Genomic DNA, 226,858 nt, shown 5'->3' on the forward strand with positions numbered 1-226,858 from the left:
TCTGGAAGGTCTGCGTCGGCTTGAGTACCGCGGGTATGACTCGGCGGGAATGGCAATCCATCGCCGCGATTCTTTTCGCGTGTCGAAGAAAACCGGACGGGTGGCCAACCTGGCGATGGCGGCGTCGAAGGATGACCTCGAAGGCACCCTGGGGATCAGCCACACCCGTTGGGCGACCCACGGTGGCGTGTCCGATGCCAACGCCCATCCGCATCTGAGTTCGGACGGCAGGGTCGTCATGGTTCACAATGGGGTCATCGAGAACTACAACGACATGAAGCGGTTTCTCCTGACCAAAGGGTACACCTTCAGTTCGGAGACGGACACCGAGGCGCTGGTCAATCTGATCGCCTATCACTACGCGAAGGAAGGGGAGCCGACCAACGGTTTTTCGAAGTTCTTCATCGCCGTGCGCAAGGCGTTGCGTCACGTCAAGGGCACATACGGGATTGCCGCCCTCTGCCTGGACAATCCCGAGGAAATGATCGGGGCCCGCAAGGGTTCACCGCTCATTCTGGGAGTGGGACAGGGCGAATTCCTGCTGGCCAGCGATGTTTCGGCCATCATCACCCACACCAGCAGCGTGGTCTATCTGAAGGACGACGAAATCGTCTCGGTCGGGCGCAACGCCTTCAAAATCTCGACCAGTTCCGAAATGGGGGTCGATGCGGTCATCGACACGGTGGACTGGAAGATCGAGGACTCCGAGATGGGTGCGTATCCGCACTTCATGCTCAAGGAGATCTTCGACCAGCCGGAGGCCCTTGAAAACGCCATGCGCGGACGGTTCTCGGATGACGGCAGCACCGCCAATTTCGGCGGTTGGAACATGACGCCTCATGAACTGCTCCAGGTGGACCGGATCCTATTCACCTCCTGTGGGACCGCCTGGCATGCCTGCCTGGTCGCGGAGCACCTGATCGAACGGTTTGCCCGGATTCCGGTGGAGGTCGAATACGCTTCGGAATTCCGTTACCGCAACGCCCCTCTCGACAAGAATACCCTTCTCTTTGTCATCACCCAATCCGGGGAGACGATTGACACCCTGGGTGCCCTCCGCGAGGCCAAGCGCAAGGGCTACCGGACCCTTGCCATCACCAACGTGGTCGGTTCGACCATCGCGCGGGAGGCGGATGGTGGGATCTACCAGCACGCCGGGCCCGAAATCGGAGTCGCATCGACCAAGGCCTTCACTTCCCAGCTGGTGATTGCCGCCATGGTTGCCTTGTACCTTGGCCGAATGCGGGATATGAGCTTTGAAGGCGGGGTCAAATTGGTCGAGGCCCTCAAGGGCCTTCCGGAAAAGGTGGCCCGGATCCTGCGGTTGAATGACCAGATCAAGGATATCGCGACCCGCTACGCCCATTACGGCGATTTCCTTTTCCTGGGTCGGCAGTCGATGTTTCCGGTCGCCCTGGAAGGGGCGCTCAAGCTCAAGGAAATCTCCTATATTCACGCGGAGGGCTATCCCGCGGCTGAGATGAAGCACGGTCCGATTGCCCTGATCAGTGAAGAATGTCCGAGTGTGTTTTTCGCATCGAGCGACGAGATCTTCCAGAAAGTCGTTTCGAATATCCAGGAGGTCAAAGCGCGCAAGGGTAAGGTCATTCTTGTGCATGCGGAGTCATGCGATGTTCCCGAGGGTCTGGTCGACGACGCCATAGTCTTCCCCGACGGCCACGAGGCGATCATTCCGATCCTTGCGACCATCCCGGTTCAGCTGCTCAGCTATCATATCGCGGTGGCACGCAGCTGCGACGTGGACAAACCGCGCAATCTGGCCAAGTCGGTTACCGTGGAGTGATTCCGACGATCGGGAGAGGCTTCCTCGATTGCTCTTGACCGCGGTGCGCACGGTCTGAGTGTCGTTGATTCGACGAGCCAGATCCCATGCAATCCGTTACGCCAGCCAAACGTTTCCTGGTGACCGGTTCGGCCGGTTTTATCGGCAGTTCGGTCACGGACGCTCTGCTTGCGGCCGGACATGAAGTGATGGGTATCGACAATTTCGATCCGTTCTACCCGGTATCGATGAAGCGATCCAATACGGCGGGGCACCTCAAGAGCGGACGGTTCCGCCTGGCCGAAGTGGATATCCGCGATTTCGACCGGCTCAAGGCTGCCGTCGAGGGGAAATCGTTTGACGCGATCATTCATCTGGCGGCCAAGGGAGGTGTTCGTCCGTCCATCGAGGACCCGATCACCTACCAGGAGGTCAACGTGGGGGGGACCCATAATCTGCTCGAGCTCGCGCGTTCGCTTGGAGTGAAGCAGTTTGTCTTCGCAGGTTCCTCCAGTGTCTATGGGCTCAACCCGAATCTGCCGTGGCGGGAAGATGATGCGGTACTTCAGCCGATCAGCCCGTACGCCAGCACCAAGGTCAGCGGTGAATTGCTCGGCCATGTCTATGCCCATCTTTTTGGCATCCGTTTCATCGGGTTGCGCTTCTTCAATGTCTATGGTCCCCGGCAACGTCCCGACCTGGTCATCCAGAAGTTCCACCGGCTCATTCTGGAGAGACGTCCGATTCCGGTCTACGGCGACGGATCGACCCGTCGTGATTACACCTACATCGACGACATTGTATCCGGCGTGATCAGCGCTTCCGGGTATTCGGGATCCGGTTATGAGATCATCAACCTGGGGAACAACCGGACCGTCAGTCTGATGGAATTGATCGGTACGCTCGAGCAGGTCCTGGGGACTGAAGCGATCATTGACCGCCTGCCCGAACAGGCGGGGGACGTTCCCCGGACCTGGGCGGATATCGGAAAGGCGGGCGAGTTGCTCGGCTACCGTCCGTCCACCGACCTGCGGACCGGGCTGGGTCGTTTTGCCGCCTGGGCGGCAGGCAACGGATGAGGCCTGCTCCGATCAGGTTTGAGATATTTCCGCGGTTGCTTCGACTGGTTCGAAGAGCAGACGGGCGGAGTCGTCCCAGGACCGCAGGCGGGCCCAGATGCGACCGTTTTCGCCCATCCGGCGGCGCAGACCCGGGTCGCTGATCAATCGGGCAAAGGCCAGGGTCAGTCCCTCGCGGTCGCGGGGCTTGACGAGGATGCCGGTCCTGCCATCGGCGACGGCTTCGGAGACACCGCCGACGTCATGGGCGACGACCGGCAGTCCGAAGGCCGATGCTTCCAGGTAGACCTGGCCGAAACCTTCGACGCTTTTCTGGTGATTGATGCTGGTCAGGGCAAAGATGTCCGCCCGCTGGTAGAACATCTCAAGGTCGTCGTTGTCGATCATCCCGAGGAAGGTCACGGGAATGCTTGACCGGTGCGCGGCTTCGCGAAGGCGGGCCTCATAGTTACCCTTGGATCCCCGTCCAATCACCCAGTATTCGACCCGTCCCCGCAGTTCTTCCGGAAGGTGTTCAAGGGCATCAAGGATATGGAGTTGCCCTTTTCGCGGATGCAGGCGGCCCACAGTCAGGATGACAACCTTGTCCGAAACGGGTTTGCTCACGCGCGGGGTTTCGTGGAAATCCGAACGCAGGGCGCAGGGGGTCAGTCGGGTCTTGCTGCGGGAGACGGGGAAGTGGCTGCGCAGGAGTTCGTTCGTGTAGAGGGAAGGGGTGGTCACGAGGTCCGCCCGCTTGATGAGCTGCCGCACGAGGAGTCGCGCGGTCGGACGGGAGGCGAAGCGGATTATCTCCGTTCCGTGGAAGGTGATGATCATCCGCGCCGGTTTGAACGCCTTGAAATAATGCAGATAGGTCATGGCGAGGACCGGACCCGGTTCCGGAAGGTAGACGATCCCGGTGCGCAGTCGGCGCCGTTCGCGGATCATCTGCCGGGCCATCCTCATCTGGCACGAAAGGTTCTGGGTGCCCCGAAGGCGGACCCGCAGGACTTCGAAAGGAAACCTGCTGTCATCGGCCATGGACGACTCCGGCGCCCAGACCTCGACGTTGTAGCCGAGGCCGACGGAGGCACGAGCCATCTCCTCGACGTAGGTGGCGATTCCGCCACGCATCGGGTGAAACTCGTGTGTGATGACGAAAACAGATGGCTTATTTGATGGCGCAATCATTCCACGACTGACGCGACCGAACTTCGATCCCCATTTGAGCAATCGGTGGACAAGGTGCTTGAGTCAAGAGCCGATCATTCGCTATTTTGGTGGGTTGAGCGAGGTTTTCGTTGAGGAAAAATAACATTTACAATCCTGACTCCCGAACGTTACTAACTGGAAACATGGCATCCGCAAACGAGAAACCGAAAAACGCCTCTGCAGTCCCGGCAGGCGGGAATGAGGCCGCTCTGCGGGAATCTCTCAAACGTTGTTCGCCCGAGACGCTCCAGGCGGCTCTGGATTTCCGTAAGTCTAATGATGCCAGCTACTTGCCGTCGATCGTCCTGGGGATCATCGAGCGTTTTGTCGAGCCGGAACACCATGCCCGGTTGAGGGAGGCAGACGAGGATCTACGGGTCATCGAGGACCTCGGACTGGATTCCCTGACCATGATGGAGGTTGTCATCCTGGTCGAGGAGGTGGTCAACGTCTCCATCGCCAACGATGAATTGCGCAATCTGCGGACCGTGGGCGACATCAAGGTCTTTATTGATCACAAGGTCCGGGGGCTCCCGCCGCCGGAACCCTCACGATTTCTATCGATCGAGGAATTGGTAGGCATCATGCCACAACAGCCGCCCTTTCTTTTCCTGCAGGAGGCGACCATGGCATCGGGTTGGGTTTCGGCCAAGTACCGGATTGCCGGGGACGAGGGCTTTCTGGCCGGTCATTTCCCGGAGAATCCGGTCTTCCCGGCATCCATTCTTCTTGAATCCCTGGGACAATTGGCCGTCCTCTTCCTTCTCGAAGGAAAGAGCAGCCAGATCAAGAGGAAGGTCTCTTCCGGCTCGATCTACTTCACCGGTTGCGAGGGCGTTCGATGTCACCGGGTCTGCCGCCCCGGCGACGTCCTCAAGCTTTCGATCAAACCCAAGCGGATCCGTCACCCCCTGGCCACCTTTGAAGGGTCGATCCGGGTCGGACAGGAAAAGGCCGCATTTGCAGAGGAGATAACGCTGACTTTTGACTACGTGCCAGACGAACCCGAGACGACCTCGGCCGCAGCAGCGGCCGTTCCAGACGAGAGCGACCGCTCCAGGGGCGACCCTTCGGCGCATGGACGGAACGGAACCCCGGTGGCGCTTCCATCGGAGCGGTTGGAGCGCAAGTAAGAGCCGCCTTTCGGAGGGGGCAGGTTTCTGTCACCGCGGCCGATCCTGCCGGGTCAAGAAGTTCTCAACTTTCCTCCGGCCTCTCTCATGCCTTGCCATCGGGTTTCGGATCGGCGATTCTGCCATCCGGTGCGGGTCCTGACCTCGGTCCGATCTTCACACGCAGTTGTTTTTGGGGATTGAGGGATCTCTACCCGCCGCCTGATTTTTTGATGCGCTGACACGTTCGAATCCTTCCAAGCGTCCGTATGTCCAAACACAGAGTATACGTGACCGGACTCGGTTTCATATCGAGTATCGGCAACGACGCCGGGCAGGTCGCGGAAAACCTGCGTCACCTGCGTCACGGCATTGAGCATTACCCGCCTTTTGATCAGGCGGATATTCCGATTTCGGTTCTGGGGACCATTAAGGGTTTCGACGTGGACTCGGTCGATTTTGAGGATTGGAGCTATCCGGATCGCTATCGGATCAAGCGCGAAATCCTCCGGGGACTCGCCCCGCATGGGGTCTACGCCTACTGTGGCCTGCTCCAGGCGCTTGACGATGCCGGACTGAGCCGGGAGGACATCTCCAACCCGATGACCGGACTTTACGCCGCCTCCGCGGGTTCTCCATTCCTGATGAAACGCAATTTCGAGCGGATGGACGCGGTTGGCGTCATGCGTTGCCCGCCGACGGGAATTGTCGCCTCAATTGCGGGAACGCTCAACTTCAACCTGGTCGCGGCGTTCGGGATCCGCGGGGTTTCGTGCGGTTTCTCCTCGGCCTGTGCATCCTCAGGGCATGGCATCGGCTTTGCCGTCGAGGATATCCGTGCGGGTCGCCAGAATCGGATCATCGTGGTCGGGGCCGAGGACTGCAATCGCGACAGCATCCTGCCTTTTGCCGGGATGCGCGCCCTTTCTCTGGAAGCGGATCCCGACAAGGCATCCCGCCCTTTTGACCTGAACCGGTCCGGTTTTGTGGGGACGGGCGGTGCCTGTGTCATGATCCTTGAATCGGAAGAGGAGATGGAGCGTCGGAAGGCCGAGCCCTATGTGGAATTGACGGGGTGGGGTCAGGCTTCGGATGGTCACAATGTGGCGATTTCGCATCCAGACGGGATCGGCTTGCGCGATGCGATGAATCTCGCGCTCAAGGACGCCGGGATCGGGCCGGCCGACATCGACTATATCAATGCCCATGCAACCTCGACCCCGATTGGCGACGTCAGTGAACTGAGGGCGATCAAGGCGGTTTTTGGTGTGGGCGCGGGACGCCCGGCGATCAGCAGCACCAAGGCCCTGACCGGTCACGGCCTGTCGCTCTCCAGTGTTCTGGAAGCGGGTTTCACGGCTTTGGCGATGCGTCGGGGGTTCACCATCGGTTCAGCTCATATTGAGGAACCCGATCCGGAGTGCGACGGACTGGAGATACTTCGGACGACCCGGGAACCGGGGCCGAGGACGGCGCTGTGCAACAGCAGTGGATTCGGCGGCTCAAACGTGGTTCTCGTCCTGAGGCGGGAGTGAAGCCGCCTTCGCAAACCGGATTTCGGATGTGCGCTTAAGCGATCTTGGATACCGCTCCGCCCTGATCACCGGTGCCGGTTCGGGCCTGGGACGGGCATTTGCCGATGCTTTCATCGACCAGGGGCTTCACGTCTGGGGGACCTCCCGGTGGCCGGACAGAATGGCAGTCCGGGACGGATTGATCCCGGTGGAGATGGACCTCGCGGACCCCGAAGGGATCGATCGTCTCTGGTCGCATCTCCGGGTCGAGACCGGGGGAATCGATATCGTGGTGGCCAACGCCGGTTTCGGGGTCTGGGGCGAATTCGCGGGAGTTCCGTTTGAGCGTTGGGCCGACCAGATCGACGCCATGCTGACAGGATCCGCCCGTCTCCTTCACCGGGCGATGCCCGATCTGCGGGATCGGGTGCCTTCGGCCATCGTGGTCGTCTCCTCTCTGGCGGTCGACTTTCCTCTTCCCGGTCTCTCCGGATACAACGCGGTCAAGTCCGGTCTCTCCGGCCTGGCCCGCGGATTAATGATTGAGTCGGACGGGCGGGGCCCCAACATCCTGGATTTTCGGCCGGGTGATTACCGGACATCGTTCAATCGTGCCATGGAATTGTCAGCGAACCTCGAAGATTCTCCAGAACACCTGATCCGGGCAGGTCGGCGGCTGGATGTCCTGATGGAGGGTGCGCCCGATCCTCAACGTGCCGCCCGCGATCTGGTGCGGGCGCTCCGCCGGCGCCGCGACGGCGTCTTCCGGTCCGGGTCCTTCTTCCAGGCCCGGTTGGCTCCAACGCTCGCGCGCTTTCTGCATGCGAGCTGGCTGCGGGCGGCGACCCGCCGCTATTTCGGGATCTCCTGAGTGTCCAATCTCCGGATACTGGTCCTGACCTCGAGCACGGGAGGCGGGCACGACGCCCGTGCCGTGGCCTTTTCAAAGTGGGTCAAACGCCTCTACGGCTGGTCGGTCGAGGTCCGCATAGAAAGCATGCTGGAGGACTCGTCCGTCTTCAATCGATTCGGGGTCCGTTTCTACAACTTCATCCAGAAGCACGCCCCCTGGATACACCATCCCTACTACCTGTTGATCGAGGGTTTGCGGTTCCTCAATACGAACCGGGTTTTCCTGGGCAACCGCTACTATACCCAGGTGCTGGAGAATTATCAGCCGCATCTCGTATTCAGTGTGCATGACTGTTTGAACCGCGGCTATTTCCAGACGGCCCGGAGGGTCCTTGGGCCCGCGCGGGTGAGGTGTGCGACCTATTGCAGCGAGTTTTCCGGAGGCTACGGCTACAGCAGCAACTGGATTGAGCCCACAGTAGATCTCTTCATCTCGCGGACCCGGACGGCCCGTGACTATGCGATCAAGCTCGGATTGAATCCGGAGAAGATCCGTGTTCGCGGTCATCTCATGGAGCCCCGGGTCTATGAGGAAGTCTTCATCATGAAGAACCGCCAGGATTTCCAGCGGGACAATCTCGGCCTGGACCCGAACCGGTTCACGGTCTTTCTGGCCACGGGCGGTGCCGGCGCCAACAATCACCTTGAGCTCCTCCCGGTGCTGGCCAAATTCGCGGACCGGGTCCAGGTCATCGTGGTCTGTGGCCGCAACAACCGGGCGTTTCTCCGGGTCAATGAGTGGCGCAGGAATCATCCCGAGCTGCTTTGTCACGTCGAGGGGTATTGCCAGCAGATGCACCTGCTGGTCCAGGCGAGTGATGTCATCGTCACGCGCGGAGGCACGACCACCTGTGCGAAAGCCATGCACTACCGCTGCCCCACCATCCTAAACGGTTTCAAGGGCATCATGCCCCAGGAGCGCCTGACCGTGAAATTCTTCACCCAGGACAAAGCGTCGGAGGTGATCACCAAGGCCGGTGACCTGGAGCGCATCCTTCGGGGATGGCTGGAGAATCCCGCATCCTACCGGGAAATAAAGGAGCGATTCTGCTCCCTGCGCTACGATGAGGATCCGACGCTGGTGATCAAGGAATTGGTCGAGCTGGCCCAGGCGGCGGCCACCGCGACAATCGTTGAGAGTGATCCGACCGTTGTCTGACCGCCGTTTCGAACACTTCCGCATGACCTGATGGCCCTCCGCAAGATCGCGATCCTCTACACGACCTTTCCGGTTCGTTCGGAGATATTCGTTCAACGCGAGTTTGTCGCGATTCACGAGCAGGATGTTGAGATCGAGGTCTGGTCATTGCATGGGGGAGATCCCGACTTCGCCGGAATCCCCATCCGCCGGTTCTCGAAATGGCGCCTCTGGCGCCTGCTCTGGCAGATTCCGCGCGAATGGTCGGCCCGGCCGCGTCTCTTTTTTGAATTCCTGCACCTTCTCCTGAGCGGTGACCATCATCCTTCGATTCTCAATCTCGGCGAGAACCTGCTGGGGATCGGGTTTGCGATCGTCGAAGCGCCGGCCTTCCGCCGATCGGCCCCGGACCTCATTCACGGGGTGTGGGGAAGTCTCCCGGCCATGGGGGCGTGGATGCTTTCAAGGCTTTGCGATATTCCCTTCACCTTTGAGGCCCACGCCTACGATCTCTTCGAACACGGCGGCGATTGGTTCCTCCGGGAGAAGGTGAAGGCCGCCCGCTTGATTCGAACCTCGACGGGAGCGGGTGCCACCCGCCTGCGCGAGGTGGGGGCGGATCCCGGGAAGGTGATTCTCGTCCGCCGCGGCCTTCTTCCCGTGCCCCCCTATCCCGAGCGCGGGCCGGTCCGGGAGCCGACCCGTCTCGTCGGTGTCGGGCGCCTGGTCGAGAAGAAGGGCTTCCTGCGCCAGATCGAAATCCTGGCCGCGCTTCGGGATCGCGGCGTCGACTTCACGGCCCGCCTGATCGGTGACGGGCCGCAACGGGAAACCCTCCGGCATGCCATCGACCGCCATGGCCTGGCTGATCGGGTCTCGCTGACAGGATGGATGTCGGTTGAAGAGGTTGCCCTCGCCATGGTCCGTTCGGACTTTCTCCTTCACACCGGTCAGGTCGCCCGGAGCGGCGATCGGGATGGACTGCCCAATGTGGTCGGGGAGGCCATGTCGGTCGGGACGATTGTCCTCTCCACTCCGGAGGATGGCGTGGCGGAAGCGGTGATTGACGGACAGACCGGCTTTCTATGTCCTCTGGCCGATGATACGGCCTGGCTGGCGGTGGTCTGCTCGCTTCTTGAGCATCCTGTCATGGCCGGGGAGATACGCAAGAGGGCACGTGCCTGGGTGGAGAGCGAGTTCGATGCGAGGGTCAATATCGAGAGCTGGTTCCGGCGCCTCCGGGAAATCGGGACCGATTCCGGAGAAGGGTTGAACGCACATGAAGGTCTTTTTTGATGTGACCAAGACCTCCCGCCAGGGACACGGTTCAGGCATCACCCGGACGGCCCGGCGGTTGGGTCTGGTGCTGGGCCGGGAACTGGGCGACGATTGGGTTCCGGTGGTCTGGAGAGACCGGAGTCGGGCCCTTTCGCGGTTGAAGGGAGCGGAACCCGTCCGTCCGCAAGCCGGCGACTGGTTCCTGACGTGCGAGCCGTTTTCGCCGGATGAACGGAAGGGGTTTGTCGGATTCCTCAATCGGCATCCCTGCCGGATGGCCGCGGTTTTCCACGATGCCATCCCGCTTCGTCATCCCGAGTTCACCTGGCCGAAGAGCGTCGCGCGATTCCCCGGTTACCTGAAGATGCTGGCCGGATTCGATCATGTCTTTGCCGTCTCGAATTCCAGCCGGAGAGAACTGTCAGGCTACCTGGAGTGGCTTGGCGCGGCACCGGCACCGCAGATCACGGTCGTTCGTCCCGGAGCGGATTTCACCGAGGCGCCACGGCCGACGGATCTGGCGGCGCGCTCGACCGGTCGGATGATCCTCTCGGTGGGCATTCTGGAACCCCGCAAGAACCAGCTGCTTCTTCTCGAAGCCTGCGAGCGGCTTTGGGACACGGGACTTTCCTTTGACCTGATCCTGGTCGGTCGGGTCAATCCGCATTTCGGCAAGCCGGCGGTGGCGCAGGTTCGCCGCCTTCGCCGTCTGGGCCGTCCGGTCACCCATGCGGGGCGGGTGGACGACGGGGAGTTGCACCGTCTCCTCTCGGAGTGCCGCTTTCTGGTTTTTCCCTCGCGAGCGGAGGGGTGCGGGCTTCCAGTCCTGGAGGCTCTCTGGATGGGGGCACCGTCGCTGTGCAGCGATCTTCCCTCACACCGGGAATCGGCCGAAGGTGGAGGCTGCGCCCTTCTTCCGGTCAATGACCCGAGGGCTTGGGAGAACGGCCTTCATCGCTACCTGACGGACGATTCGGCGGTCGATCGATTGGCGCACGAAGCCCGGGAGCGTTCCCTGCCGACCTGGCAGGCGACCGGGACGGGTATTCTCCGGGTGCTTGCCGGATGAGGTGCTCTCGAACGCACCCGGTCGGGAACGCTTTGCCTGATTTCTGACTCGCACCGGACGAGGGCCGGGCATTCGATGGCATGGTGCAGGCGGATTCGAGTTCCTCGGGCGATGCCCTACTTTCCATAATCGTTCCGGTTCATGATTGCCGGGAACTGACGGAAGCCTGTATTGAAAGCCTGACCCGAACCGTTCACTGCCGCCATGAAGTCATCGTGGTGGACGACGCGAGCGGAGAGGAGACCCGCGGGTTTCTGGCCGGATTGGGCGGGGTCTTCCGGGTGTTTCGGCAGGAGCAGAATCTCGGTTTTGCGCGGTCCGTCAATCGCGGGGCGTCGCTGGCCGAAGGGGACCGCCTGCTCTTTCTCAACAGTGACACGGTGCTGACTCCCGGCTGGCTCGAACCGATGCTCGAGCTGCTTGATTCGTCGCCGACAGTCGGGGCGGTCGGCAACGTGCAGGTCAATCCCCGAAACGGGTTGGTCGATCATGCCGGGGTGTTTTTTGACCTCAACGGCATGCCGACCCATGCGCACAAGAACCGCCGCTATCCGCCTCGCGGGGCGTTCAGGGAGCGAAAGGCGGCGTCGGCCGCCTGTCTTCTGATGCGCGCGAAGGTGTTCCGCGATTTTTCAGGTTTTGATCCGGATTACCGCAATGGGATGGAGGACATTGATCTTTGCGTGCGGCTCTGTCTGGCGGGCTATCGCATCCTCGTCTCCCATCGCAGCATCATCCTGCATCATGTCAGCCAGTCCCCGGGGCGGCACGATCATAATGATGCCAATTCCCTGATCTTTGCTTCGAGAAGGGCACCTTCCGCCATCAGCTGGGGGCGCCGGGAATGGCCGGTCGAATACCTCCGGCGGTACGCCCGTTACTGGTGGAAAATCGATCCACGACTGTTTTTTCGGGCGATCGGCATGATCCTTGCCAGTCCGTTGACTTCGGAGCGAAAGGGCCTTCTGATCGAGGGTTCCGGACGGAGAATCGTTCCGACGCAACAACGATGAAATCACTTTTTGGAAACAAGGCGGGGAATATCATCGCCGAGAGATGCAGGACGGATCAGGCCTCTGTCCTCAGGCGAAAGTATGCGCCCTGGTACCATACTTTCGAGTCCCAGCAGGGAACGCGGGTGGTTCTTGACGGCCGGGAACTGGTCATGCTTTCAAGCAACGACTACCTCGGCCTGACCAGTCACCCCAAAGTGATCGAGGCCGCCGAACGGGCTCTCAGGATGTGGGGAAGCAGCACGACGGGGGCCCGGCTGTCGAACGGATCCCGCCGTTACCATCAGGAACTGGAGGAAACCCTGGCGGCCTTTCTTGGCAAGGAGGCCTGTCATATCACCTCGGCCGGTTACCTGTCCTGTCTCTCAGCCGTGGCGGCTTTTGCCACGAGGGGCGACATCATCGTGGTCGACAAGAACATCCACTCCTGCATCTGGGACGGCATCCGGCTCTCTCACGCCACCATGGAGCGTTTCAGCCACAACAACCCGGCCGATCTGGCCGCTGTCCTCAAGGTGATTGATCCGGCGGCGGCGAAGCTGCTGGCGATTGAAGGGGTGTATTCGATGGAGGGGCATATCGCGCCCCTGCCGGATTTCCTCGATGCGGCCGAACCGCATGGCTGCTTCGTGGTATTGGATGATGCGCATGGTTTTGGCGTACTCGGCAGAGAGGGTCGGGGCACGGCCGATCACTTTGGTGTGAACGAGCGGATCGACGTGAACTGCGGCAGTCTCTCCAAATCGCTCTCCAGCACGGGGGGCTTTGTGGCGGGCAGCAATGATGTGATCGAGTACCTGCGCACCCATTCGCGCCAGACCATCTTCAGCGCCGCGATCAGCCCGGCCCAGGCGGCCTGTGCCGGAGCCGCCCTGGAGGTGATGCAAACGGAGCCGGAGCATCTCGAACGCCTCTGGTCCAATACCCGCCGCTACCGTGCCCTGCTCGAGGATTTGAAGCTCGATCTCTGGGGAAGTGAAACCCCGGCCATTCCGGTTGTCCTGGGCTCGCGGGAACGTGCCTACCTTTTCTGGAAGCACCTCATGGACAAGGGTGTTTTCACCGTAATGTCGATCGCTCCCGGCGTTCCCCCGGGCAAGGATCTGGTGCGGACGGCCGTCTCGGCCGCACACACGGAAGAGGATTTCGAGAAGATCGAGGTCGCCTTCCGTCATGCCGTGAAGAATATCTGAAGAACCGCCGGCAGGGTCCCCCGGAGAGGAGGCGGACTCGTGATTCGAACTCGAAACAAACTCGTCGGATTGATGCTCCTGTTCCTCGCCGTTCTGGCGGGGATGGTTCTGGTGTTGGTCCATCAACGGACCCGGATGGCACAGATGGCGATCGACCGGGTCCTGGCCGGATCGGGTCTCGCCGAAGCCCATGTCTCGGTCGACCGGATCGGCCTCCGATCGGCATCCTTTTCCGGGATCCGGTTGGCCGGTGACTTCTGGCGGGTTGAGGCGGACTCCCTGCGGGTCGACTACGACTGGTGGCAGCGGCGGATCCGGCTGGTCGAATCGGGTCCCACCCGGATAGACGTCGATGTGGATGCCGCCTTGGAGGCCCCGTCCGAAACGACGCTCGATGTGCTGGCGGAACGGGTCGAAGGGATCCGGGCCGGGTTGCCTGAAATCCCCTTTGTCCTGGGGGCAACCGAGATCGTGATTCGCTACCGGCACGCCGGGGAGACGCTTCGGATGGAAGGGAAGGGACGACTGGCAGCGGAACCGCTGATTGAGGGCCGGTTCTTGCTGTCCGGCGAACCGGGAGAGGGAGAGATCGAGATATCCCGCCCGGACAGAAACGCGCCGATGACCATCGAGGGGCGCTGGGCGACGCGCGGTGATCCGCTTGGTCCGGTCAAACGATTCTTCCCGGGATGGGTGGAATCGCTGCCCACCTCATTCGAGATAGCCGATCCTTCCCTCGAATCGGCGCGGGTCGGGTTCCGGCTGGAGCAGGAACGTCTGCGACCCGTTGCCATCGATCTGGAAGCCACGGTGAAAGATGTGGGCCTGTCGATCCTGGGACGTCATTTCTCATTGGGAGAACTGGAATCCGATCTGGAGTGGAAGGTGAAGGCGGATCCGATTGTCTCGCTTGAATTGAGCAGTCTCCGCATCGATTCCGATGAGCTTCGGGCGTCGGCGAACCGGATTTCGGCCCGAGCCCTGGTGGGGCGCCGTCTCGAGATCGAGGTGCCGGCGGTTGATGTCGAGTCTGGCCCGGCATCGGGTCGGGTCGGGCTCCGGTTGGCCGCACCATGGCCGACGGGTGGAGCCATTCCGATGGATGCGTCTCTCGTGGTGGATGTCGACACGCTCCGGGCCGGAGGACTCGGATGGGATCCCTTCCATATCGGGGTGCGGACGCAAAGCAATGAAGTCATGGTCGATCTGCCGCGCCTGGCTCCATCCGGCCCGGCCCGGCCGGTCTTGACCGACGTCGTCCTGCGAGCGCCACTCGGGGACGACGGATTTGATACGGTTTCCGGGAAGGGACGGGTAGTCTTTGGGACCGGGTCCAGTGAAGACTCCGCCCTGGTGACCGGCTCGGATCTCCTGCTTTCGATCGGATTGTCCGGACTGAAGACCGAACGGATCAAGGCCGATCTGAGGATCGGCCTGCCGGAGGGTGGAGGCGCCTGGACGGTGGCGAACGGCGGATCCGTCGAGGCGGGCGGGGAACTGACGGCAACCGTGGAACTGCAGCCGGGTGGAAGGTTTCTGGCCGATCTGACCCTGGCTTTCGGTCCGACTGTCGTCCGGACGGATTCGGGGGTGGCCGAGCTTTCCGGCATCGATCTGACGATGGCCTTTCCGTTTGAGTCTTCCGAGCAAATCGGCCGGTTATTCGATGGGCCGCTACGGGACCGGATCGAACGGCCCGGACCGCTGACCGCGAACCTTGAGGTGATCGGCGACCGATTGGAACTTCCCGGCGGATTGATCGCCGAATGGTTTGATCTGAGCGGCCGATGGGGCCGGACGGAAGCGGAGACTGGAATGGCCGGGCCGGAACTGGATCTCCTGTTTCAGGCGGCGACCGTCAGTCTGGGCGTGGAGCGACTGACGTCGGTCCGTCTCGACCACCGGCAGACCACCGGCGGGCCTGCGTCTGACGGATCCGGCCGCCTGGAGGCGTCTTTTGACGGGGTGCCACTCGTCCTTGTTCTGACCGATTCGATCCGCTTTGGCCCGGACGGCGAAGTGGAGAAGATCTATGGCGGTGTCGCGATGGAAGCTCTGCGATTGGAATACTCGGATCTTCTTTCCCGTCACCTGCCTCAAGTTTCCGGTCTGTCTCTGGATGCGACCCTCGAAGGTCGGTTTCAGGCGGAGTGGTCTCCTGACGGAAACTGGGATGCGACCGGAGGCATGAGTGTTCAGGACGGTTCGATCGCTTTCCCCCCGCAGAATGTCCATCTTGATGGCCTGAAGGGAGAATTGGTGTTGGAATCCCTGCGCAGTCTGAGGACCCGGCCCGACCTGATCTGGACCTTTGATCGACTGGCGGCGACGGATCTGGAATTGCAGAACGGGAGGGTTGTTTTCGGCATTCCCGATCCGGATCGGGTGGTGGTCTCGGCGCTTTCCTTCGAGATGTTCAAGGGGCATTTCGAGATCGATCCATTTGTCTATTCGATCGCGGACCAGTCGGTGGAAATGGATGTGAGGGTGAAGGGACTCGACGCCGGCGCGCTCGTCGACCATCTCAATTTCTTCAATGGCCGCTTCGAGGGTCTTCTTAACGGATCGGTCCCGTTTCGAATGAAAAAGGGAAGGGTGGAGACACAACAGGGTCATCTCGAATTGGATGGTTCGCTGCCGGCCCGGTTTCATTATGAGGCGGACGGCCTGTTGACGGGTGGTGAGCAGCCCCGGACGGTGATGGACAAACTGCGGCTCCTGCCGCTCGAATTGGCCGAGGATGGGTTGAAAGACATGCAGGTCCAGAGTCTGACCGTTGACCTCTTTGACCCGGCCTGGCCGGAGACTCCGGTCCGGATCCACCTCTCGGGCCAGGCGGTCACGGCAAGAGCCGTTGTTCCGTATGTCGTCACCGCGAACGTAAACGGAACCGTGTCGGAGGCGCTGAATTTCCTGTTGCGGCTGGCTTCCTTGTGATGAATTATCCGGGCTGAGAGGGAACTCGGGATCTGATCAGGCGGTCCCATCTGAACCCACCCATCGAATGAAACGACGACCGATTCTCGCAGGCCTCATTGCAGCGGGCTCGTTGAGCGGATGCATATCCGTGACAACCCACAGCACCGTTGACCCGATTTACATGACCCTCGATGTCAATCTGAAGGTCCAGCTTCAGCGCGAGCTCACTGACGCCTTCGGGGCGATCGACGCCGCTTCCGATACCATGAATGTCCCGGCGCCCTCGGCCGAGTCCGGTTCCTGACCCCTTTTCGCCATGAACACTCGAATCCTTTCCTTCCTGACCCTGATCATTGGGCTGATGATTTCGGCGACCAGCTATGCCGAGTCCGAGGCGGATGTGCAGAACCGCATGATCAGCCGCGTGCCCGCCGTGGATGCCCTGAAGACGGCCGGACTCGTCGGCGAAACCAACCGTGGATTTCTCGAGCAGAAGGGCCGCTTGAACCCGGAGCAGAGCAAGGTGCTGGCTGACGAAAACGCAGACCGGCGCGCCATCTACGGCATGATTGCCTCGCGCAGTGGTTTGACCATCGGCGTTGTTGGGGAAGGCCGGGCGGAGCAGATCCGTCAGCGTTCAGCCCCCGGAGTCTGGCTCCAGGCGCCCAACGGCGACTGGTACAAAAAGTAACCGGACGGTTACCCTCTGAGGTCCTCGAGACCGATCCTGGCCGGTCTCGCTTCCGGCAGTTGATTGTCGGTCTTGATCACGCTGACCGGAAGCTTGGTCTTGATCTGGATGCGTTCCGGCTTGAGGAATTTCGCGGCCACGATCTCACAGGCCTCACCGATGCTCTTGGCCGGGAACTTCCGGCCTTTCCGGCCGTTGTTGTACTCGTTGGTGGCCCGGACAATGCGTTCGGTGATGGACGCGGGACTGTCCATTTCGGGGATCTGGACCACCCAGGCGACAAGATCATCGGCCGCGACCTGGTTGAGCGGGTCCGACAGCAAAACGACATACTGGTTCTTAACCCTGGGTTCGCGGGTGGCTTCGGCCATTTCCTCCTGAATCTTCAATTCCTGCTGGAGTTTCCGCATGATCTGCGCAACCACCTGAGGCTCAATTTCGGATTCCTTGAGGATACTGGCGACGACATCGACATCAACTTTTGCCATGGGTGTTTCGGTCTGGAAAGGTTTGGGAAATCAGGGTCGGGCAGACTAACGCCCGTCACGCATCGAAAGGAAGGATGAAAATGAAGGATGTGGGAGACGAGGTCTTTGACGTGGTCAACGAAAGGGACGAGGTGATCGGTCAGGAGCGCCGGTCCGAGGTCCACCGAAAGGGGCTCAGGCACCGGGCTGTCCATATTCTCTTTTTCAATCCGCGCGGCGAGGTCTTCCTGCAGAAGCGTTCCACAATCAAGGACACCTGGCCGGGGCGATGGGGCTCATCAGCCTCCGGTCACCTCGATGCGGGGGAGGACTACGATGCCTGCGCGGTTCGCGAGGTGCGGGAGGAACTCGGCTGGGAGATCGGGAGCCCGCTGAGCCCCCTTGCCCGGATCAGAGCCTGCCGGGAAACCGGTCAGGAATTTGTCCGGGTCTATCGAGGGGAAGCGGAGGGCCCGTTCGTGCTGCATCCGGACGAGATCGAGGAGGGGCGGTGGTTTGCTCCGGCGGAGGTGGATCGCCTGGTGGCGGCGGGCGACGCGGTCTGTGCCCCGGCACTTGCCTTGATCTGGTCGATCGTGAAGCGAAACAGTCAGGGCGAAGGAGCTGCGGGTTGATCCCGTTGAGTTGATGGATTGAGTGGATCCCGTTCTTGTGACAATGGAGCGGATCGGTTCTTCTTTTCCTCCATGGCACTGACGGTCCTCAATCACCCGGTTGCAAAACACCTGCTGACCCGTCTGCGGGATCGAACGACGGATGCGGCGACTTTCCGAGCGCTCTGTCATCGACTGACCACCTTCCTCGTCATCGAGGCGACCCGCGATCTGGAGACCTGTCCGGACCAGGTCGAAACGCCGCTTGAGAGCTTCGAGGGTTCGGCCCTTGCCCGGGAATTGGTGGTGGTTCCGATCCTGAGGGCGGGATTGGGCATGCTGCACACGGTCACCGATCTCTTCCCGAAGGTGGCGGTCGGCTACGTGGGTTTGGAGCGCGATCACCAAACGGCCGAGGCGCGATCGTATTACTGCAAACTTCCACCTCTCGAGGGGCGCTGTGTCCTGGTGGTGGATCCGATGCTGGCCACCGGGGGGTCGGCCGAACAGGCCATCGCCCTGCTCAAGGATGCCGGTGGGAACGATGTACGGCTGATCGCCATGGTGGCCGCACCGGAAGGGGTGGCCCGGGTGGAGGCGAGTTTTCCGGAAGTGGCGATTTTCACGGCCGGGCTGGACCGTGGTCTGGACGAGCGGAAGTACATCCGCCCGGGCCTCGGGGATTTCGGCGACCGTCTCTACGGAACCTGATCGCCCTAATTCGAGACTGGCCAGCGGCGCCCGGGTTGGCTCAATTGGGAGCCTGTGTCTCTCAATCACGAGATTTCCCGCCGTCGCACCTTCGCCATCATCTCCCACCCGGATGCCGGCAAGACGACCCTGACCGAGAAGTTCCTCCTCTATGGGGGAGCCCTTCAGCTGGCCGGCTCGGTCCGTGCCTCCAAGAACCAGCGTTCGGTTACTTCGGACTGGATGGAACTGGAAAAAAAGCGCGGCATCTCGGTGACATCGACCGTCCTTCAGTTCGAATACCGGGATTGTGCGGTCAACCTCCTGGATACACCGGGGCACAAGGATTTTTCGGAAGACACCTACCGGGTGCTGACGGCCGTGGACGCAGCCCTTATGGTCATCGACGCCGGAAAGGGCATCGAGACACAGACCCGCAAGCTTTTCGAGGTCTGCCGACAGCGGGGCATTCCCATCTTCACCTTCATGAACAAGTGCGACCGGCCGATCCGCGAGCCGCTCGCCCTGGTCGACGAGCTCGAGTCCGTGCTCGGCCTGAAGGCCTGCCCGGTCAATTGGCCTCTCGGCGGCGGGGTGGACTTCCGTGGTGTCTTTGACCGGCAGAGCCAGTCGGTCCACCTGTTTGAGCGGACCCCGGGCGGTGCCTACCGGTCTCCGGTATCGATCGCCGGTCTCGACGATCCGTTTGTGGTCAGGAAACTCGATGAATCCATCCGCAATCAGGTCCGGGAGGAGATCGAAATGCTCGACATGGCCGGGGAGTCGTTTGACGCCGCCGCAGTCCTCTCCGGTGCCCAGAGCCCGGTTTTCTTCGGCAGTGCGGTCAACAACTTCGGAGTGCAGCTGCTTCTGGATTCCTTTCTCGACCTTGCGCCCGGCCCCATGGCGCGACGGACCGGTGAACGGACAATCAAGCCCGACAGTCCGACATTTTCCGGTTTCATCTTCAAGATTCAGGCCAACATGGATCCCAGACATCGGGATCGGCTGGCTTTCATCCGGATCTGTTCCGGGCGTTTTGATCGGGATATGTGGGTGGTCAACGCCAGGACCGGGCGCCGCCACCGACTGAGCAGTTCACACCGCCTTTTCGGGCAGGAACGCGAGACGATGGACGAGGCCTTCGCCGGCGACATTCTCGGATTGGTCGGACACAGCGATTTCCGGATCGGAGACACCCTGACCGAAGATCCCGACATCATCTATGCGGAAATGCCCCGCTTCCCTCCGGAATGCTTCGCCTTTCTTTCCAATCCCAACAAATCCAACGACAAGCGGTTCCGGAGCGGCTTGGATCAGCTCCTGCAGGAAGGCGTCGTCCAGTCGCTGAATCTCAAGGACTCACTCAACCCGGTGCCGCTGCTGGCCGCGGTCGGTCCGCTGCAGTTTGACGTTTTCCGTCACCGTCTGGATTTGGAATACGGCGCGGAGTCCCGGCTCGAGTCGGCCTCATGGAGCCTGCTTCGCTGGCTCGATTTCAAAGGGGCTGAACCCGATTACGATGGATTGGTTCTTCCAAGCGGCGCAGCGGTGGCCTTCGATGCGGCGGGGTCGGCGGTGGTGCTCTTCCCGAGCGAGTGGATGGTGCGATTCTTCGAGGAAAAGAATGCCGGAGTCGCTCTGCTCACGTCGGCACCGGCTGTTGTTTCAGAATGAGGAGCCCTGCCAGGTGCGGGACCTGACAGGGCCTTGCCGGCAAGAGCGGGGTTTCTTCAGCCGGAATCGGGAACTCAGGCGCGGAAGAAGTGCTTAAGCAGCTTGTCGACCGCTTTGCGGGCGGCGGTGTCGTAGGCCTTGGTGCTCTGCGACGAGCTGACTACGATGGTCGTGTAGGTCCCGACAAACATGCCGAGGTCGATCTTCTGGTCGCCGTTGGCAATTGTTCCGGAAAAGCGGCATTCGTATTCGCCCATCCGGTTCAGTTCCCAGCTGCTCATCATGATGGTGATGGTCAGATCGCCGGTTTTGCCGGAATTGTTCGGAACGGTCTCGATATTGACCTTGTAGCCCCCATCGGCAAAGGCCTCCTCGAAGATGCGACCGATTGATGTCCGGCGGTCGGTCTCCGCACCCGCGGGATAAAGGCCTCCCATATCGGTGGTGCGGAGCAATTCGACATACTCGACCACGATGTTGGCGTTGTCGGCGATGGGAATCCGCACGTCCGGCTTCTTGGCGGCCGGGAGTGAAGGCACCGCCATCAGGGCGGCGAAGATGCAGATGTTTTTCAGGGTGTGGTGTGTCATGATTTCAGGAGATTGGGTTGAAGATTGGGTTGAGGATTGGGTCGCGGCTCGCCTCCGGATCCCCGGCAGGCTTGCACCTGAGTTGATCCTGAATAATACGGTTGTTGGTGGGAAGCAGTTTCAAGGTTTTGGCCTGGTGGGGATTCCTGATCCTTGTCCTCACGGTTCAAGGGGCTGATCTGGACCTGGACGCCATCCTGGCCCGACATCGCGAGGCGATCGGAGGCACGCAGGCGCTGGGACGGCTGAATACGCTCAGAGCTTCCGGCATCGTGCTGATCAGTCGGCAGCGGGCACCCTACGAGTTATGGGCCGCCTTTCCGAACCGCCTGCGGATTGAGAGCACGATTGGGGAGAGGGTGCTGGTCCAGTCTTACGATGGGAAGAATCCGCCCTGGACCTGGTTTCCGGAGACCATCTATGCGCTTCCGGAGGAAATGAACGAGGTCGAGGCCGGTGAGTTCATCAGCGACGCGGACTTTACCGGCCCCCTGATCAACCCCCGGGGAAAGGGCAACGAATTGACGCTTATCGGTGAGGAAACGTTGAATGGACAGAAGGTGTTCCGCCTGAAGTTGGTCGAAGGCGGTGGACAGGAATCGAGCATCCTGATCGACGGGGAGAGTTTTCTCATTGCCTGCCGGTCGGGCGTCCGCAGGGGAGGAGGGGCGCAGATCGAACTCGACACCTTCTACCTGGATTACCGGAAAGTCGCGGGAGTGATGCTGCCGTTTCGGTATGAGGTCTATCGCGGGACGAGCCTGGTCCGGACCGTCCTGGTCCAATCGATGGAGGGTAATGTGCCGATACCGCCGGCACTTTTCGGGATGCCTGAGGGTCCGGATCCGGTGAAGGCCCGGATCGAGATCGAAGCACGGCGGCCCTGATCGGCACCCCGCACCGTCCGGCGTTCTCACTTCCGGTCGGATGCCGCTGTTCAATTCGGAAGCCGGAGTTGCGTATCCGTCCGCGGGCAACTAGTGTGCGGCTTCTGAAACGATGGTCGTGGAGACCGTCTCCCGAAAGAAAGGTGATTCGATTATGGTCTATACCGTCCTGAGTAAAAAGAGCCTGGATCAAGTCTGTGCGGATCTGGAGGTCGCTGTCCCCGCCCACAAGTTTGGACTGATCGGCAAACACGATCTGCGCCAGACCATGGCGAAGAAGGGTGTGGCTTTTGATCGTGAATGCCGGGTCTATGAGGTCTGCAACCCTCATCAGGCCAAGAAGGTGCTCGAGGCCAAGATGGAGATATCGACCGCGCTGCCCTGTCGGATTTCGGTCTACGAAGAGGGCGGCAAGGTCGTCCTCGCCACCATCAAGCCGGAAAAGATGCTGGGCATGTATGACGTGCCGTCACTGGCCCCAGTCGCAAGCGAAGTCGAGCAGTCCATGATGGCGATCATGAAGGACGCCGCCGGCTGAGCTCACCCGCGACGGATAGGGGGTCATTGCTGTGACGGATAAGGGGTCATTGCTTGACTCTTGACAAAAGGCCACCGGCTTTTGTCAAGAGTCAAGCAATGACCCCTTTGGCCCCGAGTTTTGGGGTTCCCATTGGGAGGCGGTTGGCTAGAGTCCGGGTTTTGCCATGGCCGAACAGATCAACAAGAGCCCTTTCGACTCGGTGGAATCCGCGATTGCGGCGATTGCGGCGGGGGAACTGATCGTCGTTGTCGACGACGAGTGCCGGGAGAATGAAGGCGACCTCATCATGGCGGCCGACAAGGCCACTCCGGAGACCGTCAATCGCATGATCCGTGACGGCCGGGGGCTGATCTGCGTGCCGATGCCCGGCTTCCAATTGGAGCGTCTGGGCATTCACCCGATGGTGCAGGAAAACCGGGAGTCCCACCGGACCGATTTCGGCGTTTCCGTGGACGCCACCGAGGGAATTTCCACGGGTATCAGCGCCTATGACCGGTGTCGTACTATACGATTGCTGGCTGGTGCGGAAACCAAGCCGCATGAACTCGTCCGTCCCGGTCATGTTTTCCCTCTGCGCGCGCGTCCGGGTGGCGTGCTGCAGCGGGCCGGACATACCGAGGCGGCGGTCGATCTGGCGGTCCTCGCCGGGCTGAATCCATGCGGGGTCCTCTGCGAGATCCTCAATGAGGACGGCACCATGGCCCGGCTGCCCGAGTTGATCGAGTTCAAGACGAAATTCGGACTGAAGCTGATCTCCATTGCCGACCTGATCGAATACCGTTTCAGCCGGGAGCGCCTGGTCGAGCGGATCGCGCGGCAAGCCCTGGCCACGGAGTGGGGCGACTTTGAACTGCACGTCTTCCGCAATATCCTCGACAACCGCCGACATTTCGCGGTCACCAAGGGTTCCCTCGATGAAAAGCCGACCCTGGTCCGGGTGCACAGCGAGAATGTACTCGGAGACATCTTCCGATCCAGTGACATCGCCAGTCGGCATTCGGTGGAGCGAGCCATGCAACGGATTGCGGCGGAAGGCCGCGGGGTGCTTGTCTATATCGAACAGCCCAACAGCGGACTCTCGATGGAGAAACCCGACCAATCGGCGCCGGGCCGGGTTCAGGCGGCCTCGATGAACCTGAGGGATTATGGGGTGGGGGCACAGATCCTCGCTTCTCTGGGGCTCAAGGAGATCCGTCTTCTCTCGAGCTCAAGCCGGAACCTGGTGGGGCTCGACGGTTACGGCCTGAAGATCGTTGAAAAGGTTTCGCTGAACGCCTGACCCTTTCGTTCCGGCGACCTCTCAGGGATGGTCCTTCCGGAGGTGCTCTCCGAGCCGTTCGTATCCAAAATCATCGGTCAAATCCCGCCAGACCGTGTGGATGTGATTGGCGTCATTCTGGGTGTTGTCGTATTCGATCAGAAAGGACGCACCGTGAATCCGGTAGTAGTGTCCCTGGCCCGGCAGAAGTCCCCCGGCCCAGGCGAAGCGGATCGCGGCTTCGGCCGGCGGCCCGATCCGTTCGAGCGCGAGCGCCGTGAGCCCGGGTTCCCATTGATCAAGGTGCAGCCGGATCAGGGACCAGAGGGTATTCTGCTCATCCGCGGTCAGATCGCGGTCGCGGATGCCCGCAGCTTCCGGAATCCGCGGACGCGGATCGGTGCCGGATAGAATCTCGGGATAGGCTGTCTCGTCGATGATGGCCTCCGCCCGCTGGACAGGTTCAAGGGAGAGGATGAGGGCCCGGGCGAGATCCTCCTCGGCCGGCAGGGCGCGGCGCCCCGTCTCCGGACCATGGGGAACCCGGGCCGGGTTGGCTCCCCAGAAGGCCGGGGTGATTGAGGCGCCGCCGCGTCCGTCCGAGGTGTAGTTCAGGGAAAGGTGATGACCTTCGATCCGCCAACCCCACGGAGCGGTTGCGGAGGGGGCTCCGAATACGGTGAAGAAATAGAGTTGGGGGTCGCGAAAGCGGGTGTTGCCTTCGATCCGTCCGAGAATGCCTTCGAACTCCATGATGGCACGGGCTCGGGCTGCCCCGGATTCACTGAGGGTCGCGTCGAGAAGGGTGAAAGCGGCTTTGCGCTGGACATCGGACATCGACTTCAGGCCTAGCCCTGCGCGCGGGCGTGGGATAAAGCTCCAGTCGACGCGATTGGCATCGTCGAAGCTCCGCTGGGCGAGTTCCCGGGAGGGACGATCGAGCGAATTGAGGAACCGGATGGCGGCGGCGGCCAGAGTTGAAGGGTCGTGTGCCTGGGTCATGTGGTTTGGGCGACCTCCAACGGGGCAGTGGATGCGCCTCGCGGTGATGCAGATTCAGAAAGACTGGCGGAAGGGTTGCGGGAGCGGTCAATTCTTGCGAGCCTGGATTGATGAATACGCATCTGCGGGCGGAATTGCTTCAATTGTATGCGGATCTTCGGGTGGCGGATGTGCGCGACGGCATGGACGTGATGGGTTATCATCACACCGGATCGGTCAGTCCGGTGATCCGTCCCCTCTGGCGGACACGGGCCGTGGGCATCGCCCGGACGGCGCGCTACCTGCCTTTTGCGGGTCGTGTGCCTGAACTGGGTCCCGAGGAATACGCCGCCTGGTCCGGGCGGTATTATGGCGAAGTCTGTCGCTATCCCTGGATGGAGACGATTGAGGAGGGGGACTTCATGGTCATTGACCTGAGCGGGGTATCTGCCGGCTTGATGGGGTCTGAGAATACCCTGAATGCCCTGCGTCGCGGGATTCGGGGATTCGTGTCCAGTGCCGGGGTGCGCGACACCGATGAGATCATCCGGCAGAAGGTGCCCTTCTGGAGTGCTGCGGTCGCCCAGTCGATGGTGCAGGGCCGGCTCCAGTACGACGGTCACGATGTGCCCATCGCCGTGGGCGGGGTGACGGTCTGTCCGGGCGATGTCGTGGTGGCGGATGGGGACGGTGTCATCGTGGTGCCCTCGGCCATCGCAAAGGACGTTGCGCTCCATGCCGGCGCCGAACATGCCCGGGATAGGGAGGCGCGTCGCCGGCACTATGAAGCGCTCGGCTGGGATGTCGACGAAACCGTTTAGTGGAGGACCGGAATCGGTCCGTCAGGGTTGAACCCTCAAGTCCTTGAAGTAGGGCGCGGTTGAGCGACGTCCCCGCCGTTGCGACTCAGCCGATCTTTCCTTTGGCAGTCAGTTTTTCGATCTTGGGCTGGATGACGTAGACACAGTAGCCGGCGGTTGGGTTGCGATCGTAGTAGTCCTGATGGTAGTCCTCGGCCGGATAGAAAGTGTCGAGGGGAAGTATCTCGGTCACGATCGGATCGGTGAAACGGGCGGCCGCCCGGGTGCGGGAGGCCTCGGCGATCGCCTGTTGGGCGTCGTTGTGGGTGTAGATAACGGATCGGTATTGGGTTCCGGAGTCCGGTCCCTGGCGGTTGAGGGTGGTGGGGTCATGGGCCTCCCAGAAGAGGTCGACGAGGGCTTCGTAACTCAGGACCGCAGGGTCGAAGGTCACCTGAATGACCTCGGCGTGGCCGGTGGTGCCTTCGCAGACCTGGCGGTAGGTGGGGTTCTTGACGTGTCCCCCCGCATAGCCGGGTCCGAATTGATGGACTCCGGGAACCCGCTTGAAAATGGCTTCCAGGCACCAGAAGCAGCCGCCTCCGAGAGTGGCGGTTTCGAGCTGTATCGAGTCGGGTGAATTGGTCGTGTCCATCGTCTGTTCCTTGAGTGGATTATTGAAAACGGGCAATCTCCTCTTCAAACCGGGCTTGTCAAATCGGAGAATCGCTCGGATCGATGCCGAACAAGCGTTCCGACCTGGCTGGCAGGGGGCGATGGAAGAATGGGTGGACTCCGCCTTCCGGATCGCGCTCAATGGAAAGAGTCCTCAAGAGGGAAGAGATGAAAATCCAGATCGATAGAGATGCCGATGCCGTGGCCAGGCGGGCAGCCCGGTTCATCGCCGGGGAAGCCCGTACTGCAGTCAACGCGCGCGGTCGGTTCATCATGGCGATCAGCGGCGGCCGGACTCCGTGGCAGATGCTGCGGGCCCTGGCCGATGAGGATGTGCCCTGGAAGCAGGTGCATGTTGTTCAGGTCGATGAGCGGATCGCACCGGCTGGTGACCCGGACCGGAACCTGACCCATCTGCGGGAGAGCCTTCTGTCCCACGCTCCGTTGCCGCCCGGTCAGATCCACGCGATGCCGGTGGACGAGACCGACCTTGAGGCGGCGGCCGCAGACTACGCGATCACGCTTCAAGGCATTGCGGGTAGGCCTCCGGTCCTTGATCTCGCCCATCTGGGTTTGGGGTCGGATGGCCATACGGCCTCCCTCGTGCCGAATGATCCGGTTCTCGACATCACCGACCGCGATGTCGCTTTGACCGGGGTTTACCTGGGCCGGCGGCGGATGACGCTGACTTTCCCGATGCTCAATCGCGCGCGGTGTATCCTCTGGGTGGTGACCGGGGCGGAGAAGGTCGGGATGCTTCCGCGAATCATCGGGGGCGATGTGACCATTCCCGGCGGGCGCATCCGCCAGGACAAGGCCGTCCTGCTGGCCGACCGTCCGGCCGCCGGGGACCTTGAGCCTGAGTAGGTGCAGGGTTCGCCTACACCGTCCTCAGAGCTCAAAGCCGGCGGCGTTGCCGGCTGAGCGGATGGCTTTGGCGGCGAGTTCATACTCCTCGGCGCTCGGGAGATGCTCGAGGAGCATCGGGAGGTCGGGGTTGAGGCGGTGGACCTCCTCGAAGAGCGTGCCGAAATCAAAGGTGCCAAGGCCCGGCCGCACCTCGTCGATATGGGTGGTCAGGCCGTCCCGCAGGATCGAGTCCTTGAGGTGCACGCTCCGGATATGGGGACCGAGTTTCCGGAAACATTCGCGGGTGAAATCCGCATTGAAGAAATAGCGCCGCGGGCAGTTCATCCAATTGGCCATGTCGATATGGACGCCGAAAGCGGGCCGGTCGACGGCGGCGATCAACTCCAGGGTGCTTTCGGGCGAATCGGGAAACATCCACGGCATGGGCTCAAGCGTGTAGCAGGTGTGCTTGGGACGCACCGCATCGATGATCGACCGGACCGTTTCGACGACCCGGTCAAACATGTCGCGGCTCAGGTCATCGGGGTGGGGGCCGTCCCATTTGGAGCCCGCGGACCCCGCGATATTGACGGCGCAGCGCGCACCGATCTGGTCGGCCAACTCAAGGGACCGGCGGCATTTTTCCAGGGCGGCGGTCCGCTCTGTCGGATCCGGGCTCATCGGATTGCTCCAGGCGCCGACTTCGGCGATGATGATGTCCGCCTCGTCGGCGGCGTCGCGCCAGGTCCGGATCTCGCTGATGTCCGAATCCAACCCGATAGGGCAGTAGGCGGTGCGGTAGCCGTGCCGGCGGAGGGTGGCGATCCACTGTTCCGGGGATTCGGTGGCTTCGTGGAGGGGGGCACCGAGGCGGAGGGTCTTCATGTGGTCGAGGCTACCGTTTGCCCCGGTGCTGGCAACCCAAAGGATACACTCATGGAGTCCGGTTCGCACCTTTAGCTGGGCTAATGGGTTTCGCGAGACGGGCTACGGGTTTTTGTTGATTACGGTGGTCGATGCTCTACCGATAGAACGATGGACCGTCGGGTATCGTTGAAGGATGTCGCTCAAGCGGCCGGTGTGCACCCCACCACCGTTTCGATGGCCTTGCGCAATCACCCGCGCATTCCCGAAAAGACCCGCGAGCGCCTGAAGAAACTGGCGGAGAAAATGGGCTACACCCGGGATCCGGCTCTCGTCGCCCTGGTCGAGTACCGCAATTCCCTCTATCGCAGCAAGTCGCCGCCGGTCATTGCCTTTCTCACGGATTGGAAGCCGGCGGACGGCTGGAGAAGCAACCCGACGAAGAACATGTTCTGGACGGGTGCTCACGATCGGGCGCACCGGCTCGGCTACAAGCTGGAGCATTTCAGTCTCGGGGAGGCCGGCATGACTGCGGCCCGGATGTCGAAGATCCTGCTGACCCGGAACATCAAGGGTCTGATCCTGGCGAATTTCCTGGTTCACACCGAGTCGATCGAACTCCCCTGGGATCATCTCTGTGCGGTCAAGATCGATTACGAACCGCTGGCCCCCCGGCTGGCCTCGATCACCAACAACCAGCTCCAGATCACCCGCCTGGCCATGCAGAGGATCCGTGCGCTTGGCTACCGGCGGATCGGCCTGTGCCTTCCCGACAGCTGGGAGCAGATGCTCGATGACGTCTGGGCCATCGCCTACCTCTGGGAACAACAGAAGCATGAACCCGAAGACCGGATCCCGGAGCTGCGCTACGCCGGGGCGGAGGATATCCGGTCGAAATCCAGGGCTTTCAAGCAGTGGTTCGACCAATACAAGCCGGACGCCGTCCTCGGCGATTCAGCCGAGATCATCGCGATGGCGGAGTCTTTCGGGATCAGGATCCCCCGTGATCTCGCGGTGGCGGATTTCAATTGCATGGGGACAGACGGGGCGATTGCCGGCATCACCCAGAACCACCTCGATGTCGGCCGGCTGGCGGTGGACATGGTCGCCGGTTTCATGTCTCAGCACATCTTCGGCCTTCCCGCAGTGCCGGTCCGGTCCTTCGTCGACGGCTATTGGACGGACGGCCGCAGCTGCCCGCCGGTCAAGGCGAAGAAGGCCACCCGGAAGGCCGGGGCCGGATAAATAGGAATATCGGGCGGGGCTGCGTCCTTTTTCAATTCCTGCAGGAGGGGCTTTATGCCTCGATGTGCCGGTCAATCGAGGCGTAAAGCCTCTCCTACAGTGCATCGATTCTTCGGATACACAGAATTCCTCGGGAGTCAGAACGGCGCCCGGCGGTCACGCCCTACCTGATGAGGCCGATCCGGTGGTAGGGCGTGACCGCCGGGCGCGCTGTCAAAATCAGGGAGCAAATCGAGCTCGGAGGGCACGCAAGACGCCCCTACCGTGAATCGATTCTTCAGATACACACTCACCAAACAAACGGTAGCATAGACGGGTTTGTTTTTCGTTCGAAAACAAAACGTAGCCTGCTACGGTTGGTTTGAATGTATCCAACTACAACTTCAGGCCCTGCGGGCTTCCTCAATAGCCCTCGAGCATTTCGATGACGAGGCCGAGCTGCTTGCTGGCGTCGACGTAGGTGTATTGGCCGGTTTTGGGGTCGCCGCCCTGGTGGAATTTCTCGATGCCCCGGGTGGCAAGTGCTTTGACCCGGCCCTCGGTGTCCGAGACATTGAAGGCGATGTGGTGGACGCTTTCGCCGTTGTTGTCCAGGGCTTCCTGCCAGCTGCTCTTGCCGCCCATCGGCTCGATCAACTCGATCGTAATATTGTCGAGGTGGAAAAAGGCCAGTTTGGCCCGCGCGTCGGAGGGTTCACCGCGGAAGGTCATGCCGACCTCGCTGCCGGGCTGGGTCGCGAACCATTTGGGCACGTCCAACCCGAGGACTTCGGCCCAGGCCCGGGAGGTCTTTTCGATGTCGCGGACGACGATGGCGATCTGGCTGACCTTGCGGGTGCCGAGGAGGGATTCTTTCTTTTCACTCATAGGTGGTATCGATGGAGGTGTGGAGGGGGAGAGTCGGGGAAAGTCGAAGGTCGGGGAAAGTCGAAGGTCGAAAGTCGAAGGGCGAAGAGGGGAGGGAAAGGTCGAAGGTCGAAAGGCGAGTTTGATCTCTGGAGTATCCGAAAATTCTTATCCCATCTCCCCGGTTGTCGGACAGGTATGATTCGATGGGTTGGGTAGGAGAGGCTTTACGCCTCGATTCTCATCCAGACAACTCTGGATCGAGGCGTAAAGCCTCTCCTGCAGATTTCTGCCCTCCGTCCTCTGCCCTTCGGCCTCCGGCTACTTCATCCTTTCGAGCCGGTCGTGTTGATGCCCTGGATGAAGGTCTTCTGGGTGAAGAAGAAGAGGATGATCAGGGGGAGGATGATGACGGTGGAGGCGGCCATCAGGTGGTGCCAGGCGGTGCCGCCCTGCTTGGTCTGGAAGGCCTGCAGGGCGAGGGAGAGGGTGAACTGGGACTGGTCGGTCAGGTAGATGAGGGGACGAGAAAATCGTTCCAGGTGTACATGAAGGTGAAGAGCGCGACGACCAGCAGGGCGGGCCGGGCGATCGGGAGGATGATCTGGAAGAAGATGCGCAGTTCTCCACACCCGTCGATACGGGCGGCCTCGGTCAGGTCCTTCGGAATGGTCATGAAGAACTGGCGGAGCAGGAAGATATTGAACGCACTGCCGAGAAAGGCCGGAACCCAGAGGGGTTTGAAGGTGCCGACCCAGCCGATCTCGCGAAAGAGGGTGTAGACCGGGACCATGATGACGGGGAAGGGAATCATCATGGTGGCGAGGCAGAGGACGAAGACCGCATCGCGACCCTTCCACTCAATGCGGGAGAATCCATAGGCGGTCAGGGCACTGCTGAGGACTGTTCCGATGACAGAGAGGAAGCAGAGCATGATGGTGTTTCCGGCGTAGCGCCAGAAATCACCCATCGCGACGAGGGCATCCCGGTAGTTATGCCACTGGATCTCGCTGGGAATCCAGACGGGCGGCAGGACCATGGTCTCATTGAGCGGCTTGAGGGACGTCGAGAGCATCCAGGCGAAGGGCGCGATAAAGGCGACCGCGCAGAGGAGGAGCAGCGCGTAGACGATGAGGTGACCGATCAGGGTGAGGCGGTGGGACTGCATGACCTCAATCGTAATGGACGCGCCGTTCGCTCATTCGGACGACGAAGAGCGTGAGGATGAGCACGATGATGAAGAAGATGAGGGAGATGGCACAGGCATAACCCATATTCCAGAAATCGAAGGCGTTCTGGTAGATGTAGGTCGCGATGAAGAGCATGGAGCGCTCGGGTCCGGCAATACCGTCCGTTCCTCCGGTCCCGCCCATCATGACATAGGGAACGGCGAAAATCTGCAGGGTGCCGATGATCCCCATGATCAGGTTGAAAAAGATATAGGGGGAGAGCAGGGGCAGGGTGACCTTGAAGAGTTTTTGCCAGAATCCGGCACCGTCGATTTCGGCCGCCTCATAGTACTCGACCGGTGCTTCCTGGAGTCCGGCCAGGTAGATGACCATGGCGTGTCCGACGCCCCAGAGGCCGGCCAGGACGAGGCCGGGCTTGGTGAAAGCCGCCTCCTGCAGCCAGTTCGGTGGTCGGAAACCGGTGCCGAAGGTGGCGTTGACCGCCTCGAAAAACGGGGTCAGCGCCGTATTGATGAGTCCCAGTTCCCCGTTGAGCAACCACCGCCAGACGATGGCGAGGCAGACCAGGGGGACGAGGGAGGGGAGAAAGAAGATGGTCCGGAAAACGCCTTTTCCCCGGATATTGAAGTTGAGGAGTATGGCGAGGAAGCAGGCCACCACCGTGTTCAGCGGCACGGCGAGAAAGGCGAAGAGCATGGTGTTGGAGAGCGCCTTCCAGAAGAGGGGGTCGGTCGCCAGATCCGTGTAGTTGCTGCTTCCGATGTAGACCGGCTTGGACAGGACCGAATAGTCGGTCAATGAGAAGACGGCGGTCGCGACGAGCGGGTAGGCGCTGAAGATGAGGAATCCGAGAAGCCAGGGGCTGATAAAGAGCAACCCCCGGATCAGGCGGCTTTTTTCGGCTCCGGTCATTGTTCGCTCCATCCTTTCTTCCGGGACTCGGCCACGCGGTCCCAACGCAATCGATTGCGCTCATAGATCCTGGCCTGCCCGGCCTGGATCTCCGCGAGGATCTCCTCGGGCGTGGTCCGCCCACGGAGGAGGAGGCCGATCGCATTCTGCATTTCGCTTTCGAGCTGGTTGCGTTGGGCGATCGGAGGCGTGCGCGTCACGTTGGGACTGGCCGCCAGGTCGATGAAATCCTTGATGTAGGGATGGGGGTGACGGGCGAGAAAGGACTCCGAAACCGCCCGCAGGGAGGTCATCTTCCGGTGACCCAGGGCCAGCTTTTCGAGGACGTCCTGCCGGTTGACGTAGACGAGAAACCGGAAGGCCTCCTGGGGATGGCGGGCCCCGGCGGGGATGGAGAAGGAATCCGGCTCGGCGATGCTCACTCCCTTGAGCCGTTCCGGGTCGTCGGAGGAAGGGCGCCACCCCGTATTCGAAACCGGGTGGCGCGTAGTTCTTGATGAAGTTGTCCATCCAGACGCCCTGCATGACCATGGCCACGCGGCCGGTGAAAAAGGCGTTCTGCGGGGAGGCGAAGGTTCCGAAACCCGACTGAAAGCGGAGGAGACTGTCGGCGCCGAAGCGCTCGGGGTAGCTGGCGATCCAGCGGGCGGTTCGGAGATTCTCCGGAGAATCCACCGTGATCGCGTCACCGTCCCAGAGACGGCCGCCGAACCAGTAACAGAAGTAGCTCCGCCACCAACCGGGTTCGGTCGGGAGATGGCCGAGAACGGCAATACTGCCATCTTCCCGGTGGCGGGTGATGGCTTCATTGAACGACTCCAGTTCGGCGATGGAAGCGGGCGGCCTGTCGGGTTCGAGTCCGGCCTCCCGGAACATCTTCTTGTTCCAGTGCAGCGCGGTGACGGACGCGGTGATGGGGAGGCCCCAGAGGTGCCCCCGGTGGGAGCAGATCTCCCAGAAGATGTCGACGTATTGATCGGCAGTGATGCCCGCCGCGGCCGCCATCCGGTCAAGGGGAATGAGGGCGTTGTTTTCGACGTAGACCGGGATGGCGGGATAGGGCAGGGCGGCCAGATCGGGGGGATTGCCTCCGGCCGTGGCGAGGAGAAGCTTGCGCTCGAGCTCGCTTACGTTGAGGCAACGGATCCGGACTTCCGTCTGAGAGTGATTGAAGTCGTCGACGATGCCGTCGAGGGCTTCTTTCTCGAACCCGGCCCAACTGGTCCAGAGGGTGACCTCGACCGGCTGGTCTAGGTCGGGGGCCCGGGACCCGCAGCCGGCACCGGCAAACAGGCACAGGCAGAGGGAAAGCCGGAACAGCCGGGAAATCGCAGTCCGCCTCTGCCCCTCCGGAGCAAAAGGGGGTGAGGGGCTCTCGGCCTGGATGGAGGAGGGAGGAATCACGAAGGGGCTTGGATCTGGGTCAGGCGAACCACGGTTCAGAGCAAGGAGCAATTCCGGGAATCGTCAATCGGAAGGTGTCCGGCCGGGACGTGTCCGGGGTATTCCTCCGGGATTGAATATCGTCGCGGATTGCTCAGGATCCGGGGAACTCCATTTTCCCATGATTGCCCTCAAACAGTTCCTTCGGACCAACGGCTGGATGGTCGTGGTCATCCTGGCCGGTTTTCTCGTCACCATCCGGTTCATCGATCCGGCTCCTCCCGGCACCATCACCATGGTCACCGGTTCGGAGGAGGGGCGTTATTATCAGGTCGCCCGGCAGCTCAGGGACGAGTTGGCCAAGGACGGCCTTGAGGTGAAACTGCTGACCAGCGCCGGATCCATTGCCAACCTCGGGATGCTGGTGGCCGAGGACAACGAGATCTCCATCGGGTTTGTCCAGAGTGGGGTGGAGCATCTCTTTGACGGGGATACCAGCACGTTGAGAGGACTCGGATCGCTCTATTATGAACCGATCTGGCTTTTCTACAATCGCCGGCGCCCGGTCGGTTTCATCACTGATCTGGAAGACAGGCGGGTGGCGGTGGGGGCGGAGGGCAGCGGGACCAAGGCGGTGGCCAGCCTGCTCCTGGAGGCGTCGGCTCTCCTGCCCGTGAGCGGCGATGCCCGGGTCACGGTGGAGGAAATCGGAGGTGAAGATGCCGCGGACGCTCTTGAGGCGGGAACGATCGACGCGGCATTCTTTGTTCTGCCGGCCGAGAGTCCGATCATCCGTCGTCTGGCCGCGAATCCCGACCTCGATTTTCAGGACGTGCGCCGGGCGGCTGCCTACGAGGGCAATTTCCCGTTCCTCTCAAGTTGCCGGATTCCAGCGGGGCTCCTGGACATCGCAGAGGATATTCCTGATACCGACCGGACCCTCCTTGCGCCGGTGGCCACCCTGGTCGTCAACGATCGTTTCCATCCGGCCCACACCCCGCTGGTTCTGGAGGCAGCCCGCAAGGTGGTCGGACGCGGGGGATTGATCGAAGCCCCCGATGAATTTCCTTCGGACCGGTTTGTCAGCTTTCCCCTGACCACGGAGGCCGAGCACTACCACCGGAAGGGCCCTCCGTTTCTGCTCCGTTTCCTGCCCTTCTGGGCGGCTTCCCTGGTCGATCGGATGATCATTCTCGTCATCCCGTTCATGGCCCTGATTGTTCCGCTGGTGAAGATCGCCGGACCCCTTTACCGATGGCGTATCCGGTCGAGGATTTACCGCTGGTACCGGATCCTGCGGGAGATGGACCGGAAGATCCGTGACGGGAGCATCCGGAGGGATACCCACTCCCAGATCGTGCGACTGGAGGCCCTGGAAACGGACATCCGGAGTGTCGAGGTGCCTCTCTCCTACGCCGATGAGCTCTACGACCTGCAACTGCACGTCGCCCACGTCTTGCGACGGTTGCGCGCCATCGATTCGGCGCTGGAATCGACCGGGGGTGGGCCCGGGGAACTGGAAAAAAAGTAGACCCGACGCGCTACCAGCGCTTCAGCTTGGCCGGGGGGGGCGGCGGGGGCTTGGGCTTGGACTCGACCGCCAATTTGGGCTTCTGGTAGGAGATGATGGATGGTCGGTCGTCGGCCGTTTCTTCAGCTTTTGACTCCATGCGCTTTTGCGCGGTCTCCGTCTGAAACTCGACCGTGTCCACCAGCAGGCCGAGGACGCGGTTGATCTCCGCCTGTTCCCTGCCGATCGAGTTCTGCTTGATTAGAACCAGAACGAGGAGAAGGAGCAGCAGCAGGAGGGCAGCTGTCGTCGCAATCGGAAGCCATTCGACCATATTCCGGTTATCGGACCGGAAGCCGTCCGGCTTTAATCGTAGCTCGGTGGGGTTTCTGGGCGAATTGCCCTGAGGAGGGCGTCGCGCTGTCCGGGCCTGAAGAAGGCCGATCCCGCCACCAGGGTGTCCGCTCCGGCCTGGCAGCAGAGGGGGGCGGTGGTCCCATCGACGCCTCCATCGACTTCGATGCGGAAATCGAGCCTGAGCGAGTCACGCAGTGAACGCATCGCGGAGATCTTGGGCAGGACGTCCGTGCGGAAGGATTGACCGCCGAAACCGGGCTGAACGGTCATGAGAAGAACCAGATCCACCTGATGGAGGAAAGGCTTGGCCGCGTCGGCCGGAGTGTCCGGATTGATCACTATCCCGTTCTTGCAGCCGAGTTTGCGGATGGCGGCGAGGGTGGCATGGACGTCGTAATCGGGCTCGACGTGGATGCTGATGAGGCTGGAACCGGCCTTTGCGAAGGCTTCGATGAACGAGTCCGGATTATCCAGCATCAGGTGGGTGTCAAAGAAGAGGGACGAGCGCTTCCGCAGGTCGGCCACCACCTGGGGACCAAAGGTCAGATTGGGGACGAAATGCCCGTCCATGATGTCGACGTGCAGCCACTCCAGGCCGGCGGCTTCGACGGTGGCGAGTCCCTCGCCGAGGGCGGCGTGATCGGCGGCGAGGATGGATGGGGCGAGGAGGGTCGGATGCTTCACCGGAACGGGTTACCAGGTATCGAGAACCGATCGGCTGATGGCGGAGGCCAGATTCCGGGTCAGGACCGGCATGGCCTGGGATTCGGCCGGATTCTGACCATCGTCGAGGAATACCTCGGTCTGGGCGCTGATCGGCCGGTTTGCGAAATAAACGGTCGCCCCGTCGCCGGAGGTCAGGGTGCAGTGGGCGATCAGGGTGAGGCGGACCTTCCGGGCGAGCCCGGTATCCTCCTCTCGCATGACGCGGGTTTCACGCTGCAGATCGACGAGTCTGACGACCAGAGTCGCCTCCGCGGATCCCGACGACTCGGGACGGACCCGTCCATCGCGTTCAAATTCCCGGATGATCTGCGAGGTCAGGACCGGGCCGGCCTGGGGAGCAAAGGCCTCATTTTGAACCGGTGGGACATCGATGGAGGTGAAAGGCTGGTTGGCGGGTGTTCCCAGGTGATAGGCCGAGCAGCCGCTCAACGTGAGGAGCAGGGCAAGCGAGGCCACCCGGATATTGGAGAAACCGAATGGAGGGCGGCGCTCAACGATGGGATGGTTCACCCGAAATCAGAAGATCCCGAGGAACTTCTTTTTGGGTTTGGCCGTTTCCGTTGCCGGGGCCCCTTCGGAGGCGGGTCTCGTCTCAGGAGGAGGCGGTGCGGGCGAAGCCTGGGGAGGAGGGGTGCCGGTGTTGCTGTCAGGAGGGGAACTGATCGAGGCAGTGGTCGGATCGGCGTTCGGGGTGGGACGGGAGGGGTCCTTTGACGCGGCTTCGTCGATCTTGGCAATCTGCTTTTCCAGCCATTCCGCCTGCTTCTGCCGGAGTGCCTTTTCCTTGGAGTCGAGTTCCTCAAGGCGGGCTCTCGAGGTGGCGGCCGTCTGGGAGTTGGGGGCCACGGTGATGGCCTCATTATAGAAGACCTTGGCGGCCGGGTAGTTGCGCCGCTTCTTGTAGTAGAATTCGGCCATCTTGAACTTGCTCTGGGACAGGACCTCCTTCATTTCGCCCAGTCCCTCCTCCGCCTCGGCCAGACTGGTGCCCTTGGGGTAGAGGATGAGATAATCCTCAAAATAGCTGATGGCTTCGCGGGTGGCGCCCTGGTCATAGAGGGGACCGTCAACCATTCCTGAATGGGTCTGAGCCAGCCTCAGGTAGGCGTCGCCGGTCACCATGCTGTTCGGGTAGGCATTGATCAACCGGTCAAGGGCATCAATGGCGTAGGCGTAGTCTTTGCCCTTCAGATGGGCCGTCGCCACGTTCATGAGGGAGAGTGGCGCGTAATCGCTGTAGGGAGCGTTGAAAACAAGTCGCTCGAAATACTGGATGCCGCGATCCTGGTTCGTCCACCCCGGGATGAATCCGAAAATCTTCTTGCGGTAGCCGTTCACGTAGGTGCTGGCGATCTCGTATTGCTGACCGAGGAGGAGATTGAATTTCCCGTAAGACGGATAACCCCGCAGAATGATGTCGAGCTCCTCGAATGCCTTGTCGTAGCGGCCGCGCTCCATGTAGATATTCGCGGTGCGAAAGCGTGCCTCCGGTGCGTAGTGACTGGCCGGATAGTCCTTGAAGACCCTCTTGTAGTCGCCCAGCGCCGACCGATCGGCCCCGCGTTCTTCGTTGGCCCGCGCCCGGTTCATCAGATCGAGGGCTTCCTGGGCGTATTCGGGCTGAAGTCCCCCGAGAGTGCCGCCCACCGTGTAGTAGCCGGTGGCCGGGCTCCATTGGATTTCACCCACGTCGCTGTCGGGCGAACGCAGCTCTGGCTGCATGCCGTCCAGGTCGATGTTGGTATTGGAGAAGGACTTGAATTCCTTTTTCTTCTTCTCGACCGGCGGGGTTTCCTGCTGGGCTCGAAGCGCCGTGCTTCCCAAGCCGATGAGAATCAACAGGGCCAGCAGGCCACGGCCCAGCCTTGGACGTGAGGGGAAAAGCTGCTGGTTCGTGAGATTTTTGTCCATGCGGGTTCGATCTTTCGAAACTCGAATGTCGGTGAAGTAATGCATCAGGACCATCGAATCAAGGATGATCCCCAGGTCAGGCCACCGCCGAAGGCGACCATGAGGATGAGGTCACCCGATTTGATCCGTCCGGTGCGGACGGCTTCGTCGAGAGCGAGTGGAATCGAGGCGGCCGACGTATTCCCGTAGCGGTCGAGGTTGATGAAGAAACGTTCCATGGGGATCCCCAGGCGGTTGCCCAGGGTTTCGATGATGCGCAGATTGGCCTGGTGAGGCACCACGCAATCCACTTGGTCAGCGGTCAGCCCATGATGTTCCAGAATCTGAGTGGCGGATTGCTCCATCACCCGCACGGCCGCCTTGAAAACCTCCCGTCCGCGCATCTTGATGAAGTGTCGTCGATCTTCGATCGACTCGAGGCTGGCCGGATGGAGGCATCCGCCCCCGGGCAGGTGCAGCAGCTCGCCCGCGGATCCGTCGCAACCGAGTTGGGCGCCCATCCAGCCATTCTCCGGGTCGTGGTTGCGGCTGACGACGACCGCCCCGGCACCGTCGCCGAAAAGCACGCAGGTTGAACGGTCCTGCCAGTCGACCACTGATGAGAGACGCTCGGCGCCGATGATGAGGGCATTGCGGCAGGCGCCGGATCGGACCATGCTGGCACCGGTTTCCAGCGCATAGAGGAATCCGGAACAGGCGGCCTGAAGATCAAAGGCGGCCAGACTGTTGAGCCCCAGCTTGTGCTGAACGATACAGGCCGTCGACGGAAAGGGCATATCCGGCGTGGTTGTGGCGACGATGACGAGATCGACTTCATCGAGAGGGGTTCCGGAGGCTTCGAGTGCCCGACGCCCCGCCTCTGCCGCCATGTCGGAGGTCAACTCGCCTGCGCCGGCGATCCGGCGTTCCCGGATGCCGCTGCGGGTCACGATCCATTCGTCGGAAGTGTCGACGGTCCTGGCCAGTTCATCATTGGTCAGAATTCGTTTGGGCGCGTGAGGAACCCGTGCCGGCCAGAGTGATGGGGACGAGCGCCTGGGTCATTCAGGGAGAGGAACGGCGGCGGCGTTCGTGGAAATTGAGGTGCAGATGGCGAAATGCATGGTGTTCGTTCTCGGGCCGATCGCTCGATTGGTCCGACTACGGGAAAGAAATGGATCAGACTGTCCGGAAGGGAAAGAGGGAATCACGCGACCGGCTGGGCAATCAAGCTGTTTGCGGTCGCGATATCCTCGATGACGTGCTGGTTGAAGTCGGCCGCGATCAACTCATGGGCCACCCGGATGGCATTCATCACCGCAACGCGGTTGCTTGAACCGTGTGCCTTCAGGACATTCCCTTTGAGACCAAGAAGCGGCGCTCCTCCGTAATTGTCAGGACTCAACTGCTCCTTCATCGCGAGAAAGGCGCCCTTCGAAAGGAAGGCACCCAGTTTGCGGATTGGGTAGCGCATCAGTTCCTCCTTCAGATAGCCGGACAGCAGTTTGAAAAGGGATTCGCTCGTTTTGAGCAGAACATTGCCGGTAAATCCATCGGTCACGATGACGTCGACCGAGTTGTCGAAGACGTGAAATCCCTCGATCGGTCCGCAATAGTCGATGAGATTGCCCAGCCGCTTCAGGAGTTCGTGGGTCTCGGTCACCAATTCATTGCCCTTGCCTTCCTCGGTACCGATCGAGAGGAGTCCGACCCGTGGTTTCTCCAACCCGAGCGCGACCCGGGCATAATGACTGCCCAGAACGGCATTGTGAACGAGGTGTTCGGGCCTGGCCGACGGATTGGCGCCGGCATCGATCAGGACGAAGTGACTGATCTTGCTGGGGATGATCATGCCCAGCGCCGGACGTTCCACCCCTTCGAGCGTTCTCAGGCGGAGGGTTCCGGCGGCCATCAGGCTTCCGGTATTGCCGCAGCTGACGACCACCTTGGCCTCCCCTGATTTGACCAGTTCGACCGCCCGGAGCATGCTTGAGTCGCGCTTCTGCTTGATCGCAGCGAGCGGCTTGTCCTTCATTTCGATGACCTCCGAGGCATGGAGGACGGACACGCTGGGATGACCGGCCAGGCCTTCCGCCGCAAGGAGGGGGTCCAACTGGGCCTGGTCGCCGACCATGATGATCGGGTCGATCCGCCGGAGGGTGCGTAGAGCCAGCGCCACCGCCGCCACCATCTCGGAAGGTCCGAGATCCGACCCCATCGCATCAAGTGCGATGCGCGATGAACCCGCTGCGATTGTGGACATCGATGGGGCGGAGGGATCGTGTCGCTGGGACCGCCGGGGGGAGTTCGTAATCAGGCTTCGATATCGAGGACCTGGCGACCCCGGTACATTCCGTTGTTCGGATTGACGCGGTGCGGGCGAAAAGCGGTTCCGTCGACCGGGTCGCGGGCGAGTTCAGGAGCGGTGAATCGATTGGCGGCACGCCGATTGGCGCTGCGCCGCTTGGATTGTTTGCGTTTTGGATTGGCCATGGTGGAGAGTGCTTGTGATTGGAGGGAAGGAGCGAACGGTGCGAGGGGAGGCCCCTCTTGATTGGAATCGGGTTAGTTAAGGTTGGGGTTCGGGGGCGTCAAGAGTTATGTCCGGGGTCGGCTTGAACGAGGCTGGATGTCTCGGACGGGCCGGCGGCTCCGGACGATGAGTCAGCTCCGTTCAGGGCGAGAAAGACTCCGATGAGGAGGGCCAGGACGAGCCGGTAGATCCCGAAAATGAAGAGTCCGTGCCGATTCAGGTAGGAAACCAGCCACCGGACGGCAAGGGCGGCGGAAATCGCGGCAACCAGGCACCCCCAGAGCACGCTGGGCAATCCGAAGAGCGATATCATCGCCGGGCCGGTGTCCAGGCTCTTGTAGAGGGCGGCTCCCCCCAGAATGGGCAGACCCAGCAAAAAACTGAACTCGGCGGCCCGGGCGGGGCGAAGTCCCGCGAAACAGCTCCCCACAATGGTCATCATCGACCGGCTGGTGCCCGGCCAGAGGGCAAAACACTGCAGGATGCCGACGAAAAGGGCTCGAAACGGCGACAAGGCCGCCAGGTCAGTCATCGAATCGGACTCCCGACCGGGTTCGAGCAAGCCGCGTCGGCGCATCCAGCGATCAGCGGCCATCATCAGGATCGCGCCGGCGACCAGTGCGGCCATGACCGCCGGGACGGAAAAGAGGTGCGTCTCAATCCAATCATCCAGCAGAAGTCCGAGAAGGGCGGCTGGAAAGGTAGCGATGATGATGTTGCGCAGCAGCTTGAGGCCCCGGGGGTCGCGGCCGAGCAGGCCGACCAGGATGCCGAGCAGGGTACGCCAATAGAGGATGACCACGGCGGCGATGGCGCCGGCCTGGATCACCACCACGTAGGCATTGGCCGCGATGGAGGGAGTCAGGGGAATCCCCGGTTCATCTGCAGTCGGCGGTTTCAGCCAGATGGTCACCCCCGAGGCGTTCGTCTGGATGGTCTCGTCGTCAAGACCGAGGAGACGACTGGTCAGGATAAGGTGGCCGGTCGACGAGATGGGCAGGAACTCCGTGATCCCTTCGACCAGGCCCAGAATGGTCGCGTCGGTGAAACTCAGTGATGACGGGGAATCCATCGGTTCCTCGACCGCCGGTGCCTCGGCCCGCAGAGGGGCAAAGGCGAGCAGAGAGAAGAGGCAGAAGACGGCCGGGAGACGAATGTGCACGGTTTCTGGTTAGCAGAGACCCGGCCGGTGTCGAGCTGGATGGCGGTCCCGGCGGGATGGTCGACGAGAGTCGCCTTGCCAGATCCAGGTTTTCCCTGCAGAGAGACATGCTCCATTTTTTGCCGCTTAACTGACCCGATCTGCCGACCATGAGTCTTCTCGACACCCTGACCCCGTCCCTTCAGGAGGGTCACTCGCTTCCACAGGATTCGATCGACCGGGTCTGCCGCGAACTGGCCTCGGCGGAAATCGACGCCGCCACGAAGGCGGCATTTCTCATCGCGCTCGCGGAGAAAGGCGAGACCGTCGCGGAAATCGCGGGGTTCGCGTCCGCCTTTCGCTCCATGGCCCGCCCGTCTCCCCTCGATTCCTGGAGTGAGCGGGCAATCGACGTCTGCGGAACGGGTGGGGATCGGTCCGGCACCTTCAACATTTCGACGGTGGTGGCCTTTGTCCTGGCTGCGGCGGGGGTTCCCGTGCTCAAACACGGCAATCGCTCGATCACCTCAAAGTGCGGGAGTGCCGACCTGCTCGAGGCACTCGGGGTCCGGATCGACGCGGACGACGATCTTCTCCGGGCGGCAATGGACGAGCTCGGGTTCGTCTTTCTCTTCGCACCGGCCTTCCATCCGGCTTTCAAGGAGATCGGCCCGGTAAGGAAGGCTCTGGCCGGCCAGGGGCGTCGCTCTGTTTTCAATATCCTGGGTCCCCTGATCAATCCGGCCCGCCCCGCCCACCAACTTCTGGGTGTCTTCAGCGAAGGCATGGTTCCGGTCCTGGCGGGCGCGCTCCACCAACTCGGCCTGAAGTCCGGGCTGGTGGTTCACGGTCGCCTGGATGATGGACGCGGTGTCGATGAACTGACCGTGGCAACCGATAACCGGGTTGCGGGGTTTGGCCGGCTTCAGGCGTTCACCGTTTTTCCGGAACCGGGCGAGGTGGGGGTGCGGGCCTCCGGGGTTGAGGCTTTGGCGGGTGGCGACCTGTCGGCAAATCTGGCCCTGCTCGACCGCGTCCTCGAGGGCACGGCCCCCCCCGGTCTGATCGACTCCATTCTGCTGAATGCGGCCACCGGCCTTTTTATTGTCAAACGGGTCGATTCGATTGAGGCGGGAGTGGCGATCGCCCGCGATGAGCTCCTCGGCGGGGGAGTGAGGCGCCTGCTCGATCGAACCCAATCCTTTTACGCGAACCGATGAAGCGGCGCTTTTTCGGGACCGACGGTGTGCGGGGGCCGGTCGGCGGACCGCTCATCAATCCCGATTTCGCGAGACGGCTGGGTGGCGCGGCCGCCCGTTTTTTTGGTCAATCCTACGACGGACCACGCCCTGGCCTGGTTGTCATTGGCCGGGACACCCGGGCCTCCGGGGTCGGGCTTGAGGCGGCCGTTGCTGCCGGGGTCCGGGCCGAGGGGTTCACGGTCGTGACGGTCGGTGTGGCGCCCACTCCGGTTGTTTCCTTTGCGGTGCGCCGCTTTTCCGCCGCGTTCGGCGTGGTCATCACCGCCTCCCACAACCCGGCGACCGACAACGGAATCAAGTTCTTCGGTCCGTCCGGGGCCAAGCTGCGCGACGAGGAGGAGCTGACGATCGAGAGTCTGCTCGATTCCGATGGACCTCCTTCGACGGCGGGCGATTCGCCGTCTCCGGAACGGTTGGAGGCGGTCGATTTGTACGCGGATCATCTGGTCGGGCTTTTGCCTCCGCAGATCCTCAAGGGGTGGCGGATCGCGGTGGACTGCGCGCACGGAGCTTCGGTTTCCACCACCCCGGACGTGCTTCGACGTCTCGGGGCGGAGGTTGCCGCCATCGGCGTCGAGCCCGACGGATCCAACATCAATGACGGGGTGGGCAGTCAGCACCCGGAGGGGCTGGCCGCGCTGGTCATCCGCGAAAGAGCGAATCTCGGAGTGGCCCACGACGGAGACGCCGATCGTCTCGTCCTGGTGGACGAAACCGGCTCGGTTCTCGATGGCGATGAATTGATGGCGATCGTGGCCCGGCAGGCCCTGGCCAAAGGAAACCTTCGGCACGGGACCCTGGTGGCCACAGTCCAGAGCAATCTCGGGCTGAAGGTGGCCCTCGAAGGGTGGGGCGGGCATCTGGTCCAGACTTCAGTCGGCGATCGTTATGTCCTCGAATCCATGCTCGAGGGTGGTTTCTCGATCGGTGGTGAATCATCCGGGCACATGATCTTCCTCGACATATCTCCGTCAGGCGACGGATTGGCGGCCGCCCTCAAGGCGATTGAAGCGATGATTGAGACAGGTCAGCCCCTCAGCCGGCTGCGGACCTGCCTGAAGCGTTTTCCCCAATTGGTGCGGGCGCTGACGGTTGAGACCAAACCGCCCCTGGAGTCCCTGGACGGGCTGGCCCGGGCCATCGCCGACGGGGAGCGCATACTGGGTGGGTCGGGCCGCATCCTGCTTCGTTATTCCGGGACCGAACCCAAGATCCGGCTTCTGGTCGAGGGGCCTGATCCCGCCCGGGCGGACGCAGTCATGGCTTCGCTGGAGCGCGCGGTGCGCAATGAATTGACGGTCAGGGATTGACCGGAGGCGGCTGAGGAGGAAACTGCTTGGATTACGATGCCGGAAAAGCCACTCAGTCAACTCGACCCTGGGCTTCAGAAACAGGTCGAGTATGCCCGCAATGCCCTTGAGCGCGGCAACCCGGACTATGCGATCGGGCTTCTCGGCGACGTCCTGCGGCGGGAACCCGGATGTCTCGTCGTGCGGCGATTCCTGAGGGCGGCTCAGGTCAAGCGCCTTTCAACTTCGTCGTCGGTCAAGCGCGCGATTCGCCTGGCACTGCATTATCCCGGCCTCATCTGGGCTGGGTTTATCCGGAAGTGGCAATCGGCCAAAGCAATGGATCTCTCCGAGCAGGTCCTGGGTTGGAACCCCACCCATCCGAGGGCCCTTCATGTCCTGGCAGACGCGGCGATCCGCCTTGGCCTGAAGGAGACGGCAATCTTCGCGCTGGAGGCGGTGGTCGATGCCCGGCCGGACGATCATCGGTCAGCCGTCGTGCTTTCCCGGACCCTCCTCCAGCTCGAACGTCCGGGCGACGCACTCAAGATCGCCGAAGGATGGAGCCGTCGCCGGCCCCAGGATGAAGTCTTTCGTGATCTGCTGAAAGAGGCCCTCGTCACCCAATCCCTGCACAAGGGTGGATGGGATTCCGGCTCGGGTTCCTATCGGGACAAACTGCGGGACGAGGACCAGGCGATTGATCTGGAAAAGCGGAACCGTTCGGCGACTCCGGCTGAGACCCTCCAGCGCATCATCCGCGAATCAAGGGAAGCGATCGCCCGGGATCCCGAAGCGCTCAATCACCATGTCACATTGGTCAGGGCCTACCAGGACAGCGGAGACTTCGATCAGGCCATCGAGGCGCTGGAGCGGGCCCGTCAGCTTCGGGCCGGGTCCTCCGATCCGTCCCTCGCCCGCCGGTTGGTCGATCTCCAGGTGGCCCGGCTGAAGGCACGGCAGGCCGGCGAGGACGAAGTCTTCGCCCTGCGTGTCTCCGGGTTCAGGAAGTTGGTCGGGGAATTCCCGCGGGAGGCTTCGTTTCGTTTTGAGCTGGCCAACCTGCTCAAGTCCGCCGGTCAGTTTGATGAGGCGGCCCGCCATTTTCAGGAAATCCAGGGTGTCGGAGCTTACCGGGTACAGGCGACCGCCGGTCTGGCGGATTGTTTTTATGGGAAGGGTTTGACCGATCTGGCCCTGGCCCAATATGAGGCCGCCAGGGCGGCCCTCCCGGTCATGGACGACCTGAAGAAGCATGTCGTCTACCATCTGGGTCTGTGTCATGAGGCGGCCGGCCGGACCGACGAGGCAACGACCGCCTTCAAGCAGGTTTATGCGTCGGATATCGGCTACCGCGATGTCGCCACCCGGGTCGGCTCGGCCAGCGGCCCGGCCTGAGTCGGAACCGGCCCGACCGCCAAGCTCCGACCCATCGAATGCGCGAATCGGCGGCACGAGTCTACTGGACGGCCTTTATCGGGCTGTTCTTCGACTACTACGACCTCTACCTCTTCGTCTACCTTGATCGGGTGCTGGCGGACGCTTTTGCCATGTCGGTCGGGCAACGCGACCTGTCACAGTTCGTCGGCCTTGCCGGGGTGGGACTGGGGGCTCTTCTCTTCGGTTACCTGGCCGACCGCCTCGGCCGCCGCCGGCTCCTGATCGTCGTCCTGATCGTCTACCTTCTCGGGATTGCCGGACTCAGCCTGTCCTGGAATACCGGCAGCCTGATCTTCTTCCGGTTGCTGGCGTCGATGGCCCTGGGGGGAGAGTGGGGGATCAGCCACACCTACATGGCCGAGAATATCCACGGAAAACGCCGCTACCTGTTTTCGGCGCTCCTGCAGTTTTCCATTCTCGGGGGACTCCTGGCCTGGGCGATGAAATCGTACGCCCTACCTTCGGTCGGCTGGCGGGGACTCTTTGCGCTGTCCCTCATCCCGATCGTGGTGCTGTCGCTGATACGGTTCCGATCGCTGGTGCGACCGTCGGGTGAGCCAAGGAGTAGCGGATCGCTCTTTCGGGTCCTCTTCCGATCCCGTGGACCTTTTTTCGTCTGCCTGCTCCTGGCCGGGTTTTCCATCGCCAGCGGGACGGTGAATCTCTTCGTGGTCAAGGAACTCCCGCAGAGCACGCTCTTCACCATGCTCTTCTGGTTGAATGTGGCTCCGGGCATGCTTCTCGGCGCCGCCCTGGTCCGACGGGCCGGGGTGCGCCCGGCCATGATCCTCTATGCAGGATTGCTGGCCGGACTCTCCGTCTTTGCCCAATGGTCGAACTGGCCGCTCCGGCAGTATGCCTTCGCCCTGGCGCTACCCCTGTTCAACGGTATCCCCTTCGGCTTGATGGGAGCCTTTTTCAATGAGATGTTCAGCGACTACCGGACGGCTCTTTCCGGGGCGGCCTACAACCTGGGGCGCATCCTTGGCGGGTTCGCCCCGGTCCTGGTCACGTCGTTGTCCCTCCACGAGGAGGGTCGCTACTACGGTTTCTCCCTCGCCCTCGGCGCCGCCGTGCTGGTCGTTGCGCTCGCCATGCGCGTTCGCAATGAGATGGACGGTGTCGGGCCTTGACTCCTGACAGAGCCGGGGAGCGAAACTGCCGAGAGTCACGGCCTGACGTGTCTTGCTTTGACGTCCAATGCGTTCAGGCTGTGATCCAAAATCCAGGGTTCGATTCTTCTTCCCGAGAGGAGATGCGGACCCGCAATGGTGATTGTTCAATGGCTCTACTGATCTTCTACCTTCTTCTTGCATTGGGGGTCTCGTTTCTCTGCTCGGTCCTGGAAGCATGCCTTCTCTCGATACCGCCCTCCTTCGTAAGAACGTTGGATGGCAGGAGAGCGAAGACCGGTAGGCGGCTGGCCCGGCTCAAGGGCGATATCGATCGCCCCCTGGCGGCCATCTTGTCGCTCAATACCATTGCCCATACGGTGGGAGCTGCCGGGGTGGGGGCCCAGGCCGCAGCGATCTTCGGTCACGGATATTTCGGCATCATTTCCGCTGTTCTCACGTTGCTCATTCTTTTTGTTTCCGAGATCATTCCCAAGACTCTCGGAGCCGTTTACTGGAAGCGGCTGGCGGGCATCACAGCCGTGGGTTGCGAGCTTCTCATTGTCGGTCTGCTGCCTCTCGTCTGGATTTCGGAACAGTTGACCGATTTTTTCAAACCAAAGGGAAAGACCGAAGCGATCATGAACCGCGATGAACTGGTGACCTTGGCCCAGCTCAGCGTCAAGGAAGGTGTGATTGGTGAAAGTGAAAGCACCATGATCCGCAACCTGCTTCGATTTCCCAATATACGCGTGGAAGACATCACCACTCCGCGGACCGTCGCCGCCAAGGTGCCCGAATCGATGACCTGCGGCGACGTAATCAAGGATGGGTCCGTCATTCGGTTTTCGCGTATCCTCGTTCATGCGGAAGACTACGACGATATCACAGGCTATGTGCTCAAGCAGCGGATACTGGAGGAAGTGGCCTTTGATCGGCACTCGACTTTGATCTCGGATATCAAGTGTCCGATCAGGATTGTCTCCGCCCGGGCTTCCTTATCCACCCTCTTTCGGGACTTGCTGGACCACAATGAACAGATCGCTCTTGTGGTCGACGAGTACGGCACAGTATCGGGATTGGTGACCAATGAAGATCTTATCGAGACCCTCCTTGGCCTGGAGATCGTCGATGAGTCGGACCAAGTCGTGGATATGCGGGAATTTGCCCGACGGAAATGGAGGGAACGGGCAGAGCGCATGGGCATCCAACTGTTCGATGCCTCCCATGAAGAGTGACGGCGTCCCCGGCTCTGGAACGATCTGAAGCCGGAAATCGTCGGTGCCCTCAGCAGGAACTTCACTTCCGCTCCGTGCAGATCGGAGTCTGAAAACGGCAACCTGCTGCCCGGGCGTATTGCCTGCTGCTTGTATCACTTGCTGCAAAAGCGGACACCAATATCGCGGCGTATTCTGCGGCGTTTCTCTTGCGAGTGTCGTCGCTGTGAGCTTACCGCTCAACAGAATAGCCAGATTTGGCAATGAAATCGATCACGCTCCCTTGGCCGTCTGCCCGTACCGGCGCCAGGCCATACAGGTGACGGCACTGCGCGATGGATCTCAGTTCGTCGACCCTGCGGTTTGAAGCCGAAGAGGGGCGGGTCGCTAGATCCGGAAGATGGCGCCGAGCTTGCGGCCGAGTAGCAGGGACATGCCGCCGATGGTGACCGCGAGGAAGACCATGGCCCAGACGCCGAGGGCGGAGGCGAGGAAGCGTCCGTCGCCGAGGAGCTGGAAGAGTTCGAAAATGGCCTTGGTGATCGGGTAGTAGGCCTGTTTCTGGGCCAGTATCAATGAATCGGATACCTCGAGCATGGCGAAGGAAAAGGCGAGCAGTCCGCCCGCCATGATATTGGCCGTGATGAGGGGGAGGGTGATGCGAATGGTCGCTTTGAGCGGCGGGGCGCCGAGGTTCTGGGCCGCCTCCTCGAGGGTCTCGCTCGTCTGCTGGAAGCCGGCCACGCAGGAGCGGACCACGTAGGGCAGTCGGCGCACCGCATAGGCGATGATGAGCAGACCGGTCGGGTTTTCCGTCGGATCGAGGAAACTGAAGAAACGGCCCTCCTGGCTCATGGCGAGGTAGCCGAAGGCGAGGACCAGACCGGGGACGGCCAGGGGCATCATGGCCATGGCATCGAGGAGGTGGCGGCCGGGCAGGCGGGTGCGGACGACCACGTAGGCGATGGAAATGCCGAGGAAGATGTCGACGACGGTCGAGAGGCCGGCGAATTTCAGGCTGTTGGCGATGGCCGGAACGGTCAGGTCGTGTCCGAGGGCGAGGTCGAAATTCTGAAGGGTGAAGTGCTCGGGAATGATCGTGCCGTACCAGTCGGACGAGAAGGCCACCAGGATGACCCCGATATGGGGCAGGACGGCGAGAAAGGTGATCAGGCCGAAGAGACCGCTGCAGAAGAGGGCCCGGCCGAGACCTGGGTCGCGGGGACCTCCCGTGCTCGTCGCCTTGGCCATCATGGCATGCCCGGTTCGTCCGAAGAGACCCTTTCCGATCGCGTAGAGCAGGACGGAACTGATCATCATGACGGCGACGAGGGCGTAGGGAAAGGGACTCCCGCCGATATCCTTCAGCCCGTAGAAAATCTGGACCGGGGTGACCCGGGTGTAGTCAAAGATGAGGGGGACCCCCAATTCGGTGAACGACCAGATGAAGATGATGGTGCCGCCGGCGAAGACGCCCGGGCGGATCAGGGGGAGGGTTATCTTGAAGAACCGGCGGAAGCCGGTGCAGCCGAGGTTCTCGGCCGCTTCCTCCATGGCCGGATCGACATTGGCGAGGGCCGCCAGGACGTTCAGGTAGAGAATCGGGTAGAGATGCAGGGCATTGAGCAGGACGATGCCCCAGAAACGGTTGGCGCCGAGCCAGTCGAAGGTGGCACCCTCGGCCATCAACCCGAGTTGCTGCAGAAGGGCGTTGAGGGCGCCGTATTGCCCGAAGATCTGTCGGATGCCGATGGCCCCGACGAAAGGGGGCAGGATCATCGGGACCAGGATGAAGGCGGAGAGGAGCTGCTTGCCCGGGAAAAGGAACCGGTCGGAAACGAAGGCGAGCGGGACCGCGATGAGAAAGGTCAGCAGGGTCGAGAAGACGGCGAGGACAAAGGCATTGCGGAGACCTTCGAGATAGATCGGATCGGTGAAGATCTCGAAAACATAGGCAAGGGTGAGGTCCCCGTTGGCATTGGTGAAGCCGCCCTGGAGGATCTGGATGATCGGCCACCCAAAGAAGGCGGCAAAAAACAGCCCGGTCAGGGCGAAGACTCCGATCGCGAACGGCTTGGACACGGCCGCAGACTTGAATCCACCCGGGCCTCACCGGCAAGGATGAATTGTCGGGTCAGTCGAGCTTCTCGCTTTCGATGCCCGACTCGTCGGCCAGGGGAATCATCCAATCGTCCTCGAGGTTTTCGGGAGGCAGGGTGTCTGCTTCCGGCTGCTTGCGTCGTCTTTCCGCCCAACACCGTTCGAGGGCCGCCCGAAGTTCCGGAGCCCGCAGAGGTTTGGAGAGGTAGTCGTTCATCCCGGCCTGGATGCAGCGATCGCGATCGCCCTGCATGGCATCGGCGGTCAGGGCGATGATATAGGACGGTTGGGTGGGATCACCCGCCTCGGACCGATTCTTCTCCCGTTCCCGAATCCTTCGTGTCGCTTCGCACCCGTCCACCTCCGGCATCTGAATGTCCATCAGGATGACGTCATAGGGTCGGGCGCCGGCGGCCTCGGTGGCGACACGGCCGTCGGGCGCGATATCCGGCTGGTAGCCCATGCGGGAGAGAACCAGACGGATCAGCTGCTGGTTCACCCGATTGTCCTCGGCGATGAGGATACTCAGCGGGTGGTCGACGGCGAAATCGCGATCGGAGGCCGGCTTGATCTCAGGTGTCTTTTCCTGAGTGGTGCTGCCGGTTTCTGTGGGGACGGGATCAAGGGGAATCGAGAAGCTGAAGGTGGAACCGGTGCCGGCATCGCTGTGCACGCTGATTTCCCCGTGCATCAGTTCCACGAGGCGACGGCAGATGGCGAGGCCCAGTCCGGTGCCACCGTAGCGGCGGGTGGTGGACGAATCGGCCTGGCTGAACGGTTTGAAGAGCTTGGACAGCTTGTCTTCCGGTATTCCGATACCGGTATCAACGACCTTGAACCGTATCGGGACGGAACCGTCCTGGCAGGAATTCCCGGAGTCCCGGCTCACCTTGACGGTGACGGAGCCCTCCTTGGTGAACTTGACGGCATTGCCGACCAGGTTGACCAGGATCTGACGGAGCCGGTGGTAATCGGCAAAGACGAATTCGGGTAAGTCGGGACCGACCTCGGTTTTCAGCTTCAGCGAACGCGAGGCAGCGGTCTGTTTGTTCAGGTAGATCACGTCGTCGACACATTTCGCCAGGCTGACGGGGTTGGATTCCAGTTCGACCTGTCCTGCCTCGATCTTGGAGAAATCGAGGATATCGTTGATCAGGGTGAGCAGGGAGTCCCCGCACTGGTGAATCGTTCCGACATACTCCCGCTGGCTGCTGTCGAGGTTGGTTTCGAGAAGGAGATTGGTGAAGCCGATGACGCCGTTCATCGGGGTCCGGATCTCATGGCTCATGACGGCGAGGAATTCACTCTTGGCCCGGTCGGCCGCCTCGGCTGCATCCTTGGCTCGGATGATCTCATTGGTGGCCTGCTTGGCCCGGGAGATGTCGGAAAGCGTAAGGGTGACCCCGTCGTCGAGCTGGGTGGCGGTCAGGCGGATCCATTGTGGGTCGCCTTCGGCAGGTTTCTGGTACTCGACCGTGTAGGGTGTGCCGTTCTCGACCACCTTGATGAGGTGTGGAAGCAGGCTTTCCTTGACGGCGCTGCAGAGCAGGGAAGTGATCGGCGTGCCGGGTTCGAGCGGACAGCCGGACTGGACCATCGTCCGGGATGCCGGGTTGGCGAGGACCAGCTCGAAATCGGCAATTCTGCCGTCTTCTGAACGCAGGCTCCTGAAGGCAAGAATGCCATCAACCGACGCCGCGAGGACACCATCCAGAAGGTTGCGGCTCTCCGTGAGGCGATTCTCGGTCTCGAGCCGGACGAGAACGGTGCCGAGGGCATCGACGGTGTTGGAAAAGATGGCCCGCTCCTCGGGTGTCCAGGTGCGCTCCTCGTTGCACTGATCAAAGCCGATGAACCCCCAGCAGGTCTGGTTGACCATGATCGGCGTCAGCAGGACCGTGGCGATCTGCTGGGCACTGAGAATGCGCTGGGCCGCTTCAGGGAGGTCCCTGGTGTGCGCGGCGATGTCCCGGCCGGCGTCGAACTCGGTGATCCATCCGGCCATGCCGTTGGCTTCGAGATCAATGTCCACCGTCGTCGGGTTGTTGAGTTCGGTGGAGACTCCTTCGCGACACCATTCAAAGAGCTGGGTGGCGGCCGGTCGGCCGCTCACCGGGTGGGGGTGCCGGCGGAAGATATAGGCGCGGTCGACTTCGTAACTGGTGCCGATCATCCGGAGGACCTCAGGGATGGCGCTGTCGAATTCCTTGGCTTCGATCAGCTTGCGGTTGACCTCGGCCGCCTCGCGGATCAGGTCGATATTTTCCTTAAGTTCTGCAATCAGTTCATCGTTGCGGGTCTCCGCGAAAGTGCGGCGTTCATCAGCCTGCCGGGCGCGATGCCGGACGTAGCCGACGAGAAATCCGACAAGGGCGGCGATGAGGGCGGAGATGGCTCCCGACCCGATCGCGGCAATCTCAATCCCACGCATCCTGGCCTGGAAATCGGAGACCTCCAGATCGACTCCAACGACGCCAACGAGGTTGTTCGCCCGGTCACGGATCGGGGCAAAGCCGCTCAGAAAGGTTCCGTAGGAGTCGGAATAGAGCGTATCTGTGGTCTCAACCCGCCCTTGGGTGAGGGCCCTGATCATGAAGGGATCGGCGTCGTCGTAGGCTTCCATCAGCTCGGAGGCCTCCATCTCGCGGTCAAAACCGAGAGCCTGCTGATCCATGGCGGTATCGAGCACAAACCGGGGCGAACCGTTCTTCAGGATCACCGTATAGACATAGAAGAGTTCGGGGACGGTCCGGTGAAAGGCGACCAGGGGGGCGAGCGCCTCCTTGTATTCGGGGCTGTTCTGCTGCTCCGGGCGCCGCAGTTCCTTCATTTTGTCTCCGTCAATCGTCGACGCCGCAACCCGTGCCATCCGGGCGAGGTCGTTGCGAACCGCGGTCAGTTGGGCGTCGTGGGCGCGGAGAGTCAGCCACCCGATGGCCGCGGCAGCGGCAATGAAGACGAATGCGGATACCGCAAAGGCATCGCGTATTGGGTGAACCGTGGCTTTGGGTGATCGCGGTCTGGACATGGTTGAAATGGGTCGGGCGACCCGATTCGGATGAGGTCGCAGGCCGCCTTTCTGTTCAACGGATCGACGGCTTCCGGATTAAGGGAGCATTGGATAATTCCGTGGTGTTGCCGGGAGGAATTCTTCAGAATCACCAACCTGCCTGACCATAGTCCGTCGCCGCCCTTCTGGCGCCGCCCACGTGCTGACCCTCTTGACACCGCCAAACCCGGTTCTCTTTGCGACGTGAATCCCTGCAGTCGGGACGCAGTCGGGGTCGACTTCAGGAACCCGAACACATGGGGTCCGGACCTCTTTCGTCTTGAGAAGACTGGAGCCGGGAATCGGACTCGAACCGACGACCCATGCTTTACGAAAGCATTGCTCTACCAACTGAGCTATCCCGGCGACAGAAAGACGGTATTTGCGGCAAGGGACGGGCGGGTGGCAAGTGCAAATCCTGCCTGCCCGGGGACCGGAGTCCTTCAGGATGGTCGCTGGCTCAGCTGTTCGATCGGGAGGAGTTGTAGTCCTGGGCCGGTGCAGCCTTTGGAGCGGGGGCGCTCTTGGTGGCAGGAGCGGCGGCTGGCAATTGCGCGGACGGAATGTGTTGTCCCTCCTGGACGGCCGTGATTGAGGTGCAGGTCAGGGTGATTGTCTCGATCGTGCCCTCGCGGGTGACCGACGCGATCCGGGCGCCTTCGATCTGGTAAAGCTTCCCGTTGGACGAGATGGAAACTGAGGATCCGAACGACGCACCTGTTGCCAGCTTGGGTGTGGATTTGTCGATCTCGTGGGTGATCGTGATTGGTTTGTGCTGGCGCTTTCCCGTGGCCATGCCGGAGGAATGATCGCGGGTCGAATCTTCACTCAGACCGGAGACTGAAAGAACTTCGATCCAATCCTTGTGAGCGGAATCGGTGGACTCACCCTTGATATCCCCCAGTTTCAGGTAGCCGCCGCCGAAGGAGACGGACAGGAGGCTGGTCGCGAGAAGGGTGGCGAGGACGTATTTCGGTGATTTCATGCGTTCTGGGGGTTGGGTAGGCAAACAGGAGCCGGATGGGAGTCATTCGGCCAGTGACGCAGTTATCGTCAGTTCCGGGAGATTCTTGACCAGGCCATTCTCGGTCGACCCGGAGGTCGCGTTATCCCGAACCCTTCCTTCCGCTAATTGTCGGCGATCTGGTTCTCGTCGAGTCCGCCCTGGAGTTTGCGGCTGAGATGGAGAAGGGCGAGGTCCGCCCGCATCTGCTTGATGATGATGAGGAGTCGGTCCTTGGTGCTGGGATTTTCCAGCAGGGCCTGCTTCAGGCTGTCGTCGTCGCAGAGGGTGTAGGCGGCGAGATCCGAGATCGCATCAGGGTCGTCAATATGACCCAACATCTGGAGGATTTCATCCGGAACCCGGGCGCCGAGACGAATCTTGGATTTGACCAATTGGATCAACTCACGACGGAGCGAGGCCAGGGTCTCGGCTTTGGCTCCCGAGACGGTCCTCAACGGGCGAACTCGGATGACCCGGTAGGGCGATTCCTGGACGACCTCGTCGATCTGGATCCTGGCAAACCCCTGAAGGAGCAGGTTCGAGGTGCCGTCCTCGTTGGTCTGGCACATCCGGATGAGTCCGGCGGTGGCCACTCCGCAGGAGGGTTCGAACGCATCCGGGTGAAGGGCCGCCTTGCGGTCGAGTGCGGCCACCGCAAAGATGCGCTCGGCCGTGAGGATGGTTTCGAGCATGCGTCGGTATCGCTGCTCGTAGATGTGCAGGGGGAGCAGGGTGTGCGGGAAGAGGACCGTTCCCGGCAGGGTCATGACAGGGATCTCTTTGGGTAGACCGATTTTCATGCAGTATGAACCAGGAACATACCGCGCCGATCCGGCAGTGCAATGGCGGTCTGCACTTAGCCGGGACCAGGCAATTGATCCGACCGATCTGTGGCTGACGGTTGAGCTGATCGGAACTGCGGTATTCGCTCCAGATACCTTCGGGCATTTCTCGGCATTCCTGAGCCTGCTGTATGGCAGCATCCGGTCCATCCCTCAACGGCCAATCGCAGGGTCCCGGCTTCGGCAAGAAAGTGGCGGGACAGGGTGCCCCACTCGTTGCCGTGGATGACGCGCAGGTGAGACATCCCGTCCCATGCGGATGGCGGAGTCGTTTCCCACAGTTGCCGGATGACTAATTTAAACGATTGAAGGATAATTGGTTAGCATTGCAGCGAAATGGGTGGCACGCCGACTGCAATGAGAATGGTATATGAGCCGTGTTATTGGCATTGATTTAGGAACAACCAATTCGTGTATGTCGGTCATGGAGGGTGGTGAGCCCGTCGTGATTCCGAATGCTGAGGGTGCGCGGACCACACCTTCAGTCGTCGCATTTACCAAGTCAGGCGAGCGTCTGGTCGGCCAGGCCGCCAAGCGTCAGGCGATCACCAATCCCCAGAACACCGTATTTTCGGCCAAGCGACTGATCGGTCGCAAGTTTGGTGAAGTCCGGGAGGAAGCCGCTTCCCTGCCGTTCAAGGTGGTGGAGGCCAAGAATGGAGATGCCTGGGTCGAGGTGAAAGTCGGTGACAAGACCGAGCAGTTTTCCCCGCAGCAGATTTCGTCGTTCATTCTGGCGAAGCTGAAGTCCGATGCCGAGGCTTACCTGGGCGAAAAGATCACTCAGGCGGTCATCACTGTTCCGGCCTACTTCAACGATTCTCAGCGTCAGGCGACCAAGGATGCCGGGAAAATCGCCGGACTCGACGTCCTGCGCATCATCAATGAGCCGACCGCCGCGTCGCTCGCCTATGGTCTGGACAAGAAGGCCGAGGAGAAGATTGCGGTCTACGATCTCGGCGGCGGCACTTTCGACATCTCGATCCTCGAGATCGGTGACGGCGTTTTTGAGGTCAAGGCGACCAATGGCGACACCCACCTCGGCGGAGACAACTGGGACAACGCCATCATCACCTGGCTGGTGGATACCTTCAAGAGCGAGAACGGCATCGACCTGCGCAAGGATCCGATGGCCCTGCAGCGTCTGAAGGAGGAAGCCGAGAAGGCGAAGATCGCCCTTTCATCGGCCATGACGGTCGACATCAATCTTCCGTTCATCACCGCGGATGCGTCCGGTCCCAAGCACCTGAATCTTCAGCTGACCCGGTCCAAGCTTGAGCAGATCTGTGAATCGCTGTCCGAGCGGACCCTGCCTCCCTTCCGGAGCTGTCTCAAGGACGCCGGGCTCGAGCCTAGCCAGATCGATGAGCTCGTCCTGGTCGGAGGGATGACCCGTATGCCCAAGATCGTCGAGTTGGCCAAGCAACTGGCCGGCAAGGCGCCGCATCAGGGAGTCAATCCCGACGAGGTCGTGGCCATCGGAGCCGGTATCCAGGGCGCGGTTCTCAAGGGCGACGTGCGCGATGTGCTTCTCCTCGATGTGACCCCGTTGACTCTGGGCATCGAGACCGCCGGTGGGGTTTCCACTGCGATGATTCCCCGCAATACCACCATCCCGACCCGCAAGGCCCAGACCTTCTCGACTTTCAGCGACAACCAGCCCTCGGTCGAAATCAAGGTTCTCCAGGGCGAGCGCCCGATGGCCAACGACAACAAGATCCTGGGTACTTTTCACCTCGACGGCATTCCGCCGGCCCCGCGCGGGGTCCCGCAGATCGAAGTCACCTTCGACATCGACGCGAATGGTATCCTCAACGTGTCCGCCAAGGACATGGGTACGGGCAAGGACCAGAAGATCACCATCACCGGTTCGTCCGGCCTGAACAAGGAAGAGATCGACCGGATGACCAAGGAAGCCGAACTCCATGCCGACGAAGACAAGAAGCGCAAGGAATCGGTCGAGACCCACAATCAGCTCGACTCCACCATCTACCAGCTGGAGAAGCTTCTGAAGGAGTCCGGGGACAAGCTGCCCGCGGACAAAAAGGCGCCGATCGAGGCGGCCGTGGCCGAGGCCAAGAAGGACCTGGAGAGCAAGGACACCGAGAAGATGAAGGCGGCCATGGAGAAGCTGAGCAAGGTTGGCGCGGATCTCTATCAGGCCGCGGCTGCGGCCGGAGCCGGGAACGCCGATGCCCAAACCGGAGGCGCCGCCGGGGCCGGTCCGGAATCGGCCGGAGCCTCCGGACCCCGCAAGGTCGATCCCGATGTGGTCGACGCGGATTTTGAGGTCGTCGACGACGACAAGAAGTCCTGAAATTTCGAATACGAGCGTATTCAGTATCTAACCAAACCCACTGAACAACATAAATGAGTGCAAAAATAAAACCAATCGGGGACCGGGTCCTCGTGAAGTATATCGAAGATGAGGCCGAGCAGTCCCGCGGCGGAATCATCATCCCTGATTCGGCCAAGGAGAAGCCCCAACAGGCTGAAGTGATCGCCCTTGGGACCGGCAAGAAGGACGACAAAGGCAAGGTCCAGGCCTTTGAGGTCAAGGTCGGTGACAAGGTTCTGATCAGCAAGTACGGCGGAACCGAGGTGAAGCTGGACGAAGAGAAGTACATGCTTGTCCGCGAGGACGACATTCTCGGCGTCATCGCCTGACGTTTCCTTATCCATCCAATCCTCAATCATTCATTTCTATTATGGCAGCCAAACAACTTAAGTTCGACGAGAACGCCCGCCAGAGTCTTCTGCGCGGTATCGAGACTCTCTCGAGAGCGGTCAAGGTCACTCTCGGTCCCAGGGGCCGCAACGTGGTCATCGACAAGAAATTCGGGTCACCGACCGTCACCAAGGACGGCGTCACGGTGGCCAAGGAGATCGAATTGTCCGATCCCTACGAAAACATGGGCGCCCAGATGGTTCGCGAGGTGGCTTCCAAGACCTCGGACCTGGCGGGTGACGGCACCACCACGGCGACGGTCCTGGCCGAGTCCATCTATCGCGAGGGTCTTCGGCACGTGACCGCGGGATGCAATCCGGTCTACCTGAAGCGCGGCATCGACAAGGCCGTGGAGGCCGCGATCGGCCAGCTCAAGAAGATCTCCAAGAAGGTCGAGGACCGCGAGGAGATCCGTCAGGTCGCCACCGTCTCGGCCAACTGGGATGACGCCATTGGCCAGATCATCGCGGATGCGATGGACAAGGTCGGCAAGGATGGCACCATCACGGTAGAGGAAGCCAAGTCGATCGAGACCACCCTCGATGTGGTCGAGGGCATGCAGTTCGACAAGGGTTATCTCAGCCCGTATTTCGCCACCAATACCGACACGCTCGAGGCGATTCTCGAGGATGCCTATATCCTGATCCATGAGAAGAAGATCAGCAATCTGCAGGACCTGCTTCCTCTCCTCCAGTCGGTGGCCAAGTCTGGCAAGCCCTTCCTGATCATCGCCGAGGACATCGAGGGCGAGGCTCTCGCCGCTCTCGTCGTGAACAAGATCCGCGGCACCCTCAATGCCTGTGCCGTCAAGGCTCCGGGCTTCGGCGACCGCCGGAAGGCCATGCTCGAAGACATCGCCGTCCTGACCGGTGGCCGTTGCATCACCGAGGAACTCGGCATCAAGCTGGAGAACGTTCAGCTGAGTGATCTCGGCCGGGCCAAGCGCATCTCGATCGACAAGGAGAACACCACCATCGTCGAAGGCGGTGGATCGGGTGCGGACATCCAGGGCCGGGTCAAGCAGATCCGTCGCCAGATCGATGAGACCACCTCCGACTACGACCGGGAGAAGCTCCAGGAGCGTCTCGCCAAGCTCGCCGGCGGTGTGGCCGTCATCAATGTCGGTGCGGCCACCGAGCCGGACATGAAGGAGAAGAAGGCCCGCGTGGAGGATGCCCTGCATGCGACCCGCGCTGCGGTTGAGGAAGGTATCGTCCCCGGTGGCGGTGTCGCTCTGATCCGCTGCATCGATGCGATCGAGAAGCTCAAGCTGGAAGGCGACGAGAAGATCGGTGCGTCCATCGTCCGCAAGGCGGTCGAGTTCCCGCTCCGTCACCTCTGCACCAATGCCGGGGTCGAGGGTTCGGTCGTTGTCCAGAGGATCTTCGCCGAGAAGGGCAACATGGGCTACAACGTGGCTACCGATGTCTACGAGGACCTCGTCAAGGCCGGCGTCGTCGACCCGACCAAGGTCACCCGCACGGCGCTGCAGAACGCCTCGTCGATCGCCGGTCTGCTCCTGACCACCGAATGCATGATCACCGAGCTTCCCGAAAAGAAGGAACCGGCTCCGGCCGGCGGTGACATGGGTGGAATGGGCGGCATGGGCGGCATGGGCTACTGAGTCTGCCGACAGTCCGGAGAATACATTCCAATGCAAAGGGGCGTCCGAGGGGACGCCCCTTTTTTTTGCCACTGCGATCGGGGCGGTTCGCCTTCATCGGATTGTCACCTGCCGTGAAGAAAGTGCTTTCGACAGGGACGGTCGGACCTTCGACGCTTCCTGGCGATGGAACTCATCTTCATGGGAACGGGGACGTCGCAGGGCGTCCCGATGATTGCTTGCGATTGCGCGATCTGCCGGTCGTCGGATCCCCGGAACCGGCGGTCGCGGACGAGCGTGCACGTGGTCATGGGCGGTCTGCACATACAGGTGGACGCCGCTCCGGAGTTCCGGGAGCAGTGCCTTCGCAATTCGATTCCTGAGGTCGATGTCTTTGTCCTGACTCATGGACACGCCGATCATATTCTCGGGATGGATGATCTTCGCCGCTTCTGCGACCGTCGCAGCGGCGAAGGTATTCCCGTCTACGGCACATCAGAGGCTCTCGCCCGCGTGCGGTCGATCTATCCCTATGCCATCGGCGCCAGGCCGGCCTACCGCGGCTATCCGGCCTTTGTCCTCCACGAGATGCCTCCGGTTCTCGATCTGGGTGTCGGCACGATCACCAGCGTTCTCTTGCCACACGGCCGGGTGGAAGTTCTCGGCCTGATCTTCGAGGAGCGAGGTTCGGGTTCCTGTCTGGCCTATTACACGGACTGCAAGGAGGTCGGACCGGAAGCGCGGAGACTGGCCCGGGGGGCAGGGGTGGTTGTCCTCGACGGTCTGCGTCAGGAGCCCCATCCCACCCATATGTCCATCGACGAGGCCTCCGAGGTGGCGGACGCGATCGGGGCACCGCTGAATTTCCTCACCCACTTGACCCATACCGTGGATCATGAAACGGTCGAGGCGGGGCTCCCGGACACGGTGCGTCTGGCCTTTGACGGCCTCCGCCTGATGGTCTGAGCCCTCTTCTGCTTTGGAGATACCCATCCACAACGATGTCCTGTTGACCCTTTGTCTCGCCTTATCGGCCGGCATGGGACTGATACTCGTTTCGAGGCGACTTGGGCTGCCGACGATCGTCCTTCTTCTTTTCGGTGGTGTCATTCTCGGCCCCGAGGGTCTGGGGGTGGTCCAACCCGATTCCCTGGGGCCCTTTCTGCCGGTGGTGGTTTCTCTTTCGGTCGCTCTCATCCTCTTCGAGGGCGGCCTCACTCTGGACCTGCACGGCTATTTCCAGGGCTCCATTGTCATCCGGCGGTTGCTTACCGTCGGTGTGGTCATCACGTGGCTGGGAGGAGCCTTGGCGGTATGGGCCATCTTCGGAACGCCTCCGTCATTCTCACTGCTCGTGGCCAGTCTGATCGTCGTGACCGGTCCGACCGTGATTGTCCCGATCCTGAAGCGGATCAAGGTCGAAGCGCGATTGCACAGCATCCTCCACTGGGAGGGCGTCCTGATCGACGCGATCGGTGTGTTTCTCGCGATTCTTTGTTTTGAATGGGTCGTGGCCGGCGAGGAAGCGATGGCGATCCGCAATTTCGCCATCCGGATTGTCTCGGGACTCACCCTGGGTCTGCTCGGCGGCTATTTCATCTACATACTGATCCGGCGCCGGGTTGTGCCCGAAGGTTTGATCAACGGGTTTGCCCTTGCCTCGGCTGTTCTGCTTTTCGGTTTGACTGAAGCCATCATGTCCGAAGCGGGCCTGCTCTCCGTCACCGTCGCCGGTCTGGTCATCGGGTGGAAGCATCCGGTCGAACTGCGGGAGATCCGCCAATTCAAGGGGGAGGTCACCGAATTGCTCATCGGCCTCCTTTTCATCCTGCTTTCAGCGCGGCTGGAGTTGAATCAGTTCATCGATTTCGGCCTGCCGGGGCTTCTGCTCGTTCTCATCGTCATTTTCGTGATACGGCCGCTCAACGTCCTCGCCTCCACCTGGCGAAGCGGCCTTCGCTGGCAGGAGAAAGCCTTTCTTTCCTGGGTGGCGCCACGCGGGATCGTGGCCGCCTCGATGGCTTCGCTCTTCAGCATCGCCCTCGCCTCGGGTGGTCGGGAAGGCAGTGCCGCCATGCTGGAGACCGTGACCTACTCGGTGATTGTCGCCACGGTTGTCGTCCAGGGCTTTACCGCCGGCTGGGTCGCCCGCCTGCTTCGGGTTACACGGCCGCCGGCCGCCGACTGGCTGATCTGTGGAGCGCATGAGTTGGGCCGGGCCTTTGCCCGCTTCATTCACAAGGAGGCCGGCCTGAGTGCCTGGCTGATCGACAACAACCCCCGGACCGCCGCGGCCGCCCGGCGGGAGAATCTTGAAGTGATTCGGGAGGACGCCCTCGCCAGTGATATCGTCGACGAATTGGATGAGCTGCAGAGCGTGGGCTATATCCTCGCCCTGACCGACAATATTGAATTGAACGAGTTGATATGTCAGCGCTGGTCACATGTGGTGCCTCGGGACCACCTCTTCCGTTGGGCCCAGACCGTGCCGACCGACGCCCGGAAGGTGACCCGCCACGGGCGGGTCATCCTGAGCGGGATACCCCATCCATCCCTCGTCAGCGCCGAACTCTCTCGAGGGGATGCGATCCTGTCCTCCCTTGATGCCGACAAGACGCGGGCGGATCCACCGGGAACCAACCTCGCGGTTGTTCGCGGAGGGAAGATCCTCCCGGAATTCTGGATGGTCGACGACTACGCGTTGAAGCCCGATGACCGCTGCCTGCACCTGGTCCGCACCAGCGGTTTCCTCGACCGATCACTGGAAGCCGGGGATATTGTCGATCTGGAGCCGGACTCAATGGAAGACCTCTACGATCAACTGGTCGCCCACGTGGTCGCCCTCAATTCGGCGATCGATGCCGGAATCCTGCACGACAGTCTGGAGGAGCGGGAGCGGCTCTTTCCCACGACGATTGGCCACGGAGTTTCCGTGCCCCATGCCTACGTCGAGGAATTGAATGACCGCCTGTGCGTGGTGGCTCGGATCAGGGGGGGGATGTCGCGGCCCGGCACGGATGAGAGAATACACCTCGTCTTCCTGATTCTCAGTCCGCACGGGGATTCTGAAGGACATCTGGGAACCATGGCGGAGGTGGCGCGATTCAGTCATCTTGAGAGTAATCGACGAGCCGTCCTCGACGCCAACACGCCTGAGGAAGCCCTCCGGTTCATTCGCAACACCCTGAGGCACTGAGGTTTTCGAGATCAGGTCGGAAACCGGGCATCGTCTTGAGTCGTTCAGTTGGTGTGGCATGGCAGGAGAAACCGGAAATGTCAGATCCCCGTAAAGAACATTTCCTAATGGTGGGCATAAGCATAAAGGATTGCCGGACGGCTCGTTTTTCGCCTAACCTGAAGGTGTTTTGAGGCGATGTCGGATAGGCGCATCCGACTTCAGATGGACACTCGACCCCTTGCGATCATGATTGTGAACCCACGCCGCTACGGCCTTTCACTTCTTCTGGTTTTCGGCTCATCAGGCCTGCTTCACGCCCAGCCGACCGCTCCGAGTGCCGAACGCAATGCCGAGTTGCGGGCCATGCGCGAGGCGGACCACCCGATGGCCGCGGATGGCGAAACCCTGGGCGGGTTTGTCGTCGATCCGGCCAGTCGGGAGGAGTCACGGACCTTTTACCGGACGGTCTTCACCGCCTCCGAAGGCGTCGACATGGAATGGACCGGGAGTTATGATTCCGGTGAAAAGGGAGACACTTCCCAGGCCTACAAGGATGCCGTCCGTCGGCGGATCAATTACTTCCGCGCCATGGTCGGCGTTCCGGCCGACATCACCTTCAACAGCACCTACAGCAGCAAGTCGCAACAGGCGGCCCTGATGATGAGTGGCAATGATCAATTGAGTCATTTCCCACCCAATTCATGGGCCTATTGGACGGCTGACGGACGTGAGGCCGCTGAGAACTCAAACCTGGCGATCGGCAGCGCGGGTCCGGATTCGGTCGTGGGTTATATTCAGGACCATGGATCCGGTAACACGGCGGTTGGCCACCGGCGTTGGTTGTTCTATCCTCAGACCAAGGTTATGGGGACCGGCGACGTTCCGGGCATCGCCAACGTCAGCAACCGACGGCCGGCCAACTCCATCTGGGTCTTTGACGGGAACTTTGGCGGGACGCGTCCCGCGGTCCGTGACTCCTTTGTGGCCTGGCCGCCGCCGGGTTACGTGCCTTATGGGCTGATCTATCCGCGCTGGTCGGTTTCCTACCCCGGGGCGAACTTCAACGGGGCATCGGTCTCGATGAAGCGCAATGGCGTCGATATCGCAGTGGCCAAGGAGCCCCTTTCATCGGGTGTGGGCGAAACCACCCTGGTTTGGGTCTACGACGGTCTCGATGCCAATGTCCCGCAAACCCACTCCCGGCCGGGTTCGGACACGACCTATTCCGTGGTGGTCGACGGGGTGACGATCAATGGTCAGAATCAGAAATGGGAATACGATGTCATTGTCTTTGATCCGGACCAGGCGGGCGGCGATTTTGTCGCAACCACCGTGAGCGGTTCGAGCAGTCCGGTGGTCGGCGCGGACAACACCTACTCGGTGGCAACGGCCGGCTTTGCGACCGGCGTGCAATGGAGGAGTCTTCAGAGTGGCGGGGTGACCACAATTCTCGAAGGCGCCGAAAGCGGCACATCGACCGTCGATATCGTATCGACGGCCGGGTATGAGGTGATCGTTTCGAACCCCAGGGTAAGCGGCAGCAAGGCCTTCAATCTCCGGCACAGCGGAGGCAACCAGACGGAATACGTACGGTTGAAAGACACGTTCCTCGCCCGGAGCGACAGTCAGTTTTCCATGCAGCAGCGATTGGCGGCCGTAACCGATGATCAGACGGCGGCCGTGCAGTTGTCCTTCAATGGCGGGGGAAGCTGGAAGACGATCTGGGAGCACAAGGCGGCCGCCCAGAACGGGACGTTCTCACTCGAGACCGTTTCGCTCGGCGACTATGAGGGGCAGACCTTTGAACTGCGCCTGGTCTTTTCGATTGCCTTCGGCAGCTGGTTCAACGGCGGCCAGGTCGGCTGGTACTTCGACGATGTGCAATTGACGAATGTCGAAACGGTGGCGGTGGGGGCGGCCAGTGCCACCATTGAAGGCACGGAATTTCCCTTCAATCCGCCATCGGCCGGCGATTACGGACTCCAGGCCCGCCCCGTGTTCTACAATGACTACCCGCTGGACTGGGGTTCGGTTTTGCCGGTGACCGCCGCGGCCGGCGCCAATGAGGCGCCGCAGATCACGGTCCAGCCGACGGGGGGGACGATCGATGAAGGTGACTCGATTGATCTGACGGTCGTGGCAACCGGCTTTCCGTCTCCCACCTACCAATGGGAAAAAGACGGCGAGCCTGTATCCGGGGCAACCTCGGCCACCTTGAGCCTGACCGATGCGGGTGCGGATGATGACGGCAGCTATACCGTGGTGGTGAGCAATTCGGAAGGAAGCGTGACCAGCGACGCGGCGGTGGTCACGGTCAATCTCCTGGAAGGACCGATGATCACAACCCAGCCGGTGGGCGGAACCTTTGTGGCCGGAACAACCATCCAGTTGACCGTGGCCGCAACCGGCTATCCGGCGCCCACCTACCTGTGGATGAAGGACGGCGATCCCATTCAGGGCGCCACTCTGAACACCCTGGTGCTGACCGATGCGACTGAAGACGACTCCGGCGTCTATGCGGTGACTGTCACGAACAGCGTGGAAAGCGTAGTCAGTGACGATGCGGTCGTGGAGGTTGCCGCCGTCATTGCCCCGGCCATTCTGGTGGATCCCTCCGACGCCACCGCCGAAGCCGGCGGGAGCGCCACCTTTGCCGCCACCGTCAGCGGGACTCCGCCATTCAGCTTCCAATGGTTTAAGGATGGAGAGGCGATCGACGGATCGACCGCTCCGGTCCTTCGGCTATCCGGCCTGGATTCGGGGGATGAGGGCGACTATCGCGTTGAGGTGACCAACGACGCGGGGACAGCCACCAGCGCAACCGCACGCCTGACAGTCAACGTATCGACCTTCGGCGGTGCCTATTTCGGCGGCCCGGACGGTGCATCCGGCACTCTTGGCCTTTGGGTGCGCGGGACCAACACCGCTGTCTTCGCCCTGTATGTGCAGACCGATTCGCGTCTGATCCTCGAAGACCAGGTCGCTGTGGGGGGAGACGGTTCTTTCTTGTTTGAAGGTCCCGAAGGTACCGGGACGGTTTCCGGACAGGTCTCGGGCGATACCGTTACCGGCTCGGTGTCGGGTCTGAGTCTCGGCTTTACCGCCACCCGGTCGGATCCAAACGGATCCACTCCGGGTTTTGCCGGAGCCTATCGTTTGGCCGTCGCAAGAGAATCCGATTCCGATGCGATCCTGATTGCCGGAAGTGACGGGAATGCCGTGGTCTTTGCCCCGAGTCTTCCGGGAGGATACGGTGAGGCGATCGAAGGTCCCTTGTCCCCATCCGGACAGTTTTCGGAGAGCAACCTCGATGGCGTCCAGGTCAATCTTCAGTTCACCAACGGGTCGGTCGCCGGCAACTTTGTTTCGGGTTCGGATACCGGATATCTGGGCAGCTATCGGATGGGAGTGGAACCGCCGCACCTTCTGACGAATATCTCCATGCGCGGCAGTGTCGGAACGGGCGGCGGCATCATGATCGCGGGCTTTGTCGTGGGCGGAACTGGACAGAAACCGATCCTCGTTCGGGCGGTGGGTCCGACGCTCGCCGGATTCAACGTCCAGGATACGATTTCAGATCCCCAGTTGCTTGTTTCCGTGCTGAGCGGCCCGGTGGTCGATGGCAATGACAATTGGGAACAGTTCCCGGACCAGGCCGGTCTGGACTCGGTTCGGGCACGGGTCGGTGCTTTCCAGCTGGACGCGGGCGCAAATGATTCCGCTCTTGTCCTGCCACTGGACAATGGATCTTTCACCGCGAAAGTGAGCGGAGTTGGAGGAGTGACCGGCATCTCCCTGGTTGAAGTCTATGATGCCGACGATCTGGCCCTGGGTCCAGTGGCGGCGAAACTGAGCAATATCTCGATGCGGGGCTCGGTCGGTACGGGCAGTCGGATCATGATCGCCGGTTTTGTCGTCGATGCCGGCTACGACGGCAATCCCGGAGTCCCCAAGCAGGTCCTGATCCGCGGAGTGGGACCGACCTTGGCCGGATTCAATGTGCAGGGGACGATCTCGGATCCGCTCCTCCGCCTCTTCAACGCGGACAAGGAACTCGTCGGGGAGAACGACAACTGGGAGGCGGCGGATAACCTGGATGCGCTCAAGGCCGCCATGACCTCTGTCGGTGCCTTCGATCTGGATGAGGGCTCGGCAGATTCGGCCCTCCTCATCTGGCTCCTGCCGGGCAGCTACACCGCGCAGGTGCGCGGGGTCGCCGATGTCACCGGCCTGGCGCTGGTCGAGGTCTACGCGGTGCCGTGAGATGAGATCGGCTTTCTGGGGATAGGCGGATTCGCGGGCGGCCACCGCGGCATCTCATCCGACGGACCGCACAGCGATCGACCTCGCTGAATGACACATCTTATTCGGGTTCTCTCCCTCGGAGGCACCGAGACACGGCGCTGACCATCGAGGTAATCCCTGAAGATTCAGGTGCTGCCGGTTTTCATCAGTTTGTCGCCAGAGTTGAGGACCTTGTCCCATTCTCTCTCACCCTCCGTGTCTTTGTGCCTCTGTGAGAGATTCTCTTCTCTTCTACCGCACCTCACCCCTCAGCTTCCGAGCGCATCGTCCTTACTCTACGCCTTTTGGGCCGGCCAGTGTTCTTCAGAAATCCCAGACCATCGGGATGACGATCATGGAAATGACAAAACAGACCAGATTAAGAGGAATGCCGATCTTCACGAAATCGCGAAACCGGTAGCCGCCCACGCCATAGACGTAGGTGTTGGTCTGGTAGCCGATCGGGGTGGCGAAGCTCGCCGAAGCGGCGATGGCCACAGCGATGAAGAAGGGACGAGGGCTGACGCCCAGTGCTCCGGCCAGACCCCCGGCTATGGTGGCCATGAGAACAGCCGCCGCATTATTTGAAAGGATCTCGGTCAGGACGGTGGTGAGAAGGTAGATGCAGGCCAGCATGACAAGAGGCTTGTAGGCCTCGGAGACGAACTGATCGACAAAGCCGACAATCTGAAGGGCGAGATAGACGGACGCGCCGGTACTCTGCATCGCCGCACCCATGCCGAGCATGGCAAAGATCAGGAAGAGGATATTCCATTGGATGGAGGCGTATCCCTCCTTGGGGCGAAGGCAATTGGTCAGGAAAAGGACGACAACCCCGACAAAGGCGGCGTATTCGATTCTCGCCAATCCGAATGAGGCCGACGCGATGACCCCGACGATGGTGGCAATGACGATGGGGGCCTTCTTCTGGCGGTTCTCCGCCGGCACCGGGGGGCGATCGATGATCAGGATGTCGTCGCTGCGTCGAAGCTGGTTGATCGCGCCTTCGGTGCCGAGCATCAGAAGCGTGTCACCGAAATCGAGGCGAAGCGTTTCGATCTTCTCGCGCACATTGCGGCCGCGGCGGTGAACGGCGAGGATGATCATGCGGAATCGCTGCCGGAAGTTGACATCCTTGATCGATTCTCCGGCGAGGGAGGATCCGGGTCCGATCATGCCCTCGACCAGCATGCCTTCGTGCGCGGCGATCTGCTCGAGACCAAGGCCGGATTCGGCGACAAAATCGACCCCCTCGAGGCTGCGCGCCTGGACAATGCCGGAAGGGCGGCAGGCGAGAACAAGGCGATCGCCTTCGGCCAGGACGATCTCGCTGAGCTGGGATTGAAGCGAAACGCCGAATCGGACCAGATCGATCACGCGGATGCCCCGTTTCTGATTGATGTTGGATTCGCCCAGCGTCTTGCCGATGACCGGAGAACCGTGCTGGACAAAGGCCTCGGTGATGTACTCGCGACGTTCTTCGTCGGTCAGAATGGAGGTGAGGGTCTCGCGGGTCGGCAGGAGGCGCCGACCGAAGACCACCACGTAGAAGATGCCGACGACAAGAACCGGTATGCCGACCCACGCCATTTCGAACATGGCGAGCGGGGGTTGGGCCTCGTTTTGAGCGATCCCGCTGACCAGGATATTCGTGCTGGTGCCGACGAGGGTGCACATTCCGCCGAAAATCGAAGCATAGGAGAGCGGGATAAGGAGCTTCGAGGCCGGCACATCCAATTTTCGTGCGAGGCTCAGGATGACCGGCATGAAGACAACCACGACAGGCGTGTTGTTGATGAAGGCCGAGAGAAAGGCCACTGCCGTCATCATGATGAAGAGGAACCAGGTGTAACCGAGACCGGCGAGTCCGCCCATCGCCGCCGCCAGCCGATCAATCAGTCCGCATTTCTCGAGGGCCGCGCTCAGGATGAACATGCATCCGACGGTGATCGGGGCAGGATTGGAAAAGGCGTCGAGGGCGATATCGAGGCTGAGCAGTCCTGATCCGACGAGCAGGGCAAGCAGGGTAAGCGCCGTCACATCCGGAGGTATCTTCTCCAGCGCAAAACTGACAAGGGCACCCACCAGCAGCACCATGATCAAGAGGATCTCCCACGTCATAATAGCGGGATCAGCTTAGGTTGGACCGCAGGGGTACCAATCTTATTTCACGTCTCCTGCCTTTGGGCGCTTGTCTGGTACCAGCGGTAGAAAGCCCACGTGAGAACGGAGAGTTTGGCGATCATCGTTCCCACCGTCATGATGAGGCCCCCGAGCACCTGATCTTCCAATGGGGTGAGGTCCATCAGACGGGGCGCATAGGCGTAGGTCGGGTAGAGGATCTCCTTTGAGAAGGTAAGGAAGGCGCACAGAGGCACCTGCACCAATCCGACAGCGAAGATATAGAGGATCTGGCCGCCATAGGGCAGGGGGGGCAATTCCCTTGATGGGCTGGCGATGGGCCACCACATGAGGATGGCCGAAAGGAAGAAGGAAAGATGCTGTATGATGTGGACGGCCTTGTCGCGGAGGGCGAGATCGTAGAGGCCGGGCAGATGCCAGCCCGAGAGGACCGTGATATAGACCATCGTGGCGACGATCGGATGGGTCAGAAACCGGAGGAATCTGCCGATGACCGCGCCGGTGGTGACGGGACGAAGCATCCAGGAAGGAATTCCGGTGAGGATCAGCAAAGCGGCCGGGTAAACCAGCAGGAGATGCTGGATCATATGTGCCCAGAAGAGGTAACGCTCACCGATCTGGTCGAGCGGAGAGCCGACAGTGAGGTAGAAAATGAACAATCCGCCGTAGAACCGGAGGGCAGACGCGGTCGGAAACCGGGCTCCGCCCAATATTGCCCGCCAGGGACCGGCCAGCATGGCATAGAGCCAGCCGGCCGAAATCAGACCGGCCACCAGGTAGGGCTCGTTATGCCAGTGCGTCCAGTTGATCATGGACGGCGATGAGACCCCGGCCGGGGTTCAGACTCTTTCGGTCCCGGTCGATGATGCGATCATCGACATTGTCTCGAGCGGCACGGCCGCGGCTTCGGAACGATCGGTCCGGAAGACGGCCAGCAGGGCAGCCATGGTGCCGGCGGCAAGGACCATGCCGATGAAGAAGATGATGGTGCAGAGCGCCCGGTCATAGATCAGGTGCATGAACCAGAAGATGACGGCGAGAAACTTGACCGCCGAGAGAATGGCCAGGGTGGTGAAAAGGGCCGCGTAGGAAAACGGGAGAAAGATGACAATGATCTCCACCCCAGTGATCACCGCCAGGATCATGGCAAGCTGAACGAAGGTGTGAAACTTGCTCTTTTCGTGAATGACGGAAGCAGGTTGGGCGTGTTCCATGGACGACGTTTTCAGATGTACTCGATCAGATAGACGGCGGTGAAGATGACAATCCAGACGATGTCAACGAAGTGCCAGTAAAGCCCGGCGGCTTCCACATCGATGGCGTCCGCCTGGGTCAGCTTGCCGGTATACGAATAGAAAGTCAGCGAGAGAAGCCAGAGCACGCCGATGGCCACGTGGCACCCGTGGGTTCCCGTCAGAACGAAGAAGGTCGAACCGAAGATCGAGTTGCTCAGGGTCAGACCCTGGACATGGACGAAGTGATTGAACTCGTAGACCTGGCCGCCGAGAAAGAGGAGTCCGAAGAAGGCCGTGGTGTAGAGGTAACCCCGCATCATCTTCATCCTGCCCCGCTGGACCGCCTCGACCGCGAGCGCCATCATCAGACTGCTCATCAGCAGGATGAAGGTGCTGGCCGAAGTCAGTTCGATGTCGAAGATCCGGGTGGGGTCCGGCGCTCCTTCCAGCGGGTTGAGCCGGTAGATCAGGTGGGTCGCGATGAGCGAGCCGAAGAACATGCAGTCCGACGCCAGGAAAAGCCACATGAAGAGCTTTTTGTTCGGGATACCGGTCGAGGTGCTGGCATCGTGATGGGGATCGACCATCCCGGCAGAAGCGGCGTTGCTCATCTTATTTGCCCTCCTTTTCAGTTTCCGGATGGAGGTGATAACCGCCGGGACCCTCAAAGCCCCAGAGATAGACGCTGATCAGAAGCAGGCCCGCTCCGAAAAGGGAAACGGCCCCGGCCGACCAGCCGAACGGAACAGAATAGATCAGACCGTAGGCGCCGATCGTAAGTCCGAGGGAAGCCGTGAAGGGATACCACGACTGATCAGGCATGTGAACCCCGTGCTCTTTCTCGGCGGCGCTGCCGGGGTTGACCGGAGGAGGGGTGTCGGCGTGCTTTTCGAACCAATGGGCATCACGGCCCCGCACGACCGGCACGGAGGCGAAATTATATTCCGGGGGCGGCGAGGGAATGGACCACTCCAGGGTCCGGGCGTCCCAGGGATCCTGTCCCGACTTTTTCCCCTTAACGGCCGAGTAGAGAATGTGAAAGATGGCGATGGCAAAGCCGATCCCGAGGAGAAAGGCACCGATGGTCGAGACGAAGTTCCAGCGGTTCCAGTCAAGGTTGTCGGCGTAGGTGTAGATCCGGCGGGGCATTCCGTTGAGCCCGAGGAAATGCATGGGGAAGAAGGCGATATTGAACCCGATCAGGATCGTCCAGAAGCCCAGCTTGCCGATCCCCTCGCTCGCGATCCGCCCCGTCATTTTCGGCAGCCAGTAGTAGACGCCGGCGAAGAGGGCCAGGATGCTTCCGCCGATCAGGACGTAGTGGAAATGAGCCACCACGAAATAGGTGTCCTGCTGCTGGGCATCGGCGGGGGCGGCCGAATGCATGATCCCGGTGAATCCGCCCATCATGAACATCCAGATGAAACCGAGGGCATAGATCATCGGGGTGGTGATCCGGAGCTTGCCACCCCAGAGGGTGCCGATCCAGTTGAAGATCTTCACTCCGGTAGGAACCGCGATCGCCATGGTGGTCAGGGCGAAGGCCGTGGTGGCCAGCTTGCCGAGGCCGGTGGTGAACATGTGGTGGCTCCAGACGGCAAATCCAAGAAATCCGATGACCGCTCCCGAGAAGACGATGATCGGGTAGCCGAAAAGCGGCTTGCGCGAGAAGGTGGGCAGGATCTCCGAAATGATACCCATCGCGGGCAGGATCAGAATATAGACTTCCGGATGGCCGAAAATCCAGAAGAGGTGCTGCCAGAGGATGGGTTGCCCTCCCTTGGCCACCTCAAAGAAGTTGGTGCCGGCCATGCGGTCGAAGAGGAGCTCTGCGAGTGCGATGGTGATGGCGGGGAAGGCGAGGATGAGGAGAAACGAGGTGACCAGGGTCATCCAGGCGAAAACCGGCATCCGCATCATCGTCATGCCGGGAGCCCGCATGTTGATGATCGTCACGATGAAGTTCAGGGCCGCCACAATCGAAGCGACGCCAAGAATCTGCAGTCCGAGAATCCAGAAGTCGGTTCCCAGACCCGGGCTGTAGGTGTTGGAGGTGAGATTCGCGTAGCCGAACCATCCTATATTGGGCGCATTGATGACGCCGTGACTGCCGGCCCCGGCATCGGGAAGAAACCAGGCCGAGTTGATCAGGATGGCGCCGAAGAAAAAGGTCCAGAAGCTGAAGGCGTTCAGCCGGGGAAAGGCCACGTCGCGGGCACCAATCATCAGCGGCACCATGTAATTGAAGAACGCCGCACTCATCGGCATGACGGCAAGGAAGATCATCGTCGTGCCGTGCATGGTGAACATCTGGTTGTAGACATCTGCACTGAGCACATCGTTGCCCGGGACCATGAGCTGGGCGCGGATGAGAAGGGCTTCGATGCCGCCGATGACAAGGAAGAAGAGGGCGGAGAGTCCGTAGAGGATGCCGATCTTCTTGTGATCGACAGTGGTCAGCCAGCCGACCAGTCCGGTCTTGGCCGTCGGTCGTTTAAAGAGGGAAATCGAACCGCCGGAGGCGTTGGATTCGTGCTCGAGAAAGTCGGACTTAACGGTGGAGGTCGCCATGGTCGGATTACTTCAGAGAGTGGAGATAAGCGACGAGGGCCTGGATGTCGTCCTCGGTCAGCTGGATATTGTTGATCACGTAGCCGTCGCGATACATGATGTTCCCGGGCTTGACCGAGTCGGGGTCGCGGAGCCAGTGGGCGAGATTCTCGTCGGTGTTGTCGAGGAGGCCCGCCGCCAGGGTGGTTCGCGATCCGAAATGGGTGAGAGTGGGACCGGTGATCCCCGGTGCGCCGTGTCCCTTGATCTCGTGGCACATCAGGCAGGTCTTGTCACGGAACAGGGCGCGCCCCCGGTTGATCAGGGCCGTGTCCTCGGCCGCGGTCGGGACCTGGGCCTGACGCCAGCCTTCAAGCGAGCTCAGCGCGCCCGGCGGAGCGTCCTCGGTCATGGCGGCAAACTCGATCTTGGGGTTGAGGTCCTCCCAGGTGGCGGCCACCGGCTGATCGGACACCGAGCGGGCGTCGCCGGCCTGTCGCTCGGCCCAGGCCTGGAATTCGGCGGGTTCCAGGCTGACGAGGCGGAATTTCATGTTGGCGTGCGATTCACCGCAGAATTCGGCGCATTGGCCCCAGTAATAGCCCTCGTGATCCGCCTGCAGCCACATATGATTGGCCCGGTTGGGAATCAGGTCGACCTTGCCGGCCAGCTTGGGAACCCAGAAACTGTGGATGACGTCAAGGGTCCGCAGTTCGATGTGAATTGGCCGGTCACTCGGGATGACCAATTCATTGGCTGTGGCGAATCCGAGCTGCGGGTATTCGAATTTGAACCACCACTGGTAGCCGGTGACCTTGATCTCGAGAGCGTTTTCCCGGTCGGGGGTATCACTGGTGTACCAGATGCCGCGGACAGTCGGAATCGCGATGATGACCAGGAGCAGACCGGAAATGACAATCAGACCCATTTCGACGAGGGGATGTCCGTGGGTCTGAGGTGGCGGGTCATCCGCGCCCTCCTGATCCTTCCTGCTCCGGAACTTGATCTGGGCATAGGCGAGCACACTGCCCACGGTCAGGAAGATGAAGATGGAGACCCCAAGCGTCAGGTAAAACAGGTGCAGCTGGTGGCGGGCAACCGGACCTTCCGTCACGATGGTCGACTGGTGCCCGCTCATGTCGCACCCCGAGAGTGCGCCGAGCACGAGCAGGCCGCCAAGTAGGGCGGTCAGAAACGAACGTTTGCGAATGGCGGAGAGAAAACGGTTTCCCATGGTCAGGAATGGAACAAGGCAGTGTTCACAGCCGGGAAGGATGCCCGGATTTTCGGGAAGGCTCCGTGATTCGACTGCGATTTCAAGATAATTGTCGCTGATAATGCAGGCATAGTAACCTGATGGAAACTGGGTTCGAGAGTTATTAGGCAGGGTAATCCGCTGAATCAGAGCCCGGATCCAGGCGTCCCCCGGGCTTTCGGGATCTCTGCGGCGGAGGGTTCAAGCAGCCGCAGGAAACCAGACATAGAGGAAGAGGTAGATGAGGACGCCGGTCACGGAAACATAGTACCAGATGGGAAACGTCCACCGGGCCCACCTGCGGTGTCGATCGATCTCGCCCCGGACAGCCAGCCAGAGGGTTCGCAAGACCAGCGGGGCGATGATCATTGCGAGCAGAATATGGGTCAGCAGCATCGTGTAGTAGACGGCGCGCAGGGCGCCCTCGCCCCCGAAGGGCGTATGTACCCCGCGAACGAGAACCTTGTGGGTGACATAGCCGACGAGGAAAACGATGGAGACACCGAAAGCCGAGACCATGCAGATCCGGTGGGCGCGGATCCGCCCGGTCTTGATCAGGATGAAACCGGCGCTGATCAGAACCGTCGCCAACCCATTGAGCAGGGCGTTGAGGGTCGGGATATCGGAAACGGCCATGAAAGAGACTTCCTTGGCGGGCCGATCAGGCCAGCCAGCGGTCGAGCACGAGAATCGCGAGGACGAGCGGCAGGTAGGCGATGGTGGTAAGGAAAAGACGGCGCGCGGCGGAATCGCGTCCCGCCTCTTTCATGAAGCGGCCCGCCGAGAGGAGAAACCAGAGTCCGAGTGCGGCGGCCGCCATCAGGTAGATGATGCTGGTAAACCCGAGCAGGGTGGGGAGCAGGCTCACCGCGATCAGCAGGATGGCATTGATCATTGACCAGAGGGCCACCCGCCCGCCGTCGGGATCGGTCACGGACAACATGGGGAAGGAAACGGCGGCATAGTCCTTCCGGTAGACCCAGGCGATCGCCATGAAGTGGGGTATCTGCCAGAAGAAAAGGACACCGAAGAGGATCCACCCCAGGGTGCTGATCGAGCCTTCGGCCGCTGCCCAGCCGATGAGGGGCGGCAGGGCTCCGCTGACCGCGCCCAGTTCGGTCGCCCAGCGGCTGCGCCGCTTCAGAGGCGTGTAGATGCAGACATAGGAAACAATGGTGCCGAGCCCGAGCATCCCGGCCAGGGAATTGGTCCCCAGCCAAAGCTGCGACACCCCGACAGAACTCAGAAGGAGTCCCCAGCCAAAGGCATGGGCCGGAGTGACCAGTCCGGTCGGCAACGGCCGGTCGCGGGTCCGTTTCATGACGGCATCGGTATGGCGCTCCAGCCATTGATTGAGAGCCGCGGCCCCTCCGGCGGAAAGGGCGGTGCCGCAGAGAAAATTGAAGAGATTCCAGAAATCCCGTCCCGGTTGGGCCGCAAGATAGGCGACAAGTGCCGTGATGACCGAGAGGAAACTCAGCCGGGGTTTGGTCAACTCGATCAGTCCGCTGAACCAACGGGCACGCGTCTGCTCGACCTCCAGCAGGGCGGCCGGAGGATTCACTTCGTAATGTTGTCTCGCTTCGGGACTCATCAATTCGCTGCGGAGCTGGCGGGCAGGTCGGTCCGGGAGGCTCGGTCCTCCTTGGGACTGTTCCCGACGGTTCGGGTGTCGCCAAACTGAAAGCGGTGGCAAAGAAAGGTCAGGCTGAAGGTGGCGGCAAGGACAAACGCTCCGTTGAGCATGTGGATCGTCGCCGCATTGGAATTCCGCACCGTCCAGATGACGAGTGCGCCAAGGTAAATCTGGACGGATAGCAGCAGAACCAGAAGAGCTGAAGGGATCCCCAGCGCCCGGCGGGTTCGGGGTGAACCCCAGATCAGGCTGAGGAAGACAAGCAGGACGACGGTGACGACGACGGCCCAGGCCCGATGCGCGAAATGGATCCCCACCCGGTAATCCCAGGCGGCGGGCAGGAGGCTTCCTTCCGAGGACAGGGGAAAGGTGGGGATGGCGAGGCCGGCGTGGGCATGCCGCATCATCGCGCCGAAGAGCAGCTGCAGGACAACTGCGCCGAGAGCCAGGAGGCCCCACATACGGATCCTTCCGGAGACCGGTCCGTCAAGCCCCGCGTTACGAGAGATCCAGGAACGCGAGCTGGCGATGGCGATGGCGATGAGCAGACAGAAAGTGAGTTGCCCGGTCAGCCCGTGGAGAACCGCAAAGGTCTGGGCGATCCGATTGTCATCCCCGCCGATATTCTGCTGGTCGAAAAGCACGCGGGCCCCTCCGAGGAGTCCCTGGGTGATTACCATGCCCAGGGACGCCCATCCGAGTGTGCGCAGCCAGGACCGGGATTCGCGCAGGTTCAGCCAGATGGCCAGCACGATGCAGAGGATCCCGGTCCCGGTGGCGAGGAGACGGTGGCTGTGCTCGGCCATCTTGTCCGATTCGGTCAACCAGCCGTCCGGATTGATCGACCCATTCGAGAGGGGCCAGTCAAGAAATGCCATCCCCGCCCGAATGCTCGTCGTGAACCCTCCTGCATAGAGCAGAAGCGTCGTCCATCCGAGGACTAACAGGCAGAACCAGGCCAGGACCGGCTTGTAGTCGAAGGTTCTATGCGGGAATGAAGTTCGGTTCTTGGTCAATGTCTGCACACCAGTATTCAATGCCGGAGTTCCCGCAATCCTTTTGAGATGTTCGTGCAAGTGCGGAAACCACCCGATGGGCCACTTTTCAGACAGTCGCTTTGACAAATCAGGCCGCACGGCGATGTGTTGGGGTTGATGTTACCTCAGAATTTCATGGGATTTCGGATACTTTTCTTATGTAGTGTATTCGCAGCGCTAATGACCGGCTGCGGGTCGCATCCTTCCGACGGAGACGCGGAGGGCGCGAAGGGCGGTTATGAGTTGGTCGGCCGGGTGGTCGCGGTCGACCCGGAGGCGCGGACGGCCCTGATCGATCATGAGGAAATTCCCCAATACATGCCGGCGATGGTCATGGAGTTTTCCATTTCCGAGGGTGACCTGAAGGTCCTGAAGGAGGGTATGCGATTGCGGGGCCGAATGTTTGCCACCGATGACGGTTATCGTCTGGAAAAAATCTGGCCGATTGACGCGGAGGGTGAAGCCATTGTCGGACAGGCCGGCGCGGCTCTCAGGCAGGATACGGTCATTCGCGGCCGCAATGCCTATCGCGAAATCGGAGAGAGCCTTCCCGATTTCGCTCTATACGACCAGAACGCCGGCGTGGTCCAGCCCGACCGCTTTCGCGGACAGCAGATCGTCCTCAACTTCATCTTCACCCGATGTCCGGATCCCAAGATGTGTCCCGCATCCACCGCCAAGATGATGCAGTTGCAGGCCGCGGCCCGTGAACTGGGGATCGACAATCTCCAGCTCATATCGATCACCCTTGATCCCGAATACGACACTCCGGGCATTCTCAATGCCTACGCCTCGAGCCGGGGCATCGACACGGCCAACTTCAGTTTCCTGACCGGTCCGGAGCCGGCCATTCTCGATCTGATGTCTCAGTTGGGCGTCCTCGCTTTTCCCGAGGACGGCTTGATCCGGCACACCCTTGCCACCATCCTGATCGACGAAAAAGGTCGCATCATCTACCGGACCGATACCAGCGGCTGGGAACCGGAGGAATTCCTCAAACGGCTCCGTCGGCCGGAAACGGATCCGGCACGCCCCTCATGACGGATCTGACCTCACCCCGAGGCGAGTCGCGACGACGGCGCTGGCAGTCGCTTCTCATTACCCTATCGGCGATCGGACTCTACGGGTTCATCCGCCTCCTGCCGGCGTCGGGCGATCACCTCAATTACACCGATTTCCAGGCGGGTGGGGCCGCCGTTCACGATTTCTGCGAACCCGGGTCCGCTTCCTTTGTCCCGGTCCAGGCCGTGCGGTCACCGGTCAGCCTGACCCTCTTTCCCGAATCACCCCTGGAAACCGGCAGGACCTCCCGCGTGAGGGCGCAGTTGGAGACGGCCAGCGGGCGACCCCTGAAGGTGGAAGACCTCCTGGTCGTGCACACCCGGAAACTTCACCTCCTGGTCTCCGATCCGAGTCTGGACGACTATCAGCACCTGCATCCGGAACCCACTGGCGTCCCGGGCGAATTCCTCTTCTCCTTCAATCCCCGGCTGTCCGGCCTCTACCAGGTTTACGCGGACTTCATGCCCCGGGCAACCGGTCGAGGGCTCTACGCGGGATCGGATCTCGAGGTGGCGGGCGAGGCCGCCGCACCATTGCCGGTCGCATCCCTTGCGGCGGTGGCCGGGGGGTGTCGTTTCCGGCTCACCAGCTCAAGCCAGCCGATCCGTATCAATGAAACGGTGACACTCACCCTGAACATCGCCGGGATCGACGGTTCGGTTCCGCAGCTCGAGACCATCATGGATGCCTATGCCCACATGGTCGCCTTTGACTTCGCACGGCAGGGCTTCGCCCACCTGCACCCCCGGGAACTTGATCCCCTGCCCGGAGACGGGGCCTCCCTGGAGCTGAGTTTTTCGCTGAATCTTCCGGATCCCGGCTGGTACCGGGTCTGGGCCCAGGTGCTGATCGCAGGGGAGGAAGTGTTCGCCCCCTTCACCCTGGAGGTGTTGCCCTGAATGGCCATCCGAACGATCAATCTGAAATGTGCACTCGCCTTCTGGGTAACCGGGCTTGTCGCCCTCTGCCTGAAGGCCGATCCCTTCTATGCGGGGCTGCTCTTTCTGCCCTTTGCGCTTGGCCCTCAAATCCTGACCCACCTGGCCATTGTCCATGCGAAGTCGAAAGGGGCCCAGATTACCCTGACCGTTGCCCTGGTCGGCTACTTCGCCTGGTTCTGCCTGGTTTTCATCGAGATCTTCTACCGCCATCCGGATCCTCAGGGTGCGGTCGCCCTGCTCTTCGTCGGCGTCTATGCCACTCCGGCCATGCTCGTCCTCTGGCTTCTCGTCGCCTTCTTCGAGCATCGCTGGAAGAAGGCCAAGGCGCCGGGGAACGTCTAGTATGGCGTCACGGATGAAAGTGAACGTTTTCTCCGGGCATTGACGGTCGCGCAGGAGTACGACCCTTGCTCCATCGGTCATCCATAGGAGGGCGGTCCTCCCAGCTTCCCATGGCTACGCCGAGGCAAACACGGGCCGCCGCGCGAAGAATCCCGATTTCCGGGCACTCGCACCGGAATCCAAGGCACCATGGCGCGCCTTCGACGCCGTCAGGTGTCAATCCGCTTTGGAAGCGTCGATGCAGGATCGGATCGTCCGGGCGATGTCGGCCGCGAGTTCACGATTGGCATCGCTCAGCGTGGCGATGGAAGCCGCGGTCGAATCATAGGGGGACGGACCGGGTCTCTCGATGCGGACCTGTCCACGGAGGGAATTCCGTGGCACACTTTGATCGGTGCAGGACCATTCGGCTGCGACCACGGCAAGTCCCTCGGTCGTCACTTCGCAGCGCGAATACTTGATCCTGAGTTCGTAATCCACGTCTCCACGGTTCCAGGGCGCCTGCAGGACCGAAACCCCCTCGAGGTTTTCTTCTACCCGGTTTCCGATGAATTGGGACAGCCCCTGATCGAGCCTCCCGGCCCAACGGTCCTGTTCGAGATAGACGACCTCGGTGCCCGATTTGCGGACGGTCAGCCGGTTGTCGTGGAGATAGGACGGGAGCAGGACCGGCATGAGTCCGACTGTGGTTTCCTTCACGACCGCGCCGGACGCGGATTGGATATCGGCCTGGTTGTCGAGGACGAAATGTCTTCTCGCATCGACCGCGGGCGTGGTGTTGAGGCAGCCGCTGAGCAGACCGGCGAGGGCGAAGGGCAGGAGGAGGAGAGGTCTTCTTGGATGCTTCATGGGTTGGCCGGTTGTTTCTCCCGGCCCGAGATCAGGGCGTTGGGATGGAGGCGGAGAAACTCCGCCAGTTCGGAGACCGAAGTGGATGCGTCGGCAAACTGTTCGAGGGCAAGGCCGAGGTTGTGAGCCAGAACACTGTCGGCCGAAAGAGTGTGCCGCACATCGGCCATGCCGTCACGCATTTCATCGATCGCCTTGGAGATCGAATCGAGGGTGACACTGATATCCTTGGAGACCGAGCCGACTTCGCCACGAAGTGCCGCCGACGTCGCTTTGAAGTCCTCGAGCGTGTCGGAAACCCGGTTGATGGCCAGGCCCAGATTGGGGTCATCGAGCAGCTTGTTCAGGGAGGCGAGGACCTGGTTCAGGTTGTCCGAGATCTCGGATACCTGGAGGTCACCCACCTTCTGGTCGAGCTGCTCAAGGATGGAGGTAAGTTTGTTCGCGATGCCCTCGACGTCGACGGATCCCAGTTTCTCCATCATCGCCTGGATGCCCGACGACATGGTGGGGATCTCGATCATCACGGGCTTGAGCTGATGGAGAACGGCCGGCGGAGCGTCCTGACCGAGGGCCAGTTCGATGTAGAGCTGTCCCGTAACGAAACTGCCCGCTTCCAGTCTCCCCCGCAATCCCTCGCCGATCAGCGTTTCGATCAGACTCTGGTCCTTGATCGCGATCTTCCGGTCGGATCGGTTGCGGATCAGGCTCTGCTCCAGTTCGATGAAGACGGGTACCGCAAAATCATCATCCGCCTGATTGAAGCGAAGCTGGATATCGGTCACCGTGCCGATCTTGACGCCGCGGTGGGTCACCGGAGCTCCCACGCTGAGCCCTTTCACCGACGAATCGAAGTAGAGAATGAATTTCTCGGTCACCCCAGACATCCTGAACTCCGAGAACGTAATCACCCCGGTCACGAGCAGGGCGATGCCGATGATGACGAAGAGACCGACAGTGGTTGGATTGGCTTTCTTGCTCATGGACGGACAGGTTGGGCGGGGCGTTCTCCGGCGGGTTTCTCGAGTCCGCTGGTCAGGAAGTTGCGGACGGATTCATCTTCGGAATGATCCCGCAATTCACGGGGATTTCCCTGGGCCCGCATCCGCTTGGAGACCGGGTCGAGATAGATGGAATTGTCCCCGATCGTGAAAATGCTCTCCAGGTCATGGGAGACCACGATGATGGTGGTTCCCAGGCTGTCCCGCAGCTCAAGGATGAGCCGGTCCAGATTTCTTGCGCTGACCGGATCGAGTCCGGATGACGGCTCATCAAAAAAAAGGATGTCGGGATCCAGGGCCATGGCCCGGGCGAGGCCGGCCCGCTTCTGCATCCCGCCGGATATCTCTGACGGATAGTAATCCTCGAAACCGGCCAGACCGACGAGAGAGAGCTTGAGGTGGGCGACCTCCTTGATCTCGTCTGGCGTCAGTTCGGTGTATTCCGAGAGCGGCAGGGCGATGTTCTCAGAAAGGGTCATCGAGCTCCAGAGCGCAGAGCCCTGAAAGAGGACGCCAAAGCTGCGGAGCATGGTGGCCCTTTCGTCGTCATCCGCCTGCCAGATGCTCCGTCCGCCGTAGAGAATATCCCCCTTGGCCGGGCGGAGCAGGCCGATCATGTGATTGAGGAGGGTGCTCTTGCCGCAACCGCTTCCGCCCATGATGATGAAAATCTCGCTTCTCCGGATGGCGGCCTGGACATCGCGCATGACCACATAGCTGCCGAATGCCATGGTCAGGTCACGGATCTCGACCTTGATCGGGTTCGGGTGGCTCTCGCTCATGGTTCAGATACCAAGAAGATTGGTCAGGACCGCAAAGAGACCGTCTGCCACGATGATGGCAGTGATGCCGGCGACGACCGCCGAGGTGGCGGCCTGGCCGACCGAAGACGCATTGCGCCCGCTGCGGATGCCGAAGAAGCATCCGGCCAGTCCGACCAGGATACCGAAAATGGCACCTTTGAAGATTCCGATGAGAAAGCCATTCAGGGAAATCGAATCAAGGCTGCGCTGCAGGTATTCCGTCGTATTCAGGTCGAGCAGCAGACTCGAGACAAAGAATCCTCCGAGGATGGCGATGATGTCCGCAAAGACGGTCAGGATCGGCATCATGATGAAGAGCGCGAGGACGCGGGGCAGCACGAGGAAATCGATCGGGGAAATGCCGAAGGTCTTCAGGGCATCGACTTCCTGATTCACCGTCATGGTGCCGAGCTCGGCCGCGAAGGCCGCCCCGGTTCGCCCGCTCATGATGATGGCCGTCATGATGCATCCCATCTCGCGGACCGTGGCAATGGCCACGAGATCCGCGACGAAGATGGCGGCCCCGAACTGGGTCAGCTGGACCGCACCGACAAAAGCCAGGATCATGCCGACTAGGAAATTGATCAGGGCTACGATGCCCAGGGCGGAGGGACCGGCCCGCTGGAGGATGGTCAGGGTCTGCGACCAGGGCAGTTGGGCCCGCCCCCTGACCAGCCGCACGATGGAGAGCACGGTCTCTCCCATGAAACCCACGAAGACCGTTGCGCTCGAGCCCATCGAGAGGACCTCGGCCCCGAGTCGGGTGATCGGCCCCCCGGTTTCTTCGTCCGAACGGGTATCCGTCTTCGGAGGGACCGCCCGGGCCAGTTCGAGGAGCTTCCGCGCACCGATGGGGAGGCCGTCATCCCTGAACTCGATCGTCCGGGCCGTGCAGAGTTCCTGGCAACCCAGCAGAAAAGTGAGCAGACTGCTGTCCCAGACGCCCAGCTTTTCGGCATCGAACCGGACGTACCGGGTTTCGGAATTACCGTCCAGTTCACCCTCCACAGCATCCAGTTTGCCGATACCGGACCGGGTCTCCCAATCGCCGACCAGGGAAACGGTCAGGGTTCGGTCGTCCGTGCGATCGACCTTGAATCGTTCTGGGGGAGAGGCGTCGACCATGGCAGTCGTCTTTCCTGAGTGAATTGACGACTGAGGGCAACTGCGAATGCCGCGGGCCAGGCGTGGCGGAAGGGAAGGCGGACGAACGTCCGGTCAGAAGAGGGCACCTTGAATCCGTCGTCGGGCACGGTCGCAGTTTCTTTACCGTGCATGGAGGAATCGGCTCAGGAGAATAGGGGATTTCCACCGGGAACCGGTGAATCTGCGGATCCGCAACCGGGAAAACCCTGTGAAGTGCGTTTATCGGGGGGTCTTGATCCTCAGTTGCCGTTGGGCGAAGTCGAATGAGAAGAGTCCCATCATGAAATACCTGCTCTGCTTACTCATTCTGGTGACCTCGGTGTTCGGGAGCGAATCCATGGTCAAGGTCGTCTATCGCGTTCAGGGGCCCACCATCGAGGCAGGTGACTATGCAGGCCTGCCCCGGACCGTCTACCGGGTGGACGATCGGATGGGGCGGGTGGAGGAAACCCGCGACGCCGATTTCGGCATGCATGCGCTCATCATTCTGAACCATCAGGATGTCTGGATGATCAATCGCGTCACTTCGGTGGGCATGCATTTCAGCGCTCCCGATCCGGAACGGGGCTTCCGGGTTCCCATCGTGCCGTCCGTTCTTCCCTCGAAGGATCAGAAGGCGGAACGCTTCGAAATCGGTCGGGAATTGGTTTTCATGGCCGAGCGGGCGGTGGATCCGGAAATCCGGACCGAGGACTGCAATCACTTCCAGGTCTATGAGACGCAGGTCGATGGACTCACCTTGACCGTTTACTGTTCGCCGGAGTCGGGCCTCCCCCTTCGCAGCGAGGTCCGCGAGGCGGACCAGATCCTGGTCGAGATCGCTTACGATCAGTACGAGACGGGCCTGCCGGTCGATGCCCGGCTCTTCCTTCCCGATGAAGGTCTGGAGATCACCGAACACAGCCGTACGCCTCAGGTCAGGGTTGCCTCCACAGCCAACTGAGTGCCGGACGGCGGGCCGCCCGGCACTTTCTCCTGCAGGTTCTTATTGCCTTGATCAGTCCGCCTGATACGATGGCAGCCATGGATCGGACCTGTCCCCCGATTCACGGAATCGACAGCCATGCCTTTGGATTACCCGGACCGAGCACTTCTCCACCGAGATGACTTTGCCGATCTTGATAACTGGCACCACGAAGGTGCCGGCCGGATCGAGAAATCGGGCGAGGGAGGCATGCGAATGGTCTGCCTGGACAGCTACCAGGGCGGACCGGGCTGCATGGCCTTTTTTCGCCCCGACCTCCCGGACGGGATTTCCGTGAGCTATGACCTGGTGGTCAGGAGCCACGGTGGGTTGATCATCAACTACCTCGCCATCCGCGGCTTGAAGGGCGAAGACCTGATCAGGGATGCGGACCGGCTGGCACCCCGAACCGGAGTGATGAAGAATTACTATGCGGCAAAGTGGGGACTGCAGAGTTATCATGTCTCAGTCAGCCGCTTCGACGACGAGGGGCGCCATACCGAAACCTCGAACTGGCGTCGCAATCCCGGCTGTCTCCTGGCTGGACACGGGGTCGATCTCGTCCGGGAGGTTGACCGCCCCTATTCCCTTCGCCTGACCAAGGACTTCGGGTGCCTCCAGCTCTATGTCGACGGTCGTTTTGCCCATGGCCTGATCGACCGATCGGAGGCCCGGCACCCCGTTCCCGACTGGGGCAAGTTCGGTTTTCGCCTGATCGGCTCCGATGTCGCGGCCGAAGTATCCAATTTTCGGATTCACCGGATCGATCCGCACCCCGCGCCGAGAGTCAATCTTGAGGACGACTTGTAGCGGACCATCGCGCATCAAACGAGGGCATGCCTGGCGACCGGGCCGCAGCTCGGGAGATCAGCCCACCATCTTCGGGAGGGATCCTCTGGGGGTCGTGCTCCTGCGCGACTGCCCGGAGCCCCCGTCAATTCATGCGGGATGGGCCACCAGGCCTATCCCTGATCGCAGATCGTGAAGGCGGCCTGCAGGCCGGCCCAGCGGTCGCCGGTCGAGATGAATTCGTGGGCGAGGTAGCCGTCGAACCCGGTCCCGGCGATGGCGCTGCAGATGGCGGCATAGTTCAACTCCTGGGTCGCATCCATCTCGTGACGCCCCGGATTGCCCGCGGTGTGAAAGTGGCCGATATGCTCGATGTTGTCCCGGATGGTCCGGATGAGGTCACCCTCCATGATCTGCATATGGTAGATGTCGTAGAGGAGCTTGACCGCCGGGGAACCCACCTTTCGGCATAGTTCCACCCCCCACGCCGTATGGTCGCACTGGTAACCGGCGTGATCGACCCTGGAGTTGAGCAATTCCACCACAAGGGTCACTCCGGCCCTCTCCGCGACCGGGGCCGCCCGCTGCAAACCCTCGGCACAGACGTTCATCCCCGCCGCGTCGTCCTGACCGGGGTTCCGGTTGCCGGAGAAACAGATCAGATTGCGGATACCGTGCTTCTCGGCGAAGGCGATGTTCTCACGCAGCTCGGCTTCGATCCGGTCGTGATTGGACGCCTTGTTCAGGCCATCCGTCAGGGAAGCATGGCCGCACATGCAGGCGATTTCGAGTCCGGCGGCCTTGGCCTCGGCCACGATCCCGTCGTGCTCGGGGCCCCGGCCCCAGAACTCGGTCGCCACATAGCCGATCTCACGGGCATGGCGGAAGAGCTCGGCGGTCGAGCGGTCCGGGCGGGTGAAAAGGGGATAGCAGAAGGATTGGCGGATTCTCATGGAAGGGGTTCTCAGAGGATACGGACTCCGGGCTTGAGAGGGTTTTCCGGCGATCGGTCAATCCCGGGATGATCCAAGCCCAGTGGCAGTGGCTGGGGGGCTCGTCTCACCGATGGAGGCTCACTTCATTCATAATGCTGGCCGCGCTTCCACATCTCCACGTCGTCGATGGTCGCTTTCGTGGACTCGGCGGGCTCATGCTGTCGGGCGAAGGCCAGAACCGTCCGCACCCGGCTGGTCTCCGGAAGGAGCATCCGGTCGAGCGTGGCGGCGACCGATTCGGGGGTCAATCGGTCGAGCGCGGCCAGGGCTTCGGCGTCGCGGTCCCAGTCTTCCTCTTGCTCATAGGCGGCAAGAAAGAAACGCGACGCTCGCTCCGCGATGCTCTTGTCCTTCTCTTCGAGCTGGGCCCGGGCCCCGGCCACCAGCGAAGCAAAATCCTCTTCGGAGAGTCCTGCAAAAAGCTGCGGGACGGTCTGGAGAAAGGCGTTGACCCGGCCGCCGATCTCGTCGGCCGGGTAGTCGGCCGATTGAATGACGAACCCTCCAAAGAGCTCATCCTCCTGAGGAAAGGTGAAACTCCAGACGATATAGCCGAGCTGCTGACGGGTCCGCATTTCGGTGTAGAAGGGCTCTTCAAGGAAATTGTTGATGACCAGCGCGGTCGCCCGGTTCTCCGGGGTGTCGGGGCCGAGCAGGCTTTCCGACCAATAGCAGGAATTGTTCACCTCAAGGCGGTCGATCGAAACGATGGCGGAGCCGGCATCCTGAACCAGCAGACGGGTCTCAAAGAGGTCCTTGTTTTCGACCGGACGCAGCGCCAGGGTGTCCTTGATGAACCGGGTCATCCGGATCGCCTCGGCGGCCGAGATATTGCCGTGGATGAGGGCCTCGATTTTTCCCTCGGAATAGAGCGAGCGGGCGAAGGCCTTGACGTCGCCCAGGGTGATTCCCTCGGCCACCGGGAGCTGCTCGTCCGGTGTGAAGTAGACCTCCTGTAGCACCTTGCGCTTGGTCTCCCGGGCCTGTCGGAAAGCGTCGAGCAGGCTGGCATTGGCGAGTTCACGGATCATCCGGTCCTTGAGCGCATCGAAGCGCTTTTCCGGCAGGTCAATCCGGGTCAGTCGGTCCACCACGTAACGCATCAATTGATCGGCGGATTGGTTGTAGCCGCTGATGTTCAGCGTGACTCCATCGAGAGAGGCGGTCAGGCTCTGGCTCAGTCCCGCCTCGGATGCCGCGTAGGTGACTTCGTTGATCATTTCCGTCACGACCGCCTGGTAGTAAGCCTTCAATACCGCCGTCCGGAGGGTGCCGGACCGCTGGGGCTGGCGGATCCGGACAACCGCGGCGACCTGGGGTCGCTGGAATTCGGCGTCCTGGGAGTAGAAGAGGCTCAGCCCCGGTTCATCGATCAGCTTGACCGGCCGCGGGGCGAGCAGCTCGACCTTGGTCGGCACAAACGGATTGGGCTGAACCATGGTGATCTCCGGGCCGATGGCCGGATCCTTCAGCTCGGCGTAGAGCGGTCCGCCCAGTTCCTCATAGCTGTAGGGCGTGCCGTAGTGGACCTCGGTCTGGTCCGTCGGCAGCCCTTTCGCCACCAGGGAGGCCATCATGGTGTCCGGGCGGATGGCGTCGAGCACCATGAACCAGGAATCGGGATCGGGCTTTGTATAGAGATAATCAATACGATCGGCCAGTTCGAGCGGATAGAGCAGGGCGTTGTTCGCGAGACCGGTCGAGCGGTCGTTCCCGTCGCCCTTGTCCTCGTAGAGCTCGTCCAGCCTCGCCATGGTGGCTCGTTCGCGGAAGAGAAACTCGGGATAAGGGGAGCGGCGCATGTTCTCGACATAGGCAAAGACGGTCCGCATCACCTGTTCCCAGTTTTCCAGGCCCTTCGGGGTGAGGCTGGCGGTGATGGACAGAAAGGAGTAGTCGTCGGTCAACTCCCAGGCGCCGCAGCCCAGACCGGTCGCCAGGTCGGCCTCCTTCAGGATCGAGAGCAGACTGCCCGCTCCCTCGTAGCCAAGAATGAAACCGACCAGGCGGTTCGGTTTGGATTCATAGTACCGGCGGGTGGCGGGCAGCGGAAAATCCATGACCAGCTCGCGCTTGTCCTTGATCGGTTCGATCCGGAGCAGACGGACCACCGGCTTGGGTTCAAGGATGTCCGCCGGGTAGACAATCGGGTCGATATTCCGGTTCCGGATTTCCGAGAAATACCGACGGGCCAGTTTCTCAAGCTCGTCCAGGCCGGCCGATCCGGTCAGGGCCAGGGCCATCCGGTTGGCGCTGTAGTGGTTCTCGAAGAGATCGATGAACTCCTGCCGCTGCAGGCCGGCCAGGGTCTTGGAATTGCCGGTCGCGAAATGATTCTCCGGATGGTTCGGATTGAAGTGGCTGCGCTGGACCTGGTCGATCCGGCGGTTATCTTCCTCCAGGTTCATCTCGTTTTCCGAGTCGACCGCATTCATCTCGCGCTTCGTGAATTCCTCGGTGAAGAGGGGGGCGATGAAGAACTGGGCAAAGCGGTCCAGTCCACCTTCGAAGGCATCGTGATTGATCTCGAAGTGATAATTGGTCAGCTCGCCCGCAGTGTAGGCATTGGCGAACCCCCCATTGCTGCGGATATAGTTGCCGTAATCGCCTTCGCCGGGGTATTTCTCCGTGCCGAGGAAGAGCATGTGTTCAAGGAAGTGAGCCAGTCCCTGACGGTCCTTCGGATCACTGAGAGAACCCACTCCGATGGCCATCGAGGCGGAAGACTTGTTCAAGTCCGGGTCGGAGAGCAGGATGACGCGGAGGTCGTTTTCGAGGACAAGGTGCCGCACTTCAGAACGGTCGGTCGGCGCCTTCTCGGGCAGATCGTCGAGCGATCCCCGGGCAGAACCTGCAAGGCAAATCGCCAGCAGGATGGGAACGACGGGCAGCAGCTGGGGGTGGGCGCGGAATCGTTTCATGACGTCAATGGTTACCTGAACGAGAAAACGAGGGTTTTGCCCGATGGCAACTCCGGACCGGCGGAACTACCCGCCCGGGGTGACGGCTTCCCCCTCCGGGTGGAGACAATTTCCCGTTGGCAGGCTCGCAATTCCGGAACTTCGACCTACGGTTGCGGATCCAACTTACCCTTCATGAGACACCTCTCCGCCATTTTCCTCGCCCTTGTCCTCTCCTGGTCGGCCTCGGGCTCCACTGATGCCGTTTCGCCCGCCGCCACCAGCGACCTGCCCTCCGATCCGGCCGTTCACTACGGTCAACTCCCGAATGGAATGCGCTACGCCGTCATGGCGAATCACGAACCGCGGGAGCGCGCGGCTCTCCGGCTGCTGGTCGAGGCCGGATCTTTGAATGAGAAGGAGAACCAGCGGGGATTGGCCCACTTCCTCGAGCATATGGCCTTCAACGGCAGCGAGCACTACCCGCCGGGCACCCTGATCGAATTCTTTCAGCGGATGGGGATGAGCTTCGGCGGGGATACCAATGCCTACACCAGTTTCGATGTCACCGTCTATATGGTGGATCTTCCCAATACCAAGCCGGAAACCATCGGGGAGGGCCTGCGCGTCTTCCGCGATTATGCGGGCGGACTTCTGCTTGGAGACGAGGAACTCGACCACGAACGCGGCGTCATCCTGAGCGAAAAGCGCACCCGGGATTCCGTGGAATTCCGGTCCTATGTCGCGGAGATGGATTTCCTTCTCGACGGTTCCCTCTTTCCCCGACGCATGCCGATCGGAGAGGAGGAAATCATCCAGACCGCGCCGCGCGAAGCCTTCGTCGATTTCTATGATACCTGGTATCGCCCGGAATTGATGACCGTCGTGGCCGTCGGCGACTTCGATGTCGCCGAAATGGAAGCACAGATCACGGCGGCCTTTTCCGATCTCCAACCACGCGGTCCCGTGCGAACGGATCCGGATCTCGGGGTGATCGCGGAACGCGAGGGCCTGTCCATCCTTTATCATCCGGAACCGGAAGCGGGCTCGACCACCGTGGCGATACAGACCGTCACGCCGTATGTGAAGGAACCGGATACGGCGGAAAACCGGATCCGCCAGTTGCCGCGGGACCTGGCCCTCGCCATCCTCAACCGTCGCCTGGCCGAGCTGGCCAAGACCGAGAATGCCCCCTTCCTTTCCGGCCGATCCAGCGTTTTTGAGGGTTACGATTTCTTTCGCAATGCGAGCATTGAGTTGACCGGGAAACCGGAGCGCTGGGACGAAGCCCTCGCCCTGGCGGACGTCGAATTGCGGCGGGCCCTGCAGTACGGCTTCCAGCAACCGGAATTGACCGAAGTCGTGGCCGCGTTCCGCAATGGGCTCGAACAGGCGGTCAAGCAGGCACCGACCCGCCGCTCGGCCGGACTGGCCGGTCAGATCGTTGACGCGGTTTCCAGCGATGAGGTTTTCACCACGCCCGAGTTTGACCTCGCCCTGTTGGGTCCGGTTCTCGAGGCCGTCACGGCCGACGATTGCCTGGCGGCCCTTCGTGAGGCCTGGGATGTCCCCCACCGCTTTGTCAGTGTGATCGGAAACGCCCGGATCGAAGGGGATGCGGACGCTACCATTGCGGCCGTCTTCTCCGCGAGCCAGTCTGTCGCGGTCGACCCGCCGGCCGTGATCAACGAGGTTCCCTTCGCCTACACTTCCTTCGGGGAGGCCGGTGAGGTGGATTCCCGGACGGAGGTCGACGATCTCGAGATCACCCAGGTGGTTTTTGCGAACGGGGTCCGGCTGAATCTGAAAAAGACGGATTTCGAGGCCGGCAAGATCATCATGAGTGTGCGGCTGGGTGGCGGCAAACTGAGCGAGCCGGCCGATAAGCCCGGTTTGGCGCTCCTCGCCGGCAACGTTTTCACCCAGGGAGGACTCGGGGCGCATAGCAGCGACGAACTGCGGCGCATCCTGGCCGGGAGGAATGTCGGTGTCGGTTTCAGCGTCGGCGACGACGCATTCGGCTTCTCCGGTGCGACCACGCCGGAAGACCTTCTCCTCCAACTCCAGTTGACCACCGCCTACATCACCGATCCCGGATACCGGCCGGAGGCCGACCGCCAGATCCGCAAGGGGATTGAACAGTACTACACCCGTCTGGCCCATGTGCCGGACGGACCCCTTCAGCTGGAGGTCGCCCGGCGCCTCGCCAGCGGCGATTCCCGGTTCGGAATGCCGCTGCAGGAAGAGATTGACCAACGGACCATGGCGGAGGTGGCCTCCTGGCTGGGCCCGGACCTGGAAAGCGGGCCGATCGAAATCGCCCTGGCCGGCGATCTCGAGGTTGACGCCGCCATCGAGGCGGTCGGTCAGACCCTCGGCGCCCTCCCGCCGCGGGAGGCAAAGCCGGCCTATACCAAGGAGCGCCAGGTCCATTTCCCGGCGGAGACGTTCTCCCTGGATTACCAGGTGCCGACCGAAATCCCCAAGGGAGTGGTTGCGCTCTACTGGCCTACCACGGATGCCAGGGATGTTCACGTTTCGCGGCGCCTGGCCGTCTTGGCCAACGTCCTGACGGACCGCCTCCGGATCCGGATCCGCGAGGAACTGGGCGGGGCCTACAGTCCGTTCGCGGCCAGCAACGCCAGCGATACGTATGAAAAATATGGATATATAACGGCCCGGATCACGGTCGAGCCGGAGAAGGCGCAGGAGATCGCCGGAGCGGTGGTCGAACTGGCCGCCAGCCTCGCGGCCGACGGGGTGGGCGAAGATGAACTGGAACGGGCCCGGGAGCCGATCCTGACCTCGTTGCGGGAGTCGGCCCGCACGAACGGTTACTGGATCGGCGCCGTCCTGGGAAGCGCCCAGGAGTTCCCCCAGCGACTGGACTGGTCCCGTTCGCGCTACTCGGATTTCGGGGCGATCACCGCCAGCGAGATCGACGTTCTCGCGCAGGCCTACCTGGGACCGGACAAATGTTTCCAGGTCATTGTCCTGCCGGAAAGCGTCCTGGAGCCGGCCGGAGAGGAGATCGAGGCGGCGGCCGAAGTCGGAGCGGAGTAGGGCATTGCACAAGACAGTGTCCAGCCCGATGCGTTGGGTGTGGGAGAGGCTTGACGCTTCGATCTGTCGGTCAATCGAGGCGTAAAGCCTCTCCTGCAGGCTTTGCCTACCTGATTCGGGTTGCTCCCGGTGCCCTCTTGAAGCAGAAGGAATGTCTTTCCTTCCGGTTCCCGGCCCCGATCCCATGCGTCCATCCACTCGAGTGAGCAATCGCCAGCCCGTTCTGCGTTTTCTGATCGGGGCGGCCGCGTTTGTCATATTCGTGGCCGGAATCCGGGCAGCCTCTCCGATCGCGGTTCCCTTCCTCATGGCGATTTTCGTCTCGGTGATCACCGCTCCGGCCTTTGTCGCCATGCAGCGACGGGGCGTTCCTTCCTGGGTCGCGCTGTTGATCCTGGTCCTGGGCCTCGTCCTCATCGTGACGGGACTGGCCGGTGTGGTCAGCAACTCGGTCGCCGATTTCACCCGCAACCTGCCCCAGTATCAACTCAGGCTTCAGGACAAGCTCGTGGAGACGGTGGCCTGGATCGAGGCCCGCGGTTTCGAGCTGCCGGCGGAACTGGAGGCGACAACCCTGAACCCCCAGGCCACCATGCGCCTGGTCGGCAGCATGCTGGCCTCGATGGGCAACCTGCTCAGCAGCAGCTTTCTCATCCTCCTCATCGTCGTCTTTTTCCTTCTCGAGCTGGCCATTCTTCCGGCCAAGGTCAGGGGCCTGGCGGGGCTGTCTCCGGAAACGGTCCGTTATGTCGGCCGCATCATGGAGGATATCCGCCACTACGTCGCCCTGAAGACGGTCATGAGTCTTCTGACCGGCCTGCTGGTCACCGCTTTCGCCTTCGCCCTGCGGATCGACTACCCGATTCTGCTCGGCCTGATGGCATTCCTCCTCAACTACGTCCCGACCATCGGTTCGATCATCGCGGCGATTCCCGGGGTTCTCCTGGCCACCGTTCAGTTCGGCATTTCCGAGGGATTCATCGTCGCCCTGGGTTACCTTGTCATCAATGTGGGTATCAGCAATGTGCTCGAACCCCGCTACCTCGGGCGCGGCCTGGGTCTCTCCCCGTTCGTCATTGTGGTTTCGATGTTCTTCTGGGGCTGGGTGCTGGGTCCGGTGGGGATGTTCCTTTCCGTGCCGCTGACCATGGCGGTCAAGATTGGCCTTGAGACCGGCGAGGAGACCCGGTGGATTGCCGTGCTCATGGGGTCCAGCGGGCCGGTCGGCGACGAGGACTCGAAAGTGAAAACGATCGACGAAGCCCAGGGGTAGGGCCGCCGCCGCCGGTATCCTTTGTCGTCACCTCGCTCTGCCGGGGTGCCCGGAACATCAGGCGGTCGCGCTTGCCCGCTCGCGCTACGCCGTGAAAGCCCGGGGAAGACGGGGACAGGGGCCAATCCCGACCGGGACCGTGGCTTCTACTTGGCAGCCTCCCCGACCACCGGCTCCACCACTGCTTCCTTCGCAAATGGCCAGAGGCTGTTTCGATGGGCGAAGAAGGCGTATCCGCCGGCCGCGATCACGATGAGTCCGACGGCGACGGCGGGCCAGACGCGGCGCCTCTGGTAAGGATCGTTGATCTGGCGCGAGGCATTGGGCGGCAGGCGCTTGGCGTCTGTCAGCCGGGTGGCGAGGGAAACGTTGACCTTGATCCGGCCGTTGATCGCCCAACCGTTGGCGTCAAGGATGGGACCGAGCGTGCGCTGCCTGAGCTTGAGCCAGGCGATCAGCATCGAGGGTCCGGAGATCGCCAGCAGGACGCCGATGACGGCGACGGGTATCTGCCAGAGATGCAACCCGAGGATTCCACCGATGATCGCGGTAAAGACACTGACGAAGCCGCTGATGGCCACACCGAGAGCGGCCACCGTTCCCACGTCGATCTTCTTCGGCTTGAGCAGTTCGGGCTTGGGATCGCCGGGCTTGGCCAGGGCGGTCGCCTCGAGTTTGGCATCGGCCTCCGCCTGGGCGGCCGCGGCCCGCTTGGTCACCTGCTCCTCGATGAATCGGACGAACTTCTTGTAGGGCTGGAAAAAAGCCTGCCGAACCGAAATGGGGAAATCCACCACCTTGGTGATATGCGCGTCCCAGTCCCGTCCCTTCCGGTCATAGAAGATTCCGTTTCGCCCGACCATCAGGTAGTCGGAGTCGCCCTGGGTGAAACAGGCGGCAATCTTCGCGGTCTGGCCGTTGGGCCGGCGCAGATCGCAATACGCGATGTACATCCGACTCAGCGATCCCAGAATCGAGTGGGCGGCCGGATCGGTCACTTCAACGCAGAGGTTGCAGCCGCGCTGGTCGAGGTAGAGGGTGCCCGCCTGAAAGGTGGCCCAGGTGTCCGGATTATAGAAGTCCTGGAACGACACGAAATTCCGAAGCAACCGGGCCAGGTCCCGATAGTAGAGGACCAGCTTGTTGACGTCGCCGATGCCCGCCGCCTCCGGGGCGAGGGCGGTGTCCCGGGCGATCAGTGTCTCGACCGCAGCCCGTCCCGGTCCGGTCAGGAGTGAACGGATACGCTCGATGCCCAGCTTTTCGACGGAGCTGCCCGCCTTGTGGGTCACCCATTCCTCATAAACGTTGAAGCGAAGGCCGATTTCGTTCCACTCGCCGACCTCCAGCTGATCCTTGTCCTCTCCGAAGAGCGGTTCGATCACCTTGCGGCGGAAGTCGGCGATGCGTTCCGACCAGGCGGGATTGAGCCCCGTGACCAGGTCAAGGACCGCGACAGGCTGGATTTTCTGCAGGGGAAGGTCCTCGACGTCCGGTCCGACGGTGGAGAGATCCTTCGGGGCAAGCGCGATGTATTCAGATTGTGGACGGTTGAGGTGCTCGAGGGCCCGGTTGTCGTAGGCGGCAAGCCGGCAGCGGTTGAAGAAATCGGTGATCTTGGTCTTGACCGCCGCGTAGGCCTCGTAGCCGGTCGGCGTCTGGTCCCCGAGGGGAAGGATGGCGGTGCCCTCCCGAGAGACTTCGTCGCCCTTGGACCACCATTGTTCAAACGCCGCCAGGTCGCCGTAGAATCGGGCCACGGTCTCCAGGTTGATGCCGGGGATGCCGTTGCCGTCGGCGACCGGACCGACCGTATCCATGATTTCCCGGATGAGGTCGCGGATGGATTCATCGTCCGAGGCGTCGATCGAGATGATGCCGTCGCCGTTGAAATTGGTCCGGGCAAGAATGCGCGCAGTGTCGCGGGTGTCTTCGGGAGTGACGAAGGTGGCGTCCGGTTTGCCGAGGTTCTTCAGGACCCGGATGGCTGAGGCGCGCAGGGCTCGGCCCTCGAGGGTCTGGTCGTTGATTGAGTCGAGGGGAAGCCGGTCGTGCTCCAGGGTGAGTTCGGCGGGATCCCGCAAACGCTGGGTGGTCCACTTGACGGCGGCGATGAGCTCAGGGGCGCGGATGCGACCGTCATCATCCGTGTCGATCAGGTCGAGGGTGGTCGGATCAAAATCGATGCCCCGAGTCGGACAACTCAGGGCGACCCAGAGTTTCAGATCAAGTGTCTCGAGCCGGGTGAAGTCGCCGGCCGTTTCGAATTTGGCTTGGTCAAGGGAACCGGCACGGAAGAATCGCCAGCGATGGGCAGGTGAGTCGGGAAGAATCATGCAACTTGGATGGTGGGCACGATCGGGCCTCGGGTGGAAGGGGTCAATCCTGTGGGTGATCCGGGTCAATCTCAGGGGGCAACTCCTCGAATTCCCGAAAATGGTCCGGACGAAGCGGCTCGGAGATCCGGAAGCGTTCGTCGAACCAGCCGCCCATGTCGATGAGCTGACAGCGTTCGGAACAGAAGGGACCATGAGGCCGGGCCAGCCAGGTTCCCCGCCGTCCGCACTGCGGACAACGGACGACGAGATGCGTCTTCTCAGTGGTCACCCGCGTTTTCGATCAAAAAAGAATCGGGTGAGACAAGAGAAAAACGGTCGATTCCTCGCGACCCGGCGGTAACCCCATTCGGAGATCGCGGCAAAGACCGGGCTTTTCCGGTAAAGACGGGCGAGGCGGGGACGTGCCATCCCGATCTCCCGGACACGGTAGGCGGCCTCGGCGCCCCGGGTGACCCGCCCATCGGGTTCCACCAGGTGGATCGCGCGGTCCAGATCGGCTGCGCTCATGACCGGATGATCGTCCGGGACGGTCTCCGAGGGTGCGAATTCAATGGTCCCCCCGGTCTGTGCCTGCCACCGATCCACCCAGAATCGGCAGAACCGGCAGTCTCCGTCAAACAGGAGAACCGGACGGTCGTCGCGGGAATCAGTTGGATGGGACATGATGAGGTTGGGGAGGTCGTCGAATCTTCGGCTGACTTCGGTGGAATGTCCAACCATCAGGTTCTTTCCTTCCCCTACCGCTTCGCCGCCTCCCTTGATGCGGCCGAAGCAAGGTCTCCGTTCATCACGTCCCGATCCGTGACTTCCGTGCCGCCGAATTCCTCCTTTCCACCTCGGGGCTCTGGCTCCTAGTGTCGTGAAGTGCTTCTCGCCGAACAGCGCCGTCGACTGATTGCGGATCTTCGAATGATTGAAGACCCGCAGGAGCGGCTGTCTGCCGTGATCGACCGCGGTGGACAACTCCCCGGTCTTTCCGTCGATGAACGGGTGGCCGCAAATCTCGTCCCGGGCTGCGTTTCCGCGATGTATCTGGTTTGCACCGCCTCGGATGGGCGCTGTTTCTTTCGCATCGATTCGGGCTCCGCCTTGATCAAGGGCCTGGTGGGATGCCTCTGCACCCTCTATGAAGGCCGGACTCCCGACGAGATTCTCGGGGATCCTGACGGACTGGTTGCCGAGATGGGCCTCGATCGGTTGATCACCCCGAATCGTCTGGTCGGAATCGGAGAGGTGCGAAAGGCCATGCATCGGTTTGCCCGTTCGATGTGCGCCCAACGGGAGTCCGGGAAGGAGGAATCGAAATGACGGGACTCTGCGACGCCCACCTCCATGTCCAGGATCCCGCCTTGCGACCGATGGCGACGGAGATCTCGGATTCGTGGACCCGCCTCGGCCTGGTCCGCGCGGTGACCAACGCCACCTGCGAGGCCGACTGGGATGCGGTCGCCGCGGAGGCGAGGCGGGATGCCCGGATCATTCCCGCCTATGGACTGCATCCCTGGGAAGTCGCGCGCCGATCCCGAAGCTGGCTTTCCGATCTCGAGGGGCGCCTGCGGTCCGGAAGTGCGGTTGTCGGGGAAATCGGCCTCGATCACGCTGTGAAGGGACGGGATGACGCCGTCCAGGAGGAGGTCTTTCTGCAGCAATTGGATCTTGGATACAGATTGAATCTCCCGGTGACCATCCATTGCGTGAGGGCCTGGGGACGGCTGGAGACGCTTTTGCGGGACCATCGGACACGCCTGCCCCTCCCGGGCTTCCTCCTGCACGCCTACGGGGGCCCGCCGGAGATGATCAACACATTTGCCGATCTCGGGGCCCGGTTTTCGTTCTCAGCCCGGGCCGGCCTGGAACCCGCCACCCGGATGCGGGCTTCCCTCGAGGCGGTTCCGGCCGACCGGCTTCTCATCGAAACGGACGCCCCGGCGCTGCCCCCGCCTCCTGAATGGACCGAGATCGAGTGGGTCGACGAATCGAACGGCCGGCGGCTCAACCACCCGGCCAATATCCTTTCGAGCTACCGATTTGTGGCAGGCTTTCTCGGGATTCCGCTGGACACCCTCGTCACGCAGGTGAGGCGCAATTTCGAAGCGATCTTCGGGGAGGTTGGGGAATGAGGCGGGCCGCGCCGCTTTGCCGGCGCCTCAGGTTCCGGGGAGAGCCGCGACACAGCGCGGCTGCTGCCTAGACGCACCTGGGGTGCCTCCCTATGCTTTCCCTTTCGCGATCCGATTCACCACCCCGGCAGCAAGGGCAAAGCCAAAGGCTCCGGTCACGAAGGCGGCCGTGCCGAATCCGCTGTCACAGTCCAGACGGAGTTCGGAATCCGGGTCTTTGGATGCGCAGACCGATCCGTCGGTCTGGGGGTAGACGGTCGGTTCCGGAGAAAAGACGCAGTCGATCTTGAATTTCCAGCGACGTTCCCGCGGGAAACCGAAATCCCTGCGCAGGATCTTGCGAACCCGGGCCAGAAGGGTGTCGTGAATGGCGCGGCTGAGATCCGCAGTCTGAACCCGGCCGGGATCCCGCCGCCCGCCCGCCGCCCCCGCCGTGATGACCGGGATGCGCAGGTCCCGGCAACGGGCCAGGAGCAGGCACTTGTTGGGGACGTTGTCGATCGCATCGACCACGTGATCAAAACCCTCCCCAAGGATCGCGTCCGCATTTGCCGCGGTGAAGAAGCCCTGACGCGCCGATACCTCGCAAGCCGGATTGATCGCCCGGATGCGCTCGGCCATGACGTTCACCTTGGCCTGGCCCACGGTTCCCGCCAGGGCGTGGACCTGCCGGTTCAGATTGGTTTCGCAGATCTCATCGAGATCAATCAGGGTGAGTCTCCCGGTACCGGAGCGGGCGAGGGCCTCGGCCGCCCACGAGCCGACCCCGCCGATCCCGATCACGCAGACGTGGGAGGCCCGCAGACGCTCAAGACCATCGCGTCCGTAAAGTCGGGCGACCCCGCCGAATGATCTGTCCGCGTCGGTCTTCAAGTGGAAACGATCAGGGGAGCACAGAAAGCCGGGAGGTTTCAAGCCCGACCTGCAAAAGCCGGAGATACCACTGCCGCCCCCCCGAAACACCTCCTTCAGGGGGAACGGTGGCGTCTCCCCGACGCGCATCCCCGACCCATTTGTAACATAATAGGTTACAAATCGCCCGGGGCCTTGGGATCCCTTCATTGACGCCTGACGGGAACGACCTACGGTCATTGGGATCCGATTAACGGGAACCCTTGCGGCCCGGATCGGTCGGTCATAATCTGTTTCTGCCATGTTCGGGATCCGATCCATCATCTTCAGCCTCTCCTGCCTCTGCCTTACCGGTCTGTTGTCCGCGTGGGTTGAGGACGCGAGTGATTCAGCTCAGGCAGTTGACGCTGCGATCGTTCCGTTGGCGACGGCAAACGAAGACGCGCCGGCGTTGGCGGAGGCCGTGGTGGGTGAAGCAACGGAATCGGCAGCCGCGGTGGACCCTGAGCCGGACGGGAAAGTGGCTGTCGGGGCGGAACCCGAGTCTGTGAGCGAAGGCGCTTCCGAAACATCGGGCCTGACGGAGGAGGAGATCCTGCTTCTCGGTGGTTTGCCGGTAGATAATGAAATCGTGGTCATGGAGGAATTCGGGGTCGAGACCGAGGCGATCAAGCCGCCAGAGCTGATGGTGGAGGACGCATCATTTGAGACGATGCGTGATCTTTCGCTCCAGGCGGAACTCCCGGTTGTTTATGCACCTTCGGCCACCAGTGAGGAGATCGACACCTACGGCATCGCGGCCGAGATCACCCAACCTCCGGCTCACGGGGAACTGCGTTTTCCCGAAGCCTATTCAACCGCCTTCTTTTATCTCCCGGAAAAGGGGTTCATTGGAGAGGACGAATTTCACTTCACTCCGTTCAGCTACCACCTGCCGGAATTCCGGGATTCGGGGAACGTTAGAAAGGAAGTGACGGAGGGCGAATGGGTGGTCCGAATCCGGGTCAATCAACTCCCCCGGGCGATCCAGACCCGGTCCATCCGCCAGGACTTGTCAGTCGAAAGGCAGATCAATATACTCTTTGTCATCGACAATTCGCAGTCGATGGCCGGCGAGCAGAAGATTCTGGCTTCCTCGTTCGATCGCTTTATCAAGGGCTTTCTTGATCAGCGCCTGGATTTCCGCATCGGGGTCCTCACCACCGACGCAACGAATGTTTTCAAGCCTGAGAAGCGCCGCAGTCCGGCGGTTTTTGGCGCGGGTTATCTGCAATTGACCCAGGACGCTCTCGGCGCGAAAGAGGCGTTGGATCGGGCCCTGAACACCGGCTCATCGGTCGAGGGAATCCGTTATCAGCCCTTCCTCGACAATCGGACCCCGGAACTGACCGCGCGATTCCAGGAACTGGCGCAGGTGGGCACCACGGGCAGCCCGAATGAGACGGCCATTGTGCCGATCATGATGTCTTATGTGGAGATGCTCAGTCCCGGAGCAATCGAGCACAACACCGCTTCGTTCGGAAGGGATCCCTTCTTCTACCAGCCGGAGGCGTTCCTTTCGATCGTCATTGTCAGCGATGAAGATGAGGCGGTCAGCCGGATCACGCCGGTTTTTGACCAGGCGGGCTCGATCGCCAGTTATGAAGTTGAGGTGGGCTCCTCCTATCTGGCGAAGGGGCGAAAGGGGGACGAGGCCACCCGGCAGTACATTGCCAGCATTCTCAAATCGCTGCAATCGCTCAAGAGAGATGCCGGCTTCCGGATCGACGCCGTCACCCACCCGAGGAAGGGCGTCTTCTTTTCACGTCTGGCCGAGCAGGGCGGAGGGCAGACAGTGGATATTTCCCGGGATTTTTCGAACCCGCTGATCGAGATTGGGGAGTCCATCGCCCGGCAGGCGTCGCGGACTTTTCGTTTACCGGACTTCAAGCCGGACGAGGTCTTCTTTGAGGACACCATCCGGGTGGCCATCGATGGCCAGGAGGTTGCCGAGGATGCGGTCGACGGCTGGGTCTTCAATTCCGAGCGGCAGACGGTGGAACTGCGCGGCCAGGCGGGTGAAGCGAGCTTTGGGGCGGTGGTGCGGATCGATTTCGACGTGGAATACCAGCCGTAATGTGCCTGAGATTCGCAGATTCTGTGAAAGCGGGTTCCCGTGTAGGGATCCTGGCTGAAGTCTTGAATTCCGTCGAAAGGCGTGCACGAGCCGCTTTTCCAGACCGTCCATGATTCGCATTGCCGTATTCACAGTTGGGTCCACCTTGCGTGGTTGATGGGCCAAATCCCTCCAGACGCCTTGCGGCCCGAGTTGCTGTCACCTGCCGGCAACTGGGATTGCGTGCGCGCAGCCGTGGCCAACGGAGCCGACGCGGTCTATTTCGGCTTGCCGGGTTTCAATGCCCGGATCCGGGCGGATAATTTCACCGAAGCGGATCTGCCCGAACTGATGGCCTTCCTCCATCTTCATGGGGTCCGCGGCTATCTCACGTTCAATATCCTGGTCTTCACGAGCGAGTTGCCGGAGGCCGAACGCTATCTGCGGATGGCGGATGCGGCCGGGGTGGACGCGATCATCGTGCAGGATCTGGGGCTGGTCCGTCTGGCGCGGCAAATCACTCCCGGGCTTGAAATCCACGCCTCCACGCAGATGACGATCACCTCGCCGGAGGGAGTCGCCTTCGCCCGTTCCCTGGGGGTTGAGCGGGTCGTGGTGGCCCGGGAGCTCTCCCTGCGCGAACTGGAGCGATTCAATCCGGAGACCGACGGAATGCTTCCGATCGAGGTCTTTGTCCATGGGGCACTCTGCGTGGCCTACTCCGGACAATGTCTGACCAGTGAGAGCCTGGGGCAGCGCAGCGCCAACCGGGGTGAATGTGCGCAGGCCTGTCGCATGCCCTACGAGATGCTGGTCGATGGCGAGCCCTGCGACCTTGGAGACCGACGCTACCTTCTTTCTCCCCAGGATCTGGCCGCGGTGGACGAGATTCCGCGCCTGGTGGAGATCGGCGTGCGCAGTTTCAAGATCGAAGGGCGATTGAAGTCACCCGAGTATGTGGCGGCCGTCACCCAGGTCTACCGCCGGGCGATTGACCGGGCCCTGGCCGGGAAGGGAGCCCCTGCCACGAGCGAGGATCGTTACCAGTTGGAGATGACCTTCTCGCGCGGACTCTTCCCGGGTTGGATGCACGGGGTCAATCACCAGGAGCTGGTGCACGCGCGGTTCGGGACCAAACGGGGACCTTATATCGGCGAGATCGTTCGGGTCGGCCGGGAAGAGGTCGAGTTGGGGAGCATCGGCAATCTGAAACCGGGGGATGGAGTCGTTTTTGATACGGGCGGCAATACGGACCATGAACAGGGTGGTCGGGTTTATGAGATAGCCGGCCGCTGCCTTCGCTTTCAGCATGGGAAAATCGACTTTGGACGATTGTCGAAAGGACACCGGGTCTGGAAAACGAGCGATCCTCATCTCGAGCGCGAGTTGCGAAAAACCTTTGCCGGGACAATTGAGCCGCCGGCGCTCCCTTTGACCCTGAGAGTCTCCGGCTCTTTCGGCGGTCTGCTGGAAGTTGAGGCGATTGGGGGAGGAGCGACCGTCACTGTGGCGTCGTCGATCGAGCTGTTACCGGCGCGTTCGCGTTCGCTGAACCGGACCGTGTTGGAGGAGCATCTCGGTCGGCTCGGTGGATCGGGTTGGTCTCTGGCATCGCTGGAGTCGACGGTGCCGGACGGCCTCTTTCTACCCCTGAGCGAGCTGAATGAACTTCGTCGCCGGATGGTGGCGGCTCTGGAGGAACGGACCCGCCAAACAGATGGACGTCCACAGGCTTCTTCCAAAGGTGTAGCCACGCCGCCGGGTCGGCGTGCCGATGAAGGAATTGGCGACCTGTCCCCCGGGACACAGGGACGGCTGACGGAAGGTGACCGGGACGCGACACTTCCGCGCCTGACTGTGCTCTGTCGGACCGACGACCAGATCGGAGCGGCGTTGGAGGCGGGCATCGACGAGTTGTATCTCGATTTTGAGGACGTCAGGCGCTATGCGGATGCCGTGGCCCGCGTCCGGGATTCCCGGCGGGCGCGGGTCTTTCTGGCCACTCCGCGCATTCAGAAGGCCGGCGAACAGGGTTTCTTCAAATTGATCGAGCGGGCGGAGCCGGACGGCGTTCTGATCCGCAATCTCGGTGGGCTTTCCTGGTTCGAGGGAAGCGGGTTGCAGCGGGTCGGTGATTTCTCGCTCAACGTGGCCAATCCATTGACCGCTACGGTGCTGATGGAGCGGGGACTCGACCGCCTGACCGTTTCCTACGACCTGAACAGTGAGCAGGTCGTGTCCCTGCTGGAAGAAGCGGACCCGGGTTGGTTCGAGCTGACCCTTCATCAGCACATGCCCATGTTTCACATGGAGCATTGCGTCTACGCAGCCTTCCTGTCGAAAGGGAAAACGTTTCTCGACTGCGGTCGGCCCTGCGAGACGCACCGGATCCATCTGAAGGACCGGGTGGGGGTGGCCCATCCGGTTCATGTGGATGTGGGGTGTCGCAACACCGTTTACCACGCGCGTTCGCAGAGCGGGGCCACCTACCTGAAGGTCTTTCTGGACCGGGGGTTGAGGACTTTCAGGATCGAGCTGCTTGATGAAAATCATGCGGACTCGTTGCAATTGATCCGTGGTTACCGGGATCTCCTGGAAGGTCGACTCGACTCAAAGGCGCTTATCCGGGAGCTGAAAGTGGCCGATCAACTTGGAGTGACCGCCGGCACCCTGCTGGCCTTGCGATGAGACTATCGAACCAGACATGACAACTACCTATCGATCAGATCGGTTGCGGCGGGTGGGAACGGTGGCCCGGGTCAGCGGATTCACCATGATGCTGCTGGGAGCGCTTTCGCTGCTTTTCTCCATCATGAGCCCGCTCACCGCGGAGTTCGCCGTTTCGCTGGCCATTCTCGTTCTTGGAGTGTTCGAGTGGCGACTGGGCGCCCTTCTCAAGAAGGGCCAGGCCGAGGCCTCGCTCCGTCTGGCCCTCAATCAACTGGCTGTGGCGGGAGTCGTCACCGCCTACTCGATCTGGAAGATCGTGGTGACCACAGATGAGGCCGTCGCGGGGCTGCTCAGCCGCCCGGAGATTGCGCCTACCCTCGACCTGCTCGACCCGGTGATGCGGGCGGAGGTGATGGATCGGCTTCCCGGGGCGATTCGGCTGGCCTACCTGGTGATTGTTCCCGTCGTCTGGATGGGTTGCGGAGGCATGGCCGCCTATTACTATTTCAAGGGCAGGAAGGGCGCGGCGCAGGGGGCTTCGGAACCATCCTGAGCCTTGGGGGTCTTTGGGACTTTCCATCTCATGGATTCCTCCTAGTCTGACTCCGGTTGCCATGAAATCCCCCACTCACCTTATTCGCGTGGTTCTTCCCGGTTTGGCTCTGGGTGCCCTGTTCTTCTCGGGTTGCCAGAGTGTCTACTACGACACAATGGAGAAGTTTGGCGTCCACAAGCGCGATATCCTGGTGGAGCGGGTGGAGGAGGCCAAGGACAGTCAGGAGGAGGCCAAGGAGCAATTCGCCAGCGCCCTGGAGGAGTTTCTGTCGGTCACCGAATACAAGGGTGGCGATCTTCAGGCGAAATACGAAGACCTTTCGTCAGAGCTGGAAAAGAGTGAGGCGCAGGCCCGCGACGTCCGCGATCGGATTAACTCGATCGAATCGGTAGCCGAGGCGCTCTTCGAGGAATGGGGCGATGAGTTGTCTCAATACAGCAATCCGTCCCTCAGGGCTTCGAGCGAGAAGCAGCTGACGGCCACCCGGGATCGCTACGATCGTTTGATGGTCGTGATGCGAAAGGCGGAAAGCGGGATGGATCCCGTTCTCGATGCCTTCCGCGATCAGGTTCTCTTTCTCAAGCACAACCTGAATGCCCGGGCCCTCGCATCACTAGAAGAGACATCGGTCGGCTTGCAGGAAGACATCAATGATCTGATCCGCCAGATGGAGGGCTCGATAGCGGAAGCCTCCGCCTTCATCGAGGCCATGCGGGAAGCCGAGTCGGGTTGAATCCCGCGGTCGGGGTCATTTCGATCCCCGTTTCTTGACCATTTCCAGCTGATGGGCGCGGATGAGTCCGCGGTTCAAGCGGTCGGTCATGTCCTGGATCGCCTTGTCCCAATCCTCATCGGTCGGCTCATAGGGTTGCCAGTCCTCGAAGCGGGCCATCTGGCAGTGCCAGCTGGGTTTGTCGCCGAAGTAACGGAATTGGACCTGAAATTTCCTTCCGTCGTCGTCGCGCTTCCACCAACCGATCTTGTTTCGCATGGGATCGCAGTGTGAAAAACCGAAGCCGGAGTGCAATCGGGATCGTGAACCGGGGCTCCTTTCAAGAGGAGTGACGGTTTCTCTCAACGATCGCCGCGAGAAGAAAAGCGACTCCGTCGGAGGCCACTTGCGCCATCCGCAGGGCAAGGAAGAGGGCGGCGGCGGATGGGTAACCGATCTGTCCGCTGAAGAGCGCCACGAGGATTCCCTCCCGGACACCGACTCCGCCGGGTGCTCCCGGTGTGACAAAACCGACGATCCAGGCGAGCGCGCAACCCCAGGTCAGTTCCCACCATCCGAGGGCAAGCGGTTCTGCCCAGAGGTTTTGGGCCAGGAGGAACGCGGAGGTTCCAAAAAGCAGGAAATTGACCCCATTGCAGAACACCGCCTGGGAAAGATGGGGGATGCCCACCCGGTCGATTGCTTCATGGATCACCCGGATTCGTGGCTTGAGCAGGCGCCAGGCAAGCGGACTCAGCAGGAGTCCGATCAACACGACGATCGAGAGGGTCCGGTATTCCGGCGCCGCCAGGCCAAAGCCGGCCAGGCCGATGGCCGCTCCGGTTCCGACGGCCAGAACGGTTTCGACGAGGATGCTGATCAGGATGACCGGGGTCGTCAGGCCTTCGCGGCGGGCAAGGATCATCTTGCCCAAATAGTGAAAGACATTTCCCGGCAGGTATTTGGCGATCTGGCTGCGTCCCGTGATGGAGAAGGCCTGTTTCCAGGAAACAGGATGAAGCCTGCGAACAATCCGTTGCCAGGCCAGGGCGTTGATTCCCACGGAGATGAGACCGAAAATGACGACCGCCGTCCCCACAAGAATGGAGCCGCCATCCGAGCGGACCGGGGGGAGTTCCTGTTTGTAGCGGTAAACCGTGAAAAGGAGAAACCCGATACAAACCATCGAGACGATCCGCCCGACCCAGGTCAGAACCCGGTGCCAGGGTTTTTCAGTCCTGGCCGGACTCGTTTCAGGCTCGGTCGCTTGCTGTGTCGTCGAAAACTGGTTCTCGGGCGGGTTCATCGGTCGGCAACTGTTCCCTCGGAATCCGGCCTGAGGATGAAGACCAGGGTTGGAATGATGGGACGAAAGAGAGTGAAGAGAACAGGCGAAAGGAAGTGAAGGGACCTTTTGAGTATTCCTGGAGATCCGGCCACCAGGGTGGCCTTCATGGCTTGGAGCGTGATGTCTTTCGGGATGAGCCCGGCCTCCTCACACAGTCCCAGGAGGTCCCGGCGGCTGAGTAATCGGCAGTCATAGCGTTCGCCACGGCCGAAGAGCCGGACCAGGCGGTTGGCCCATTCGCGCGGCAGCCAACTGAGAAAAGGAAGTCGGTAATGCGCCTCAAAGACCCGCCACCGGTTGGGGACGGCCAGGTAGCCGAGGCCGTTCATTGGAAGCAGTCTCCGGATTTCCGTGAGGTGGCTCAATTGATCGGCCCGTTCGCCGACGTGTTCGATCACATGGTTGGTGATGACGATGTCGAAGGCGCTATCAGCAAAGGGCAGGCGGGTCGATTCGACGATCTGAAAGGCATAGCCGTCCAGAGCGATTCGCTCGTCCCGGACATCGACCGCGGCAACGGATCCGGACGGGTTGAGCCGACTCAGTTCGTGGGCAATGATCCCGGATCCGGTTCCGATCTCCAGGATACGTGTCCCGTCGACCGGACGGATCTCCCCGATGAGGCGGGCGATATTTCGGGCTTTCCCGACCCGCGATTCCGGGTCGAGAATGGCATGTCCAAGGGAGACCTTCCCGGCGGATAGTGCCACCACGGCTTCGGCCAGCCGGGTCCAGCCACGGGTATCCGATCGGTCACGGCTGACCCGTTCGGCGAAAGGTTTCCGCTGATGCGGATCGACAAACCGCCTCAGGGCCTCCGCCAGAGCCGCTCGATTGTTCGGAGGAACCAGAAGGCCATGGCCTTCATCCTCGACTTCCCTAAATGTGGGCAGTCGGCTGGCGATGACGGGAACCCCGGCGCCGAGGGCCGCCTGGAGGGCCGCGCTACCGGTGCCCTCGGCGTAGGGAAATACCGCAAAATCCGCGGCCCGCAGGCAAAGGGTCAGGTCGTCGTCGGAAAGGTACTCAAGGCGAAACCGGGTTCGGTCCTCGATCCCCAGGCTGCGGGCCTCGGCCGGGAAATCGGCTTCCTTGATCCAGGGCTCGCCTGCGACGAGCAACCGGACAGAAGGCTGGTCGCGCGCCACGTCTGCGAAAGCCTCGAGGAGCAGACTGAGTCCCTTGTAGGGCCGGATCAGGCCGAAGAAGAGGATAACCGTCTCGCTGTCGAGGAGGTTGAGCTGTTGGCGGGCCGCGGACCGGCTGATCATGACGCCGCCCGCAAACCGATCCACCCGGGGGTGCGGGATCACCCGGATGGCGGCATCCCGCTTCAGGACCGACTTCAGTCGCGCCTGCTCGCTGGTGGTCTGGACAATGAATCGATGGGCCCGACGCAGCACGCGCCTGGCCAGAAAACGCGCGATCCAGCCGGCATCGTGGTCGACCACATTGTGACAGATGAAGATGAGTCGGGTAGGCGAACCCTTGAGGCAGAGGGCCAGCAGCAGATAGTACGGAGTCCAGAATTGCGTCCACCAGGGCAGGCAGAGCGCGTCGTAGTGCCGGGCCCGACGGCCGGCCTTGATCCAGGTCAGGGGGTTGAGGCAGTCCAGGTCATAGCGCACCCCCTCGATCCGCCGGGTGGCCGGGTCGACATCCGATCGCCCCGGGTAAAGGAATTTTGGATACTGGCGGCGATAGGATTCGAGGGTGACCGGAGTGAGCTTCCGCAGGGATCGGTAAAGCTCGGTCGTGTAGTGGGCGATGCCTCCACGGTAGGGCGGCGCGGGGCCGATCATCAGGATTCGCGGTTCTCCGTTCCGGCCGCCGGGCAAGGGTCTTGCTGAAGGCTCGGTCAATGGCCCGGGCCTCTTCCCCTGGAGTTGGTCAATCGTGCCTTCATCGGTTCCCGGGCACACTTGCGCGCCAAGGGACAAAGGCAAGTCCGCGATGGCCGGATCCCGGATAAGCCGCGACAGAGCGCGGCTGTTGCAGGGGTCGAAACCGACCTATTGCCGTCCCGCAACTCCGGATTGGAATTGACGGCCGGGGCGGACCGTCTTGTCTCGGGATGATGAAACTCTCCAGATTGCCCATCGTCGCCTCCGTCCTGACCTTGATCGTCTCCCTTGCGGGAATTCCGTCCGCCTCAGCCGCGGTCGATCCGAATATGCCCGTCGAAACCAAGGCCGACATGGAGGCCTATATCAACCTCCTGCGGAAGGATTTCGAAGTGGTCAAGGTGGACCTGATCAACGACGCGATGGGCTTGTCGGTCGATGACGCTGCCGTTTTCTGGCCGATTTACCAGCAGTACGAAACCGACCGCAAAGAGCTGGTCGATGCGCGTTTCGGCATCATCTATGATTTTGCCCAGACCATCGATGACATGACCGATTCGGTCGCCATCGATCTTGTATCGCGCTCCTTCGCCCTGGAGCGGTCCCGGACCGATTTGAAGGAGAAGTATTTCGGAATCCTCTCCGAGAAACTCGGTCCCCGAAAGGCCGCCCGGTTTCTCCAGGCCGAAAGCCAACTGGAGGCATTGGTCAACTTCCGACTCGCCTCCGAAATTCCCCTGATCGACTGAGCGCAATCTCCCCGGATGGACCACTCGATGCGCAGGCTGGCGCTCGGTTTTCTTGGAATGGCCCTCCTCGCGTGGACCGGGTGCTCGGGCGGAGGAGAGGCAGCATCGAAGGATGAAGGCGGCGGAGTCAATTCCGCCAACCTGGTGGGAACCTGGACCCGTCCCGACGGCGGTTATATTCTCCAGATTCGATCGGTGAATCCGGACGGCACCCTCGGCGCCGCCTACTTCAATCCCGGTCCGATCCACGTCGGCGAGGCCCGGTGGCGGATCGCTGGAACCGTCCTGAAGGCCGAGGTCACCCTCGACGACGTCAACTATCAGGGCTCGAACTACACCTTGGTTTACGATTCCGAGACTGATCAGCTTGAGGGTGTCTACTACCAGGCTGTCGCCCGGCAGAGCTTTCAGGTTTTCTTTGTCCGCCGACCGGCCGGCGGCGGATGATTTCCGGGTGGGGGAGCGGGATTTGGTTCCGAAGGACGGCCCAGCGGTCCGTCCCTACCAGTCCGATCTGTCTCTGGGGTAGGGCGTGACCGCCGGGCGCGCCGCTTCACCGGGAACGATCCTGAACCAACGCAACCGCGACAAAGCGCAGTCACGACATCATGCCGGATCAAACCACACGTAGCAGACTACGTATGGTTTGAATCTGCAAAACAAACGGTAGCAGCCTAGAATGGCGCTCAGTTAAGGGTGCTTGTCGTTGTTTTGTCTCGGACAATCGTTGCGGCTGGCCGGGGACGTCCAGCCCTACCACGGATGATCTGATTTCAGTTGGTAGGGCGAGGGCCTCTGGACCCGCCGTCGAAGAGCAAACAGAGCTTTGTTGGCTCGTTGCGCCTTGGTGCTGACTGAGCGCCATTCATAGCAGACTACGTATGGTTTTGAATGTCCAAACAAACGGTAGCAGGCTACGTATGGTTTGCGATGGCGAAACCACCTCCCTGCCTCAACCGGCCGGGGTCACGCCCTTCTTCAGGATGATATTGCCGTATTTGGCGATTTCTCCGGTCATGACCACGGCGAAGGCGCTTTTCGCCCGGTCATAGAAGGCAAAGCGATCGATCCGGGTGATGGCCGGGGCGGTCGGGGCGTGCTTGCGGATGGGGGCGAGGTAGGCGGCCTCGACTGTCGGGTCGAGGCTGTCGCCCTCGACGGCCGCCATCATGACCAGTGGGTCGGGGACGTAGGCGTCGATTTCCAGGAGAGGCAGGATGCCGTCGAGCAAAGCGGCGATCCCGATCCCATCGGCCCGGATCACCCGGGAGTTCATGGTTTCGCCGGGAAAATGGGCGTCGGCCAGGACGATCTCGTCGCCATGGCCCATCCGGCAGAGAACGGCGAGCAGTTCCGGTGAGAGAAGAGGGGAGATACCTTTAAGCATTGGATGAAAAGATGGCTAGTTGGGAATTGAATGGGTCCTTATGGCGACGGGTCAGCTCCAGTGGCTCCAGAAGACGGCTCCGACCCGTGACGTTCGATCTCCGTTCTGGTGACTCATCTCGACGAGCTGGGTCCTCAGGGCTTTGAGGCAGTCGGCATGGTCCGCTGAACGTGACAGGTCGAAGGTTTCGTCCGGATCCTTCTTCAGGTTGAAGAGTTGGGTGGCCCGGTAGCCTTCTTGTCCGGCGTATTCGATCAGTTTGAAGTCGTCCAACACCAGGCCGCGGATGGTCCGGGCGTAGGCGAGGTAGAGGCAGTCAATTCCAGGGCCGCCTTGCCAGGTTTCCCGGAGCGAACCACCTTCGACCGTTTCGGGGACCTCAAGGCCGGTCAGTTCGCAGAGGGTTCGGAAGAGGGAATGATGGACGACTCTCCCGGTGGGCCGGACACCGCCGGGAACCCCGGGACCGGACAGGATCATGGGGACGCGGACGCTGTGGTCGTAGACGCATTGTTTCCCCAGCAGGCCATGCCGGCCCACGGCGAGTCCATGGTCGGCGGTGAAGACCACGATGGTGTTCTCCCATTGACGGGTCTGCTCGAGCGCCTCCCGGAGTCGGCCGAACTCATGGTCGAGATGGGTGATCATCGCGTAATAGTCGGCGATGTGCCCGCGGATCTGGTCGGGCCGTCGTGGCATATCCGCGAGCGACTCGTCGCGGGCCTTGAGGCGTTCGCCATCGCGCGTCGTTCCCGGCAGGGCTCCTGTCTGGTGCGGGTGCTGGGCGAGGAAGCTCTCGGGCAGCGGGATGGACTTGGGATCGTAGAGGTCATGGAACCTCTGCGGGGCGGTCCGCGGGTCGTGAGGCGCGGTCAGGGCGACCGAGAGAAAGAAAGGGGCCGGGCCATCGTGGTTGGTGACAAAGGTCCGGGCCGCTTCGACAAAGACCTCGGTTGCGTGTTGACCGGCACTGGTATGATCCCCGTCACGAAACTGGACGGTCTTCTCGTGAAATGGTTCCTTCACGAACGGTGTCCTTGCGTCGTAGCGTCCCGACGGGTCGTGGTGGAAGAGCGGCATATTCCATTGGTCACCCATGCCCCCGATGAAAATCTCGGCGCCGTCGGCAAAACTGCGAGCCAGGCTCTCCCGGCAATTGTGCCATTTTCCCGTGTGGAAGGTCCGGTAGCCGTTCCTGAGAAAGTGTTGACCGAGCGTCGTGTGGGCCGCGGGGATGTGTTGGCCTTCGCCTTCGATCTGAAAGAGGGAACGTCCGGTATGGATCATGGCGCGGCTCGGCATGCAGACGGCCCCATGACTGCCCCCCGGCATGTAGCAGCGTTCGAAGCAGACACCCTCTGCCGCCAGACGGTCGAGATTGGGAGTCCGCACGGTGGGGTCGCCCATGCAGGCGAGGCCGTCGAAGCGGAGATCGTCGCATACGAAAAGCAGGATATTCGGACGGTCGTTCACCGCTGGCGACTCTATCTCCGGGTCGCTCCCGCGCTCAAGGTTTCATTGAGTCGAATACGGTCGCCCCCCGAAACCCTCACTCCGGCTAGGAACTGGCGCTGGTGTACTGACGCAGGCCGCGGCTGAACATCAGGACAGCCAGCCCGAACCAGGCGATGGTCACGCCGACCAGCCAGAGCAGGGTGACGGGCTGAATTCCATCGATGAGCGTCCGGGCCGGGAAATTGCTGACGATAACCGCGGGGAAGAAATAGACGAAGACCACGGTGCCGAGTCCCCGGAAGGCGGAGCGCGGCAGACGGGAAAATTCAAACAGCGTGAAGTAGCCGCCCTCGACACCGTCGGTCCGGATGATCCAGAACGTTGTCGCCATGAGCATGGTACAGACGCTGTAGTGGATGAGGAGGCCGCAGAAGACCATGACGGTGAAGGCGAGGATATCCCAGACGCCGGGATGGAGCCCCAGCTTGGCGGCGGCGAAGATGACTAGGGCAACACCCAGGATGGCATTGATCAGACCGTCCAGTTCCACCTTTCGGGTGGAGACCATGAAGAGAGGGTTGCCGGGTTGGGCGAGAAAGAAGTCGAAGGTGCCGGTACGCACGGTGTGGCCGATCGCAAAGAGATTCGACATGAACAGCCCCATGAAGAGCCGGCCGATGACCATGGAGGTGCCGACAAGAAGCAGCATCTCGTATTTCGACCAGCCGGCCAGGGAGTCGATATGGCCGAAGATGACCTCAATCAGGACAATGTTCACCACCATCCAGGCCGCCTCGACCAGGAACCAGAGGATGGTGTCGAACCGGAACATCAGGTTGCGCACGACCGAATACCGCATCGAGGCCAGCCAGATCTTGAGGTAGGCAGTCAGGGTCATATTAAGAAGGAATCCCGGTTTTTCGTGAGTTGAGAACAGGCGCCCTTGAATCCACGCGAATCCACGCGAACGAATCCAGACCGGGATGACGCAGGACTCTGCCAACCCCCACGCTTCAAGCTGGGAGAACGTGCTCGCCCCCCAAATGTAGTCGCGCCAGTCTCTTGGGGCGCAACCAAGTGGATTTGCGGCAAGAGACTGCCGCGACTACAACTCAGAGAATACTGCTGAGACCCTGTTTTCCCGATGCCGTTGGAGATTCCATCATCTCGGCATTCGCGTCGATTCGCGTGGATTTGCCGATCATAATCCAAGGGATCATTCATTTCCTGCAATTCGGTCCGATCCCGGGTATCGGGGACTCGGCGAAGCCAGGATGTGATGAAGCGCAAGGCGGATCGCTGAAAACGTGCGGGCGTCCCGATGCGTTGGCGTGATCGGGATGACCGGGTTATATCTTCCATCTGCCTTCTCACATCTTCCATGATCTTAGCCGCCGACCGCGGTATGCTTTCGTAATCCCACATTCCAGAGAACCCGGGCGAGAAGGATGAAGGCAATCGTCCAGAAGGCCTGGATGAAGAGACCGTTGATGACCTGGCCCTGGTCGAGTCGGCCCGAGACGAGGGCGACCGGGAAGTAGATCTGGTAGGTGAAGGGCAGGTACACGGAGATCCGGTAAAGGCTCTCCGGCAGCAGATCGAGGGGAAAGATCTGGCCGCTGAGCAGACTCTCGACCGCCATCGAAAGGATGACCCACCCGGCGATGTCGAGAAACCAGAAGGCGAGCATCCCGAAACAGAAGGCGATGGTGAACTGGATGAGGGCCGCCATGACGAAGGCGGGCACCGCCGCCGCCCAACGCCAGGGCTCACCTGGGAAGACCAGGAGTTGGTGGGTGAAGGGGAGGATCAGGGCAAAGGGGACGAGCACGAGGAAACCCGTCACCACGCGTCCGGCGAAGAAGAGTGTCAGACGGTAGACGAAGTAATCGATCGGCTTGGTGATGAACTGATTGATCAGGCCGTTGCGGATTTCTTCGCTGATCTGGAAATCTTCGTTGAAAGCGGCGATCAGATAGTTGGCAAAGAGGGCGATGAGGAAGTAGGTGATCGTCTGATCGAGCGGGAACCCTCCGATCGTTTCCTGTCCGCGGAAGGCCGCCAGCCAGAGAATGATCACAACGAGCAATTGGACGATCGAGAAACCGGCCCGGATGAGAAAGTTCCACCGGTAGACCAACGCACCCTGCACGCCCATCCCGAAGACATGCCGGTACTTGTCGAAAAACAGACGGAGCGTCGTCATTTCCAGGTGGGGATCACGAGCGTGAAGTCCCTCGTGGGGGCGCGCCACGTGCGCGCCTTCGAAGTGCTGATTTCTGGCGGCCGGTCGCCATCATCAACCCTTCAGGTTGAATCGTGCGATCACCTCCTTGGCGAGGTTCCGGTAGGCAGTAGCGCCCGGATTGAGGTTGTCGTATTCGAAAATGGTCTGACCGAAACTCGGTGCCTCGCTCAGGCGCACCGTCCTGGGGATGACCGTGTCGAAAATCTGTTCAGGCAAATGGGTGCGGACTTCCTCGACCACCTGGCGGGAAAGATTGGTCCGGATGTCGAACATTGTCATGATGATCCCGCCGACCTCGAGACCGACGTTGACCTCGGCCTCGTGCAGGCGATCCACGACCTTGAGGATCTGGCCCAGACCTTCGAGGGCCAGGTATTCGCATTGCAGGGCAATGAGCAGGTAATTGGCCGCCGCCAGGCTGTTCATGGAGAGCAGGCCGAGGGCAGGGGGGCAGTCCAGGATGATGGCGCGGAATCGGTCGGACTCGACCGCCGGGCGTATCACCTCGCGCAATTGCAGCAGGTAATCGGTCTTGCGGGCCATTTCGATCTCGGCCGCGGCCAGATCCACCTCCGACGGCACCAGCGAGAGCCGCTTGATCTTGGTTTCGACGATGTGGTCAAGGATGGAGCCCTCGCCTGAGAGCGGACCGTAAATGCTCTGTCCTTCGATCTTTTCGACGCCGAGCCCGCTGGTGGCGTTTGCCTGGGGGTCCAGGTCGATGACCAGGGTATCGACTTTCTGGTCGGCGAGGGCGGCGGCCAGGTTGATTGCGGTGGTGGTCTTGCCGACCCCTCCCTTCTGGTTGGCGATAGTGAAAACGGTGGCGGGCATGACGGTGGATGAGGTAAGGGTGGGAGCGGCCGGGCGGTGCGGGTCTCATTGAAAACGCCAATGGGTCCCAAATGGCAAGCCAGCCTTTGGAGCAAGAATGCCGGGGAATTCGAAAAACCGCTTGATCCGGGGAGTCTTTTGACCTTCTTTACCTGCCTTCCCGACTCGCGGCTCTGTTCCGCGGCGGTCAAAGGCGCGGTAGCCAAGTGGTAAGGCCGGGCTCTGCAAAAGCCCTATGCGCCGGTTCGATTCCGGCCCGCGCCTCCAATCCTAACTGTCTTAACAGGAGGGATTTTGGAGCTGCGGGGTCCGCAACGGACATCAAAACGGACACCAAAATCACCACTCCGCGAGAACTTGGCGGCACCGGCACCAACCCGCCGACTACCCGCTAACGCTTCGGAACCGGTTTCAGATATCGTCTTGGTTGCCTTCCAAAACCATGAAAACACGATATCGCTTAACTCGCCGGGGGAGTAGGGGAGGCACGTACTATTGCGTGGATTCCACGACCCTCGAACGCACGAGCCTGCACACGACCGATGCCGACGAAGCGCGGCAGATCGTCGCAGCCAAGAACCAGGCTGAACGCCAACCGGCGCTCAATCTCCAGATCGCCAAAGCCTATCTGGCCGGCACGGATAATGGCATGAACAAGCGCACCTGGCAGGATGCATTGGAGTCGCTTACAAACACCAAGCAGGGTGCCAACAAAGAACGCTGGCACCGCGTGGCCCAGGACAAGGCCCTGGGGCTCTTGCTGCCACGGGTCATCACTGAGACACCGGGTGAACTCCTGCTGCAGGTGATTCATAGCGGCACGGTTTCAACCAACATCTATCTCCGCCGGCTGCACAACTTCTGCCTGGACATGAACTGGCTCCCATGGCCGTTGATTCCCAAACGCCAGTGGCCGGCCATTCGCTTCAAAGAAAAGCGAGCCATTACGTGGGACGAGCATAGCCGCATTGTCGCTCGGGAGGGGAATCCGGAGCGCAAGGCGTTTTATCAACTCGCGTGGCACCTTGGCCCATCACAGTCCGATCTGGCTCACCTCACTGCCGAGGACGTGGATTGGTCCGCCAGGATCATTTGCTTTGTCCGCATGAAAACGAGATGGCGCAACCAGCAGCCGCCGCAGATTCGGTTCGGCGCCGAGGTTGAAACTATTCTGGCAACGTTGCCTAAAACCGGCCCCCTGTTTCCCTACCTTCGGGGAGTGGAGCCAGGGCACCGCGCGACTGAGTTCCGCCAACGTTGCATCGGGCTGGGAATTCGGGGCGTGACCCTCCACAGTTACCGCTACGCATGGGCTGAGCGGGCAAAGGTGGCAGGGTATCCCGAACGGTTCGCGCAGCTCGCCTTGGGGCATAATAGTAAGGCAGTGCATCGGGCCTATTCGAGGAAGGCGCAGGTTACTTTGCCTCCCTTGGAAGACTACGAAAAGAGCATGGCGGAGTCCGTGGTGGTTCCACTTCCGCTACCCGCCACAGGCTGAGGTCAGCCCTGGGCCTGATTCAGAAGTTCGATATGTGAAGGCTTCCCGTTTGGATTTGATCCCGGGGAGCCACCTTTCTTGCGCAGATTCTTTTGCTTCCAGTGTTGGCCGACCGTGTTTGTTACTTTAGCCAACCAGGCGCGATTCTTGGCGAGATCCAGAACCTCTGTCGCGGCGAAATACTTGACGCTGTTGGGTTGTGGATTTCCCAATGGCTTAAGCAGCCGAGCCGTTACCAGAACGGGCACATCATGTGGTTGGCAATTCAGTACCCAGGCAGTCTGCTCAGCAGTCAAGCGGGCCGGTAGCTGTCCCAGCAGGACAAGAAAGCGATGTTGGTCCTCTCTCATTTCAGTCGCTCGCGAGTTTGAAGTTGGCGTAGGCCGGATGCCGATGGCTCAAGAGTTTCACGTTCCACCAGGAACGCTCCTTGGAGACATATTTAGCGCAGTAGTCCGCGACGTCGTCGCGATTGTTGACCGGTTCGATCCGAGCTCGACCGTAGCGATTGAACCATGTTCTCCAGATATCACGACGGGATTTGGACATGCAGTCGCACCACAGCGCATGGACGTGAAAGCCATCTCGGGCGGGGTTTTGTTCCAGCGCGTAGAAATACGAGACTCCTCTCATCTCCTTGCGCATGAACTTTTCGTAACACCGTTGCGCCGAATCAATCGAAGCCTCCCACGAGAACGTCATGTGCGAAATCACCTGCCAGGGTGCCAGGGAGTGGACCCAATCGCCCATCTCAACATTCAACTGAGCAACCCTCAGCCGCTCCTCTGGTTCAATATTTCTAGCTCGGTTCATGAATTAGCTTTCTGTTCTACCCATCTGTACACACCTCTCGGACAAGGATGGGTTGCCGGCGGCGCGCGCTGGGCGCGCATCCACCGGCAATCCAACCACGGGGCCGTCTTGCATGGCCACGTTACGACTTATTCCAAAGGCTGAACCGATGTTGCCCGAATGATCACCCCGTTTAGGGCGTCAAACGTGTTGGGCTCCATCGAGTCGAAATCCACCACCAGCTTTTGCCCGTCCTTGAACTGGCAGGGACAATCCTTAGCGGCTTGTTCGACGGTCTGCACGGTTCTCGGGCACCACATCTGGACTGTGGGTGCCTTTCCGTCTGCACATTGAACTTCGTAAAGGTTCATGATACCGACGACGTGCTTGGCCTTATTCTGCACTTCCTTGAAGCGATGCGCTACAAACTTGGCGACGACCACGCGACGGCCGGCCAGGAAGTTTTCAACTGCGATCTGCTGTTTCATGTTCTGTTTTGGCATTACTACGCGAGAAGCGACGCCACTGCTTTCGCCGCTGGACCTACCAACGATCTGTCCGTTGCATTCTCTGTTCCCGCTGGACAGGCGGACAGAGCGGCCCGGCATGAACACACCGGTGTGGCCATAGCCGGGGTGTCGTGACCTGGGATATCGCCATTGATGGGTCCAGCAGACGCTACCAACGCCGACGTTTTTGCTTCACTTGAAGTTCCAGTCACGCACCCACAGTAGCACTCGAAATCCGAAGCGCAGTAGTTTGGGACAGAGCGACCGTGCCGCTGTCCTAAACCCTCGACTATTGGTCAGAATTCGGCCTTGGCCCCGGAGTTCGCTGCGTTGTCAGCCCGAGACGCTCACGACGTTTCTTGAGTGTCCCTGGCATCAACCGCTGACCCGTCCGAAGCAAGATCGCGTCAGAAAGCTCGTTCTCAGTAAGCAGGTTGTATTTCATCCGAAGCCAATTGAATGCGAGTTCGTAGTTTATTGGCTCAATGTCCTTCTCTGGCTCTTGAAGGACACGGGCGAACTCCACCATCCACTTCGAGCCGACCGGATTGTTCCGTTGCCAGTCCAAGACCAAGTCTTCGGTCCACTTGTGCGCCATCTCAGCAAAGAAAGCCTGCACCGCCTCCTTTTGGAATCTCTCCCGATCCTCAGCCTTCTCAGCGGTGTCTGCGCGGTAGACCAGTTCTGCCGTCATCGGCTGCATCCCCGCCAGCACCTTTAGGCGAGCTTGATAGACGTCGAACTCTTCGCGGGCTTTCGGGTCAGGTGGGCCACTCTTGATGTCCGGAAAGCGTTCCTCGATGTAAGCAAGGTCTTCATCCGACGCCTTGAAGCAGTTGGCCAGGGCTTGCAGTTCCTCTTTCGTATGTTTGGCGAAATCAACCATTCGGTCCAATTCCTTCCGGGCTTCGGCTTCAGTTAACCGAGAGTCCAGATAGTTGAGATTTATCGCCTCTTCTCTGCCGTCCTCAAAGCGGCGCCACCGACCAATCACCCAGATGTCGCCATCTCCCATTGCCGCGTCGAACAACGGCCGCATCTTGTCATCGGGAGCAGGGGCTGCCTCACTCGCCTTCATCCGACCAAGGCCCACGAATTCGCGAACCCAATAGTAGGGCGTCAGTTCGATTCGGTCGCGATACTCAACCAACGACACTCCTGCGAATGGGGGGATTACCGTCATCCTTCGACTAACGTTCAAAACTGAGACAGCCCTGCAGGGATTGTCTCAAGTGGGTTGTTGGGCTCTTTTGCGTGCCCGTGGTTCGGTCGCCGCAACTGGACCATAAGATTAGCGATTTCGTTTCCTGTGGAGCGCCCACCTTTCGGTAAGGTAGGACACACCGCAACCGAAGGACAATAGCACGAACATAGCTATCGTCGGTACGGCCATATCGTGTCTTTCGAATGTCATGACTTCCCAGGTCGTCGGGACTAACACGTCCCACGATCTAAAACTCCCTGCCACCGCCATCAGGATAAACATCACTGCGAACTTACCGAACCAAATGGTCGCCATGTATGAGACTCGGACGCTGTAGGGAAACATCCAACGGGCTGCGAGCTGAGGAGCAATGAAACAGACGAAAACCAGGATCCAATATTCCATTTCTGATCAACGCTTCAAGTGAGACGCGGAGACCGCGCAGCGGTCGGAGTTGTCTCAACTGGTTGGTTCGGCTCATTTCCCAGTGGCGCCGATTCAAATACTGCGGTGAAAAATCCCTCGTCAGTCCTAACATGACATTTCATTGAGAGCGGAAAGACACTACTGGACGAGAGATCAGTCGGACAAGGTTCCGACCACAAATCCCAGTGATGCCCTTCAATGAGGACAGTAGGCTGAACATAGTCCATGCCAGACGTATCTTGGGGAGAGCAATAGCCGACAACCTCCCTTCCGTCTGCAAGAGTGAACGCACTTTGGCAAAGATACCCTTTGCCATTTAGGTCGGCATCAGCGGCCACAATCGCTTTCACGTCGGGAGCAGCACGGACAAACTCGGTTCCGTCCTGATACCTGTGTTCCCAGACAAGACAGGTCATCAAATCAGACTCTGTCAGGCTCTCTAGCGGTTTCCAGATCATCTTGATTTGCCGAACGTCAAGCTCAGACGGCGTGCGCTTGCGCACGTTGTCTGCAGCGCTTTGTTCGGCTTATTTGATCAATTCAATAGAGTCGGGATTCTTTAGAAATGAAAGATACTCTTTGTCGTTTGATATCTTTTCAACTAATAGATCGATCCACTTCTTAGTGTATCCATAATTTCTATTTCTTTTGTCATAGATGCAATACATGCGATTGGTCTTTTCGGGTGTTTTGGATCCACTCTCCGGACGGGCCTTAAACCTCTTCCAGCATAGCGTATGTATTCCAGTGTTGAAACGATCTGCGATTTTGAAGCTAGCACGGCTGAAACCGTTGAAGCGCTTTATCTTTAAATCGCCAATTCTTCGTTGGACTTCTGAGACCACTTCACACGGATTGTATTGGTCAAGGTTCCCAACGGGAACCTCCTTTGTTTTGATCAATGTTGTTAGTTTGTTTACTTCGCCTCTTTGGTCTGTGCTTAAACTTTCATAATCCACGAATTTGATAGGTACTGCGTCTTTCGTGTTGTGGTTTCCAACTCGTATCAGGAAAGCTTTGAATGCGAATCTAGTGTCGGAGTACACGTCTCCAGAAAGAGAACTTCGGAAACTCGTAATAAAATCCACAACATCTTTTTCTTCAGGATTAGGGTTTTCCAAATCCATTGAATGGACCTTAGGGAAAATCTGAAGGCTAAACGAGAGCGATTCCTTTAGTGCTGATTTCTCTCCAAATTCCTTTGTCAAGATAGAGTCGAAATTCAGTAACAATGATTGGCATTCGCCAAATATCGTTGGATCAAGTTTAGGCATCGAACGATGCTCGATTTTGTTTCTTAGGGGAATAAAAAAGGAAATATTGGACCTTATGGCTGAGTTCTCATCGCCAAAGTACTCTTTGATGCAGGTTGCCAGCTCCCAGTAGCGAAAGTCGTTTTCTCGTTTGTCGTATCTTCCGTTTTCAAGTTTATAGAAGGGCTTGATTCTCTTCTTGAAGAAGATGGCATGAAACAATGAAGTCCATGCGATTGACATCATGGTTATGTAGCCAGCTGTTTTGAATGTTACAGCAGGCTTGTTGTAAAATTCAACAGCGAGAAGAGCAGAGTCGCGTGACTTTGCCAGATGCTCTTTGGCTCGGTGTGCGTATTTCATTTTCTTTGCCGAACGTTTGAGGTCAGGTGCGGAGTGCGGCGCAGCTGCACGGAGTTACCTGAACCGACTTGTTGGGTATTTTCATAACGGAGCTATTCAGCCTCAAATCAGGGGTTGTGTTTCGAATAAAGCGCATGGGCTAACCCAGATTTACGGTGAGGGCGGGCTGCGGGATCGTAGACATCGAGACCGAAGAACACGAGCGTTCGGTTGAGTTTCGAGTCTTGGTAATAACCTTTCTTAATCTTGGCGATCTCGTCCACGAGTGAGTCAATCGCATCAGCATAGGACGAAACCGTAACAGGTGACCCAATACTCGAAGCCCGATCATAGACCCAACCCTCCAACGCATTAAGGAGTTCCGGCTTCAGTGCAGCAGACGCGCAAATCTCTTTTTCAACCAACCGATCTCGGATCATACGCGTGCACGCTGACCGCACTCTTCGATTGATTCTCAACCACCCGAACATCCTGGTTAGCAGACTCAGCATTTTCTCACCCAACGTTCAGAGGTCAGGCGCGGCGGCCTTAGCCGTCGTTGCCTGCACCGGGTTGTTCGATTTGATTTCCTGAATCCTTTCAAAGTGAATCTTGAGACCTTGATGGACCAACACAATCCCTCTATCGGATAGCTCAAAAACCCAGCCATCAAAGTGATCCGGGCCTTCAAGTATCTCGAATCCCTCGCTCTTGATTCGGCTCTCAGACCGCTCTCGGATCGCCCATGAACGGCGCTGCTCAATTTCGGGCCAGAAGAACTCTATGCTGTCAGAGGAAATAGTAACTTCAATGCCCTTGCACACTCCGACAAAAAGAGCAGTCCCCAGCCCACTGAAACCTTCTCGGATCGTCTCCGAATCTTTACGAACTGAATCCTCAAGGGGTTGATTTTGCTCGTAGTCATAGATCCAGACCCCGAGGAAAGGATCCTTATCTGAGGCGGAAAGGGAGATAGTAACGGCAAGTAGTGAGAGTGTGCGCAACGTTTTCATCGAACGCTAAAGGTCAGATACGGAGACCCGCGCAGCGGGATGGAGTTGTCTGCACCGTCTGGTTATGCGCTTTGCTTTGGAAGGCGCTCAAACGCAAAATCCAGGATGTTCGCCTTTTCGCCAGCGTGCTCGATGGTCATCGAAACCAAGTTTCCGTTCCCATCGAGATCAAGGTAGACGTTTTCAGAAACCTCCCGCGTCTCCACAACTGGTTGGGTTGTGAACTCGATATGCGCTGTGTCTGTATCCTCAAAATAGTTTACTTTCATTCCAATCCCTTCTTTTGGAAACGTCTGTCGAAGAATGCGTTGTGAACCGTCTCACCATCCGGAAGCAGAATCACACGCAAGAACCTACCCTCTTCCTCCACCCATGTCCACCTCCGGATTCGCCCGTCGGACTGGACCTCTTCTTCGACCGGATGCTCGATCGCATGGACGATCCATGCTTCCTTGATTCCGGCTCGATCAGGCCGCTGTCGGGCGTATTCGAAGTATTGCGTGGTCTTCATTCTCTAGGCATAACGTTTGAGGTCAGACAGGCCGACTTGTCGGCCTTGTCTGCACCGGCTGGTTGGGCTTTTCGAATCGCTCCGTCCAACTCCGGATCACGACGCTAAATGAGGCGAACGCTTCCTCCGAAGCCTCAATCTTCAGGTGGTGACGGCTTCCAGAATTCACGACCTGGAGGTTCAGATACTTCTTGGGGTCGCCCAGCTGTGTCTCAACTCCGCGAAATAAAACGACGTCTTCGTCCGGCGATTTCTTCGGGAACGGGTGAAGCGAAACCGCCTGCTGGATGCGAATGAAAGTCGGCTCATCCAATCTCAACTCGCGATAAATCGCTTCGCCATGAACAGCCTCTTCGACGTGAACGAGATTTTCGCCCTCACGTCGTTCGAACCGTCGGATGATGATCGGATGCGGAGTCATGTTTGCCCAACGTCTAAAACTGAGACAGCCCGTCAGGGATTGTCTCAAGTGGCTTGTTGGGTTCATTTCTTGTCACTACTCAGAGGAGTTGGGGGCTTTCTCATCAGAGGTCGGATGTGCTTCAGCCTGACTCTCTTTCCCTCGATTTGATTGAATCTGAACGATCACAGCCCATGGGAATACTAATAATGCGATGGACCAATGCAACCAGAGGCCCATGGCCAAAACAGAAAAGCCAACGACTGGAAACAGCACAAACAGCCAGAATCGCTTGTTCCAGTCCCAGGTATTATTCTTCAAGTTCTTCTGAATCTCTACGAACATTTCGATTCACCCAACGTTTCAAGAGGAGGTGCGGCTGCAAGCCGTTACCTCACTCGTTTTGTTGGGCTCTATTTCATTTTTCGCACGTCGCTCAATTATGTCGAGAAACTGTAACATCTGCTTGAGTCGATCACACTGCTCAAGGTGCTGGTGATAGTCTAAATCGAATGATGGATTGTCGATCCACACATCTCTTGAACTACCCGGTACAATCACCGTGAAATAGTACGTCACACCATCGAATGGGCGAAGAATGACCAACTCATCCTCTTTCTTTTCTCCGGGCAGAGTGACCGACAGTGATCGCAGTATGTCAGAATCCGTCTGAGTGAAACTAAGCTCCTCGACCAGCTCTCGGAATGCAGAGGCCTCTTCCCCTGCCAAGTCAGTCGACCATTTCCTTTGTCCTTCCGAAAACACCACCGTCAAACCCTTCTTTGTTTCGGCGATTTGCCATTTGGCTAAGGTGGATCCCGTGAGGGCTGACTCGCACCGAGCGGAATAGATCTCACTTGCCGAAGTACAGAAAGAAGCTGTCAGTGCTGTGACTATCACCGATATTAGGGATTTCATCGGCCCAACGTTCAAAACTGAGGTGCGCCGTCAGGCGTTACCTCAAGTGGTTTGTTCGATTCATTCTTGAGGCAGACAGTCAAAAGAACATGGTTGAATCCTCTTCTGTTTTTTCAAGGTCTATCATCGTATGTAGACTACCGGTCCACCAACCATTCGCCTTTCCAAAATCCTCTTCGACCTTGAGACCTGCGGTGAACCATCGGATTGTTTCATCGGGCTGAATCGTAACAGTGTAGCGCGCAAATTCGGTAGTTTCGCCGGGATGCAAGACCATTGGATCAAATCGTAACGGTGAGGGAATGATACGCCTGTTGGCGATCCTATGCTCTCCTACGATGTAAGAAACTCCTCGTTGATCCATTCCCTCTGACCAACAACAGGGGGACCCATCGTATGATCGTGTTGGGATAGTAACGTCTTTGTTGCCAACGTTGGTCACAGTGATTAAGAACATGAATACGGTGTCCACTTCGTCAAGGGGGCTTGGTCTGGTAGAATAGTCTACATCGAGAACGAGAAACTCGTCATCGATTGTTGTTGAAGCACCTACCCGCTGCGTACTTTCGTTAGCTCCTTCGGGGTCTGAGCATCCGAACGTCAATAGTACGAACGTAGTAATCAATATGCGAAATCCATTCATATCGAACAGTGTTATTGAGCGTAACTCAGTTACGCATATCAGGAAATCCCAACTTGTTTCGCAGGCTGGCGAGATCGAAGAATTGGTATTTCATAACCCCTTTTAGAAGAAAACATTAAAGCAGTCCAACTCAAATCCTGCGCTTCTGGGTTTCGCATTTCGGGCAACTTACCAATTCCCAAAAACCGTAACTCCACTTCCCAAAATCTCAAGAAGGGCTTCGGCACGGTGGTTGGCCCTCACTGGGCTTCAACTCCATCTTCCGATTCGACGTCGCGCCAGCGGGGCGAATGGCAAGCTCGTCGATGGCAACGCCGACTGACTTTGCCAGGGGAAAACTCCAGGGCGACGATTGTTGGCCGAAGGGCTCGGTCGCTTCCTGCGGTAAGCTATTCGCACGTGTCCTCGGAAGCGACCGAGCCCTTCGGGCGTCGTCTCGGGAAGCGGACACCAAAACGGACACCAAACCGCTCGAATAGGTAGTTCGGGAGTAGACGGAGTTTAGGCTTGGTTCCCTATGAAAATCTGGCAATTTGGGGTAGCAACTGACGCGAAATCTGGCCGATTCCGGCCCGCGCCTCCACGTTTTCGTTTGCGCGGGGCGTTCGTGCGGCACGCTTGCCTTCGGGCTCGACGGGGTCATCATCCCGACATCCTCGCCTGCTCGTATGCACCTGACTCTGGAATCCGCCATTGCCTTCATCAATGCCTCGCTGGCGCCCGCTGTTCTCTTCACCGGGGTGGGGCTGCTGCTGGCGGGGCTGCAGGCCAAGTACAGCACGATTGTCTCGGTCATCCGGTCCCTCAACCGGGAAAGGCGCGAACTCGAGTCCGCAGCCGAAGGGGCCAGGTCGGAGCGATTGGCGACCCTCGGCGAGCAGATCCACTCGCTGATGCGGCGGGCCAAGCTGGTCCGCAATTCGATCTGCTCCTTCTACCTGACCATCTTCTTCCTGGTCGGTTCGTCCATCCTGATCGGATTGCGCGTGCTGGCCATCGGGGTCCCCATCGCGGTCATCTTCGTGTTTTTCGGGGTGGCCCTGGCCGTGCTCTTTGCGGGGATCGCCTTTGCGACCCGGGAGGCGCTCCTTTCCTATCACATCGTGAAAGTGGAGGTGAAACAGTGGACAGCCTAGGCGACAATTTCCTGGTCGACTTCGCGACCATCCTCACCCCGTTCATGTTGATGAGTTCGTGCGCCACCCTCGTCTGGGGCATCCAGAACCGATACAGCCGGGTGGTTCAGTCGATTCGGGCGCTCTCCGAGGAACGTCGTTCCTCACGGCGCTCCGATGAACACTTTGTCTTGGGAAGGCAGATCGAGATCCTCCGCCGCCGGGCCCGCTGGCTGCGCAATGGGGTGTTCGGACATTACCTGGCCATGGGCTGTTTTCTGATCACTTCGATTCTGCTCTCACTGACCCTCTTTACTTCGTGGGTGCCCGCGGCGGCCGTGGTGATCGCTTTCTTCACCGGTCTGGTCCTTGTCTGCTGGACAGTCGGTAACACCATCTTCGATACGATGAAGAGTTTTGACGCGGTCGGCGAGGAGTTGAAGGAGCGGGTGCTGGCGCGGGTGGTTTATCGGGGGCATGCCGGCGTCGAGTCGTGAGGCGGGTTTGGGGGATTGAGTTGCCCGCGAATCTTCACGAATCGGCATGAATGGATAGAGGGAGGACGTGGCGAGCAAAGCCCCTGCAGTTGATGGAGGCTTTGGAGACAAGGATCTGTAGCCTCGATCCGGAGCTGCCTGGACAGGAATCGAGGCATAAAGCCTCTCCTACCCAACCCGTCAGATCATGCATGTCCGTCCGCCCCAAAAAAACTGGAGCGATACCAGACCGGGTATACCTGAATCGCTCAATGCGCTTCCAGCCAGTTCTTTCCGGTGCCGGTTTCGACCACGATGGGAACGGGGAGTTCGAGGGCATGAACCATCGCTTCGGTGATGAGGGGCTTCACTTGGTCCACTTCGCTCTCGGGCACTTCGAAGACCAGTTCGTCGTGGACCTGAAGAAGGAGGCGGGCCTGCAGGCCGGCCTGGCGGAGGCTTTTCCGGACTAGCAGCATGGCGGCCTCTATTTCTTGAAGGGTGCGAATGCGGCACAATTCACGACGTTCGCTTCCATTATGGTTGGACGAGTCTGCCAAATATGGGTCAGGTCTGCACCGGAATCTGGAATTTCGACCTCATATGAGTGATGACTCGGGTGCAATCAGGGCGGAAGTGGGGATGGGTTATTTGACGATCGAAGCATCCATTCGATCTGCATACCATCCTGTTCTCGTGAAACTTGAGCATCGAGGATGGCGTTGAGGCGCGAGGACTCCTTTCCCCCGCGGTAGAATTCCGCTATGACAATCGTATCGCTGCGTTCGCTTGTTTGTCTTTGTCTTCGGAGATAATTGCGAAGGTCCTCCATTGTGGACACCCGATAGGGATCCATCTGTTCGCGGGCAAAGCTGACGGCGGTTGCGCCCGGAGCAAACAGCTTGTTGACGTTGCGCTGAAACCACGAGTTTGTTTCGGCTCCGGCGATGATTTGGAAGCCGCCCACCGGTCCCGAGTCGTTGGGCATGAATGTGAGTAGAGCCTTGTCATCCGGAAGGACGCCGACTGTGGCGGAGAGTGTCTTGGACGTCTCTGCAAACTGCTTTGCCATTGATTGACCAGACAGAAAGCGCAGAAAATCAATCGCGACATCCGGATGCCTGCTGGACCGGACCACGCCGAAGATGCCATTGAGCTGGCCGTCGAGTTCGTTGCGGTGAGCGGCTGCCGTGGTAGGGAACTCGGGATCCCGTTCGTCTGGAATGGGAAGAGGTCCCACGACAAAAGGGAAGTTGCATTCCTGCTGAAGCAGATAGTAGTCCCAGCTTCCGGTCACCATGGCGAGCGCACGGCGCTGGCTGAAATACATCGCGGCATCTTCGCGGCGGAGTTGAAGAAATCCCGGCTGCATCCAGCGGCCCATCATCTGGTAGATCCTAAGTGACTCGATGATCGGGGGTGAATCCAGGCTCCACGCACCGGCGACATACGAGGCACCGACACGGCTCGCATCGACCCGGAGCAAGTCTTGAACATCGAGTTTGCGTGCAATCTGGGTTGTCATAGCCTGCTGCAGATTCAGGGCGAGATACAGGCCGTAGTCTCCGGATCCTGCAATCGGCAGTATTGTTTGGTTGGTGCTGACGGCATAGGCTTCGGTCTTCTCGGCGATCCGACGGAATTCCGCAAAAGATTCAGGAGGCCTGCGTGATCCGCTCACGGTCTCAAGCAGATCCGCGTTGTAAAACATCCGCAGGTTCATCTGCATGGTCGGGATGCCGAAAATCTCCTGCAGGGACGGGTAAAGGATGTTAGTGCCGGTCAGACCGTCGAGAAAGGTGTTTCTCCAGGCAAGGCCCGCCAAGGGAGTCCCTACATTATAGGGATTCGGCTCCTCCACGAGGGCGGCGAGCGGGAGAAAGTAGCGCGAAACGATTTCGTCATTCGTTCCGCGGCCCAACTGAACGATGTCCGGCGCCGTTTCGCCGACCAGCTGGGTTTGCTGCCAGGTTGGCCAGACCCGCAAGGGTATTGCCATCTGTTCGATGCGGACCCCTGGGTGGTCCGCCTCGTACTGTGCGATGATCGAATCGTAGGCCTCGCGCATGCCGGCCTGCAGGTTCCAGTGGGCGAAGCGGACGACAATGCCTGAGTCGGAAGGGAATACGGTATTGTCACGGTTGAGAATTCGCCAGCCTGCGAGTGCGTAGATACTCGCGAGGATCAGGACTCCGAAGATTGTGGGTTTCCATCTTTTCATTTTGGCTGCTCTCCGCTGATCCGCTCCAGTTCCTTCCGTGCGGTCCAGGCTCGGACATCCCGCGGGTTTTCTTTGAGAAAGAGCCGAAGGAAACGAATTGCGTCATCCTTTGCTCCGCAATCGATGGAGAGGAGAGCAGCGCTGATCGCGGTGTCGGCGCGACCACGATCGCTGCGGATCCCGTGGTGGAGAGCCATCTTGAGGTGAGCCAAAGCATCGGATTTTGGTTGATCGAATGCCAGGCAGGCCCGGCCGACGACAAGATGGAATTGAGCGCGGGCGGAAGGGGTCAGCAGGTAGGCAGCTCGTGATTCTGCAGTCGCCACGCGCGTCGCGGCGGGATCGGTGGCGTCCGGCGCGTAAAGGTCGAGCATCACCAGATTCAAGATGGCAAGTTGAGCAAGAGGATGAGGTGAACGAAGCTCGGCCAGGGCGGTGAAGTGGCGACGGGCGGTCTCCAAATCCGCTGGCTGTTGATGAATGGCTGCGATGCGGCCGAGAAGGTAGGTGGCAGCGATTCCGATATCATCGCGTGAATTCTGATCTTCCAGCGCCATTAACGTATGGACTGCCGCTGTCAGGTTTCTCCTGGTCTTGGGTTGTGCGTTGATCAGTGAAGCCGCCTCTCCGAGCGCGGCTTCTCGATCTTTAGGATTCAATTCGCTGAGGTTTGAGAATGCCTCACGTGCTTCGTTGAACTTATATTCGGCAGCGAGTTTCCATTCCTCCATCCTTGTGGAACCTGAATCCGCACCCAAAGTCGCGCGGACCGCAGCAAATACGAAGACTGCAGAAACGGCGAACGGGCGAGGTGGGAGGTTCTTCCGGAATTTCACGCAGAATTCTCCTCCTGAAAGTGGGCCAGAAGTTTTGGCGGCGCTCCGTATGACGATTGTGAGAATGCGGTTGGTGAAGACCGTCGGCAAGTCAGATGTTTTGCGTCCTGCATTCGATGAGACGAACCTGGATCTGTTCAATGCATTGCTTTGTCAGAGGGTAATTGCGCAGGAGTATCAATCCCAGAAAGGTGCCAACGGCAGGAATGATGCAGAACAGAAGACGCATCCAGAGCACGGTTCCAGGTGGCTGGTCGGCTCCGAGATTCGCATCAAATCCGGTGACGCTGAGAACGAGACCGGCGAAGATGAAAGAGAGCGAAATGCCCATCTTGGTGATCCAGGCATTGGCTGCAGAGATGAGTCCCTCCCTTCGTCGTCCATTCAATGACTCATCGTAGTCAACAATATCTGCGGTCATCGAGTTGACTAGTACGAGATAGGCGGCCAGACCAGGTGCCTGCAGCAGAGCTGTCGTAAGTTGGAGGTAGGGGAGAGTCGGCGTGTAGAGCACAAATTTGAGCACAGCTGAAAATGAAACCATGCCGAGCGCGATCATCATCGTCCGATGTTTGCCGACACGGTGTGCGACCCACATGACACCTGGTATGGAGAACATAGCGATTACATTAAAGGTTGTTCCCCAGATTCCCATCATTGTGGCGGCTGCAACTTTGTTCCCGCCAAAGACGTGGTAAATATTGATGTATAGACCTAGGCTGGAGACAGTGGAGAGTGAGGTCATGGTGACTAGGCATGCGGCGGAAAACCTTAGCAGCACGCGGTTGCTCAACACGACCTTCATGGCCTTATGGAAAGGCTCGCGGTCCCGGATTACTGCGGCGGTATTGCCCCGAGGTGGCTCCTTGAGCAGCAGAGCCGGGATGAGGCAGGCAATGATGATAATGGAACCGCATATACAGCCGACAACGCGGGCGCCTTGCAGAACGTCCTGAAATACCGCAAGTTGCGTCAATGGATAGAGCCAGCCGCCGCCGAATCCTACGATCTTGTTGGCCACCCCGACATAGCCGAAAAGGCTTGTGCGCTCCTCATAGGAGCCCGCCATTTCGATCCCGAGTGCATTCCACGGGACACCGAATAGCGTCAAGCCGGTATAGAATGCGAGAATGGCGAAGAGAAAGTATCCGAAGTAGAATGACTGGTCTGCTTCGCGCGGCAGCCACCACATGGCGGCGAAACTCACGCCCATCAGGATCGCTCCCGCAATCATGAACGGACGCCGCCGACCCCAGCGGGTCTCCGCATTATCGGAAATATTGCCCACCAGCGGATCGGTCACGGCATCCCACAGCCGCGCAGTCGCAAGAATGATTCCGATCAGAACCGGGTTCATCCCGAGCGCCAGATTGAAAATCGGATTGGCCAAGTAGTGCGGTGCGGTGTTGGCGAATTGCTGTAGTCCTCCGCCGATCGAGAATACGAGCTTGTCCCGCAACGTTACGGCGGGCGGGATGTCAGGCGAAGGGGCAGGCATCCGGGATAATCGAAGGTTCGGGATAGTCGCGAGTTCAGGCGCCTGTTTGGTATATGGCCATCGCACGTTCCGCGTCAGCGCCGTCGTGTATCATGGCCATGAAGGCGGCGACGATACGGGCTGGGTTCGGATGCTGGTAGATGTTGCGGCCATAGACGAGACCATGCGCACCCTGGGCCAGGAAGGCCGCAGCTTCCTGAAACACGGTTTCGAGCGGTTTCTTCCCCCCCCCACGCACCAGGACTGGGCAACGAGCGGACTGGACAACTTCGTGATAATCTTCCGCACGATCAGTTGGGTCCGCCTTGATAACGTCTGCGCCGAGTTCTCGGGCTTGGCGGACAAGAGGGACGATCAGCTCTTTGTTCCCGTCAACCTGATAACCGCCTTTCTCTTCGTTCGACTTGAGGACGAGCGGCTCGATCATGAGCGGCATGCCGTAGGTGTCGCAGACGGCGCGAAGTCGGGCTGCGTTCAGTGCAGTCTGGCGATGGAGGTCTGGTTCACCGGGCATGAGCAGGAGATTGCAGACCACACAGGCGGCATCCATTTTGAGGGCTCCGATGATCGGCTCGTCCCAGTGCGCAAGTTGGTTGAACATGACACGGTGGGTCTTGTTGTTATAGAGATTGCCGACGTCTGTCCGGAGCACGAGGGCCGGCTTGCGCGCCCCGGGAATCGACTGCAGGACGTCAGCTTGACCGATATTCATCTGCATCGCGTCGGGGCCGGCGTCGACCAGAGACCGAACAACGGCGGGCATGTCTTCCAGACCCGCAAGAAACGAGTGCTCGTTGAAGACTCCATGGTCTATGGCGACGTCGAGGCATCGACCGTCAGCGCCGAGGAAGCGATTGAGGCGTACTTTGTGGGCGTTATACATGGGAAGTTGCGGTTTCAAGGTTGATGCCATGGCGATTAACCAGAATCCTGCGGGTGCGGGATTCCTCGGCCGCGATCTGGCTGGGATCCCAACGGAGAGTCTCGCCCGCGAGTTGTGCGAGTGCGGACAATCGCTCAGTGGTCAGGCGTTCGTAGAGGCCGATCGCTGTCCGTCGGAGGAGCAGATCATCGAGGTGAACGACGGCTTCGTTGCGGAGAATGACACGGAGAGTATTGTCATCGCTGGTGATGGAATTCGGTTCTCCCTCAATCGGTCGGTCGGAAGTGGAAGCGGTGCGTTCTCGTCCGAGGTCGGCAAGCACCCGGTCTGTCACCTGTTCGGCGAAAGCCCGGAAGGTGGTCCATTTGCCGCCGATCATCGCGTGAATCGGCCAGGGCCGTCCGGCTTCTATCGGAAGTGAGCGGCAGGAGTGGTCTCGGCTTATCCGGCCGGTGATACCATCCTCGGCGGCTGGGAGAGGACGCACGCCGCAGAAACGCGAGATGATGTGTTCGCGACCGAGGTGCAGTTTGGGAAACACCGTCCGCACACTCTCGAGCATGTAGTCCACTTCCTGCTCATCGCAGATCGCTTCATCCGGATTGGTGACGCGGATGTCGGTGGAGCCAACGAGGATCCGGTTGTTGACGGGAAAGAAAATGCAGATGCGGCCATCGGGGTTTTCGTAGAAGATCTGTTCACCTCGGCATGCGGCCAGTAATTCCGGATGGTCGAGAACTAGATGCGAGCCCTTGGTCCCGCCGATCCAGCGTGTGGGGGTTCCCAATGCGGTATTTGCAAAGTCGATCCATCCGCCCGTTGCGTTCACCACCACTTTGGGTCGTATGCAGAACGGGGATCCTGAGATGGTATCTTTAATTGCGACGGCAGTCTCGTCTCGTCCCGAGAGTGTGCAGTAATTCAGAGCCCGGGCACCCGGATGGGTGGCACACGCGTCGGCGATCAGTTCCAGGCAAAGCCTTTCGGGCAGTTCGACCTGCGCATCGTGGTAGGTGGCCGTGCAGACAATTGCAGGATTCAAGAGTGGTCGGAGGCGGAGCGATTCTTTGCGGTCCTTGAAAACGTGCTTGGGCAGGACGCGCCTCCGGGAGGTCAGCACATCATATAGAGTCAGACCAACTTTTATCAGGGCCGCTCCCCGAGCAGCGGGCGGCGACCTCAGCCCGAAGAAGCGCCTGGCTGCATTGCCGAAGCCGGACCAACGGGAGAACACGGGGATGGTCGTCGGAAGGGGCCTGACCGAGTGTGGCGCCAATCGGAGCAGTCGGTCCCGCTCGCGCAACGATTCACGTACAAGGCGAAACTCACCGTTTTCGAGGTAGCGCAGTCCACCGTGAATCATCCGTGAGGAAGCGGCGGTCGCGCCAGCAGCAAAATCTGCTTTGTCGATGAGGAGGGCATCTACGCCGTTCACAGCCAACTCTCGGAGCATCCCCGCTCCGTTGATTCCGCCGCCAACGATCAGTACATCGACACTGGGATTGACGCCCAGTGAGGAGAAGACCTGTTGCCGATCTGGCAGGTTCATTTGCGTTCAGTCCGTCTCCCGATGGAGATAGGCCAAAAGCTCAGGCGAGCGTGGCCATGACAACTCGACATGCTGGGCCGCAAGGGAGCTGCGGAGGGTATCAGGGGAGACGGCGGCGAACGAACACAGGCTGTTCTTCTTGGCGAGGGCGGCCGCAGTGCCGGCGGCCTGACCAAGTTGCATCATGGTTCGCGAGAGTCGGCAACTTGATGCCGCGATTGAGGAGAAACTGGAGCCTCGGCAGGCAACAGCGAGGTTTTCGATCTCGACTGGAAGCAGGCAGCGGAACGGCACGCCGTAGGGCTGTTTGACTTCGCCTGTACCGGCGCGTCCGGTGTCTGCGCCGTGGGTGTCGCGCGCGTGATCGGCGATCGTTACGATATCGTCGTGGCTCTGGTCGCTGAGCCCAGCGATCAGGTCGTGTTCAGTCAGGACGTAGCGCCCAACTAGTCTCGGGCCCTCGCGGACGCCGAGTCCTGGCGCGACCCAAGTCATGCGGAAATGCTGGAATTCCGGAAAGGAAGTCTGAAGATAATGCCAATGGGAGCGAATTCTCCGGCGGCACTCGTCGTAGGCGCTGGCGTAGCCGAGTTTGGCTGTTTCGCGTCCCGCCATCGTGGGCAGGGAATTGATGTTGAAATCACCGTTCGGATACTGAGTACAGGCTGCGGCGGGGAACTTTTCCGCCCACCAGCAATCCTTTGGGATATCCGACGGCATCGGCTCGATTTGCGGCGTGCTCGTTCGGGTGACCCGGTAGATGAGCGTCGTACCGTTGAGCCGATCGTTCGGCTCAAATGGTGCGCTCGGTTCACTATAGAGTGAGCGCGGTTCCTGACCGAACGAAGTCCGGCATCCGAGTTGCCGCGCCAGGTGTATGTCAGCTGTCGCATCAACGAACAAGCCCGCGGAGACGGTCTGCCCGTTATCAAGTTTCAGCGAAACGATGCGCCGTTCGTGTGCCTGCGCCTCCGTGAATGCAGTGTTCTTCCAGATTGTGCAGCAACAGGTCTCGCCGAGCATTTTCTCCATTTCTGCGGCGTAGATCGACGGTTCGAAAGGGACTCCATGCCAATGAGTGCGGCGAAACGACTCCGCTTCCGACCGGGGTGGCGCACCGAAACGGCGGAGAGAGTCGATATAGCGACGAGTCGGGTCGATCACTAATTCACCTCCGGGGAACTTGGGGTTCACTTCGGGACCCTGCCACGCGAAGTGCCGTCCGATCGTGTAGATGCCGACTGAGTCCGGAGTTAATTTCAGGCGTTTGTAGAGATCGAAAGGGATTCCGGTCCCTCCAACACCGGGCTCCCAATTGTTGACCCCACCGCGCGTGGCATTGCCGCCGAGTGAATCGCTTTTCTCCACGAGAAGCACTCGCGAACCCAAGCGAGCGGCGGCCAGGGCAGCGCCAAATCCGCCTGAACCGGCACCAACGACGACCAGATCAAAAGCGCGATGAGACACAAGACGAGTGGGTTTGTCGCTGCAGTGGAATCACAGCGGATTCACTTCCTGGACCATGGGCCAGAGTATTGTTTCTTCCACGCAGAGGTGTGAAGGCAGAAGAGTGTGCTCCCTAACTAGCCGTCCAAGTTCCGCGGGTTTGATGCACTTTGCCAGTGTGGCGGGATCCTGCCGTTCGATGCCTGCCGCGTCGGTGAACTCAGTCGCCCCCCAGGATGGCGAGATGGTCATGACGCGAATTCCGTGGGGTCTGAGTTCGAGGTAAAGCGATTTCGAGAAATGGTTCAAGCCGGCCTTGGCGGCTCCGTAGATTCCCCAGGTCGGCCAGGCATGGTGGCCGGCAACGCTGGAAATATTGATGATGGTTCCGGAATTCTGACTTCGCATGATGGGTACGACCCGACGACAGCCGTAGATGACTCCGGTAAGATTCAAAGCGATGACCCCAGCAATACTGTCATCGGTTTGCTCGTCGGTTGCCGCGATCTTCACCCCGCCTCCAGCGTTGTTGATCAAAATGTCGAGTCGACCAGTGTCCTGAATTATTAGTCTGAGAATCTCATCCCAGTCGCTGGGGCAGGTCACATCGGCACGAACGGCGACGACTCCCAACCGGGATGCAGCGGAATCCAGAGCTTTCTGGTCCCGTCCGGTTACGTAGACGCTTGCGCCCGCTTCCTGGAGGGCCTCCGCGATTCCAAATCCGTAACCCTTGGTGCCTCCGGTGACGAGGGCAGTTTTTCCTTTCAGATCAGTCGACATGGTTTTCTAGATCACTTGGGGTTGTAGCCAAAACGCGCAGAGATTCTTTCCGCCGCCGCAAGGACCTTCGCGCCAACCAGCGGAAGCATGCTCTCTGTGAGTCTGAAGCTCGGGCCGGTTACCCAGATCGATGCGATTGGGTAGCCTCGATGGTTGAAGATTGGCGCGCCAGCACAATGAAGGCCATCTATCTGCTCACCCCGATCGAATGCTTGGCTTGTCGCCTGGACGTTGAGCAGTTCGGCCTCGAGCTTCTCGCGGGAGTCCAGAGTCCGATCATTGAATCTTTCGTAACATATCCGGCCAAGAAGAACGTCGCGCTCGTGTGGCGGCAGGAAAGCCAGGAACGCCTTGCCGGGGGCCGAGGTGTGGAGTGGAAAGCTGTGACCCGGGTCAACGAGGAATTTGACCGGCTGGGTTGAAGCAACCTGTTCCAGGACAATCCCTCTGTTCTCAGATCGCACACCGATCAGGACGGTCTCCCCGGTGTCATCGCGGAGAGTCTGCATGACGTCCAGAGCCAGTTCCATCAGCTTGTCTTCGCCGGCGGCCGCATAGGCAAGTCCCAGAAGCTTCCTGGTGATACGGTAGCGGATGCCGTCCGCTTCTTTGGTGACATAGCCCTCGCATTCGAGAGTTCCGAGGATGCGGAAAGCGCTATTTGCCGGGAGATCGAGAGATTCTGCGACCTGACTCATGCGGAGACCATCGGGGTGACGGGCAAGCAGCTCGAGAATGCGGAGTCCGCGTTCCAGTGCCGGTGACTGAAATCTCTGAGCTGGAGAATGGGCTCGGTTTGAGGAGGAGGTTTTGGCTTTCATCTTCTGTAGGTAGAATAAATTCTCGATAGAACGTCAAGAATTACTTGACACCTAGAAAACAGTTCTACATGTAGAACATCACCCGAAGCCTTCTTAGCAAGGATTCCTCAGGGTAAACCCAACCCAGAGATTCGACGCAGCCCGCAATTAACCCCCAATAAACTCAGATTCATGAGAAATCCGGCCTCCAAAAAAATATCTCGCTGTCCGTTCGCCGCTGTGACAGCACTCGCAGTGTTCGCAATTTCGCTCGCGGCCAACTCAACCGATGCGCAGACGACTTCCGAGGTCAAGGCGGTCACTTCTGGTCAGGAAGACGAGGTCGTCGTCTTGAGCCCTTTCAACGTGGATGAAAACGCGTCGGACGGATACACCTCAACCGAGGGTGTCACCGCTTCGCGGTTCAATCAAAAGCTCAAGGACATTCCGCAGACGATCATCGTACTCAGCAACGAATTTATCAAGGACGTCGGAGCAACGGATCTGTCCGATGTCATGCCCCTGATTGGAGGAAGAGTTACCGGCGGGACCCGCCAGCAGGATGCGTTTGCGATTCGCGGATTCAGCGTGAATGAGACTTGGATTGATGGGACGCGTGATGTTGTCGAATGGGGTGGTGGCGATTTTATCCACGTCCAGCAACTGGAGGTCATCAAGGGACCTGCCACCAACCTTTACGGAAATCCCAAGGGCTTGGGCGGCATCATCAATCGCATTTCCAAACTTCCCAAACAGGATCCGTATTATCAGGTCAGCGCCTCTGTGGGGAGTTACGACAGCTATCATGTCACTGCGGATCTCACCAGCCCTCTAAACAAGGACAAGACATTGGCCTACCGGCTTACAGCAGCTTATAGGGACGAGGGGAGTTTTCGCGATCTTCAGGACAGCTCACGCCTGTTTGTCGCTCCCGTACTCCAATGGAGACCTTCCACCCAGACGACAGTCACGTTTTTCGGTGAGTTTATGCGAGAGGAACATCGCGAGGATAATTTCATACCCGCTGCGTTGAATGCGACAACGGGCGAACGTGAGATCACGGTGCCAATCAGCCGTTCGATCGACGAACCCTGGGCGAATTCTACGATCGAGAAGGAAAAAGCAAGGCTCATCGTCGAGCAAAAGCTCAACGACAATCTGACCGCGCGTTTTTCGGGCTTCGTGAGCTTTATCAATAACCCGATCGAGCAAGTGGAGTTCCTGTCACTTTCCCCCGATAATCGGACTGTCAATCGGCGCGCGTTTTGGCTCAATCGTTGGCAAGATTACTACTTCGGAGAGTGTAGTCTATACGGCAACTGGGAGACTGGGGATTTGCGGCATTCACTCATCGTCTCCGCCGATTACTTCGACAACCCTGGGCGCGTCAACGTCAGACGAGTCGCACTTGGTACGATTGATTTGCTAGATCCCGTATATAGCGACCAGAAGCCGGATTTTCCACCCTCTTCTGCAGTTACCAACACGAAACTACAGAACAGCCAGTATGGTTTCTCGACGACGTATCAGCTGAAGGCGTTTCAGGATCGATTGCTTCTCATTGGTGGATGGCGCCATGATCAGGTGGATGGAGTCTCCACGATTGAGCTTGGTCAACCTCCCTTTAGGGAGACCGAGACATCCGATACTGCGGACTCGCCGCGCTTCGGTGTCATGGTGCGACCGACGAAAAGTGCCTCACTTTACTATCAGTATAGTGAGACATTTCAACCCCAAGGCGGCGGAGCGCTTCGGGTCGACGGTTCACGATTGGATCCAGTCACTGGATCGTCGTCTGAGTACGGACTGAAACTCTCGTTCCTTGAGGAGCACCTGCAAGCGTCGCTTGCCCTGTTCAAAGTTGAGGCGAGCGGCATCGCGTTGAGGCTTCCTCCGCCGGATAATTCCTTCTTCGAGAATGGAGGAACAACGACGTCGACCGGCGAAGAACTCAACATCACCTACAATGATGACCGACTCACTTTGATGGCGGGATGGGTCCATCAGAATGTGCGAGACACAACAAGTGGTGCTGATGGTCCTCAATTGGCGGGCGAGGCAGAGAACCAGGGGCAGCTTTTCGCCCGTTATCGATGGCCGATCAACGATTTCGGAGGTCTGACCGTGGGCGGAGGTGTCGTCTTCACTGGTGAACGTCCATTGACTACGGCGGAGAACTCCCAAGTGTTCACTGCCAGCGAGGTGTATACCTTAAGCATCGGATACGGGATCGCCAAGGGCCTTTCCGCTTCCCTCGTGGTGAGAAACGTCTTTGATGACGACTATTTCGCGGCCAGTAACGGAAATGGAACAACCTGGCGTCCTGGTGAACCTCGGACAATCAGCTTTACCGTGACCAAGACGTGGTAGAATTGTCCGGGAATTATATCGTCAGCCCCAACTCGACAACTGGGTGCGGATTTGTGAGGTTTCCACTCTGCGGCAGTTTTCGCAAGAGACTGGCGGCTAGGACATTTTGCCCGTCTGGAGCGGTGCCTGGCGAGTGTCATCGAGATAGTTCATTCGACAGACGGATCCGAAAGACAACAACACAATTGAGCGTCAGATTACCGAGATTCATGACCGTCTTTGTGTTCGGAGTCGTGTTGGTGTTCGCAGGCATTGTTGGAGCAGGAGCGGAGAACCCGCGGCCGAATGTATTGTTTGTCGTTTTTGATGACTTGAATGACTGGGTTGGCGCCTTGGGTGATCGTCAGGTGAAAACTCCCAATCTCGACGCGTTCGCTAAAAAGGGCGTGCTGTTTACCAACGCGCATTGTGTTGCATCGGTCTGCAATCCGTCGCGGGTTGCCATTCTCACGGGGTTGCGACCGGAAACTACCGGCGTATTCAGCCAGGGTCAACGCTTGAGGGATTTGCTACCCGGGGTGGTAACCCTTCCCGACTGGTTCAGGAAGCACGGCTATCTTGCGGTAGGAGTCGGTAAGGTCTTCGACATACCGGACCCGGCATCGTGGGACGATTACTTTTTCTGGGATCCAGGGGCGATGGAGTCCGAAGGAGTAGAGCGGTATTATGAACCCCCGGCACCTCAACCGTTGGTCCGTCCTGCCACCGATCTTTCACGCAAGTATGGTGCCAACATCGATTTTGCTCCCCTAGACGAAGCGGAGTCGGCAATGCCTGATCATCAGGTGGTTGATCTCGCCCGGAAATTCCTGTGGGAGAGCCATGACAAACCGTTCTTCCTGGCTGTTGGGATCCACAAACCGCATCTGCCTTGGTTTACGCCGCGACGTTATTTCGAACAGTATCCGTTGACGGCTGTCGAGCCGCCGGAACTAATCGAGTCCGATCTGGCGGACGTGCCGGACTACGGGAAGAGAATCGCCCTTTCGAAGGCGGGTTCGTCATTTACGCCTTTTTCAGTCGTCGAAGAGACGGGACTGTGGAAGGCTTGGATCCAGGCTTACCTTGCGTCCGTTACATTTGCTGATGCCCAATTCGGGAGATTGATGGAAGCTCTTCGTGAAGGGCCGAACGTTGCTAACACGGTGATCGTCGTGTGCAGTGACCACGGCTTTCACCATGGTGAAAAAGAACACCTTCACAAGTACACACTTTGGGAGCGCTCGACCCACGTTCCCCTGATGATTTCCGCGCGGAATGTGGGGTCCGAAGGTGTCCGGATTCAGCAGCCGGTGAGCCTGCTTGATCTGTTTCCCACGTTGATCGATCTTTGCCGAATAGATGCTCCTGGCGACGTTGCGATAGAGGGGCATTCCTTGATCGGGTTGCTAGAGGACCCCACGAGAAACTGGCCGTATGCCGCTGTTACGAGCCTCGATCGAGGGAGTGCCAGTGTTCGCACGGCGAAATGGCGATATATACGATACGCCGATGGTGGAGAGGAGCTTTACGACCATACAAACGACCCACATGAGTGGGTGAACTTGGTTGATCGCCCGGAGAGTCAATCCATTATCGTTGAATTGGCAAAGCATCTGCCCGCCAGCAAGCTAACCCCGCCCTAATGAAAAACGGTTGAAGCTCAATGTCTTCACCACCGAAAGGAGGCGCACCGAGGCGTCCAAGCCCGCGGAGCCAAAAGAGGTTTCTTCTTGGTGTAGATATCGGCAGTACGGTGGTCAAGGCTGTTCTGTTCGGCTATCGTGGGCAGGTGATCTCCCAGTCGATCAGGTCAGTGGCCGTGATGAGACCGAAGCCCGAGTGGGTTGAGCGAGACGCGGGGACAACGTGGGATTCGGCCGCCGCAGTCATCCGGACGGTGACTCGCGAGCATGCAGGGCAGGTCGCTGCTATCGGGGTGACTGGTTGTGGGAACGGTGCCGTTTTCCTCGATGGAAATGGTCAGCCAGTTCGCGCAGGAATTCTTTCCAGCGATACGCGGGCTGCTCAATTTGTGGCAGGATCAAGTGACGCGCTGGGACAAACGCCCTATCCCGGACAGTTGTCCGCGCTTCTTTCGTGGTATAGGGCGACCGAGTCATCTCAGATGGTGCGCTCGCTTACTTGCGCCGTATTCTGGAAAGATTGGGTGCGATTCAGGCTGACGGACGAGCTGTGCAGCGACTTCACGGACATGGGAGCAGCAGGACTGCTGAAATTCCCGATGCTTCAGCTGCGAACAGAGGATCAAGCGCTTCCGCCGATGCGTCGGAGCCTCGATCAGGCTGGTTGTATAACTTCCGATTCGGCGAGGCGCACAGGACTTCCTCCTGGAACGCCGGTTTACACCGGTTGCATTGATTGTGAGGCTGCTGCGATCGGAAGTGGTGTGCGCGACCCAGGGGAAGTATCTGTTGTTGCGGGCACTTGGTCGATTAATCAGGCTTTCATTAAGCGGGTGCCGAGGGTGGGCGGTCATTTCCTCGTTAATCCGTCGGCTGAACCTGGGCGATGGCTTGTGCTCGAGGGGAGTCCGAGCTCGGCGGCCAATTTCGATTGGGCCCTCCGGACTTTCGGAGGCAAAGCAGCGGATATCACGGAAGCTGTGCGGAAGACGCGCCACTCGCAATTGATCTTTATGCCGCAGGTTCCATCTGGAAAAGGCGCTTTCGTCGGGTTGAGTTCGGTTCACACCCGGCACGACTTGTATCGAGCGGTGATGGAAGGCGTGGTCCATGCACACCGCAGGCACCTCGAACGACTTGCGCGAAGTGCTGGACCAATTTCGCGCGTGACGCTCGGCGGAGGTGCGGCGCGAAACACCGTCTGGTGCCGGCTTTTCGCTGATGGTCTGGGCATTCAGGTTGATGTGCCACGGGTCGAAGAAACCGGTGCCCTCGGAGCGGCCATGTGCGCCGGCGTCGGATGTGGTCTATTTCCGTCCCTCAGGGAAGCGCAACTCGCCATGTCTTCCCCCAAACGCACCTTTCTGCCGGATCCCAAGCGCCATGAAGAGACTAGTGGGGATTACGAGCGATACCTTTCACTTTGCGAATCCATTCAGCCATGACCCGATACGTAACTGTTGTCTTTCTCCTCGTAGTCCATCTGGCGTTTGCAGCCGATCGCCCCAACATTCTTTTCATCCTAGCCGATGATTTGGGCTGGGGTGATCTCGGATGCTATGGGCATCCCCAGGCCCAGACCCCGAACCTCGACCATCTTGCAGAGCGGGGCACGCGCTTCACCCAATTCTATGTCGGGGCACCCGTATGCTCGCCCAGCCGGGCTGCCTTTCTCACCGGTGAATTTCCGTCTCGTGAGGGCATTCATGGCCATTTCGGGTCCATTACTCAGAATGCCGAGCGGGCGATGCCGCAGTTTCTCGACCCGACGCGACCGCAGATTGCAGGAGAGTTGAAACGTGCCGGATACGCCACTGCTCACATCGGAAAGTGGCATCTAAGAAACAATGTTGCGCCGCTTTATGGAGGCGAGCCTCCGGATGATCGCGGCCAGGGCCCCAACCCGCGCGCCTATGGCTTCGACTTCGTCGGCAGCGCCGAGCCCTTTGGAGGCGCCGGACCTCCGGACGATCCCTACTACCGCGCTCGGTCCTCGCGAGTATTTGTTGACGAGGCCATCGGTTTTATCCGGGAACACCGCGATGAGCCCTTCTATGTGCAGCTTTGGGCCCTGCTCCCTCACGCCCGGCTCAATCCTTTTCCGTCGCAACTCAGGTCCTACGAGCATCTCCAGCCGGGAAAGGATTTTCCGTTTTCCAGCGCTGCCTCGATCTACCTCGCGTCAGTAACCGATCTCGATACGCAGATTGGGCGTTTGCTTTCCGAAGTCGATGCGCTCGGACTCGCGGAGAATACGATCATCGTCTTCACGAGCGATAATGGACCCGAAGACATCCATGTGCTTAACGCCGGCCACAGTGGTGTTGGCAGCACGGGACCGTTCCGTGGACGCAAACGCAGTCTCTATGAAGGCGGAATCCGAATGCCTTTGATCGTGCGCTGGCCGGGGCATGTGCCAGCAGGTCGTGTTGATGGCACGTCCGTCCTCGGTTCCGTTGATTTCCGACCCACTTTTGCCGGGTTGGCCGGCGTGAAGTTGTCCGAAGGTCGCATCAAAGATGGCGAAGATATTTCGGATATCCTTGCTGGTTCGGTCCGGCCACGAGCTAAGCCGTTATTGTGGGAGTGGCGGTTTTCAATCATCGGCGACGCGGTGCACCACAGTCCGCGCCTTGCCATTCGCGATGGCGAATGGAAGCTCCTTCTCAACCCTGACCGCAGTCGCGTCGAATTGTATTCGATTCCCGATGACCCGACGGAGTTGAATAACCTTGCCCGTGATCGGCCCGATGTAGTGGAGCGCCTTTCCGCCATCGCGGTGTCGTGGAGCGAGTCACTGCCCGCAGGGCCGGCCGATCCCGAGGCGGGATCGCTCCCGTCCGCGTGGTCTGGGATCAAGCCACCAGCGGTTCCAGACCTTTGAATCTCAATTTCTTACCTAGATGTCGGGCATGAGCAAATCGGCATCCTTGCTTGCCCTGTACTTTGCATGTGTCGCCGCGCATGCCACCACGGTCTTTGGGGTCGCGCCTGACCCTCGCGACGATGTGCCCACCACGCAGGACCGTCCGTTCGCGACGTTCACCTTGGCGAAGTCCGCCCTTCGAGAGCACGCGAGACAGGGCCTGAAGGACGACGTAGTGGTTTGGCTTCGCGGCGGCCATCGTCTGTCGGAAACGCTGGAGCTGACGCCCAGGGATCTGAGAGACGGTCGCTACATGTTGACCGTTTCCGTTTCAATGGGAGCGAGTGCAATCATCGGCTTTTCACATGGTGTCTATCCTGATGAATGGTGCGATAATTCCGAATTCGCCAGCAACTAGGTGGTGGGCGGGATGAATCACGCAACTTTCATGAACCTGAACTGCCCGAACCAGCTTCTCCGTGCCGGCAATGGCGATACTAGCCAGACGCAAATAACCGACGCGAAGCCGCGTGTCGGTTATTGGATGGAATCCACTCCCGAACACACCCCGGCGACCTCTTACTCTACGGGCCCTGCCGTCTCTTACTATGGAACTCAGAAATCTGATCGATGGAAAACACTCGGAATCCCGCGAAGATTCCTGGGGCGATGTCTTCAATCCTTCCCGTGGGGAAGTGATAGCGCGCGTGCCGATGAGCGGCGCGGCCGATGTGGATGCCGCCGTGCAATCCGCCACTCGGGCGTTTCTCGGTTGGTCGACGACGCCTGTACCGCGACGTGGTGCTGTTCTTTTCGAATACAAGCACCTTCTCGACCAGCATTTCGAGGACCTCGCCCGTCTCATCACGCGTGAGAACGGGAAGACGCTCGACGAGGCGCGCGGCGATGTGATGCGCGGACGAGAGGTCGTAGACTTCGCGTGCGGAATCGCGCACTTGGTAAAGGGCGAAAGTCTTCCGCAGGTGGCCGACCAGATCGATGCCGTGACGATGCGTGAACCGATAGGCGTCTGTGCGGGCATCACTCCGTTCAACTTTCCGGCCATGGTCCCTTTGTGGATGTTTCCGTTGGCCATCGCGTGTGGCAATACGTTCGTCCTCAAGCCCAGCGAGAAGGTTCCGCAAACCGCGATGCGATTGGCGGAACTTTTTCTCGAGGCGGGCTTGCCGAAGGGTGTGCTCAACGTTGTGCACGGAGGGCGGGAAGTGGTGGATGCGCTCTGCACCCATCCGGGGGTTGCCGCGGTCAGTTTTGTCGGTTCGTCAAACGTTGCGCGGCACGTCTACACGCTTTCGACCTCGCATGGTAAACGATGCCAGGCGGCTGGTGGCGCAAAGAATGTTCTCCTCGTTATGCCTGATGCCGAGCCAGACTCGACGCTGCGTGCCATCCTCGGATCAGCCTTCGGTTGCGCCGGCCAGCGCTGCATGGCCGGCTCGGTCTTGATGGGAGTTGGTCGTCAGACCGCCGACGAGTGGCGTGAACGGGTCAGTGGTGCGCTTGCCGCGCTCGCGGTGGACGATACCAGCGCGAACGACTCCGCCAGCATGGGGCCGGTCATCGATGCCGCCGCCCAAACGCGCGTCAAGGGTGTCATCGACAGCGCTCCAGATGTGGGGGCGGAGATCGCTTTTCGCGGTGCGACCGTGCCGGAGAACGGTTTCTTTGTCGGTCCGACCCTGCTTGATCGGGTGCGGCCGCAGATGTCGGTCTTTCAAGAGGAGGTTTTCGGCCCGGTTCTGTCGCTCGTGCGTCCGGATTCACTCGATGAGGCCATCGCCACGATGAACAGCCTCAGCTTTGGCAATGGCGCTTCGATCTTCACCTCGAGTGGTGCGGCCGCTCGGCAGTTCTCCCGCGAGATCCAGGTTGGGATGGTAGGGATCAACGTCGGCGTTCCCGCCCCTATGGCATTGTTTTCGTTCAGTGGATGGAACGCGTCATTCTACGGAGATCTTCATGTTCAGGGAAAGGAGGGGGTGATGTTTTACACGCGCCAGCGCGTCGTGCTTTCGCGCTGGGACAAGGGATATGTTCGTATACAGGGCTGGTGATTCAATCATGGTATCGCAATTCAACATTCCATCCACAATTGTCACTGGCGCGGGTGCCATGCATGAACTGGCTGCACAGCTGGTGCGTCGAAATCTGAACCGTGTGCTGGTGGTTACTGATTCCTTCATGGTATCCAGTGGCCTGGTCTCGCGTCTCGTCGCCGACCTGACAGAGGTCGGCATAGCCGTTGAGGTCTTTGCCGACGTTCAGCCCGATCCCAGTGAGGACAATGTGCTGGCCGGTTTCGATTGCCTTCAGGCATGCGGAGCGCAGGCTTTGGTTGCACTCGGCGGCGGCAGTCCCATCGATTGTGCTAAGGTGATTGCCATCCTCCCGACGAATCCTCCGCCGCTCGCCCGCTTTATGGGCCGCCACCAGGTGCGGAATGCTGGTCTGCCGCTTTTTGCCATTCCCACGACCGCCGGCACTGGCAGCGAGGTGACCAAGGTTGCAGTCATCACCGATACGAAGCGTGACGTGAAGATGATGATGCTAGATTCGCATCTCCTGCCGGCGGTCGCGATTGTGGATTTTGAGCTGACGCTGAGCATGCCGGCCGCGCTTACTGCTGCGGTCGGGGTGGATACTCTCACGCACGGAATCGAAGCCTATGTTTCCCAACTCGCGACGCCGCTGACCGACCCGGTGGCCCTTTCCTGTATCAGATTGGTCGGTGAGCATCTTGAAGCCGCTTGGCGGGAGGCGGACAACCGCACTGCACGTGAGGGCATGATGATGGCCGCGACCCAGGGTGGTATGGCCTTCGCAAACAGCAGTGTTGCCCTTGTGCACGGTATGAGCCGACCCATTGGAGCTCTATTTCATGTGCCTCACGGCATTTCCAATGCCATGCTGCTCCCGACGGTGACCCGGTTCTCTGTTGGTGGCGCTCGGGTGCGCTACGCCACAGTGGCACGCACGCTCGGTTGGGCCCGATTGGGCGAGACCGACGAGGTAGCGGCGAACTCTCTCGTGTCCGGCTTGGAAGCGCTTAACCGGAGACTGCAGATCCCACGTCTGCGCGATTTTCCGAAACTGGATGAAGCGCGTTTTCGCGGAGCTCTGAAGAAGATGGCGGCAGATGCTCTAGCATCAGGCAGTCCTCTGAATAACCCGGTGGTTCCGACTGCGGAACAGATCGTTGACCTCTACAACGAGGCTTGGTGACGACAGGGCAGGGAGGCTGATCCAAACGGACCCGCTGACGCCGGTCTGGGTTGGCCCTGCCGGTTGGGGACAGGTTCTCGAACGCATCCTTCTTTCGAATCCGTTATTGCCTTCATCAATCAATTCCTCGCTGGCGCTGGCCGTTCTGTTCACGAGTGCTAGACCCCTGCTGCGGGCCTGCCGCACGGGGAATCCGGGTGCTTCGTCCTCCACGGTCGCGCAGGCTTGTCACGGCGTAGTCGCACAGAGCCGGAAGCACGACCGTCCGTCGGGGATTGACCCGGACTGCGGTCAACCCGGGTAGGCGGGCTTCATCACCACAGAGCGGAGAGTTCGCTTTCTTTTCAATGCGCTTCCAGCCAGTTCTTCCCGGTGCCGGTTTCGACCACGATGGGAACGGGGAGTTCGAGGGCATGAACCATCGCTTCGGTGATGAGGGGCTTCACTTGGTCCACTTCGCTCTCGGGCACTTCGAAGACCAGTTCGTCGTGGACCTGGAGAAGGAGGCGGGTCTGCAGGCCGGCCTGGCGGAGGCTTTTCCGGATCCGGGCCATGGCGATCTTGATCATGTCGGCCGCCGTGCCCTGGATCGGCATGTTGATGGCGTTGCGCTCGGCGGCCGAGCGGACGGTTCCGTTCCCGGAATTGATGTCGCGCAGGATGCGGCGCCGCCCCGTGATGGTCTCGACGTAGCCCCGTTCTCGCGCTTTTGAGAGGGTCTGGTCGATATAGGCCTGCACCCCGGAAAACTGGGCGAAATACTGGTCGATCAATTCCCCGGCCTCGGCCCGGCCGATGCCGAGGCGTTGGGCCAGCCCGAACGGCGAGATGCCGTAGGGGATGCCGAAATTGACCATCTTGGCCTTGGAGCGCATCTCGCGGGTGACCTCAGATGTATCCACACTATAGATACGAGATGCGGTGGCGGTGTGGATGTCGAGGCCAAGGCGGAAGGCTTCGAGCATGCCGGGGTCCTGGCTGAGGGCGGCGATGATGCGCAGCTCGATCTGGGAATAGTCGGCCGAAAGCAGAACCCGGTCGGGGGCTCCGGCGACAAAGGCCTTGCGGATTTCGCGACCTTCCTCCGAGCGGACGGGGATATTCTGCAGGTTGGGGGAATTGGACTGGAGGCGCCCGGTCACGGTATGGAGCTGGCCAAAGTGGGAATGGACGCGACCGGTCTCGGGGTCGACGGCGGCGGGCAGGGTATCGACGTAGGTGCCCTTGAGCTTGACCAGCATCCGGTAGTCGAGAATCGCCTGGACCACCGGGTGCTTCGAGGCGAGGGAGGCGAGGGTCTGTTCGTTGGTCGCGTACTGGCCGGTCCGGGTCTTCTTCGGTTTGTCGGCCAGCTTGAGCTCGTCGAAGAGGATTTCGCCCAGTTGCTTGGGGCTGTTGAGGTTGAACTCGTGGCCCACCATTTCGACGATGGAGGCCTCGATGGAACGGATGCGGTCGCCGAGTTGTTCGCTGTATTCGTTGAGCACCCGGGTATCGAGGGCGATGCCGGCCTCCTCCATGTCGACAAGGACGGGAATGAGGGGGGCCTCGATCTCGAAAAAGACCCGCTCCTGTTCCTTCTCCCGAATCTGCGGCAGGAAGATCTCACTCAGCTGCCAGGTGATGTCCGCATCCTCGGCCGAGTATTCGGCCAATTGCTCCGGAGGGATCTGATCCATGGTCCGCTTGCCGCCGGCACCGTCTTGGAGGAGCGAATCCAAGTGGATGGTCCGGTACTCGAGAACGGTTTCCGCGAGGAAGTCCATGCCGTGACGCTGTTCGGGCTCGATGAGGGCGTGGGCCAGCATGGTGTCAAAGAGGGGATCGGCCACCTCGAGTCCGTGACGCTTGAGGACGGCCAGGTCGTACTTGAGGTTGTGGCCGATCTTGGTGATCGCGGGGTCAGTCAGGGCCTCGCGGAAATCATTGAGCTCTTCGCGGGCCGCTTCCGGATTGCGATCGAATTGCACATACCAGGCTTCGCCCTTCTTCCATGAAAGTGCGAGACCGAGGAGGTCGGCCCGGCGGACGTTGAGGTCGGTCGTCTCGGTATCGAAGCAGAACCTGGGCTGCGCCTTGAGTGAAGCGGCGAGCTTCCTGCGTCCGGCTGCATCGACGACCCGATGGTAGTGGTGGGGGACATCGGCGATCGTCTTGAAAGGGGTGGTTTCCAGCAGCTCCAGTTGATCGCTTCCGCTGGCCTTCGAGGGTTCGATTTCATTGGAAGCCTCGGTCATTTCGAGCTGGAATTCGTCGCCGAAGAGGCGGCGTCCGAGTGAGCGAAACTCGAACTCGGAGAAGAGCGCCTGGAGGACTTCCTTGTTGAGCGGATGAAGGATCAATGACTCGGGCCGGGTATCGATGGGTGCGTTTCGATTGATGGTGGCAAGTCGGGCAGAGAGGCGTGCCTGGTCGGCGTGTTCGCGAAGGTTCTCCTGCTGCTTGCCCTTCAGCTGGTCGAGGTGGGTCAGGATGCCTTCCAGGGAATCGAACTGGCTGAGCAGCTTCTGGGCGGTCTTCGGGCCGATTCCCGGAACGCCCGGGATATTGTCGGCGGTATCCCCGGCCAGACCGAGAACGTCGATGACCTGGGAAGTCCGTTGGATGCCCCACTTGGCGCAGACTGCCTCCGTGTCGAGGATCTCGGGCGCGTCGCCCTTGTAGGAAGGACGGTAAACGAGGATCTTCTCGTCGACCAGCTGCCCGAAGTCCTTGTCGGGGGTGACCATGTAGGTGACGAAATCCTCCAGGGCGGCCCGCGTGGCGAGGGTGCCGATGAGATCGTCGGCCTCGTAGCCGTCCATCTTGAGGACGGGAATCCCGAAGGCTTCGGCGACCCGCGAGAGGTGGGGCAGGGCGGCGCTGAGGTCCTCGGGCATCTCTTCACGGTGGGCTTTGTAGGCGGGGTATTCGATATGGCGCTCGGTCGGGGCGGGGGTGTCGAAGACGATGGCGAGGTGGCTCGGGTTTTCCCGCAGGATCAGATCGATCAGGGTGGCGGTGAAACCGAAGAGGGCCGAGGTGTTCATCCCCTTCGAGTTGAAGATCGGACGGTTGATGAAGGCGAAATGGGCGCGGTAGGCCAGGGCCATGCCGTCGAGGAGAAATAGGCGCTTGGTCATTCAGGAAAGAGGAAGAGTGATGAATGGTGAAGAGGGATAACAGGAAGAACGGAAGAACGGAAGGCGGGATGCTCGGTGGGTGGCGGCTCGGTCAGCATTCAGAGCATGAGCTCGAGTTGATTGTCCCGGCCGAGGGCCCAGGCCTCGATTCCCCGGGCGCGGAGGGTCTGGGCGAAGGCTTCGGCGAAGCCGTGGACGGTATAGACCCGGGTCGGGTTGACCCTTTCGACGAAGGTGAGGAGATCATCGAAGTCCGCGTGATCGGACAGGGGAAAGACCTCGTCGCACCCGCTCCGGTAGCGGGTCGCCGGGTCGAGGGCCCAGCCGGTCACGGTGGCGGTCCGCCGCTTCTCCAGGTTCTGAAACCAGGCGCTTTTGGTGGTTTGGGGCGGGCAGATCAGGATGTTTCCATTCACGCAGGCCTCGTCGAATCGACTGTAGAGAGGGAACTCGAATCCAGCGTGTTCGTAGACCCGGGTCATCTTTTCAACCTGCGGATGGAGCATGATGGGGGCCTCGACCCGGTGGAGGGCACTGAGGATCTCCTGGGCCTTGCCGAGACTGTACCCGAAAAGAACAGGCGTGACCCGGTCGTTGAGGGCCTGGTGACAGAAGGTGACCATGGCCGCAGCCACCTCCTCAAAGGGGGGAAAGCGGTATCTGGGCACGCCGTAGGTGGTCTCCATGACGAGGGTGTCCGCCCGGGGGGTCGCGCAGCGTTCAGCCGCCAGGCCGGGGCGCAGCTTGAAGTCGCCGGTATAGAGAAAGGTGCCGTGTTCGTTTCTTGCCTCGAGCTGGGCCGACCCGAGGATGTGGCCGGCCGGGTGGAGTGCGAATTCGGTTCCGTCCGGGAGCCGATGAGACTGGCCGAACGGGAGGGCGACGACCTGCTTTTCGCCCGGCTGCCGCTTGGCCATCAGGGCACGGGTCTGCTCGGAGCAGAGGATGAGCGAGTGGCGCGCCAGATGATCGAAATGGGCGTGTGAGACAAAGGATCGCGCCTTCGGGTAGCGGCTGTCGAGGTGCCAACCGATCTGCGGGAGGAAGATGCCTCCCTTATGTTCAACTTCCCACAATCAGCTCAGGCGGCGGTCGACGCTGTAGCGGCCCGGGCCGATGAAGATGAGGGAGAGGAAGACGGCACCCAGTTCGATCGCATGGGAGGCGCCCTGGAGGCCGTCACCGGAATTGAAGTGCATTACCGCCGCAACGGCCATGGTGAAGGCCAGGAAGAGAGCGACCACCCTGGTGAAGAGACCGGTGACGAGGGCGATTCCTCCAAAGAATTCGGTGATGGCCGCACAAAAGCCGAAAAAGACGGGATAGATGTCCACGCCGATCCCAGACATGGCCCCTCCGATTTCAGTCCAGAGCGGCACGCCGCCGATGAACTTGGGGAAGCCGTGCCAAGCCATCATGGAGCCGAGGGTGATACGGAGGAGCAGGATGCCGAAGTCTGTGAAACGATCCATGGGAGGAAATGGGGTTGGCAGAGATTGTTGCGGAAAGAGCCGGGGCGTCAATCACGCCATACTGGTGAAATACTTCCGCTTGGCCAGACGCCAGGCCGTAACGACAAAGGCGGTCAGAGGGATGGCGAGCACCATGCCGAGGATGCCCCCGAGTGCGGTGCCCCAGAAAAAGATGGCGATGATGATGGTCACCGGATGCAACCCGGTCTGTTTGCCCATGATCTTCGGAGTGAGCAGGTAACCTTCGATGATCTGGACGATGACAAAGACACCGAGGGTGATCCCGACCAGGACCAGGCTGCCGCCGGGTTGGAAGAAGGCTGTCGGCAGGGCGGCGGAGAGGCCGAGGATGGTGCCGAGATAGGGGATGATATTGAGGATTCCGATGATCATGCCCATCAGGATGCCGAACTTGAGTCCGGCGAGGGTGAAGCCGAGGGCCAGCAGCACTCCCATGATAAAGCCGATGAGGAGTTGACCGCGGAAAAAGGAAACCACGATGCCGATGAATTCACGCACGAGGAAAACCACATCTTCCCGGGTGCTCTCTTTGAGGAAGGGCAGATAATCCGCGAGATCCTTGGTGGGATCCTCGTCGGATTGGAGGAAGAAGAAGAGGTAAACGGGAATGATGGCGAGCCCGGCGGCCGCACCGAAGACGCCGAGAACCTGACCGCCGGCGGCAAGGAGGCGTGGGAGCGAGGCCAGGGCCACTTCCCGGACCTTCTCAAAGGCTCCATCGACGATGTTGCGGATCGTCTCATTCTCCATCTGGTGCTGGAACGACTCGGCCCATGCCGGGTAATGGAGGACGAAGAAATCCGAGGCCGAGCGCCACATCTCCGGCAGGGATTGGATCAGATCGATGATCTGACTGACCATGGCGGGAACAATGGCCAGAAGAACGCCTCCGAGAACGATCGTGATCAGGAAATAGAGGATGATCACGCTCATCACCCGGCTGATCCGCAGTTTTCGTTCAAAGAACCCGGCCAGGGGACGCAAAATCATGGCGACAATGCCAGCCACCGCCAGCGGCCAGAGCACACCGGAGAAGAGTCCGACCAGCCGTGAGAGGACCATGAAAATGAAGACCAGCAGAGCGGCGATCGCGAGGAACGCGGCCATGCCCGCGGCAAAACCGATCAATTTGCGCTGGGCCGGCGAAAAGAAGGAGGGGGGATCCCGGTCGGTCATCTGGGGCGAGTTTCCCCAATTCTTCCAGGGAATCGAGCAGAAAAGGGGGATGGTCGATGGCACAAATCCCCCCGGGGAGTAGCCGCCGCGCCGCTTTTTCGGCGCGTTTTCCGCGGGTTGGAAGACGCGACGTCCGTCTACACGGAGCTATGCCGGGACAGGGAGCGTGGCGGCAACAGGGCAGAACCTGAAGGGCCTGACGATTCAGGTGACCAAGCCAAGTTCCCGGCCGACCTTGGTGAAAGCACCCACGGCATGGGTGAGATCCTCCCGGGTGTGGGCGGCCGAGACCTGGGTGCGGATTCGGGCGGTACCCTGCGGCACGACCGGGAAGAAGAACCCGGTGACGTAGATGCCTTCGTCAAGGAGTCGTCGGGCCATCTCCTGCGCCCGGACGGCATCGCCGATCATGATGGCGACGATCGGGTGGGTGCCGGGTTTGATCGTCAGCCCCGACTTTGCCAGCTCCTCGCGGTAGAACACCGTATTGTCGGCCAGCCGGTCCCGCAGTTCAGTCGAGGCTTCAAGGAGATCGAGAGTCTTGATGGACGCCGCCACGATGGTTGGAGCGACGGTGTTGGAAAAGAGGTAGGGGCGTGAACGTTGCCGGAGCAGGTCGATGATCGGTTGTGCTCCGCTGGTATAGCCGCCACTGGCGCCGCCGAGAGCCTTGCCGAGGGTGCCGGTCAGGATATCGACCCGTCCCTGCACACCACAGTATTCCGGGGTGCCGCGACCCCGTTCACCGAGAAAACCGGCGGCGTGACAGTCGTCGACCATGACCTGGGCGCCGTATTTGTCAGCCAGGTCGCAGATGCCCTTGAGGTTGGCGATGGTGCCGTCCATTGAGAAGACGCCGTCGGTGGCGATCAGGCGGTGGCGGGCGCCTGAGGTCTCCCTGAGGCGAGCTTCGAGGTCGGCCATATCGTTGTTCCGGTAGCGGTGGCGTTGGGCCCGGCAGAGTCGAATGCCGTCGATGATACTGGCGTGATTCAATTCGTCGCTGATGACGGCGTCTTCCGGGCCAAGGAGGGTCTCAAACAGCCCCCCGTTGGCATCAAAGCAGGAAGGGTAGAGAATCGTGTCCCCGGTTCCCAGAAAGCGGGACAATCTCGCCTCGAGTTCCTTGTGGAGGGTCTGGGTGCCGCAGATGAACCGGACCGACGCCATGCCGTAGCCCCAGCGATCGAGGGCTTGGCGCGCGGCCGCGACCACTTCAGGGTGATCAGCCAGGCCCAGGTAGTTGTTGGCGCAGAAATTAAGGACGCGGCGCCCGTCTTTGAGACGGATATGGGCCTGCTGGGGAGAGTCGATCAGACGCTCGACCTTGAACAGACCGGCCTCGCGGATTCCTGCCAGTTCCTTTTCCAGATGTTCTTTGAATTTCGGGGTCATGGCTCGATTTCGGATCTGATTCCGTCAAATGTGATGTTTCGTCAAGGTGACTCATTTGGGTCCCCGGTGCGAGGCCGGAAACAGGAACTATCTCATTACCGACCATTTGCGGGGCTTTACAGCGGGCGCCCAAGGTCGATTATGGGACAATCATGTCGATCCTTGACCAGCCGGAATACGTTCATGTGTTTCTGCATTCCCTGCCGATCCTCGGATTGGCAGTGGCCGTTGTTGCTCTTGTCCTCGGGCTCATCTTCAAGGGCCAGGGCAGCGTGACCATCGGGTTGCTGCTGATTGCGCTGACCTCGGGCTCGGCCTATTTCGTCTACGAATCGGGAGAGGGCGCCGAACACCGGCTGGAGGACGCCCTGGACAAGGAAAGCAGGGCCTGGCTGAAGGAACACGAATCGCGCGCCGAGGTGCCGATCTACCTGTATTACGTGACGGCGTTTGTCGCGGTGGTCGCCATGGTCATGCGGCCGATCGTCCCGGGATTCGCTCGTGGCGCCACCTGGGCGACCCTGGCCCTGGCCTGTCTCTCGATTGCAGGCGGTGCGTGGATCGGATACGCCGGAGGCCGGATCAGGCATCCGGAGTTGCGCGATGGACCGGCTCCCCTGCAGCCCCCGTCGGAATCGACGGGTCACACCGAGCAGATTTAGGCGGACCCGGGCAGGACAGTGTCGCAACGCTGCTGTGCCGGCGTTCACCCGGTTTGGCGCAACACTTCGACACAGCGAAGTGGCTACACCCGCAAACGGGCCGGATTCGACGGGATGGGATAAAACCTCGACACTTCGGGTTATGTCGCCCGGACTGCGCTCGGCCGCAGCCTTCGGTCAACCGCCCAATTACGTCCTCCTGTAACTGTGATTTCAAAGAATCTATTCTCCCAGTGGTTTGCCAATCCACGTGGAGACATCCTCGCCGGCCTCGTGGTCGCTCTCGCCCTCATCCCGGAGGCCATCGCCTTTTCCATCATCGCGGGAGTCGATCCAAAGGTGGGGCTCTACGCCTCATTCATCATTGCGGTGGTCATTGCCTTTGTCGGAGGACGGCCCGGGATGATCTCTGCCGCGACCGGGGCGATGGCTCTCGTCATGGTCAACCTGGTACGGGATCACGGGCTGCAGTACCTCTTTGCAGCCACCCTCCTGACCGGCGTGATCCAGATCGGACTCAGTCTGTTGAAGGTGGGCGATATCATGCGGTTTGTTTCGAAGTCGGTTCTCACCGGCTTCGTCAACGCCCTCGCCATCCTCATCTTTCTGGCCCAGTTGCCCGAACTCGATTGGCGGGTGGAAGGGGTGAGTTGGATCAGTTTTGCCCTCCTTGGTGCCGGTCTGGCCATCATCTACCTCCTGCCGAGGCTGACCCGGGTGGTTCCCTCACCGCTGATCTGCATCCTCGTGCTGACGGCCGTGGCGATGGTGTTCAATCTGGATGTCCGGCGGGTGGGTGACCTCGGCGAACTGCCCTCGGCTCTACCGACGTTTGGTTGGCCCACGGTGCCGCTCAATCTGGAGACCCTCGCCATCATCTTCCCGACTTCGCTGAGTCTCGCTGTTGTCGGGTTACTGGAATCCCTCCTGACCGCACAGATTGTTGATGACCTTACCGACACCGGCAGCGAGAAGAACCGGGAGGCCGGGGGACAGGGTATCGCCAATATCGTATCCGGTCTTTTCGGCGGCATGGCGGGTTGCGCGATGATCGGCCAGTCCGTCATCAATGTGAAATCCGGTGGACGCACGCGCCTTTCGACCTTGATCGCGGGGGTCGTCCTGATCGTCCTCTGCGTGGTCTTCGGGCCCTGGGTCAAACAGATCCCGATGCCCGCCCTGGTGGCGGTCATGGTCATGGTCTCGATCGGGACCTTCAACTGGGCCTCCTTTCGCAACCTGCGGGTTCATCCCAGAACAACCAGCCTGGTCATGATCGCGACGGTTGCCGTGGTGGTCTGGACGCACAACCTGGCGATTGGCGTCTGTGTGGGCGTTTTGCTCAGTTCCCTCTTCTTTGCCCGGAAGGTGGCTCAGGTCATACGGGTGACCAGCACCCTCGATCCATCCGGCGAGTGCCGCACCTACACGGCCCACGGTCAGGTCTTTTTTGTTTCGTCCGCCTCCTTCGTGGCTGCGTTTGACTTCCGCGAGGTACTTTCCAAAGTGGTCATCGACGTGTCCCACGCCCACTTCTGGGATCTCACTTCGGTGGGCGCGCTGGACAAGGTCGTCCTGAAGTTCCGCCGTGAAGGTGCTGAAGTCGAGGTTCTGGGAATGAACGAAGCCACCGCCACTATCGTCGACCGTCTCGGCGTGCACGATAAACCTGATGCTCTCGAGCGGATGTTGGAGCATTGACCTTGAGGCCCTGAGCTACACCCGACCCATCTGAATACCATGTCGACCATTCTTGCCTGCACCGACGGTTCGCCCTACGCCAACAGCATCTATCAGTATGCGGCCTGGGTCGCGACCCGGACAGATGCCCAGGTCCTCGTCCTGCACGTCATCGAAAGAGAGGAAGCCGGTCCGCCGGCCGATCTGACCGGCAAGCTGGGCTTCGATGCCAGCGTTGAGCTGATGGAGGAGCTGGTCCGTCTTGACGAGGCTCACGCCCGGGTGGCACGCCTCAGGGGCAAGGCCGTCCTGGAGGATGCGGTCGGACAACTCAAGGCAGCCGGGGTTTCCCGCATTTCGACCACCCAGCGGCACGGTTCCCTTGTCGAGACGCTCGATGAGTTCGAGGCGAATGCAGCTCTTGTCGTGATCGGGAAGCGGGGCGAAAACTCGGGCCTGGCCAAGGGCCATCTGGGGAGCAATCTCGAACGGGTGGTCCGGAGCGCGCGGATTCCCCTGCTGGTCGCTTCGCGGGAATTCAAGCCGGTCGAGCGCTTCATGATCGCCTTTGACGGCGGGCCCAGTGCCCTCAAGGCCGTGCATTACGCCGCCTCGACGCCGCTGCTTAAGGGGGCGGACGCTCATCTGGTCGCCGCAGGCAAACCGGGAAGCCCGCTCGCCCGGGACCTCGAGCATGCTGCCACCGGACTTCGCGGCGCCGGCTTCACCGTGACCGCGGATCTCCGGCCGGGTGATGCAGACGACGTCATCCGGGAACGGGTCGAGGCGCTGAAGATCGACCTGCTGGTCATGGGCGCCTACGGCCACTCGGTCATTCGCCGATTGATCATCGGGAGCACGACCACTTCGCTCATCCGCACCTGTCACATCCCGGTTCTGCTTTTCCGTTAGCCCGGATGAATCACCGGTCGACGGACGGTGTCATGAGTGCGTCGACGGGATGGATTTCTCGAGCTGAGAATGAGGCTTAGCCCGAACGGCAATGACAAGAGGTGTTCAGGATGAATCACGGGATGTAGCCGCGGCAGTCTCTTGCCGCGAATCCACGTTGGCGCGCCTTCGACCTGTCCCGGCCCATCACGTTGGTGTCGGGAAGTACAACCGAAGCCCGAATGGTTACCCTTCGAGTCCGTCAACCAAGCACCTTTCCTCGAGCCGGCGGATCTTGCGCAGATAGGCCTCGCGCCATCTTGCAGGCGGGGACTCTGTCATTTCGGGAAAGCCGGCCATCGACTCTTCAATGAGCGCAACGACTGCGCGGCAGGCGTCCAGGTCGTCCTGGAGGTGCCGGGTGGCATTGGCGAGGTAGGCATTCGCATCCCGTCCCAGACGCTCGAACGCGGCGTGCAGGGAAAAATGGATACCGATTTCCCGGCCCAGGGTCATCGTGAATTCCACGTAGAGCTTGTGCCGGGCAAGGTGTTCCCGCCGCCTTGGGGAAGCCGCTTCACCTGTCCACCAGAAGGCGTATCCAACCGGGACCTCCGGGTCCGCCACCGCCATGGCCGCATCGAGCTGGCGGCACGCCTCGGCTAGGTGAGGCACCGCGAGGTGCCATCCATTGCCGACCCGTTCCAGGCAATCGGCCAGTGTTCCTTCGTTGTAGGTGAATCCGACGGTTGTCTTGGGCACGAGGCGAGTTGCTTCGAGTATCCCGGATTGCCCGGACAGAAAATCGGGGAGGGGGGCGTCGCCTTTGCCGGCATACCAGCCCGGCCATTGACCGGGGCACCAGGTGCAGCTGTCCGACAGAATCCGGTGTGCCTCCTCGATGGCTTTCCAGGCTTGAAACGCGAGACGGCCCGCTTCGGGACCATACTGCCGGATGGCGATCCGCTGGCCGACTTGCTCCGGGTTCGCCCGGGGATCGAGAAAGAATTCGCGGCAGGCGATCGAGTTGGCCGGAATCATCCGGTTGCAGGTGCCCCAGTGGTCGAATACGCCGTCGACCTCCAGATCGTGCCATCGGGCCATCTTGGCTCCGATACCGAGGGGAAAGTCCTGAATATCGATGCCCCAGAGATGGGTTGCGTCATCGCCGAGATGGAAATTGTCGTAGCCGATGAAGAGTTGGCCCCGTTCGCGGCAGACGTCGCGGACCGAACGCAGGAAACCGTGGTTCTGCCGCTCGGCCTGCCAGCCGTCACACTCGGCGGCCAGGAAAACGCCGCTGGCCGCGGGCAGTCGGGCCTGGCGCTCGAGGAATTCCTCGGGGTAGCGCTCCCAGTGCCATCCGGTGGTCAGGATCCGCAGGCCGGGCCGGACGCGGTTTCCTTCGTCGATGAGAAACCGGATCAGACGGTCACGCTGGTCGAACCGACTCAGGCCGCGGCAACGCGGACAGCGCTCCGGGTCACAGAAGGCTCCTCCGGAATCCATCCCGAAGAGGAAGAGTGTCTCGATCTCCGGAAATGTGGAAAAGAATCGCTCGATCAGGTCGCGGTAGAAGGCCTGCACCCGGGGATGGGAGAAGCAAAGGACCTTGCCCTGGTAGGTCCCGGAATCGCTGAGGACTTCGGCCGGGTATCTCTCCAGCCAGACCTGCCGATCCGCGTCGGCTACCCAGGGGCCACCCTGGCAGGGAAGTTCGGTAAGCCATAGGGCGCAATCGAGCCCATGATCCCGGCAGTCTTCAACCAGGCGGCGCAGTCCTGCCTGGTTCTCAGCGACTTCATGGGGGTCAATCGCGTCGGGGAAAATCGGGCTGGTCACGTAACCCTGGAGGTGGCGGCGGCTGCCCTGCCAGTCGTGACTGATCAGACAATGGGACGCGCCAAGCCGACTGATAAAGCCGATGTCGGCCCGCTCGCCCGGCCAGGCGTCGAATCGGGGATGAAAGAACCGTTGATTGACCTGGAAACGTCCGTGCTGGTGCCAGTTGGCGGGAATCGTCTTTTCGAATTCGAGCTGCTCCTCGAATGCGTAAGCCGCGTGGAGCAGACCGCGTGGTGTGTTCCCGATCAACGTGACGCGGTCCCCATCGCGGAATCCCTCAAAGGCATCGCGGGCATCTCTCACGGTGTGCAGCTGGCTCCGGACTTGTGGAGTCAATGAATTCGGATCGGGCAGGTCGGCTCGCAGTCCGAGATGAATCTCTGCCAGACCGCGAGCTTCGCGTGGGTATCGGTTCAGGGCCGAAGACAGGACAGCCTCCGTTGTCCGGGCGATCCGATGCCGACTCCATGAGTGGATCGATGGGCGATCGCCGGATTCGTGACTCAAATCATGCCTCCTATGCCTGGTGCCGGAAAGCGGCCACCGGGGACGCATGGGGGCTTCCCGGCTGGTTCAGCGCTTCTTCAATGAAGGCGAGCATGTTCTCCAGCGGCACATCACCCTCAACCGCGTGGGCCGGAGAGAGGATATAGTTACCCGATCGGCCGAGATCAATCAGCCGTTGCGTCTCCGCCCGGACCTCGTCGGGAGTTCCATAGGGCAGGGTGTGCTGGGTGGAAAGACCGCCATGAAAGGTCAGACGGCCCCGGTATTGCCGCATCAGTGCGGGTACGTCCATGACCTCAGGCTGGAATGGGTTGAAGCAGTTCACTCCGAGTTCGATCAGGTCGTCAAAGAGTTCGTCGACATCCCCGCAGGAGTGAATGAAGACATACTTTCCAGACTCCCGGACGCGGCCGTACATGCGCTGGAGATGCGGTCGGATAAACTCGGTCCAGAGTGCCGGTCCCATCTGCAGTCCGTGTTGCTGGCCCCAGTCATCACCGAAGTAGACGGCGTCGATATCGTATTCGAGGGCCTTTTCAACCTGCGCGATATTGTAGTCGGTGATGGCGTGAAGCAGGTTGTGAACGAACCCAGGGTTTTCGATGAAGTCCATCATCAGGTTCTCCATCCCCCGCAGGGTCCAAGCCCGTTCGTAGAGGGAGAAGCCGATATTGAAGACCCGGAAGCGGTCCGGGTATCGGGCAAGCTTGTCGGGAATGTCACTGAAAAAGATCGGTGAATGGGGATCGGGGAACGAATAGCCCGCCAGGGTGGGTTCCGTCAGTTGCGGGTTCTCCACGTTGCCGATGTCCTTGTCGATCGTCCGGTCCCAGACCACGCCGAAGACGTCCTCGACCCGGTCATGGCCGATGTCCTTGAAGAAACCGATCCCGTTGCCGAGCCCGAGAAGGTGGTTGTGGAGAACCGGTTCCAGATCATCGGTGCCATAGTGACCGACCAGACGCTGGTGGGCTTCCCGGGTGAAGCCAAACGACCAGGGCACATAGGGGGGAGGGTTCCCGGCAAGGACGGTCTTGATGACCTCACGCTTGGTCATGATGCCCAAACAATGGTGCAAGGCCCGGGCCGACTCAACCGCCGACTGCGGTCAACCGTCGAATCCGTTCCCATCGGCAGAGTCGACTCGAACCCTGCGGAGAACATCTGCGCAGCAAGGGGCTCTGGATCCCCGAAGGGCGCGAAGGAACACTAAGGAACACGAAGCAAGAGGAAGGTCCACCTGCGGAGTCGGCGATCCCGTCCGGTGGGCTCCGCCTGTTTGTAACATAATACGTTACAAAATCCGGGAGGGTCGGCGCGGGTTGGGTTCTGCAATTTCCCGGAGGAATGGGCAAGGCGGGCCAGATGGTTGATCGGTTCCGGACGGGTCTTGATGTGGACGGCCTGACGGCGTCCGATACGACCTATTTGGAAGGGCCGGGCTTGGAACTCCATTCAATGGCTTGAACACTTGGTGTTACTCGGGTAAGTCTGTTCGTCATGAACACGCTTCCCAGGAAAATCCTCGGCCGGACCGGCCTCGAAGTCACTCAACTCGGCTATGGTGCAATGGAGGTGCGGGGCACCCGCATCTGGGGCGGCAGGCCCTGCTCGGATGATCAGGCCCGGACGATTCTTCGGGCGGTGGTCGAATCGGGGATCAATTTCATCGATACGGCCAACGACTATGGTTTGAGCGAGCTCTACATCGGACTGCACCTGAAGGATCTGCGGGATCGTTTTTACCTGGCGACCAAGTGCGGGTGCCATGTGCAGTTTGCCGGTGACCACGATGAAACGCCGCATTTCTTCACACGGAGCAACCTGATGCGGAACATCTCCGAATCGCTGCAGAAGATGAGGACGGATTACGTGGATGTCCTTCAGTTGCACAATCCCGACGTGGAGACCTGCGAAGAGGAGGGGCTGGTCGACATCCTGAAGGAGCTCAAGGCCGCGGGTGTGGTTCGACATATCGGATGCTCGTCGACTTCGCCTCACCTGGGCACCTATATTTCCTGGGGGGCGTTCGACGTGTTTCAGATCCCCTACTCGGCGTTTGAGCGCCGGCATGAAAACCTGATCACGAAGGCCGGGGAGGCCGGAGCGGGAGTCATCATCCGCGGGGGTGTGGCGAGGGGCGAACCGGGAGCGGGTCTGGGTGGCGCGGACAAGTGGGTGACGTTTGAAAAGGCAGGTCTGGATGAACTGCGCGGCGAAGGAGAAAGCCGGACGGCGTTTCTGCTTCGGTTCACGCTGAGCCATCCCCATTGCCATACGACGATCGTCGGGACGATGAAGCCGGAGCATCTGACCGAGAATGTCCGGATAGCCTCAAAGGGCGCGCTCGCGCCGGATGTCTATGTCGAAGCGAAGAAGCGCCTGGATGCCGCCGGCGAATCACCGGAGGACTGACGCGCGACGAATGCCTCGATTTCCCTGACCGCTTCGCCGGGGCCATCCTCGTTCTGGAGGATTCGGCGGGCGTCGGCGACACGTTCCGCCAGCGAAGGATCCTGCTCGATCTGCTGAACGGTCTGGTGGAGCAACTCGGGCCACCGCGATTTTCGTATCCGGTGGCCCACACCGAGTCGTTTTACCTCACCGGAGAAGAAATGCTGATCGGCGATGTGAGGGACCACGATATGCGGGCGGCCGGCATGGAGGACGGAGGCGGTGGTGCCGGCTCCGCCGTGATGGATGACGACGGAGGCATGGGAGAAGAGTTGATCGTGGGAGCAGGGTCCGATGGAAAAGAGGTTGGGGTGGCCGGGGGGCGGCTTCAATCGACCCCATCCCTCCTGGATGATCAGTTTGCGCTCGCTCGGCCAGTTGTTCACGAGTCTTCCCATCCATCGCCCCGGGCGATCGTAGACCATGCTTCCGAAGGTCAGAATCGGGACCTTTCCCCCTCGGGTGAAAGCCAGGATTTCCGACTCCAGCTTACCACTGTGCGATGCTTGCCAGCGGGAGTAACCGACAAAGCGGAACCGTGGATTCAGTTTGAACGGAGGGTGCATCAACCCCTTGGATACACCGAGAAGGACGAGGTCGGCCGGCTTGCTGAAGAAATCCCGGACCTGGGGCAGACCCCGTGCCTTGAGCTCGCGGGCGATGGTCTGATTGATGACGGTATCGACAAGGAGATTGCCCAGTCGCCAGCAGGTCCGGTTCCACGACTGTTGGATCGGACCCGGCATGAACCGGAGTCGCGGCAGGCCCTCGGGCGGATGGTAGCGGGAGGGCACCGTGTTGTGGGCAAAGGCGAAGGTGGCAAAGGGGAGGCCGTGCCTTTCGGCCAGGGCCCGGTTCATCGGGAAGAGATAGGAGGAAATGAGAGCGTCGGCAGTCTGCAGATGGCGGTCCATCTCGTCGATCAGGGAGGAAATGTGGGGCCGGGCCGCCCGGTAGAGCGCGCGCAACTGCATCAGGGGGGTGGAGTGACTTTGAAGAACACCCATCCAGTAGGCGAGGTTGGCCTGGCTCCAGAGCGGAGGGATCTGGAGGTAGTTGAGGCCCGCGGCCTCGATTTCGGCTCTGAAGGGAGGGCTGGTGGCGAAGCTGGCTTGGTGACCCGCATTCTGAAGGGCCACACCGAGCCCGATCATGGGATAGATATCGCCGGTCGAGCCGTGGGAGGTCAGGATGGCATGCATGCCGAAGACGCTGTCTTAAGGGTGCTGAAGCATGTCGCAGAGATGGATTAGTGCTGTTGGGCGGGGAGTGGATTGGTTTGACTGAACGACGACTTTCATCACATGAGGACAGCCTACAGTGGGGCATAGAGACCTGACGCCGATGGAAGTAAAGCCATCCGGATAGGCGTCACCGAGACGTAACAATCGTTTAGTCGAACAATCGGGGTTCTTTTTCCTCGTCGCCGTTCGGAACTCCCCAATTATGGCCACTGGATATGGCGAACGAACTGACACTCGTGATCCTTGCGGCCGGGATGGGCAGCCGGTTTGGGGGACTCAAACAGGTCCAGCCGGTGGGGCCCAGCGGGGAGCTGATCATCGACTATTCGGTTTTTGATGCCATTCGGGCGGGCTTCAGCCGCCTTGTCATCGTGATCCGGGAGGAAAATGAATCCGAGTTTCGCCGGGCAATCGGAGATCGCCTGGCCCGGCACCTGCCGGTGGCTTATGCCTACCAGAGTCTCGATAGATTGCCGGATGGACATTCCGTTCCGGCCAATCGAACCAAGCCCTGGGGAACGGGCCATGCAGCACTGGCGGCCTCCGGGAAGGTGTCCGGTCCGTTCGCGGTGATCAATGCTGATGATTTCTACGGTGCCGGGTCGTTCGCGGCACTCGGGGGTTTTCTGGGGAAGTCCGATGGGTTTCCGGGAGTCTATGCCCTGGTGGGTTTCCCCTTGCGGCGGACTCTATCCGAGGCCGGTGCCGTGTCCCGGGGGGTTTGTGCTGTGGATTCCGGGGGATTCCTGCAGACGGTGACGGAGCGGACCAGTATTAGGGGAGGATCGAAGGGCATCGGCTATGAAGATGCCGCCGGAGGTGTGCATCCGTTATCCGGAGACGAAATCGTCTCGATGAACATGTGGGGCTTTGGACCCGACGTTTTTGCGCGACTCGAGGAACGTTTCCGATCCTTTCTGGACGCGGGTCGTGGGGCGAACAATGGTGAGTTCTATCTCCCGGAGGCCATCAACGATCTGGTTTCGACGGGCGAGGCGACGGTCCGCGTTCTACCGACCGATGAGACCTGGTTCGGAGTCACCTACCGGGAGGATCTTGAAGCGACAAAGACTGCGATCAGTGCCTTGATCGCTTGCGGGAAATATCCCGGGAGGCTTTGGGGGTGAAGCGTGCCGCGATGCGGCAGAGAGGACGATAGGCGGCGGGCGGATGATAGTGGACGGACCGGCCGGGGTTACCGTCCCAGGTTCTTCGGGCCGAAGGCGTCGGGGAGGAGCTGGTCGAGGGTCGTTTCTGAAACCAGATTTCCATCGGGGTCCCCGATGAAGACAGGGATTCCCGGGGCGAACTCGTGAATGACCTGTCGGCAGGCGCCGCAGGGACTGCCGCCGCCTTCGAGGCAGACGGCCAAGGCGGTGATTGTGGTGCAGCCTTCCGATACGGCTTTGAAGATGGCGGTCCTTTCGGCGCAGATCGTCAACCCGTAGGAGGCATTTTCAATATTGCAGCCCGTGAACAGCTGTCCGTTATCAGTGAACACGGATGCACCCACGCGGAAATCGGAGTAGGGTGCGTAGGCTCTCGCGCGGGCTTCGGCGGCCGCCATCAGGAGGCGAGCTCGGTCGGAATGGGAAATCATGGCAGGGCAGAGAGAGGCGGTGAGGTCGCGGCCGTCAAGGTTGGGCGCCGGTGATCCGGTCAATGACCACTGCGCTGTCGGGTGGTTGATCGGGGCCGACGGCGATGGCGGTGCGAAGGGCGGCCGCCGCGCCGGCTGCGTCGTCTTCATTGGAGGCATGGATGAGGGCAACGGGGCGGTCGGGTCCGACGGCGTCGCCGATCCGGGCGATCCGGGACAGGCCGACGGAGTGATCGATGCTGACAATGGCGTTGGGTCGGGTGCCACCGAGGCGAAGCACGATCAGTCCGACTTCCCGGGTATTCATTCCGGTGACGAAACCACCCACTTCCGGATACACCGGATGGACGATCCGCGCCTGGGGCAGGTGTCTTGTTGGATTCTCCACGAGGTCGGTTGGGCCGCCCAGGGCGGCCACCATCCGCCCGAAAATCTCGGCTGCCTTTCCCGAAGTCAGGGCGGTCGCGAGCTTCTTTTCGGCCTGCTCAACGGTGGAGGCCAGGCGGCCGAGGATCAGGAGCTCGGATCCGAGGGCGCGGACAACCCGATCGAGTCGCTCGGGCCGGTCCTTTCCGGTTAGGTAGTCGATGGCCACCTGGACCTCAAGGGCATTGCCCGCGGACGGGGCGAGGGACTGGTTCATGTCGGTGAGCAGCGAAGATGTGCGGGTTCCTGCGCCGTTGGCCACGCGGGCGATGCATTCAGCCAGCTCGCGGGACGATTCCGGGGTGGGCATGAATGCGCCGTTGCCGGATTTCACGTCCATGACGAGGGCATCGAGGCCGGCGGCCAGTTTCTTCGCGAGGATTGAGGCGGTGATCAGGTCGATGGATTCGACGGTCGCGGTCACGTCGCGAATGGCGTAGAATCGCCGATCGGCCGGGGTCAGGCGGTTGGTCTGACCGATGATGGCGACCCCGACGGAGCGGACGGTTTCGCGGAACACCTTGTTGGACGGTCGCGAGTTGTATCCGGGAATGGACTCGAATTTGTCGAGGGTTCCGCCGGTGTGGCCCAGGCGCCGTCCGGAAATCATGGGGACAAAGCCGCCGCAGGCGGCGATCATGGGTCCCAGCATGAGGGAGACGGTGTCGCCGACGCCTCCGGTCGAGTGCTTGTCGAGGATGGGTCCGGGCAGGTCGAGGTCGCTCCAATCGAGGACATCGCCGGAGTCGCGCATGGCGAGAGTCAGGGATATCCGCTCGTCAAGGGTCATGCCGTTGAAGAGAACGGCCATGCCGAACGCGGCTACCTGGCCGTCGGTGACCGAGCCGTCGGCGATACCGAAGGCGAACTGGCGGATTTCGTCGTTGGTCAGCGTCAGCCGGTCCCTTTTTTTCCGGATGATTTCTTGGGGCAGGAAAGTCATGCGGGTCAATTGGCCAGAGAGAGAAAGAACCCGGCGATGGTGGCACTCATGAGGTTGGAAAGAGAGGCGGCGAGGACCGCTTTCAGGCCCATGCGCGCGATGTCGTGGCGCCGGTTCGGGGCCATCCCTCCGAGACCTCCGAGAAGGATGGCAATGGAGGAAAGATTGGCGAAGCCGCAGAGCGCGAAGGTCATGATGGCCTGGGTGCGCGGGGTCAGGGCATCCTTGATCTGCACAAAGTCGGCGTAGGCGACGAACTCGTTGAGAATGACCTTCTGGCCGACCAGACGCCCGGCATCGATGGCTTCATGCCAGGGAACGCCGATGATCCAGGAAAGCGGGGCAAAAAGGACTCCGAGAATCTGCTGGAGGCTGAGTTCGGGCAGTCCGAGCCATCCCCCGACACCTCCGATCATCAGGTTGATCAACGCGATCAGGCTGATGAAGGCGAGAAGCATGGCGCCGACGTTGGCCGCCAACTTAAGTCCGCTGGCCGCGCCGGTCGCGGCGGCATCGAAGATATTGACCGGTTTGTCGTCATCGTCCGTCCTGTTGATGGTGCCGTCTTCGGGCCGGCCGGTCTCCGGATGCATCAGCTTGGCGAAGAGCAGCCCGCCGGGGGCGGCCATGAAGGAAGCGGCGAGGAGGAAGCGCAACTCGACGCCCATCCCGGCGTAGCCGGCCATGACCGAACCCGCGATCGAGGCGAGTCCGCCGCACATGACCGCAAAGAGTTCGGACTGGGTCATGCTGGGAATATAGGGCCGCACCACGAGCGGAGCCTCGGTCTGGCCGACGAAGATATTGGCGGCGGCCGAGAGGGATTCTGTCCGGCTGGTGCCAAGCGTGAAATGGAGGGCGCCGCCGATCGTCCGGACCACCCATTGCATCACCCTGAGGTGGTAGAGGACCGCGATGAGCGAGGAAAAGAAGATGATGATCGGGAGTACCCTGAACGCGAATACGAAGCCGAATCCCCCGAAGACTTCATACATGGTGTCGCTGACCAGGCCTCCCAGCATGAAGGATATGCCGGCGTTGGACGAATCGATCACTTTTTGAACACCTGCGGAAAGGAAAGCGAGGGCGGTCTTGCCGACGGGGACAAAGAGGACGATGCCGCCGATGAGGAATTGGATGAGGAAGGCGCCCAGGACGGTGCGGATCCGGATCGAGCCGCGGTTTCGTGAAAAGGCAAAGCCGATGCCGAGGAGAACAACCATGCCGAGCAGGCTGATGAGGGTATTCATGGGTGATCAGACGGGCGACAATTGACCGAAGAGCCCTTTGGGGGCGATGGCATGACGGTCGATTCGTCGGTCATCCGGGTCAATCGAAATAGCGGTCGTATCTGAATCGTGATATCCGCTTGGGACCGTCTTCCGGTCGATTCCCGCCGGGGATCCTCAGTCCGAGAACAGTGCCTCGACGTTGGCGACGGGTGTGCCCATGATAAGGGCATTGGAACTGCCATGAAAATAGCGGGTGCCTCCGGATTCCGCAATACAGCGCCGCGATTCCTCGCGGACCCACTCGGGGGAATTCAGTTGGATCCTGGGGCAGGACAGGTTGTTCCAGAGAACAAGGTCCGGATAGGCCTGCCGCACCTTAATGGTGGTCATGCCGGCGTCGCGATCAACTTCGCCGTAACCCGGGCAGGCCGCCTCGCGGAAAATCATGTCGGCGACCGACCAGAGGTTGCCGTCGGTTCGAAAGACATAGTGGATGCCCAGATCGGTGAGACCATCCACCATGTATTTGAGGGCCGGTAGGTGGACCTGCCGAAATGACTCGGGTGAAAAGAAAGGACCGTCGTTCCCCGCCATGTCACCGCCACCGAGGAGAACCTTGGGGTAGGGTGAATTGGCCAGAGCCCGACCCAGGGCCAGGCCTCTTTCGGCCTGAAGCATGAGGTAGCGACGCACGAGGTCGGGATGGGTGATCATGGCCATGAGCATGTCTTCATCATACCCGACGGAGATCTCACCTCCGTTGCAGGGGATGAAGAACTCATCTCCATAGGCTTCGCAGATGCGGCGATGATCGGGATTCAATTCCACTCTGGCGAGTTCGCCATCGGCGAGGCGGGCTTCGCCGGCTTCGACCTTGGCCCTTAGCGTTTCGATCGGGTCGGCGAGGGGATTGGCGCGAATGGATCTGGCGATCCCGAAGTCACCGGTCTCCGGCATGTAGGCGTGAATCTCGTGATCGCCGTCCGGGTCGCCAAACAGAAACGAATGTTCGGCGAGCTGGCGGGTCGGTTTGACCGTCTGGCGCCAGGGCATCCGGTAGACATCGATATCGAGGGCCCGGCCGAGCTCTGCCAGATCGTGGAAGAGGGCGTCGACGAAGTCGGCGTGGGCGGCACCCCCTCTTGCCAGGGCCAGGGTCTCGGCGTAGTGGAGAGACCCGGTCCCGGTATGAACCGGCCGACCGAGAATCCGCGAGGAAACCTCGCAGGCGATGGCCGGAATATAGCGGGGCGGCCGGTCGACCTGACGTCCCTCGATCGCGGCCAGACAACGCTCGTGTCGTGTCATCCGGCCATGATGGCCGAAGCGGGCCCGAGAGCAAAGCAGGAACTGACCGTGATCCGGCGAACGGCATTGAATCCGTTCGCCCTAGAACGAACACTGTGCCGACTTCATTGGCCTCTTTGATTCCCAGGGCAATGCGTCGAAGCAATCCGGCGGCGGATCACCAGACAATCTCAGGGCAGATGCGAATCTGCAATAGACTGGACCTCTGGACGTTGCACAAGATCGCTTCGGGCCTGCTCAACGGACCGGCCGGCTTTCCGACTGTATTCGTAGAGGGCGTCGTACTCGAACTTCCATCGTCTGGCTCCGGACGGGGTGGTGACTTCCTTGGCAGGAACCGGACCGTGGTCGGTGTCGATCTGGACCGCCCTTCTCGGAAGGATCCGACGCTCCACCGGGTGGTAGCGGACCCCGATCGTGGTGGTCTCCTCGAGGAGAAAGTCGCTCACCACATTGAGCTTCTCTTCGGTCACGAGGACGGAGAGGCAGACTCCGGCCCGGCCCTTTTTCATCTGGACCGGGGCCAGCTGGAAATCGATGGCGCCGGCGGCCATTAGATCGGCCTGGAACCGGTCTCCCAGATATTCTGCCGGGGTGTCGTCGACATTGGTTTCGACCACGAAAAGGCGTTCGCTCCCGGGTTGCTCGGTGACCAACGATACCCGAATAACGTTGGCGCTCTGAAAATCCTTTTCCCCGCAACCGTAGGCAATTGTATCAACGGTGAGGGCGGGTGGATTGAAGTCCGGGTCGAGGTAGCGAATGATGGCCGCTCCGGTGGGGGTGATCCGCTCGCCTTCCTCCCTTCCTTTGTAGGAGGGCATTCCGCTCAGCAATTCGGCGGTGGCGGGGGCGGGAACCGGGAGGATGCCGTGCTGGGTCCGGACCATTCCGAATCCGGTGCAGATCGGATCGCAGTAGGTCCTGGTGACGCCGAGGCGATCGAGGAGGACGGCGGTCCCGACAATGTCGATTATGGAATCCACTCCGCTGATCTCGTGGAAGTGAATGGTCTCGATCGGTATATCGTGGATGTGGGCCTCCGCTTCGCCGATCAGGTGAAAGATGTCGTGAGCGATCGTCTTGGCCCGTTTGCTGATGTGGGCGTGATCGATCAGTTCGAGAATGTCGGAAAGATGCCGATGCGCCCCATGCTCGTGAGAATGCCCATGTTCGTGATCGTGATCGTGGGAGTGCCCATGATGATGCCCGCGTTCCCCTTCGTGGTCATGATCGTGGTCATGGCTGTGACCCTCACCGTGATCGTGCTGGTGGTGATGGTGGTCCTTTTCGTCTTCTGCGGTGCTCTTGGGGGTCTGGCTGAGGTCGATCACCCTGACCTGGCGGCAGGAAATCCCGTTCTTGATGACGTCGCGGATTTCCACCTTGCCGTCAGGAAGGTGAAGCTTGTCCGGCAGGCTCAGGAGTTCGTCATGGGCATCGGTCAGCGACGCGAGGGCCCCGAGAAACATGTCGCCGGAGGCGCCGGAAAAGGGTTCGAGGTAGAGAGTGCTCATTTGAGGAGTCGGAGGATGCGGAAGGCAGCGATGGCCGCACCGTAGCCGTTGTCGATATTGGTCACGGTGATCCCGTTGGCGCAGCTGGCGAGCATGGCGTGAAGGGCGGTTCGTCCGTCGGAGGCGACGCCGTAGCCTATGCTGGTCGGCACTGCGATGATCGGCTGTGCAAGCAGCCCGCCGATCACGCTGGGCAGGGCGCCTTCGAAACCGGCCGCGACGATGAGGACGCGGAAGGTCCGCAGTTCCTTAAGGCGTGTCATCAGTCTATGGATACCGGCCACCCCGATGTCGTTGATGCGGGCGGCCGCCACTCCCAGGTAGTTCAGTGTGTAGTAGGCCTCATTGACGACAAACTCATCCGAGGTGCCGGCGGAGATGATGCCGACGGATTTCTTCCGGGAGGAGAGATCATGCTGGTGGAGGAGGAAGGCGCCTGAGACCGGATCGTAGGTGGAACCGGAGAAGGACTCCATGAGGGCGGAGGCCTTTTCCGGCTGAAGCCGGGTGACGAAGGCGTTTTTTTCGACTTCGGCATGTTGTCGCAGGATCACCTCGAGGGTCTCCAGCGACTTGGACGCGCCGTAAACAACCTCGGGGAAGCCGAGTCGGCTCTCGCGGTCAAAGTCCAGATTCAGATTTTCCATGCGGAATGCTTCTGGTGGAGGTCGGTCAGGCCCGGCCGATGGCCCGATTGAGTTTGCCCGAGACGAGTCCTTCGGCGTCCATTTCGACTGCGGTGAAACCGAGGTCTGCGAAGGCGGAAGTGATCTGCGGCAGGGCTTCTTCCAGCCGATGGAGATCAACCGCGGGCACCTCGATCCGGGCGGTCGAATCAAAGTGCCGGACACGAACCTGTTTGAAGCCCAGTCCGGCGAGAATCGTTTCCGCGTTCTCGATGCGCGTCAGTTTCTCCACCGTGACGGGCTGGCCGTAGGGGATTCGGGAACTGAGGCAGGGGCTGGCCGGTTTGTCCCAGACCTCCAGACCGAGTGCCCGGGCCAGTTCGCGCACGGCGGCCTTGGTGAGACCGCAGTCCGCCAGGGGCGAACGGATGGCGTTCTCTTCGGCGGCTTTAAGGCCCGGCCGGTAATCCCCGATATCATCGGCGTTGGTCCCGTTGAGCAGGGTGTAGCCGGGATACTCGGATCGGATATGATGGAGTTCCGTGTAGAGGTTGCTCTTGCAGTGAAAGCAGCGATCCACCGGGTTGGCCGCGTAATTGGGATCATCGATTTCCCGGGGATGGATCACCCTCAGAGTGATATCGTGGCTCCGGCAGAATTGATGGGCTATCGCAAGATCTTCGCGTTTGAGACTGGGCGAATCCGCGATAACACCGATCCCGCGATCCCCGAGAAATTCCCGGGAAAGGAAAAGGACAAGGGCTGAGTCGACTCCGCCGGAGAAGGCGGTCAGGGATCCCTTCAATTCTGAAAACCAGGCTTCGAGGGCGTCTGGGATTGTCGGGGCCATTCTTTGGGATGAGTTCGGAAAAAGGTTCGGAAGAAGTCGAGTATTTGCGTCATCCCTTCGGGGGTGTCAACCGACTCGCGCCATTTGGGCGGAGATCGTCGCAGAACGGCAGTCCCTGCGGGAGTTGTTGCCGGCGGAGTCCCGGGTGGTTGTCCGCGGGTGGCCGTCCGGGGTGAGAGGGCGTCAATTCAGCTCTTCCTGACCCGGGGCCAGCGACTTGAGATAGAGAGCGATGGCGCGGGCGTCCTCTTCGTTCATCCGATAGACCGGCATGGGCGGGCGGAGATAGGTATTACCGATGGTCCCTGTGGTCAGGACTTCAACCACCTCGTCCACCGAATAGTTGGGCAGGCCGGCAATCGCCGGGGCGTAGGCGGCCCAATCGGCAACCGGCTCGAGCGGTGTCGTACGGATCTCAGTCCCCATCAAGAGCCGGGTGGAGTCGAGCAAGTCGTTGCTCATTTTCGGGGTGTGGCAGTCGACGCACATGGCGACACCGAAAGCGAGGTAACGCCCTTTTTCGATCGCCTGATCCGCGATCTCCTCCTGGACGGTCGCTTGACTGAAAAGGGCGCAGGTGAAGAGCGTTGAGATCAGGGCAGAGCCGGCAATAGGGAATCGATTCATCGGGGCAGGATGGAGGATTGGGTTTCCGGAACGGTCAATTAGGATCCTATGCGTTTCTTCAGTCCTGTCGACCCGGTTTGAAGGATTTTCGTCAAGCGCCGTCCCCCGGCAACCGATTAATGAACCGCGACCAGCGTGAATGAACTGGTTTCGTCTCTGCAAATCCAGCAGTCTGCCCCGGAAAGCCCAATCACGATGAAACGATCGGCCATATCTCGCATCCGCCGTCTGGTGTCGATGGTCATCCTGACCGCTCTGCCGGCCCTCGGCGGCTGCGCCGTTGTCAGCGTCGGCGGGGCCGGCCTATCGGTGGGAGCGACTGCGGTGCGGACGACCGGAAAGGTGGCCGGAACGGCAGTCGACGTGACGGCATCGACCGTGCGCGCCTCCGGGGCGGGTGGGGTCGAGTCGACCCCGGGTGATCCATGATTCGGGAATCGGCCCCCGCTTCACGGGGTGTGCTCGCGGGCGTAGCGGATCAGGGCTCGAAGGTTTTCCGGAGGGGTCATGGGTGAGACCTCGCACCCGGAATTCACGATGTGGTTGGAGCCGGAAATGCGGTGGCAGCGGGCAGCCTCCTGGTAAACGGACTCGGTCGAGCCGGTCAGAAGAGTGGATACGGTGGAGACATTTCCGCTGATCACCCGTCCGGGTCCGAGGTGTTTGCGCGCGAGGTTCAGGTCAACCGGGAAATCCAGTTCGAAAATGTCGGCGGGCAGCTCCGCCATGGCGGGAAGCAGCGACTCGGTCTGGCCGCACATGTGCAGACGGGTGATGATGTTCGGATGGGCGGCCTTGATCGCTTCGAGGACCCGCTTCTGTCTGGGCTGGACGAAACGCCGGTAGTGGCCGGGGCCGATCAGACTGGCTGCGGCATCGCTCATGCCGATGGTGTCCACTCCGGCGGCGATCTGGGCCATGGCATAGGGGATCGCCACGTCGGCCGAGAACTCCAGCAGATCGTCGACAAACGACGGGTTTTCCAAGAAATCCATCATGACGTGATTCAGCCCACGCAATTCCTGGGCGAGGGCGAGCGGTCCTTCGACCCAGCCGACGATGGAGCGGTAACCCCCGACCTCCCGATACATCATCTCGATTCCCCGGATCCGGTCGTGCATCCGGCCGCCTCCGAGCGGATCGGGAATCCGGAACGTCTTCAACCGTGACATGTCAAGCAGGGCAGCCCGGTCTTCGTTGATGGCGGGACCCTGATCCTCAAACCACTCGACGCTGCCCTCGCCTGCGATATCGATGACTTCGCGGGCCGGATCGGAGCAGGTCAGGAGGCAATCGATGTCGAAATCCTCCGCCGTTTTGAGCTGGGCCTGGGCCATTTTGAGGCCATCGCGGGTGTAGTCGATGAAGGGCATCCCGGCGTGCCGGGCGGCGAACATCATTACCATGGGTTGGGCGGCGAGGGAGTCAACCGGCTTGCCGGCGAGGGTGGCGTGGATGCGCTCGAGCGGAGTCATCGGAAAAGGCGACTATGCCTTAATTGATAGTGAGGGTGACACCGACTCGAGGCAAGCGGGCATCGCCGGCGAATTCGCCTATGGCGGGATATTCGAACGTATCCGCACTCAATGACCGACACTACTTTGCGACTCGAGTGCGGCCAGTCGATTTTCGAGTTCCTTGATCCGTTCGAGTGTTTTGGGCAGGCGCCGAATGTGAACCCGCAGGCGCTGTTCCTCCTGAATCGGGACCGCGGGATAGCCGAGGTAGGTATGACCGCCGGGAAGGTCCTTGAGGACGCCGGCTCGTGCCGCGAGGGTGGATTGCCGGCCGATGGTGACGTGGCCGGCGATGCCGACCTGCGCCGCGGCGACGACGTAATCCTCCAGTATGGAACTCCCGGCGATTCCGGTCTGGGATACGATAATGCAGTGTTTGCCGACGATGACGTTGTGGGCGATCTGGACGAGGTTGTCGATCTTGGTGCCTTCGCCGATCCAGGTCCGTCCAAAACGGGCCCGGTCGATGGTCGTTGCCGCACCAACTTCCACATCGTTGTCGATCTGGACAATGCCGGCCTGACGAATCTTCCGGTGACGTCCCTTTTCCAGAACATAGCCGAATCCATCCGCGCCGATAACGGCGGACGAATGAATGATGACGCGTTCGCCGAGCAGGCAGGCCTGAAGGACGGTGGCGTTGGGATGGAGAAAGGAATCCTTGCCGATCCGGACATCGGGCCCCACGTAGGCATTTGCGCCGATGGTCACGCCGTCACCGATCCAGGCCCGTTCATCGATGACGGCTCCGGGTCCGACACAGACGAGTCCGGGATTGATCACGACATCTTTTCCGATTGTGGCGGACGGATGAATGCCGGCCTTGAAAGGGATGGGTTGAAGGCCGAACTTCTCGACGATGATTTCGAAGGCTTGGGACGGGTTGGCGACTCCGATGCAGGTCAGCTTGTCCGGGAATTGTGTCGTTTCCGAGGGGACAAGCGCCGCGGTGGCCGCAGTCTCCATGAGCTGCTTGTGGTAACGGGAATCGTAAAAGAAGGTCAGGTCGCCCGGCTTGGCTTCCTTGAGGGACGCGAAACCAACGATTCGATGGTCCGGACTTCCGGAGAGAAGCGTCCCGTTTATGAGGGTAATGAGTTCACCGACGCTGACGTCCATGCCGCTCAGTGTTCATAGAAATCCGGCGGTGTCACGAATTTCAGAATTTCGGAAGATTGCGCCCGAGAAAGGTGTGTTGTTCAATGTCGAGGACGGAACCACTGACCGGTCCGGACTCATCGCTGAGGAAGTAAATGGCGGCGGCGGCGATCTCCTCGGGGGTGAAGAGGCGCCCGGACGGCGTGAAGAATCTTGAGAGGTGGGACGGCCAGTTGTCGGGACGTCCCTGATCCCGGTAGCGCTGGTATTCCCCTTCAGTCAGGACCCAGCCTGGGTTGATCTGGTTTATGCGGACACCGGATTCGCGGGTGAGGGTATCACCAAGATTCCGGGTCAGGGTCATGAGGCCTCCCTTGGAGATGGAATACGGGACCATGTGGCCTTCACCTGCGTGGGCGTTGACCGAACCGATATTGACCACCGATCCGCGGGTCCGGGTCAGGTGGGGCAGGGCGGCCTGGATAAGGAAGAAGGGCGCCCGCAGGTTGGTCGAGATGAAGCGGTCGAAGAGTGCCTCATCGGTATTCTGGATGGTCCCGTTGCCGACCAGAGCGGCATTGTTGACCAGCCCGTCCAATTGCCCGAACGACTGAATGGCGTGGTCGACAACGGCGGCGGAAGAACCTGGAGCAGTCAGGTCGGCGACCCGCAACGCCGTCTTTTCTCCACCGGGGTCGAGCTCCGTCCGGACGGCGGCACCGAGTTCCGCCTCAAGACCGTGGATGAGGACCCGGGCCCCTTCCTCGAGGCATTTCCTGGCAATGGCCTTCCCGATGCCGGTGGTTGATCCGGTCACGATAATGACTTTGTCCTCGAGTCGCATGGAAAGAGAAACGGTTGAAGCGCGCCTCAGTTTTCCGGTTTCAAGACAGCTTTGACGATGGCGCCCGAATGCATGGCTTCAAACGCGTCATGCCACTTGTGGAGTGGCCAGATACCACCGAGGATCGGGGAGAGGTTGAGACGGCCGGATCCGAGGAGTTCGAGCACACGTTCCCAGACCGGCCAGTTGTGAGAAAAGGAACCCTGCAAGGTGACGTTTTTCTGGACGAGCGGATCCAGCGAGAATCCAAGTGGTTGCGGTCCCCAGCCGACCTTCGTGATCCAGCCGGCGGGCCGGACGAGATCGAGCGCGGTCTTCAGGGTGGCGGAAATACCGGCAGCATCGATGACGACATCGACGCCCAGGCCGTCACCTTGCCGTGCCCATTCCGTCGGATCGCCGACAATGGGGTGACACCCGATCAATTCCGCGGTATCAAGCCGGATCTGGTCGGCCGGCAACCCGGTCACGGCGACGTCGGCCCCCGCCAATCGGGCGATGCTCGCGCAGAGAAGCCCGATCGGTCCGGGGCCGATGACGAGCACCCGGCATCCCGGAGTGATCCGGCTGTTGTTCATGACCGCGTTGTAGGCCACGCAGCAGGGCTCGGTCAGGGCGGCGTGTTCCGACTTCAAGCTTTCAGGCACCCGGTGCAGGCAGCGTTCGGGGACCCGAACAAAGGTGGTCATCGCCCCATCCACCCCATAGCCGAAACCCTTGCGATCGGGGTCGAGGTTGTAGAGACCCCGACGGGTCATGGGGCTGTCGGGATTGATGACGGCCGCGGTTTCTGAAACGATCCGGTCGCCCTCCCTCCAGGAAGAGTTTTTTCCCGGCATTTCCTCGATCACTCCGCAGAATTCATGACCGAGAACAACCGGGTAGTTGACCGACCATCCCTGCTGCCCGGTCCATTGGTGGAGATCACTCCCGCAGACTCCGACGGCCAGGACCCTGACCAACACTTCACCGTCGTCGGGAGTCGGGCGCGGGATGTCGCGGAGTTCGACGGAAAAAGGGGTTTTGGAAAAATTGACGACGCCGGGTGTGGAATTCATGGGAACTGGGAGAAGCCTGGGGGATTCAGGACTGCCGGTGGACGGCCTCGCAGATCAATCGGAGAGAGCCCTCGAGGTCCCCGCCGGCGGTGCGGAATGCATCCGCATCGATGGTGAGGGGCGCACCAAGCACAACGAGTGGGGCTCCGTAGCCGGGGCACTGGATGGCCTGTTCGATGCTGAGGCCCCCGACGGCTTGAACCGGGATGGACACGGCCTCGACGACCGCCCGCAGCTGATCGAGCGGGCTGGGCATGCGTTCCCCACGGGCGGCGATGCCCCGCCGTTCGTCGTAGCCGACGTGATGGACGATAAAATCGCAGCCGAGATCTTCCAACCGCCTTGCCGATGCCACCATGTCGGGCGCGGCCAGATTGTCACCCATGACCTTGACATTGAAATCCCGCCCGGCCTGGACGACGCACTTGATGGTTTCGGGGTGGGCCCGCTCCATCACGACGACATGAGTCGCCCCGGCTTTGGCCATCATCTCCGCTTCGAGGTAGCCTCCGTCCATCGTCTTCAGGTCAGCGACGATCGGCACGTCGGGAAAACGCTCCCTCAAGCCGCTGACCGCCCTGAGGCCCTCGGCGAGGATGAGGGGTGTCCCGGCTTCCAGCCAGTCGACGCCCGCACGAAGCGCCATGGTCGCGGTCTCGATCGCTTCGTCCAGCCGGGTCAGGTCGAGAGAGATCTGCACGATCGGTTTCATGGGATGGACAACAGACGATCCGGGGCCTTAAGACAAGCCATCCGGACGGGTTCGACACCCTTGCCCTTGGCCGGTGATGGGTTTTCATCAAAGACAGTCGTTTCGGCCGTCACCCTCCGCATCCAAACCTTGAGTCCCGAGTCGCCTGACAAGGATCACCAGTCCATGAAAGAAAGCCGCCATCCCCATCCTCATGTTGACCCCCGACAGCCGAGAAACAATGACCGGCTCGGGACAAATCCGCCGGTCTTTGCCTGGAAGCCTCCGGCGGGCGAGGTCAGGGTCCGGATTTCAGGCACGCATCCTCCGGTCTACACGAGTGTCCTGGTCGAGTCCAAAGATGGCTACCGTCTTGAGGTGGCCCGGGATCTCGATTTCGCCGACAAGGTGATCGATCTTCCAGGGCTGGTGGATCCGGTCCATCTGCCCGAGAAGGCGTTGCCGGCCGGCGGGTATTTCTGGCGGTGGTCGTCGGGCGAGGCTGTTTCGGAGGTATTCTCGTTCACGATTCCCCAGGACGCCGTCCGGCTCGAGGTGCCTCCGGCCGAGACCTGGCTCGAGGCATTCTCAGGACCACATCCCCGGGTTCAGGTCTCGGCGGGAGACCTGCCGCAACTGCGCTCACGGCTGGAGCGGGATCGGCCCTCCGAGCGTGCCGCCATGATTGCCGAAGCGGATGCGATTCTGAAGGAAGCCCATCACTACCCCGAGCCTGAGCGGCTCCCGGACCGCGAGGTGGATTACGAGGCCTTCTGGGCGATCTGGTATCCGACCATGTGGGGCACCCGGCGCTTTGTCAAAGGGGCCGAGGTGCTAGCCTTCGCCTACCTGGTGACCGGCATTTCGGAATACGGTCGTGCGGCCTGTCAGCGACTGGACAGTGTCGCGCGTTGGGACCCGGAGGGCTCCACCTACCTGGGGCACAATGACGAAGCTCATATGAGCGTCATCTGGAATGGCCCGATTGCCTGTGATTGGGTCTGGAATCTGTTCACCGAAGAGGAGCGCACCCGTGTGATCGAGCAATACCGGCGCAGGGGCGAAATCACCTTTCATCACATGCATGATCAGGGCTGTTACGGGGTGAACCGCTTTGATTCCCATGCCGGTCGCGAGATTGTCTTCCTGGCACAGATGGCCCTGGTTTTTCACCAGGAAATCCCAGAGGCACGCGAATGGTTGCGCTGGTTGCGTCCGGTCCTGGGAGGCATCTGGCCGGTTTGGGCGGGCGATGATGGCGCATGGTCGGAAGGTGTTTCCTACGCCAATCCGTACGTCACCATCATGAGCCGGTTCGTTTCGATTCTCAAGCATGGCGCCGGCATCGATCTCTACCGGAGACCGTTCTGGAAAAACTTCTGCAAGTGGAAGCGGTGGGTTCAGCCGCCCTACGCGGAATGGACCGGATTCGGCGACCATTCCGAGCGTTGGAGAGACGGATGGACGGCCACAGCCGACATCGTCGAGCTGATTGCACGGGAAACAGGCAGCCCGGAGTTTCTGCCCTACGTGGCGGCCTTCCGTCGGGAGATAGACGGGATGGAGGCGGCGCCGGCCGGCCGCGCCCTGCCAGCCACCAATCCGACCCTGCTTTTGGCGCCACCCCTCGAGGCTGAACCGGGGCGGGAGGCTGCGGATCGTCCAGGGGGCCGGGTCAGCGCCGTTTTTCCCTACGCGGGCTGGGCGGCCATCCGTACCGGGTTGGCCGGGGGAAGCGACGATGTGGCGTTTCTCTTCCGGAGTTCCCGATTCGGAGCGTTCAGTCATTCCCACTCGAACAACAATGATTTCATCGTCCATGTCGGCGGTCGGATCATGGCGATGCCTTCGGGATACTACGCCGGATATGGTTCGAAGCATCACGCCCATTGGGTCTGGCATACCAAGGCGAACAATTGTATCACCCTATCGGACGCGCCGCAGCTGATGCGGTCCCACGAATCCCAAGGCTATGTCATCAACGGATTTGAGGACGAGCGGATCGCGTATTTCTGTGGCAACGCCGATGCGAGCTATCGTCTGCAGGCCAGACGATGCCGCCGGCATGTGGCTTATCTGAAAGACGTGGGGTGTTTTTTCCTGGTGGATACCTTTGAGGCTCAACCGGGCATCACATCTTCAGTCCAGTGGAACATCCATTCCTGGAGTCCCTTCGCGGTGGATCCTGACGGGAAGGGCTTTCATCTGCAGCGCGGCGAGAGCGGATTGCACGGTTCGTTTCTCTTTTCCCATGAGTCGTTTGTATCGCTTCGGGAAGGATGGGACCCGCCGCCGGGAACCGGGAAGAATTCCGATCAATGGCATAATCAATACCACCTGCGCTTCACGCCCGCGGTTCTGGCCGAGAAACGCAACCTGGGTGTCGTGCTTCGCCCGGATTACCCGGGGTTTCGCAAGCCCGAGATCAGGCGGGAGCGGAGGGGGACTGCCGAAGTGGCCGAGATCGACGGGTTCAGCCTGTGGGTCAACCAGGAGGAACGCATGGATGTGGCCGGTCGGGAATCCGATGCGATCGCCGCGATCGTGATGGATGGTCGGGTCTACGAGATCCGGGAGGAGGGAGTCGCCCACAGGGGGCAGTGAACGATTCCCGGTGCAGGACCGGCGCCGCTGTTATTCAAGCCGCCCAGCTCCTGCGATGTAGTTCCTGCCAATCAGGTTCACGTGGCTTAACGAGTGACTCGAATGTGGGACGTGGCTTGTCCGTGACCATTCACCGCTCATCCGGTCCCCAAGACTGACTTTGCGAAGGCGCACTCCATGTGCGCAGTTTCGAAGAGCGTCTCAGAAGGGAATCCCCGAGTGCACAACACCGTCTAGGCGGGAAAGGCGCCTTCGATCCGCTCGCAGAAATGGTGAATGAGGAAGAGGTGGGCCTCCTGGACAGATGCGGTCTGATCCGACGGGATGATCACTTCGATCGTCGCCAGGCCCTGACAAGCCCCGCCCCCCTTGCCGAGAAGAGCAAGACTGTGGATGCCGTGCTTTCTGGCCGTTTCGAGAACGGTGACCAGGTCCCGGGATTGACCACTGGAACTCAGACAGACAAGCAGGTCGCCCTCAGTGGCGATTCCTTCAAATTGGCGGACGAAAACCTGGTCCCAGCCGAAGTCGTTCCCAATACAGGACATGAGGGTTCCGTCGCTGGTCAGGGCGACGGCGGGCAGGGATCGCCGGTTCGACCGGTAACGTCCCACCAGTTCGGTGGTCAGGTGCTGGGCCTCGGCGGCACTCCCGCCATTGCCGCAGGCGATCAGTTTGTTGCCGGTTTTCAGGGTCTCCAGGATGAGATCTCCGGCGGCGTCGATGGCCGGACGGATCGTCCGGAGGGCGTGGAGTGTCTCGAGAGATTTCTGCAGGCTCTGGTCAAAAGTCATCATCGGAAAGGGAGTGTGATTTGGGGAGTGGCGAAGTCGAATCCGAAAGACCGTCTCGAGAGTTTGTAACGTATTATGTTACAAATGGGTTGTTTCAGTCGGATTATCAATCAGTTGAATTGCCGCGAATCCGAGACGCGATGAGTGACAAACCCCGCGTTGTGTTTTTTCCGGGTTTGCAGCTTCGGGAGAATGTGGGAGAGTGGCAGAACGGATGGCCTATTTTGATTTTAATGCCACGGCACCACTGCACCCGGTAGCCCGGGAGACCTGGCTCAAGACATCGGCAGACGCCTGGCAGAATCCGGGGAGTCCCTACCGTGCCGGTGCGCGGGCGCATGCCCGGCTGGTGGAATCGCGTGAATGTCTGGCGGGGTTGCTCGACTGCGGGCCGGAGAGGATTGTCTTCACCTCCGGTGCGACGGAATCCGACAATACCGTCATTGCGAGTGTCGCGTCCGTGAGCGGGCAGAATGATCGGATCGCCGTCTCACCAACCGAGCATCCGGCGGTGCTGGAAGCGGCCGACCGTTTTTGGGGCGACCGGGTGATTTGGCTTCGGGTGGATGGAGCCGGGCGGATCGACGAGGCGCATCTGGAGGAGGTGCTGGTCGGGTTCAGACCTCGGCTGACGTGCATCATGGCCGCGAACAACGAGACGGGTGTGGTGGCACCGGTGGTGCGTTTGGCGGAACTTTGCCGTCGGCACGGATCGCTCATGCTTTGCGACGCCACTCAGTGGATCGGGAAACGACCCCTGGAGAATCTGCGGCTCCCCGACTTCCTGGTTGGCGGGGCCCACAAATTCGGCGGGCCGAAAGGGGTCGGCTTCCTCCGGCTGCCGAAAGAGGGCCAGTTCTCGTCTCTGATACGCGGGGGCAGGCAGGAGAACGGGCATCGGGCCGGAACCGAGAACATCCCCTCGGTCGCCGCGATGACGGCGGTGCTTTCACACCTGAAGGAGGAGTGGGACTGCGGCATCCCGGCAAGGGAGGAGACGAGGCGCGACTTCGAATCCAGTCTGAAGGGGAAGGTGCCGGGGGTTTGCATTGTTTCAGAAGATGCCGAACGGCTCTGGAATACGGTGTCTGTCATCATGCCGCACGGTGAGAACACCTGGTGGGCCCGGAAACTGGACGCGAAGGACTTCCAGGTGGGAACCGGGTCGGCCTGTTCGACGGGAGAGGCCGGCCCTTCACACGTCATGAAGGCCCAGAATATCCCGCCGGATCAGGCCCGAAGGATGGTGCGGTTGAGCAGCGGCTGGTCGACGGGACCCGAGGACTGGCGGGACCTGGCGGTGTTGATCGCGGAACTGGCCGCGGAACAGGCGGCGGGTCCGGTCATCCGAATCGTGAATTCCGCTTCCTGATGATCCTGCGACGCCTCGGCATTCAGGACTTCCGCAATATCACAGCGGCCGGGATCGAGTTTGAGCCGGGCAACACATTTCTTCTCGGGTCGAACGGGCAGGGCAAGAGCAACCTGATTGAGGCGATCGGGTTCATGACGGCACTTCGGGCGTTTCGCACCCATGAACAGAAGGCTCTGATTCGACACGGTGAGGAGGAGGCTGCGCTCGCCTACGTGTTGGAGAGCAGGACGCGCGGGAGGACGGAATTGACCATTCGATTGCGGGCCCAGGGGCGGAGCGTGGAACTGGATGGGGAGCCGGTCAGACGCTTTGCGGAGGTCATCGGCCAGTTTCCCACCGTGGTCTTTGCCTCGGAGGACATTCAGCTCATTCGGGGTGGTCCGGCCAATCGTCGGAGGCTGATCGATCTTTTCCTTTCCAGTCTGGACACGGGTTATCTGCGTGCGCTCACGCGGTATCACCGGAGTCTGCGGGAGCGCAATGCGTTGCTCAGAAAGGACGCCGCCGATGGCCAGTTGGCCGCGTTTGAGCAGGTCATGGCGCCGTTGGCGGCGGAGGTCTTCCGATCGAGGACTGCGGTGGTGGCCTCTTTGGAGGAGGCATTGGGCCGCTTTTATCTGGGCTTGTGCGGGGGGGCGGAGGATCCCCGGTTTCAGTTTCGTCCCGATGTCCGGACGGACGACGAGGAGGCATGGTTGAAGGTCTTCGGCGATGGCCGAGCCCGGGACCGGCAGATGAAATCGACCCAGAGGGGCCCTCAGCGCGACGATTTCCGATTGCTGATCAACGGACGCGAGGCGCAGGATTACGCCTCGGAGGGACAGCAGCGCGGCCTGGTGCTGGCCCTCCGGTTTGCGCAGATCCAGGTCATCCGCGACCGGACGGGGGCCATTCCCATTGTCCTGGCCGACGATGTCCTGGGCGAGCTGGATCCCGTGCGCCGCGAACGTTTCTGGCGTCATCTGGATCCGGATACGCAGGTCATCGCCTCGGGCACGACCCCTCCAGAGGCGACGGATCCCCGGGGGTGGCGGATTCTCGGGGTCGAGGACGGCCGGTTTGCTTTTGCTTTGACGCCGGGCAATCCGTTCGCGAGAACCGCGACCATGATACCTCTTGAAGATTACTCCGAGGACATCATCGGGAAGGTGATGCGTGGCCGGGGGATTTCGAAAGACCAGCTCTGTCGTGATGCCGGCATCTCAGGCGACGAGTTGAGCGGACTGCTGCGGGGGGAGCCACTGGAGGCTGCCCTGCGCAAGGTGGCTCCGGTTCTTGAGCTTGGTGCGGATCAGCTCGTGGTATGCGCCAGGAAGACCTGGTATCCGGATCAGCCGGAGAAACCCGTTGGGTTCGCCTCGGCCAATACCACCTTTCACGATATGACGGTCAACGCCTATGTGGTCTGGGACACGGCGACGCGCGAGGCGGTCATCTTCGATTCGGGGGCGGATTCCGAGCCCTTGATCGAGGTTGTCCGGACGAACCGGCTGGCGGTGAAGCTGATCCTGCTGACTCATTCCCACACCGATCATGTGATCGACCTTCCCAGGCTGGTCGAGGCGGTCGGGAATCCTCCTGTCTGGATCAATGCCCGGGAAAGCGGCGATGAGGATTTTCCCGGGAACGCCCACACCTTTGAGGCCGGAAAGACCTTCTCGGTGAGCGGTCTGTCGATTGAGTCTGTCTTGACGAACGGTCATTCCCCCGGAGGCACGACCTACCTGGTCAAGGGGCTCGATCAGCCGCTGGCCATCGTAGGCGATTCGCTCTTCGCCGGGTCGATGGGCGGGAGCATGACTGCTTACGAAACGGGCCGTCAGAACAATCTCAAAAAGGTCCTGACCCTGCCGGATGCGACCATCCTGGCGCCGGGACATGGTCCGCTCACGACGGTCGCCCAGGAAAAGTTGCACAACCCGTTCTTTGCGGGCCGAATCTGAATCAACCAACCCCAAAACAAGACACCAACGCATCTATGTCGGAAAAAATCGGATTTGTCGGAGTGGGACGGATGGGCGCAAACATGGCCCGCCGTCTCAAGGATTGTGGCTACGAAATCAGCGCTGTTTATGACGTGTTTCCGGAGTCTGCAGCCAAGCTGGCGGCGGAGATCGGTGCGAAGCACTGTGCCGCTCTCCCGGAGGTGACCGCTTTGGCGGACATCATCTTCACGGTGGTCACGGACGAGGCGGCCATGCTGGAGATTTTCGGTGGCGAGGACAGTCTCCTGGTGGGCGCGGCGGGCAAACTTTTTGTGAATTGTGCGACGATATCCCCGGCCACCCATATTCTGGTCGAACAGGCGGCGCATAGAGCCGGTGCCCAGACGATGGAGGCCTGCATGGCCTCGAGTATCCCGCAGGCTCGCCAGGGCACGCTCTACCTGATGGTTGGCGGGTCGAAGGAGAACGTGGCGAGGATCGAGACGATCCTGACCAAGCTCTCTTCGTCGATGCGGCACGTGGGCGGAACCGGTGAGGCGGCCAAGGTCAAGGCCCTCGTCAATATGGTGATGAACATCAACACGGCGGGCCTGGCCGAAGGTTTGGGGCTCGGTGATGCCCTTGGGCTGGACCTGACCATGCTGCGCGAGGTATTCTCGGAGACCGGTGCCAATTCCAATGTTCTCAGAACGGACGGAGAAGACATGCAGAATCGCGATTTCGCGTGCTTTTTCTCAGCCGAACATGCGGCCAAGGACAGCCGGATCGCGTACGAACTGGCCGTCACCTCGGGGCTGACACTTCCGCTTGCCCGGGTGACGAAGGAGCAGTTTGAGAAGATGGTGCAGATCGGGCTGGGCGGACTCGACAAATCCGGCATTGCGGAATTGACCTTCAAAGGTCGTCACGAGACCTGATCTCCGGTCTCCCGCCGAAGAGCCCTGACCAACAACCCTCCTTCCCTTCGAAACCATGAAAAAAAAGACAAAGACCCCAAAACTGTATCAAGTGGCGAATCTCTGGTCACTGGTGCATTATCCGACGGCGAAGCGTGAGTGGTCGCTCGAGAGAAAGCTCGCCGCGGTGGCCGAAGCCGGGTTCGACGGGGTCACCACGGCCCTGAACGAAGAGTCTGGAAAACTCGCTGCAAAGCACGGACTCAAGGTGGTCGGATTCCTGTCGGCCTCGCGGAAGAAGGACTTCCGTCCCCAGCTTGAGAAAAACCGCGACGGGGGAGCCTACGACATCAACGTGCAGCTGGGGGATCACGATACCACGACTGATCGGGCGGTCGACCTGGCGGTCCGCCTGATGAAAGAAGGCCGGAAACTGGGAGTGCAGCCGGCTGTTGAGATCCACCGCGACACCTGCACGGAAACACCGGAGAAGACCTATGCGCTGGCGGACGGTTATCGGAAACGGACGGGCGAAGTCCTCCCGATGACGCTCGACTATTCCCACTTTTCGGTGGTCAAGCACCTCTCGCCGGCCAATTTCAGCAGCCGACTGCTCGAGCGCAAGGATCTGGTTGAGAACGCCCGACAGGTTCATTTCCGCACCTTCAACGGGCATCATTGCCAGGTTCCGGTGACTGATGGGCGGGGTCGCCTGACTCCGGAGCTGAAGGACTGTCTGCCGGTCATCGGAGATATCTTCCGGATCTGGCTGAAGGGGAATCCCGGCCTGGACCAGCTCTGGGTCTGCCCCGAGATGGGCCCGGTTGCGGGTGGCTACAACTTCCATTGCCTCCCGAACAGTTGGGAGGAGGCCCAGCGCCTGCGCAAATTGATAGCCGCTGCCTGGCGCAGGGAGGTCGGAAAGCTCAAGTGAAGGCTTTCGGTGACCCCCGAAGGCGCGTGGGGGGATGCCTGCACGGATGCGACACTTCCGGACCGGCCGGTCTGTCTTTGTTGCCCGGGGATCAGCTGTCTTGAGTTTTGAAGCCTGGCAGTGGTCGCTGCTCGTTCTGGGGGCAGTCACGATCGGGATGGCCAAAACGGGCATACCCGGTCTGGGCATCATGTTCGTGGCCATTTTCGCCAATATCATGCCGGCGAAGACGGCCACCGGGCTGGTCCTGCCGATGCTCATCCTGGCTGATGTCGTCGCGGTGTTCTTTTACCGTCGTCACGCGGTGATCAAGTACGTGATCAAGCTCTTCCCCTGGACGGCGGCCGGGGTTGTTCTGGGGACCGTCGCCCTGGCCTACGTGGACAACCAGGAGGCGCGCCTCATGGTCGGCATCATCCTGATCGTGATGATCAGTCTGCATGTCGTGAAAGAGTGGGGACAGGCCGGTCGCAAGCTGGAGAGCGAGGTGGTCGATCATGCGGTCTGGTTCGCCCCTCTTATGGGGATCGTCGCGGGTTTCACCACCCAGGTGGCCAACGCCGCGGGACCGGTCATGATTCTCTACCTTCTGGCCATGCGGTTGCCGAAGATGGAATTCATGGGCACAGGTGCGATCTTCTTTCTCGCGCTCAACGTATTCAAGGTACCCTTCATGGTCGGGCTCGACATGATCACGCTCGACAGCCTGACCATCAACCTGCTCCTCGCCCCGGCCATCCTTCTGGGTACGCTGCTTGGAAGGCTTGTCATCCAGCGGATCAACCAGAAGGCCTTCCAGAATCTTGCAATCGGGCTGGCCTTTGTGGCCTCGATCAAGTTGCTTTTCTAGCCATGGCACGGATGACATCCCGCCAACTCTGGGCGGCCAAGCTGGCGGGCAAGGCCATGCCGGGACGGGTGGTCGATCTGCCTTCAGCCGTCCGGCGTCCCTTCAACGGGAGAATTCTCGGGGTGGATCCGAGCCTTCGGGGGACGGGGTTGGCGGTGGTGGAATTTCGCCCGGGCGCGTCCCCGCTCCTGCTGCATTGCCGGACGTTGTTGATGAAGAAGACGGTTTCGATGCCGGAGTGCCTTGCGGGAATTTACCGCGGAATCGCCGAGGCCCTTGACACCCACTCGGTTGAGCACGTTGCCCTGGAACAGACGATCTATGTGCAGAACTTTCAGACCGCCCAGATTCTGGGGGCAGCCCGGGGGGCGGCCATTGCGGCGGCCGCGGTGGCCGGGAAGGCCGTTTTTGAGTATCCGCCGCTCCGGGTGAAGCAGGCGGTCGTCGGGGTGGGGCGGGCGAGCAAGGAGCAGATGGCCCGGACTGTCATGGCCATGCTCGGTCATGGTGCCACCCTTGCCTACGACGAGGCTGACGCGGTCGGCGTGGCCCTTTGCCATGCCTTCACCTGGCGCGAGACCGGGGTTTGAAGGCGGATCGCAGGAAGGCGGGTCCGGAAGGAGACACGATCCACCAGGTCAAACCGATGCCGAGCCAGAGGGCCACGGTTCCGATGACCTCGTGAAGAAGCGTGTAGTGGTCCGGGAAATGCGGTGCGGTCATGCAGATGGCGACAATCCGGATCAGATTGAGGAGAAGGCCGATGAGGGCTCCGGAAAGGACGAGGGCGATTCTCCAGTACCAGGGTTCCCGACTGGTCAGGACAACGAGAAAAGCGAGAAGGGCGCAGGACGTGAGGAGTCCGAACCCGTTGCATTCGGTGGCGACGTTGAAGGGGGTACCGTCAACCAGGAGGATGACCTGCGGCACGTTTCCGCCGTCGATCATTCCAAGAGCGGTTTCGTAGTGGAGTGACTGAAGAATCTGACCCGCGCCGATCCCGGCGAGTTTCCTCAGGGGAAGATCGAGGAGGGGAAAGAGAACGACGATGATCAGAAACGCGGCGAAGCCGGTGGTCAGTTTCAGGCAGAGTCTGAGGTGTTCGTCCCCGACGAGGAAGACGGCGCCTCCGATGAAGGCGATCAGGAATCCCAGGAGCAGAGGAAGGGGGCTTCGCAGGAGAATGGCGAGGGCGCCCATGAGGTAGGCTGCGGCGACAAAGGCGAGGCTTATCCGACTCAGTTTGAATCGGAGCGATATTGCCTGGCGTTCGCGCCAGAGGGTCACGGCAAGGGCTGCGCCCAGAATGAGGATCGAGTACTGAACCTGATCGCGTGAAACGGTCTGTTCCGCCAGCCAGTGAAAAACCGGAAGGAAGACGGCCGCGGTCAGACCGAAGAGAATCAGCCCGGTCAGCAAATCGGGATAGCGACCGGGAGCTTTGGTCTTGGGTGCCGGGTCCCTCTTGAAGTCAGCCATGTTTCAGGATTCGGTGGGTGATATCCCGGAGGGCGTTCATTTGAACCTGGACCGGTTATTCCAGATTACTCCGGGGCAGGCGGGGGGTGCCAGCCGAAACAACAGAGGGGAATCAGCCAAGGGCGGTCGAGACGATGTAGCCACCATAGCAGGCTAGCAAGAGGGCACCTTCGAGACGGTTGAGAACGAACCCGCTGCGCATGAGCGGAAGGAGAACGGCGGTCAAGGCGATCATCACCGCGATGTCGAAGCGTTCCACCCCGGACATGCCAAGGGGGCGGACGAAGGCGGAGATCCCGAGAACGGCGGTCAGATTCATCAGATTGGACCCGATGGCGTTGCCGATGGCGATATCTCCATGACCGCGCCGCGCGGCCATCACGGTGGTGGCCAGTTCCGGAAGGCTGGTCCCGAAGGCAACCACGGTCAGGCCGATGACCGCTTCGCTGACGCCGACACTGGTTGCGAGGTTGACGCCCCCGAGAAGCAAAAGCCTGCCTCCGGCGATCAGCCCGACCAGTCCGCCCAGAAGATGAAAGCCGGTTTTCCAAGGACTGAAGGCCGACCTGTTCAGTTCGTCCTGATATTCCCGGTCTGCTTCCGGACTGTGCGCCGTCCGGCTTTCGTGGAGATTGAAGAGCAGGTAGGCGACGAGTGCCGCCAGGAGTAGGGATCCTTCAATCCGGCTGATGGTTCCACCGATCATGGTCAGCGGAATGAGCAGGGTGGCTCCCAGAAGGATGGGCAGGTCCTTCCGGAGCAGTTTGAGCTGCACGGAGATCGGCCGCACGAGAGCCCCGATGGCGAGGATCAGGCCGATATTGCAGATATTCGAGCCGATCACGCTGCCGACCGCGATCCCTCCGTTGCCGTCAATCGCGGCCTTGATGCCGACGACGATTTCCGGGCTGCTGGTTCCGAAGGCGACCACGGTCAGGCCGACCACCAGCGGGGTGATGCCCATTCTCAGGGCAAGGGCGACCGCCCCGCGGATCAGGAATTCAGCTCCGAGACAGAGGAGGGCCAGGCCGGCAAGGACAAAGAGGATATCCATCGAGCAATCCAGGTATCTATCTTACGGGTACAATCACCCGTTCCAACCGAAGAGCTTCCCGGTCTTGATCGCGGCCACGGCGGGGGCAGGCACGCTGGATTCCCAGCCGGGTTGGCCGGTCTCGATCAGCCGGCGGACATTGCCGGCAAAGGTGTCGAGCACGGAAGGATCGTAGGTGTCGAGGCTGCGGATGTATCCGCGGGCGAGCAGGTGGTGGTGAAGGTGGCGCAGGGTTGGTTCCACCTGGAGGTTGGCGGTGGTGATGACGGCGGCGCCGTCATCAGCCCGTGGCGCCTCGATAGCGCGCAGGCCCTTGGCGACGGCGTCCACCGCTTCCTGCTCGAACGCGCGGCCGGTATCGGCGAGTCTCGGGTAGACGAGAAGGCTGACCTTGTTCTTGAAGAGGCGTCCCATCGCCTCGAGGATTCCTCCGTCGAGTTTGTCGTAATAGCCCTCCTGGTAGACATCGAGGAGGTTCTTGATCCCCATGACGATGCCGATCGGTTCGTTGGTGAACCGCCGGAAGTAGCTGGAGAGCCGGAAGTATTCGAAATAATTGGACACAAGGACCTGGTGTCCGAGGGCGGTCAGGGTGTCGATCCGGCCGAGGAAATCGTCGTAGTCGACCTCGCGCTCCTCCGGCTGGGGCATCATGGCCAGTTCATAGGTTGTCACGGGGGCGGGGCCGCCGGGCCGGGTATCCTCGAAAAGCCGCCCCGCGCAGCGCATCATGTCCTCATTGACCCGCGTGACGGGGCGGAAGCTTCCCCGCTGGATGATGACGGGCTTCTTGTGAAAGACCTCCGAAGCCAGCTCAACGCTGCCGCCGGGACCGAAAAGGACGGCGTTGGTCAGCTCGTTCTGAACGAGGCGCAGGTTGATGCGCCGATGGTCGACCCGGGTGAAGGCGGGGCCCTTGAACTCGATTGAATCGACCTCGATCCGCTCCGCTCCGCAGTTCTCGATCAGGGAGGGAACGGCTCGTTCGGGGTCGCCGGACTGGTAGAAGGCAGCGTAGAGGAGATTGACCCCGGTGATCCCGATGGCCTGCTGCTGGAGCAGGGTGGCGCGGTCCCACATCCGGACGTGGATGATGAGATCGCTGGGTTCGGCCTCGGGGTGATCCTGGAAGCGGAGGCCAAGCCAGCCGTGGCATTCATTGTCACCGCGATAGTTGAGGGCGGCCACGGTATTGGCGAAGACGAAGAATGAGGTGGTCTTGGAGCGCGATTCCCACAGCCGTTCACGGAGCAGGCTGTATTCATGGTCGAGCATGGTCTCGAGCCGCTCGCGGGAGACGTAGCGCCGACTCTTGCCGTAGATGGCATCGCTGAACGCCATGTCGTAGGCTGAGATGGTTTTGGCCACCGTACCGGATGCGCCGCCGGCCCGGAAAAAGGCGCGGGCCACCTCCTGTCCGGCCCCGATCTCGGCAAAGGTCCCGTAGCGGTGCGCATCAAGGTTGATGGTCAGCGCTTTGCGGTTGGTGGTGAGAAGGTGGCTGCCGGTGTCGGGAGGCATTCGTGTTTTCGGAAGATGGAACTCGGATTCTGGAACTGAGGGTCGATTGCGTTTGAGATCGAGCGGCCCCCGTCCAGGCCCTACCTGCCGGCAGCCGCTTCAGCAGGGATCGTTCCATCCTTTCGCCAGAACAGCCCGAAGGACCGGTAGGAGACGAAGGCGCCGAGCAGAAACATGATCAGGCTGGTGACGCCGAGGAAGCTGGTCCATCCGTGATCGTGGGCCATGAAGAGAAGGGCCATCAGGGGCATGGCGAGCATGGCGACGGCCGGGACGATGACAAAGCCGGCCCTGATTTTCTGCGAACGAAGGAAAACGGCGAAGGTGACGAGGGCGAGTGCCGCCAGCAGTTGATTGGTGGAACCGAAGAGCGGCCAGGTCGCCTTCCATGCCGGCTGACCTCCGTAAGTCTGGAAGACAAAAAAGGCCGGAAGGATGAGGACGAGAACGGTGCCGAGGTAGCGGCTGGTCCGGTTGCGCCAATCGAACAGCTCCTCGATCAGGAAGCGGCACAGCCGGGTGCAGGTATCGAGCGTGGTGAGCAGGAAGGTGCTGACGGCAAGAAGGGCGAAATCCCGTGCGAGCGAACCGGCCAAGCCGAAGGGCATGAGGATCTTGCCAAGACCGGCGGCAAAGACGCTGATCGGGTCCCGCGCCTCCATGGCATTCAGGTCTGCGGTCGAGAGCACGGCAATCGTCCCGAGGGAGAGGGTTGCGAGGAGACCCTCGACCAGCATGCCGCCGTAGCCGACTTTCCGGATGTCGGTTTCCTTCCGGATCTGCTTTGAGGTGGTTCCGCTGGAGACAATGCTGTGGAAGCCACTGCAGGCTCCGCAGGCGATGGTGATGAAGAGTGCGGGCATCAGGTAGGCGGGAGAGGCGGATTCATTGACCCAGCCGGTGAAGGCGGCTGCTTCGATGGCGGGTCGGCCGATGAGTGCGCCGAGAATGCCCGTGATGAGGACCGCATAGAGGAAGAAGGAGCTGAGGAAATCACGCGGCTGGAGCAGCAGCTGGACCGGCATGACTGCGGCGATGGCAGCGTAGATCATGACGGCGGCGAGCCAGAAATTCTTGCTCAGGTCGGGCGTGGGAAAGTATTCGCCGACCACGAGTCCGAGGAAGGTCAGGGGGACGAAGATGATGATGGCGGTCGCGAAGGTCAGCCGGGTGCGGGCCACGAGGAATCCGAAGGCAAGTGCGACGAAGACGAACCATCCGGAGGCCGTGGCCACGACCGGCGAGGTCGTGAAGGTGTTGGCGGTGAGATCAACAAAGACCACCAGCACGTAGATGAGGGCGAAAAGTACGAAGATGATGAAGAGCCGGCCGGTCACCGGGCCCACCAGGTCCCGGCTGGTCGTGGCGATCGACTGTCCACGGTTGCGGATCGACATGAACATGCTCCCGAAGTCATGGACCCCGCCGATGAAAATCGAGCCGATGATGATCCAGATCCAGGCGGGTCCCCACCCGAAATAGATGGCGGCGAGGATCGGGCCGACGATAGGTCCGGTTCCGGCGATCGAAGAGAAATGGTGGCCAAAGACCACGCTGGCTCGGGTGGGCACGTAGTCGATCCCGTCGTTCATGGTTTCCGCCGGGGTCGGCCGGGAGTCATCCAGGCCGCAGTGTTTGACGAGAAACGTCCCGTAGAGGCGGTAGGCGATGTAGAGAATGATGCAGGTGGCGACGACCAGGGGGGCAAACATGGGGCGAGGTTGAAGGCGTATCGGATGGATTTCGAGGTTTTTGATGGAGATTCGCCCGGCTGAAGGGGTGTTCGGGCGGCGCAAAATGCGTTTCCCGCTTGAGAGTGGCCCTTCCCGGACGTTTAGTCCTGTCGATGAAGGACTTCTTCAAAATGTTGGCCGCCTGCTTCATCGCATTCGGCATGTGGATGGTCGCAGGCGGCGTTTTTCTGGTTCTCCTGGTCGGGGTCCTGGTCTCCGTGGGGGAGCATGAACCCGCTATTCCGAAAGGGGCGATGCTGGTCCTCGATCTTTCGGTAAATGTGACGGACATGCCCCAGTCCAGCGACGATCTCGCGATGCTCCGTGACGCGGTTGTCGGCGACAAGCCACCCTCCATTCATCTGCGCGGCCTGCTGTCGGCGCTTGAGGCCGCCTCGAAAGACGACCGGATCAAGGGTTTGTATATCCATGGATCCTTCCTGCCATCTGGAATGGGATCCGGCTTCGCCGCCCTCAAGGAAGTCCGGGCGGCGATCGTCCGCTTCAAGGAGAGTGGCAAACCGGTTCTGGCCTATCTTCGGTTTCCGGATACGCGTGACTTCTACATTGCTTCCGCGGCCGACTCGATTTCCCTGAATCCGATGGGGGACATCATCACCCCGGGCCTGGCGATCGAGCGTTTCTACCTGGCTGATTTCTTTGAGCGTTACGGAATCGGGGTCCAGGTCCCCCATGCCGGCCGTTACAAGTCCTACGGTGAATCGTATGTCCGCAGTGACATGAGCGAAGAGGACCGGCTGCAGAACCGGGCCCTTCTGAACGGGCTCTGGTCTGAATACCTGAACACGGTTTCGCTGTCCCGCGGCATCAGCGCGGCGAAGCTTCAGTCCGTGATCGACGAACACGCCAAGATCAGTCCGGAAATCGCCCTTTCAATCGGGCTGGTCGATCAGGTGGAACATTTCGGCAATGTTCTGGCCCGCCTGCGCGAGGCGACCGGGGTGGCTGATCCCTCCGAATCGTTCAAGCAGGTGGATCTCTCGGCCTACGTGCACGCTGTGGGTTGGGCGGCCGCGCCCTTGGAGTCCAGGGACAAGGTGGCCATCCTCTATGTGGAAGGAACCATTGTGGGCGGGGAAGGCCGAGCGGATCAGGCCGGGAGCGACCGGTTGGCCCGGGAATTGCGGAAAATGACTTCTGATGATACGGCCAAGGCGATCGTTCTGCGGGTGAACAGTCCGGGAGGTGCCGCCATCGCCGCGGACATCATCGCGGACGAAGTGGCCCGGGCCTTGGCCGTGAAACCGGTCGTTGTCTCGATGGGATCCTACGCTGCTTCAGGCGGTTATTGGATCTCAAGCCGCAGCAGTCGGATATTTGCGGAATCCAACACCCTGACCGGTTCGATCGGGGTGGTCGGGATGATTCCCAATATCGAGCGGCTGGCCAATGACCACGGCATCTTTTTCGACGGCGTGAAAACGGCCCGACATGCCGACATGTTCACACTTTCGCGTCCGAAGACAGACGAAGAAATGGCAATCCTTCAGTCCGGTGTGGATGATGCTTACAGCAAGTTCATCAGGCTGGTGGCCGACGGGCGGGGAATGGAGGAGGCCCGGGTGCGAGAGGTAGCCGAAGGTCGGGTCTGGACGGGGCAGGATGCCCTTGAAGTGGGCCTGGTCGATGAGATCGGTGGGCTCGAGGATGCGATCCGGCATGCGGCGGAACTGGCCGGCCTGACGGACTATGCGGTCGAAGATTATCCGGCCCCGCGGAGCCGGCTGGAGGAAATCCTGAAGCGCCTCGGTGGTGGAGGAGCTCCTCTGGCCTCCCGCTTTGAAGGCCGCCTCTCCCAGTGGGTCCGTGGTCGGATCGAGGATCTCGAGATGTTGGATTCACTCAGCGACCCGCGGGGGGTCTATGCCCTGTCGCCGATCGTTCGGATTGAGGAGTGACGCGTCCCATGCAGTTGCGGTAGGATGGTGCCCATGAGTCAGGAATTCGAATTGATCAGAGATTGTCCGGCCACTGTCATTCCCGCCGGGAACGTGGTGACGCTTCCCGCGGGGACGGTTGTTTACGTGACCCAGACACTGGGGGGCAACGCCACGGTTCGGACGGCGGAAGGGTTGTTTCGGATTGAATCGATGGACACGGACGCCCTTGGCGACGGGTTCGAGGTTTCCCGAGAGGACGAGGCAGAAGCGGACGGTGCCTTCAGTGAAGCGGCGGTCTGGGAGGCGCTCAAGACCTGCTATGATCCGGAAATCCCGGTCAATATCGTTGATCTGGGTCTTGTTTATGATCTGCGGGTGGAACCGGTTGCCGACGGCAAACACCGGGTCGAGGTCAAGATGACCTTGACCGCGGTCGGGTGCGGGATGGGACCGGTCATTGCGAATGACGCCCGGGCCAAGATCGAATCGCTCTCCGCGGTCGACAGTGCCGCGGTTGACATTGTCTGGGACCCGGCCTGGACCCCTCAGATGATCTCAACCGAAGGTCGCAGGATTCTGGGGCTCGAATAGCGGGTTGCCGGAGAATCCCCGGCGCTCCCCAACGGTCAGGCCAGAAGCGGGTTCCCTACCGTTCCGGTGACCCTTCGCGGCTCGGCCGGGCCACGACGCCCGGGAACGGTTCCGGCGCGAACCAGGGAGTGGCCGGGTCGAGCAGATGCCGGTCGCAGACTTCGAACAGTGCGGACTCCGTCTGGGTGCGCCGCATCTCGTGGAGGAAACGGCCATCGGGATCCACGCCCTGTCCGACGAAATTGAGGAACTTCTTCATCCGGCTGACGTGTGCGTTCTCCGGCAGGCCCGCGGCATCGGTTGCCCGGAAGAGGCGATCGACATAGGCCCGAACCTCGGACATCGGGATGGGCGGGAGCGGTTCGCCGGAGAAGTGTTTCCGGATCTGGGCAAAGATCCAGGGATTGCGGATGGCGGATCGTCCCACCATGACACCGGCCGCCCCGGTCGATTCAAGGACCTCCTGTGCTTTCCTGGCAGACGTGATGTTTCCGTTGGCCAGGACGGGGCAGTGGACGGCTTCGACGGCCTGCCGGATGCGGTCGTAGTGAACCTCACTTCGGTACATTTCCCGGACGGTGCGTCCATGCAGGCTGAGCAGGTCGACCTCGTGTTTGTTGATCAGCGTCAGGAGTCGCTCGAAGTGTTCGGTTGTCTCGAAACCGATCCGCATCTTGACCGTGAAGAGGCCATCAATTGACTCCCGGAGTGCACCGAGAATGGAGTCAACCTTGTCGGGATCCCGCAACAGGCCGCCGCCGACGTTTTTCCGGTAAACCTTGGGAGCGGGGCATCCCATGTTGAGGTCGATGCCCGCAACCGGGTGTGTCTTCAGTTCGCCGGCCGTACGCTTGAGGTGATCGATATCTTCACCGATCATCTGGGCGAAGACCGGACGCCCCGTTGCGTTTTCATCTATGGATCGCAGGATGTGCCGCTCGAGTTTTGAGGTCTGGGTGACCCGAAAGTACTCGGTGAAAAAGTAGTCCGGACATCCGCACCCATCAATCACCCGCATGAAGGCAAGATCGGTCACGTCCTGCATCGGAGCGAGGGCCGTCAATGGCTGCCCTTCCCGGACTCCCCGCGGCAGGGCCTGACGGGCTTGGACTGTGGGGGGAAAGATCAAGGGTCGCAACCAATCCGAGACCGATGGAAAGGGCAAGACGCCGATTCCAGGAAAGCTCCGATCGTTTTGGGGTTACGGCCGGTGTTGTCGATCCGCCCTATTTCGTGACCAGAGCGAGGAAAGCGGTCCGTTTCGTCCAGAGGAGGAAAAGCGCGAGGATGGCAAGAACGAGGGGGACGCCGAGCAGGCCCTCTCCGCCCATCAGGTAGAGGTGATAAGCGAGGATATTGATGAGGATCGGCCCGAGGATGAGGAGTCCGATCGAACGGGTTGCGGGCAGGAGGACGAAAACGCCTCCGGCGATCTCCAGTACTTTGACGAAGGCGAGGTAGCCGGTCACATACATGGCCCCCATGAACATGGCGGGCGGGGACCCCTCCGGCGGCATGGGCATCGGCAGGAACTGCAGGAAGAAATTGAGTCCGAAGACGATAAAGGCAAGCCCGAGGAGGGCGGCGGCGATGGTGGGGAGGTGCTTCATGGTGATGGAGTGATCCAGATTCTGGGGTTGGGGAGTCAGCCCAGATCAAAGAGCAGGGCTTCGGCCGGTTCAAGAGCTTTGAGTGTCAGGACGCCGGGATATTCCCGGCCGATGGCGTCTCCCTCTTCAAGGGAAAGGCCGTCCACCTCCAGTTTTCCCCGGGCCGTGTGCAGCCAGATACCGCGTCCCTTGGCCAGGTCATGGGTTATCGTCTGACCGGGCCCGAGGAGCACCCTGTAGACCAGGGCATCCTGTTGAATGGTGGCGGAGTCTTCCCTTCCGTCGGGCGAGATCACGAGGACTTTGGGCATTCCTTCATGCTCCGGTTTCGGGTGCCATTCGTTGTAGCTGGGAGTCAGGCCGCGCTCCCTGGGCTGGATCCAGATCTGCAGCAGGTGAAGTGGTTCGGAGTCACTCGGATTGTATTCGCTGTGAGTGACACCGCTTCCCGCGCTCATCAGCTGAATCTGTCCGGGTTTCAGCTCACGGCCATTGCCCATGCTGTCCTTGTGGCCGATGGCTCCCTCCAGAACGTAGCTGAAGATCTCCATATCGCGGTGAGGGTGGGTGGGAAAGCCCATTCCGGGAGCGACCCAGTCGTCGTTGATCACCCGGAGGGTGCGGAATCCCATATGGGCGGGATCGTAATAGTCGGCGAATGAAAAGGTATGGCTGGTCTTGAGCCATCCGTGGTCCGCGTGGCCCCGGTCGTCTGCTTTCCGGACTTTGAGTGAGTGGGTCCTGGTTGTCATGTTGTGATCATCGCACAGAAACCGGCTTCTGACCAATGCAAGGAAGTTTGCCTGAGACTGCCTTTCTGTTATGGGTCTGCGCCGATGGAACTCCGACAGTTGCGTTACTTCGTCGCGGTGGCGGAAGCCGGAACGATCAGCCGTGCTGCCGATCGGATCTTCCTGACCCAGCCGGCCCTGAGCCGCCAGATCAAGGCGCTGGAGGAGGAGATCGGTCAGTGCCTTCTGGAGCGCAAGGCACATTCGATCGAACTCACGCCCGCGGGTGAGACCATGTTGCAGGAGGCAAAGGAGCTTCTCGCCCGGGCCGATCATCTCCTGGAGCGGGTGAAGGCGGCGGGCAAGGAGATCCGTTTGCGGATCGGCTACGCTCCGACCCTCGCGGCCGGGCTCCTCTCGCCTGCCGTGGAGAGCTTTCGGCAGACCCATCCCGATGCGCGGGTGGATCTGTTCGACCGGTCGACGGAAGAGATGCTGAGCGGGTTGAAAAGTGGCGAACTGGACGCGGTGGTGACGGTGAAAGGTGCGGACACTTCTGCCGGCGTGGACTGGACGACCCTGATCCGTTCTCCCTGGCGATTGGCAATGGGCCGAGGCCACCCGTTGGCCGGACGCCGCTCGATCGAACCGGCGGATCTGGAAGGTGAATCCCTGCTGGCCTTCGCTCAGCGCGATTATCCCGAGTATTGGGAGCTTCTTGCCGAATGGCTGCGCGCGCACCGATTGCGTCCCCGGATTGAAGCGGAATATGACGGCGGGGAAAGCCTGGTGACAGCCATCGAGTCGGGCCTGGGGATTGCCATGGTTGTGCTGCAGGTGGCAGAGCGGTTTCCGAATCGCGTTGTTCTCAAGGCCGTATCCGATCCGCCACCTCCCCTTTGCATTGCGGTGGGTAGGCGTTCGAAGACGTCGGCGGAGAAGCCCCTGGCGGTCTTCATAGAAGAGTTGCGCCGAGTGGCGAAGATAGCCTGATGGCCGATGAAGGCGGGGTCGCGGCGACCGATATTGCGCCCGGTCGGGTCCTTTCGGGAAAGAGAGTCGTGATCTTCTGCCTGCGGTGGCTGAAGTATTTCAGGTGGCGGACCGGGCGATGCTGCCCCCAGCCAATCCAGGTCATGGGCCAACTGAAGATGCCGAGAAAATAGATGACAAGGAAGGTGAAATCGATTTCCCACCAGCGGTGCCCGTGATTGACCGAGTTCTGGCAATGGTGGTGATTGTTGTGCCAACCCTCCCCATGGGCGATAAGGCCGACAATGGCGTTGTTGCGGCTTTCGTCGCTGGTCGGGTGGTTCCTGTAGCCTTGGCGATGGGCGAGGGAGTTCACCATCCAGGTCGCATGCAGGACGAACAGCGTGCGGAAGCGGGAACGAAGTCCGCCGACGCCTATCAGCTGCCCGGTTGATTGTTCTTCTCGAGTGGCCCTGGATTCGGTGTTCATCGATTCGTGGCGGAGACGGTCAAACGCAAGGGCTCCCGTAAAGTCGAGGGCGCATGGTGGCCTCAAGCCGGGCTCGTTCGGCCTCGATGCACTTATCGTCGTCACGGGGCGGGAGTCTGAATGGATCGCCAAACTGGATACACACGCGGGAGAAGGGCTTGGGGATGAAGAACCGGTCCCAGCTCCTGAAGCTCCAGGCATTTGTCGGAGTGGCGTAGACCGGTACGATGACGGCGTCGGTTTCCCTGGCCATGTGGATGATGCCCTTTTTGATCACACCGATCGGCCCCCTGGGTCCGTCGACGATATGCGCCCCCAGACGGTTTTTCCTGATGTGTTGGATCATGCCGCGCATCGCCTCGAGTCCGCCGCGGGAGGAGGATCCCCGGACGGTGATCCAACCCATTCCCCGGGCCACACCGGCGATCAGGCTACCGTCGGTGCTGCGACTGATCATCAGGCCGGGCCGGTAGTGACGGTAGCCTCTGAAGTGGCGGACAAAGGAGAAGAATTGCTGGTGCCAGGAACAGAGGATGACGGACCCTCCCTGCTCGAGATGATCGCGCCAGGTCTGCTCATTCTGGACGGTCAGGCGGAACGTCCGGGAGTAGGAGGAGACCAGCCGGGTGACAAACCAGACGAAGAGCGAGGATGAAAGCAGCCGGTTCTTCATCTTTGGTCGGGCGCCGAAATTGGGCGAAGGTTGCGTCCGTTCACACGGGACCTCGACAATCCGTCGAACGTAGGCGGAAAGGACAGCAATGGTTGAATGGGGAAGAAAGGGGGGGCGGGGATTGGGGATAGTCCCGGATTCCGAAACAGGGGGAGCGTCGTGAGGATGGGCCCGGAGTGCCTTCTGTCAATCCATCAGGAGGCTGGTGATGAGTCCCCCGTTAGTGGAAATGCGGGATCCATTCCGGTTGAACTATGGGCGTGGCGGGTGCAGACTTCCGGGCAAGCTCATGACTCTCTCTCCCTTCAGATTCCTTTTCGCCTGTTTTTCCGTCGTTGTGACTCTGGCGATTCGCCTGGTGGCCGGGCCGCCCGTCATCCAGCCTTTGATTCGCGTCAATCAGTTTGGCTATCTACCTGATGCAGTGAAGGTAGCCGTGATCGCGGACCCCCAGGTCGGACCCGACGCGGATCTGGAATTCACGGCGGGGGCCACCATGCAGGTCCGTCGCCGGGGGGACGATTCCGTGGTCTTTGAAGGGGCGCCCACGGCCTGGAAGAATGGTGAAGTCCACCAGCAATCGGGCGATCGGGGGTGGTGGTTCAATTTCACGGCAGTTGACGAAACGGGCGAATTCTACCTTTGGGATGTGGATCGGGAGGTCGGATCCTACGGTTTTGAGATTTCGGAGACGGTCTTCAACCGGGTTTTGGATACGGCCGTCAGGGTCTTTTTCTATCAGCGACTGGCCTTTGCCAAGGAGGCGGCCCTCGCGGGACCCGACTGGGCGGATGGCCCGGCCTTCATCCATCCGGGTCAGGATACCGAGGCCCGGTCCTATCTGGATCCGGACAATCCGGAAACTGCGCGGGATCTTCGCGGCGGATGGATGGACGCGGGCGACTACAACAAATACGTAACCTTCGCCACGAGTCCGATCCACCAACTGCTTTCGGCCTACGAAGAGAATCCGGGAGTCTTCAGGGATGACACGCGCATCCCCGAATCAGGGAACGGCATTGCCGATCTTCTCGATGAGGTCCGGTTCGAAATGGAGTGGCTGACCCGAATGCAGGAAGCCGACGGAGGGGTCATCCTGAAGATGGGTGCGATCAACCACGATTCCTCAACACCGCCGAGTGCGGATGAGAATCGACGGTATTATGTGCCGCCCTGTTCATCTGCGGCCATCGCCGCGGCCGGGATGTACGCCCATGCGGCATTGGTTTTCAGGGAGGTTTCCGGGTGGCAATCGTTCGCGGCCGAACTCGAAGCAAGGGCGGAGCGTGCCTGGGATTGGTACTTTGCCAATCCGCGCAGCGAGAACTGCGATGACGGGACGGTCAAGGCGGGCGATGCGGATTGGAGCTTTTTCCGGCAGGATGAAGGCGCGGTGGTCGCGGCCATGTATCTGCATCAGGTCACTGGGAAAGAGACCTATGGAGAGTATGTGCGTAACCACTACATGGATGTGGATCCCTTCGCCGAGGGAGCTTACTTTGTCTACCACGGTGTGGCGGCTGATGCGTTTCTGCATTACACGGGCAGCGCTCTTGCTCCTTCCGCGATGACTGCCTCCATCCGGGAACGCGTGGAGAAACTCGGACGGAGCGATGATCCGATCATCTGCTGGGACGGCGAATCCGACCTTTATCGGGCTCACATGCCGGATGACCAGTACCATTGGGGCAGCAACAATGTCAGGTCCAATATAGGCAATGCCAGCCTGTCGTTGCAGTTCCATGGATTCGCGGCGGCAAATCGGGATCTGCAGCGAACGCGGGCCGCCGGTATTCTGGATTCCCTCTGCGGGGTCAATCCGATGGGGCTGGTTTACCTGACGAATATGGGTTCCTTTGGAGCCGAAAAATCCGCGGTGCGCATCTACCATTCCTGGTTTTCTCACGGAAGCGGGTTGGAGGCCAACCCTGCTCCCGGTTATGTGCCTGGTGGCCCGAACAAGAACTATGGCGGCAGTCGGGAGGGGATTCGTGGAAATCCGCCCCAGAAGGCCTATCTGGATTTCAATGACGGTTGGCCCGAAAATTCCTGGGAAATCACGGAGCCCGCCATCTACTACCAGAGTGCGTTTGTGAAGCTGATCTCCAAGTTTGCCCGGCCGGAGTGATTCGCTGCGGCTGGCGGGGATCGGGATGGTGGAGGCCTCGACGATTGATGCGTCCGGGCACATCCGCGCGAGCTTCAGATTCCTGGTTCGTTTCGCAACTGACAGCGGCCCCGAAGACCAAGTCAGTCGTTTGACATTCGCACCGGGCCGGGTCTGATTCGGTGCGTTCTCTGCATCCATGATGAAACCACCTGACTCTACATCCAGACGTTCATTTCTGAAGGCCTCGGCACTGGCGGCGGTTTCGGCGGCCGTGCCTACGGCCAGGGGAAATACCAATCCGGTCGAGACGGCCGCCCTGCCGCGGGTTCGGGCAGCGAATCCGCCAGAGTGGCGAAACCGGCAGGTGGGCATGGCCTATCGCCGGATGGGCGCCACCGGGATGATGGTGTCGGAACTGGTCATGGGTGGGATCCCGATCAACCGGGATAATCGCTCGATGATTCACCTGGCGATGGACCTTGGGATCAACTATATCGATACCGCCTCCGGTTATGGGAAGGACGGTGAGAGCGAGAGAGCTCTGGGAGCCTTTTTCAAGGATAACCCGGGTGCCCGGGACAGACTTTTCCTCGCATCCAAACTGAGCGCGTTCGGCGGATTCCGGACGCAGATGTATCGGGATCTCTATGAGGGCCTGCCCTCGGAGAAGAAGAATGCCATCCAGAAGCGTGCCGCCGAGATCGTCGAAGAACGGTCGGTCGGGAAACCCGGAGTCTTCTTCACCTATTTCCCGGGCCACGAGCGGGAATTGGACTGGGAATACCGGATCATTGCCATGCAGAAGGATTATGGGCAGCGTATCGACGGGAACGGGAAGTTCCGGGCACGCATGTTCGAGATCCTCGACGAGAGTCTGCAGCGAACCGGCGTGGACCATTACGATGTCCTTTTCTGCCCTCATGGTTGCTCTTCCCCCGAGCAGCTCGAGGAACCCGAGATGCTGGAGACGCTGGATGAGATGAAGAAGCAGGGCAAATGTCGCTTTGTCGCCGTTTCCACGCATACGGCCTTCGAGCAGGTCACCCGAAAGGCAGTGGATCTGGGGACCTATGATCTTGTGATGGCATCCTATAACGTGATCAATCACGGGACGATGGAAGCCTCCATTGCGCATGCGGCGAAGCACGGCGTGGGTTTTGTCGCGATGAAGGCGGCGGCCTCCGTCCGGACTCACTTTGATCAGTTCAAGCCGCTTCCGGCATGGCGCGAGGAGAAGCTTCAGCGCCTGGTGCCGGGAGAGGACAGTGCACCGGTCAAGGCCTATCTCTTTGTCCTGCAGAACCCGAATGTCTCGGCGGTCATCTCCAATATGTGGAACGAGGATATGATCCGGGAAAATGTCGCGGCGGTCGGACGAAAGGTGGATCTGCAACCGGGTTGAGGGATGCGTTTTTCCCGCCCGATTCACCGGTTGGCGTCGCAGGTTTGATTTCTTCCCGTGTTCCTGGCATCTGTAGGAATGGCCAATTGCTCCTCTTCGGACCCCTTCAGAGGTTTGCTCCTCCTCATGTCCACTTTGGTGGTCGCGTGTTCACCATCGGCCGGGGAAACGTGGACCACGAATGTGGTGGCCGGCTCATGCCGCTTCCCAAAGGTTGAAGTGGCCGGGGTTTTTGAGCCACCCGGGGAGTCCAACGTGCGCTCGACCTTTCAGCTGACCGAGGGGGTCGGGCTTATCGGGACTGAGGAGACCGGCGATATCTTCAAGTCCGAAGACGCGGGGATGACCTGGCGGAAGGTCTGGGACGGTGGGGATTCCTGGAAGATTCAGGATGTGCGCAATTTCATCCGGGCCGCCGACGGCTTCCTCTACATCACCACCTCGGAGCCGGCGCTGGTGGCCCGTTCGATGGATGAGGGTGAGAGCTGGAGCGTCCTCGCCCGGCCCCGATCTTCCCGAACCGTGGGTCTGGTGGAACTGCAAAGCGGGGTCATGCTCGCGGGACTCCGGCGTTCGGAGAACGGCTGGACCAGTATCGTGAGATCGGAGGACGCCTTCTCCTCGTTCGACTGGATTCCCTTGAGCACCGAAGAGCCCCGGCAGAATGTCACCTGTTTCGGCTATTGGGGAGGAAGGGAGGTCCTGGCTGGAGTCGGCTACGAGGGTTCGGGCAAGATCTACAGGTCAATGGACGAGGGGAAGAGCTGGGTGAAGACGGCGGACTTTCCCGAGGCTCGCGATCTCATGAACTTCGTTCGGATTGGTGATCGGATTTTCGTTCTCGCGTCGGGCATCGCGACGCTTTTTCAGAGCACGGACGGGGGGCAAAGCTGGACCCCCGGGCATCAGTTCTTTTCCAAAGGATTTCTCGGGCAGTGCGCTTCATTCGAGTGGGAGGGCGACACGTTCTGGCTGCTGACGGCGACTGACCAGACCCGGGATATTTTCCGGCATGTTGTCATGATATCCGATGACTCGGGAGACTCCTGGTCGGAGTGGATTCAGCTCGCGGAAGATTCCAGCGGAGGAGCGAGCAATCTCGCTGTTCTTTCTCCGAATACGATTGTGGTGGGTACCGGCAATCACTCGGCCCAAGGCCGGGCCTTCACGCTGTTGGTCACGGATTGACCGGGACGAAGTCGGTCTCGGGACCCTGTCGTCAGGACCCCTGAAGCCGGATCATCTGGCGAGGACGGCGCGCGAGGCGTCATTTGCCGTTTGCTGACCGGCCCTTGTGGTTTTTGATCGGAGCATCCACACCCGTCCATCTTCAGATTCCACCTGTCGGGCCGTCTTTGGGTGAACCAATCGGGTGGGTTGTTTATCATGCTGTCCCGTGAAGCCTGTATTTCCGCTCGCCATCCTTGCCTCCGGTTCAATTGCGGCGCCCTTTCATGAGAATGACCTGATGGTTTACCCGGGAGCCGATTCGGCTCTGGCCTGTCCGATCTACGAAGTCCGGGTGACTCAGGGTGACCGGACGCAGGAAGCGTTCGTTTACCAGAGTGTCTCGGATTGGGCTGAGCAGTCCTATTCGCGTCACAAGCAGTTTTTTGAATCTTTGTCCTATGCCGGATTCGCCTTTGCGGGCGAAGTGACCGTTGAAGTGACCAAGGTCGGCCGGGTCCGACCGGGTATTCCGGCGATGGCCTGGAGACCGGATCTGGTCAATCCGCCGCCCCCAACCGGGGTGATGGTGCGTCCGGAACGCTTTGCCATCGAGGCGGAACTCGACGGATGGATTGCCCGTTTCACGATCAGACAACCGGGACAGTATTCGGTCGAATTTGTCGACCGCGACCTGGACCCGTCCGGGACGCCCCTGCATGGGCTCATGATCTTTGCCGATCCCCTGGAGGATCTCGATTCGGTTCCATCGAAGTCGGCTCCGGAGGTCTTCAGCCTGACTCCGGATAAGCCGGCCGCCGCCGTCCCGGAATCGGCGACCGTGGTTCGACTCGAGCCGGGAGTTCATGAACTGGGTCCGTGGGTTGTCCCTTCACGGATCCGTCAGGTCTATCTCGCTCCCGGTGCGTTTGTGAAAGGCTGCCTGAGCATCCGCGATCGGGCGGACGGATTTGTTCTCAATGGGCGAGGGGTTCTCTCGGCCCATCACCTTGGTTGGCATGCCAAGGCCGCCCCGGGGAAGGAGGCGGGTTGGTATGAACTGCCCGCTCCCGGCAAGGATTACCTCAAGCTCCTCATCGTCGAAGGCGACCATCTGACCGTGGACGGCATCGTTCTGGCCGATTCACCCTTTCATACGGTCGGCGGATCCGGAACCCATCACACCTGGAGCTGGGTCAAGGCCATGGGGTGGCGCCTGAACAACGATGGAATCCCGGGGTTTGCCGACTCAGTGATCCGTCATTGCTTCATCCGGGCCAACGATGACGCAGTCTGGCTCTACCATGACAACCTCCTTGTCCACGACCTGGTCATGTGGCAGGGGGACAATGGGGCCTGTTTCCAACTGGGTTGGAGTTCAAAGTCGGCCCGGAATGTCACGGTGCGCGACATCGACGTGATTCATGGGGAATGGAGGACCGACCGTCGGCGCAACAACAGCGGGCTGGTCAATCTGCGTATCAGCACACCGGGTACAGATGGGCCGGGCGTGCAGGAGGATTTCCTTTTCGAGAACATCAACGTCGAGACCCCGGTGGCGACCGGGATCGACATCCGGATGCGGAAGGAGGCGGGGGAGGGGGGCGGCCGGCACACCATCCGCAATTTCACCTTCCGCAATATCCGGCTGCAGCTGGAGGCGGGATTCCCCTTTGCCCGCAGCTTCATGGTTCCCTGGGACGGCGAGTTCGGGTTTGAGAACGTCCGCTTCGAGAACCTCCGCGTCAACGGCGTTCTGGTCACAGACGGCAACCATGCGAATGAAGGTCGGTTCGATATCTCGTCGGTGGCGACCAGCGACATCGGATTCGATGCGGACACGCGTATGCTGGTCTGGTTCAATCCCCTGCAGGGATTGCCGAGCGGGCTCATAGATGCCGCGATCATTTGCACGGACGGGCAATTCACCATGGTTGGGATCAATGCCGCGGGCATACCCGCCCGTTGGACCTCCTCCGACCTCGTCTCCTGGAGTGCAGGAGGCCCTTTGTCGTTGGCCCATCCCGACTGGGGCAGGGGACCTTTCTCCGCCCCCCGGCTTCTTTACGATCCGGTCCGGCGCAAGGTCTTCCTGGTCTTCCAGCGAGGCACCGGAGTCGGTCTTGCATCGACCGACAACCTGGATGGATCCTGGGACCTTCTGACCCCGGATCGACCGCTGGCCGAGGGCGGGCACCCCTCACTTTTCGAAGACGATGGCGGCAGTCTCTATCTGGTCGTCGACGGGGCCCGGATGACTCCGATAGATCCCGGAAATCCCGGATTGATCAAGGATTGGGTTGTGTTGACAGGTTCGGACAGCAGCCAGGCGACCATCGTCAAGAAGAATGGATCCTATCATCTGTTTTGGACGGAGGGAGATGGGGAATCTCCGATGAGTGGTCGTTATGCCGTGGCCCGTTCGGTCATTGGACCGTACCAGAAGAGTATCCTGACCGAAGGGCACGCTTTCACCTCGGGCTACCCATGGCCGGGACCGGACGGGCGGTGGTGGTTTCTTTCGGATTCCGGGACGGGGCTTTCCCTGAGGCCCCTGCGATTCGACGAGACGGCTGGTCTCTTCTTGATTAGCGGTCCGGGTGACGCTGAATGTAAGGTGGAACTTCCAACTTACCTCCCACCGTGAGACCCGCCATTCTCGTCAACCTCCCGCCAGCGTTTTTCACCCAGCCGGAGCTGGTCGCCAGTTTTCAGCGACTGGCTCGCTTGGGAACAGTCCGTCAGACGTCCCACAACACAGCCGATGAAATCGCCGCCGACCTTCTCTGGGCCGATGCGGTTCTCATGTGGTCGTGGCCGGTCCTCGACGAAGCGCTTCTCGACCGGATAGGAACGGTCGATTATCTCGGTCATATCGATATCACCCAGGCGGGGGCAAGGGCCGAGCTTTCCCGGGGAATTGCCGTTTCGACCTCACGGGCCGGCTTTTCCCCGGCCGTCGCGGAAATGGCCCTCGGCCTCATTCTGAACGCCCTGCGGCATTTGTCTGATTATCACTCGGCGATGCGTTGTGGAATGGAGAAATGGGTTGATGTCTTTCCGCGGGACATAGATCCGCTTGAGCGACAACTGACCGGCCGGCGGATTGGAATCGTCGGTTTCGGCCAGGTTGGCCGGCGCCTCGCGCGTTTTCTGCGGGCCTTCGAGGTGGAGCTGAAGGTGGTGGATCCCTATGTCAGCCAAGCGACCCTCGACGAATACGGGGCCACCAGGATGGATCTCGATCCGATGATTGCGGAATGTGAGATCGTGGTTCTTTGTGCGTCCAGCAATGACGGCACCCGTCACCTGATAGATGCGGGACGGTGCGCGGCTCTCCGCAAGGACGCGATCCTGGTCAATGTCGCCCGGGCGGCGCTGGTTGATTACGCGGCCCTTGCGGAACGTCTGAAAATGGGTGATCTGATCGCCTGTCTGGACGTCTTTGATTCGGAGCCCCTGCCGGCCGATTCGGAGTTGAGAAGGCTTCCCAATGCTTATCTGACGCCCCACCGGGCCGGAGGGCTCATCAGTTCGGTCCGGCGCAACATCGACTGGCTGATCGACGATTATGAAAACCATCTTGCCGGAAGGGCTCGGCGATACCCGGTGACCGAGACCATGATTCCCGCGCTTGACCGTTGAGCCGGCATTTCCGCAATGAATAATCTGGTCTGGATCGCGCTGGTGGTGACGCTGCTCATGGTTGCGGGCCATATCCTTCTCTTCTGGTGGTTCGTGTTGAGGCGCAGGGATCAACAGGATGGAAAGACGGCGAATCCGCCTTCAGAGGCGCGGAACGATGGGTCGGGGGCGGTCCCGAGAAATTGAGAGCAGTTTTGGAAGGCTGCCGATCGGTCTGACCGCACTTCACCAGAACCCACGCTTGCGGCCACGCCAGAAGGTAGCGAGGTAGGAGGCGGGCATCTCGCTGCTGAGTGCCTCTTTGACATCCGCGTTGTCGGCCACAATCTGCTGCCCATCGGGATCATGCTGCCATTTGATGCGGACGGCGTCGACGCTCTGCATGATCCTTTGGGCCAGTTCGATGGCGGCAGACCGCTGGTCGGAAGAGTATTCGGCCGTGATGACCGAAGTGACCAGGAATCGGCAGATGGGTTCCATCCACCGCTTCTGCGAGGTGTAGGACAAACCCGGTTGGCCGAGGAGCCATTCCTCGCGGGGCAGGCGCCGGGTTCGAGGAGCGGGCCGCCAAGTGTCCTTTTCCACGTCGACGATGAAGTAGTAGAACGGCATGAGATCCTCGCCCATGCCGATCGGCCAGGTCTTCCACCAGGTCTCGAGGGTCCCGATCAATTCGCTTCGGGTGACTACGGCCGGGTTGAGCCTGTGGATGATCTCGGCCGCAACCGCCGTGAACTTGCTGTGAATGGTCGTTTCCCAGCAAAGGAACTCGTTGGGTCCGAGATGGCCCTCGACAAGCTTGTTGAACATCCAGTCGTCGATCTCGCCGCTCTGGATCTTTCGTCGGAACGCCCCGATTTTGGTTTCGGTCTTCCAGCGTGAAATCGATTGGAACCGGTCGGATTCTGCCTTGTAGACCGGATTTCCCGTCAGGTGCCAGGCGATCTGATTGATCGCCATGTAGATGGCATTGTAGGAATGCTCCTCCTCCTTGTTGCTCCAGGTGTGTTTGAGGTAGAAGATCGTGTAGTCTATCTTGCGCCAATGGTCGGCAAACCCGATCAGCATCTCTTCGGCCCGTCGACGTTCCAACGGGGGGGCAATCTCCAGAAAGGTGAAAAGACCCCAGGTCGCATCGAGGTATTGGTCGCCGCTCGTCTGGTCGGAGAGCCGGAATCCATAGGGTTTGCCCATCCAACCCGGGCGCCCGTCATCCTCTCCGAAGCGGTAGATGAGGTCGAGTGAATGAAACGCCTTCAGGGCCCGTGTCATCGCTGCCGGGTCCCCTGTTGCCAGATAGCGGTAGCATTGGGAGGCGAGGTAGATTCCCGAAGTGGTGATTGAGTTCTCGTTGTTCCGGTATTCCCAGGGCCCCTTCGGTTTGAGGCGCCATCCGGCAAAGTCAAAAGATTCGATCCCCTCGAAATCCCGCGGCTCGAAGGGACGGATGGTTTCGCCGTCGATCTTCATCATCGAGTACATGATTCCGCACTCATGGAAGACGGTCCGTTCGTAGAAAGACTGGATGTGGGCGGCCTTTTCCTCGATGGATTTTCCGGCGAGGGCGGCCAGTGGGTTTGATGGGGCGGTCATGGGTGATGAACGGGAGCGGTGGTCGGTTCAGGCCCGGGCGTTTCCGGTCGGGCCACAAAAAAAGGGACCGATCTGCATCGGTCCCTTTCGAACGGGGATCAAGTCAGCCCTTCTTGGCGCGCTTGGCTTCCCTCTTTTCCTTGGCGGTCTTCTGTGGAGCTTTCTTGGTTTCTTTCTTGGCGTCTCTTGATTTGGCCATGGTTGGGGTTCCGGTCATTCCCTCATTATTTCGGGAAGGATGGCCGAACAATAGGATGCCGGGTTCCGGGAATCAATACCGCGGTTGTGTTTATGGGCATCATCCCGGAGCCAATTCTTCGGATTGCGCCCGACGCGGAAGCGTGACATGGTCCGGCTCCTGAAGCATCCGTTGCAACGGGACCTTATGCTTCTTCAAGTTCTTCAGGATTTCAGTGTCCGTCTGTTTTCTTCGGGTCGACGAGTATTCAGGGCGATAGGCCGATGGATTCGGGCCCGACCGCGCCTGGCTCGGTGGTTTTATCCCCCATGGTCGCCGGAGTCGGACTACCGGGAGCACAACGGCCTGCTTTTTGCCGATTTCCACGAGCAGGAGCGTATGCTGGCCGACCAGCCCCGGATGGCATTTTATCAGGCCGCCATTTCCCGACATATCCGACCCGGCTCGCGGGTGATCGATCTGGGAACGGGGACCGGCATCCTGGCCGCACTGGCGGCCCGTCAGGGCGCCGCCCAAGTCTATGCGATCGACCATTCCGAGATCCTGACCCATGCCAAGACGTTGGCAAAGGCGAATCGGGTCGGGAACGTCACGTTCGTGGCGACCCACAGTTCCGCTTTCACGACAGATGAGCCGGTCGACGTGATCCTGCACGAACAGATGGGTGATTGTCTCTTTGACGAGAGCATGGTGGCGAACCTCATCGACATGCGGGACCGACTGCTCAAGCCCGGTGGACTGATCCGGCCCGGGGTCTTTGTGCTTTTCTGCGAGCCCGTTCAATTGAAGGACAACCGCGTTCTTCCCTTCATCTGGGAAATGGAAGTCCAGGGTTATGACTATTCCTGCCTGGCGGATCAGCGACCGAATCATCCGCGTTACTATCGGATCTCAAGCTGCGACCTCGACCTGATCGATCATTTTCTCTGCTCGCCCCGGCCGATTCTGAAATTGGACCTGCACACCGTGGATGAAGCGGAGATTCCCTACGACGTCGGATTTGACCGGACGATCACCGATCCGGGACGGCTCGACGGCTTTGTGGTCTACTTTCGAACCCGGGTGGATGACGATCTTTCGCTGACGACTGACCCGAGGGACCCGGACCGGGCGACGAACTGGGGGTTTCGAATCCTGCGCACCCCTCAGGAGACGCTTGCCTCCGGTGACCGGCTGTCCTTGCAGTTGGCGGTTGGCCAATGGGAGGAACCCGATACCTGGCGCTGGCATCATGAGATCAATGCGGACTGCCCGATGCCGTCCGGATCTGCCTGAACCCGTTCGAAACCACCGACCGCGGGTTTGACCCGGGTGGCGAATTCGGGATGACTGAAACCCACCCTTTATGAAGCTGAACCCCGCCGTTGTCGCCCGTGGTCTGATCAGGCACTGGAATTACTTTTCCCATCACATCATCGCGAGTCCGGGCATGGCCCATCCCATGCAGGCCTGCTTTGAAGAAGCCTACGTGGTCATGGGCGCGTCGCGGACCATGGGGCTGCTGGACGACGCCCGCATGACAGCGATCTGCCGCCGATTCAGCGCCCGCATGATGCAGTATCAGGGGGTCCACTACCCCGACATGCTCGACATGGGGTACGGATACAATCGCGACGCCCGGGGCATGGTCAACTGTTCCTGTGTGGCGGACAATGCCTCTTCGGCCAACGGCATGCTTGAAGCGGTTCGCACCTTCCCGCACCTGCCCGAAAACGCGGAGGTTCTTTCCAGCGTGAAGCGATTCATCGACCACTGCCTGGAAAACTACCTGACGGACAAGGGAGTCATGGGGGTGGGGGTGCTCAACCACCAGATCAATCCGGAGGGCATGCGGGAATACTGGTGCGCCGATTCTCTCTTTGCCGCCACCCTGATCCGCTACGCCGCGCTGGCCGGGGAATCACACTACTATGATGCCGCGGTGCCGATGATCGAATACATCAGTACCTTCGACTACAAGAACACCCTCTGGGGCGAGTGGACGAAGAGCGCGCCCCAGCAGATCCTTCTTTATGCCTCGGAGGGCCTGGTCGCTGCCTTGACCAGCCCGGAGATGCGGAAGAGACTGTCCGTTCCGCTGAATGATGTGATCCAGTTCAGCCCGAAGGCGGAACCCGAACAGATTGTTCCCGCCATGGCGCCCAACCTGATGGAGGCGGATCTGAAGTCCGCGGCGGTTGCCTCCGCCGATACGATCTGGGCCCGCCTTGAGGCCCGCCATGCGGAATTCTGTGACTGGTTTCACCAGAACCAGATGGCCGACGGCTGTTTCGAGCACCCGGCCAATGACCACTTTCGCTGCTATGAACCGGGACTTTCATGGATCCTGCTCGAATCGGTTCGAGGGATCACAGGGTGCGATTGGTTGGAGTCGATCGCTGCGAAGCAATTGCGTTTCATGGCGGGCAACGGCGGCAAGCTCTACTACGGGCTCTATGCCAACGATTTTGCCTCGGGTCTTTCCCTCCTTTCCTTTGCCACAGCCGGCGAGATACTGAAGGGTAGGGATCCGGAGGGCTGGGAGGCTGCGGTGCAGGACGTTTTCGACCGCGGTGAGGACATCTGGTAGTCTTCTTTTCCGCTTAGTCCTTTCACGGTCTCCGACGCATCAGGGACCGGTCTTTAGGTAGTCGTCGCGAACCGGAGAAAAGACCTCGATCGCGACCGAGTCCTCGAGGACTTCGGCCCCGTGATCCACTCCGCCGGGGATGCACCAGCAGTCCCCCGGCCTGGCGTCAAAGACTTCCGTGCCGATCGTGAGCCGGATGGCGCCGCTGACCAGGTAGCCCGTCTGCTCGTGCGGGTGGGAATGCCGCGGAAGGAGTCGATTGCGCTCCAGGTGAAACTCGGCAAGAAGAGTCCGTTCGCCATGAACCCGGGTCTTGAATCGGACTCCCGGGAAAGGCTCCTGGCAGCGGCAGTTGTCGGATCGCGTGAACATGGATTCTCCGTCGTTTGACGATGGGGTTTGTGAGGAAGGAAGTGCGCCTGGTTGGCGATCCACGTCTGTCAGTCCACCGCCGGGTCGGTTCAGGCCACCGCAAGGAAAGGGCTGAAGCCGTTCGGAGGGGCGGCCCCGTCTCAAGCGGGGCGCGGGATCCGGCTGAATGTCTGGATGACAATCTTTCGATCATCCTCATCGCCGATTGCGGCAATCGCCTTCTCAGCCAGAACGTAGGCCGCTCGATAGGATTCGGAATCGCCCGCCGCCAGTGACGCTCTTGCGAAGATTGCATGCACGAACGCGACCTCCCAATCGGGAGTCTCCCGGGAGAGGAACCAGGCCTGCATCGTCGTGGCATGGCGCAGGGCGATCGTTCCATTTCCCAGCTGGGCATGAACTTCGGCCAGGAGCATCTTCGCGCGCATGTGGTTGAGCTCATCGCCTGCGAAACCCCAATGCCAGGCCGCCGCGTGGGCCGCATCGAGCATTTCCTGGTCTTCGTCGGCAGATCGGGACGCGATGGTGAGCGACCACGCACGATTGTTGCTCTCGATTGCAAAATAGCGGTGCCAGGTTATCAGATCTGATTCGGGTGGTTGATTGGGCATAGGTGGAATCCTCGGGTTGATGGAAAAAGTATGGTCATCGGGCTCGGTGCCGGATCAGGTCGGCGGGATGCCGAGTTGGCGGAACATGGCCGCCGAGTCACGGGCTCCCCACCTCCGCTCGATGCCATTCTCACTGACCTCAAACCATTCCATGGCGACCACCTCGTAGGTCTTCCCGGTGGGCTCGTGGTCCCGGAACCTGGCAACAAATTGTCCCCGTTCGGTGTAGCGCACGGCGACCCGGTTCTCTTCCGCGATGATCGAGTCTACCTGGAGCTGCATTCTGAAGCACTTGACGAGCATCTCCCAAATCGGACGGACCTTGGGAATCTCTCCCCAACCGAGGACTCCCTGAACGACTGCTCCCGGAGCAAAACACGCGCACACTCCGTCGACATCACCTTTATTGAAGGCCTCCACGTAGCGGAGGACGATATGTTTGATAGTCTCTTCTTTCATACAGACTGGCTTTCCACTCCGGGGATCACGGCATGTTCCCTTTGGGAATGTTGATGAATGGTGCCATAGGCTTGGTCGCGGTCACCCGAAGATCCTTTGAATGGTGTCTCCACCAATGGGCCGGGAGGAGTGCTGATGGAAGATGGACCAGCGATCGTTGTCCTTGCAAAGGCTCCAAGAGAGCCGGTTCTTCATCTTCCGGAGTGCCATGAGGTCCCTATTCGGAATGAGCAGGTTCGGGTGAGACGCGTGCCCGGGTGCCTCGCCGCAGATGGAGCCAGCGGCCAGCCAGACCCATGGCGAAGATGGAAAGGTAGGACAGCCAGATCCAGGGCGATTGATCGATGAAGAACCCCCAATTGGCCGGTGTGCCGAAGATCACGGGAACCACTGCGATGTAGACCAGGGCGTCCAGGAGAAAGGACAGGGCGGACCAATAAAGGGCTACCCGGATCACTTCCGACAGGGAGGTCTCCGGAGGACACGCCACCATTCCAAGATAGAGGTAGAAAAGGACTGCAAAGACAGCGGGCATCAAGGTGAACAGGCCGACCCACATCAGCACTTCGTTGACGAAGTAGAGCGCGAACCCGACGACCGTCCCGACCACGTAGCCCAGGAGAAACAGGCCTGAAGACCAGAGCCAGCTCTTCATCATATGATCGGGCGTTCGCTTTCGCTACTGGGCCACCGGCGCGAAGTGGACGCCCAGGTAGTAGGGCCAGACTAGGATGGCGAGAACTCCCTTCCAGAAAGTGAGTTTGAGGTAACCCAGGGTGAAAAGCCAGGCGGCCATCCAGACGCCACCGGTCATGGTCTGTTGTTCAACTCTGATTTTCGTCATAGGATTTTTCATATAGTGTTTGTCTTGTCCTTAACGGGATGGCGTCTCCGATCGGAATCCTTGCGGTCAGGGCACTTTGCGACGAAATCCTGGAACGAATGCGGTGACTCCGGCCCTCTAGTCGAAATGGTTGAGCAGCCGCGGAACCGCCGCTCTGTGGTGTGGACGCATCATCCGTCCGAAGGGCAGGGGACACTGTGTTTGCCTTTTATGGTGTGAATTCGATCAGCATCCGCATCGTTTCAACCTTGAGGCCGTCTTCCTGCATGGCCTTCTTGCCCTCCTCGGTCCGCAGCAATTCCTGAAACTTCGCCAGATCGGGAATCTCGGCCAGAACGCCGGTTCTCCGTGGGTTGTCGGGATCGCGGAAATTGCGGCATTTGACGCCGATTTTCCCGAACATCTCGTGTCGGCTCCCTGGGCCCTTCTTCCAGGATCTGGCCCAGATTGCGCCATCGTTGACTTCGTGGAATATCATCGCGGTTGTCATAATCGGTTCCTTTCGTTTTGGGTTGGGTTTGATTGGCTTGGGGTAGGAGCCTTTTCCTGCCCAAACCCTGCCAGGTACGGCTCGCAATCGGTCAAGGGTTCAGACTGGCGGGTTTTGAGGTTTTGTCCACGTTGATTGGTTCGGCTGCTTGCCATTCCCGGTCCCGCGATACGCGGTTCAGCCAATCCCTGAAAACCAGTTCAGAACGCGCAAGGCGCGCAGCGTGATCCACCGGCTGGGTCGTTCCTCGCCCTCATCCATTTCGACCGGCATTGGTCCGGGATGACGCCTTTCGAGCATCCACCGGCCGTTGCTGTCGCGCTTGGACGCGACCACGTTGATTGCTTCAGCCAGGCGCTCGTCAGGCTCGACCCCGGCACGTCGCAGGTAATCGAGACCTCGCAGCACGTCATAGTGCCACCAGGTGGGGAAGGCGAGGCGGGTCCAGTCAGTGCCATCCTTGCGATCCCGCTCAATCACCTCGCCGGTTGAGCGGCGCCGGAAGAGGCGGCGTTCGAGGAGGTAATCCTGACCGCGGAGCCGGGCTCGGGTCACCTCTGGACTGGCGCCGCCGGCCTGTTCTTGCTCGAGCAGCGCCTCGAGCACGCAGATGGTGGTGTTGAACGATGACCGGGCCGAGCCGTTGGCGGCTTCGCAATTCCAGCCACCGTCCTGCAGCTGCTCGGTCAGCAGCCGGTTGACGATGCCCTGGACATCCTGTTTGAAGTAGGCTCCCACCGCCGCGACCTGCCCGTTGATGCAGGGCTCCACTTCGCCGGCAAAGAAAGGGTTATGGTCCGCTTCCTGGGGTCCGCACCCCTGCCAGGTAACCCGGTCACACACGAGGCCCACCGCGCGGCGCGCCTCGACGTCGGTGGGATCAAGTCCCAGGTCTCGCAGCAGCATCAGGACGTGCATGGTGGAATTCCACCCGCGATTCCACGCTACTCCGCCCCAGGATCCGTCGGATGCCTGAAGTCCGAGCAGCCGCTCACCGTAACCTTCTGTGGAAATGCGGCGCGTTCGGCCGCGACCTCTTCCGTAGGTGCGCCGGTCAGGTCCCGCATCACCTGCCAGCGGATCGACGGATCCGAATCAAGCAGCCACCGTATGACTGGTTCCTGCGGCTGGAAGCGCTTCCGGTTGTTTGGATTTCCGGTCATCAGGTCGTGGGCCCGGTCGAATGCGATGGCATGGAACAGACTTCAATGTTCTTGCCGCACGCTGTCCCGGTTGGCTGTCGCGCTTGTCACGGCTCCGTCGGTTTTCAGTGTTTTGACAAAATGCACACTCCTGCCGGCTTCCCTGAATCCGAGCATCGTATGAAGCCGGATGCTATGATCGTTCGAAAGTTCGGCATCGCTGGCAAGCTCGCTGAATCCTTCCGAAACCGCCCACTGCTCAACGAATGAAAGGAGCGCGCGACCGACACCGTGCCCTCGATAGGCTGGCCGAACGAACCATCCCTCCAAATAGGGGACTGGCGCGGAGACAGTACCTTCCACATGATCAGATCTCACCGAGACTTCGGCGGACCCCGCCAACTCCCGGTCGACTAGGGCCAGTGCGACTATCCCGGGACGGCTGGAAAGCTGTGTCATCTCGAGGCGGTGGCGATCGGGCGGACAATCAGGCCAGAGTTCCAAGCGCAGCCGGCCCCATTGAATCCGGTCGCCAGGAGTAGCCGTCCTGATTTCGATCTTCATGATTTGCTCGACGCTATATGCGAGCGACGGAGAAGTGAAGCCCCGGGTCTTTCATCGCCGTCTGGCCGGGCAATTCAGATTCTCGGATGAGATTTGCCCGTGATCGCTTGCACTCGATGCCGGGGCCTTCTTGCGCCGGATCGAAGGGGGCACTCCGCAGCTGGCCGGTGCGGCGTCCGGGTCTCCGGCTAAGACGAACCTGCGGATTGGTTTGATACGCTGCCATCCAGGCCATATTCCCGGAAGTTCGGCCTTTCGAGGAAGGACCACATCGATAGTGGGACGCAAGCTGCCCAATCATCAGCACGTCATAAGGTATTGGATACATCATCCGGTACAGCTGGTGGATTGGCTGTCTCCGATTTCCTCGCCTGGAATATCGCGATCTGATAGCGGCCTCTGACTTTCTGATAGGATTCAGGAGTCAGATACTTCCGGATCTTCTCGCCCACTGGCGTTTGACGGAATGCCGACAGGCGAAGACCAGCCCGATCGATCGCCTCGAAGTATTGCCAGAATCGGTGCTGGTGGATGTCGGATTCCGCAGCAAGATTGAATGAAAGCGTGGAAGACATCTCATAGCTCTCCCAGTCCATTTCGGGATGCGTCACTGAAAAAGTGATCGTGCCGGACGGTTTCAAGACGCGCGCAAATTCCGCCAGCGGAATCGTCAGATCAGGAAGGTGCTTCAGCGCTTGTGCGCAGTTGATTTTGTCGAAGCTGGCCTCCGGAAAGGGAAGAATGCCCGTCAGGTCCACACAGCGAAAAGCGACGGTCGGCATTTTCTGTCGCGCAACACGCAGCATGCCCTCTGAAAAGTCAATCCCCACAACGTGTGCTTCCTTACTCTGAAACAAACGGCAATACCTCCCGGTTCCACAGGCCGCGTCAAGGATGTGCTCCCCCGGCGCGGCGGCGACCATGTCCACAACGTCATCCTCCTCCATCGCCGTGTGGGGATTCGGATCGAGATCATACATTTCCGACCACTGATCGTATGCGCTTCTGTTCCTGTTCGCAGGCATTTGTTTGGCGAATTTCAAGGTGTAAGTGGGGGCGCGTGCGCCATTGCCGGGGCCTCCCGGTTCGCCTTCATGTTTTCAACACGAGGGATATGAAACATGCAAAAGCGAAAACCAGGAGCAATCCCATCATTGGCATTCATCCGAACAATGCTGCTCGTGGTGCATCGTCTGATTCCCCTACGTAGATTCCCCGGATTGCGGAACGAATCGCCGAAACCGTCAAACACAGGGCATATAGAGCTCTTTTCGTTTTGTCTCTGATACACAGGATTTTCTGTCTATGGTTTGCGGCCGGACGTGACGGTCAGCGCGGAGTGCTTGCGCGAGCTTTCTGTGCCGACTGTTCCGTCTGTTTTCCTTGAGCATTCCAAATGGCTGTGACGTCGAAGTAGAATTCGTGCTCTTCTCCGCCAGGCAGGACCACGCAAACGACACTGAGAATGCGACCATCAACCGAGTCCGTGCGGTGTGTGAAATGAACAGTCTCGTCGTCCTCCTCTCCGGTGGCACTTGATGAAATGCCTCCGGAGCAGCGCTGGAACCCCGGGCAATTTTCTCGAAGCCAGGCGTCTTCAGCGGCGACTCCATCTTTGATCAAACCGGAACTGAGGACAACGGGGGTGTCAGCCGACAAGCCAGCCTGAAGTCGAGCCGGAGCGCTTTTGTCTGACGTGCTCGTGCAACCAGCCGCTAGAATGCCGATGAGAAGGGTGGTCACGGTCTTCATCTGCGGGTCCGGGTAACAGACATGGCCGATGGCTCCCGCGGTTCGTTCGGCCCTCGCGTGCCTCTCCTACTTGAGGGGTAAATAGACATCCGTGATCGCTTCAGCTTCTTTCACGCCAGGCCCCACATTCACGTAGTGGAAGATGGCCGGATGGCCGGTCCAAGTCTCGCGGCTACCTGGAAGCCATACCTCGAAAAGGTATCTGGCTGCCCGGTTATTCAATCGCGATCCAATGTCCCGCGCGCGAGCACAGCGAAGACTCGGCAGCAATTTCTCGTAAATCCCATACCCATTCGTGCCGACGGGTCGATCGATCGAGAGGCAGAACTCAGCTCGATACTCCGACGGCTCCGCCGTTCGTGGATCGGCATAGTGCAACCCGTAGGTGCGATACTTCGCCTGGTCGAGAAGCCGGTTCTCGATCTTCCAACTGACGAGCTTTCGCACAGTGTCGTGCTCAAGTGCCGGGGAGCCCTGATGCTCGATAGCCGCGACGCGCGTTTCGGGAAAGATCACGATTTCGACATTCATCGGGGGAAAGGTTTTCTGCCGGACGTCTGCGTGGACTGAGGTGCGAAGCGCGTAGATGTGCCGCGGCTGGTTCGGCCTTGTGCTCTCCCAGCAGCCTAGCGGGCCTTCCCACCCGTGATTATGGAAGTAAGGCCGGCAACTGAACCGCAGAGGCAGCTCTCGGACTGATGGTTTCGATGTCCTCCGGCACTCGGGCAGAAAGCGCCAATTGCCCGGGCAAACGCGAATACAGAGCCGTTGCCGGATTGAAAAGAGGCGACTGCTTTTCTGGCGGTATCGAGTTCGAAGATCGTCGTTCCCTCCTTGATGGTCCTGATGACCTTGATCTGGTCGAGGGTCTCGGGATCGACCACAGTCGGATCCTGGTCAAGGATCACGAAGTCGGCCAGTTTGCCGACTGCGATCGAGCCCTTGGTGTCTTCCTCGAAGTGCTGCCACGCCGGCCAGATCGTCATGGCCTTGAGGGCGGTCATCACGTCGACCCGCTGATCGGGGCCGATGATGTCGCCGGACCGGGAACGGCGGGTGACTGTGGCGTCAAGTACCCGCATTGAATCCGGGAAGGCGACCGGAGCATCGTGGTGGGTGGTAAACCGCATTCCCTTTTTCACGCACCAGCCGGTGGGTGAAATGTTGTTGGAGAGAGCCGGGCCCACCGTGTGCTCGCGGTGCCAGTCGCCCCAATAGAAGGTGTGCATGGGAAAGAGCGAGGGAATGACGTCGAGGGATTTGAACGAATCCAACTGGTCTTCCCGGAGGAACTGGCCGTGGATGAGCACCGCGCGGCGATCTCCCCTGCCGTGCTTCTCGGTAGCAGCCGCAATGTAGGCGATCAACTGATCGGAAGCGGCCTCACCGTTGGCATGGGTCAGAAGCTGGATGTCATTCTCAAAAGCCCAGTCCACCGCATCCCCGACCTGCTCGGCGGTGGCGGCAGGATACCCGACATAGCCCGGTGGGTATTTGCCCACCGGCTTGTAGTAAGGCCGGTCGCGCCACGCGGTGAAGCCCTGCGGCGATCCGTCGATTGTGAGTTTGGCGCCGCCCACTCGGAAGCGATTCTTGTAGGTCGGGCTGACCTCTTTCTTGATCAAATCGCGGTCGATCAGCACATCGGGGTAGGCGACTACATCGATCTTGAGGTCGCCTTCGCCGGCGACCTCCTTCATCGCAGCCACGGCAGCGGGCATCGTCCGTCCATCCTGGGCTGTCGTGTAGCCGAAGCGCGCCCAGAGCTCCGTCCCGGCTTTGAGGAACACTCTGGATCCATCGCTTCCCACTCGCCCAAGCAACTTGAGTAGCAGCGGGAAGGCCGCCGTTTCCTCGAGCACGCCGTTTGGCTGCTCGCCGCCTTCCTTACGCTGGATGACACCCCCGGTCGGGTTCCGGGTCTGCGCCGTAATCTCTCCGACCGCAAGGGCCTTCGAGTTCACCGAGATGATGTGCCCCGACTGGTGGACGATGACGATCGGCACGTCTGTGGATACGGCGTCCAGGTCATCGCAAGTGGGATGCCTCAACTCGGCAAGCTGCGCATTGTCGTAGCCGAAGCCGATCACGAGCTTGATCTCCTTCACGGCCCTTGGGTTTTCTGCCATCCAGTCGCGGAGCGTCTGCTGGAGCGAGGCAATGTCCCTCACGTCGCCATCCGGTGGGGCCAGCATGTTTGCCGACAGAGCCTGCAACCCGCCGCCCATGACATGGCCGTGGGCATCGATGAATCCGGGAAGCATCGTTCGTCCGCCAAGGTTGATCAAGTCCGAGTCGTCGCCACTGGTCCTAAAGACCTCATCCTTCGCGCCGACAGCGAGAATTCTCCCGTCCCTCACCGCGACCGCCTCGGCCTTGGGCTGGGCGTCCTCCATCGTGACAATGGTACCGTTATAATAGATCGTATCGGCCGTTTCGGCGGACACCGCGAAAGCAAGAGCGCAGAAGGCGGTGACGCTGATTATTGGAGATTTCATGACGCTTGGTAACTCGGATTGTGTGAATCGTCAGGTGAAATCTCGCGTTCTCTCATCCATTTCTGCCGGACGCTCGGAGGTCAGGCGCGGCTTGTCAGGGCCGTCGCGCCTGCAGCGGAGTGTTGGCTATTCTCCTTACCAATGCTCCGGTCGTTTGAGCGATTCGGCACAAGCCAACTGGCCTTCAATCAGTTCCGGAACAAGCTTGCCCAACGGCCGGCACATCCAGGCATCGGGGTATGGAAGATCGTAGGGCGCACGCACTTTGTGTTCCGCGCTGAATCCGAATCTGCTGTAATAGCGGGGATCTCCCAGAACGAAGATCAGCTCGCCACCACGCTCCCGGAGTGCGGTCAGACCTGACTCGATGAGCTGCTTTCCGACGCCCATATGTTGGAACTCAGGCGCTACTGCCAAGGGCGCGAGTAGGTAAGAAGGACCTGACTTTGCGCCAGGAATTCGAACTGAGCTAAAGATTATGCTTCCGACCACGCCTTTTTCCGACTCAGCGACAAGCACCAGCATTGGTTCTGCGGATTTGTCGGCCATCAACTCCAATGCCAGATCGGCGACCAGCGGACCCTCATCTCCAAACGCTGCGAGATGAACTCCCCTGATATCCGGCGCATCTGATGATTGCGCTTCTCGAATTCGCACTGTGTCTGGAAGAGTGTCCAATGTGAAGGTCAAGCTCTCGTTCGTCAACTACCCACTCTCGGTAGTCTGCAACTGCGAGATCAGGCCAAACAGATCATAAACCACCCATCTTTCCCTGAGTTTTCCTCCTTCTACGCGATATATGGCTATCCCGTTCATGGAAATACTCCTTCCAGTCGGAGCAATTCCCCTGAATTCCCCCTCGTGGGTTCCCAAGAGTTTCCATCTCACCACTACCTTATCCCCCTCCGCGATGATATCCTCCACTTCATAGTGAGTATCTGGAAAACATCCAAGAACAGGGTTATAAAAGTCCCTGAATCCGTCGGGCCCTGTCCGACTATCCACCGACCAATCATGCGATCGAAATTCGGGAGCGACCAACTCATTGATCAACTCCTGGTTCCAGTCCGCGAAAACCTCAGCGTAAAATCTTCTCAACAATTCCTTGTTTTCACTCTCCATTCTTCCTTGTTCCTCAAATTGCCGCATTACGGGTGACTAAAAAGCCCTGTATCCATATTGTATTACGAGTTGATCGGTTCCTTTCCGAAATCCGGAGATGTGGTTCATGTTCGGCTTGGCGTTTGGGGCCAGGGATGGCCGCGCCGGCAGGCATCCCTGGAGCTGTTTGTCGGCTGTTCCCCTGATTGGCTTACTGAGGCGGCGCGGGTTCGTTGCTGCTCCACATGCCATAGATCGAGATCCATTTTCCGGTGGCGTCGCGCTTGAGGATCTCAGTGTACTTTCCTCCGTCGGTTATTGTTTCTCCGTTCTCTCCGGCAAATTTCAGTTCAAAAGTGCCAATCTCGTAACCGAGGTCTCCATCGCTTTCTGCATCAATCGTCTTGACGGATGCATCGACCAGGCCTGCGTCAATAAGGCCCTGCCAGTATTCTTGGATTCTGTCGCGTCCCGTTACGATCGGTTCGTTGGGTGGTAGCAACGACGCGTTCGCTTCGTAAAGCATGGCTGCCGCTGCTGCGTCTTTTGCGATCAACGCTTTCGCGAAGTCGCGATTCATCTGGCCCAGTTCTTCAATTGAAGCCGAATTTGTGGTGCCTGATTCGTTGCAGCCAACCATTGCGAGGCATGACATTACCACCACAGCAGCGATAGTTGTGAGTCGCATTGTTTTATTCATGATGACCTGTTTCCTCATTGTGTTCATTGATATGGCGTTTCGGCGAATGCCTGCAATTCAAAACCCGATTCTGCCGAATTCCAGCTAGAACTCGTCAGCCTAGAGGTGTGCTGGCAACGGCGCCTGCGAGGCGGAAAGGAATACACAAAGAATCCAGACCTCTTCGCCGGTCCACCAGGCGACCCCTTCTCGTCCGGCATCTGATTGGGCTGTGCCGTCTGACTCGGCCTGAAAGCCACCCAGCGATACACAGGCTATTGCGCGTCAGACCCTGTCGAGTTCAACAGACGGGCCTTGGAGTGGAAAGTCAAAGGTCGGATCCACGGCGCACCTTGCTGCTGTTGAGGTAAGGATCCACAGCCTGCCTCTTGAGCTCCTCGTCGTACGCTCTATGTGTTCTTGGCATGTCTGATTCTCCTTCCCAGACTGCCCACTTCTTGTCCACCAAATCAGGGGAGGTCTAGCGCTTCTGTTTCCCTTTTGGGTTCACTTCATCATGCCATGCATACGGAGCCAACGCGCAAAGGCATCGAACCAACCCGTGCTCGTCGTTTCCTTCGGATACATGCCGAAGCCATGGCCACCCTGCTCAAAAAGATGGAACTCCACGGGACGCTTTGCAGCCCTCCAGCTATCGATGATCCCGTAGCCGCCGTTACCGAAAAACGGATCGTCGGCGGCTAATGCAACGAACAGTGGCGGCGCATCTGCGGGCACATTGAAAGGCGCAAGCGGACCGTAGATGTTCCCGATGAAGGCGGGTTTAGCATCCTCTCCATTGGTTGTAGTCGCCAGCGTAAGCATCGCGCCAGCGGAAAAACCAACCATACCGATCCGTTTCGCGTCGATATGCCACTCGGCGGAGTGCTTACGGATAAGTGCAAATGCCGCGCGGGCGTCTGCAATCTGGGGCGCCAGACCAGCCATTCTCTCTTCCGGGTCGGGGCGCGGTGGTGGCTCATCACCCGAAAACATCTCCCGCATGGCCTTTTCGTACTCTTGCGGGTCCGCTGGTGTCTGGTTCAAGCGATACTTGAGGACAAACGCTGCAACACCTCTTTCCGCCAGAGCGCGGGCCACGTCCCAGCCTTCATTTTCCATGGACAGACTTGTGAAACCCCCGCCTGGTGCCACGACAACCGCCGCGCCGCTTGCCTTGGCAGGATCCGGAAGAAAGGGTGTCAGTGTCGCAACCGTAACATTGCGAACGAACCGACGGCCGTACTGATGGTGCCAGACCTCTGGGTTCTCCGCACCAGGTAGTGGACCAGTTCCAAGTTCGATTGCATCGGGCTGCGAAGGCGTGGTGATGGGCGTCATCGTGTCGTCGAGCGCATGTACCGCTGATGCAAGCACAGCAACCAAAGCAATTCCAGAGAACACCAGACGAGATTGGGTTGACCGCGCGACCGCGCGAATGGCCCAGAGACTTGATAGTTTTTTCATTTGCTCCTCCATCAGTTGTGTTGTGGTGGTCAGAATCAAGCTATAACGCACTGCAGATCGAAAGAATCGCCTATTGGCAAACGGTCTGACGCACAAATGCCTTTTCGAACCTCGCCGACTCAAAAGGAAATCGGTCCTTACTGCTTTCTCTGACTAAACGCCAGTGATTGCACGATAACAGGCGATTGAAATCTGCGTCAATGATCCGGGGAATTGGGTATGTCCGGCTTCCTGCATGAAGCAGGGACCAAGGCGCACGGCAAATTCTGCCACGTTCCTGGCACTGTCCCGCCCTATGTTTGCTAGATACTCGGCCAATACCCAAATAGCGTAACGTCGAGATCACCGATGGGTGTCAGTCACGGAGTGACTGTCACGAATTGAGCGGATCTTCCGGTTTTCCAGGCGTCTTGCATTCATCTCCTTTGATTTGGGAGGAGGCTGAGCTCTCACAAGGAGGTTTGCGCGTAGTGCTGAACGGAGTTGTGAGAAACGACTGGTTCGAATCTATTTCTTTCGAGCCTTAAGCCTTTTGAATTCCGCTTGCAGGGTGGGGTTTTGCATTGGAGTGAAGGCGTATTCGAGCTTCATGCCATCGGGATCTTGAAACCAAACCGCATAGTATCCGGGACTATAGCTCATCTCGCACGGGGGATCCAGCACGACTGCATCAATGCCTTTGAGAAGCTCGTAGAGCGAGTCGACTTCCTCTCGGGAGTTCGCATTCCATGCAAGATGCGCGAACCCGGGAGCCTCCTTGTCGTAGGTCTTGCCTTTGCCGGCTGTTCGGGTTCGCTTGATGATCAAGTCGCCGATTCCATCTTTGCTGCGGTAGAGGATGCAAGCCCCTATCCTGAGATGCTTGTAGTAGCCCAGATGCTCGCACAGTGGGTCATAGAATTTCTCGGAGGTGTCAACGCTGGCGACACGTAACTCGATGTGGTTGATTGAGGGCATATTCGATTCCTGGAGCGACTACAATGAGGCATGCGGGCCTTCGGCCGGCATGGGCCCTGGCGCCTGGTTCAGTGTCTTCTGTCCATTTGAAATGACGTCGCCTCGCTTCGGCGAGTAATTCTCTTGGGGAACTCCGTTCACCGTGATCGAGGGAAATACCATCCGCATTGCGACCGACTGGGCCATGCCAATCCCGGACTGCACATGCATGTGTAGGTGCGGTTCAGTCGAATTTCCCGAATTGCCGCACAATGCCAAAAAATCCCCCGCTTTGATCGGCTCCCCCGCCTCTCTCGCAATGGAACCCTGTTTGAAGTGGGCCAGCACTACGACGAATCCGTCAGGGGATTTCAGCATCAAATGATTCCCCATGGCTGATGACCGGTTAAGCTCTCCGGGAATGTTGTCCGGCACACCGTCCACCGCCACTTCCACGACCCCATCAATAGGCGAGTAAATCGGTTGCGCCCAGCATCCGTGACTTTCGTTCCTATTTGGATCCCCCTGACGGGTCTCGCTTTTGGTTCCGGATATGATCTTTCTGATATCGACGGCGCGATCTTGGGGAGGGCTTCCGATGTGGTGATTGTCCTTCGGATTTTCCCCACCCCAAGAAATGAACCATTCCCCATCGAAGGGCGCGTTTGCCAATACGACGTTCACGAAGGAACTCTGGCGTGGGGATTGCTTTGCCGTATGGACGGCGAAAGCAATGCCCGAGACTACACCGAGGATTCCTCCGAGCCCGAAGCCTAATGCGAAAACAACAGGTTTTTTCATGGTATTCGCCGAACGTCGAGGTCAGGCATGGAGTGACGCCAGCCTCACGTGATCGCCCGCACCGATTTGTTCAAGGGCTCCAGGTGGTCCAGGGCGTCTTCAAGTCCAGTGTATCGGGTGGTCGAAAGCCCCGATTCCTCCAGCATCTCCGTGGCACGTCGAAGACTGTCTCTATCGAATTTTCGATTCCACGCCATCGATTCCATCAACCCGCGAAACATCTCTTTCTTGCGGTGCACCATTCCAGTCTATCTTCGGAAGCATCGTCGAATGACCCGAACCTGTCGAAGCCAAAGGGGAGGAGTGAGCACGAAAATCCAATCCGCTTCCCCGAAGCTGTGAGCGCACCATCGAGAAAATAGCCCCTCCACAATCCATCTGTCTTGTGCGTCAGATTCCTCCAAGGCCGAATCCCTCGTCGCTGGATCGGTGAGGGAGCCACATCTCTGCTCAGCATGGTCGAAGAGTATCTCGTCAAGTTCGAGGACGGGAATGCCAAACCATTCAGCACCCATTCGAGTGATTAGGGGCTTTCCGCTTCCGGAACCTCCGGGATTGTGGACCTTCATGGCTCTTTTCCCGAACGCTGAAGTGTGGCGACGGCGACTCTCGACCAACGCTGGAAAATGCACGGCAGGTAGTCTGCCTTGCGGCTGTGGAGAGACCGGCGGTGCTCGGTCGCCATTGCCGCCACCAAATTGATTGAACCCTCGATTGATGCGTTCAAACCCGAACGCTCTCAGCAATGTAGTGCTTGCGCTATGCAAGAGCTGACGATGACACGTAACTATCTCAGTCTCGATCGTTTCCTTCTTGCATCCAAGACTGCACCAACACCCATTCCGATGGTGAAACCTATGACCATCCCATTGAGCGTACGGTCCAGCGGTATTCCCATGAGTGCTCCCAATGTGATGCCAGCAATGGTTCCTATGGAGATTCCTGTTCTCGAGCAGGAACGGTCAGTTTGGGCTCGATCGGATCCTTGATCTTGATGTTCGACGTCTTCTGTCATGGTAGTTCCGGTTTTCGACTTTTATTTGTTTACTGGCTGACTTCCCCAGTCAACCACGCCGTTACGGCGCAGGTTGGGCGAACTGGTTCGGCTCTTCAATCATAACATGCTCAACAAAGGCACGGCACTCGGTTTCCTTAATCTGCTCATACTGCCTCCGGCCGCCCGGGTGGCCTACATTACGGGACCTTCGGGGGAAGATACTCCGATCTGTGATTTTTAGCTGTATCACCACGCGGTCACGCGCCTTATTCTTCGCTCCCTGATAGGCGCGAGTGGCGGAAGCGTGCGTCACCTGTCAAGATCGCCGCTCGAAGCCATACGATGGCGACGGCTGCGATGCGTCACTTTCTGAATTCCTTCTTGATGACTTCAAACAAGGGGTTGTTGTTCCTCGGACGGGGTGGGTTGAGGCCCTCTTCCTTTGCTTTCCAGTATTCCCAGCCTAAACCATTGACCCCAATCTCATAGTCATAGCCGTCCCACTCATCTTCCCTGAATGAATAGAATGCCCAGTGGACTTCGCGCTTGTTCAGGGCCGAGATAACGTCGGCCAAGTAGCGGTCGCACCCAACATTTCGGCGATAGCACCCAAATTCGCCGCACACCAATCGATTATTGGCAATCTTCCGGTCTTGCGCCCAAGCAAAGAACGGCTGGAGGTAGGCTTCAATCTGATTGGAATCCCACGCCATCTCCTCGCCGGCAAAAGGAATCATTCCGGGGTAGGAGAGATTGCGTTTCTCGCGAAAGTTGGACGCGCTGGTAAAATCGTAGGGCTCATAGAGGTGGAATGAATAAAGAATCCTGGGATCGTCCATCTTGGGCCAAAAGGTGAAGGCCGCAGGCTGAGCATACCAGCCTGCGTCCAGCATTATTGGGGTCATGGGATCAACCCGGCGAATAGCCTTGATCACCGTGTCGTAAAAGGCAGGCAGATCATGGGATGTTCCCTGGTAGTCTGCGTACCATCTCTCATAGCGAGAGGCGGCTCCATGCTCGGCGAGATCTGTGCCCTTTTCAGGCGTTGGTTCGTTGATCAGATTATAGGCATAGACCGCCGGGTGATTCCTTAGGTTTCTGGCCAACTCCTCCCAGAATCGTACCGCCTGCTCCCAGTAGGCTTTGTCATTCCAGAGCCGGAGATCATCGCGGTCGTGATTGTTCTGAAACCATCGATTTCCAGGCAGGCCCAATGGAGTGATGACCACCTTGATTTCATGTTGTTGAGCCCAGTCGAGTACTCTGAATAACGAATTCAAGTCTTCCGTCACAAGGGAAGTAAAGCCGTCCGCATCACCCATCAGAAAATCGCGTTTCTCACCATCCCACTTCTCGTAAGCGAGACGGACCCATTCGACGCCCAGCTCCCTTGCCGCTTGGAACCACTGAATCCCAGGCTCGGCGTTGAAACAATTGGCGCCCTTTCGCGGGCTATC

General features: G+C 60.4%; 206 protein-coding genes, 2 tRNA genes and 1 pseudogene (1 of these 209 running past the window's edge). 85 read left to right on the forward strand and 124 right to left on the reverse strand.

Translation table 11 applies throughout. The features are described 5' to 3' along the window. A protein-coding gene (gene glmS, locus R3F07_14115; protein ID MEZ5277512.1) for a glutamine--fructose-6-phosphate transaminase (isomerizing) crosses the window boundary here: on the forward strand, positions 1-1,804 show its 3' portion. The gene continues 50 nt to the left of window position 1, outside the view; only the last 1,804 of its 1,854 coding nucleotides appear in the window; the start codon falls outside the window, past its left edge; its stop codon occupies positions 1,802-1,804. 86 nt (positions 1,805-1,890) lie between these two features. After that, a complete protein-coding gene (locus tag R3F07_14120) occupies positions 1,891-2,862 on the forward strand; it encodes a GDP-mannose 4,6-dehydratase (protein ID MEZ5277513.1) in 972 nt (323 codons plus the stop codon). 12 nt (positions 2,863-2,874) lie between these two features. Here the strand turns inward: R3F07_14120 and R3F07_14125 are convergent, their stop codons facing one another. Continuing rightward, positions 2,875-4,035: a glycosyltransferase family 4 protein gene (locus R3F07_14125; GenBank protein ID MEZ5277514.1), complete on the reverse strand. Its 1,161-nt coding sequence runs from the start codon at positions 4,033-4,035 to the stop codon at positions 2,875-2,877. 164 nt (positions 4,036-4,199) lie between these two features. Here R3F07_14125 and R3F07_14130 point away from each other — a divergent pair, with 164 nt between their 5' ends. The 11 genes from R3F07_14130 (at position 4,200) to R3F07_14180 (ending at position 16,895) form a co-directional block, all read left to right on the forward strand. Then, complete coding sequence (locus R3F07_14130; GenBank protein MEZ5277515.1) at positions 4,200-5,189, forward strand: phosphopantetheine-binding protein; 990 nt, start codon at positions 4,200-4,202, stop codon at positions 5,187-5,189. A gap of 248 nt (positions 5,190-5,437) precedes the next feature. Continuing rightward, on the forward strand, positions 5,438-6,703 hold the full coding sequence (locus R3F07_14135; GenBank protein MEZ5277516.1) for a beta-ketoacyl-[acyl-carrier-protein] synthase family protein: 1,266 nt from the start codon (positions 5,438-5,440) through the stop codon (positions 6,701-6,703). Between the two features lie 28 nt (positions 6,704-6,731). Continuing rightward, positions 6,732-7,553: an SDR family NAD(P)-dependent oxidoreductase gene (locus R3F07_14140; protein MEZ5277517.1), complete on the forward strand. Its 822-nt coding sequence runs from the start codon at positions 6,732-6,734 to the stop codon at positions 7,551-7,553. Next, a complete protein-coding gene (locus R3F07_14145) occupies positions 7,554-8,753 on the forward strand; it encodes a glycosyltransferase (GenBank protein MEZ5277518.1) in 1,200 nt (399 codons plus the stop codon). 30 nt (positions 8,754-8,783) lie between these two features. Beyond that, positions 8,784-10,028, forward strand: a complete 1,245-nt coding sequence (locus tag R3F07_14150; GenBank protein MEZ5277519.1) for a glycosyltransferase — start codon at positions 8,784-8,786, stop codon at positions 10,026-10,028. Beyond that, positions 10,012-11,079 carry a glycosyltransferase family 1 protein gene (locus tag R3F07_14155; protein MEZ5277520.1) on the forward strand — a complete coding sequence of 356 codons (1,068 nt, stop codon included), beginning with the start codon at positions 10,012-10,014 and terminating at the stop codon, positions 11,077-11,079. The genes R3F07_14150 and R3F07_14155 overlap by 17 nt, the downstream gene beginning before the upstream one ends. 80 nt (positions 11,080-11,159) lie before the next feature. Next, positions 11,160-12,092, forward strand: a complete 933-nt coding sequence (locus R3F07_14160) for a glycosyltransferase family 2 protein (GenBank protein MEZ5277521.1) — start codon at positions 11,160-11,162, stop codon at positions 12,090-12,092. Continuing rightward, entirely contained in the window at positions 12,089-13,285 is a 1,197-nt protein-coding gene (locus R3F07_14165; GenBank protein ID MEZ5277522.1) for a pyridoxal phosphate-dependent aminotransferase family protein, read from the forward strand. Before R3F07_14160 ends, R3F07_14165 begins: the two co-directional genes overlap by 4 nt. A gap of 39 nt (positions 13,286-13,324) precedes the next feature. Next, the gene (locus tag R3F07_14170) at positions 13,325-16,222 is read left to right on the forward strand and encodes a YdbH domain-containing protein (protein MEZ5277523.1); all 2,898 of its coding nucleotides are present in this window, start codon (positions 13,325-13,327) and stop codon (positions 16,220-16,222) included. Positions 16,223-16,289: 67 nt separating this feature from the next. Further along, the gene (locus R3F07_14175; GenBank protein ID MEZ5277524.1) at positions 16,290-16,508 is read left to right on the forward strand and encodes a hypothetical protein; all 219 of its coding nucleotides are present in this window, start codon (positions 16,290-16,292) and stop codon (positions 16,506-16,508) included. A 12-nt stretch (positions 16,509-16,520) separates the two neighbouring features. Beyond that, positions 16,521-16,895, forward strand: a complete 375-nt coding sequence (locus R3F07_14180) for a YdbL family protein (protein MEZ5277525.1) — start codon at positions 16,521-16,523, stop codon at positions 16,893-16,895. 8 nt (positions 16,896-16,903) lie between these two features. On the opposite strand, the gene R3F07_14185 is transcribed toward R3F07_14180, so the two are convergent. Further along, positions 16,904-17,383, reverse strand: a complete 480-nt coding sequence (locus R3F07_14185) for a hypothetical protein (protein ID MEZ5277526.1) — start codon at positions 17,381-17,383, stop codon at positions 16,904-16,906. 74 nt (positions 17,384-17,457) lie between these two features. On the opposite strand from R3F07_14185, the gene R3F07_14190 reads away from it, so the two are divergent. From R3F07_14190 to R3F07_14200, 3 genes are all read left to right on the forward strand, one after another. Further along, complete coding sequence (locus tag R3F07_14190; GenBank protein MEZ5277527.1) at positions 17,458-17,997, forward strand: NUDIX domain-containing protein; 540 nt, start codon at positions 17,458-17,460, stop codon at positions 17,995-17,997. 72 nt (positions 17,998-18,069) lie between these two features. Continuing rightward, entirely contained in the window at positions 18,070-18,687 is a 618-nt protein-coding gene (gene upp, locus R3F07_14195) for a uracil phosphoribosyltransferase (protein ID MEZ5277528.1), read from the forward strand. 54 nt (positions 18,688-18,741) lie between these two features. After that, the gene (locus R3F07_14200) at positions 18,742-20,343 is read left to right on the forward strand and encodes a peptide chain release factor 3 (GenBank protein MEZ5277529.1); all 1,602 of its coding nucleotides are present in this window, start codon (positions 18,742-18,744) and stop codon (positions 20,341-20,343) included. A gap of 74 nt (positions 20,344-20,417) precedes the next feature. Here R3F07_14200 and R3F07_14205 read toward each other — a convergent pair whose 3' ends face one another. Next, the gene (locus R3F07_14205; protein MEZ5277530.1) at positions 20,418-20,933 is read right to left on the reverse strand and encodes a hypothetical protein; all 516 of its coding nucleotides are present in this window, start codon (positions 20,931-20,933) and stop codon (positions 20,418-20,420) included. 107 nt (positions 20,934-21,040) lie between these two features. On the opposite strand from R3F07_14205, the gene R3F07_14210 reads away from it, so the two are divergent. The 3 genes from R3F07_14210 to ribB all read left to right on the forward strand — a co-directional run bounded on the left by R3F07_14210 (position 21,041) and on the right by ribB (position 23,640). Continuing rightward, positions 21,041-21,820, forward strand: coding sequence for a hypothetical protein (locus tag R3F07_14210; protein MEZ5277531.1), 780 nt, complete (start codon positions 21,041-21,043; stop codon positions 21,818-21,820). A 112-nt stretch (positions 21,821-21,932) separates the two neighbouring features. Then, complete coding sequence (locus R3F07_14215; protein ID MEZ5277532.1) at positions 21,933-22,358, forward strand: DUF302 domain-containing protein; 426 nt, start codon at positions 21,933-21,935, stop codon at positions 22,356-22,358. 166 nt (positions 22,359-22,524) lie between these two features. Further along, on the forward strand, positions 22,525-23,640 hold the full coding sequence (ribB, locus tag R3F07_14220; GenBank protein ID MEZ5277533.1) for a 3,4-dihydroxy-2-butanone-4-phosphate synthase: 1,116 nt from the start codon (positions 22,525-22,527) through the stop codon (positions 23,638-23,640). A 21-nt stretch (positions 23,641-23,661) separates the two neighbouring features. On the opposite strand, the gene R3F07_14225 is transcribed toward ribB, so the two are convergent. Beyond that, positions 23,662-24,621 (reverse strand): DUF3500 domain-containing protein, encoded by a 960-nt coding sequence (locus R3F07_14225; GenBank protein MEZ5277534.1) that lies wholly within the window; start codon positions 24,619-24,621, stop codon positions 23,662-23,664. Between the two features lie 110 nt (positions 24,622-24,731). On the opposite strand from R3F07_14225, the gene R3F07_14230 reads away from it, so the two are divergent. Continuing rightward, complete coding sequence (locus R3F07_14230) at positions 24,732-25,421, forward strand: RraA family protein (GenBank protein MEZ5277535.1); 690 nt, start codon at positions 24,732-24,734, stop codon at positions 25,419-25,421. An 85-nt stretch (positions 25,422-25,506) separates the two neighbouring features. On the opposite strand, the gene msrA is transcribed toward R3F07_14230, so the two are convergent. After that, the gene (gene msrA / locus R3F07_14235; GenBank protein ID MEZ5277536.1) at positions 25,507-26,055 is read right to left on the reverse strand and encodes a peptide-methionine (S)-S-oxide reductase MsrA; all 549 of its coding nucleotides are present in this window, start codon (positions 26,053-26,055) and stop codon (positions 25,507-25,509) included. 188 nt (positions 26,056-26,243) lie between these two features. On the opposite strand from msrA, the gene pgl reads away from it, so the two are divergent. Continuing rightward, positions 26,244-26,942 carry a 6-phosphogluconolactonase gene (pgl, locus tag R3F07_14240; GenBank protein MEZ5277537.1) on the forward strand — a complete coding sequence of 233 codons (699 nt, stop codon included), beginning with the start codon at positions 26,244-26,246 and terminating at the stop codon, positions 26,940-26,942. Between the two features lie 24 nt (positions 26,943-26,966). Here the strand turns inward: pgl and R3F07_14245 are convergent, their stop codons facing one another. Beyond that, positions 26,967-27,809 (reverse strand): sugar phosphate isomerase/epimerase family protein, encoded by an 843-nt coding sequence (locus tag R3F07_14245; GenBank protein MEZ5277538.1) that lies wholly within the window; start codon positions 27,807-27,809, stop codon positions 26,967-26,969. A gap of 150 nt (positions 27,810-27,959) precedes the next feature. On the opposite strand from R3F07_14245, the gene R3F07_14250 reads away from it, so the two are divergent. After that, positions 27,960-29,033: a LacI family DNA-binding transcriptional regulator gene (locus tag R3F07_14250; protein MEZ5277539.1), complete on the forward strand. Its 1,074-nt coding sequence runs from the start codon at positions 27,960-27,962 to the stop codon at positions 29,031-29,033. A 402-nt stretch (positions 29,034-29,435) separates the two neighbouring features. On the opposite strand, the gene R3F07_14255 is transcribed toward R3F07_14250, so the two are convergent. The 4 genes from R3F07_14255 to R3F07_14270 all read right to left on the reverse strand — a co-directional run bounded on the left by R3F07_14255 (position 29,436) and on the right by R3F07_14270 (position 32,403). Then, entirely contained in the window at positions 29,436-29,900 is a 465-nt protein-coding gene (locus tag R3F07_14255; GenBank protein MEZ5277540.1) for a VOC family protein, read from the reverse strand. 487 nt (positions 29,901-30,387) lie between these two features. Next, positions 30,388-31,047 carry a carbohydrate ABC transporter permease gene (locus R3F07_14260; protein MEZ5277541.1) on the reverse strand — a complete coding sequence of 220 codons (660 nt, stop codon included), beginning with the start codon at positions 31,045-31,047 and terminating at the stop codon, positions 30,388-30,390. A gap of 4 nt (positions 31,048-31,051) precedes the next feature. After that, positions 31,052-31,981, reverse strand: coding sequence for a sugar ABC transporter permease (locus tag R3F07_14265; protein ID MEZ5277542.1), 930 nt, complete (start codon positions 31,979-31,981; stop codon positions 31,052-31,054). Beyond that, the gene (locus R3F07_14270; GenBank protein MEZ5277543.1) at positions 31,978-32,403 is read right to left on the reverse strand and encodes a hypothetical protein; all 426 of its coding nucleotides are present in this window, start codon (positions 32,401-32,403) and stop codon (positions 31,978-31,980) included. The genes R3F07_14265 and R3F07_14270 overlap by 4 nt, the downstream gene beginning before the upstream one ends. Between R3F07_14270 and R3F07_14275 the strand changes: the two genes are divergently transcribed. Together R3F07_14275 and R3F07_14280 are read left to right on the forward strand one after the other, a co-directional pair. Then, positions 32,396-33,235 (forward strand): hypothetical protein, encoded by an 840-nt coding sequence (locus tag R3F07_14275; GenBank protein MEZ5277544.1) that lies wholly within the window; start codon positions 32,396-32,398, stop codon positions 33,233-33,235. The two genes, R3F07_14270 and R3F07_14275, sit on opposite strands and share 8 nt — an antisense overlap. A 310-nt stretch (positions 33,236-33,545) precedes the next feature. Continuing rightward, the gene (locus tag R3F07_14280) at positions 33,546-34,895 is read left to right on the forward strand and encodes a TAXI family TRAP transporter solute-binding subunit (protein ID MEZ5277545.1); all 1,350 of its coding nucleotides are present in this window, start codon (positions 33,546-33,548) and stop codon (positions 34,893-34,895) included. A gap of 10 nt (positions 34,896-34,905) precedes the next feature. On the opposite strand, the gene R3F07_14285 is transcribed toward R3F07_14280, so the two are convergent. The 8 genes and pseudogenes from R3F07_14285 to R3F07_14320 all read right to left on the reverse strand — a co-directional run bounded on the left by R3F07_14285 (position 34,906) and on the right by R3F07_14320 (position 41,542). Further along, positions 34,906-35,208 carry a hypothetical protein gene (locus tag R3F07_14285; GenBank protein ID MEZ5277546.1) on the reverse strand — a complete coding sequence of 101 codons (303 nt, stop codon included), beginning with the start codon at positions 35,206-35,208 and terminating at the stop codon, positions 34,906-34,908. Between the two features lie 32 nt (positions 35,209-35,240). Further along, positions 35,241-35,915, reverse strand: a complete 675-nt coding sequence (rpe, locus tag R3F07_14290) for a ribulose-phosphate 3-epimerase (GenBank protein ID MEZ5277547.1) — start codon at positions 35,913-35,915, stop codon at positions 35,241-35,243. A gap of 9 nt (positions 35,916-35,924) precedes the next feature. Then, positions 35,925-36,467 (reverse strand): LPS assembly lipoprotein LptE, encoded by a 543-nt coding sequence (gene lptE / locus R3F07_14295; protein ID MEZ5277548.1) that lies wholly within the window; start codon positions 36,465-36,467, stop codon positions 35,925-35,927. A 6-nt stretch (positions 36,468-36,473) separates the two neighbouring features. Continuing rightward, positions 36,474-37,868 (reverse strand): tetratricopeptide repeat protein, encoded by a 1,395-nt coding sequence (locus tag R3F07_14300; protein ID MEZ5277549.1) that lies wholly within the window; start codon positions 37,866-37,868, stop codon positions 36,474-36,476. 44 nt (positions 37,869-37,912) lie between these two features. Next, positions 37,913-38,854: pseudogene (locus R3F07_14305) on the reverse strand (beta-ketoacyl-ACP synthase III). Positions 38,855-39,054: 200 nt separating this feature from the next. Continuing rightward, the gene (plsX, locus tag R3F07_14310; GenBank protein ID MEZ5277550.1) at positions 39,055-40,110 is read right to left on the reverse strand and encodes a phosphate acyltransferase PlsX; all 1,056 of its coding nucleotides are present in this window, start codon (positions 40,108-40,110) and stop codon (positions 39,055-39,057) included. Between the two features lie 50 nt (positions 40,111-40,160). Next, on the reverse strand, positions 40,161-40,340 hold the full coding sequence (rpmF, locus tag R3F07_14315) for a 50S ribosomal protein L32 (protein MEZ5277551.1): 180 nt from the start codon (positions 40,338-40,340) through the stop codon (positions 40,161-40,163). A 98-nt stretch (positions 40,341-40,438) separates the two neighbouring features. Next, a complete protein-coding gene (locus R3F07_14320) occupies positions 40,439-41,542 on the reverse strand; it encodes an undecaprenyl-diphosphate phosphatase (protein MEZ5277552.1) in 1,104 nt (367 codons plus the stop codon). Positions 41,543-41,691: 149 nt separating this feature from the next. Here R3F07_14320 and trpD point away from each other — a divergent pair, with 149 nt between their 5' ends. From trpD to R3F07_14345, 5 genes are all read left to right on the forward strand, one after another. Beyond that, a complete protein-coding gene (gene trpD / locus R3F07_14325) occupies positions 41,692-42,741 on the forward strand; it encodes an anthranilate phosphoribosyltransferase (GenBank protein MEZ5277553.1) in 1,050 nt (349 codons plus the stop codon). Then, entirely contained in the window at positions 42,738-44,093 is a 1,356-nt protein-coding gene (gene glmM / locus R3F07_14330; protein MEZ5277554.1) for a phosphoglucosamine mutase, read from the forward strand. The genes trpD and glmM overlap by 4 nt, the downstream gene beginning before the upstream one ends. 36 nt (positions 44,094-44,129) lie before the next feature. Further along, the gene (locus R3F07_14335) at positions 44,130-45,470 is read left to right on the forward strand and encodes a tetratricopeptide repeat protein (protein ID MEZ5277555.1); all 1,341 of its coding nucleotides are present in this window, start codon (positions 44,130-44,132) and stop codon (positions 45,468-45,470) included. A 38-nt stretch (positions 45,471-45,508) separates the two neighbouring features. After that, a complete protein-coding gene (locus R3F07_14340) occupies positions 45,509-46,645 on the forward strand; it encodes an MFS transporter (protein ID MEZ5277556.1) in 1,137 nt (378 codons plus the stop codon). 149 nt (positions 46,646-46,794) lie between these two features. Next, a complete protein-coding gene (locus R3F07_14345; GenBank protein ID MEZ5277557.1) occupies positions 46,795-47,862 on the forward strand; it encodes a CNNM domain-containing protein in 1,068 nt (355 codons plus the stop codon). Between the two features lie 366 nt (positions 47,863-48,228). Here R3F07_14345 and R3F07_14350 read toward each other — a convergent pair whose 3' ends face one another. The 5 genes from R3F07_14350 to R3F07_14370 form a co-directional block, all read right to left on the reverse strand. Then, positions 48,229-49,923 (reverse strand): iron ABC transporter permease, encoded by a 1,695-nt coding sequence (locus tag R3F07_14350; protein MEZ5277558.1) that lies wholly within the window; start codon positions 49,921-49,923, stop codon positions 48,229-48,231. Between the two features lie 52 nt (positions 49,924-49,975). Then, positions 49,976-52,969, reverse strand: coding sequence for an ATP-binding protein (locus R3F07_14355; GenBank protein MEZ5277559.1), 2,994 nt, complete (start codon positions 52,967-52,969; stop codon positions 49,976-49,978). A 311-nt stretch (positions 52,970-53,280) separates the two neighbouring features. Further along, positions 53,281-53,356: transfer RNA gene (locus R3F07_14360), tRNA-Thr, on the reverse strand. A 94-nt stretch (positions 53,357-53,450) separates the two neighbouring features. Continuing rightward, positions 53,451-53,975 carry a type VI secretion system tube protein Hcp gene (locus R3F07_14365; GenBank protein MEZ5277560.1) on the reverse strand — a complete coding sequence of 175 codons (525 nt, stop codon included), beginning with the start codon at positions 53,973-53,975 and terminating at the stop codon, positions 53,451-53,453. 143 nt (positions 53,976-54,118) lie between these two features. Continuing rightward, entirely contained in the window at positions 54,119-54,796 is a 678-nt protein-coding gene (locus R3F07_14370; GenBank protein ID MEZ5277561.1) for an LON peptidase substrate-binding domain-containing protein, read from the reverse strand. Between the two features lie 412 nt (positions 54,797-55,208). Here R3F07_14370 and dnaK point away from each other — a divergent pair, with 412 nt between their 5' ends. The 6 genes from dnaK to R3F07_14400 all read left to right on the forward strand — a co-directional run bounded on the left by dnaK (position 55,209) and on the right by R3F07_14400 (position 66,610). After that, complete coding sequence (gene dnaK / locus R3F07_14375; protein MEZ5277562.1) at positions 55,209-57,155, forward strand: molecular chaperone DnaK; 1,947 nt, start codon at positions 55,209-55,211, stop codon at positions 57,153-57,155. A gap of 53 nt (positions 57,156-57,208) precedes the next feature. Further along, on the forward strand, positions 57,209-57,505 hold the full coding sequence (locus R3F07_14380; protein MEZ5277563.1) for a co-chaperone GroES: 297 nt from the start codon (positions 57,209-57,211) through the stop codon (positions 57,503-57,505). Between the two features lie 41 nt (positions 57,506-57,546). Then, positions 57,547-59,190 carry a chaperonin GroEL gene (gene groL / locus R3F07_14385; protein MEZ5277564.1) on the forward strand — a complete coding sequence of 548 codons (1,644 nt, stop codon included), beginning with the start codon at positions 57,547-57,549 and terminating at the stop codon, positions 59,188-59,190. A 210-nt stretch (positions 59,191-59,400) separates the two neighbouring features. Beyond that, positions 59,401-60,135, forward strand: coding sequence for an MBL fold metallo-hydrolase (locus R3F07_14390; protein MEZ5277565.1), 735 nt, complete (start codon positions 59,401-59,403; stop codon positions 60,133-60,135). 13 nt (positions 60,136-60,148) lie between these two features. Next, positions 60,149-62,365, forward strand: a complete 2,217-nt coding sequence (locus tag R3F07_14395) for a cation:proton antiporter (GenBank protein ID MEZ5277566.1) — start codon at positions 60,149-60,151, stop codon at positions 62,363-62,365. Between the two features lie 228 nt (positions 62,366-62,593). Continuing rightward, a complete protein-coding gene (locus R3F07_14400) occupies positions 62,594-66,610 on the forward strand; it encodes an immunoglobulin domain-containing protein (GenBank protein ID MEZ5277567.1) in 4,017 nt (1,338 codons plus the stop codon). Positions 66,611-66,955: 345 nt separating this feature from the next. Here R3F07_14400 and R3F07_14405 read toward each other — a convergent pair whose 3' ends face one another. The 9 genes from R3F07_14405 to R3F07_14445 all read right to left on the reverse strand — a co-directional run bounded on the left by R3F07_14405 (position 66,956) and on the right by R3F07_14445 (position 76,474). Next, the gene (locus R3F07_14405; protein ID MEZ5277568.1) at positions 66,956-68,752 is read right to left on the reverse strand and encodes an SLC13 family permease; all 1,797 of its coding nucleotides are present in this window, start codon (positions 68,750-68,752) and stop codon (positions 66,956-66,958) included. 47 nt (positions 68,753-68,799) lie between these two features. Next, positions 68,800-69,585 carry a cytochrome c oxidase assembly protein gene (locus R3F07_14410; GenBank protein ID MEZ5277569.1) on the reverse strand — a complete coding sequence of 262 codons (786 nt, stop codon included), beginning with the start codon at positions 69,583-69,585 and terminating at the stop codon, positions 68,800-68,802. A gap of 27 nt (positions 69,586-69,612) precedes the next feature. Beyond that, the gene (locus tag R3F07_14415; GenBank protein MEZ5277570.1) at positions 69,613-69,987 is read right to left on the reverse strand and encodes a cytochrome C oxidase subunit IV family protein; all 375 of its coding nucleotides are present in this window, start codon (positions 69,985-69,987) and stop codon (positions 69,613-69,615) included. Positions 69,988-69,998: 11 nt separating this feature from the next. After that, on the reverse strand, positions 69,999-70,619 hold the full coding sequence (locus tag R3F07_14420) for a heme-copper oxidase subunit III (protein MEZ5277571.1): 621 nt from the start codon (positions 70,617-70,619) through the stop codon (positions 69,999-70,001). Position 70,620: 1 nt separating this feature from the next. Further along, positions 70,621-72,579, reverse strand: a complete 1,959-nt coding sequence (gene ctaD, locus R3F07_14425) for a cytochrome c oxidase subunit I (GenBank protein MEZ5277572.1) — start codon at positions 72,577-72,579, stop codon at positions 70,621-70,623. Between the two features lie 7 nt (positions 72,580-72,586). Continuing rightward, entirely contained in the window at positions 72,587-73,792 is a 1,206-nt protein-coding gene (gene coxB / locus R3F07_14430) for a cytochrome c oxidase subunit II (GenBank protein MEZ5277573.1), read from the reverse strand. A 222-nt stretch (positions 73,793-74,014) separates the two neighbouring features. After that, positions 74,015-74,449: a DUF420 domain-containing protein gene (locus R3F07_14435; GenBank protein MEZ5277574.1), complete on the reverse strand. Its 435-nt coding sequence runs from the start codon at positions 74,447-74,449 to the stop codon at positions 74,015-74,017. A gap of 25 nt (positions 74,450-74,474) precedes the next feature. After that, positions 74,475-75,407: a heme o synthase gene (cyoE, locus tag R3F07_14440; protein MEZ5277575.1), complete on the reverse strand. Its 933-nt coding sequence runs from the start codon at positions 75,405-75,407 to the stop codon at positions 74,475-74,477. After that, the gene (locus tag R3F07_14445; protein ID MEZ5277576.1) at positions 75,407-76,474 is read right to left on the reverse strand and encodes a COX15/CtaA family protein; all 1,068 of its coding nucleotides are present in this window, start codon (positions 76,472-76,474) and stop codon (positions 75,407-75,409) included. Before R3F07_14445 ends, cyoE begins: the two co-directional genes overlap by 1 nt. 192 nt (positions 76,475-76,666) lie before the next feature. On the opposite strand from R3F07_14445, the gene R3F07_14450 reads away from it, so the two are divergent. From R3F07_14450 to R3F07_14460, 3 genes are read left to right on the forward strand one after another with little or no spacing between them, the layout of a single operon-like run. Next, complete coding sequence (locus R3F07_14450; protein MEZ5277577.1) at positions 76,667-77,527, forward strand: SCO family protein; 861 nt, start codon at positions 76,667-76,669, stop codon at positions 77,525-77,527. Continuing rightward, complete coding sequence (locus R3F07_14455) at positions 77,524-78,447, forward strand: hypothetical protein (protein MEZ5277578.1); 924 nt, start codon at positions 77,524-77,526, stop codon at positions 78,445-78,447. The genes R3F07_14450 and R3F07_14455 overlap by 4 nt, the downstream gene beginning before the upstream one ends. After that, positions 78,448-78,831: a hypothetical protein gene (locus R3F07_14460; GenBank protein MEZ5277579.1), complete on the forward strand. Its 384-nt coding sequence runs from the start codon at positions 78,448-78,450 to the stop codon at positions 78,829-78,831. It abuts the gene before it with no gap. Between the two features lie 216 nt (positions 78,832-79,047). Here R3F07_14460 and R3F07_14465 read toward each other — a convergent pair whose 3' ends face one another. From R3F07_14465 to R3F07_14480, 4 genes are read right to left on the reverse strand one after another with little or no spacing between them, the layout of a single operon-like run. Beyond that, positions 79,048-79,680, reverse strand: coding sequence for a PqiC family protein (locus R3F07_14465; protein MEZ5277580.1), 633 nt, complete (start codon positions 79,678-79,680; stop codon positions 79,048-79,050). Next, a complete protein-coding gene (locus tag R3F07_14470; GenBank protein ID MEZ5277581.1) occupies positions 79,677-80,663 on the reverse strand; it encodes an MlaD family protein in 987 nt (328 codons plus the stop codon). Before R3F07_14470 ends, R3F07_14465 begins: the two co-directional genes overlap by 4 nt. Next, the gene (locus R3F07_14475; protein ID MEZ5277582.1) at positions 80,660-81,463 is read right to left on the reverse strand and encodes an ATP-binding cassette domain-containing protein; all 804 of its coding nucleotides are present in this window, start codon (positions 81,461-81,463) and stop codon (positions 80,660-80,662) included. The genes R3F07_14470 and R3F07_14475 overlap by 4 nt, the downstream gene beginning before the upstream one ends. A gap of 3 nt (positions 81,464-81,466) precedes the next feature. Next, positions 81,467-82,609: an ABC transporter permease gene (locus R3F07_14480; GenBank protein ID MEZ5277583.1), complete on the reverse strand. Its 1,143-nt coding sequence runs from the start codon at positions 82,607-82,609 to the stop codon at positions 81,467-81,469. 301 nt (positions 82,610-82,910) lie between these two features. Between R3F07_14480 and R3F07_14485 the strand changes: the two genes are divergently transcribed. Together R3F07_14485 and R3F07_14490 are read left to right on the forward strand one after the other, a co-directional pair. Next, entirely contained in the window at positions 82,911-83,573 is a 663-nt protein-coding gene (locus R3F07_14485; GenBank protein MEZ5277584.1) for a hypothetical protein, read from the forward strand. 120 nt (positions 83,574-83,693) lie between these two features. Next, positions 83,694-84,404, forward strand: coding sequence for a DUF1961 family protein (locus R3F07_14490; GenBank protein ID MEZ5277585.1), 711 nt, complete (start codon positions 83,694-83,696; stop codon positions 84,402-84,404). A gap of 152 nt (positions 84,405-84,556) precedes the next feature. Here the strand turns inward: R3F07_14490 and R3F07_14495 are convergent, their stop codons facing one another. Then, positions 84,557-85,336 carry a TIM barrel protein gene (locus R3F07_14495; GenBank protein ID MEZ5277586.1) on the reverse strand — a complete coding sequence of 260 codons (780 nt, stop codon included), beginning with the start codon at positions 85,334-85,336 and terminating at the stop codon, positions 84,557-84,559. 125 nt (positions 85,337-85,461) lie between these two features. After that, entirely contained in the window at positions 85,462-88,299 is a 2,838-nt protein-coding gene (locus tag R3F07_14500; protein ID MEZ5277587.1) for an insulinase family protein, read from the reverse strand. A 174-nt stretch (positions 88,300-88,473) separates the two neighbouring features. Here R3F07_14500 and R3F07_14505 point away from each other — a divergent pair, with 174 nt between their 5' ends. Together R3F07_14505 and R3F07_14510 are read left to right on the forward strand one after the other, a co-directional pair. Then, a complete protein-coding gene (locus R3F07_14505) occupies positions 88,474-91,341 on the forward strand; it encodes an insulinase family protein (GenBank protein MEZ5277588.1) in 2,868 nt (955 codons plus the stop codon). A gap of 184 nt (positions 91,342-91,525) precedes the next feature. Next, positions 91,526-92,614: an AI-2E family transporter gene (locus tag R3F07_14510; protein MEZ5277589.1), complete on the forward strand. Its 1,089-nt coding sequence runs from the start codon at positions 91,526-91,528 to the stop codon at positions 92,612-92,614. Between the two features lie 146 nt (positions 92,615-92,760). Here the strand turns inward: R3F07_14510 and R3F07_14515 are convergent, their stop codons facing one another. From R3F07_14515 to R3F07_14525, 3 genes are read right to left on the reverse strand one after another with little or no spacing between them, the layout of a single operon-like run. Further along, complete coding sequence (locus tag R3F07_14515; GenBank protein ID MEZ5277590.1) at positions 92,761-94,950, reverse strand: hypothetical protein; 2,190 nt, start codon at positions 94,948-94,950, stop codon at positions 92,761-92,763. A 43-nt stretch (positions 94,951-94,993) separates the two neighbouring features. Further along, positions 94,994-95,221: a DNA gyrase inhibitor YacG gene (yacG, locus tag R3F07_14520; protein MEZ5277591.1), complete on the reverse strand. Its 228-nt coding sequence runs from the start codon at positions 95,219-95,221 to the stop codon at positions 94,994-94,996. After that, entirely contained in the window at positions 95,218-95,616 is a 399-nt protein-coding gene (locus R3F07_14525; GenBank protein ID MEZ5277592.1) for a DCC1-like thiol-disulfide oxidoreductase family protein, read from the reverse strand. The genes yacG and R3F07_14525 overlap by 4 nt, the downstream gene beginning before the upstream one ends. A gap of 201 nt (positions 95,617-95,817) precedes the next feature. Here R3F07_14525 and R3F07_14530 point away from each other — a divergent pair, with 201 nt between their 5' ends. Together R3F07_14530 and R3F07_14535 are read left to right on the forward strand one after the other, a co-directional pair. Further along, the gene (locus tag R3F07_14530; protein ID MEZ5277593.1) at positions 95,818-96,261 is read left to right on the forward strand and encodes a SufE family protein; all 444 of its coding nucleotides are present in this window, start codon (positions 95,818-95,820) and stop codon (positions 96,259-96,261) included. Continuing rightward, positions 96,258-97,073 (forward strand): TatD family hydrolase, encoded by an 816-nt coding sequence (locus tag R3F07_14535; protein MEZ5277594.1) that lies wholly within the window; start codon positions 96,258-96,260, stop codon positions 97,071-97,073. Before R3F07_14530 ends, R3F07_14535 begins: the two co-directional genes overlap by 4 nt. A 90-nt stretch (positions 97,074-97,163) precedes the next feature. Here the strand turns inward: R3F07_14535 and tcdA are convergent, their stop codons facing one another. Continuing rightward, positions 97,164-97,946: a tRNA cyclic N6-threonylcarbamoyladenosine(37) synthase TcdA gene (gene tcdA / locus R3F07_14540; GenBank protein ID MEZ5277595.1), complete on the reverse strand. Its 783-nt coding sequence runs from the start codon at positions 97,944-97,946 to the stop codon at positions 97,164-97,166. Positions 97,947-98,226: 280 nt separating this feature from the next. On the opposite strand from tcdA, the gene R3F07_14545 reads away from it, so the two are divergent. From R3F07_14545 to R3F07_14560, 4 genes are all read left to right on the forward strand, one after another. Further along, the gene (locus tag R3F07_14545) at positions 98,227-100,041 is read left to right on the forward strand and encodes a hypothetical protein (protein ID MEZ5277596.1); all 1,815 of its coding nucleotides are present in this window, start codon (positions 98,227-98,229) and stop codon (positions 100,039-100,041) included. A 180-nt stretch (positions 100,042-100,221) separates the two neighbouring features. Further along, positions 100,222-102,708, forward strand: a complete 2,487-nt coding sequence (locus R3F07_14550) for a DUF3656 domain-containing protein (protein ID MEZ5277597.1) — start codon at positions 100,222-100,224, stop codon at positions 102,706-102,708. A gap of 16 nt (positions 102,709-102,724) precedes the next feature. After that, positions 102,725-103,243 carry a hypothetical protein gene (locus tag R3F07_14555; protein ID MEZ5277598.1) on the forward strand — a complete coding sequence of 173 codons (519 nt, stop codon included), beginning with the start codon at positions 102,725-102,727 and terminating at the stop codon, positions 103,241-103,243. A gap of 61 nt (positions 103,244-103,304) precedes the next feature. Further along, the gene (locus R3F07_14560) at positions 103,305-103,979 is read left to right on the forward strand and encodes a DUF2959 domain-containing protein (GenBank protein ID MEZ5277599.1); all 675 of its coding nucleotides are present in this window, start codon (positions 103,305-103,307) and stop codon (positions 103,977-103,979) included. A gap of 15 nt (positions 103,980-103,994) precedes the next feature. Here R3F07_14560 and R3F07_14565 read toward each other — a convergent pair whose 3' ends face one another. From R3F07_14565 to R3F07_14575, 3 genes are all read right to left on the reverse strand, one after another. Further along, positions 103,995-104,237: a hypothetical protein gene (locus R3F07_14565; protein MEZ5277600.1), complete on the reverse strand. Its 243-nt coding sequence runs from the start codon at positions 104,235-104,237 to the stop codon at positions 103,995-103,997. A 61-nt stretch (positions 104,238-104,298) separates the two neighbouring features. Beyond that, on the reverse strand, positions 104,299-105,264 hold the full coding sequence (locus R3F07_14570; protein MEZ5277601.1) for a lysylphosphatidylglycerol synthase domain-containing protein: 966 nt from the start codon (positions 105,262-105,264) through the stop codon (positions 104,299-104,301). Further along, positions 105,261-107,108 (reverse strand): glycosyltransferase, encoded by a 1,848-nt coding sequence (locus tag R3F07_14575; GenBank protein ID MEZ5277602.1) that lies wholly within the window; start codon positions 107,106-107,108, stop codon positions 105,261-105,263. Before R3F07_14575 ends, R3F07_14570 begins: the two co-directional genes overlap by 4 nt. A gap of 272 nt (positions 107,109-107,380) precedes the next feature. On the opposite strand from R3F07_14575, the gene R3F07_14580 reads away from it, so the two are divergent. Together R3F07_14580 and R3F07_14585 are read left to right on the forward strand one after the other, a co-directional pair. Next, a complete protein-coding gene (locus R3F07_14580; protein ID MEZ5277603.1) occupies positions 107,381-107,899 on the forward strand; it encodes a hypothetical protein in 519 nt (172 codons plus the stop codon). Positions 107,900-107,926: 27 nt separating this feature from the next. Next, positions 107,927-108,346, forward strand: coding sequence for a hypothetical protein (locus R3F07_14585; protein ID MEZ5277604.1), 420 nt, complete (start codon positions 107,927-107,929; stop codon positions 108,344-108,346). A 505-nt stretch (positions 108,347-108,851) separates the two neighbouring features. On the opposite strand, the gene fucU is transcribed toward R3F07_14585, so the two are convergent. From fucU to R3F07_14610, 5 genes are all read right to left on the reverse strand, one after another. Further along, entirely contained in the window at positions 108,852-109,286 is a 435-nt protein-coding gene (gene fucU / locus R3F07_14590; protein ID MEZ5277605.1) for an L-fucose mutarotase, read from the reverse strand. Between the two features lie 51 nt (positions 109,287-109,337). Then, positions 109,338-110,759: a sulfatase-like hydrolase/transferase gene (locus tag R3F07_14595; protein MEZ5277606.1), complete on the reverse strand. Its 1,422-nt coding sequence runs from the start codon at positions 110,757-110,759 to the stop codon at positions 109,338-109,340. A gap of 85 nt (positions 110,760-110,844) precedes the next feature. Continuing rightward, positions 110,845-111,639 carry an ABC-2 family transporter protein gene (locus tag R3F07_14600; protein ID MEZ5277607.1) on the reverse strand — a complete coding sequence of 265 codons (795 nt, stop codon included), beginning with the start codon at positions 111,637-111,639 and terminating at the stop codon, positions 110,845-110,847. A 489-nt stretch (positions 111,640-112,128) separates the two neighbouring features. Beyond that, complete coding sequence (locus R3F07_14605) at positions 112,129-112,947, reverse strand: ABC-2 family transporter protein (protein MEZ5277608.1); 819 nt, start codon at positions 112,945-112,947, stop codon at positions 112,129-112,131. 93 nt (positions 112,948-113,040) lie between these two features. Beyond that, positions 113,041-113,823 carry a ParA family protein gene (locus tag R3F07_14610; protein MEZ5277609.1) on the reverse strand — a complete coding sequence of 261 codons (783 nt, stop codon included), beginning with the start codon at positions 113,821-113,823 and terminating at the stop codon, positions 113,041-113,043. A 192-nt stretch (positions 113,824-114,015) separates the two neighbouring features. On the opposite strand from R3F07_14610, the gene R3F07_14615 reads away from it, so the two are divergent. Together R3F07_14615 and R3F07_14620 are read left to right on the forward strand one after the other, a co-directional pair. Next, positions 114,016-114,090, forward strand: a tRNA-Cys gene (locus R3F07_14615). Positions 114,091-114,322: 232 nt separating this feature from the next. Next, positions 114,323-115,321: a hypothetical protein gene (locus tag R3F07_14620; protein MEZ5277610.1), complete on the forward strand. Its 999-nt coding sequence runs from the start codon at positions 114,323-114,325 to the stop codon at positions 115,319-115,321. 2 nt (positions 115,322-115,323) lie between these two features. Here R3F07_14620 and R3F07_14625 read toward each other — a convergent pair whose 3' ends face one another. The 13 genes from R3F07_14625 to R3F07_14685 all read right to left on the reverse strand — a co-directional run bounded on the left by R3F07_14625 (position 115,324) and on the right by R3F07_14685 (position 122,966). Further along, the gene (locus tag R3F07_14625; protein MEZ5277611.1) at positions 115,324-115,671 is read right to left on the reverse strand and encodes a hypothetical protein; all 348 of its coding nucleotides are present in this window, start codon (positions 115,669-115,671) and stop codon (positions 115,324-115,326) included. 1 nt (position 115,672) lies between these two features. Next, positions 115,673-116,134: a hypothetical protein gene (locus tag R3F07_14630; protein MEZ5277612.1), complete on the reverse strand. Its 462-nt coding sequence runs from the start codon at positions 116,132-116,134 to the stop codon at positions 115,673-115,675. Positions 116,135-116,262: 128 nt separating this feature from the next. After that, positions 116,263-116,601 (reverse strand): hypothetical protein, encoded by a 339-nt coding sequence (locus R3F07_14635; GenBank protein MEZ5277613.1) that lies wholly within the window; start codon positions 116,599-116,601, stop codon positions 116,263-116,265. Positions 116,602-116,911: 310 nt separating this feature from the next. Beyond that, positions 116,912-117,805: a hypothetical protein gene (locus tag R3F07_14640; protein ID MEZ5277614.1), complete on the reverse strand. Its 894-nt coding sequence runs from the start codon at positions 117,803-117,805 to the stop codon at positions 116,912-116,914. A 974-nt stretch (positions 117,806-118,779) separates the two neighbouring features. Continuing rightward, positions 118,780-119,868, reverse strand: coding sequence for a DUF3644 domain-containing protein (locus R3F07_14645; protein ID MEZ5277615.1), 1,089 nt, complete (start codon positions 119,866-119,868; stop codon positions 118,780-118,782). A 107-nt stretch (positions 119,869-119,975) separates the two neighbouring features. Continuing rightward, on the reverse strand, positions 119,976-120,272 hold the full coding sequence (locus R3F07_14650; GenBank protein MEZ5277616.1) for a hypothetical protein: 297 nt from the start codon (positions 120,270-120,272) through the stop codon (positions 119,976-119,978). Between the two features lie 102 nt (positions 120,273-120,374). Beyond that, a complete protein-coding gene (locus R3F07_14655; protein ID MEZ5277617.1) occupies positions 120,375-120,860 on the reverse strand; it encodes a hypothetical protein in 486 nt (161 codons plus the stop codon). Positions 120,861-120,922: 62 nt separating this feature from the next. Continuing rightward, a complete protein-coding gene (locus R3F07_14660) occupies positions 120,923-121,129 on the reverse strand; it encodes a DUF2283 domain-containing protein (protein ID MEZ5277618.1) in 207 nt (68 codons plus the stop codon). Further along, complete coding sequence (locus R3F07_14665) at positions 121,126-121,371, reverse strand: hypothetical protein (protein MEZ5277619.1); 246 nt, start codon at positions 121,369-121,371, stop codon at positions 121,126-121,128. The genes R3F07_14660 and R3F07_14665 overlap by 4 nt, the downstream gene beginning before the upstream one ends. 22 nt (positions 121,372-121,393) lie before the next feature. Further along, the gene (locus R3F07_14670; protein MEZ5277620.1) at positions 121,394-121,792 is read right to left on the reverse strand and encodes a hypothetical protein; all 399 of its coding nucleotides are present in this window, start codon (positions 121,790-121,792) and stop codon (positions 121,394-121,396) included. Positions 121,793-121,867: 75 nt separating this feature from the next. Next, a complete protein-coding gene (locus R3F07_14675; protein ID MEZ5277621.1) occupies positions 121,868-122,116 on the reverse strand; it encodes a hypothetical protein in 249 nt (82 codons plus the stop codon). A gap of 18 nt (positions 122,117-122,134) precedes the next feature. Continuing rightward, a complete protein-coding gene (locus R3F07_14680; GenBank protein ID MEZ5277622.1) occupies positions 122,135-122,689 on the reverse strand; it encodes a hypothetical protein in 555 nt (184 codons plus the stop codon). A 79-nt stretch (positions 122,690-122,768) separates the two neighbouring features. Further along, positions 122,769-122,966 carry a hypothetical protein gene (locus tag R3F07_14685; protein MEZ5277623.1) on the reverse strand — a complete coding sequence of 66 codons (198 nt, stop codon included), beginning with the start codon at positions 122,964-122,966 and terminating at the stop codon, positions 122,769-122,771. Between the two features lie 1,034 nt (positions 122,967-124,000). Between R3F07_14685 and R3F07_14690 the strand changes: the two genes are divergently transcribed. Continuing rightward, entirely contained in the window at positions 124,001-124,468 is a 468-nt protein-coding gene (locus tag R3F07_14690) for a DUF2721 domain-containing protein (GenBank protein MEZ5277624.1), read from the forward strand. Beyond that, on the forward strand, positions 124,456-124,944 hold the full coding sequence (locus tag R3F07_14695; GenBank protein ID MEZ5277625.1) for a DUF2721 domain-containing protein: 489 nt from the start codon (positions 124,456-124,458) through the stop codon (positions 124,942-124,944). Before R3F07_14690 ends, R3F07_14695 begins: the two co-directional genes overlap by 13 nt. A 248-nt stretch (positions 124,945-125,192) precedes the next feature. On the opposite strand, the gene R3F07_14700 is transcribed toward R3F07_14695, so the two are convergent. The 9 genes from R3F07_14700 to R3F07_14740 all read right to left on the reverse strand — a co-directional run bounded on the left by R3F07_14700 (position 125,193) and on the right by R3F07_14740 (position 134,960). Next, positions 125,193-125,402, reverse strand: a complete 210-nt coding sequence (locus tag R3F07_14700) for a DNA polymerase (protein MEZ5277626.1) — start codon at positions 125,400-125,402, stop codon at positions 125,193-125,195. Positions 125,403-125,548: 146 nt separating this feature from the next. Beyond that, positions 125,549-127,144 (reverse strand): extracellular solute-binding protein, encoded by a 1,596-nt coding sequence (locus R3F07_14705; GenBank protein ID MEZ5277627.1) that lies wholly within the window; start codon positions 127,142-127,144, stop codon positions 125,549-125,551. Next, positions 127,141-127,980, reverse strand: a complete 840-nt coding sequence (locus tag R3F07_14710) for a hypothetical protein (GenBank protein ID MEZ5277628.1) — start codon at positions 127,978-127,980, stop codon at positions 127,141-127,143. The genes R3F07_14705 and R3F07_14710 overlap by 4 nt, the downstream gene beginning before the upstream one ends. A 91-nt stretch (positions 127,981-128,071) precedes the next feature. Further along, on the reverse strand, positions 128,072-129,478 hold the full coding sequence (locus tag R3F07_14715) for an MFS transporter (GenBank protein ID MEZ5277629.1): 1,407 nt from the start codon (positions 129,476-129,478) through the stop codon (positions 128,072-128,074). Positions 129,479-129,512: 34 nt separating this feature from the next. Then, positions 129,513-130,391, reverse strand: coding sequence for a hypothetical protein (locus R3F07_14720; GenBank protein MEZ5277630.1), 879 nt, complete (start codon positions 130,389-130,391; stop codon positions 129,513-129,515). Beyond that, the gene (locus R3F07_14725; GenBank protein MEZ5277631.1) at positions 130,354-131,910 is read right to left on the reverse strand and encodes a glycerol-3-phosphate dehydrogenase/oxidase; all 1,557 of its coding nucleotides are present in this window, start codon (positions 131,908-131,910) and stop codon (positions 130,354-130,356) included. The genes R3F07_14720 and R3F07_14725 overlap by 38 nt, the downstream gene beginning before the upstream one ends. Before the next feature lie 6 nt (positions 131,911-131,916). After that, on the reverse strand, positions 131,917-133,377 hold the full coding sequence (locus R3F07_14730) for an FAD-dependent oxidoreductase (protein MEZ5277632.1): 1,461 nt from the start codon (positions 133,375-133,377) through the stop codon (positions 131,917-131,919). A 30-nt stretch (positions 133,378-133,407) separates the two neighbouring features. Further along, positions 133,408-134,139 carry an SDR family oxidoreductase gene (locus R3F07_14735; GenBank protein ID MEZ5277633.1) on the reverse strand — a complete coding sequence of 244 codons (732 nt, stop codon included), beginning with the start codon at positions 134,137-134,139 and terminating at the stop codon, positions 133,408-133,410. Positions 134,140-134,150: 11 nt separating this feature from the next. Further along, positions 134,151-134,960, reverse strand: coding sequence for an IclR family transcriptional regulator (locus R3F07_14740; protein MEZ5277634.1), 810 nt, complete (start codon positions 134,958-134,960; stop codon positions 134,151-134,153). A 171-nt stretch (positions 134,961-135,131) separates the two neighbouring features. On the opposite strand from R3F07_14740, the gene R3F07_14745 reads away from it, so the two are divergent. The 7 genes from R3F07_14745 to R3F07_14775 all read left to right on the forward strand — a co-directional run bounded on the left by R3F07_14745 (position 135,132) and on the right by R3F07_14775 (position 145,043). Next, the gene (locus R3F07_14745) at positions 135,132-137,309 is read left to right on the forward strand and encodes a TonB-dependent siderophore receptor (GenBank protein ID MEZ5277635.1); all 2,178 of its coding nucleotides are present in this window, start codon (positions 135,132-135,134) and stop codon (positions 137,307-137,309) included. Positions 137,310-137,518: 209 nt separating this feature from the next. Beyond that, on the forward strand, positions 137,519-138,934 hold the full coding sequence (locus tag R3F07_14750; GenBank protein MEZ5277636.1) for a sulfatase: 1,416 nt from the start codon (positions 137,519-137,521) through the stop codon (positions 138,932-138,934). A 638-nt stretch (positions 138,935-139,572) separates the two neighbouring features. Then, the gene (locus R3F07_14755) at positions 139,573-140,379 is read left to right on the forward strand and encodes an FGGY-family carbohydrate kinase (protein ID MEZ5277637.1); all 807 of its coding nucleotides are present in this window, start codon (positions 139,573-139,575) and stop codon (positions 140,377-140,379) included. Next, complete coding sequence (locus R3F07_14760; protein MEZ5277638.1) at positions 140,376-141,818, forward strand: sulfatase-like hydrolase/transferase; 1,443 nt, start codon at positions 140,376-140,378, stop codon at positions 141,816-141,818. The genes R3F07_14755 and R3F07_14760 overlap by 4 nt, the downstream gene beginning before the upstream one ends. A 28-nt stretch (positions 141,819-141,846) precedes the next feature. Then, positions 141,847-142,218, forward strand: a complete 372-nt coding sequence (locus tag R3F07_14765; protein ID MEZ5277639.1) for a hypothetical protein — start codon at positions 141,847-141,849, stop codon at positions 142,216-142,218. Positions 142,219-142,408: 190 nt separating this feature from the next. Continuing rightward, the gene (locus tag R3F07_14770) at positions 142,409-143,875 is read left to right on the forward strand and encodes a CoA-acylating methylmalonate-semialdehyde dehydrogenase (protein MEZ5277640.1); all 1,467 of its coding nucleotides are present in this window, start codon (positions 142,409-142,411) and stop codon (positions 143,873-143,875) included. A gap of 7 nt (positions 143,876-143,882) precedes the next feature. Continuing rightward, positions 143,883-145,043 carry an iron-containing alcohol dehydrogenase gene (locus tag R3F07_14775; GenBank protein ID MEZ5277641.1) on the forward strand — a complete coding sequence of 387 codons (1,161 nt, stop codon included), beginning with the start codon at positions 143,883-143,885 and terminating at the stop codon, positions 145,041-145,043. Between the two features lie 344 nt (positions 145,044-145,387). On the opposite strand, the gene polA is transcribed toward R3F07_14775, so the two are convergent. The 5 genes from polA to kbl all read right to left on the reverse strand — a co-directional run bounded on the left by polA (position 145,388) and on the right by kbl (position 152,229). After that, the gene (gene polA / locus R3F07_14780) at positions 145,388-148,165 is read right to left on the reverse strand and encodes a DNA polymerase I (protein MEZ5277642.1); all 2,778 of its coding nucleotides are present in this window, start codon (positions 148,163-148,165) and stop codon (positions 145,388-145,390) included. A 98-nt stretch (positions 148,166-148,263) separates the two neighbouring features. Then, complete coding sequence (locus R3F07_14785) at positions 148,264-149,241, reverse strand: MBL fold metallo-hydrolase (protein MEZ5277643.1); 978 nt, start codon at positions 149,239-149,241, stop codon at positions 148,264-148,266. After that, complete coding sequence (locus R3F07_14790) at positions 149,242-149,637, reverse strand: DoxX family protein (GenBank protein ID MEZ5277644.1); 396 nt, start codon at positions 149,635-149,637, stop codon at positions 149,242-149,244. 51 nt (positions 149,638-149,688) lie between these two features. Next, positions 149,689-150,897 (reverse strand): AI-2E family transporter, encoded by a 1,209-nt coding sequence (locus R3F07_14795; GenBank protein ID MEZ5277645.1) that lies wholly within the window; start codon positions 150,895-150,897, stop codon positions 149,689-149,691. Between the two features lie 141 nt (positions 150,898-151,038). Continuing rightward, positions 151,039-152,229 (reverse strand): glycine C-acetyltransferase, encoded by a 1,191-nt coding sequence (gene kbl / locus R3F07_14800; protein MEZ5277646.1) that lies wholly within the window; start codon positions 152,227-152,229, stop codon positions 151,039-151,041. Positions 152,230-152,381: 152 nt separating this feature from the next. Between kbl and R3F07_14805 the strand changes: the two genes are divergently transcribed. The 3 genes from R3F07_14805 to R3F07_14815 all read left to right on the forward strand — a co-directional run bounded on the left by R3F07_14805 (position 152,382) and on the right by R3F07_14815 (position 155,483). Continuing rightward, positions 152,382-152,891: a hypothetical protein gene (locus R3F07_14805; GenBank protein ID MEZ5277647.1), complete on the forward strand. Its 510-nt coding sequence runs from the start codon at positions 152,382-152,384 to the stop codon at positions 152,889-152,891. Between the two features lie 207 nt (positions 152,892-153,098). Next, positions 153,099-154,592 (forward strand): SulP family inorganic anion transporter, encoded by a 1,494-nt coding sequence (locus R3F07_14810; protein ID MEZ5277648.1) that lies wholly within the window; start codon positions 153,099-153,101, stop codon positions 154,590-154,592. A 39-nt stretch (positions 154,593-154,631) separates the two neighbouring features. Then, the gene (locus R3F07_14815) at positions 154,632-155,483 is read left to right on the forward strand and encodes a universal stress protein (protein ID MEZ5277649.1); all 852 of its coding nucleotides are present in this window, start codon (positions 154,632-154,634) and stop codon (positions 155,481-155,483) included. Between the two features lie 225 nt (positions 155,484-155,708). Here the strand turns inward: R3F07_14815 and R3F07_14820 are convergent, their stop codons facing one another. Further along, the gene (locus tag R3F07_14820; GenBank protein MEZ5277650.1) at positions 155,709-157,643 is read right to left on the reverse strand and encodes a hypothetical protein; all 1,935 of its coding nucleotides are present in this window, start codon (positions 157,641-157,643) and stop codon (positions 155,709-155,711) included. A gap of 181 nt (positions 157,644-157,824) precedes the next feature. Continuing rightward, on the reverse strand, positions 157,825-158,871 hold the full coding sequence (locus R3F07_14825) for a uroporphyrinogen decarboxylase family protein (GenBank protein MEZ5277651.1): 1,047 nt from the start codon (positions 158,869-158,871) through the stop codon (positions 157,825-157,827). A gap of 443 nt (positions 158,872-159,314) precedes the next feature. Between R3F07_14825 and R3F07_14830 the strand changes: the two genes are divergently transcribed. After that, complete coding sequence (locus R3F07_14830; GenBank protein ID MEZ5277652.1) at positions 159,315-160,229, forward strand: aldo/keto reductase; 915 nt, start codon at positions 159,315-159,317, stop codon at positions 160,227-160,229. Here the strand turns inward: R3F07_14830 and R3F07_14835 are convergent. Then, positions 160,175-161,470, reverse strand: coding sequence for a glycosyltransferase (locus R3F07_14835; protein ID MEZ5277653.1), 1,296 nt, complete (start codon positions 161,468-161,470; stop codon positions 160,175-160,177). The two genes, R3F07_14830 and R3F07_14835, sit on opposite strands and share 55 nt — an antisense overlap. A gap of 257 nt (positions 161,471-161,727) precedes the next feature. Here R3F07_14835 and R3F07_14840 point away from each other — a divergent pair, with 257 nt between their 5' ends. Next, complete coding sequence (locus tag R3F07_14840) at positions 161,728-162,639, forward strand: NTP transferase domain-containing protein (protein ID MEZ5277654.1); 912 nt, start codon at positions 161,728-161,730, stop codon at positions 162,637-162,639. 68 nt (positions 162,640-162,707) lie between these two features. Here the strand turns inward: R3F07_14840 and cdd are convergent, their stop codons facing one another. The 8 genes from cdd to R3F07_14880 all read right to left on the reverse strand — a co-directional run bounded on the left by cdd (position 162,708) and on the right by R3F07_14880 (position 170,641). Continuing rightward, complete coding sequence (gene cdd, locus R3F07_14845) at positions 162,708-163,112, reverse strand: cytidine deaminase (GenBank protein MEZ5277655.1); 405 nt, start codon at positions 163,110-163,112, stop codon at positions 162,708-162,710. 34 nt (positions 163,113-163,146) lie between these two features. Further along, positions 163,147-164,481, reverse strand: a complete 1,335-nt coding sequence (deoA, locus tag R3F07_14850; protein MEZ5277656.1) for a thymidine phosphorylase — start codon at positions 164,479-164,481, stop codon at positions 163,147-163,149. A 5-nt stretch (positions 164,482-164,486) separates the two neighbouring features. Beyond that, a complete protein-coding gene (locus R3F07_14855) occupies positions 164,487-165,731 on the reverse strand; it encodes a NupC/NupG family nucleoside CNT transporter (GenBank protein ID MEZ5277657.1) in 1,245 nt (414 codons plus the stop codon). A gap of 156 nt (positions 165,732-165,887) precedes the next feature. After that, a complete protein-coding gene (locus tag R3F07_14860) occupies positions 165,888-167,021 on the reverse strand; it encodes a uroporphyrinogen decarboxylase family protein (protein MEZ5277658.1) in 1,134 nt (377 codons plus the stop codon). Between the two features lie 170 nt (positions 167,022-167,191). After that, on the reverse strand, positions 167,192-168,538 hold the full coding sequence (gene larC, locus R3F07_14865; protein ID MEZ5277659.1) for a nickel pincer cofactor biosynthesis protein LarC: 1,347 nt from the start codon (positions 168,536-168,538) through the stop codon (positions 167,192-167,194). Beyond that, on the reverse strand, positions 168,535-169,185 hold the full coding sequence (gene larB / locus R3F07_14870) for a nickel pincer cofactor biosynthesis protein LarB (GenBank protein MEZ5277660.1): 651 nt from the start codon (positions 169,183-169,185) through the stop codon (positions 168,535-168,537). The genes larC and larB overlap by 4 nt, the downstream gene beginning before the upstream one ends. Before the next feature lie 25 nt (positions 169,186-169,210). After that, on the reverse strand, positions 169,211-170,014 hold the full coding sequence (larE, locus tag R3F07_14875) for an ATP-dependent sacrificial sulfur transferase LarE (GenBank protein ID MEZ5277661.1): 804 nt from the start codon (positions 170,012-170,014) through the stop codon (positions 169,211-169,213). Between the two features lie 183 nt (positions 170,015-170,197). Beyond that, positions 170,198-170,641 carry a cytochrome c gene (locus tag R3F07_14880; protein MEZ5277662.1) on the reverse strand — a complete coding sequence of 148 codons (444 nt, stop codon included), beginning with the start codon at positions 170,639-170,641 and terminating at the stop codon, positions 170,198-170,200. A gap of 195 nt (positions 170,642-170,836) precedes the next feature. On the opposite strand from R3F07_14880, the gene R3F07_14885 reads away from it, so the two are divergent. Further along, positions 170,837-171,070, forward strand: coding sequence for a hypothetical protein (locus tag R3F07_14885; GenBank protein MEZ5277663.1), 234 nt, complete (start codon positions 170,837-170,839; stop codon positions 171,068-171,070). 20 nt (positions 171,071-171,090) lie between these two features. On the opposite strand, the gene R3F07_14890 is transcribed toward R3F07_14885, so the two are convergent. The 5 genes from R3F07_14890 to R3F07_14910 form a co-directional block, all read right to left on the reverse strand. Continuing rightward, positions 171,091-172,116 carry a uroporphyrinogen decarboxylase family protein gene (locus R3F07_14890; protein MEZ5277664.1) on the reverse strand — a complete coding sequence of 342 codons (1,026 nt, stop codon included), beginning with the start codon at positions 172,114-172,116 and terminating at the stop codon, positions 171,091-171,093. 108 nt (positions 172,117-172,224) lie between these two features. Further along, on the reverse strand, positions 172,225-173,277 hold the full coding sequence (gene lpxD, locus R3F07_14895; GenBank protein MEZ5277665.1) for a UDP-3-O-(3-hydroxymyristoyl)glucosamine N-acyltransferase: 1,053 nt from the start codon (positions 173,275-173,277) through the stop codon (positions 172,225-172,227). Positions 173,278-173,317: 40 nt separating this feature from the next. After that, a complete protein-coding gene (locus tag R3F07_14900) occupies positions 173,318-174,100 on the reverse strand; it encodes an oxidoreductase (protein MEZ5277666.1) in 783 nt (260 codons plus the stop codon). Positions 174,101-174,126: 26 nt separating this feature from the next. Next, complete coding sequence (locus R3F07_14905; protein MEZ5277667.1) at positions 174,127-175,158, reverse strand: zinc-binding dehydrogenase; 1,032 nt, start codon at positions 175,156-175,158, stop codon at positions 174,127-174,129. Between the two features lie 25 nt (positions 175,159-175,183). Next, positions 175,184-175,870: an orotidine 5'-phosphate decarboxylase / HUMPS family protein gene (locus R3F07_14910; protein MEZ5277668.1), complete on the reverse strand. Its 687-nt coding sequence runs from the start codon at positions 175,868-175,870 to the stop codon at positions 175,184-175,186. Positions 175,871-176,035: 165 nt separating this feature from the next. Between R3F07_14910 and R3F07_14915 the strand changes: the two genes are divergently transcribed. Further along, complete coding sequence (locus tag R3F07_14915) at positions 176,036-178,453, forward strand: DUF4962 domain-containing protein (GenBank protein ID MEZ5277669.1); 2,418 nt, start codon at positions 176,036-176,038, stop codon at positions 178,451-178,453. A gap of 233 nt (positions 178,454-178,686) precedes the next feature. Here R3F07_14915 and R3F07_14920 read toward each other — a convergent pair whose 3' ends face one another. Further along, a complete protein-coding gene (locus R3F07_14920) occupies positions 178,687-179,250 on the reverse strand; it encodes an SIS domain-containing protein (protein ID MEZ5277670.1) in 564 nt (187 codons plus the stop codon). Positions 179,251-179,461: 211 nt separating this feature from the next. On the opposite strand from R3F07_14920, the gene R3F07_14925 reads away from it, so the two are divergent. The 6 genes from R3F07_14925 to R3F07_14950 all read left to right on the forward strand — a co-directional run bounded on the left by R3F07_14925 (position 179,462) and on the right by R3F07_14950 (position 185,838). Then, positions 179,462-180,619, forward strand: a complete 1,158-nt coding sequence (locus R3F07_14925; GenBank protein MEZ5277671.1) for a cysteine desulfurase family protein — start codon at positions 179,462-179,464, stop codon at positions 180,617-180,619. After that, entirely contained in the window at positions 180,619-182,565 is a 1,947-nt protein-coding gene (gene recF, locus R3F07_14930; GenBank protein ID MEZ5277672.1) for a DNA replication and repair protein RecF, read from the forward strand. The genes R3F07_14925 and recF overlap by 1 nt, the downstream gene beginning before the upstream one ends. A gap of 35 nt (positions 182,566-182,600) precedes the next feature. Next, a complete protein-coding gene (locus tag R3F07_14935) occupies positions 182,601-183,485 on the forward strand; it encodes an NAD(P)-dependent oxidoreductase (GenBank protein MEZ5277673.1) in 885 nt (294 codons plus the stop codon). A gap of 55 nt (positions 183,486-183,540) precedes the next feature. After that, a complete protein-coding gene (locus R3F07_14940; GenBank protein ID MEZ5277674.1) occupies positions 183,541-184,398 on the forward strand; it encodes a hypothetical protein in 858 nt (285 codons plus the stop codon). Between the two features lie 100 nt (positions 184,399-184,498). Continuing rightward, positions 184,499-185,248, forward strand: a complete 750-nt coding sequence (locus R3F07_14945; GenBank protein ID MEZ5277675.1) for a sulfite exporter TauE/SafE family protein — start codon at positions 184,499-184,501, stop codon at positions 185,246-185,248. 2 nt (positions 185,249-185,250) lie between these two features. After that, positions 185,251-185,838 carry a crossover junction endodeoxyribonuclease RuvC gene (locus R3F07_14950; protein MEZ5277676.1) on the forward strand — a complete coding sequence of 196 codons (588 nt, stop codon included), beginning with the start codon at positions 185,251-185,253 and terminating at the stop codon, positions 185,836-185,838. Here R3F07_14950 and R3F07_14955 read toward each other — a convergent pair. The 4 genes from R3F07_14955 to R3F07_14970 all read right to left on the reverse strand — a co-directional run bounded on the left by R3F07_14955 (position 185,813) and on the right by R3F07_14970 (position 191,014). After that, entirely contained in the window at positions 185,813-186,727 is a 915-nt protein-coding gene (locus R3F07_14955; protein ID MEZ5277677.1) for an exosortase/archaeosortase family protein, read from the reverse strand. The two genes, R3F07_14950 and R3F07_14955, sit on opposite strands and share 26 nt — an antisense overlap. A gap of 112 nt (positions 186,728-186,839) precedes the next feature. Continuing rightward, positions 186,840-187,781, reverse strand: coding sequence for a calcium/sodium antiporter (locus R3F07_14960; GenBank protein MEZ5277678.1), 942 nt, complete (start codon positions 187,779-187,781; stop codon positions 186,840-186,842). A gap of 33 nt (positions 187,782-187,814) precedes the next feature. After that, positions 187,815-189,302 (reverse strand): TonB-dependent receptor, encoded by a 1,488-nt coding sequence (locus tag R3F07_14965; GenBank protein MEZ5277679.1) that lies wholly within the window; start codon positions 189,300-189,302, stop codon positions 187,815-187,817. An 80-nt stretch (positions 189,303-189,382) separates the two neighbouring features. After that, positions 189,383-191,014 carry a carbon starvation CstA family protein gene (locus tag R3F07_14970; protein ID MEZ5277680.1) on the reverse strand — a complete coding sequence of 544 codons (1,632 nt, stop codon included), beginning with the start codon at positions 191,012-191,014 and terminating at the stop codon, positions 189,383-189,385. Between the two features lie 134 nt (positions 191,015-191,148). Here R3F07_14970 and sppA point away from each other — a divergent pair, with 134 nt between their 5' ends. Together sppA and sufT are read left to right on the forward strand one after the other, a co-directional pair. Further along, a complete protein-coding gene (sppA, locus tag R3F07_14975) occupies positions 191,149-192,954 on the forward strand; it encodes a signal peptide peptidase SppA (protein MEZ5277681.1) in 1,806 nt (601 codons plus the stop codon). A gap of 33 nt (positions 192,955-192,987) precedes the next feature. Beyond that, entirely contained in the window at positions 192,988-193,527 is a 540-nt protein-coding gene (gene sufT, locus R3F07_14980; GenBank protein MEZ5277682.1) for a putative Fe-S cluster assembly protein SufT, read from the forward strand. Between the two features lie 55 nt (positions 193,528-193,582). Here sufT and R3F07_14985 read toward each other — a convergent pair whose 3' ends face one another. The 3 genes from R3F07_14985 to R3F07_14995 all read right to left on the reverse strand — a co-directional run bounded on the left by R3F07_14985 (position 193,583) and on the right by R3F07_14995 (position 195,889). Then, a complete protein-coding gene (locus tag R3F07_14985; GenBank protein MEZ5277683.1) occupies positions 193,583-194,656 on the reverse strand; it encodes a tRNA-dihydrouridine synthase family protein in 1,074 nt (357 codons plus the stop codon). Positions 194,657-194,753: 97 nt separating this feature from the next. Continuing rightward, complete coding sequence (locus R3F07_14990; protein MEZ5277684.1) at positions 194,754-195,137, reverse strand: hypothetical protein; 384 nt, start codon at positions 195,135-195,137, stop codon at positions 194,754-194,756. Positions 195,138-195,172: 35 nt separating this feature from the next. Further along, positions 195,173-195,889, reverse strand: a complete 717-nt coding sequence (locus R3F07_14995; GenBank protein MEZ5277685.1) for a pirin family protein — start codon at positions 195,887-195,889, stop codon at positions 195,173-195,175. Positions 195,890-195,973: 84 nt separating this feature from the next. Between R3F07_14995 and R3F07_15000 the strand changes: the two genes are divergently transcribed. Beyond that, on the forward strand, positions 195,974-196,861 hold the full coding sequence (locus R3F07_15000; protein MEZ5277686.1) for a LysR substrate-binding domain-containing protein: 888 nt from the start codon (positions 195,974-195,976) through the stop codon (positions 196,859-196,861). On the opposite strand, the gene R3F07_15005 is transcribed toward R3F07_15000, so the two are convergent. Continuing rightward, a complete protein-coding gene (locus R3F07_15005; protein MEZ5277687.1) occupies positions 196,824-197,330 on the reverse strand; it encodes a hypothetical protein in 507 nt (168 codons plus the stop codon). The genes R3F07_15000 and R3F07_15005 overlap by 38 nt on opposite strands. A gap of 19 nt (positions 197,331-197,349) precedes the next feature. Then, positions 197,350-198,003: a lysophospholipid acyltransferase family protein gene (locus R3F07_15010; protein MEZ5277688.1), complete on the reverse strand. Its 654-nt coding sequence runs from the start codon at positions 198,001-198,003 to the stop codon at positions 197,350-197,352. Positions 198,004-198,292: 289 nt separating this feature from the next. On the opposite strand from R3F07_15010, the gene R3F07_15015 reads away from it, so the two are divergent. The 6 genes from R3F07_15015 (at position 198,293) to R3F07_15040 (ending at position 206,513) form a co-directional block, all read left to right on the forward strand. Continuing rightward, positions 198,293-200,131 carry a glycoside hydrolase family 9 protein gene (locus R3F07_15015; GenBank protein MEZ5277689.1) on the forward strand — a complete coding sequence of 613 codons (1,839 nt, stop codon included), beginning with the start codon at positions 198,293-198,295 and terminating at the stop codon, positions 200,129-200,131. A 178-nt stretch (positions 200,132-200,309) separates the two neighbouring features. Then, the gene (locus R3F07_15020) at positions 200,310-201,515 is read left to right on the forward strand and encodes an aldo/keto reductase (protein ID MEZ5277690.1); all 1,206 of its coding nucleotides are present in this window, start codon (positions 200,310-200,312) and stop codon (positions 201,513-201,515) included. Positions 201,516-201,641: 126 nt separating this feature from the next. Further along, positions 201,642-202,703, forward strand: a complete 1,062-nt coding sequence (locus tag R3F07_15025; GenBank protein ID MEZ5277691.1) for a hypothetical protein — start codon at positions 201,642-201,644, stop codon at positions 202,701-202,703. A 208-nt stretch (positions 202,704-202,911) separates the two neighbouring features. Beyond that, a complete protein-coding gene (locus tag R3F07_15030) occupies positions 202,912-205,329 on the forward strand; it encodes a hypothetical protein (protein ID MEZ5277692.1) in 2,418 nt (805 codons plus the stop codon). Continuing rightward, positions 205,326-206,327 carry an NAD(P)-dependent oxidoreductase gene (locus tag R3F07_15035; GenBank protein MEZ5277693.1) on the forward strand — a complete coding sequence of 334 codons (1,002 nt, stop codon included), beginning with the start codon at positions 205,326-205,328 and terminating at the stop codon, positions 206,325-206,327. The genes R3F07_15030 and R3F07_15035 overlap by 4 nt, the downstream gene beginning before the upstream one ends. A gap of 15 nt (positions 206,328-206,342) precedes the next feature. Continuing rightward, the gene (locus R3F07_15040) at positions 206,343-206,513 is read left to right on the forward strand and encodes a hypothetical protein (protein MEZ5277694.1); all 171 of its coding nucleotides are present in this window, start codon (positions 206,343-206,345) and stop codon (positions 206,511-206,513) included. A gap of 39 nt (positions 206,514-206,552) precedes the next feature. Here the strand turns inward: R3F07_15040 and R3F07_15045 are convergent, their stop codons facing one another. Continuing rightward, on the reverse strand, positions 206,553-207,920 hold the full coding sequence (locus R3F07_15045) for a hypothetical protein (protein ID MEZ5277695.1): 1,368 nt from the start codon (positions 207,918-207,920) through the stop codon (positions 206,553-206,555). Between the two features lie 385 nt (positions 207,921-208,305). On the opposite strand from R3F07_15045, the gene R3F07_15050 reads away from it, so the two are divergent. Together R3F07_15050 and R3F07_15055 are read left to right on the forward strand one after the other, a co-directional pair. Then, positions 208,306-209,394, forward strand: coding sequence for a class I SAM-dependent methyltransferase (locus tag R3F07_15050; GenBank protein MEZ5277696.1), 1,089 nt, complete (start codon positions 208,306-208,308; stop codon positions 209,392-209,394). 70 nt (positions 209,395-209,464) lie between these two features. Then, on the forward strand, positions 209,465-210,688 hold the full coding sequence (locus R3F07_15055) for a hypothetical protein (GenBank protein MEZ5277697.1): 1,224 nt from the start codon (positions 209,465-209,467) through the stop codon (positions 210,686-210,688). Between the two features lie 39 nt (positions 210,689-210,727). Here the strand turns inward: R3F07_15055 and R3F07_15060 are convergent, their stop codons facing one another. From R3F07_15060 to R3F07_15155, 20 genes are all read right to left on the reverse strand, one after another. Beyond that, complete coding sequence (locus R3F07_15060) at positions 210,728-211,060, reverse strand: cupin domain-containing protein (GenBank protein ID MEZ5277698.1); 333 nt, start codon at positions 211,058-211,060, stop codon at positions 210,728-210,730. Between the two features lie 140 nt (positions 211,061-211,200). Then, the gene (locus R3F07_15065; protein MEZ5277699.1) at positions 211,201-211,671 is read right to left on the reverse strand and encodes a hypothetical protein; all 471 of its coding nucleotides are present in this window, start codon (positions 211,669-211,671) and stop codon (positions 211,201-211,203) included. A 54-nt stretch (positions 211,672-211,725) separates the two neighbouring features. Beyond that, on the reverse strand, positions 211,726-212,130 hold the full coding sequence (locus tag R3F07_15070; GenBank protein MEZ5277700.1) for a nuclear transport factor 2 family protein: 405 nt from the start codon (positions 212,128-212,130) through the stop codon (positions 211,726-211,728). Between the two features lie 217 nt (positions 212,131-212,347). After that, positions 212,348-212,788, reverse strand: a complete 441-nt coding sequence (locus tag R3F07_15075; GenBank protein MEZ5277701.1) for a hypothetical protein — start codon at positions 212,786-212,788, stop codon at positions 212,348-212,350. Between the two features lie 21 nt (positions 212,789-212,809). Beyond that, entirely contained in the window at positions 212,810-212,974 is a 165-nt protein-coding gene (locus R3F07_15080; protein ID MEZ5277702.1) for a hypothetical protein, read from the reverse strand. 208 nt (positions 212,975-213,182) lie between these two features. Beyond that, on the reverse strand, positions 213,183-213,452 hold the full coding sequence (locus R3F07_15085; protein ID MEZ5277703.1) for a hypothetical protein: 270 nt from the start codon (positions 213,450-213,452) through the stop codon (positions 213,183-213,185). A 189-nt stretch (positions 213,453-213,641) separates the two neighbouring features. Further along, positions 213,642-214,370 (reverse strand): hypothetical protein, encoded by a 729-nt coding sequence (locus R3F07_15090; GenBank protein ID MEZ5277704.1) that lies wholly within the window; start codon positions 214,368-214,370, stop codon positions 213,642-213,644. 38 nt (positions 214,371-214,408) lie between these two features. Continuing rightward, positions 214,409-214,627: a hypothetical protein gene (locus tag R3F07_15095; protein MEZ5277705.1), complete on the reverse strand. Its 219-nt coding sequence runs from the start codon at positions 214,625-214,627 to the stop codon at positions 214,409-214,411. A gap of 42 nt (positions 214,628-214,669) precedes the next feature. Further along, a complete protein-coding gene (locus tag R3F07_15100) occupies positions 214,670-215,170 on the reverse strand; it encodes a GNAT family N-acetyltransferase (GenBank protein MEZ5277706.1) in 501 nt (166 codons plus the stop codon). Between the two features lie 308 nt (positions 215,171-215,478). After that, positions 215,479-216,213: a class I SAM-dependent methyltransferase gene (locus R3F07_15105; GenBank protein ID MEZ5277707.1), complete on the reverse strand. Its 735-nt coding sequence runs from the start codon at positions 216,211-216,213 to the stop codon at positions 215,479-215,481. A gap of 286 nt (positions 216,214-216,499) precedes the next feature. Next, complete coding sequence (locus R3F07_15110) at positions 216,500-216,922, reverse strand: hypothetical protein (protein MEZ5277708.1); 423 nt, start codon at positions 216,920-216,922, stop codon at positions 216,500-216,502. 66 nt (positions 216,923-216,988) lie between these two features. Next, on the reverse strand, positions 216,989-217,453 hold the full coding sequence (locus R3F07_15115; GenBank protein ID MEZ5277709.1) for a GyrI-like domain-containing protein: 465 nt from the start codon (positions 217,451-217,453) through the stop codon (positions 216,989-216,991). Positions 217,454-217,548: 95 nt separating this feature from the next. After that, on the reverse strand, positions 217,549-219,420 hold the full coding sequence (locus R3F07_15120) for an amidohydrolase (protein MEZ5277710.1): 1,872 nt from the start codon (positions 219,418-219,420) through the stop codon (positions 217,549-217,551). A 135-nt stretch (positions 219,421-219,555) separates the two neighbouring features. Then, positions 219,556-220,110 carry an N-acetyltransferase gene (locus tag R3F07_15125; protein ID MEZ5277711.1) on the reverse strand — a complete coding sequence of 185 codons (555 nt, stop codon included), beginning with the start codon at positions 220,108-220,110 and terminating at the stop codon, positions 219,556-219,558. A 15-nt stretch (positions 220,111-220,125) separates the two neighbouring features. Beyond that, positions 220,126-220,569 carry an ester cyclase gene (locus tag R3F07_15130; GenBank protein ID MEZ5277712.1) on the reverse strand — a complete coding sequence of 148 codons (444 nt, stop codon included), beginning with the start codon at positions 220,567-220,569 and terminating at the stop codon, positions 220,126-220,128. Positions 220,570-220,732: 163 nt separating this feature from the next. Next, entirely contained in the window at positions 220,733-221,239 is a 507-nt protein-coding gene (locus tag R3F07_15135; GenBank protein MEZ5277713.1) for a DUF4440 domain-containing protein, read from the reverse strand. A 468-nt stretch (positions 221,240-221,707) separates the two neighbouring features. Next, on the reverse strand, positions 221,708-222,706 hold the full coding sequence (locus R3F07_15140; protein MEZ5277714.1) for an alpha/beta hydrolase: 999 nt from the start codon (positions 222,704-222,706) through the stop codon (positions 221,708-221,710). A gap of 468 nt (positions 222,707-223,174) precedes the next feature. Beyond that, entirely contained in the window at positions 223,175-223,624 is a 450-nt protein-coding gene (locus R3F07_15145) for a VOC family protein (protein MEZ5277715.1), read from the reverse strand. A gap of 18 nt (positions 223,625-223,642) precedes the next feature. Continuing rightward, positions 223,643-224,404 carry a M23 family metallopeptidase gene (locus tag R3F07_15150; protein ID MEZ5277716.1) on the reverse strand — a complete coding sequence of 254 codons (762 nt, stop codon included), beginning with the start codon at positions 224,402-224,404 and terminating at the stop codon, positions 223,643-223,645. Between the two features lie 1,359 nt (positions 224,405-225,763). Beyond that, positions 225,764-226,858, reverse strand: a 1,095-nt coding sequence (locus tag R3F07_15155; protein ID MEZ5277717.1) for a cellulase family glycosylhydrolase, incomplete at its 5' end; no start/stop codon positions are given.

The organism is Opitutaceae bacterium, from assembly GCA_041395105.1.
GTDB lineage: Bacteria > Verrucomicrobiota > Verrucomicrobiia > Opitutales > Opitutaceae > B12-G4.

Bases quoted from the DNA above. Each gene is read 5' to 3' on its own strand.
- R3F07_14120 (MEZ5277513.1), top strand. From the start codon at position 1,891: ATGCAATCCGTTACGCCAGCCAAACGTTTCCTGGTGACCGGTTCGGCC.
- R3F07_14125 (MEZ5277514.1), bottom strand. From the start codon at position 4,035: ATGATTGCGCCATCAAATAAGCCATCTGTTTTCGTCATCACACACGAG.
- R3F07_14130 (MEZ5277515.1), top strand. From the start codon at position 4,200: ATGGCATCCGCAAACGAGAAACCGAAAAACGCCTCTGCAGTCCCGGCA.
- R3F07_14135 (MEZ5277516.1), top strand. From the start codon at position 5,438: ATGTCCAAACACAGAGTATACGTGACCGGACTCGGTTTCATATCGAGT.
- R3F07_14150 (MEZ5277519.1), top strand. From the start codon at position 8,784: ATGGCCCTCCGCAAGATCGCGATCCTCTACACGACCTTTCCGGTTCGT.
- R3F07_14155 (MEZ5277520.1), top strand. From the start codon at position 10,012: ATGAAGGTCTTTTTTGATGTGACCAAGACCTCCCGCCAGGGACACGGT.
- R3F07_14160 (MEZ5277521.1), top strand. From the start codon at position 11,160: ATGGTGCAGGCGGATTCGAGTTCCTCGGGCGATGCCCTACTTTCCATA.
- R3F07_14165 (MEZ5277522.1), top strand. From the start codon at position 12,089: ATGAAATCACTTTTTGGAAACAAGGCGGGGAATATCATCGCCGAGAGA.
- R3F07_14175 (MEZ5277524.1), top strand. From the start codon at position 16,290: ATGAAACGACGACCGATTCTCGCAGGCCTCATTGCAGCGGGCTCGTTG.
- R3F07_14180 (MEZ5277525.1), top strand. From the start codon at position 16,521: ATGAACACTCGAATCCTTTCCTTCCTGACCCTGATCATTGGGCTGATG.
- R3F07_14185 (MEZ5277526.1), bottom strand. From the start codon at position 17,383: ATGGCAAAAGTTGATGTCGATGTCGTCGCCAGTATCCTCAAGGAATCC.
- R3F07_14190 (MEZ5277527.1), top strand. From the start codon at position 17,458: ATGAAAATGAAGGATGTGGGAGACGAGGTCTTTGACGTGGTCAACGAA.
- upp (MEZ5277528.1), top strand. From the start codon at position 18,070: ATGGCACTGACGGTCCTCAATCACCCGGTTGCAAAACACCTGCTGACC.
- R3F07_14205 (MEZ5277530.1), bottom strand. From the start codon at position 20,933: ATGACACACCACACCCTGAAAAACATCTGCATCTTCGCCGCCCTGATG.
- R3F07_14215 (MEZ5277532.1), top strand. From the start codon at position 21,933: ATGGTCGTGGAGACCGTCTCCCGAAAGAAAGGTGATTCGATTATGGTC.
- ribB (MEZ5277533.1), top strand. From the start codon at position 22,525: ATGGCCGAACAGATCAACAAGAGCCCTTTCGACTCGGTGGAATCCGCG.
- R3F07_14225 (MEZ5277534.1), bottom strand. From the start codon at position 24,621: ATGACCCAGGCACACGACCCTTCAACTCTGGCCGCCGCCGCCATCCGG.
- R3F07_14230 (MEZ5277535.1), top strand. From the start codon at position 24,732: ATGAATACGCATCTGCGGGCGGAATTGCTTCAATTGTATGCGGATCTT.
- msrA (MEZ5277536.1), bottom strand. From the start codon at position 26,055: ATGGACACGACCAATTCACCCGACTCGATACAGCTCGAAACCGCCACT.
- pgl (MEZ5277537.1), top strand. From the start codon at position 26,244: ATGAAAATCCAGATCGATAGAGATGCCGATGCCGTGGCCAGGCGGGCA.
- R3F07_14245 (MEZ5277538.1), bottom strand. From the start codon at position 27,809: ATGAAGACCCTCCGCCTCGGTGCCCCCCTCCACGAAGCCACCGAATCC.
- R3F07_14250 (MEZ5277539.1), top strand. From the start codon at position 27,960: ATGGACCGTCGGGTATCGTTGAAGGATGTCGCTCAAGCGGCCGGTGTG.
- R3F07_14255 (MEZ5277540.1), bottom strand. From the start codon at position 29,900: ATGAGTGAAAAGAAAGAATCCCTCCTCGGCACCCGCAAGGTCAGCCAG.
- R3F07_14260 (MEZ5277541.1), bottom strand. From the start codon at position 31,047: ATGCAGTCCCACCGCCTCACCCTGATCGGTCACCTCATCGTCTACGCG.
- R3F07_14265 (MEZ5277542.1), bottom strand. From the start codon at position 31,981: ATGACCGGAGCCGAAAAAAGCCGCCTGATCCGGGGGTTGCTCTTTATC.
- R3F07_14275 (MEZ5277544.1), top strand. From the start codon at position 32,396: ATGCTCACTCCCTTGAGCCGTTCCGGGTCGTCGGAGGAAGGGCGCCAC.
- R3F07_14280 (MEZ5277545.1), top strand. From the start codon at position 33,546: ATGATTGCCCTCAAACAGTTCCTTCGGACCAACGGCTGGATGGTCGTG.
- R3F07_14285 (MEZ5277546.1), bottom strand. From the start codon at position 35,208: ATGGTCGAATGGCTTCCGATTGCGACGACAGCTGCCCTCCTGCTGCTG.
- R3F07_14300 (MEZ5277549.1), bottom strand. From the start codon at position 37,868: ATGGACAAAAATCTCACGAACCAGCAGCTTTTCCCCTCACGTCCAAGG.
- plsX (MEZ5277550.1), bottom strand. From the start codon at position 40,110: ATGTCCACAATCGCAGCGGGTTCATCGCGCATCGCACTTGATGCGATG.
- rpmF (MEZ5277551.1), bottom strand. From the start codon at position 40,340: ATGGCCAATCCAAAACGCAAACAATCCAAGCGGCGCAGCGCCAATCGG.
- trpD (MEZ5277553.1), top strand. From the start codon at position 41,692: ATGAGTCTTCTCGACACCCTGACCCCGTCCCTTCAGGAGGGTCACTCG.
- glmM (MEZ5277554.1), top strand. From the start codon at position 42,738: ATGAAGCGGCGCTTTTTCGGGACCGACGGTGTGCGGGGGCCGGTCGGC.
- R3F07_14335 (MEZ5277555.1), top strand. From the start codon at position 44,130: ATGCCGGAAAAGCCACTCAGTCAACTCGACCCTGGGCTTCAGAAACAG.
- R3F07_14340 (MEZ5277556.1), top strand. From the start codon at position 45,509: ATGCGCGAATCGGCGGCACGAGTCTACTGGACGGCCTTTATCGGGCTG.
- R3F07_14345 (MEZ5277557.1), top strand. From the start codon at position 46,795: ATGGCTCTACTGATCTTCTACCTTCTTCTTGCATTGGGGGTCTCGTTT.
- R3F07_14355 (MEZ5277559.1), bottom strand. From the start codon at position 52,969: ATGTCCAGACCGCGATCACCCAAAGCCACGGTTCACCCAATACGCGAT.
- R3F07_14365 (MEZ5277560.1), bottom strand. From the start codon at position 53,975: ATGAAATCACCGAAATACGTCCTCGCCACCCTTCTCGCGACCAGCCTC.
- R3F07_14370 (MEZ5277561.1), bottom strand. From the start codon at position 54,796: ATGAAAATCGGTCTACCCAAAGAGATCCCTGTCATGACCCTGCCGGGA.
- dnaK (MEZ5277562.1), top strand. From the start codon at position 55,209: ATGAGCCGTGTTATTGGCATTGATTTAGGAACAACCAATTCGTGTATG.
- R3F07_14380 (MEZ5277563.1), top strand. From the start codon at position 57,209: ATGAGTGCAAAAATAAAACCAATCGGGGACCGGGTCCTCGTGAAGTAT.
- groL (MEZ5277564.1), top strand. From the start codon at position 57,547: ATGGCAGCCAAACAACTTAAGTTCGACGAGAACGCCCGCCAGAGTCTT.
- R3F07_14390 (MEZ5277565.1), top strand. From the start codon at position 59,401: ATGATTGCTTGCGATTGCGCGATCTGCCGGTCGTCGGATCCCCGGAAC.
- R3F07_14400 (MEZ5277567.1), top strand. From the start codon at position 62,594: ATGATTGTGAACCCACGCCGCTACGGCCTTTCACTTCTTCTGGTTTTC.
- R3F07_14405 (MEZ5277568.1), bottom strand. From the start codon at position 68,752: ATGACGTGGGAGATCCTCTTGATCATGGTGCTGCTGGTGGGTGCCCTT.
- R3F07_14410 (MEZ5277569.1), bottom strand. From the start codon at position 69,585: ATGATCAACTGGACGCACTGGCATAACGAGCCCTACCTGGTGGCCGGT.
- R3F07_14415 (MEZ5277570.1), bottom strand. From the start codon at position 69,987: ATGGAACACGCCCAACCTGCTTCCGTCATTCACGAAAAGAGCAAGTTT.
- R3F07_14420 (MEZ5277571.1), bottom strand. From the start codon at position 70,619: ATGAGCAACGCCGCTTCTGCCGGGATGGTCGATCCCCATCACGATGCC.
- ctaD (MEZ5277572.1), bottom strand. From the start codon at position 72,579: ATGGCGACCTCCACCGTTAAGTCCGACTTTCTCGAGCACGAATCCAAC.
- coxB (MEZ5277573.1), bottom strand. From the start codon at position 73,792: ATGGGAAACCGTTTTCTCTCCGCCATTCGCAAACGTTCGTTTCTGACC.
- R3F07_14435 (MEZ5277574.1), bottom strand. From the start codon at position 74,449: ATGGCCGTTTCCGATATCCCGACCCTCAACGCCCTGCTCAATGGGTTG.
- cyoE (MEZ5277575.1), bottom strand. From the start codon at position 75,407: ATGAGTCCCGAAGCGAGACAACATTACGAAGTGAATCCTCCGGCCGCC.
- R3F07_14450 (MEZ5277577.1), top strand. From the start codon at position 76,667: ATGACCGGCTGCGGGTCGCATCCTTCCGACGGAGACGCGGAGGGCGCG.
- R3F07_14455 (MEZ5277578.1), top strand. From the start codon at position 77,524: ATGACGGATCTGACCTCACCCCGAGGCGAGTCGCGACGACGGCGCTGG.
- R3F07_14460 (MEZ5277579.1), top strand. From the start codon at position 78,448: ATGGCCATCCGAACGATCAATCTGAAATGTGCACTCGCCTTCTGGGTA.
- R3F07_14465 (MEZ5277580.1), bottom strand. From the start codon at position 79,680: ATGAAGCATCCAAGAAGACCTCTCCTCCTCCTGCCCTTCGCCCTCGCC.
- R3F07_14470 (MEZ5277581.1), bottom strand. From the start codon at position 80,663: ATGAGCAAGAAAGCCAATCCAACCACTGTCGGTCTCTTCGTCATCATC.
- R3F07_14475 (MEZ5277582.1), bottom strand. From the start codon at position 81,463: ATGAGCGAGAGCCACCCGAACCCGATCAAGGTCGAGATCCGTGACCTG.
- R3F07_14480 (MEZ5277583.1), bottom strand. From the start codon at position 82,609: ATGGTCGACGCCTCTCCCCCAGAACGATTCAAGGTCGATCGCACGGAC.
- R3F07_14485 (MEZ5277584.1), top strand. From the start codon at position 82,911: ATGAAATACCTGCTCTGCTTACTCATTCTGGTGACCTCGGTGTTCGGG.
- R3F07_14490 (MEZ5277585.1), top strand. From the start codon at position 83,694: ATGCCTTTGGATTACCCGGACCGAGCACTTCTCCACCGAGATGACTTT.
- R3F07_14495 (MEZ5277586.1), bottom strand. From the start codon at position 85,336: ATGAGAATCCGCCAATCCTTCTGCTATCCCCTTTTCACCCGCCCGGAC.
- R3F07_14500 (MEZ5277587.1), bottom strand. From the start codon at position 88,299: ATGAAACGATTCCGCGCCCACCCCCAGCTGCTGCCCGTCGTTCCCATC.
- R3F07_14505 (MEZ5277588.1), top strand. From the start codon at position 88,474: ATGAGACACCTCTCCGCCATTTTCCTCGCCCTTGTCCTCTCCTGGTCG.
- R3F07_14510 (MEZ5277589.1), top strand. From the start codon at position 91,526: ATGCGTCCATCCACTCGAGTGAGCAATCGCCAGCCCGTTCTGCGTTTT.
- R3F07_14515 (MEZ5277590.1), bottom strand. From the start codon at position 94,950: ATGATTCTTCCCGACTCACCTGCCCATCGCTGGCGATTCTTCCGTGCC.
- R3F07_14525 (MEZ5277592.1), bottom strand. From the start codon at position 95,616: ATGTCCCATCCAACTGATTCCCGCGACGACCGTCCGGTTCTCCTGTTT.
- R3F07_14535 (MEZ5277594.1), top strand. From the start codon at position 96,258: ATGACGGGACTCTGCGACGCCCACCTCCATGTCCAGGATCCCGCCTTG.
- R3F07_14545 (MEZ5277596.1), top strand. From the start codon at position 98,227: ATGTTCGGGATCCGATCCATCATCTTCAGCCTCTCCTGCCTCTGCCTT.
- R3F07_14555 (MEZ5277598.1), top strand. From the start codon at position 102,725: ATGACAACTACCTATCGATCAGATCGGTTGCGGCGGGTGGGAACGGTG.
- R3F07_14560 (MEZ5277599.1), top strand. From the start codon at position 103,305: ATGAAATCCCCCACTCACCTTATTCGCGTGGTTCTTCCCGGTTTGGCT.
- R3F07_14565 (MEZ5277600.1), bottom strand. From the start codon at position 104,237: ATGCGAAACAAGATCGGTTGGTGGAAGCGCGACGACGACGGAAGGAAA.
- R3F07_14570 (MEZ5277601.1), bottom strand. From the start codon at position 105,264: ATGAACCCGCCCGAGAACCAGTTTTCGACGACACAGCAAGCGACCGAG.
- R3F07_14575 (MEZ5277602.1), bottom strand. From the start codon at position 107,108: ATGATCGGCCCCGCGCCGCCCTACCGTGGAGGCATCGCCCACTACACG.
- R3F07_14580 (MEZ5277603.1), top strand. From the start codon at position 107,381: ATGATGAAACTCTCCAGATTGCCCATCGTCGCCTCCGTCCTGACCTTG.
- R3F07_14585 (MEZ5277604.1), top strand. From the start codon at position 107,927: ATGCGCAGGCTGGCGCTCGGTTTTCTTGGAATGGCCCTCCTCGCGTGG.
- fucU (MEZ5277605.1), bottom strand. From the start codon at position 109,286: ATGCTTAAAGGTATCTCCCCTCTTCTCTCACCGGAACTGCTCGCCGTT.
- R3F07_14600 (MEZ5277607.1), bottom strand. From the start codon at position 111,639: ATGACCCTGACTGCCTACCTCAAGATCTGGCTGGCCTCGATGCGGTAT.
- R3F07_14605 (MEZ5277608.1), bottom strand. From the start codon at position 112,947: ATGACGACGCTCCGTCTGTTTTTCGACAAGTACCGGCATGTCTTCGGG.
- R3F07_14610 (MEZ5277609.1), bottom strand. From the start codon at position 113,823: ATGCCCGCCACCGTTTTCACTATCGCCAACCAGAAGGGAGGGGTCGGC.
- R3F07_14625 (MEZ5277611.1), bottom strand. From the start codon at position 115,671: ATGAGAGAGGACCAACATCGCTTTCTTGTCCTGCTGGGACAGCTACCG.
- R3F07_14630 (MEZ5277612.1), bottom strand. From the start codon at position 116,134: ATGAACCGAGCTAGAAATATTGAACCAGAGGAGCGGCTGAGGGTTGCT.
- R3F07_14635 (MEZ5277613.1), bottom strand. From the start codon at position 116,601: ATGAAACAGCAGATCGCAGTTGAAAACTTCCTGGCCGGCCGTCGCGTG.
- R3F07_14640 (MEZ5277614.1), bottom strand. From the start codon at position 117,805: ATGACGGTAATCCCCCCATTCGCAGGAGTGTCGTTGGTTGAGTATCGC.
- R3F07_14645 (MEZ5277615.1), bottom strand. From the start codon at position 119,868: ATGAAATACGCACACCGAGCCAAAGAGCATCTGGCAAAGTCACGCGAC.
- R3F07_14655 (MEZ5277617.1), bottom strand. From the start codon at position 120,860: ATGAAAACGTTGCGCACACTCTCACTACTTGCCGTTACTATCTCCCTT.
- R3F07_14660 (MEZ5277618.1), bottom strand. From the start codon at position 121,129: ATGAAAGTAAACTATTTTGAGGATACAGACACAGCGCATATCGAGTTC.
- R3F07_14665 (MEZ5277619.1), bottom strand. From the start codon at position 121,371: ATGAAGACCACGCAATACTTCGAATACGCCCGACAGCGGCCTGATCGA.
- R3F07_14670 (MEZ5277620.1), bottom strand. From the start codon at position 121,792: ATGACTCCGCATCCGATCATCATCCGACGGTTCGAACGACGTGAGGGC.
- R3F07_14675 (MEZ5277621.1), bottom strand. From the start codon at position 122,116: ATGTTCGTAGAGATTCAGAAGAACTTGAAGAATAATACCTGGGACTGG.
- R3F07_14680 (MEZ5277622.1), bottom strand. From the start codon at position 122,689: ATGAAATCCCTAATATCGGTGATAGTCACAGCACTGACAGCTTCTTTC.
- R3F07_14685 (MEZ5277623.1), bottom strand. From the start codon at position 122,966: ATGGTCTTGCATCCCGGCGAAACTACCGAATTTGCGCGCTACACTGTT.
- R3F07_14690 (MEZ5277624.1), top strand. From the start codon at position 124,001: ATGCACCTGACTCTGGAATCCGCCATTGCCTTCATCAATGCCTCGCTG.
- R3F07_14700 (MEZ5277626.1), bottom strand. From the start codon at position 125,402: ATGCTGCTAGTCCGGAAAAGCCTCCGCCAGGCCGGCCTGCAGGCCCGC.
- R3F07_14705 (MEZ5277627.1), bottom strand. From the start codon at position 127,144: ATGAAAAGATGGAAACCCACAATCTTCGGAGTCCTGATCCTCGCGAGT.
- R3F07_14715 (MEZ5277629.1), bottom strand. From the start codon at position 129,478: ATGCCTGCCCCTTCGCCTGACATCCCGCCCGCCGTAACGTTGCGGGAC.
- R3F07_14720 (MEZ5277630.1), bottom strand. From the start codon at position 130,391: ATGGCATCAACCTTGAAACCGCAACTTCCCATGTATAACGCCCACAAA.
- R3F07_14725 (MEZ5277631.1), bottom strand. From the start codon at position 131,910: ATGAACCTGCCAGATCGGCAACAGGTCTTCTCCTCACTGGGCGTCAAT.
- R3F07_14735 (MEZ5277633.1), bottom strand. From the start codon at position 134,139: ATGTCGACTGATCTGAAAGGAAAAACTGCCCTCGTCACCGGAGGCACC.
- R3F07_14740 (MEZ5277634.1), bottom strand. From the start codon at position 134,960: ATGAAAGCCAAAACCTCCTCCTCAAACCGAGCCCATTCTCCAGCTCAG.
- R3F07_14745 (MEZ5277635.1), top strand. From the start codon at position 135,132: ATGAGAAATCCGGCCTCCAAAAAAATATCTCGCTGTCCGTTCGCCGCT.
- R3F07_14750 (MEZ5277636.1), top strand. From the start codon at position 137,519: ATGACCGTCTTTGTGTTCGGAGTCGTGTTGGTGTTCGCAGGCATTGTT.
- R3F07_14755 (MEZ5277637.1), top strand. From the start codon at position 139,573: ATGCGTCGGAGCCTCGATCAGGCTGGTTGTATAACTTCCGATTCGGCG.
- R3F07_14760 (MEZ5277638.1), top strand. From the start codon at position 140,376: ATGACCCGATACGTAACTGTTGTCTTTCTCCTCGTAGTCCATCTGGCG.
- R3F07_14765 (MEZ5277639.1), top strand. From the start codon at position 141,847: ATGAGCAAATCGGCATCCTTGCTTGCCCTGTACTTTGCATGTGTCGCC.
- R3F07_14770 (MEZ5277640.1), top strand. From the start codon at position 142,409: ATGGAACTCAGAAATCTGATCGATGGAAAACACTCGGAATCCCGCGAA.
- R3F07_14775 (MEZ5277641.1), top strand. From the start codon at position 143,883: ATGGTATCGCAATTCAACATTCCATCCACAATTGTCACTGGCGCGGGT.
- polA (MEZ5277642.1), bottom strand. From the start codon at position 148,165: ATGACCAAGCGCCTATTTCTCCTCGACGGCATGGCCCTGGCCTACCGC.
- R3F07_14790 (MEZ5277644.1), bottom strand. From the start codon at position 149,637: ATGGATCGTTTCACAGACTTCGGCATCCTGCTCCTCCGTATCACCCTC.
- kbl (MEZ5277646.1), bottom strand. From the start codon at position 152,229: ATGACCCCGAAATTCAAAGAACATCTGGAAAAGGAACTGGCAGGAATC.
- R3F07_14805 (MEZ5277647.1), top strand. From the start codon at position 152,382: ATGTCGATCCTTGACCAGCCGGAATACGTTCATGTGTTTCTGCATTCC.
- R3F07_14815 (MEZ5277649.1), top strand. From the start codon at position 154,632: ATGTCGACCATTCTTGCCTGCACCGACGGTTCGCCCTACGCCAACAGC.
- R3F07_14825 (MEZ5277651.1), bottom strand. From the start codon at position 158,871: ATGACCAAGCGTGAGGTCATCAAGACCGTCCTTGCCGGGAACCCTCCC.
- R3F07_14830 (MEZ5277652.1), top strand. From the start codon at position 159,315: ATGAACACGCTTCCCAGGAAAATCCTCGGCCGGACCGGCCTCGAAGTC.
- R3F07_14835 (MEZ5277653.1), bottom strand. From the start codon at position 161,470: ATGCATGCCATCCTGACCTCCCACGGCTCGACCGGCGATATCTATCCC.
- R3F07_14840 (MEZ5277654.1), top strand. From the start codon at position 161,728: ATGGCGAACGAACTGACACTCGTGATCCTTGCGGCCGGGATGGGCAGC.
- cdd (MEZ5277655.1), bottom strand. From the start codon at position 163,112: ATGATTTCCCATTCCGACCGAGCTCGCCTCCTGATGGCGGCCGCCGAA.
- deoA (MEZ5277656.1), bottom strand. From the start codon at position 164,481: ATGACTTTCCTGCCCCAAGAAATCATCCGGAAAAAAAGGGACCGGCTG.
- R3F07_14855 (MEZ5277657.1), bottom strand. From the start codon at position 165,731: ATGAATACCCTCATCAGCCTGCTCGGCATGGTTGTTCTCCTCGGCATC.
- R3F07_14860 (MEZ5277658.1), bottom strand. From the start codon at position 167,021: ATGACACGACACGAGCGTTGTCTGGCCGCGATCGAGGGACGTCAGGTC.
- larC (MEZ5277659.1), bottom strand. From the start codon at position 168,538: ATGAGCACTCTCTACCTCGAACCCTTTTCCGGCGCCTCCGGCGACATG.
- larB (MEZ5277660.1), bottom strand. From the start codon at position 169,185: ATGGAAAATCTGAATCTGGACTTTGACCGCGAGAGCCGACTCGGCTTC.
- larE (MEZ5277661.1), bottom strand. From the start codon at position 170,014: ATGGCCCCGACAATCCCAGACGCCCTCGAAGCCTGGTTTTCAGAATTG.
- R3F07_14880 (MEZ5277662.1), bottom strand. From the start codon at position 170,641: ATGAATCGATTCCCTATTGCCGGCTCTGCCCTGATCTCAACGCTCTTC.
- R3F07_14885 (MEZ5277663.1), top strand. From the start codon at position 170,837: ATGAAACGATCGGCCATATCTCGCATCCGCCGTCTGGTGTCGATGGTC.
- R3F07_14890 (MEZ5277664.1), bottom strand. From the start codon at position 172,116: ATGACTCCGCTCGAGCGCATCCACGCCACCCTCGCCGGCAAGCCGGTT.
- lpxD (MEZ5277665.1), bottom strand. From the start codon at position 173,277: ATGGACGTCAGCGTCGGTGAACTCATTACCCTCATAAACGGGACGCTT.
- R3F07_14900 (MEZ5277666.1), bottom strand. From the start codon at position 174,100: ATGCGACTCGAGGACAAAGTCATTATCGTGACCGGATCAACCACCGGC.
- R3F07_14905 (MEZ5277667.1), bottom strand. From the start codon at position 175,158: ATGAATTCCACACCCGGCGTCGTCAATTTTTCCAAAACCCCTTTTTCC.
- R3F07_14910 (MEZ5277668.1), bottom strand. From the start codon at position 175,870: ATGAAACCGATCGTGCAGATCTCTCTCGACCTGACCCGGCTGGACGAA.
- R3F07_14915 (MEZ5277669.1), top strand. From the start codon at position 176,036: ATGAAAGAAAGCCGCCATCCCCATCCTCATGTTGACCCCCGACAGCCG.
- R3F07_14920 (MEZ5277670.1), bottom strand. From the start codon at position 179,250: ATGATGACTTTTGACCAGAGCCTGCAGAAATCTCTCGAGACACTCCAC.
- R3F07_14925 (MEZ5277671.1), top strand. From the start codon at position 179,462: ATGGCCTATTTTGATTTTAATGCCACGGCACCACTGCACCCGGTAGCC.
- recF (MEZ5277672.1), top strand. From the start codon at position 180,619: ATGATCCTGCGACGCCTCGGCATTCAGGACTTCCGCAATATCACAGCG.
- R3F07_14935 (MEZ5277673.1), top strand. From the start codon at position 182,601: ATGTCGGAAAAAATCGGATTTGTCGGAGTGGGACGGATGGGCGCAAAC.
- R3F07_14940 (MEZ5277674.1), top strand. From the start codon at position 183,541: ATGAAAAAAAAGACAAAGACCCCAAAACTGTATCAAGTGGCGAATCTC.
- R3F07_14950 (MEZ5277676.1), top strand. From the start codon at position 185,251: ATGGCACGGATGACATCCCGCCAACTCTGGGCGGCCAAGCTGGCGGGC.
- R3F07_14955 (MEZ5277677.1), bottom strand. From the start codon at position 186,727: ATGGCTGACTTCAAGAGGGACCCGGCACCCAAGACCAAAGCTCCCGGT.
- R3F07_14960 (MEZ5277678.1), bottom strand. From the start codon at position 187,781: ATGGATATCCTCTTTGTCCTTGCCGGCCTGGCCCTCCTCTGTCTCGGA.
- R3F07_14965 (MEZ5277679.1), bottom strand. From the start codon at position 189,302: ATGCCTCCCGACACCGGCAGCCACCTTCTCACCACCAACCGCAAAGCG.
- R3F07_14970 (MEZ5277680.1), bottom strand. From the start codon at position 191,014: ATGTTTGCCCCCCTGGTCGTCGCCACCTGCATCATTCTCTACATCGCC.
- sppA (MEZ5277681.1), top strand. From the start codon at position 191,149: ATGAAGGACTTCTTCAAAATGTTGGCCGCCTGCTTCATCGCATTCGGC.
- sufT (MEZ5277682.1), top strand. From the start codon at position 192,988: ATGAGTCAGGAATTCGAATTGATCAGAGATTGTCCGGCCACTGTCATT.
- R3F07_14990 (MEZ5277684.1), bottom strand. From the start codon at position 195,137: ATGAAGCACCTCCCCACCATCGCCGCCGCCCTCCTCGGGCTTGCCTTT.
- R3F07_14995 (MEZ5277685.1), bottom strand. From the start codon at position 195,889: ATGACAACCAGGACCCACTCACTCAAAGTCCGGAAAGCAGACGACCGG.
- R3F07_15000 (MEZ5277686.1), top strand. From the start codon at position 195,974: ATGGAACTCCGACAGTTGCGTTACTTCGTCGCGGTGGCGGAAGCCGGA.
- R3F07_15005 (MEZ5277687.1), bottom strand. From the start codon at position 197,330: ATGAACACCGAATCCAGGGCCACTCGAGAAGAACAATCAACCGGGCAG.
- R3F07_15010 (MEZ5277688.1), bottom strand. From the start codon at position 198,003: ATGAAGAACCGGCTGCTTTCATCCTCGCTCTTCGTCTGGTTTGTCACC.
- R3F07_15015 (MEZ5277689.1), top strand. From the start codon at position 198,293: ATGACTCTCTCTCCCTTCAGATTCCTTTTCGCCTGTTTTTCCGTCGTT.
- R3F07_15020 (MEZ5277690.1), top strand. From the start codon at position 200,310: ATGATGAAACCACCTGACTCTACATCCAGACGTTCATTTCTGAAGGCC.
- R3F07_15025 (MEZ5277691.1), top strand. From the start codon at position 201,642: ATGTCCACTTTGGTGGTCGCGTGTTCACCATCGGCCGGGGAAACGTGG.
- R3F07_15040 (MEZ5277694.1), top strand. From the start codon at position 206,343: ATGAATAATCTGGTCTGGATCGCGCTGGTGGTGACGCTGCTCATGGTT.
- R3F07_15045 (MEZ5277695.1), bottom strand. From the start codon at position 207,920: ATGACCGCCCCATCAAACCCACTGGCCGCCCTCGCCGGAAAATCCATC.
- R3F07_15050 (MEZ5277696.1), top strand. From the start codon at position 208,306: ATGCTTCTTCAAGTTCTTCAGGATTTCAGTGTCCGTCTGTTTTCTTCG.
- R3F07_15055 (MEZ5277697.1), top strand. From the start codon at position 209,465: ATGAAGCTGAACCCCGCCGTTGTCGCCCGTGGTCTGATCAGGCACTGG.
- R3F07_15060 (MEZ5277698.1), bottom strand. From the start codon at position 211,060: ATGTTCACGCGATCCGACAACTGCCGCTGCCAGGAGCCTTTCCCGGGA.
- R3F07_15065 (MEZ5277699.1), bottom strand. From the start codon at position 211,671: ATGCCCAATCAACCACCCGAATCAGATCTGATAACCTGGCACCGCTAT.
- R3F07_15070 (MEZ5277700.1), bottom strand. From the start codon at position 212,130: ATGAAAGAAGAGACTATCAAACATATCGTCCTCCGCTACGTGGAGGCC.
- R3F07_15075 (MEZ5277701.1), bottom strand. From the start codon at position 212,788: ATGATGAAGAGCTGGCTCTGGTCTTCAGGCCTGTTTCTCCTGGGCTAC.
- R3F07_15080 (MEZ5277702.1), bottom strand. From the start codon at position 212,974: ATGACGAAAATCAGAGTTGAACAACAGACCATGACCGGTGGCGTCTGG.
- R3F07_15085 (MEZ5277703.1), bottom strand. From the start codon at position 213,452: ATGATATTCCACGAAGTCAACGATGGCGCAATCTGGGCCAGATCCTGG.
- R3F07_15090 (MEZ5277704.1), bottom strand. From the start codon at position 214,370: ATGCTGCTGCGAGACCTGGGACTTGATCCCACCGACGTCGAGGCGCGC.
- R3F07_15095 (MEZ5277705.1), bottom strand. From the start codon at position 214,627: ATGACCGGAAATCCAAACAACCGGAAGCGCTTCCAGCCGCAGGAACCA.
- R3F07_15100 (MEZ5277706.1), bottom strand. From the start codon at position 215,170: ATGAAGATCGAAATCAGGACGGCTACTCCTGGCGACCGGATTCAATGG.
- R3F07_15110 (MEZ5277708.1), bottom strand. From the start codon at position 216,922: ATGAAGACCGTGACCACCCTTCTCATCGGCATTCTAGCGGCTGGTTGC.
- R3F07_15115 (MEZ5277709.1), bottom strand. From the start codon at position 217,453: ATGAATGTCGAAATCGTGATCTTTCCCGAAACGCGCGTCGCGGCTATC.
- R3F07_15120 (MEZ5277710.1), bottom strand. From the start codon at position 219,420: ATGAAATCTCCAATAATCAGCGTCACCGCCTTCTGCGCTCTTGCTTTC.
- R3F07_15130 (MEZ5277712.1), bottom strand. From the start codon at position 220,569: ATGCGGCAATTTGAGGAACAAGGAAGAATGGAGAGTGAAAACAAGGAA.
- R3F07_15135 (MEZ5277713.1), bottom strand. From the start codon at position 221,239: ATGAGGAAACAGGTCATCATGAATAAAACAATGCGACTCACAACTATC.
- R3F07_15145 (MEZ5277715.1), bottom strand. From the start codon at position 223,624: ATGCCCTCAATCAACCACATCGAGTTACGTGTCGCCAGCGTTGACACC.
- R3F07_15150 (MEZ5277716.1), bottom strand. From the start codon at position 224,404: ATGAAAAAACCTGTTGTTTTCGCATTAGGCTTCGGGCTCGGAGGAATC.